Origin of the sequence: Sphingobacterium sp. UME9 (assembly GCF_014170215.1) — a bacterium.
In the GTDB taxonomy this organism is placed as follows: domain Bacteria; phylum Bacteroidota; class Bacteroidia; order Sphingobacteriales; family Sphingobacteriaceae; genus Sphingobacterium; species Sphingobacterium paramultivorum.
Genome location: NZ_LZZP01000003.1, coordinates 1 through 230,686, shown reverse-complemented (window position 1 = coordinate 230,686; position 230,686 = coordinate 1). Strand labels below are relative to the sequence as shown.

Annotated in this window: 189 protein-coding genes, 1 tRNA gene and 2 pseudogenes (1 of these 192 cut by a window edge); 79 read left to right on the top strand and 113 right to left on the bottom strand. The window is 41.5% G+C overall.

Features of this window, described 5'->3' with window-relative positions; all coding sequences use genetic code 11:
• The 6 genes from A9970_RS02435 to A9970_RS28860 form a co-directional block, all read right to left on the bottom strand.
• Positions 1 to 23, bottom strand: the 5' portion of a protein-coding gene (locus A9970_RS02435; protein WP_182981155.1) for a hypothetical protein. Its footprint begins 913 nt before the window's first position; 23 of the gene's 936 nt are visible here — the first part of the coding sequence; its start codon is at positions 21 to 23; the stop codon falls past the left edge of the window.
• Between the two features lie 49 nt (positions 24 to 72).
• Positions 73 to 1,701, bottom strand: a complete 1,629-nt coding sequence (locus A9970_RS02430) for a RagB/SusD family nutrient uptake outer membrane protein (protein WP_182981154.1) — start codon at positions 1,699 to 1,701, stop codon at positions 73 to 75.
• Positions 1,702 to 1,713: 12 nt separating this feature from the next.
• Positions 1,714 to 4,851, bottom strand: a complete 3,138-nt coding sequence (locus tag A9970_RS02425) for a TonB-dependent receptor (protein ID WP_220801498.1) — start codon at positions 4,849 to 4,851, stop codon at positions 1,714 to 1,716.
• 28 nt (positions 4,852 to 4,879) lie between these two features.
• Positions 4,880 to 7,744, bottom strand: a complete 2,865-nt coding sequence (locus A9970_RS02420; RefSeq protein WP_259655316.1) for a TIM-barrel domain-containing protein — start codon at positions 7,742 to 7,744, stop codon at positions 4,880 to 4,882.
• 182 nt (positions 7,745 to 7,926) lie between these two features.
• The gene (locus A9970_RS02415; protein WP_182981153.1) at positions 7,927 to 11,937 is read right to left on the bottom strand and encodes a two-component regulator propeller domain-containing protein; all 4,011 of its coding nucleotides are present in this window, start codon (positions 11,935 to 11,937) and stop codon (positions 7,927 to 7,929) included.
• Between the two features lie 542 nt (positions 11,938 to 12,479).
• On the bottom strand, positions 12,480 to 12,932 hold the full coding sequence (locus A9970_RS28860; RefSeq protein ID WP_220801497.1) for a YdeI family protein: 453 nt from the start codon (positions 12,930 to 12,932) through the stop codon (positions 12,480 to 12,482).
• Between the two features lie 711 nt (positions 12,933 to 13,643).
• On the opposite strand from A9970_RS28860, the gene A9970_RS02405 reads away from it, so the two are divergent.
• On the top strand, positions 13,644 to 14,573 hold the full coding sequence (locus tag A9970_RS02405) for a metallophosphoesterase (RefSeq protein ID WP_182981152.1): 930 nt from the start codon (positions 13,644 to 13,646) through the stop codon (positions 14,571 to 14,573).
• Between the two features lie 110 nt (positions 14,574 to 14,683).
• Here the strand turns inward: A9970_RS02405 and A9970_RS02400 are convergent, their stop codons facing one another.
• From A9970_RS02400 to A9970_RS02380, 5 genes are all read right to left on the bottom strand, one after another.
• Positions 14,684 to 16,453, bottom strand: coding sequence for a RagB/SusD family nutrient uptake outer membrane protein (locus A9970_RS02400; protein WP_182981151.1), 1,770 nt, complete (start codon positions 16,451 to 16,453; stop codon positions 14,684 to 14,686).
• An 11-nt stretch (positions 16,454 to 16,464) separates the two neighbouring features.
• Positions 16,465 to 19,710: a TonB-dependent receptor gene (locus tag A9970_RS02395; RefSeq protein ID WP_220801496.1), complete on the bottom strand. Its 3,246-nt coding sequence runs from the start codon at positions 19,708 to 19,710 to the stop codon at positions 16,465 to 16,467.
• A gap of 379 nt (positions 19,711 to 20,089) precedes the next feature.
• Entirely contained in the window at positions 20,090 to 20,866 is a 777-nt protein-coding gene (locus A9970_RS02390) for a phosphatase PAP2 family protein (RefSeq protein ID WP_182981150.1), read from the bottom strand.
• A gap of 196 nt (positions 20,867 to 21,062) precedes the next feature.
• Positions 21,063 to 22,334, bottom strand: a complete 1,272-nt coding sequence (locus A9970_RS02385) for a glucose-1-phosphate adenylyltransferase (RefSeq protein ID WP_153846927.1) — start codon at positions 22,332 to 22,334, stop codon at positions 21,063 to 21,065.
• Between the two features lie 252 nt (positions 22,335 to 22,586).
• Positions 22,587 to 23,045 carry a hypothetical protein gene (locus A9970_RS02380; protein WP_182981149.1) on the bottom strand — a complete coding sequence of 153 codons (459 nt, stop codon included), beginning with the start codon at positions 23,043 to 23,045 and terminating at the stop codon, positions 22,587 to 22,589.
• Positions 23,046 to 23,446: 401 nt separating this feature from the next.
• Here A9970_RS02380 and A9970_RS02375 point away from each other — a divergent pair, with 401 nt between their 5' ends.
• The 4 genes from A9970_RS02375 to A9970_RS02360 all read left to right on the top strand — a co-directional run bounded on the left by A9970_RS02375 (position 23,447) and on the right by A9970_RS02360 (position 29,376).
• On the top strand, positions 23,447 to 24,709 hold the full coding sequence (locus A9970_RS02375; RefSeq protein WP_182981148.1) for a TolC family protein: 1,263 nt from the start codon (positions 23,447 to 23,449) through the stop codon (positions 24,707 to 24,709).
• Between the two features lie 2 nt (positions 24,710 to 24,711).
• Entirely contained in the window at positions 24,712 to 25,644 is a 933-nt protein-coding gene (locus A9970_RS02370) for an efflux RND transporter periplasmic adaptor subunit (protein WP_182981147.1), read from the top strand.
• Between the two features lie 36 nt (positions 25,645 to 25,680).
• The gene (locus A9970_RS02365) at positions 25,681 to 28,707 is read left to right on the top strand and encodes an efflux RND transporter permease subunit (protein WP_182981146.1); all 3,027 of its coding nucleotides are present in this window, start codon (positions 25,681 to 25,683) and stop codon (positions 28,705 to 28,707) included.
• A gap of 78 nt (positions 28,708 to 28,785) precedes the next feature.
• Positions 28,786 to 29,376 (top strand): methyltransferase domain-containing protein, encoded by a 591-nt coding sequence (locus tag A9970_RS02360; RefSeq protein ID WP_182981145.1) that lies wholly within the window; start codon positions 28,786 to 28,788, stop codon positions 29,374 to 29,376.
• A gap of 1 nt (position 29,377) precedes the next feature.
• Here the strand turns inward: A9970_RS02360 and A9970_RS02355 are convergent, their stop codons facing one another.
• Complete coding sequence (locus tag A9970_RS02355; protein WP_182981144.1) at positions 29,378 to 30,910, bottom strand: SulP family inorganic anion transporter; 1,533 nt, start codon at positions 30,908 to 30,910, stop codon at positions 29,378 to 29,380.
• A 101-nt stretch (positions 30,911 to 31,011) separates the two neighbouring features.
• Here A9970_RS02355 and A9970_RS02350 point away from each other — a divergent pair, with 101 nt between their 5' ends.
• Positions 31,012 to 32,544: a DUF3943 domain-containing protein gene (locus A9970_RS02350; RefSeq protein WP_182981143.1), complete on the top strand. Its 1,533-nt coding sequence runs from the start codon at positions 31,012 to 31,014 to the stop codon at positions 32,542 to 32,544.
• A gap of 41 nt (positions 32,545 to 32,585) precedes the next feature.
• On the opposite strand, the gene A9970_RS02345 is transcribed toward A9970_RS02350, so the two are convergent.
• Complete coding sequence (locus tag A9970_RS02345) at positions 32,586 to 34,034, bottom strand: L,D-transpeptidase family protein (protein ID WP_182981142.1); 1,449 nt, start codon at positions 34,032 to 34,034, stop codon at positions 32,586 to 32,588.
• 114 nt (positions 34,035 to 34,148) lie between these two features.
• Positions 34,149 to 35,159, bottom strand: a complete 1,011-nt coding sequence (gene fbp, locus A9970_RS02340; protein WP_046675871.1) for a class 1 fructose-bisphosphatase — start codon at positions 35,157 to 35,159, stop codon at positions 34,149 to 34,151.
• 269 nt (positions 35,160 to 35,428) lie between these two features.
• On the opposite strand from fbp, the gene A9970_RS02335 reads away from it, so the two are divergent.
• The 5 genes from A9970_RS02335 to A9970_RS02315 all read left to right on the top strand — a co-directional run bounded on the left by A9970_RS02335 (position 35,429) and on the right by A9970_RS02315 (position 40,781).
• Positions 35,429 to 35,662, top strand: coding sequence for a hypothetical protein (locus A9970_RS02335; RefSeq protein ID WP_153846920.1), 234 nt, complete (start codon positions 35,429 to 35,431; stop codon positions 35,660 to 35,662).
• Between the two features lie 259 nt (positions 35,663 to 35,921).
• Complete coding sequence (locus tag A9970_RS02330; RefSeq protein ID WP_182981141.1) at positions 35,922 to 38,672, top strand: heavy metal translocating P-type ATPase; 2,751 nt, start codon at positions 35,922 to 35,924, stop codon at positions 38,670 to 38,672.
• Positions 38,673 to 38,727: 55 nt separating this feature from the next.
• Positions 38,728 to 39,006 carry a lipopolysaccharide assembly protein LapA domain-containing protein gene (locus A9970_RS02325; RefSeq protein ID WP_182981140.1) on the top strand — a complete coding sequence of 93 codons (279 nt, stop codon included), beginning with the start codon at positions 38,728 to 38,730 and terminating at the stop codon, positions 39,004 to 39,006.
• 141 nt (positions 39,007 to 39,147) lie between these two features.
• Positions 39,148 to 39,220: transfer RNA gene (locus A9970_RS02320), tRNA-Lys, on the top strand.
• 247 nt (positions 39,221 to 39,467) lie between these two features.
• Entirely contained in the window at positions 39,468 to 40,781 is a 1,314-nt protein-coding gene (locus tag A9970_RS02315; protein ID WP_182981139.1) for a site-specific integrase, read from the top strand.
• Here the strand turns inward: A9970_RS02315 and A9970_RS02310 are convergent.
• From A9970_RS02310 to A9970_RS02175, 28 genes are all read right to left on the bottom strand, one after another.
• Entirely contained in the window at positions 40,749 to 41,138 is a 390-nt protein-coding gene (locus tag A9970_RS02310; protein WP_220801495.1) for a cysteine peptidase family C39 domain-containing protein, read from the bottom strand. The two genes, A9970_RS02315 and A9970_RS02310, sit on opposite strands and share 33 nt — an antisense overlap.
• A gap of 155 nt (positions 41,139 to 41,293) precedes the next feature.
• Positions 41,294 to 42,286 (bottom strand): hypothetical protein, encoded by a 993-nt coding sequence (locus tag A9970_RS02305; protein ID WP_182981138.1) that lies wholly within the window; start codon positions 42,284 to 42,286, stop codon positions 41,294 to 41,296.
• 122 nt (positions 42,287 to 42,408) lie between these two features.
• Positions 42,409 to 42,549: a hypothetical protein gene (locus A9970_RS02300; protein WP_182981137.1), complete on the bottom strand. Its 141-nt coding sequence runs from the start codon at positions 42,547 to 42,549 to the stop codon at positions 42,409 to 42,411.
• A gap of 760 nt (positions 42,550 to 43,309) precedes the next feature.
• The gene (locus tag A9970_RS02295) at positions 43,310 to 43,864 is read right to left on the bottom strand and encodes a hypothetical protein (RefSeq protein WP_182981136.1); all 555 of its coding nucleotides are present in this window, start codon (positions 43,862 to 43,864) and stop codon (positions 43,310 to 43,312) included.
• Positions 43,865 to 44,189: 325 nt separating this feature from the next.
• Positions 44,190 to 44,480 (bottom strand): helix-turn-helix domain-containing protein, encoded by a 291-nt coding sequence (locus A9970_RS02290; RefSeq protein ID WP_070561901.1) that lies wholly within the window; start codon positions 44,478 to 44,480, stop codon positions 44,190 to 44,192.
• Positions 44,481 to 44,490: 10 nt separating this feature from the next.
• Entirely contained in the window at positions 44,491 to 44,796 is a 306-nt protein-coding gene (locus A9970_RS02285; RefSeq protein WP_139144903.1) for a hypothetical protein, read from the bottom strand.
• A gap of 23 nt (positions 44,797 to 44,819) precedes the next feature.
• On the bottom strand, positions 44,820 to 45,986 hold the full coding sequence (locus tag A9970_RS02280; protein ID WP_182981135.1) for a hypothetical protein: 1,167 nt from the start codon (positions 45,984 to 45,986) through the stop codon (positions 44,820 to 44,822).
• Between the two features lie 36 nt (positions 45,987 to 46,022).
• On the bottom strand, positions 46,023 to 46,823 hold the full coding sequence (locus tag A9970_RS02275) for a DUF3560 domain-containing protein (RefSeq protein WP_182981134.1): 801 nt from the start codon (positions 46,821 to 46,823) through the stop codon (positions 46,023 to 46,025).
• Positions 46,824 to 46,855: 32 nt separating this feature from the next.
• Positions 46,856 to 47,671 carry a DNA adenine methylase gene (locus A9970_RS02270; RefSeq protein ID WP_182981133.1) on the bottom strand — a complete coding sequence of 272 codons (816 nt, stop codon included), beginning with the start codon at positions 47,669 to 47,671 and terminating at the stop codon, positions 46,856 to 46,858.
• A gap of 37 nt (positions 47,672 to 47,708) precedes the next feature.
• Entirely contained in the window at positions 47,709 to 48,626 is a 918-nt protein-coding gene (locus A9970_RS02265; RefSeq protein ID WP_182981132.1) for a hypothetical protein, read from the bottom strand.
• Complete coding sequence (locus A9970_RS02260; protein ID WP_182981131.1) at positions 48,623 to 48,904, bottom strand: hypothetical protein; 282 nt, start codon at positions 48,902 to 48,904, stop codon at positions 48,623 to 48,625. Before A9970_RS02260 ends, A9970_RS02265 begins: the two co-directional genes overlap by 4 nt.
• A 21-nt stretch (positions 48,905 to 48,925) precedes the next feature.
• Positions 48,926 to 49,759, bottom strand: coding sequence for a hypothetical protein (locus A9970_RS02255; RefSeq protein ID WP_182981130.1), 834 nt, complete (start codon positions 49,757 to 49,759; stop codon positions 48,926 to 48,928).
• 24 nt (positions 49,760 to 49,783) lie between these two features.
• Positions 49,784 to 50,320: a hypothetical protein gene (locus tag A9970_RS02250; RefSeq protein WP_182981129.1), complete on the bottom strand. Its 537-nt coding sequence runs from the start codon at positions 50,318 to 50,320 to the stop codon at positions 49,784 to 49,786.
• 17 nt (positions 50,321 to 50,337) lie between these two features.
• The gene (traN, locus tag A9970_RS02245) at positions 50,338 to 51,171 is read right to left on the bottom strand and encodes a conjugative transposon protein TraN (protein WP_182981128.1); all 834 of its coding nucleotides are present in this window, start codon (positions 51,169 to 51,171) and stop codon (positions 50,338 to 50,340) included.
• 32 nt (positions 51,172 to 51,203) lie between these two features.
• Complete coding sequence (gene traM / locus A9970_RS02240) at positions 51,204 to 52,454, bottom strand: conjugative transposon protein TraM (RefSeq protein WP_182981127.1); 1,251 nt, start codon at positions 52,452 to 52,454, stop codon at positions 51,204 to 51,206.
• Positions 52,455 to 52,744: 290 nt separating this feature from the next.
• A complete protein-coding gene (traK, locus tag A9970_RS02235; RefSeq protein WP_070561878.1) occupies positions 52,745 to 53,362 on the bottom strand; it encodes a conjugative transposon protein TraK in 618 nt (205 codons plus the stop codon).
• A 97-nt stretch (positions 53,363 to 53,459) separates the two neighbouring features.
• A complete protein-coding gene (gene traJ / locus A9970_RS02230) occupies positions 53,460 to 54,434 on the bottom strand; it encodes a conjugative transposon protein TraJ (RefSeq protein WP_182981126.1) in 975 nt (324 codons plus the stop codon).
• Between the two features lie 25 nt (positions 54,435 to 54,459).
• The gene (locus A9970_RS02225) at positions 54,460 to 55,098 is read right to left on the bottom strand and encodes a TerB family tellurite resistance protein (RefSeq protein WP_182981125.1); all 639 of its coding nucleotides are present in this window, start codon (positions 55,096 to 55,098) and stop codon (positions 54,460 to 54,462) included.
• Positions 55,099 to 55,120: 22 nt separating this feature from the next.
• Positions 55,121 to 55,765, bottom strand: a complete 645-nt coding sequence (locus A9970_RS02220; protein WP_182981124.1) for a hypothetical protein — start codon at positions 55,763 to 55,765, stop codon at positions 55,121 to 55,123.
• 34 nt (positions 55,766 to 55,799) lie between these two features.
• Positions 55,800 to 56,222, bottom strand: coding sequence for a hypothetical protein (locus A9970_RS02215; protein ID WP_182981123.1), 423 nt, complete (start codon positions 56,220 to 56,222; stop codon positions 55,800 to 55,802).
• A 4-nt stretch (positions 56,223 to 56,226) separates the two neighbouring features.
• Positions 56,227 to 56,925, bottom strand: a complete 699-nt coding sequence (locus A9970_RS02210) for a conjugal transfer protein TraI (protein WP_182982023.1) — start codon at positions 56,923 to 56,925, stop codon at positions 56,227 to 56,229.
• A complete protein-coding gene (locus A9970_RS02205; protein ID WP_310889259.1) occupies positions 56,922 to 59,468 on the bottom strand; it encodes a TraG family conjugative transposon ATPase in 2,547 nt (848 codons plus the stop codon). Before A9970_RS02205 ends, A9970_RS02210 begins: the two co-directional genes overlap by 4 nt.
• On the bottom strand, positions 59,465 to 59,767 hold the full coding sequence (locus A9970_RS29000) for a DUF4133 domain-containing protein (RefSeq protein ID WP_182981122.1): 303 nt from the start codon (positions 59,765 to 59,767) through the stop codon (positions 59,465 to 59,467). The genes A9970_RS02205 and A9970_RS29000 overlap by 4 nt, the downstream gene beginning before the upstream one ends.
• Before the next feature lie 81 nt (positions 59,768 to 59,848).
• Positions 59,849 to 61,666 carry a group II intron reverse transcriptase/maturase gene (gene ltrA / locus A9970_RS02195; RefSeq protein WP_182981121.1) on the bottom strand — a complete coding sequence of 606 codons (1,818 nt, stop codon included), beginning with the start codon at positions 61,664 to 61,666 and terminating at the stop codon, positions 59,849 to 59,851.
• A 627-nt stretch (positions 61,667 to 62,293) separates the two neighbouring features.
• Positions 62,294 to 63,160 (bottom strand): hypothetical protein, encoded by an 867-nt coding sequence (locus tag A9970_RS02190; RefSeq protein WP_070561868.1) that lies wholly within the window; start codon positions 63,158 to 63,160, stop codon positions 62,294 to 62,296.
• 7 nt (positions 63,161 to 63,167) lie between these two features.
• A complete protein-coding gene (locus A9970_RS02185; protein WP_182981120.1) occupies positions 63,168 to 63,551 on the bottom strand; it encodes a hypothetical protein in 384 nt (127 codons plus the stop codon).
• A 12-nt stretch (positions 63,552 to 63,563) separates the two neighbouring features.
• The gene (locus tag A9970_RS02180; RefSeq protein WP_302622676.1) at positions 63,564 to 63,839 is read right to left on the bottom strand and encodes a DUF4134 domain-containing protein; all 276 of its coding nucleotides are present in this window, start codon (positions 63,837 to 63,839) and stop codon (positions 63,564 to 63,566) included.
• A gap of 81 nt (positions 63,840 to 63,920) precedes the next feature.
• A complete protein-coding gene (locus tag A9970_RS02175) occupies positions 63,921 to 64,340 on the bottom strand; it encodes a hypothetical protein (protein WP_139144901.1) in 420 nt (139 codons plus the stop codon).
• A gap of 531 nt (positions 64,341 to 64,871) precedes the next feature.
• Between A9970_RS02175 and A9970_RS02170 the strand changes: the two genes are divergently transcribed.
• Both A9970_RS02170 and A9970_RS02165 read left to right on the top strand, forming a co-directional pair.
• Complete coding sequence (locus A9970_RS02170) at positions 64,872 to 65,924, top strand: ComEC/Rec2 family competence protein (RefSeq protein WP_070561862.1); 1,053 nt, start codon at positions 64,872 to 64,874, stop codon at positions 65,922 to 65,924.
• Between the two features lie 2 nt (positions 65,925 to 65,926).
• Positions 65,927 to 66,640 carry a hypothetical protein gene (locus tag A9970_RS02165; RefSeq protein ID WP_070561860.1) on the top strand — a complete coding sequence of 238 codons (714 nt, stop codon included), beginning with the start codon at positions 65,927 to 65,929 and terminating at the stop codon, positions 66,638 to 66,640.
• A gap of 39 nt (positions 66,641 to 66,679) precedes the next feature.
• Here the strand turns inward: A9970_RS02165 and A9970_RS02160 are convergent, their stop codons facing one another.
• Positions 66,680 to 67,525, bottom strand: coding sequence for an RteC domain-containing protein (locus tag A9970_RS02160; protein WP_182981119.1), 846 nt, complete (start codon positions 67,523 to 67,525; stop codon positions 66,680 to 66,682).
• A 272-nt stretch (positions 67,526 to 67,797) separates the two neighbouring features.
• Positions 67,798 to 68,679: a LytTR family DNA-binding domain-containing protein gene (locus tag A9970_RS02155; RefSeq protein ID WP_182981118.1), complete on the bottom strand. Its 882-nt coding sequence runs from the start codon at positions 68,677 to 68,679 to the stop codon at positions 67,798 to 67,800.
• A gap of 87 nt (positions 68,680 to 68,766) precedes the next feature.
• Here A9970_RS02155 and A9970_RS02150 point away from each other — a divergent pair, with 87 nt between their 5' ends.
• The 6 genes from A9970_RS02150 to A9970_RS02125 all read left to right on the top strand — a co-directional run bounded on the left by A9970_RS02150 (position 68,767) and on the right by A9970_RS02125 (position 77,730).
• Positions 68,767 to 69,111, top strand: a complete 345-nt coding sequence (locus A9970_RS02150) for a hypothetical protein (protein WP_070561853.1) — start codon at positions 68,767 to 68,769, stop codon at positions 69,109 to 69,111.
• Positions 69,112 to 69,283: 172 nt separating this feature from the next.
• The gene (locus A9970_RS02145) at positions 69,284 to 69,886 is read left to right on the top strand and encodes an RNA polymerase sigma factor (RefSeq protein ID WP_182981117.1); all 603 of its coding nucleotides are present in this window, start codon (positions 69,284 to 69,286) and stop codon (positions 69,884 to 69,886) included.
• An 81-nt stretch (positions 69,887 to 69,967) separates the two neighbouring features.
• Complete coding sequence (locus A9970_RS02140) at positions 69,968 to 71,131, top strand: FecR domain-containing protein (RefSeq protein WP_182981116.1); 1,164 nt, start codon at positions 69,968 to 69,970, stop codon at positions 71,129 to 71,131.
• 130 nt (positions 71,132 to 71,261) lie between these two features.
• Positions 71,262 to 74,849 (top strand): SusC/RagA family TonB-linked outer membrane protein, encoded by a 3,588-nt coding sequence (locus tag A9970_RS02135; RefSeq protein WP_182981115.1) that lies wholly within the window; start codon positions 71,262 to 71,264, stop codon positions 74,847 to 74,849.
• Between the two features lie 5 nt (positions 74,850 to 74,854).
• Positions 74,855 to 76,246, top strand: coding sequence for a RagB/SusD family nutrient uptake outer membrane protein (locus tag A9970_RS02130; protein ID WP_182981114.1), 1,392 nt, complete (start codon positions 74,855 to 74,857; stop codon positions 76,244 to 76,246).
• A gap of 11 nt (positions 76,247 to 76,257) precedes the next feature.
• Positions 76,258 to 77,730: a TlpA disulfide reductase family protein gene (locus A9970_RS02125; RefSeq protein WP_182981113.1), complete on the top strand. Its 1,473-nt coding sequence runs from the start codon at positions 76,258 to 76,260 to the stop codon at positions 77,728 to 77,730.
• 73 nt (positions 77,731 to 77,803) lie between these two features.
• Here A9970_RS02125 and A9970_RS02120 read toward each other — a convergent pair whose 3' ends face one another.
• Complete coding sequence (locus tag A9970_RS02120; protein WP_182981112.1) at positions 77,804 to 78,127, bottom strand: hypothetical protein; 324 nt, start codon at positions 78,125 to 78,127, stop codon at positions 77,804 to 77,806.
• 1,379 nt (positions 78,128 to 79,506) lie between these two features.
• On the opposite strand from A9970_RS02120, the gene A9970_RS02115 reads away from it, so the two are divergent.
• Together A9970_RS02115 and A9970_RS02110 are read left to right on the top strand one after the other, a co-directional pair.
• Positions 79,507 to 80,112 carry a hypothetical protein gene (locus A9970_RS02115; RefSeq protein ID WP_182981111.1) on the top strand — a complete coding sequence of 202 codons (606 nt, stop codon included), beginning with the start codon at positions 79,507 to 79,509 and terminating at the stop codon, positions 80,110 to 80,112.
• Positions 80,109 to 80,837, top strand: a complete 729-nt coding sequence (locus A9970_RS02110) for a LytTR family DNA-binding domain-containing protein (RefSeq protein ID WP_182981110.1) — start codon at positions 80,109 to 80,111, stop codon at positions 80,835 to 80,837. The genes A9970_RS02115 and A9970_RS02110 overlap by 4 nt, the downstream gene beginning before the upstream one ends.
• On the opposite strand, the gene A9970_RS02105 is transcribed toward A9970_RS02110, so the two are convergent.
• The 8 genes from A9970_RS02105 to A9970_RS02070 all read right to left on the bottom strand — a co-directional run bounded on the left by A9970_RS02105 (position 80,812) and on the right by A9970_RS02070 (position 98,671).
• Positions 80,812 to 83,625: a thiopeptide-type bacteriocin biosynthesis protein gene (locus tag A9970_RS02105; protein ID WP_182981109.1), complete on the bottom strand. Its 2,814-nt coding sequence runs from the start codon at positions 83,623 to 83,625 to the stop codon at positions 80,812 to 80,814. The two genes, A9970_RS02110 and A9970_RS02105, sit on opposite strands and share 26 nt — an antisense overlap.
• Before the next feature lie 341 nt (positions 83,626 to 83,966).
• Positions 83,967 to 84,578, bottom strand: a complete 612-nt coding sequence (locus A9970_RS02100) for a hypothetical protein (RefSeq protein WP_182981108.1) — start codon at positions 84,576 to 84,578, stop codon at positions 83,967 to 83,969.
• Between the two features lie 33 nt (positions 84,579 to 84,611).
• A complete protein-coding gene (locus tag A9970_RS02095; protein ID WP_182981107.1) occupies positions 84,612 to 87,584 on the bottom strand; it encodes a hypothetical protein in 2,973 nt (990 codons plus the stop codon).
• Between the two features lie 11 nt (positions 87,585 to 87,595).
• On the bottom strand, positions 87,596 to 88,369 hold the full coding sequence (locus A9970_RS02090) for a hypothetical protein (protein WP_182981106.1): 774 nt from the start codon (positions 88,367 to 88,369) through the stop codon (positions 87,596 to 87,598).
• 344 nt (positions 88,370 to 88,713) lie between these two features.
• Positions 88,714 to 89,178 (bottom strand): DUF4375 domain-containing protein, encoded by a 465-nt coding sequence (locus A9970_RS02085; RefSeq protein WP_182981105.1) that lies wholly within the window; start codon positions 89,176 to 89,178, stop codon positions 88,714 to 88,716.
• Positions 89,175 to 93,500: a DUF6443 domain-containing protein gene (locus tag A9970_RS02080; RefSeq protein ID WP_182981104.1), complete on the bottom strand. Its 4,326-nt coding sequence runs from the start codon at positions 93,498 to 93,500 to the stop codon at positions 89,175 to 89,177. Before A9970_RS02080 ends, A9970_RS02085 begins: the two co-directional genes overlap by 4 nt.
• A 10-nt stretch (positions 93,501 to 93,510) precedes the next feature.
• The gene (locus tag A9970_RS02075; RefSeq protein WP_182981103.1) at positions 93,511 to 96,123 is read right to left on the bottom strand and encodes a hypothetical protein; all 2,613 of its coding nucleotides are present in this window, start codon (positions 96,121 to 96,123) and stop codon (positions 93,511 to 93,513) included.
• A 1,030-nt stretch (positions 96,124 to 97,153) separates the two neighbouring features.
• Positions 97,154 to 98,671, bottom strand: a complete 1,518-nt coding sequence (locus A9970_RS02070) for a hypothetical protein (protein ID WP_182981102.1) — start codon at positions 98,669 to 98,671, stop codon at positions 97,154 to 97,156.
• 634 nt (positions 98,672 to 99,305) lie between these two features.
• Here A9970_RS02070 and A9970_RS02065 point away from each other — a divergent pair.
• The 3 genes from A9970_RS02065 to A9970_RS02055 all read left to right on the top strand — a co-directional run bounded on the left by A9970_RS02065 (position 99,306) and on the right by A9970_RS02055 (position 101,296).
• Positions 99,306 to 99,497 (top strand): hypothetical protein, encoded by a 192-nt coding sequence (locus A9970_RS02065; protein ID WP_182981101.1) that lies wholly within the window; start codon positions 99,306 to 99,308, stop codon positions 99,495 to 99,497.
• An 87-nt stretch (positions 99,498 to 99,584) separates the two neighbouring features.
• On the top strand, positions 99,585 to 100,586 hold the full coding sequence (locus A9970_RS02060; protein ID WP_182981100.1) for a histidine kinase: 1,002 nt from the start codon (positions 99,585 to 99,587) through the stop codon (positions 100,584 to 100,586).
• 2 nt (positions 100,587 to 100,588) lie between these two features.
• A complete protein-coding gene (locus A9970_RS02055) occupies positions 100,589 to 101,296 on the top strand; it encodes a LytTR family DNA-binding domain-containing protein (RefSeq protein WP_182981099.1) in 708 nt (235 codons plus the stop codon).
• A 69-nt stretch (positions 101,297 to 101,365) separates the two neighbouring features.
• Here the strand turns inward: A9970_RS02055 and A9970_RS02050 are convergent, their stop codons facing one another.
• Both A9970_RS02050 and A9970_RS02045 read right to left on the bottom strand, forming a co-directional pair.
• Positions 101,366 to 102,133 carry a hypothetical protein gene (locus A9970_RS02050; protein ID WP_182981098.1) on the bottom strand — a complete coding sequence of 256 codons (768 nt, stop codon included), beginning with the start codon at positions 102,131 to 102,133 and terminating at the stop codon, positions 101,366 to 101,368.
• 89 nt (positions 102,134 to 102,222) lie between these two features.
• Positions 102,223 to 103,101, bottom strand: coding sequence for a hypothetical protein (locus tag A9970_RS02045; RefSeq protein ID WP_182981097.1), 879 nt, complete (start codon positions 103,099 to 103,101; stop codon positions 102,223 to 102,225).
• Between the two features lie 203 nt (positions 103,102 to 103,304).
• Between A9970_RS02045 and A9970_RS02040 the strand changes: the two genes are divergently transcribed.
• Positions 103,305 to 103,880 (top strand): hypothetical protein, encoded by a 576-nt coding sequence (locus A9970_RS02040; RefSeq protein WP_182981096.1) that lies wholly within the window; start codon positions 103,305 to 103,307, stop codon positions 103,878 to 103,880.
• Positions 103,881 to 103,939: 59 nt separating this feature from the next.
• On the opposite strand, the gene A9970_RS02035 is transcribed toward A9970_RS02040, so the two are convergent.
• Entirely contained in the window at positions 103,940 to 105,490 is a 1,551-nt protein-coding gene (locus A9970_RS02035) for a hypothetical protein (RefSeq protein WP_182981095.1), read from the bottom strand.
• 171 nt (positions 105,491 to 105,661) lie between these two features.
• Between A9970_RS02035 and A9970_RS02030 the strand changes: the two genes are divergently transcribed.
• Together A9970_RS02030 and A9970_RS02025 are read left to right on the top strand one after the other, a co-directional pair.
• On the top strand, positions 105,662 to 108,469 hold the full coding sequence (locus A9970_RS02030; RefSeq protein ID WP_182981094.1) for a T9SS type A sorting domain-containing protein: 2,808 nt from the start codon (positions 105,662 to 105,664) through the stop codon (positions 108,467 to 108,469).
• 50 nt (positions 108,470 to 108,519) lie between these two features.
• Positions 108,520 to 110,793 carry a gliding motility-associated C-terminal domain-containing protein gene (locus A9970_RS02025; RefSeq protein ID WP_182981093.1) on the top strand — a complete coding sequence of 758 codons (2,274 nt, stop codon included), beginning with the start codon at positions 108,520 to 108,522 and terminating at the stop codon, positions 110,791 to 110,793.
• 70 nt (positions 110,794 to 110,863) lie between these two features.
• Here the strand turns inward: A9970_RS02025 and A9970_RS02020 are convergent, their stop codons facing one another.
• Both A9970_RS02020 and A9970_RS02015 read right to left on the bottom strand, forming a co-directional pair.
• Positions 110,864 to 112,324, bottom strand: coding sequence for a hypothetical protein (locus A9970_RS02020; RefSeq protein WP_182981092.1), 1,461 nt, complete (start codon positions 112,322 to 112,324; stop codon positions 110,864 to 110,866).
• Positions 112,325 to 112,807: 483 nt separating this feature from the next.
• Complete coding sequence (locus tag A9970_RS02015) at positions 112,808 to 113,194, bottom strand: hypothetical protein (protein WP_182981091.1); 387 nt, start codon at positions 113,192 to 113,194, stop codon at positions 112,808 to 112,810.
• A gap of 110 nt (positions 113,195 to 113,304) precedes the next feature.
• On the opposite strand from A9970_RS02015, the gene A9970_RS02010 reads away from it, so the two are divergent.
• The 13 genes from A9970_RS02010 to A9970_RS01955 all read left to right on the top strand — a co-directional run bounded on the left by A9970_RS02010 (position 113,305) and on the right by A9970_RS01955 (position 129,243).
• Positions 113,305 to 114,123, top strand: coding sequence for a LytTR family DNA-binding domain-containing protein (locus A9970_RS02010; protein WP_182981090.1), 819 nt, complete (start codon positions 113,305 to 113,307; stop codon positions 114,121 to 114,123).
• A 443-nt stretch (positions 114,124 to 114,566) separates the two neighbouring features.
• A complete protein-coding gene (locus tag A9970_RS28995; protein WP_409079947.1) occupies positions 114,567 to 114,890 on the top strand; it encodes a DUF6660 family protein in 324 nt (107 codons plus the stop codon).
• A 211-nt stretch (positions 114,891 to 115,101) separates the two neighbouring features.
• A complete protein-coding gene (locus tag A9970_RS02005; RefSeq protein WP_070569897.1) occupies positions 115,102 to 119,424 on the top strand; it encodes a CusA/CzcA family heavy metal efflux RND transporter in 4,323 nt (1,440 codons plus the stop codon).
• Positions 119,425 to 119,430: 6 nt separating this feature from the next.
• Positions 119,431 to 120,774, top strand: a complete 1,344-nt coding sequence (locus tag A9970_RS02000; protein ID WP_182981089.1) for an efflux RND transporter periplasmic adaptor subunit — start codon at positions 119,431 to 119,433, stop codon at positions 120,772 to 120,774.
• 19 nt (positions 120,775 to 120,793) lie between these two features.
• The gene (locus tag A9970_RS01995; protein ID WP_182981088.1) at positions 120,794 to 121,393 is read left to right on the top strand and encodes an HD domain-containing protein; all 600 of its coding nucleotides are present in this window, start codon (positions 120,794 to 120,796) and stop codon (positions 121,391 to 121,393) included.
• A 449-nt stretch (positions 121,394 to 121,842) separates the two neighbouring features.
• A complete protein-coding gene (locus A9970_RS01990; protein WP_182981087.1) occupies positions 121,843 to 122,724 on the top strand; it encodes a bestrophin family protein in 882 nt (293 codons plus the stop codon).
• Positions 122,725 to 122,757: 33 nt separating this feature from the next.
• On the top strand, positions 122,758 to 123,222 hold the full coding sequence (locus tag A9970_RS01985) for an MgtC/SapB family protein (protein WP_070569890.1): 465 nt from the start codon (positions 122,758 to 122,760) through the stop codon (positions 123,220 to 123,222).
• Entirely contained in the window at positions 123,209 to 124,183 is a 975-nt protein-coding gene (locus A9970_RS01980) for a hypothetical protein (protein WP_182981086.1), read from the top strand. The genes A9970_RS01985 and A9970_RS01980 overlap by 14 nt, the downstream gene beginning before the upstream one ends.
• 5 nt (positions 124,184 to 124,188) lie before the next feature.
• Positions 124,189 to 124,857: a hypothetical protein gene (locus tag A9970_RS01975; protein WP_182981085.1), complete on the top strand. Its 669-nt coding sequence runs from the start codon at positions 124,189 to 124,191 to the stop codon at positions 124,855 to 124,857.
• Positions 124,858 to 124,939: 82 nt separating this feature from the next.
• Positions 124,940 to 126,976: a heavy metal translocating P-type ATPase gene (locus A9970_RS01970; protein WP_070569882.1), complete on the top strand. Its 2,037-nt coding sequence runs from the start codon at positions 124,940 to 124,942 to the stop codon at positions 126,974 to 126,976.
• Positions 126,977 to 127,039: 63 nt separating this feature from the next.
• Entirely contained in the window at positions 127,040 to 127,882 is an 843-nt protein-coding gene (locus tag A9970_RS01965; RefSeq protein WP_182981084.1) for an ATP cone domain-containing protein, read from the top strand.
• Between the two features lie 17 nt (positions 127,883 to 127,899).
• Positions 127,900 to 128,448 (top strand): AAA family ATPase, encoded by a 549-nt coding sequence (locus tag A9970_RS01960; protein WP_182981083.1) that lies wholly within the window; start codon positions 127,900 to 127,902, stop codon positions 128,446 to 128,448.
• A 99-nt stretch (positions 128,449 to 128,547) separates the two neighbouring features.
• Entirely contained in the window at positions 128,548 to 129,243 is a 696-nt protein-coding gene (locus tag A9970_RS01955; RefSeq protein ID WP_259655315.1) for a phosphatase PAP2 family protein, read from the top strand.
• A gap of 643 nt (positions 129,244 to 129,886) precedes the next feature.
• On the opposite strand, the gene A9970_RS01950 is transcribed toward A9970_RS01955, so the two are convergent.
• From A9970_RS01950 to A9970_RS01895, 12 genes are all read right to left on the bottom strand, one after another.
• Positions 129,887 to 130,075 (bottom strand): hypothetical protein, encoded by a 189-nt coding sequence (locus A9970_RS01950; RefSeq protein WP_070569879.1) that lies wholly within the window; start codon positions 130,073 to 130,075, stop codon positions 129,887 to 129,889.
• Positions 130,076 to 130,175: 100 nt separating this feature from the next.
• Entirely contained in the window at positions 130,176 to 130,544 is a 369-nt protein-coding gene (locus tag A9970_RS01945) for a hypothetical protein (protein WP_182981081.1), read from the bottom strand.
• 30 nt (positions 130,545 to 130,574) lie between these two features.
• Positions 130,575 to 132,560, bottom strand: a complete 1,986-nt coding sequence (gene mobC / locus A9970_RS01940) for a conjugal transfer protein MobC (RefSeq protein WP_182981080.1) — start codon at positions 132,558 to 132,560, stop codon at positions 130,575 to 130,577.
• 23 nt (positions 132,561 to 132,583) lie between these two features.
• Positions 132,584 to 133,858: a relaxase/mobilization nuclease domain-containing protein gene (locus A9970_RS01935; RefSeq protein WP_409079946.1), complete on the bottom strand. Its 1,275-nt coding sequence runs from the start codon at positions 133,856 to 133,858 to the stop codon at positions 132,584 to 132,586.
• 11 nt (positions 133,859 to 133,869) lie between these two features.
• Positions 133,870 to 134,265, bottom strand: a complete 396-nt coding sequence (gene mobC, locus A9970_RS01930) for a plasmid mobilization relaxosome protein MobC (RefSeq protein ID WP_182981078.1) — start codon at positions 134,263 to 134,265, stop codon at positions 133,870 to 133,872.
• 200 nt (positions 134,266 to 134,465) lie between these two features.
• Positions 134,466 to 135,377 (bottom strand): hypothetical protein, encoded by a 912-nt coding sequence (locus A9970_RS01925; protein ID WP_139145092.1) that lies wholly within the window; start codon positions 135,375 to 135,377, stop codon positions 134,466 to 134,468.
• A 129-nt stretch (positions 135,378 to 135,506) separates the two neighbouring features.
• Positions 135,507 to 137,108 carry a hypothetical protein gene (locus tag A9970_RS01920; RefSeq protein ID WP_070569870.1) on the bottom strand — a complete coding sequence of 534 codons (1,602 nt, stop codon included), beginning with the start codon at positions 137,106 to 137,108 and terminating at the stop codon, positions 135,507 to 135,509.
• 20 nt (positions 137,109 to 137,128) lie between these two features.
• The gene (locus A9970_RS01915; protein ID WP_070569868.1) at positions 137,129 to 138,424 is read right to left on the bottom strand and encodes a hypothetical protein; all 1,296 of its coding nucleotides are present in this window, start codon (positions 138,422 to 138,424) and stop codon (positions 137,129 to 137,131) included.
• Between the two features lie 33 nt (positions 138,425 to 138,457).
• Entirely contained in the window at positions 138,458 to 139,069 is a 612-nt protein-coding gene (locus A9970_RS01910; RefSeq protein WP_070569866.1) for a hypothetical protein, read from the bottom strand.
• A gap of 54 nt (positions 139,070 to 139,123) precedes the next feature.
• Positions 139,124 to 139,753, bottom strand: coding sequence for a hypothetical protein (locus A9970_RS01905; RefSeq protein ID WP_070569864.1), 630 nt, complete (start codon positions 139,751 to 139,753; stop codon positions 139,124 to 139,126).
• Positions 139,750 to 140,502: a hypothetical protein gene (locus tag A9970_RS01900; protein ID WP_070569863.1), complete on the bottom strand. Its 753-nt coding sequence runs from the start codon at positions 140,500 to 140,502 to the stop codon at positions 139,750 to 139,752. Before A9970_RS01900 ends, A9970_RS01905 begins: the two co-directional genes overlap by 4 nt.
• 1 nt (position 140,503) lies before the next feature.
• Positions 140,504 to 141,511, bottom strand: coding sequence for a DNA cytosine methyltransferase (locus tag A9970_RS01895; RefSeq protein WP_070569861.1), 1,008 nt, complete (start codon positions 141,509 to 141,511; stop codon positions 140,504 to 140,506).
• 177 nt (positions 141,512 to 141,688) lie between these two features.
• Here A9970_RS01895 and A9970_RS01890 point away from each other — a divergent pair, with 177 nt between their 5' ends.
• The 5 genes from A9970_RS01890 to A9970_RS01870 all read left to right on the top strand — a co-directional run bounded on the left by A9970_RS01890 (position 141,689) and on the right by A9970_RS01870 (position 145,251).
• A complete protein-coding gene (locus tag A9970_RS01890; protein ID WP_070569859.1) occupies positions 141,689 to 141,973 on the top strand; it encodes a hypothetical protein in 285 nt (94 codons plus the stop codon).
• Between the two features lie 282 nt (positions 141,974 to 142,255).
• Positions 142,256 to 142,675, top strand: coding sequence for a DUF4262 domain-containing protein (locus tag A9970_RS01885; protein WP_070569858.1), 420 nt, complete (start codon positions 142,256 to 142,258; stop codon positions 142,673 to 142,675).
• Positions 142,676 to 142,689: 14 nt separating this feature from the next.
• Entirely contained in the window at positions 142,690 to 143,445 is a 756-nt protein-coding gene (locus A9970_RS01880) for a metallophosphoesterase (protein ID WP_070569857.1), read from the top strand.
• Positions 143,446 to 143,615: 170 nt separating this feature from the next.
• Positions 143,616 to 144,365 (top strand): hypothetical protein, encoded by a 750-nt coding sequence (locus tag A9970_RS01875; protein ID WP_182981077.1) that lies wholly within the window; start codon positions 143,616 to 143,618, stop codon positions 144,363 to 144,365.
• Positions 144,366 to 144,693: 328 nt separating this feature from the next.
• Positions 144,694 to 145,251, top strand: a complete 558-nt coding sequence (locus tag A9970_RS01870; RefSeq protein WP_070569852.1) for a hypothetical protein — start codon at positions 144,694 to 144,696, stop codon at positions 145,249 to 145,251.
• A gap of 35 nt (positions 145,252 to 145,286) precedes the next feature.
• Here A9970_RS01870 and A9970_RS01865 read toward each other — a convergent pair whose 3' ends face one another.
• The 10 genes from A9970_RS01865 to A9970_RS01830 form a co-directional block, all read right to left on the bottom strand.
• Complete coding sequence (locus A9970_RS01865; protein ID WP_070569850.1) at positions 145,287 to 145,901, bottom strand: carboxymuconolactone decarboxylase family protein; 615 nt, start codon at positions 145,899 to 145,901, stop codon at positions 145,287 to 145,289.
• A gap of 36 nt (positions 145,902 to 145,937) precedes the next feature.
• Positions 145,938 to 146,477, bottom strand: coding sequence for a nuclear transport factor 2 family protein (locus tag A9970_RS01860; RefSeq protein WP_070569848.1), 540 nt, complete (start codon positions 146,475 to 146,477; stop codon positions 145,938 to 145,940).
• Positions 146,478 to 146,587: 110 nt separating this feature from the next.
• The gene (locus tag A9970_RS28425) at positions 146,588 to 147,058 is read right to left on the bottom strand and encodes an AraC family transcriptional regulator (protein ID WP_217493572.1); all 471 of its coding nucleotides are present in this window, start codon (positions 147,056 to 147,058) and stop codon (positions 146,588 to 146,590) included.
• A complete protein-coding gene (locus A9970_RS28420) occupies positions 147,042 to 147,485 on the bottom strand; it encodes a hypothetical protein (protein ID WP_217493571.1) in 444 nt (147 codons plus the stop codon). The genes A9970_RS28425 and A9970_RS28420 overlap by 17 nt, the downstream gene beginning before the upstream one ends.
• 148 nt (positions 147,486 to 147,633) lie before the next feature.
• Positions 147,634 to 147,891 carry a helix-turn-helix transcriptional regulator gene (locus A9970_RS28855; RefSeq protein WP_310889257.1) on the bottom strand — a complete coding sequence of 86 codons (258 nt, stop codon included), beginning with the start codon at positions 147,889 to 147,891 and terminating at the stop codon, positions 147,634 to 147,636.
• A 105-nt stretch (positions 147,892 to 147,996) separates the two neighbouring features.
• Positions 147,997 to 148,551, bottom strand: coding sequence for a hypothetical protein (locus A9970_RS28850; protein WP_310889256.1), 555 nt, complete (start codon positions 148,549 to 148,551; stop codon positions 147,997 to 147,999).
• A 71-nt stretch (positions 148,552 to 148,622) separates the two neighbouring features.
• Complete coding sequence (locus A9970_RS01845) at positions 148,623 to 149,372, bottom strand: SDR family NAD(P)-dependent oxidoreductase (protein WP_070569846.1); 750 nt, start codon at positions 149,370 to 149,372, stop codon at positions 148,623 to 148,625.
• Positions 149,373 to 149,571: 199 nt separating this feature from the next.
• Positions 149,572 to 150,816 carry a hypothetical protein gene (locus A9970_RS01840; RefSeq protein ID WP_220801494.1) on the bottom strand — a complete coding sequence of 415 codons (1,245 nt, stop codon included), beginning with the start codon at positions 150,814 to 150,816 and terminating at the stop codon, positions 149,572 to 149,574.
• Positions 150,809 to 151,252, bottom strand: a complete 444-nt coding sequence (locus A9970_RS01835; RefSeq protein WP_070569842.1) for a Rieske (2Fe-2S) protein — start codon at positions 151,250 to 151,252, stop codon at positions 150,809 to 150,811. Before A9970_RS01835 ends, A9970_RS01840 begins: the two co-directional genes overlap by 8 nt.
• Position 151,253: 1 nt before the next feature.
• Positions 151,254 to 152,453 (bottom strand): di-heme oxidoredictase family protein, encoded by a 1,200-nt coding sequence (locus A9970_RS01830; protein WP_070569840.1) that lies wholly within the window; start codon positions 152,451 to 152,453, stop codon positions 151,254 to 151,256.
• 225 nt (positions 152,454 to 152,678) lie between these two features.
• On the opposite strand from A9970_RS01830, the gene A9970_RS01825 reads away from it, so the two are divergent.
• Positions 152,679 to 153,161 carry a tetratricopeptide repeat protein gene (locus A9970_RS01825; protein ID WP_139145090.1) on the top strand — a complete coding sequence of 161 codons (483 nt, stop codon included), beginning with the start codon at positions 152,679 to 152,681 and terminating at the stop codon, positions 153,159 to 153,161.
• A gap of 16 nt (positions 153,162 to 153,177) precedes the next feature.
• On the opposite strand, the gene A9970_RS01820 is transcribed toward A9970_RS01825, so the two are convergent.
• Positions 153,178 to 153,852, bottom strand: a complete 675-nt coding sequence (locus tag A9970_RS01820; protein ID WP_182981076.1) for a hypothetical protein — start codon at positions 153,850 to 153,852, stop codon at positions 153,178 to 153,180.
• Between the two features lie 536 nt (positions 153,853 to 154,388).
• On the opposite strand from A9970_RS01820, the gene A9970_RS28595 reads away from it, so the two are divergent.
• Complete coding sequence (locus A9970_RS28595; RefSeq protein WP_259655314.1) at positions 154,389 to 154,511, top strand: hypothetical protein; 123 nt, start codon at positions 154,389 to 154,391, stop codon at positions 154,509 to 154,511.
• A 1,408-nt stretch (positions 154,512 to 155,919) separates the two neighbouring features.
• Positions 155,920 to 156,132 (top strand): hypothetical protein, encoded by a 213-nt coding sequence (locus A9970_RS01815; protein ID WP_070569832.1) that lies wholly within the window; start codon positions 155,920 to 155,922, stop codon positions 156,130 to 156,132.
• A 1,942-nt stretch (positions 156,133 to 158,074) separates the two neighbouring features.
• Here A9970_RS01815 and A9970_RS01810 read toward each other — a convergent pair.
• The 13 genes from A9970_RS01810 to A9970_RS01755 form a co-directional block, all read right to left on the bottom strand.
• On the bottom strand, positions 158,075 to 158,263 hold the full coding sequence (locus A9970_RS01810; protein ID WP_139145089.1) for a hypothetical protein: 189 nt from the start codon (positions 158,261 to 158,263) through the stop codon (positions 158,075 to 158,077).
• Positions 158,264 to 158,302: 39 nt separating this feature from the next.
• The gene (locus A9970_RS01805) at positions 158,303 to 158,938 is read right to left on the bottom strand and encodes a phosphatase PAP2 family protein (RefSeq protein ID WP_070569828.1); all 636 of its coding nucleotides are present in this window, start codon (positions 158,936 to 158,938) and stop codon (positions 158,303 to 158,305) included.
• Positions 158,939 to 158,974: 36 nt separating this feature from the next.
• On the bottom strand, positions 158,975 to 159,586 hold the full coding sequence (locus tag A9970_RS01800; protein ID WP_070569984.1) for a hypothetical protein: 612 nt from the start codon (positions 159,584 to 159,586) through the stop codon (positions 158,975 to 158,977).
• A 32-nt stretch (positions 159,587 to 159,618) separates the two neighbouring features.
• Entirely contained in the window at positions 159,619 to 159,852 is a 234-nt protein-coding gene (locus A9970_RS01795) for a hypothetical protein (protein ID WP_070569826.1), read from the bottom strand.
• Positions 159,853 to 160,099: 247 nt separating this feature from the next.
• Positions 160,100 to 160,774, bottom strand: a complete 675-nt coding sequence (locus A9970_RS01790; protein WP_070569824.1) for a DUF1345 domain-containing protein — start codon at positions 160,772 to 160,774, stop codon at positions 160,100 to 160,102.
• Positions 160,775 to 160,945: 171 nt separating this feature from the next.
• The gene (locus A9970_RS01785; protein WP_139145095.1) at positions 160,946 to 162,979 is read right to left on the bottom strand and encodes a heavy metal translocating P-type ATPase; all 2,034 of its coding nucleotides are present in this window, start codon (positions 162,977 to 162,979) and stop codon (positions 160,946 to 160,948) included.
• Positions 162,980 to 163,223: 244 nt separating this feature from the next.
• Positions 163,224 to 164,426, bottom strand: coding sequence for an efflux RND transporter periplasmic adaptor subunit (locus tag A9970_RS01780; RefSeq protein WP_070569821.1), 1,203 nt, complete (start codon positions 164,424 to 164,426; stop codon positions 163,224 to 163,226).
• Between the two features lie 17 nt (positions 164,427 to 164,443).
• The gene (locus tag A9970_RS01775; protein WP_070569819.1) at positions 164,444 to 168,829 is read right to left on the bottom strand and encodes a CusA/CzcA family heavy metal efflux RND transporter; all 4,386 of its coding nucleotides are present in this window, start codon (positions 168,827 to 168,829) and stop codon (positions 164,444 to 164,446) included.
• 95 nt (positions 168,830 to 168,924) lie between these two features.
• On the bottom strand, positions 168,925 to 169,248 hold the full coding sequence (locus tag A9970_RS28845; protein ID WP_310889270.1) for a DUF6660 family protein: 324 nt from the start codon (positions 169,246 to 169,248) through the stop codon (positions 168,925 to 168,927).
• A gap of 342 nt (positions 169,249 to 169,590) precedes the next feature.
• Positions 169,591 to 170,328 carry a DDE-type integrase/transposase/recombinase gene (locus A9970_RS01770; protein ID WP_139145088.1) on the bottom strand — a complete coding sequence of 246 codons (738 nt, stop codon included), beginning with the start codon at positions 170,326 to 170,328 and terminating at the stop codon, positions 169,591 to 169,593.
• A 247-nt stretch (positions 170,329 to 170,575) separates the two neighbouring features.
• A complete protein-coding gene (locus tag A9970_RS01765; protein WP_070569813.1) occupies positions 170,576 to 170,857 on the bottom strand; it encodes a hypothetical protein in 282 nt (93 codons plus the stop codon).
• Positions 170,858 to 171,094: 237 nt separating this feature from the next.
• Positions 171,095 to 173,275 (bottom strand): TonB-dependent receptor, encoded by a 2,181-nt coding sequence (locus A9970_RS01760; RefSeq protein WP_070569811.1) that lies wholly within the window; start codon positions 173,273 to 173,275, stop codon positions 171,095 to 171,097.
• Positions 173,276 to 173,729: 454 nt separating this feature from the next.
• Positions 173,730 to 174,146: a MerR family transcriptional regulator gene (locus A9970_RS01755; RefSeq protein WP_070569809.1), complete on the bottom strand. Its 417-nt coding sequence runs from the start codon at positions 174,144 to 174,146 to the stop codon at positions 173,730 to 173,732.
• Positions 174,147 to 174,184: 38 nt separating this feature from the next.
• Between A9970_RS01755 and A9970_RS01750 the strand changes: the two are divergent.
• From A9970_RS01750 to A9970_RS28840, 14 genes and pseudogenes are all read left to right on the top strand, one after another.
• A pseudogene (locus A9970_RS01750) lies at positions 174,185 to 174,559 on the top strand (YnfA family protein).
• A gap of 3 nt (positions 174,560 to 174,562) precedes the next feature.
• Positions 174,563 to 174,961 carry a hypothetical protein gene (locus A9970_RS01745; protein WP_070569807.1) on the top strand — a complete coding sequence of 133 codons (399 nt, stop codon included), beginning with the start codon at positions 174,563 to 174,565 and terminating at the stop codon, positions 174,959 to 174,961.
• 134 nt (positions 174,962 to 175,095) lie between these two features.
• Complete coding sequence (locus A9970_RS01740; protein WP_070569805.1) at positions 175,096 to 175,425, top strand: helix-turn-helix transcriptional regulator; 330 nt, start codon at positions 175,096 to 175,098, stop codon at positions 175,423 to 175,425.
• A gap of 38 nt (positions 175,426 to 175,463) precedes the next feature.
• Entirely contained in the window at positions 175,464 to 176,033 is a 570-nt protein-coding gene (locus A9970_RS01735; RefSeq protein WP_070569803.1) for a DUF6428 family protein, read from the top strand.
• 9 nt (positions 176,034 to 176,042) lie between these two features.
• Positions 176,043 to 176,528: a GNAT family N-acetyltransferase gene (locus A9970_RS01730; RefSeq protein WP_070569801.1), complete on the top strand. Its 486-nt coding sequence runs from the start codon at positions 176,043 to 176,045 to the stop codon at positions 176,526 to 176,528.
• Positions 176,528 to 176,947 (top strand): arsenate reductase ArsC, encoded by a 420-nt coding sequence (locus A9970_RS01725; RefSeq protein WP_070569799.1) that lies wholly within the window; start codon positions 176,528 to 176,530, stop codon positions 176,945 to 176,947. Before A9970_RS01730 ends, A9970_RS01725 begins: the two co-directional genes overlap by 1 nt.
• A 25-nt stretch (positions 176,948 to 176,972) precedes the next feature.
• Entirely contained in the window at positions 176,973 to 178,052 is a 1,080-nt protein-coding gene (gene arsB, locus A9970_RS01720; RefSeq protein ID WP_070569797.1) for an ACR3 family arsenite efflux transporter, read from the top strand.
• Positions 178,053 to 178,076: 24 nt separating this feature from the next.
• Positions 178,077 to 178,541, top strand: a complete 465-nt coding sequence (locus A9970_RS28415; RefSeq protein WP_217493570.1) for an NAD(P)-binding domain-containing protein — start codon at positions 178,077 to 178,079, stop codon at positions 178,539 to 178,541.
• A 36-nt stretch (positions 178,542 to 178,577) separates the two neighbouring features.
• On the top strand, positions 178,578 to 179,126 hold the full coding sequence (locus tag A9970_RS28410) for a hypothetical protein (protein WP_217493569.1): 549 nt from the start codon (positions 178,578 to 178,580) through the stop codon (positions 179,124 to 179,126).
• A complete protein-coding gene (locus tag A9970_RS01710) occupies positions 179,123 to 179,893 on the top strand; it encodes a metallophosphoesterase (protein WP_070569795.1) in 771 nt (256 codons plus the stop codon). The genes A9970_RS28410 and A9970_RS01710 overlap by 4 nt, the downstream gene beginning before the upstream one ends.
• 1 nt (position 179,894) lies before the next feature.
• Positions 179,895 to 180,632: a metallophosphoesterase gene (locus A9970_RS01705; RefSeq protein WP_070569793.1), complete on the top strand. Its 738-nt coding sequence runs from the start codon at positions 179,895 to 179,897 to the stop codon at positions 180,630 to 180,632.
• 105 nt (positions 180,633 to 180,737) lie between these two features.
• Positions 180,738 to 181,100 (top strand): metalloregulator ArsR/SmtB family transcription factor, encoded by a 363-nt coding sequence (locus A9970_RS01700; protein ID WP_070569791.1) that lies wholly within the window; start codon positions 180,738 to 180,740, stop codon positions 181,098 to 181,100.
• Between the two features lie 10 nt (positions 181,101 to 181,110).
• Positions 181,111 to 181,701, top strand: a complete 591-nt coding sequence (merTP, locus tag A9970_RS01695; protein WP_070569789.1) for a mercuric transport protein MerTP — start codon at positions 181,111 to 181,113, stop codon at positions 181,699 to 181,701.
• Between the two features lie 6 nt (positions 181,702 to 181,707).
• Complete coding sequence (locus tag A9970_RS28840) at positions 181,708 to 181,935, top strand: GDCCVxC domain-containing (seleno)protein (RefSeq protein ID WP_083296100.1); 228 nt, start codon at positions 181,708 to 181,710, stop codon at positions 181,933 to 181,935.
• A 787-nt stretch (positions 181,936 to 182,722) separates the two neighbouring features.
• On the opposite strand, the gene A9970_RS01690 is transcribed toward A9970_RS28840, so the two are convergent.
• Positions 182,723 to 182,935 carry a hypothetical protein gene (locus tag A9970_RS01690; protein WP_182981075.1) on the bottom strand — a complete coding sequence of 71 codons (213 nt, stop codon included), beginning with the start codon at positions 182,933 to 182,935 and terminating at the stop codon, positions 182,723 to 182,725.
• 2 nt (positions 182,936 to 182,937) lie between these two features.
• Positions 182,938 to 183,765, bottom strand: coding sequence for a bifunctional 2-polyprenyl-6-hydroxyphenol methylase/3-demethylubiquinol 3-O-methyltransferase UbiG (locus tag A9970_RS01685; RefSeq protein ID WP_182981074.1), 828 nt, complete (start codon positions 183,763 to 183,765; stop codon positions 182,938 to 182,940).
• Positions 183,766 to 184,122: 357 nt separating this feature from the next.
• On the opposite strand from A9970_RS01685, the gene A9970_RS01680 reads away from it, so the two are divergent.
• Entirely contained in the window at positions 184,123 to 184,902 is a 780-nt protein-coding gene (locus tag A9970_RS01680; RefSeq protein WP_182981073.1) for a hypothetical protein, read from the top strand.
• Between the two features lie 282 nt (positions 184,903 to 185,184).
• On the opposite strand, the gene A9970_RS01675 is transcribed toward A9970_RS01680, so the two are convergent.
• The 3 genes from A9970_RS01675 to A9970_RS01665 form a co-directional block, all read right to left on the bottom strand.
• Positions 185,185 to 186,696, bottom strand: coding sequence for a PQQ-dependent sugar dehydrogenase (locus tag A9970_RS01675; RefSeq protein WP_182981072.1), 1,512 nt, complete (start codon positions 186,694 to 186,696; stop codon positions 185,185 to 185,187).
• Between the two features lie 99 nt (positions 186,697 to 186,795).
• Positions 186,796 to 187,857, bottom strand: a complete 1,062-nt coding sequence (locus tag A9970_RS01670; RefSeq protein ID WP_182981071.1) for a helix-turn-helix domain-containing protein — start codon at positions 187,855 to 187,857, stop codon at positions 186,796 to 186,798.
• Positions 187,858 to 188,188: 331 nt separating this feature from the next.
• Entirely contained in the window at positions 188,189 to 188,710 is a 522-nt protein-coding gene (locus A9970_RS01665) for a GNAT family N-acetyltransferase (RefSeq protein ID WP_182981070.1), read from the bottom strand.
• A 214-nt stretch (positions 188,711 to 188,924) separates the two neighbouring features.
• Here A9970_RS01665 and A9970_RS01660 point away from each other — a divergent pair, with 214 nt between their 5' ends.
• From A9970_RS01660 to A9970_RS01650, 3 genes are all read left to right on the top strand, one after another.
• The gene (locus tag A9970_RS01660) at positions 188,925 to 189,500 is read left to right on the top strand and encodes a Crp/Fnr family transcriptional regulator (protein WP_182981069.1); all 576 of its coding nucleotides are present in this window, start codon (positions 188,925 to 188,927) and stop codon (positions 189,498 to 189,500) included.
• Positions 189,501 to 189,574: 74 nt separating this feature from the next.
• Positions 189,575 to 190,393, top strand: coding sequence for an alpha/beta hydrolase family protein (locus A9970_RS01655; RefSeq protein ID WP_182981068.1), 819 nt, complete (start codon positions 189,575 to 189,577; stop codon positions 190,391 to 190,393).
• Entirely contained in the window at positions 190,380 to 191,252 is an 873-nt protein-coding gene (locus tag A9970_RS01650) for a DMT family transporter (RefSeq protein ID WP_182981067.1), read from the top strand. The genes A9970_RS01655 and A9970_RS01650 overlap by 14 nt, the downstream gene beginning before the upstream one ends.
• Here the strand turns inward: A9970_RS01650 and A9970_RS01645 are convergent.
• Entirely contained in the window at positions 191,233 to 191,658 is a 426-nt protein-coding gene (locus tag A9970_RS01645) for a hypothetical protein (protein WP_182981066.1), read from the bottom strand. The genes A9970_RS01650 and A9970_RS01645 overlap by 20 nt on opposite strands.
• 370 nt (positions 191,659 to 192,028) lie before the next feature.
• Here A9970_RS01645 and A9970_RS01640 point away from each other — a divergent pair, with 370 nt between their 5' ends.
• From A9970_RS01640 to A9970_RS01610, 7 genes are all read left to right on the top strand, one after another.
• The gene (locus tag A9970_RS01640; protein WP_182981065.1) at positions 192,029 to 193,204 is read left to right on the top strand and encodes a FecR family protein; all 1,176 of its coding nucleotides are present in this window, start codon (positions 192,029 to 192,031) and stop codon (positions 193,202 to 193,204) included.
• A 184-nt stretch (positions 193,205 to 193,388) separates the two neighbouring features.
• Positions 193,389 to 196,817, top strand: coding sequence for a TonB-dependent receptor (locus tag A9970_RS01635; protein WP_182981064.1), 3,429 nt, complete (start codon positions 193,389 to 193,391; stop codon positions 196,815 to 196,817).
• 17 nt (positions 196,818 to 196,834) lie between these two features.
• On the top strand, positions 196,835 to 198,490 hold the full coding sequence (locus A9970_RS01630; RefSeq protein ID WP_182981063.1) for a RagB/SusD family nutrient uptake outer membrane protein: 1,656 nt from the start codon (positions 196,835 to 196,837) through the stop codon (positions 198,488 to 198,490).
• A gap of 55 nt (positions 198,491 to 198,545) precedes the next feature.
• A complete protein-coding gene (locus tag A9970_RS01625; protein WP_182981062.1) occupies positions 198,546 to 200,069 on the top strand; it encodes a sulfatase-like hydrolase/transferase in 1,524 nt (507 codons plus the stop codon).
• Positions 200,066 to 201,556 carry an arylsulfatase gene (locus A9970_RS01620; protein WP_182981061.1) on the top strand — a complete coding sequence of 497 codons (1,491 nt, stop codon included), beginning with the start codon at positions 200,066 to 200,068 and terminating at the stop codon, positions 201,554 to 201,556. Before A9970_RS01625 ends, A9970_RS01620 begins: the two co-directional genes overlap by 4 nt.
• 198 nt (positions 201,557 to 201,754) lie before the next feature.
• Positions 201,755 to 202,348, top strand: coding sequence for an RNA polymerase sigma factor (locus A9970_RS01615; RefSeq protein WP_088161078.1), 594 nt, complete (start codon positions 201,755 to 201,757; stop codon positions 202,346 to 202,348).
• Between the two features lie 655 nt (positions 202,349 to 203,003).
• A complete protein-coding gene (locus A9970_RS01610) occupies positions 203,004 to 203,594 on the top strand; it encodes a riboflavin synthase (RefSeq protein ID WP_046675860.1) in 591 nt (196 codons plus the stop codon).
• A 91-nt stretch (positions 203,595 to 203,685) separates the two neighbouring features.
• On the opposite strand, the gene A9970_RS01605 is transcribed toward A9970_RS01610, so the two are convergent.
• Entirely contained in the window at positions 203,686 to 205,485 is a 1,800-nt protein-coding gene (locus A9970_RS01605) for a chloride channel protein (protein WP_075992018.1), read from the bottom strand.
• 6 nt (positions 205,486 to 205,491) lie between these two features.
• A complete protein-coding gene (locus A9970_RS01600; RefSeq protein WP_182981060.1) occupies positions 205,492 to 206,430 on the bottom strand; it encodes a hydrogen peroxide-inducible genes activator in 939 nt (312 codons plus the stop codon).
• A 226-nt stretch (positions 206,431 to 206,656) separates the two neighbouring features.
• On the opposite strand from A9970_RS01600, the gene A9970_RS01595 reads away from it, so the two are divergent.
• On the top strand, positions 206,657 to 208,819 hold the full coding sequence (locus A9970_RS01595) for a S46 family peptidase (RefSeq protein WP_182981059.1): 2,163 nt from the start codon (positions 206,657 to 206,659) through the stop codon (positions 208,817 to 208,819).
• 162 nt (positions 208,820 to 208,981) lie between these two features.
• On the opposite strand, the gene A9970_RS01590 is transcribed toward A9970_RS01595, so the two are convergent.
• Entirely contained in the window at positions 208,982 to 210,160 is a 1,179-nt protein-coding gene (locus A9970_RS01590) for a MalY/PatB family protein (RefSeq protein WP_182981058.1), read from the bottom strand.
• A gap of 181 nt (positions 210,161 to 210,341) precedes the next feature.
• Here A9970_RS01590 and A9970_RS01585 point away from each other — a divergent pair, with 181 nt between their 5' ends.
• Positions 210,342 to 210,725 carry a diacylglycerol kinase gene (locus A9970_RS01585; protein ID WP_182981057.1) on the top strand — a complete coding sequence of 128 codons (384 nt, stop codon included), beginning with the start codon at positions 210,342 to 210,344 and terminating at the stop codon, positions 210,723 to 210,725.
• Here the strand turns inward: A9970_RS01585 and A9970_RS01580 are convergent.
• The gene (locus A9970_RS01580) at positions 210,708 to 211,196 is read right to left on the bottom strand and encodes a hypothetical protein (protein WP_182981056.1); all 489 of its coding nucleotides are present in this window, start codon (positions 211,194 to 211,196) and stop codon (positions 210,708 to 210,710) included. The two genes, A9970_RS01585 and A9970_RS01580, sit on opposite strands and share 18 nt — an antisense overlap.
• Before the next feature lie 265 nt (positions 211,197 to 211,461).
• Here A9970_RS01580 and A9970_RS01575 point away from each other — a divergent pair, with 265 nt between their 5' ends.
• Positions 211,462 to 211,650 (top strand): hypothetical protein, encoded by a 189-nt coding sequence (locus tag A9970_RS01575; RefSeq protein WP_075992013.1) that lies wholly within the window; start codon positions 211,462 to 211,464, stop codon positions 211,648 to 211,650.
• A gap of 155 nt (positions 211,651 to 211,805) precedes the next feature.
• Here the strand turns inward: A9970_RS01575 and A9970_RS01570 are convergent, their stop codons facing one another.
• The 9 genes from A9970_RS01570 to A9970_RS01530 form a co-directional block, all read right to left on the bottom strand.
• Positions 211,806 to 213,539, bottom strand: a complete 1,734-nt coding sequence (locus A9970_RS01570; RefSeq protein ID WP_182981055.1) for a thiamine pyrophosphate-dependent enzyme — start codon at positions 213,537 to 213,539, stop codon at positions 211,806 to 211,808.
• A gap of 301 nt (positions 213,540 to 213,840) precedes the next feature.
• Positions 213,841 to 215,622 (bottom strand): DUF4091 domain-containing protein, encoded by a 1,782-nt coding sequence (locus A9970_RS01565; protein WP_220801493.1) that lies wholly within the window; start codon positions 215,620 to 215,622, stop codon positions 213,841 to 213,843.
• A 129-nt stretch (positions 215,623 to 215,751) separates the two neighbouring features.
• Positions 215,752 to 216,534 carry a zinc-dependent peptidase gene (locus A9970_RS01560; RefSeq protein WP_159728663.1) on the bottom strand — a complete coding sequence of 261 codons (783 nt, stop codon included), beginning with the start codon at positions 216,532 to 216,534 and terminating at the stop codon, positions 215,752 to 215,754.
• A 1-nt stretch (position 216,535) separates the two neighbouring features.
• Entirely contained in the window at positions 216,536 to 217,297 is a 762-nt protein-coding gene (locus tag A9970_RS01555; RefSeq protein WP_088161069.1) for a hypothetical protein, read from the bottom strand.
• A gap of 166 nt (positions 217,298 to 217,463) precedes the next feature.
• Positions 217,464 to 218,747, bottom strand: coding sequence for a glucose-1-phosphate adenylyltransferase (locus A9970_RS01550; RefSeq protein ID WP_153846891.1), 1,284 nt, complete (start codon positions 218,745 to 218,747; stop codon positions 217,464 to 217,466).
• A 6-nt stretch (positions 218,748 to 218,753) separates the two neighbouring features.
• Positions 218,754 to 220,166, bottom strand: coding sequence for a glycogen synthase (locus A9970_RS01545; protein WP_182981054.1), 1,413 nt, complete (start codon positions 220,164 to 220,166; stop codon positions 218,754 to 218,756).
• A gap of 35 nt (positions 220,167 to 220,201) precedes the next feature.
• On the bottom strand, positions 220,202 to 222,160 hold the full coding sequence (glgB, locus tag A9970_RS01540) for a 1,4-alpha-glucan branching protein GlgB (protein WP_182981053.1): 1,959 nt from the start codon (positions 222,158 to 222,160) through the stop codon (positions 220,202 to 220,204).
• Positions 222,161 to 222,162: 2 nt separating this feature from the next.
• Complete coding sequence (locus A9970_RS01535) at positions 222,163 to 224,622, bottom strand: glycoside hydrolase family 31 protein (protein ID WP_182981052.1); 2,460 nt, start codon at positions 224,620 to 224,622, stop codon at positions 222,163 to 222,165.
• A gap of 148 nt (positions 224,623 to 224,770) precedes the next feature.
• Positions 224,771 to 225,244: a Dps family protein gene (locus A9970_RS01530; protein ID WP_182332706.1), complete on the bottom strand. Its 474-nt coding sequence runs from the start codon at positions 225,242 to 225,244 to the stop codon at positions 224,771 to 224,773.
• A gap of 339 nt (positions 225,245 to 225,583) precedes the next feature.
• Here A9970_RS01530 and A9970_RS01525 point away from each other — a divergent pair, with 339 nt between their 5' ends.
• The 3 genes and pseudogenes from A9970_RS01525 to A9970_RS01515 form a co-directional block, all read left to right on the top strand.
• Positions 225,584 to 227,263 (top strand): RluA family pseudouridine synthase, encoded by a 1,680-nt coding sequence (locus A9970_RS01525; protein WP_182981051.1) that lies wholly within the window; start codon positions 225,584 to 225,586, stop codon positions 227,261 to 227,263.
• Positions 227,264 to 227,564: 301 nt separating this feature from the next.
• On the top strand, positions 227,565 to 230,162 hold the full coding sequence (locus A9970_RS01520) for a DUF5686 and carboxypeptidase-like regulatory domain-containing protein (protein WP_227550239.1): 2,598 nt from the start codon (positions 227,565 to 227,567) through the stop codon (positions 230,160 to 230,162).
• 271 nt (positions 230,163 to 230,433) lie between these two features.
• Positions 230,434 to 230,686 (top strand): annotated as a pseudogene (locus A9970_RS01515) (hypothetical protein); the annotation flags it as partial.

Below are 230,686 nucleotides of genomic sequence, written 5' to 3'. Positions count from 1 at the left end.
GCATATGTGAATATCTTTTTCATGTTTGTCAAGTTATAATTCAACCAATAGTAAGTCCTAGTATACCTGTGTTTAGTTCCATCCAGCATTTTGTTTCAGTACACCATTGGATAAGGTAATCTGCTTGTTAGGTATTTGCATAAATCCTTTCGTTGTCAAAAAACGCTCTTTAGTCACAGTGACCTTCTCCGGTACAGATCCACTGAGCACATCTTCGGTTGTTTCCAGTGTAGCGGCGGCGTTATTCAGCCCCTGCCGCAATACATCCCAATAGCGGATACCTTCAAATGCAAATTCAAATTTTCTTTCCTTCAGAATATTGTTTTTTGAAACTGCTAGCGGCACAAAATTGGTCTTGTACGCTCTTTTCCTTACCTCGTCAAAGTATTTCTGTGCGTTTGCGGAACCGAGTTCTGCTGCCATAAGCAAGACATCAGCATAGCGGATGACAAAGTAATCCTGGTCTTGGGACAGTTGCATATCCTTATCCCCTCCAGTATTGGTGGTGCCGTCCGGCAATGCCGTGGGGGCGTATTTTTTGATGGCGTAACCTGTATATTCACGCTGGTCTTTCAGGTCAAATCCCGTAATATTCTCGCCATCGATATCAATAATTGAGGCAGTTTTGCGCGTATCCATGTTGTCAAACTCATTGAAGAACTTTTTGCTTACCGTACATGCCCCCCATCCTTGGCCATAAGGCGACCAATTTTTACCACGCAAGCCCAGAAAGACGACCCAGCGGTTGCCATCAACATAACCGTTGTAGTTCGATGTATTGTTGAATTTCTGTGCAAATACAACCTCAGCATTTCCCTTACCGGCATATTTGGATATATCTAGCGTATTATTGCTTGCATTGGGGATATAACTCGCTGCCGGCCACAGATTTTTAAAATCAGCCACCAGCGCAAACTGGCCACTGTTGATAACTTCTTCGAGTCCCGCCAGGGCTTCGGCTTTGGAGACACCGATATCTTCGCCGCCATAGTAGCCTGCATAAAATAGATAAACACGGGCCAGTAGCGCTTTAGCAGCAAATGGAGTTGCCCGACCATCATTGGTTGCCGCAGCTGACTTGGGGTAAGCTGTTGCTGGGATATTGGCAGCCGCAAATTTAAGGTCTGAAACAATCAGTTGATAAATCGCTTTGGGGTCCGACTGTGGAATATTCTCATTGGTCGGGCTCGTTAGCAAAGGGATGTTTTCGAATAGACGGACGAGATCAAAGTACATGGTGGCCCGCAGGAATTTCGTTTCCCCTTCGATACGTGCCCGCGCTGTTGTGTTGCCTGAAAAATCAGTACCGTCCAATTTTCCCAATAGTGTGTTGCAGCGAAAAATTCCCGCGTAGTAATCAGACCAGGTACCATCAAAGATATTATTGTCCGATTGGGACTGCGCAATATCAAAACGGTCTATTGCCTGAAATGAACGACCGTCTGTTGTACCTGTTCCGCCAAAACAATTGTCGGCGGCCACCTCTGCTGTCAGATAGAAAGACTGGCTCCCATTGGAGGTCGTCCGTTGATAACCATCATAACAACCGACCAGAGCCATGTCAGCATCGGCTACGGTTTTATAAAAATTGCTTTCCAAAACGCTTGTCATCGGTTCGACATCCAAAAAACTGGATGAACATGATCCTAAGATTAAGGACCCAAATAACATGGAATGATAGATATAGCTCGTTTTTTTCATGATTTCTTGTGTTTAGAATTTAACATTTAGGCCAAATAATACAGTCCTTGGTCTTGGATAGTAACCGAGGTCGATGCCCGATACCCAACCATCTGTTCCATAACCGATCTCGGGATCCATCCCATCATATTTGGTGAACGTAAACAGGTTTTGCCCCTGTACGTAGAACCGGATCTGATTAGCATACTTCCATTTGATCAGCTTCGACAGATCATAACCTAAGGTCACATTGCTGATCCGAAGAAAGTCTCCATCCTGAATATAGAGGTCTGAAAACTGCCAATTGACATTAGTTTCCGTAACACGGGGGATCGTATTGGAAGTACCTTCCCCGGTCCATCGGTCTAATATTCGTGTGGTATAGTTTGCTTGTTTATTGGCATGATTGCGGTAAGACTGTACAATTTTGTTTCCAAGGGAACCATAGGCATTCACCGAGAAATCAAATCCTTTATAATCCAGTCCAATATTAAATCCATAGGTAAAATTAGGCATGCCAACACCTAGATTTGTCTTATCCGAGGCATTGATAATACCATCGTTATTCTGATCTACATATTTTACATCGCCCGGTTTTACATCCGCTTGAAGGATACCTTTCCCGGCTGTTTTCCAGGCGTCGATCTCGGCTTGGTTCTGGAATAGCCCGTCTGTTTTATAGCCCCAGAAGTAGCCAATGGGCAGGCCGTTTGCGGCACGGTAAAATTCTTCCGAGTTATCGTATAACATGGCTGTCTGTCCGTGGATAATACCATCTTCAGTTGGTATCTGTCCCACCTTATTTTTGTTATAGGCACCATTTACCCCAAGGCGATACTTGACTTCATTGATCTTATCCGCCCAATTTAGTCCCAGTTCCACCCCTGTATTCTTCACGTCGCCGCCATTGATAAAAGGGGGCAACGTTCCTGTTGTCGCCAAAACAGGCGCTGTAACCAGCCAGTTTTTCGTCTTTTTGACATAAAAGTCGGCAACAACATCCAGACGGCTGTTCGCAAATTTGGCATCAAATCCGATATTGGTCTGTTCGGAAGTTTCCCAGGTCAGATTCGGATTGGATAAGCGGCTCGGATAAGCCCCGGCGATATTATTGTTGCTCGTTCCAAAGACATAATGTGCGCCGGGGTTGGACGATGTAATGCCTGTTGAGGTACTGATTGGTGCCGCATATTGAAAATCAGCGATATCCTGATTACCCACTTGCCCCCATGAAGCGCGGAGTTTAAAGAAGTTTACAGCCGCTAAATGTTCTTTAAAAAACTCTTCCGAAGAAATTACCCAGCCTGCCGATACCGAAGGGAAATATCCCCAGCGGTTGCTGCGCGAAAATTTAGAGGATCCATCTGCACGCAATGTAGCATTCAACAAGTACTTTTCTTTATAATTGTAGCCTAGCCGTCCAAAGTATGAGACCCTACGGGTGATGTTCTCAGGTTTTCCAGACACCGTACGCGTTTCAACGACGTTTCCTTTTTCATCCAGGTGTGCCTGGCCTGTAGTATTGTCTAGGTAAGCATGTGCAAAATCATTGAACTGCGAAAGCAGATTCCAGTTGGACCCCGAAAGGTAAGTTCCTTGGTAACGTAGCGATTCCATACCGACCATCGCCGAAAAGCGATGATCCGTATTGATATCAAAGTCATAAGAAGCGGTATTTGTCCAGGTCAGCGTATGACCTTTGCTCATGTTCTGCGAGGTTGTTGTATGATCTTGGTTGTAGGTGTAGATGGAGAAGCGGTATAAGGGCGTAAAACTTCTGTATTCTGAAGCATAATAGTTAAATCCCAGCAATGACCGGACCTTTAGGCCTTTGATTGGTTCGATTTCCGCAAAGATATCGGCCAATAATTTTTGGCCATCATTCGCGTTGTTCGAATTGGTCATCATCACCCCATATGGATTGCTGTCCCCATTGTACCAAGGTGAATTGGAGGTATCATTGAAAGGACTTCCGTACAAGCCATTGTCCGAATACACCGGCGACAAGGGCGAAGTGGCAAAAGCACCGCGCAGCGTATTGCTGTACTGATTGCCCACACTGATGCCTCGATTTTTGATGTAGTTAAAGTTGAGGTGCTGACCTATTTTCACAAAGTTATCAAAGAGTTTATGTTCCGAATTCGTACGGAAACCATAACGCTGATAGTTGGAAACGTCTTTGCCGCCTACAATCCCCTCCTGACCAATATAGTTCATCGATAAGGCGTAGGTGGATTTTTCATTGCCGCCGGTCAGGGCAACATTGTAATTGTCCATTTTTGCATTATCCTTGAACATGTAATCCATCCAATTGGTATTGGCCAGACCGTCCATGCCGTTAAAATCAATCAGCGCGGCCCCCGAATTCAGCGATTGCTCATTCATGATCAGCTTGTACTGATCTGCATCCAGCAATTTTGCTTTACGCGAAACGTTCTGAATACCCGTATAGCCATCAAACGACAGCACATTTTTTCCCGCAGCGCCCATTTTAGTGGTGACCAGGATAACCCCATTGGCAGCCTGTGAACCATAGATGGCGGCCGAAGCTGCGTCTTTCAGTACGTCGATAGATTGGATATCGGCCGCATTCAAGACCGAAATATCCCCTCCCGGAACGCCGTCGATGACATACAAGGGCCCCGAATTACCGATTGTTCCCAACCCGCGGACGACGACCTTCATATCTGCTCCCGGCTGACCCGAAGTTGATGTAATGGATACACCAGGTGCTTGCCCCTGAAGCGACTGCAGCGGGTTCAATTGATTGCGTTTCTGCAGTTCTTCACCCTCCACCTTCAAATTGGCTCCTGTATTCAGTTTTTTCTTTTGTACACCGTAGCCAATGACCACCACCTCTTCGAGATCGGAAGCTTGCGGCTGTAGGCGGATCACCATATTGGGACCGGTAATTTTAACTTCCTCCGTTTTGTACCCTACGTAAGTAATGGTCAATACAGTCCCTGTGCTGGCTGCAATAGAAAACTTGCCCGATTCATCGCTGCTCGTTGAAATCTTCTGATTCTTTACGCTGATACTCGCCCCCCCGATCGGCAATCCTGAATCAGCCGAAACAACCGATCCAGTGAAGGATTGTGCCCAGGCCAAAGAGGTCACGCTAGTCATAACAACGACCGCCATGCCCCTGCTCAACAATTGTTTGCTTATCATATGTCTTGATTTATAAATTGGTTTTTTATTATTTTAATTTGACCTGCAAGGCTTTACCTGCATAGGTTACCACTGTAGATTTCGCTGAAGAAACATCCAGTCCGACGGCATTGCTGTCGCTGACAAAAATGATATTGAACTTTCTTTTGGTCAGCATGCCGTCGAAATCTCCCTGACGGCTGGCCAAAGACAGCGTCTGTGCAGAATTATCGTAACTGAAATCAATGCGGCTATATTTCCCTTTTTCATAATTATAATTGCTCCCTTCGTCTTCATAGAGTGAAAACTGACCGTCTGCTCCGGCATAGATATAAAGATCCAGCACATCCGGCTTTTTCTCGGCCGTATACTGCATGACAGGTCCAATGGGCAATATTGCTCCGGCTCTGACATAAACAGGGATACGTTCGTATGGTGCTGCAATAAGCAGATCCTGCCCGCCTGTTACCATCTTACCACTGTATAGATCATACCAGCTGGCTCCTTTTGGAAAGTGTATCTTGCGTGAGATCGCTCCTTTTTCAGTGACTGGACTGATGAGCAAGGATGATCCCCAAAGGTATTGGTCGTTGCTGTCGAATCCATCTTTGTCCTGCGGGAAATCCATGGCAAGTCCACGTATCATCGAATAGTCTTCAAAAAAAGTCTTCGCGGCAAGACTATAATTATAGGCCAGTAATTTATACCGTAGATTGATCGCATAGGTCATGCTTTTATAGGCCGGATGATCCACAGGAGCGATATTATACGGCTCACGGTAGGGATATTGTCCGTGCGCCCTGAACAAAGGCAAGAATGCCCCGTATTGGTACCAGCGGCTATTTAGCTCGCGCCACTCCTCCAAGTCCGCCGCATTAGGTTTGTGAAACCTATTTTCAACCAAAAAGCCACCCGCATCCATTGTCCAATAAGGTGTCCCGGACATCGAGAAATTGATGCCCCCCGCAATCTGATCTTTCATGTCATGCCATCTCGAAGCAATATCGCCGCTCCAGGCCGCCGCCGCATAGCGCTGCTGCCCTGCAAAAAAAGATCGCGTCAGAATAAATACCCGTTTGTTAGGATCTGTTTCACGCTGGCCCTCATAGATACCCTTGGCATTTTGCAAAGGGAACGCATTATAATAGCGAACAGATGACCCTATACTCGGCTGAAAAACCGATTTACGCTCATCCAGATCAATATTGGAGTGAATATCTGGTTCGCTGGCATCCATCCACCAGGCATCAATCCCAATTTTGAACAGGTTGTTGTCCAATAATTTCCAGAACCCATCGCGTGCCGCTTTGTTGAAAGGATCATAAAATGTCGAGGTATAGCCCTTTCCGATCCAGTCTTTTCTGCCATCATAAATATTTCGTGGATAGATCCATTTGTTAGCCTTAAATTCTTGGTATACGGAAGACTCTTCATTGATTTTGGGCCAGGCCGAAATCATGATCTTAAAGTGCTGATCGTGCAGCTTCTTCACCATGGCCTGAGGATCTGGAAAACGCTTTACATCAAATTTCTGGCTCCCCCAGTCATTTTCAGCCCAGTAAGACCAATCCTGCACAATATTGTCAATCGGAATCTTGCGCTTGCGAAATTCAGCTGCGACCGCTTCAATTTCCGCTTGCGTTTTATAGCGTTCTCTGCTCTGCCAAAATCCGAAGCTCCAAAGCGGCATAATCGGTGCCTTGCCGGACAAGTGGCGATAACCTGCAATGACCTCATCCATTGATGCCCCCTGAACAAAGTAATAATCAATGGCATCGCCAGCTTCCGAATTAAAGGAAAATACGTTTTTACGCGCTTCTGGGATAGGACTCTGCCAGTTTAAGGTAAAATAAGACTCCCCTCCATCTGGTATCCATTCCATTCGGATCTGGTGGATCTTATCTTTCTGAAGGTCTCTTTCAATTTCAAAGGTACCTGCATTCCAGGATTGCCGCCAGCGGTCAGCGACCTGCTCCCCATCAATCCAGACTTTCATATAACCCGAATATTTAAAATGCAGCACATGTTTGCCTGTGTAGGGCGAAGAGAAACTTCCGGCATAGATGACTTTGCTTTCGGCCAGATTTACGCCCTTTGGAAACTTGTGCTGATCTGTTAGGTAGCCATAGTCAATGATCGATTCCGGCCTAGATAGATAAACCTCTTCGCCCTTGTTCCGATTTACATAGGTTGCTGTGAGCCAACCCGGTTCACCTTCTTTTGACTGCAGCTTAAAAGCATTTAGGGGCAATAACGGCCTCACGTCGCCCGCTTTTGTAATGGAGTAATTGTGCCATAAAATACCATAGTTATTGGTGGACAGTAAAAAAGGGATTCCGATTTCTGTATTATATTGCAGCAGCGAAACCTGTTTTCCGCGGTTATAGTTCATCACCGCATTCTGATGTTGGCCGAGTCCATAGATCCCTTCTTCCGCATTGACAATAAAGTCTTGGTTAATGTGATAAAATGCATCACCTTGATAACTATTGGCTAAGAAAGAACTTGAATTCCGCTTTGCTTCTTTAAAGATGGATTGCCCCTTAAGATCAAAAAATTCCACTTTACCATTCATCAAAGAAACCACTGCCTGCATATTGGCCGTTTGTACATGTAACGTCGAGTCGGTCGAGCTTACCGCGAGTGATTTTACTTGCCGGCGCAGTGAATCGACGATCACTAAGCTTGTTTGTCCCGGTAAGGCTGCACCAGCCGGAACAGCTGTGACACGCACAATCTTGTCGGTTACGACATCCAAATAAATATCCTGATCAATGGAGGTCTCCGAATTTTTGAAGCTGACCTTAATACCGGAAGGCATTTTTTCATAATGAGCTTTATTGGCTTGGCTAAATCCCTGCTGCACGATTGCGAAGAGCATCAAACCACTTAAAGCGTACGTTAAGTTGCGCATTTAAATAAGATTTATTGGTTATTATATTCCCTTGGTTATTACGCGTCCTTTCCTATTGAAAGAACAGATCAAATATAGAATGCAACCGGTTGTATAAGGGGTATGTTTTGTTAACTTTTAGGGGTTATTTTGTTAACATGTGCGGGAAGACACGCAGACGACATTGCCACTAAACCATTTATTTATAAGGTTTTTCGATAAAAAGACGGCAGGTTGCCAAATGCAGATTTAAAATATTTGCTGAATTGTTTCGGATTTCCGAATCCAACTTCATAAGCGATTTCAGCCATCGATAATTTCGAGTTCTGAACCAGATGCATGGCACGCTTGAGCCGAATATGTCGGATGTATTCCATCGGTGAATAGCCTGTGATGGCAAGCACCTTTTTATAAAGCCCTACGCGGGTGAGGTTCATTCTTTTGGCTAGCAGTTCGACAGAAAGCGAAGAGTCACTGAGATCCTGTTCAATTTCCTTTACAAGCACACGGATAAATTGTTCATCAGCAGATACGATATCGGGCTGCGCTAGATTAACGTTGATCTGTTTTTTATACCGTTTTACTAACGTCTGCTGCTGATGGAGTATCTGCGCCAGTTTTGAACGCAGTAGACTGATATTAAAAGGTTTGTTGATATAATCTGTTGCACCGGCCTGTAAGGCCTCCAGTTCAATCTTCTGATTGACTACCGCAGTTACAATCAGCACAGGGATATGAACCAACTTAGCCTGGGCTTTTATAAAGCGGCAAAAATCCAGTCCGCTCTCTCCAGGCAGGCTGAGATCGGTGATGACAAGGTCGACCTGCTGCTTGCTTAGGATCAATTTTGCATCATTAATACTTTTTGCAGCGTGAATTAGGTAGACCGAACTCAGGGTTCGCTCCAAGTAATGAAGGAAGTCAATATCATCTTCCACCAATAAAATAGCGGGTTTATCCTGCTTACTGCTTTCGACGGGATCGGCACTCGCTACGGCCTTATTTATGGGCAACTGAACATTAAATGTCGTCCAGTGCGCATTGCTACTCAGCCTGATATTTCCACTCAAGAATTCGACATAGTCTTTAACAATAGAAAGCCCGATGCCTGTACCCTGATTCAGTTTTCCATTTGGCACATCCAGTTGTATGTAACGTTCAAAAACGCGGGCTTGTAAATTTTCGGGAATCGCTATACCCTGATTTTGAACGTCAATACACAGTATCTTTTCTGTTTCTTGTTCAGTGATTTCGGCATTGAATGTCACAATACCGGATACTGGGCTAAATTTGACCGCATTTGACATCAGATTGAAAATAATGCTTTCCAATTTGTTTTTGTCAAACCAGGACAGATATGTGTCTGGAGCGATATTGACCTGCAGCGAGATCTGATTGCTTTGAGCTATCCCGGCAAAGGCATCAAGCTGTTCGCGGATAAATCCCATGAGGTCCCCATATTCTTCGTTCAGTTCAAGTTCACTTTTCTCCAATTTTCTAAAGTCCAGCAGCTGGTTGACCAATTTAAGCAGACGGTCTGCATTCTTCTTGATCAAGTTTAGGTCGGCTTTTTTTTCTGGATGCTGCTCTTCATCCAGCAGCTGCTGTGCTGGAGTTAGAATCAAGCTGATCGGAGTCCTGAATTCATGGCTTATATTGGTAAAGAAACGTGTTTTCAACGCATCCAGCTCCTTTGCCTGTGCAGCCTGTTCCTGAGCGAGGTAAAGTTGATTACGCGTCCTGACACGCAGTTTTGTCAAATAAAAATAAGCCCATAGGACGACTAGTATCAAACAGGCGTAAAAAAGAAAAGCCATTGTTGAACGCCAAAACGGTGGCTGTATATCGATTGTCAAAAGTAGTACACCATCTGACCAGCTACTTGAATCGATAGCATGCCGAATATACAAGCTGTAGCTGCGGGTGTCCAGATTGGTAAAACTGGCCCGCATGGTTCCCGGTTCAAAATCAAACCATTCATCACTTAGACCAGCAAGCTGATATTGGTAGAGTCCATTATGTTGCTGTAGGTAGTCAAAGGTTGAGAACTCCAGCGAAATGGCATTGAGGTTGTACGGAAGCCTCAGTTCCTTAAGATTATTCAGGGCTTGATCGTAAATGACCCGGCCCGAAAATTCTTCACCTACGGCCACCCGCTTGTTGAATAAATAGAGATTGGACAAAAGCGGCAAGATCAGTTCACTTTCGCGGCTAATTTTCGCAGGATCAATAAAATTGAACCCCTTTGGCCCCCCAAAGACAAGTCTTCCGTCCCGCATTTTTAAAGCAGCGTTTTCATTGAATACATTTCCCTGAAGGCCCAATTCCTGCGTAAAATTGCGGATGATAAACTTCTCTGCCTGCCCTGTACCGACTATCGCCGACAGGCCTTTGTTTGTGGAAGCCCAAATATCACCTTGATCATCTACCAAGAGCGCCAAGATTGCGTCGTCGCTAAGCCCATCTTGCTGTGTAAGATAGCTTATTTTTGCACCATCAATTACATGCAGTCCCTCTTGTGTCGCTACCCAAATACGACCAGTTTTGTCCTCTTTGATATCATAAATTAAATCATTCATGAGTTTCATAGGCGAACTGGATGTATTGATATAAGTAACCTTGTCGTCGGGGGCCAACAATGCCAATCCTGTAGCTGTGCCGATCCAGAGACGTTTTTTGGAATCCTCAAATAAGACAGAGATATAATTGCTGTTGATGGTTTGGCCCTGCCGTGTATATGTTTTCGAAAACTGTTCTGTTTTTTTATCAAACAGGTACAGGCCGGTACTTAGTGTTCCTATCCAAAACCGATGTTGACTATCTTCATAGATCTCCCATACACTATCGTCATTCAATTTCCCGGGAGCCGAGTCACGGTGGAAAACCTTAAAACTTTTGCCGTCAAATCGACACATACCACCTCGATAAGTTCCTATCCACAGCCTGTCTTCCGCATCCAGCAATAAGGAAACAATCACGTTGCTGCTCAAACTATTGGGATCCTGAGGATCATGCAGGTATTGCGTAAAGGTTTTCTGACGGACATCATAATAGAGCAATCCTCCACCATTTGTCCCAATCCAGAGATTACCCTTTCGATCCTGTACAAACTTATTGACGTCGTCAAAGGGAAGTGATTTGGGAAGTCCAGGATAGTTCTTGACTAAGGAGAATAATAACAAGTTGGGATGATAATAACTGATGCCGCCTTTGTATGTTCCCGTCCAGATAATACCTGACTTATCCCGATATAAAGCCGTTATGCTATTGTAAGGTAGGCTCCGTAAATCATATTTATCGTTACCGATGATTTGTACACTTTTTGTTTTTTTATCATAAACATTGATCCCACCATGGTCAGTTCCTAGCCAGAGGTGCCCTTTATCATCTTGCACGATATTGCCTACAAAAGGATTGGATAGTTCTTTTTGGAGATGTTGAATTGATCCATCTTTCGGATCAAGCCAGTATACACCGATTGGAATATCCTTTGAGAAGATCCATATCGCCCCATCCTGATCGGCAAATAGATTATAATTTACCAGCTTATTGCTGATCGGCAATAAGCTAGTTTTGGTACTTCGCAGTGATTTTGTATCAATGTGGCCCAGCAGGCCATTTTCGTAGATTACCCAGATCGTCTGGCCTTGCCCAGCTATCACATCGGCGATTCGGTTGTTCTTGGTCAACTGCGGTACAGTACGATAGGCTTTCTTTAGGCTATCGTACAAGATCAGCGAACGATCGCTATACAATAGTGCAAAGGTCTGCCCTTCCAGCTGTCTTATCGTATGTACGTCTTTGACGGGCAACTTTAAGCGGGTCAGTATGGAATCAAGCTGCTGGACGATAATGCCTGAATGCTGATCATACACATTCATCCGGTTGCTGGTACGGATCCATACATTGCCTTCTGGTCCCTCAAAGATTGCGGAAATCGAATTTCCACTCAGCCCGGTACGTTTATTGGCGGAATAGCGAAAATTTGTGAATTGCGCCCCATCAAATCGGCTCAGGCCAGATTCGGTACCAAACCAGAGGTAGTTGTACTTATCCCTGAGTGCGCAATTGACATGATTATGGACCAGGCCCTGGTCAGAAGTTAAGGTTTTAAACGCATACGTATTGACCTGGCTCCAAACTGAAGATTGCCCTAAGAAAAGGAAAAGAAAGAGTTGGAGATACGCGTATAAAAAAAACTTAAGCTGCTGCATTGGTTATCATCTCCCCAATGATACAAAAATTGAGCAAATACAGCAAATCAAGTTGCTATTAATATAAGCTTTAACATGGTCTTTTGATCGTTTCATCATTATACAACACGCACTATCACCTCTTATCATATTTCCAATATAAAAAATGGCATTATTGAGACAACTATTCTTTATCCCCCTAACCATGTTACCACATTGCGATCAGGTTCGTAAGTTAAATCGGAATAATACCATTTTTACAGGGATATAGCTAGGGGTTAACAAGGGTTTACCCCTGTTATACCCCTGTTAACCCCCTGTTATCACCCTGTTAAACCCCTACTAATAGTAGAACTGGTATAAATCAATTAATACGTTTTGTAGGAAAAATTGAAGATCAGTTTTACAATGAAGCGCTTCCAAAAGATTGCTATTAAATAGCCATGAAAATAGCACTATTTAAACAGCCCTATCAGGCAATAGAATTGCTAAAACCAGATGTTTAGATCTGACTGAAAATCTTTTATTTACCACTCGAAACAGCAGTTCAAAATACTGGAAACTTACTGAAATTGCTTAGGTCTGTCTTTTTCTGCTGCTCTTGCGGCAATCTCATCAATGCGTTTTTTGCGGGTATCTGGTCTTTTGGCGAGAACAATCCATTGCAACATCATTTTTTTGACGGATTTACTCAATCCAAGAAAATACTCTTTTGAACCAGCATAATGTTGAAATGCTTCATCCAAATCCTCGGGAATAATTAACTCTTCCACATTATCCAAAATTGACCAAGAGCCATTTTCTTGTGCTATTTTTATAACCTCATGCCCCGCTGGAGTCATTAGATTCGCATCTATTAGTTTTTTAACTTTTTCTTTGTTAATTTTAGACCAGGTACTATTGGGTTTTCTTCGGCTAAATAACTGCATGAATGAATAGGCATCAATCGGCCTCCTCGTGCTATCAATCCAACCAAAACACAATGCTTCATCCACAAGTTCAGTCCAGTTGACCACCGGTAAATTTGATTTTTTAGTATTACAGATCACCCAAATTGATTGTGCTATGTGATGCCAATAATGGTAATTAAAGTCAAGCTAATCAGGATTTTCTTTATCATACGTATTTATTTTTGCATTTCGTTTCAAATAATAAGTCCTTAAAAAGATTATGATCAACACAGAAGTTAATCCCGAGACCAGAAAAGACGAAAACTGGAAAATAGCTTCACCAAACGCTTTACTGTCGCCAAAACACTGTACTGAGTTTCCCCATATATCAGTGCCCATAGCCCCCTCATAAATACATTTCCGACAAGCCCAATATTCGGGAAGTATAATTCCGAGATAAATTGGTAACAAAATACCATAACAAGTAAGCAGAATAATTGTTATTGCACGAATCAATTTCATATGATCTATATACCTAAACCTTTTATTCGTTAAACACCACAATCGCCAATTTACAGTATTACAATAGCTAAAAAATTGATAGTTTATATGTGTTGGCAATCATTTATAATTCGTTAGTGATCCATCAATTTACACAAACGTTTGTCTATTCAATTTACTTGAATCTCTAATTTATTCTCAGTATACTCGTGATAACATTATAATCAATTACCCAGAACAGTGGTTCAAAAAATAGACTAAACAGACAGCAAAGCAACATTACCGGAATACGGACTAATATATTCTTATAGCAACATATTTTAAAATGCTAAAAAAATGAAACAGATTGGCTTAAAAATTAAACGGGAATGGAAGTTTCTTTCCATATTCGTCATCTGCTCTTTACCCGGCTTATTCAGCATGGCACAATCCAACACACCGGTCCTCCGTATCGGTATCATGGCCGATATGCAATACGCAGACAAAACAGACCACGGTAGCCGTTTCTACCACAATTCATTAATGAAGGTCGATACGGCTGTAGACTTCTTCAATCGCAATAAGGTCGATTTTTCATTGATTCTTGGCGATCTTGTCGACGAAGGTCCAAAAGATCTTCCAGTACTGTTAGAACATCTCTCCCCTTTAAAAAAAACGACTTATTGTCTACTTGGAAACCACGACTACGTCAACGTATCCAAACCAGACCTTTTGCACACTACTTTTGGGATGCCAGCTAAATACTACGCATTTACAAAAGGAAAATGGCGATTTGTTTTCTTAAATACGAATGCGCTCAGTGAATATGCCACAACGCCCAATTCAGCAGACCAACGTGAATGGAAAACCTTGGTGGATAGTCTACAGGCAGGCGGAAGGAAAAATACGCAACCCTGGAATGGCGGGGTTGACCGTAAACAACTCGAATGGTTACAAAACGAACTTGCCCAAGCGCGGAAAAACAAAGAGCATGTGATCGTATTGACACATCATCCTTTATTGCCAGAAAACGGCTATGAAACACTCAATAACCGGGCGGTTCTTGATATACTATACAAATTCCCCGAAGTTAAGCTGGTACTTTCCGGTCATAATCATAAAGGCAATTATGTAATGGCAAATAATATTCCTTTTGTAACCATGGAAGGCATGATCGAAACAGCTACCAGCAACGCCTATGGACTTTTGGAACTCTATCCGAAAGAAATCAAAATCAAAGGTCAGGGTAGACTCAGTTCAAGAGTTTTTAAATTATCATCCAAATAAGGCTCAATCGGGTGATTAATAAACTCACCATAAATGAGATTTAAATAAAACACCCGCAACGGCTTTAGCTGTTGCGGGTGTTTTTTATTGAATGGGTTTAGACAAAAATACTATTCCATGGTTGGATTAAATGTTCCGCCCCAATCTTTATTCTGCTTGATATTTGGGTTCTTGTCAATGACCGACTGCGCGACGGGAAAGAAATAATAGGTATCGGGTACCAAATTCACTTTGTTTCCTGTGCTTGGCACCTGCAAGACGCTATATTTAAACTGATTTTCTTTCAACGTATATGTTTTGGCCAATGCATTAGCATCATCAAAACTCATTTCCGTTCCATTTGAATTTATTGCTATCGCTTCAACTCCATGTTTGGTTGTATTGTTCAGGATATTGAGCTTACGTAACCTTCTTAAATCCCAAAAACGATGTCCCTCAAAGCAGAACTCAATATTGCGCTCTGCCAAAATAGCTTCACGCATTTGTTCCTTCGCGGTCGCCGTTATGCCATATTTATTATCTGCGCCCGGCTCGATTCCCGCTCTTTTCCTAATCTGTGTAACCAGGTCTAAGGCTGTCGCAAAATCTCCTGTTTCATTTGCCGTTTCAGCATAATTCAATAGAACCTCAGCATAGCGCATCAACACAAAGTCGACATCATACTGAGTTTCCACTTCGGTTTGCTTTAATGACAGTTTGGAATTTTTTAAGATAAAAAAACCGCTATATCGATCCAAATTAGACGACGGAGTTTTTGCCTTCGGGTTAATGCCAAAGTCATCTAAAGCCGGAGCAATACCGACAGAAGTATATTGTCTTTTGCCGGTCTTGCCGGAAACTTCATAGATTTTGGCATTCCACACAATCGACTTGTCAAAACGCGGATCGCGGTTTTCCCAATAGGATTGTAAAAATTGATCTTCTGTCTTATGGTATTTACCCGCTTGATCGGAATATAACTTTCCATCTTTCATTGGAAAAGCTTTTACAAATTCCCAGGATGGAACGGAACCTGCCGGCCCCCTACTTTCGGACCCCGGACGTACGCCATTATCCCAATTGGCAACTTTATTTGGATAGGCATTAATCACAGCAAAAACGACCTCAGGTCCTTTTTCAACCAGCGCAATGTTGGAATAATCTGGAGTCAAACTATAGCCATCTGCCTTAAGCTGATCATAAGCTAACTTATTTGCGGTATTGGCCTCCTGCCAATAGGCATTTCCATAAGGATTGGAAGGATTAAACTGTGGTGAAGCTTTATATAGCAATACCTTTGCTTTAAAAGCGGCTGCAAAATCACCATCAATTTTCCCGTAATCTGCCGTTCCTTTTGCAATTGTTTTTGGCAACTGTGAAATAGCCTGATCCAGATCTTTAACGATCAGCTCAAAACATTCTTTTGTCGAATTACGGGGCACATTAAGATCATCATTTTTTAGGTCTTGTGGTACCGTAATATAAGGAACACCGCCGTGGATCCTGACCATATTAAAATACATAAAGGCACGCATAAACAACGCCTGGCCAATCACCGTTTTTTTAAAATCGTCTTTTAGTGAGGTACTTTCATTGACCTTCTGTATGGCTGTATTGATTTTCCGGATGGTTGTATAATCCCACGATTTGTAAGAAGTATTGTTGACGGTAACCGCATCCAATGGAAAAGCGATGCCGATCAGTTGTTCCGAGTTTCCATCCGCACCAGAATTCCAGTTACCAAATAGTGGATATAAATTGGCAAGATAGCCGTTCACTAGATTTGGATCAGCCCATACCTTAGCTTCATCCAGCGAATTGAGGTCCTCAATGTCCAATACGTTTTTACAGGAGGACATGCACAAGGCCAATGCAATTAAAGGATAATATATTTTTTTCATCTTTTTTTCATTTAAAATTTAACATCAAGTCCAAACGTAAAGGTTTTCATGACTGGATAAGAATCATACAGCTTTTGTTCGGGATCATGAAACTCTTTCATTGGCGAAAAAACAAACAAATTGGTTCCATTAAAAAACAGATTGACATCTTTCACACGCAATTTCTCTGTCATGCTTTTCGGCAATCGATAAGAAACATTAATGTCACGTAAGCGCAAATAGGCTCCATTTCTTATCCAGAATGACGAAGGGGCTGCACCGGATTCGGCCCAGCCTGAGTACCCCGTTGGCCGCGGATACTTGGCGTCGGTATTATCCGGTGTCCAGACGTCAGAAGCCCAAATTGGATAATATGGGCGGAAGGTATCACCGTGCTGGCGCATTCCACCGCCTTCTTGATTGCTGATCATCCGATCGTAAGCAAGAACCCCCTGAAATAAAGCCGAGACATAAAAGCCCTTCCAGCTTGCATTGAATCCAAATCCATAATTGATGCGCGGAGAATTATTGTCCGACAGTAGCTGCATATCGTTATCATCAATTTTTCCATCCGGACCACCTGAATAGTTTGTTCCTTGGACATCTTTGTACAAGATCATCCCTGGAAAAGGATCCCTTCCATAAGTCGTAAATCCTTTTGCCTTCAGTGCATCAGCTTCGGCCTGCGTCCTTACCAGACCCAGTGCTTCAAAACCAATAATTCGATTTTCAGGTCGTCCAATTCTGGACCGAAAATACTGAGGCTGCCCATTGGCATATGCAGGTTCTTCATCAAAGATGTCCCAACGGTCTTTGGCATACCCCAGATTGGCATTGAGACCATAAGCTACCTCACCAACCTTATCATTCCAGTTAAAAGAAATCTCGCCGCCTTTATAACTTCTCGCCGCATAATTTTCGGGAGCAAGCAAACGTCCATAATTATCTGGAACTTTCAGTGATCTTCTGCCAAGAATATTGGTTTCCTTACGTGAAAACAGATCAAGACTACCGGTCAGTTTATTATTAACAAATCCAAAATCTAGGCCCAAGTTGACACTCTTAGAAGTTGTCCAAGTGAGGTTCTGCGTTGGTGTTGCGCCATACGCTATACCATTATAATAGCGATCACCAAACATATAGCCACCCGAAGTAGTATACTTTTCTAAATAGCCAAACTGACCGATCCGATCGGCATTGACATCCAAATCATTACCCGTTGTACCATAAGAGGCTCTGAACTTCAAATCCGATATCGTATTTTTTATATCCGTAAAGAAGTTTTCGTCCGACACACGCCAGGCTGCTGATACTGAAGGAAAAAATCCCCACCGCTTATCCGTCGGAAATAATGGTGAACCATCGTAACGAAAAGAAAACTCCGCAATATATTTATCCGCATAATTGTAGTTGGCACGCCCGATGATACCACGTCTCGAATCGATCGTTTCATTGGCAGTTGTCGACCTAAAGTTGCGATCTGTAGGATAAATAAACATTTGATCCAGGGCTGTAATTGGATTTTCTGCCCTTGAAGTGACATAAGTCCCTCCTTTTTTGGACTGTTCATAAACCAATGTTCCGTCTACAGAATGTTTACCAAACTTGCGGTTATAGTTTAAAAACCAGTTTACCTGATATTCCCACAAGCGTTGTGGGCTGTAATCCATGAAAGGCTGGCTCTGACTAAAAGTAAAAATATTAATATTAGCTTCTGATGGCGGAGCTGGTATAAAGCGGTTGTCATTCGGGTTTAAAGAGGTAAAGGTATAGTTCTTTTGAAAACTCATATAACGCTTGCGCATATAGTCTTGAGCAATGTAACTTCCTACAACTTTTGTCGAAAGGCCCTGTACCAATTTATCCAGCTTCAAGTTTAGGGTCATAATCGGATTGACCTGCCGCACTTTACGGTCTATATAGCGATCTCCGATGACCTGATCGATCACATTCCACGCCTGCCAGCTTCCCATAGGCGTCTGTACAGGATAAGCCGTTGGTGTATTGCTCGGTGTCCCGTCTGCATTCAGGTAAAAAGGATACATCTTTGGCCAGTTGAATGTAACGCGGTAAAAATCGGATACATCAAAATCATCATCATTGGAAGATGTGCTAAAGGGCCAAAAAAAGCGTTTCGAATTCGTCTGGTTGGCTGAAATATTAAAATCCATGCTAAAATCTTCTGTAATCTGCGCGGAAATATTGCTGCGCAAATTAAACTTCTCATGATCCAGCGATTTGTAAGACCCATTTTCTTTACGGTAGCTCAGCAAGCTATAATAGGTAATTTTGTAGCTACCCCCATTGACCGATATCGATTGTCGATGTGTAAACGGATTGCGCCAGATAACGTCATTAGCATTGTAATTTTTGTCCTTGAAATAATCAAACTCCTTTTGGCCATTAGGAATTGCATTACCACGAAATTCAGCGACCCGGTTTTGATAAGTGAGTTCATCTTGCGCAGTCGTTAAATTAGCAAGGAGCTCCTGTGTTGGCGTATTGAAAGTATAATTACTTTGTACATTAAAAACTGGTGCTTGCGCTGTTCCTTTTTTTGTCGTTACCACCACTACACCATTACCGGCCCGGGTGCCATACACTGCGGCAGTTGCAGCATCTTTTAAGAAGGTCATTTGGTCAACCTCGTTCGCTTCAAGCACATCGAATGCAGCTTTATCGCGAACCACGCCATCAATTACATAAAGTGGCTCCGCAAAACTCCCCCGTATACGTAAGCTCGACGATGCTCCGGCCATCCCCGAAGTATTAGTGACATTGACACCCGCGGCTCTACCGGCGAGTGAATTGGAAAGATTTGAACTGGGGATGTTTTTTAACTGTTCTGCATTGACGGTAGCCACCGAACCGGTAATATTTCCTTTCCGCTGCTTACCATAGCCAATGATTACGACCTCTTCAAGTGCTTGATCACTCGAAACCATGACGACATTGACGTTGCCTGTGGAAACGGCCACCTCCTGTTTTGTAAACCCTTGGTAGTTCACGACCAAAACATCACCACGCTTAGCGCGAATAGAAAAAATACCTTGTTGATTGGAGGACGTTTGAACGGATGTTCCTTTGACGGTGATGGTAGCACCGGCTAATGCCTGACCTTTCTCATCTTTGATGATCCCTGTAACCTGATCTTGATCGACAATAGCATTGATCGGATCCAGATTCAGCGCGTAAGAATCGGGCTGACTAAACAGCAGGCAGAGCCCCAAAAGGCTAATGGGTCTCGCCTTTCCATGAAGAAAAAAATTTCTCATCATAATTACAAATTGGTTTAAAATAATAAAGAACCGTGGGGTTCAACTTTGGTTTATTGACTTTGCATGCCTTTCTTTTTATAAAAAACAGCAAAAGTGGATTAGATTGTCTATTAAATTTAAAAAACAAAATCCTATTAACGAAATTAACATGATTTTTTAATCTAAAATTCACAGAAACGTTACACGCTTAAAATAGGGAATGGAAATGCCCGACACGGCAGTCCCGATCTTCAGGTAGAACACCTAAAAACGGTAGTGAACACAGGGATTTAAAGTGGATTTTTATCCCTGTATGAATAATATCTAGGAAATTTTGTTTTCAGGCGAGCCGCGTACGATCAATGTAGAGGCTCCGAATGGGGCTTAAAAAAATAAGAGCCTAAAACTGTAAGCTGGCATTTAGACAAAATTGCCGCCCATTATAGGTTGGTAATACCACATAACTCTTTTTTGAATTCTGCAATCGATTGTCTACCAGCGGTAGCAACCAATAGGCGATTTTAGTACTTAAGATACCGACCCCAGCTCCCATAGCGATATCTGAGAACCAGTGCTTGTCATTGTGCATCCGCAGATAACCGGTACCCGCGGCAACAGCATACCCCGCTATTCCGTACCAAATTGACTCCTGTCTGTATTCCTGCCAAAGCAGTTCCGCTCCAACAAATGCAGTGGCAGCATGCCCTGAAGGAAAGGAATTGTTCGCTGAACTGTCCGGCCGCCATACAGGAATGGTCGATTTCATAATTTTTACGGTCGAAGTCATGATAATATTGGAAACCGCTGTGGTAAACAGCCGTTGCTTAAGGTTATGTTTCGCAGATACCCCGACCGCATCCAGAACAAAAACTCCGGCAGTTCCAGCAAAGCGGGTGAAATCGTCCAGTTTAATTTTTCCGCTCTTCCCTCTCGATACACCGTCTCTAATGTCTTCATCTATCCCTTTTAAAAAGGGATTCCCTTTGGCAACAATACCATAGGTGATCAATCCAACAGGAACAGCAAGTTCTTTGTAAGGAATTTTCTTAAAAAAATGAGATCCGCTGCTCGAATCCGAAGGTTGTTCCAACTGGATCTGCGCAAATGAGGTAACTGGTATCACAAAAAGTAAAACCAGTAGCCAATAAAAAACAATCTGTTTCCTGTAATCGATCATTTTAGCCTTAAAAAATTTTATAATGCGCAAAGATAATATTTATAAACTACCTCTTTGACAGTATTACTCCATACAGCACGACAATATTGGGCATCAATCTCCATTTTATCATTAAAACAAAGGAAAAAGCAACGAAAGTCTGCTATTTACACAATTTATATAAACAGCAGACTTTAACTTCAAAATATATAAATTCTCAAAATCCTATCGTAACCCCGTTGGCAATGATAGCATCTTTTTTCACAACAACGATGCCATCACAGATCATATGCGTATCAAAATCGCCATCATTCAAGCCCGGTCCACCAATGATACGAACGTCATCTCCAATACGGCAGTTCTTATCCAAAATTGCATTTTCAATATAACAACGTTTACCTACGCCTACTGGTGGTGGTTTTTGTGTATTTCCCAATTCCAATACTTCTTCCAATTGCTCATAGTAATCTGTTCCCATCATGTAAGTCGATTTAATAACCGTCCCTTCACCAATACGGGAGCGTATTCCAATAACAGACCTTTCCAGTTTATCTCCATTTAAAATACATCCATCGGCAATTACCGTATTATTTAAAGTCGTTCCTGAAATTTTCGAAGGCGGAAGCATCCGCGCACGTGTATATACGGTCTCATTAAACAAGTTGAAATCCGGGATATCATCCGTTAATCCGATATTGGCATCAAAAAAAGATTTGATGGTTCCGATATCGGTCCAATATCCCTCAAATTGGTAGCTCAATACCCGAAGTGCTTCGATGGCATCGGGTATAATTTCTTTGCCAAAATCCATCCCCGGGTTGGCAATTAAAAGGTTACGCAATATATTTTTTGAGAAAACATAAATCCCCATGGATGCCAAATAATGCCTTCCCTTCTTATGTAAATCCTCCGAGACCTCTGAGGTCCAATTTAATACTTCGTCCTTATCGGGCTTTTCGACAAAAGCGGTAATTTCATTTGCTTCATTCGCTTTTAAAATACCAAATCCTGTAGCATCCTTACCATTGACCGGTATAGTCGCAATGGTAACATCACCCCCATTTTCAACATGGAAGTCAATCAGCTTCGAATAATCCATTTGGTATAACTGATCACCAGACAAGACAAGAATGTAGTCATAATCTACATTCAGGAGATGTTTCTGCGTTCGCCTAACAGCATCAGCCGTACCCTCAAACCAACGATCGCCCTCATTGGTCTGCTCAGCAGCCAAGATGTCAACAAAGCCCTTACTGAAAATGCTGAAATTGTAAGAATTTTTGATGTGTGTGTTCAAAGAGGCTGAATTGAACTGCGTCAGTACGAAGATCTTATTATAGCCAGAATTCAAACAGTTCGAAATCGGAATATCGACCAAACGATATTTTCCAGCTATTGGAACCGCTGGTTTCGACCGTTGCTGTGTCAATGGGAAAAGGCGCGACCCTCGACCTCCTCCCAATACAAGGGAAACTACTTTGTGTATCATACCTCAATCCATTAATTGGTTATAAAATTGTTATCTTCAAGAACAAGGACCTGATCAGGTTTAGTCTCGAGATTCTTTAAATTCAGGTTTAAGAATCCTTATTAAATTAGCAATTTTCCGGATAAGAAGCAAACAACAATTTTAATCAATGATTCTTTTTACAAAAAAAATAATTTTCGAAAAACGAGCAGAAACATGCTTAATTTTAACCGATTAAAAGACGATGATGACAAGTCCGTGTCTCCCACAGGTTTAATATCCAAATAGACCAGTGAATAAAAAAAGGCAGTAGATATAGCCAACAAGTAATAGGTTAACACCTATTTGCGGATATTTCTTTTGGGTAAATAACCATAGGATCTCAATAAAGGCATAAATGGACAACGGTGCTGCAAGACTGACGGTCATAAAATAGAGTAAATATCCAGCCCCCAAACCATCATTTTGTTGTTTAAGAATCAAATATGGGACAAGAAGTAGCAGAAAGGCGATGCAGACTACAGAAAATCGAATAAAAAAATGTCGTTTTAGTTTTCTATCCCCTTTAAGAAGCTTATACATAAACAGTGTTGAGCCCGATATATATAGTGATAACAACAAATAACCGATATAGTGATGCACACTCTCCAAACCATTCCAATCTTGATTAGCGTAGGCAAGACCAACAATTAGAAATAAAACAATAAATAAAACTACTTTAATATAATTCATCTAAAAACATCAGGGATTATCCCTACTAGAGTAATTGAACGCTATAAATTTTAATATCGTATGGAACACACGTGAATTTCAAGATTTCTCTCCAATACGACATCTTGCCAATCGAACTTTGACCACGATAGCGCAAATCAATAGCACATCATTGATCCATCGATTTAGAAAATCTACTTAAATTTGAATACCAGCGACAAAAATAACTATTTAAATAGATAATTATAATTACATGTAATAATAATGGCATATATTAAATTGTTTGAATGGCTCAAAATTCAAAATTTCTACCAAATCCATCTGTAATTTGTCTTGTAATTCAACAACCCAACATGAATGGCGTTAATTTTAGCCACTATTGTTGTGGAGACATTTGTTTAATATAAGCTAAACATAAAGGTATGCGCTATTTTAAAGTAACTCTAGTTTATTCAATAGCCATGGTACTATTGCTATTTTCTAGTCTGGCGAATGCACAGACAAGCAGTAATTTGACATATTTTATCAAAAGTGCCCAGCTCAATAGTCCCCTATTGACAGACTACAACAATCAGATGCTTTCTACCCGCATTGATAGCCTAAAATTAAGAGCGACCTATGGATTTATTGTCACCGCTGAAGGCAATGCCAGCTATGCGCCCAATAGCAAAGGTTGGGGCTATGACAATGCACTAACGAACGGCCAATCAATCTTTGCAGGCGTCCGTGTCTCGCGAGAATTTATCAGCCGGAACAATCTCTCGACAAGACTCAAGGCTTACAAAAATAGTATCGCTCAAGTTCTCACACAAAAAGACCTTGCGATTCAAACACTTAATAGACAGATTACAGATCAATACATTGCGACATACACCAGCCAAAAACAGATGGACTTGAGCGCTGAAATTATTGCCTTATTGTCCAAAGAAGATCTGGTACTACAAAAACTAACACAAAAAGCAACGTTTAAACAAACAGACTACCTTTCTTTTAAGGTTACATTACAGCAAAATCAACTTGCATTACAGCAGCAGACTGCAGACTGGCAAAATAACTATGCCCTGCTCAATTATTTGTCGGGAATTATCGATACCAACTTTCATGCGCTTAGCCTTCCTGATCTAGGAGAAATATCCTTTTTCCCTTCTTTTCAAGAAAGTATTTATACAAAATCATTTCAAGCTGACAGTACAAAGCTGGCGAATGAGGCAATGGTTATTGCATATGATTACAAACCAAAGGTAAATGCTTTTTCCGATGGTGGCTACCAATCATCGCTCACACATACCCCTTTTAAGAATTTTGGTATGAGTATCGGTCTTTCAGTCTCTTTACCAATTTATAACGGACATCAGAAACAACTCCTATTACAGCAAAACAACCTTGCTTTACAAACCCGAAAGAAATACCTCGAACAAACGCAGAGCCAGTATCAACAGGAAGTTTTCAATCTGCAGAATCAGATACGACATTATGATAACATGTTGGGAATGGCAACTCAGCAAATTGAATATGCGAAGGCTTTAGTTGAGGCTAATGCAAAACAATTGCCCACTGGAGACGTAAAAATGGTCGATTTTATCCTGTCCATCAATAATCTCCTCAATCTAAAAGCAAATATTATCCAATATAACAATGCATTATATACACTTAAAAATCAGATGAAATACCTCATCATCCAATAATTATGAAACATATCCTGGCCCTTTTCATATGTTCTTATTTGCTGTTTTCTTGTCATTCAGGGAAAAGTGAAAATGCGAACATAGCTGATCCGATCATAAAACCGGCAACCGAAGTCAGCATTGCATTTCCTTCGGATACAGCCAAGCTAGCCAATGTGGTCACGCTCAATGCAACAGCATCTTATCTATTAAAGTCCGATGTCAAGGCTAACATCAATGGTTATATAACAAAAATTACCATAAAAATGGCCGATCATGTCAATAAAGGAATGTTATTATTCGGTCTGGAGACAAAAGAGGCCCGGGCTCTTGGCAATACAATCAATAAACTGGATCCATCGTTTCATTTTAATGGTAATACCACTGTGGTAAGCCCAGCAACAGGATACGTCGCTATGCTTAACCATCAAATCGGCGATTACGTCCAGGATGGTGAAATCCTGGCTACGATAACCGACGCGAACAGTTTTGGTTTTGTAGTGGACGTTCCCTACGAATATCTTCAGGTCGTAAAAAGCAAAAAAATATTACCGATTACGTTGCCAGACGGCATTGTTTTGCAAGGCTCAATAGCGAAGGTCATGCCAACGGTGGATGCCGTCTCCCAAACAGTAAAAATTTTATTAAAAGTCGCTCCTAATGACATTCCCGAGAATCTTATTGGTACAATTAGTTTCTCAAAAAATATCGATTATGGTCTTTCGGTTCCCAAGATGGCCGTATTGAGCGACGAAGGACAGACCTCTTTCTGGGTAATGAAACTCATGAATGATTCGACCGCAATAAAGACAACAATCGAAAAAGGTATCGAAACGGATAAATTTATTCAAGTGAAATCGGGTGATTTAACAACAAAAGACCGCGTGTTAATATCCGGAAATTTCGGCCTGGCAGACACCGCTGCAGTTCATATCAGAACAAATGGAAAACGATAAATAATAGGACCCTAGCATCCCTAAAAGCATTTTCTCATGAAAAAATCATTCTTTGTTACTTATAAAATCCCCCTGTTTGTTTCGATACTCCTGATCATTATGGGCGGTATATATGCGTATTCCAAGATTCACGCGGCATTATTCCCGCAGATTACTTTCCCAAAAATAAAGATTATAGCAGATGCTGGGCAACAACCTATTGACCAGATGACTGTAGGCGTAACTAAAATACTGGAAGATGCAATCAAAAAAGTACCTGATTTGCAATTACTCAAAAGTACGACCAGTAGAGGGAGCTGCGAAATATCGGCATTCATGTCCTGGGATATGAATATAGATTTGGCCAAGCAACAAATAGAGAGTAGTATCAACCAGATACGTAATCAATTGCCTAGCGATATTAATATCACTGTAGAGAAAATGAATCCTGCCATTTTACCCGTCATCGGCTATTCATTAAACTCAAATACACTTGATCCAATTGAACTAAAACAACTTGCCCTATACACCATTAAGCCATTTCTTTCCCAGGTGCCCGGGGTCAGTGAAGTGCGGATTATCGGCGGTCAGGACAAAGAATACCGGGTTCTCATGAATCAGCAGATGATGGCGCGATTGGGTATCACGTCCACTAAAATAGAACAAGCCATCAATAGTACAAACTTTATTAAATCCAATGGCTACTCTGCTGATTTCCATTTTTTATACTTGACCTTGACCGATGCACAAATCCGCAATGAAGCGCAATTGCAAAATTTGGTCATCAGCAACGATGGCAACCGTATTGTTAAGCTCGGAGATATTGCTCAAATTATGGTACACCAAGCCAAACAATACATAAAGGTAAATGCCAATGGGCAAGAGAGCATTCTGCTCGCCGTGATCCAACAACCCAACGCCAACGTTGTCGACGTGACAACAGCCATGGATGCGAAAATCAGTGAACTCCAAAAAACATTACCCAAAGATCTTACCTTAAAACCGTACTATGTTCAGGCAGATTTTGTAAAAGATTCAATAAAAAGCGTAACAGATGCTTTATGGATTGGACTATTATTGGCAATTATTGTAGCTGTTATTTTTCTGCGTTCCTGGAAAGCTAGCCTTGTTATCCTAATTACCATTCCGATAACACTGGCACTGACGATTTTATCGCTTTACGCCATGGGGCAAACGTTTAATATCATGACATTAGGAGCTATTGCAGCAGCTATCGGACTTATTATCGATGATGCTATTGTCGTTGTAGAACAAATACACCGTACACACGAAGAACATCCCGAAGAAACGGCCACAACACTTGTGCAAAAAGCTATAAATTACTTGCTAAAAGCCATGATCGGGTCATCGCTTAGTACCATCGTGATATTTCTACCATTTATGTTGATGAGCGGCGTAGCTGGAGCCTACTTCAAGGTCATGACCGACACCATGATCTTGACGCTTATATGTTCATTTTTTGTAAGTTCAATTTTACTTCCTGTCATTTACCTCTTTTTTTCATCCGAGAAAAAAAGGCAGCACCCGTCCCAGCATCATGATGTCAAAGAACGGAAATGGGTAGGATTTTTTCTGGCCCGCCCCTGGCTAAGTTATTCGTTCATCGTTATTTTAATACTGTGTGCAATGGTTATTTTGCCAAAGATCGACACCGGTTTTCTACCAGAAATGGATGAGGGCAGTATCGTTCTTGATTATAACTCACCTCCAGGAACCTCGCTGGAAGAAACAGACAGGGAGCTGAAACAGGTTGAAAAAATAATAACCTCTACACCGGAAGTAGAAGCTTATAGCCGGAGAACGGGCACACAAATGGGCTTTTTTATTACGGAACCGAATCGAGGCGATTATCTTATTCAGCTAAAAAAACAGCGTAATAAAACAACAAATGAAGTCACCGACGAGATACGAAATCGCATTGAAGCATCAGGGCTGCCTTTGACAGTTGACTTTGGACAGGTGATCGGTGATATGCTTGGCGATTTAATGAGCAGCGTCCAGCCAATAGAAATCAAAATCTTCGGAACTGACCAAAGAACAATACAGGCGTACTCAAAAAAAATAGCCAGCATTGTACAAAAGGTTAACGGTACAGCAGATGTATTTGACGGTATTATCATCGCCGGACCTTCAATAATCGTTAATCCCAAATTCCCTGTACTGGCACAATACAATATTTCTCTCGCCGATTTCCAAAGTCAATTACAGACCAACTTAGATGGTAATATTGTGGGCAACATCTTTGATAAGGTGCAATACACGCCAATACGTTTACTTTACAACTCGCGTACAAATCAATCACTCAGTGACATCAACAACAGCATGATCGCCCTCCCCAACGGTATACTGAAGCCACTGAGCGAATTTGCAAATGTTACTATTACTGCAGGATCGGCAGAGATCAATAGGGAAGATCTTCAATCATTAGGTATTGTGACTGCTCGATTAGACAATGGGGATCTAGGCGGAACTATCCAATCAATCCGGCAGCAAATCGACCAACAGATCAAATTGCCTACAGGTTATTCCATTATCTATGGTGGAGCCTATGCCGAACAGCAACAATCTTTTGGCGAGTTATTGACAATTTTGCTCATCTCCTGTTTATTGGTTTTTGCGATCATGCTATTTCTATTTCGGAATTTCTTGCTTGCGCTTACGATCTTATTTATCTCAACATTGGGTATTTCCGGAGGTATTATACTCCTCTACCTTACCAGCACACCCCTCAATGTTGGCAGCTATACGGGTCTTATTATGATGGTCGGGATAATTGGCGAAAATGCCATTTTCACCTATCTACAATTTCAGGAAACTTTAGCAACCAAGACAAAGGCACAGGCAATCATCTATGCCATTAGCACCCGATTACGCCCCAAACTAATGACTGCAATTGGCGCTATCATCGCCTTGATGCCGCTCGCCTTAGGTATCGGCACAGGGGCTCAGATGCATCAGCCTCTAGCAATCGCAGTTATTGGGGGATTTATCGTTGCTTTACCCCTGTTGCTCATTGTTTTTCCGACTTTACTCAATAAAATCAACTTCCGAGCGGGTAGTTAAAAGCAATTTTCAGCAAAGAGAAGCACCCTATTGACCTAATATTTATGTAAATTGCTAAGCATATAGAACAAAACAGCTATGAATTCTTCACTATTGGATGGAAACTATTGGGATGAACGTTATAAGAACAAAGCAACAGGCTGGGATATTGGCTATGCCTCTCCTGCTATTATCAACTATGCAGCGGAGTCTATTGCCAAAGATGCATCTATTCTTATTCCCGGTTGTGGAAATGCCTATGAAGCAAAGGCTCTACTTGACATGGGGTTCCATCAAATTACCTTACTTGATATCGCTCCGACCCTCGTTGCGAAGGTAAGAAAGGAGTTTGCCAATAGCCCTCAGATCCAAATTGTATGTCAAGATTTCTTCCAGCACCAGGGCCAGTACGATTATATAATTGAGCAAACATTTTTTTGTGCACTGGATCCTTCATTACGCCCCAGCTACGTACAACAAATGCATACTTTGCTCAAGCCTCAGGGTATACTGATGGGTTTATTGTTTAAACGGGAATTTGTACAACAGGGACCACCTTTCGGTGGAGATCAAACGGAATATCAACAATTATTCGCATCGCAATTTGACATTTTACAACTGACAGATTCAACCAATAGTATTCCCCAAAGACAGGGAAATGAACTGTTTTTTGAGCTGCGCAAAAAATAGTCTACTTGCCCGGCATGACCCGATAGGTTGGATCTTCCATGATATTGACCTTCACAATGCCCGCAGCATTTTTTAACAAAGAGCGACAATCTTCACTGAGGTGCCACAATTCGATTTTTTTCCCTTGTGCAGCGTAACGTTCGGTAATTTTGTTGAGCGCATCCACTGCGGACATATCCACCACACGACTTTCCTTAAAATCTAAAATCACACGCTCGGGATCTTCCAAAACATCAAATTTATCCAAAAAATTAGCTGTCGAACCAAAGAAAAGAGGGCCATAGACTTCATAATGCTTGATGCCCTCGGCATCCAAATATTTTCTTGCCCGAATGCGCTTCGCATTATCCCAGGCAAATACAAGTGCGGATACCACTACACCAATAAGCACCGCAAGTGCCAAATTATGTAAAACCACGGTAATTCCGGCGACAATAATCCCAACGAAAATATCTGATTTGGGAAATTTATTGACAATCCGTAAGCTCACCCATTGGAAGGTTCCAATGGCTACCATCATCATCACACCGACCAGCGCGGCCATGGGTATCTGTTCAATAAAAGGAGCACCTACCAAAATAATCACTAAGATGGTCATCGCTCCAATAAAAGAAGAAAGCCGCGTGCGTGCACCAGCATTTAAATTGACCAGTGTTTGAGCAACCATGGCACAGCCACCCATTCCCCCAAAAAATCCATTGATTGTATTGGCTATCCCCTGCGCCATGGATTCGCGGTTTGCATTTCCTTTACTCGCCGTTATTTCGTCCACCATGTTCAGTGTCAAAAGCGACTCCACCAACCCTACTCCAGCCATCACCAAAGAATACGGAAAAATCAGTTGCAATGTTTCCCAGCTCAGGGGTACATTAGGTAAATGTAGATGTGGTAATGTCCCACTAACAGAGGCAATATCTACTACTTTTTTGGTATCAATACCTAAAAGAGAAACCAGACCAAATACAACCAGAATAGCGATTAAAGAGGCTGGAACAGCCTTCGTTATCCGAGGAAATCCAATCACAATCAACATCGTCAGCAGAGTCAATCCCCCCATGATGTATAAGGTACTTCCCGACATCCACTCCGCCCCCTGTCCGGTATTTACCTTAAATTGAACCACTTGAGCCATAAAAATGATAATGGCCAGTCCGTTCAAAAAACCATACATAACAGGCTGTGGAATCAAGCGTACAAATTTCCCCCATTTAAAAAGCCCGACTAAAAATTGCAGGAGCCCCGCCAAGACGACAGCAGCAAACAGGTAATCAATACCGTGACTTGCCGCCAGGGCCATCAATACAACCACTGTTGCGCCAGCACCTCCAGATACCATCCCTGGCCTACCTCCCAAAACGGAAGTGATCAAACCCATTAAAAATGCTGCGTAAAGTCCCGTCAACGGTGGTAGCCCGGCTAAAATTGCAAATGAGAGTGATTCCGGAATCATTGTCATTGCGACCGTTAATCCTGCAAACAACTCATTCTTAAGATTAATCGATTTTATATTGAATATTTCAAAGGTATTGTTCATTTTTAAATTACTTGAACAGGATAATTGCCGCAAAGGTACTAATCACACAAACACTTTTCCCCTATATTTGTTATTCTTTACAAATTTTATCGCAAAACAGTATGTTCATTTCGATCAAACAACGCATTAACCAACGTCATTATAGTCTCTTTATATTTATCTTTTTGTTGCTTGTCCAGCTCGGGAGTATAGGGCCTAGTAAGGCTGCATTCCTACCAGCTAGAGATTCCTTAATGACTTCAGATAGCCTATTTCGAGCGAAACCTGTCGAAAAATATCCCATGTACCACGATGAACAACCACGACTTTGGAACAATCATCTTATCAACGTAAAACAAACAGACAGTCTATTCGATTACCAAAAAAAGAACTTCTTAAGGGCGGGAATTGAGTGGTTTTCCATCCAAGCTATTCCTGCTTCGGTTAACTACTTCATTCGAAAAGATCCTGTTTCCCATATTTCCTTTAAAAACTTCTTTAGCCATTTAAAACTGTCTGCCTGGACCTGGGACGACAATCTTTTTGCAACAAATCAAATAGCGCATCCTTATCACGGTCAGTTTTATTTCAATTCGTTCCGATCCAACAACTATAGTTTTCTACAATCAACCGCAGCAACCGTAGCTGGTAGCTATATCTGGGAAACTGCAGGTGAAACGGAACCACCATCCATCAATGATATCATCAACACAAGTTTTGGCGGTACTATTTTAGGTGAAATGACCCATAGACTATCGCATCATATTCTTTCGCGCCCGAGTCTGACCAAAGGACAACGTAATAAAAAAGAACTATTGGCCATGCTGATCAATCCGATAAACGGCCTCAACCGTCTGCTCGATGGGCGCTGGGGAGATAAGGTAAAAGGTGCGGTGGTCGACAGTTCTTTAGTACACACCGAAGTTGAATTGGGGCTAAGACGGTTTGATGCCAAGGAACATGACATCTTGAATAAAGGAAAGAACGACATCTATGCCCGTATCAAACTGATTTACACCAACGATGATCTAGACAAAAAGAAACCATTTGATGACTTCTTCCTCAATTTGGAACTTGGATCAGATGATAGTTCCATCGTCAATGCGGTCAATGTGTATGCCTCGTTATACGGTAACCGTATTTTATCCAATTTAACAGGACGTCATCGTGGTATCGTGTCTGCGCATTTCGACTTTCTACGCAATGAAGCTTTTTATTACGGATCGCAGAGCATCAATTACAATGTCTTTTCAAACTTCAATATTGGTAGCCGTACCAAGCTGACAACCATCCTTGGTGGTGGTCCAGTGGTACTGGCCGCTGTACCCGATCCTTATCTCCATTTTGGTGAAAGCCGCACATACGATTATGGCCCCGGGGCCGATGTTAGGGCTTCAGCCACCTTGAGCACATTAAACCGCTTTAAATTTGGTGTAGATTATCGTGGCGGATATTTTGTCACAATCAGTGGTAACAAATCTCACCATTTTCTACACGCGGTATCCACGAGTGCTTCAATGCGTATCTGGAAGAACTTCGGTGTCAACCTTTACTCAGGTTACTTTAGATTGGAAGGTCATTATCAAGACCATAACAATGTCAACAAAGACTATCCTTTTGTCCGGATAGCACTAGCCTACAACTCTGAATACTAGCTATAAAAAAAGGCTTAACTAAATGAGTTAAGCCTTTTTGATTAATTTGTCCAATATTTCTTTAACGCTTCCTTCAAACGCGGATCATAACCATATATATCCGGATACGTAACAATTTTCCCTTCGTCATCCAACCAGGTTGTATAGTAGGTGATATAAACTGGCATCTGCCGTTTAAGTGTTACCCAACGTGATTTTGAGATCGAATCTGTGGTAATTTCTTTTGCAATTTTTTCGGCCTGTTTTTCATTATTGACAAGGTATGACGCCAAATCAACGGGTTTTTCAACACGCACACAACCGTGGCTCACGGCGCGATTGCTCTGCCCAAACATTTGTTTTGCAGGCGTATCGTGCAGGTAAATGGAATAGGGGTTCTCAAACAAAAACTTCACATTCCCCAATGAATTATCCGAACCAGGATTTTGTTTAAAACGAAAATTCTCCACAGAATCCGAATTCCAGTTGACCGTTGCAGGGTCCACTTGTTTACCTTTGTAGTAGGCTACCATATTACGCGAGGCCAGATAGTTTGGATTATTTCGAACGCTTGACAATAACTCTTTCTTGACAATACTACTTGGAATATTCCATACAGGATTTACTTGCATGGCATCCAAGACCCCCTGCATGACGGGCGTCTCGTGGTTCTCTCCCTTCCGCGTATACGCGGGATTATCTGTTTCACCGACACACACATTCATCAGTTGACTTGTCTTCCCTTCTTCCATAATATGTAACCGTTGTTCAGGTATGTTCACAAATACATATTTCTCCGGAAAAGCATCTCCCATCCAGCGCAATTTTTCCAATACCATTAACACCTGGCTTCGTTGTGCACTGTTTAGGTTCCCATTTTCCAATAAATCCTGAAACCTGGTGTAATACTGATTTTTAGGTTGGATATCGGTCAACACAGTTCCAATTTTCACACTATCCAGCATTTGTACAACTTTGCCATAGCTCATACGCTTTTGAGGAACGAAATATCGTCCATAAAGGCGTTTGGGATTGACCACACCATATTTTATGCTGCTGATATAAGCCACGAGCCCATCAGTACTCAATAAGTCAAGTTTGGCCAATAATGGATAAACTTCAGCAACATCTTTGCTTTTCAGTTTTCGAAGCGAAGATAATGTTTCCTTAATCGCAGCTGTATGGAAATAACTAGCTCGAATACCATGCGCATCACTTCGCTCAAAGTAAGTTAACATGGTGTCGATACTACCATCAAAAAGGTGTTCGGCAATTAAAGTCATCCCTTCAGTAGAATCCGATAATTCCTTCATCCAGCTCGGATTAACCAATTGAGATTTTTCCTTGCCATACACTTCATGGAAGACTTTTACATAAGCTGCTGTGTCAAAATCCTTATAAGACTTATTCTCAAACCCCTTCGCTAAAACATCACCATAAGTCGGGGGATTCTCCTTACAAGAAAAAAATACTACTGAAACAAATGAAATAAAAACTAAAAATCGTAACATATTACAAATCGTGAAAAAGAAATGGCTTCGCAATAATGAAGCCATTTTCTGAGGACAAAGATAAATAATTCTTATTGTCTAAAGAATCTTACCTGTCATTGAATCACTACAGAATCAATCACTGTATTTTTTCAGGAAATCTTCCAGCAATTCTACCATATCGGTATTGCCCAAAAAAGCTGCTGATCGCTGGTGCAAAGTTTTTGGCTCAATATCTAGTATACGCTGAGATCCATTCGAAGCTTTACCCCCTGCCTGCTCAATGATGAAGGCAATTGGATTGCACTCATACATCAATCTTAGCTTACCATTAGGGTGCGCAGATGTCGTTGGATAAAGAAAGATACCCCCTTTGAGGAGATTGCGGTGAATATCGGCCACCATTGAGCCGATATACCGTGACGCATAGGGGCGTTGCGTTGCACTGTCCTCCATTTGGCAATATTTGATATATTGCTTAACGCCGTTTGGAAATTTGGAATAATTTCCTTCGTTAATCGAATAAATTTGACCCGAAGCCGGAATTTTCATATCAGGATGGGATAAACAAAACTCGCCGATCGAAGGATCCAATGTGAATCCGTTTACGCCCTTTCCTGTTGTGTACACCAACATGGTTGAACTACCATAGATTACATAACCTGCAGCGACCTGTTTCGTTCCATGCTGTAAAATATCATTGCTATTACAAGAAACACCCGTATCAGAAATTCGTCGATAAATGGAAAAAATCGTCCCCACAGATACGTTAACATCGATATTGCTTGAGCCATCCAGCGGGTCAATACACACAATATATTTCGCATTTTTGGAAACCCCTGATTGGATATATACTGGATTTTCATGTTCCTCTGAGGCAACTACACAGCATTCTCCCCCACTTTGAAGCGCTTTGATAAACTGCTCATCGGCATAAACATCCAGTTTCTTTTGTCCCTCGCCCTGCACATTGACCTGTCCTGCATCGCCTAAAATATCAACCAATCCCGCTTTATTAACCTCTCTATTTACAATTTTTGCGGCGATTCCAATATCGCGCAGTAGCCTAGAAAGCTCCCCTTTAGCATACGGAAAATCGGCCTGTTTTTCAATGATAAATTGACCTAGTGTAGTTATACCACTCATAATGTTGTTTTATTGGATATTTGTTGCACAAAGCTAAAAAAGTTAAACAAACTTTAGCAAATACATCCTTCTCATATTTAGCATTTTAGCAAACTAAATACGCAATCGATTGCGCTATGTTTTGAAATCTCTTCTTTGCTAAAACGATTATTAGCTATTAAAAAAATAATAAAAGGTTGAAAGCACTGGATAAATTTCAAATAGCAACGATTAGAAAAAAAACAATAAATGCTAAGTATTTGGTAATTTTGGCTAAATATTTTGATACAATGCAACAACTTATACAACTCATCGAAAAAGAAAAATTAGGCAATCGGCCGGCAACACAGCACACGTTGATCATCGACGATAAGCAAGTGATTCACGGTGCTCTTTTCCTGGTAAAAACCGCCCGAAAAACATTTAAATTGATGATCCCGGCTCCTTTTCACGAAGCAGTTCTGAAAGAACAAGTAACCATCAATGCATTGATCAAACATCCCCAAGTAATGCTACTGGCTTAATCAAAGGGAAATTCCCCTATCCCATACCTATCCCCAGAGCAAACAAAACATAGCTCGCTTGTGTTTATAATAGCGTAATTTCGCTGTTTTTTTTTTACACCATATTCCGTTTCCGGAAAACTATAACGCTGGTTCGACCTAGAAAATGAGAGCAAACCGGAAGCACATATTATCAACGGAAAATTTTACAAGAAAACCTGGTAAAAGTGTAAAAATCACCTCGATATAAAGTTTAACTTTAGGCAACAAAGACAACGCTATGCAACACCACTATACACTTTCGGGAATGTCCTGTGATGGATGTAGAACCACAATCGAACATGCATTGAATGAGCTTCCTGGGGTTCATGCCGAGGTAACTTTAAACCCGCCAAGCATGACAGTAACATCCCAGAAACATATTCCGTTACAGCAATTACAGGAAATAATATCAAAATTAGGTCCTTACCAGGTCGACGAAATACATAAGCATCAGGGTGACGTACAATCCGATCAACACATTGTAGTACAAGCTTCAGACAGATATGGTTGCCCTATGCATTGCGAAGGTGAAAAAACGTACAGCCAACCAGGAAATTGTCCGATCTGTGGTATGCATTTGGTTAAGCTGGATGCAGACACAGCAATTAAAAATAAGCTACATACTGAGCATGCAGCGACCTCGCATGTCCATCACGAACAGCAACACAACCATTCCGCTCAGTCAAATGCTACGGTACATCAATCACAGACAATATCTTCAGCTGACAAAGCACATGGTCATACATCCGCTGATCAATACGATTGTCCGATGCATTGTGAGGGTGACAAACGCTATAACGAACCCGGAAACTGTCCGGTATGCGGCATGAATCTGGAAAAGGTCCCCATGTTAAAGACAGACCTTCAATATACCTGTCCTATGCATCCTGAGATTGTACAAGATCATCCCGGAAATTGCCCTATATGTGGTATGGACCTTGTGCCTATAGCCAATGGTAATGATGAGGCCGACGATCATACCTATCGTGATCTACGCATGAAATTATGGGTCTCTATCCTATTTACGGTTCCGATCTTTATACTTTCCATGGGTGAAATGCTTCCTGGGAATCCAATAGGTAAAATCATTTCGCCCAGCTGGTCTGGATGGATACAACTGGTTTTATCCCTGCCGGTCGTTTTTTATACCTGTTGGTCTTTTTTTCAACGAGGCTGGGTATCTTTCAAAACTTGGCGCCTTAATATGTTTAGCCTGATTGCACTTGGTGCTGGAGCTGCATTTGTCTATAGTTTGGTTGGTCTATTTTTTCCGCGGGTCTTCCCTGCTGAATTAAAAAATCATCATGGCTACATTGCACTTTACTTCGAGTCTGTTACCGTCATATTGACTTTGGTATTATTAGGCCAGGTGATGGAGGCCAAAGCACATTCCAAAACCAATTCGGCGATCAAAGAGCTGATCAAGCTAAGCCCTTCCGAAGCTACGCGTGTAGAAAATGGAATAGATAAAAAAATCGGCATAGATCAAATTCAACTCGGAGATATACTGAAAGTAAAACCCGGGGACAAAATCCCCGTTGACGGACAGATTACGGATGGTAACAGCAACATTGATGAATCCATGCTGACGGGTGAACCTATTCCGGTAGAAAAGCAAACAGGAGATCATGTCAGTTCAGGAACAATCAATGGCGACCGCAGTTTCCTCATGAAAGCAGAGCGCATTGGTTCGGACACACTTTTGGCTCAGATCATTCAACTCGTCAACGATGCGAGCAGAAGCAAGGCTCCCATTCAACGATTAACGGATAAAGTATCCGAGATATTTGTTCCGATTGTCATCATTATTGCAATTTTGACATTTCTTACCTGGTGGCTTTGGGTTCCCTCTGCTTCCCTAGCATTCGGCTTTGCCAATGCACTTGCCGTACTTATTGTCGCCTGCCCCTGTGCCTTGGGACTCGCTACACCGATGTCCGTCATGGTGGGTGTCGGCAAAGGGGCCAAACATGGGATCCTGATCAAAGATGCAAGTGCGCTGGAAAAAATGAACCAAGTGGATGTGGTACTAACAGACAAAACAGGTACCATCACCGAAGGAAAACCGACCGTTGATGATATTCAGCCAAACTCGTCCAGCAGCAAAGACGAGATATTGTCTTTGGCTGCCGCTTTAAACGCCAATAGCACACATCCTTTGGGCCATGCTATTATTGAAAGGGCAAAAAAGGAAAATAGTAAAACGGACCTTGCAGTTTCCGATTTTGAAAATGTTGCCGGGCAAGGAATCAAGGGAAATATAGCTGGACATAGCATAGCACTGGGCAATCAATTGTTGATGGAGTCTATCGGCATAGCAATCCCTCATGATATGAAGCAGATGGCCGAAACCGCCCAATCCCATGGAAAGACGGTATCCTTCCTGGCAAAAGACAGTAGCTTATTGGGGTATTTTAGTATTTCAGATCAAATAAAGGCCTCTTCGAAACGTGCAATTCAATATCTTATACAGCATAAAGTCGATGTCGTTATGCTGACGGGAGATAATATCCATACAGCAAGGGCCGTGGCGGATCAAGTTGGCATCAAGCATTTCAAAGCCAATGCCTTGCCCAAAGATAAATTGCAGGAAATTCATGCGTTACAGCAAAAAGGACATGTGGTGGCTATGGCTGGTGATGGCATCAATGATGCCCCTGCCCTTGCTCAAGCCGATATCGGCATTGCCATGGGCACAGGTACCGATGTTGCCATACAAAGCGCTTCACTCACTTTGTTGAAAGGAGACCTTATCGGAATAGCCAAAGCAAAGGTACTGAGCCAAAAACTGCTACGAAATATTAAGGAGAACCTGGGTTTTGCTTTCGTCTATAATATACTTGGGATTCCATTGGCTGCCGGACTTCTATATCCTTCTTTCGGAATTCTCCTGTCTCCGATGATTGCTGCCGCTGCGATGAGTTTCAGCTCCGTTTCGGTTATCTTGAATTCTTTACGCTTAAATCGGGCAAAGATCGATATCGATTAAAAACAGATATTCCCTATATTCGCTGTTAGAATAACGACATATAGTTTACAATAACATGCGTAATATCTTTTTAATCTTGATAACTGTTATCATCACAGTTGTGTGTGTCAAAAATCCGCAATCGGTGCAGCTCAATTTTCTCGGGGAATCACAGGTGGCACTATGGAAGCTACTATTGGCCTTTTTTATTGCCGGAATTGTATTTGTATCCCTATTGAAAATAGGAAAAAAGAAACAGCGGGCGTATGAAGAGGAAGAAATAGACGAATCGGAAGAAGAAAACAGCGACAGAAAGTCCCAATTATCCGATGAAGACCGGGAATTTCTATCCTAGATAAAAAAATAAATCACTAAAAATGAAGCCCTAAACAGCCGTAGCGCATTTTTATCGTACAAATACTTGCGTGGAATAGGGATTAACCCTATCTTTGCATCACTTCAAACAAGGAACGGTAGTTCAAAAACAAAGAAGTAAGATTCCGTAGCTCAGCTGGTAGAGCAATACACTTTTAATGTATGGGTCCTGGGTTCGAATCCCAGCGGGATCACAGAAGGCGCTATTTATAGCGCCTTTTTTGCGTTTATCCTATGATAATTAAGCCTTTCTACAAATTATCATACTATCTCATATCATATCCTAGCATATTAAATGGTGCCCCTTTCGGTGCCCCATTTTAGTGTGTAAATTGGGGCACCATTCTTTTGAAATCTGGTTTTGTGCAGTTGGATTTAAGGATCGGAAATTAATTCCCGCAGACAAGGCGGGGTCATTTTTCAACCTTTAAAATGTGTAGGATGAATAATCAGAAAGTCCACATTCTTTTTTGGCTTAAGAGGTCAAAAAAAACGAGCGATGGCACTTGCCCTTTGTACGCAAGAATTACCATCGAAGGCGAAGAAGAGCCATTATCTCTAGGTATTAAAATTAAGCCCCAATTTTGGGATACTAATATCAAAAGAGACACTGAATCAAGTGCAACGGCGAGGGAAAACAATTTAAAGATTTCCAAGGCAGATGTTGACCTTGATACCCACCTTAAAATTTTGAGGAGCAAGCATGAAAAAATAACCCCTCTCATGCTTAAAAATGCTTACCTGGGCCTACCGTTAGATTATATTGGGCCAGTCCAGAAGTCAATGGAAATCGAAAAAAAACCTACTTTGTTGAAAGTCTTTGATGACTTTATAAAGCGGTTTGAAAAGCTGGTTAAGAAAAAGGACAGATCGAATGATACATTAAAACACTGGAGGTCGGCTAAAAAAAAGGTAATATCATTTATCAAGTTCCAATACGAAGCGAAGGATTTTGAACTGGAAAACATTACCTATTCTTTTGCTGAAAAGTTCTTCGACTACATGACGCTGGAAGTAGATAAACCAATTAGCGCTGTCACTGCAAAAGGGTATATCAAAAAGCTAAAACAGATCCTTGAAGGTTGTGCTAAGAATAAATTAATCCCCTTAAACCCTATCAAGGCATTTGTTTGCTATGGTGGTGATAAAGAAATCGAGCCACTAGAGTTTTACCAAGTAAATTCAATTTATCGAAAGGATCTTCCGATTAATAGGTTATCAGAAGTAAGAGATGCATTTATATTTCAATGTTTTACCGGCTTTGCATACCAGGATATTTATGCCCTTACCCCTGAAAATATAATAGAGGTCGGTGTCAATAGGGAAAGGTGGCTAATTAAGGAACGTGGTAAAACAAAGGTAACTGAAATGGTACCCATATTACCAATAATAGAAGAGCTGATAAATAAATATAACGGTCACCAATATTGCGTTAAAAACAACTTGCTAATTCCGGTTAACAGCAATACAAGATATAATGGATATCTAAAGGAAATTGCTACGCTTTGTGGCATAAATAGGGAGCTCCACACCCACTTGGCGAGACACACCTTTGCTGATATGATGCTGAATCTAGGTGTTCCTCTTGAGGATGTGAGTAAAATGCTAGGCCATAAAAGCATAAGAACAACAGAACGCTACTGCAGGGTCCGGAAAAGCCGTATCAGTGAATCCATGAACAGGGTACGTAGTAAACTGTTCAATGATCAAGGACATTTAATCTCAAGCTATCCTAGCCATGTTCTTGCAGTTTAAATAATTGGCTTCTTTAAACATGCACGCATTGGCGAAGCTGGTGATCCGGGAAAATAGTTTCGAAGATACGCCCAAATGAGTTAATGCACGGCGCTCGAATTGGCGCATGCTGACTCCATCCCTGGTCAAATAACTTTTATTACACAGGTTCTCGAGCGAATAGTTTTTGCCGTAAAACTTTGTGATCATCCGGACACAAGTTGGACTGCAATCCATCGCATCCATCTGCTTATAAAAGGGGAATTGTTTCAAAATTGAAGTTTGGGAGGTTATATTTTTAAATAATTTTTCTGCCTGCTGTTGAAGAAATTGACTTGGATAGTGTCTTTTGATAGGACTCCAGCTTACTTGTAGCATGGCACGCCCTGGCTGAAAAAATCAGGAATTAAATAATGCGCCGTTATGTTTGAGTCAATAAAAATCCTGGTTCAATGCGGTGGGCCATTGAACGAGGGCAGATCATGTCGATCTGCTCCCTGAGCTTTCGGTAAAATGTTGATTATTGGAACGCGCTATTCTATGGCACCCCATTTTCGGAAATCCATTGGAGCGTAGTTTAAAATATCTCCCCAAACGGAAGACATGTAAAAACGCTTGTCCACATATTTTTGGTAGTTGAGTTTCCTTTTATACTCTTCTAACGATTCCAGGTAAAGGGTTGCACGCCTTTCGTTCACGGCTTGCATGTCTGGAACCTCTTCAAAAATGACTTTCCCATTTTTGTCGGCCTTACGAGGCAATACACCAAAATAAAGACTTGTGTCTGCCTGCATGTCTATAATTAACGCAAACTCATCAGGAGGATAATCGCCCGCCAGGACTGCTTTTCTTACCGGGCCATTGAGGGTGTGATTGGAATGTCGGGCGTGCCAAAGTAACATCCACATGCAGTTGTCTGCGGCTGCATATCCTTCAGCACCCTTTTCAAAAAGGCCGATGCGCTCATAACTGGGGAATCCATACTCCTTGATTAGGCGAATAGCATTTTTGATGTTGGCAGAATCTTCAGAAATGAGCTTTTTTATCTCGCCTTGAGTTTTATGTTCTGTTTTTCTTATACGCTGATCTTCATCATAGATTGAATCGTAACGAGCAGCCAACAGTTTCTTTTCACTTTTGTCTGCTATACTTTTTAGGGAATCGTAATTTTTTGTCAGCCACTTATATAAGGACTCATCATGTATAGTCGTTACAAATCTGCCCTTCGCAAATTTTTCTATTGTTTGCCCATTAAGTACCATTTCGTCAAAAAAGTGCTTAGCGGCATTTGAATCAGCGACAAGATAGGCGACTGCAAAGGCATTGTAAAGATCCCTAATATTGGGATATTTATAGGTAAATGCCACGTTGTAACTTTCCAGCGCATGTTTATATGAGCTGTCTAATATGTGGACCTCTGCCTGGTTTTTATAATGATAATACTGGGAAACTTGTTGATCTAATTTGTCGCCGCCGTAAACGATGGTCGATAAAAGACAAAAAAATAGTGCACTATACTCGCTCATACAATCATCTTTACGATTAAAAAAAGGAAGCTGGATAAAACTGCATGATGCAGCTTCCGATTAAACCACCTGCTAGTTCATATTAAGGTGTTATCCCCAATAGTCAAGAACAAGCTTTCCTGTTAGTAGCCCAGGAAGTGATACCGTCCGTCTCCCCATTCTACACGGTCGGTGTCACATTTATAATCTCTTCCCTGGTAGGTTACGGTTTTCCCTCTGTTCCACCGCCACCTTTGACAGTCATCTTCTGATCGGTTGTGCATCGGGAAATTTCCGCTATTCAAGCTTGAAAAAATACAGCCCGGATGGACTGTAAGTAAAAGTTGCGTTTACATAATCAAATGCACCGAAGGTGTTCTATCCGAATAGAGTAACCTTACTGTTTTGTTTAAAGTTAAGTAAAAATGGTTCAGCTGCACTTTGGCAGGCGTAGTTAATGATAATACCGACGTTTACCGGCAATGGCATAGTTGGACCATACTTTTTGGGCGGCGGAGGTGTTTCTACGAGCTGGCTACGTCCTTTTTCAAGTAATGGTAATAGCATCTGGAGCTCTTTAACTGATCCACTATCAACTTTTTCAGCTTTTAGTTCCTATATAAGTGCTTCTTGATAAACGTTGATCAGATCATCAGAAGCAAGTATCATCCCATTAAGTTCTTTGATCGGACTAGTATAGATAAAGGGAAATAGCGGCTGATAAGCGGCGACCGAACCTCCGGCATTGTTTTCTTAAATCGAGGATCAGGGTCTTCGCAGCGTATATCTTAGCACTGTCTTTTTTATAATGCTGTCTATGGACCCGATCTCGTAAGAAAAATCGTGGATTGTCATCAAATACTTTGAAGTCCCCAATTTGGAATTAAAGCTTAGGTTCAGCTCCCTTTTCAGTAGGAAAGGGGCTAAAAGCAAAACAGGTAAATTATAATAATTTACCTGTTCTTTAGCTGAATAAAATAAACGAATGCAGCAGTAATGGTCCACGCTTTCGATTTTCAATTAATACCTTTAAGAGTAAAATTTTCAAATGTTAAATTTCAATGGTTTCACATAAGCATCTTTATCAGGATCATAACTATACCCTTCCCGTCTAAGATGGGCAGAGATCTTATTGAGATTTTTTTTGCGCATTTCAGTATCCATATCAGGAAGCTCTAAAATTGACTTTGACCGGATGAAGGAAGTATCGGGCAGACGGTAAATATTTTCCGCGTGCAGTTGTTCATTCAGAAATGAGGACTCGAATTTGAGCTCAACAGAATCCAGTTGTTGTCTATTCTTTTCCAGATAAATATCCAAAACCGGATCCTCCCAATACTCTGGAATACGCTGCTCTGTATCGACAGCAAGCTTTAAGCACTCCGAATCCATGGCTGAGTTGGAAAGTATATATAATGCATTATAAATCCCATTTCTTATTTGCCTGTTTATTTCAGGCATTGCTTGATCATCCATAACATCATTTCTAACGTGCAGATCTTCCAGTTGGTCACGCACCCATTTAGCAACAAATTTTGATAAGTGCTTCAATGCTTTTTGATCATTATAGACTAACGCTTCTTTAAGGATACGGTTCATTTTTCAATTATTTGGATATTCAAATTTACCTATTTTTAGATTTAGCTTCTTGTTGTAACTTAAATTTTGGCGATTTCTTATCATCAAAAAATCATGACAAACAGGATGGGTCAATACTTTTGTTGTAAACCCAATGCCATGCAAGCTCTTTCCAATTTCTGATCAATCTTCCCCTATATTGCCATTTTCGCTGTTCATAAAACTTGTAAAACGCTTCAGCTTCCGACTGCTTTTTGCCCAGTTCAAGGAAATATATCACCACATGTTTTAATAGTGGAGGAACCTGCTTGCCAAGACCGTTTATGTCATCCTTTAAATACAAAATTTAACCCACTTTATATTTTTGCATCATCGCTTCGATATCTTCTATGTCGTAATACATATCCCCACCTAATTTTACGTAAGGCAACTTTTTAGACTTTCTTAGCGTCTGAAGCTTCCCGGAGCAGGTATTGAGCAGCTTAATTACATCTCTTGTTTTTAACCATCTTTTGGGATAAGTAATTTTGGCGTATAGCAAGCTCCTGATCTCAGTCAGTAACTCCTCCTTTAAGGCCTCCAAGTCCCTGCTTGTAATTTGCATAGATTTTTGCTCTTCTAAATTTGTATTTCCCATAACTCACCTCCTAAATCATTGCTTCTTTTTTAAAAATTTTTGTATTGCTTATGCCATAATTTCTAACAGCATCTTTAAAGTCCATCCACATACGGATATTGTAATCTGCAAGTTCCATCATTTCTTCGGCCGTAAGTTTATGCGGATTGAATACCTCCCCAGTTTTGCCATCACCACCTGTTATTATAAAACCGAAAATATTGGGTGTAAAGGCTTCGGCGATTTCCATACTTTTTCCTATGGCAACACTATTGCCATATAATTTTATCGTTTTACCATTACTGAACGATAGAATACGTTTTTTAATTTCTGCCATATACTGCATTTAATTTTTATTGATCAAAACCCTAGTTTCTTAGATCGGATCAGCGACTTTTTTAATTTAATTTGATTTTTTAAATGATCGCTACAACGGACCATGCATTGACTCGCCAGACCAGCTTTTCTGATAATCTGCATTGCTTCCAAAGGTTTGTCTGTTTTAATCATAGCAAGGGCCCTAAATCCCTCTATCCTGGTTTTCTCCTTACTTTTTATTTCCCTGGAATTTAGTACTTGCAAGATTTCATAGGCAGGTTGCAGAATAGAGAGCTTTTCAAGTTCTTTTGCGATGTAGGTCCCGTCATTTAGTTTAAGCACAAGTTTACTATCCTCCGGAATATGGCCTACAACCAAGCCGATGCCGTCCGGTGCCGACCGTTTGGACATAAAAACAGGTTTACCATAAAAAAGCGTCATGTCTTCTGCAATATGTTCTACGATATTGCGGAGTTTATTCTTATAAAACAGAGTCTGTTCCTGTGCCGTTTTTAACCTTCCGATGAACAAGCGTCTATCAGCATTAAGCTTATCGGCGGCTGGAGCGACGTCGATTCGATTAGAAATTCCAACGTTTTTTTGCTTCTCCAGGATCGGTTGGATATTGTTTTTATTAAGCTGACTTTTAAGATATTTAGGGTTAGTCAGATTAAGCACCAAGACAGCGGATCTTTCCAGGAAAATTTTAGACTGTTCGCTGTAGAAATTTGCCATTTCCAGTGCAGAAACAGCTTTGCTTTCAGCAGTCTGGATTTGTCTTTTTAAATCCTGCTTGACGAAACGATCCGGTTCGATTGCCAACAATTGTTGACGACGTTCAATATATCGCTCAATATTGACAGCTTTCCGTTGCAGCATTTGAGATTTGACATCATACTTTATTGCGATACTTGAGTTTTTATTAAGTCGCTGTAAGATTTTTTTCTCAAAAGGGATCCTACTTCCTTTCCATCCCTGATCTTGGTACCCCAGCTTGAGGAAGCGATCTACTACCGCATGGCATAAATTAAAATCTGCTTTTGATAGCCAGCAATTTCCTGGCCTGCTCCAGCGAAATTTATTCTTAATTAGCTTAAGGTTAGTTGATGAAAGTTTTAAATAGGCTTCCTTGCTTTTGATATGAATTTCAAGGGCGCCGGTTTCCAGATCCCTTATCAAATAGTTTTCTTCATTTTTTTCTGTACTCATCTTTACTCCTCCAAATCTGCATTACGGTGACAGCAGCTATAGACCCTTTCCTTTTCTTTTTGCTTTCACGTTGTTTTCTATAGTTTTCTGATCGGGAATTTTGCTTAAACACCCCTTATAGAAATCAAGCTTTTCCTGGATCTGTATCAGACGCTCTTCATAAAAGAGTTTTTCCTTTTCACTTATTGGTTCTGGTTTCGAATGAGCATAAAACTTACCTTCCAATCTTCTATTACAAACTTTAAGATCGCGTTCGCATTCCTTAATTCTTATTACTAGATAAAACGGATCTTCAAACTTTTTACCCAAAGCTTCTTTTTTTGCACGTTCGGCCTGCTTTCTATAGAATTCAGCCTTATCCATTTCTTCGAATGCTTTACCAAATTTGTTGTGGATTTTGTCCCTAAAATTCCTATCGGCCTTTTCACTGTGATGCCCAATAAGAATCGGCTGGCCGAAGGGAATCTGTCCAGCCATTGATTTTGCCTGACCATAGAGTTGCTCTGAACGCTCATCTGATTTAGCAGCCCTCGCCAAGGCCCGTTCGGCCCTTGATTCAGACTTTTCTTTTTCGCGTTGTATTTGCTGTACAAAACTCAGTTTTTCTCCGATAGTCTCCTTATAAATAAAACCCATGCTTTCGAGCTGACGTCTTAAATATCCGGCATTTTCACTCTTTGCTTTAGATATCCAACAGGTCTTCGAGCCACTCCATAAACAATACCTCTTTACGGTATCTTTCTGTTCAGCAGGAAGTGCCTCAAAAAACTCCTTTTCTGAGTAGATATTGAGCTTGCCGGTTTCCTGATTTATTATGTAGTGCGGTGACTTTTCCATATTCTTTCTGTATTATGTTTAAATCCTAACTACTATTCAGACTGCCAGAGCGGGTAATTGCCAACGAGCATCTCAACTTTTTTCTTTGGATTGCCCCCTTTTATATTTACGGTAACGAGCATCTCTTTTTTTAGCACCTGCCATTTATACTTTTTAATAAAACGGTCCAAAATTTCGGAAGGATAAGAAGAAAGCAAGAACTTACCTTTAATGTCGGCAAGCATATTCAGGAGTGCTTCATAATCCTGTTCCGTATAACCTTTGTAGTGGCCCATATTGGATCCGATATAAGGTGGGTCGCAGTAAAAGAATGCATCCTTATGATCCCGGCTCTGAATGATATACAGGGCGTCGGCACATTCGATCTGTGCATTTCGGAGACGCTTCAAATAACGATCGTCGAAGTTTTGCCGTTTTACGGTGATTCTTTTCGAAGTTGAATTCTGTGTTTTATCATAACCGAAAGGTCCATCCAATTTACCTGAGAATCCCAGCGCAGATAAAGTCCAAACTGCCCAGGCACGCTTGACTTCATCAAAGAGATCCGGGTTGTTATAAATTACGACTGCCGAATGATGGGCATCTCTGCTGTGCAGGGTCTGCTCTATCAGGGCAGCCAGCTCATCAAATCTCTTGCTGGCCACCCTATAAAAATTCATCAGTTCTTTATTGGTATCGTTAATAACCTCTATTTCTGAAGGTGGCTTCATAAAATAAACCGCGCCACCGCCCAAAAAAGGTTCACAATAAAGGATGTGCTCAGGTATAAGCGAAATAATCCAGGGGGCGAGTGTCTGTTTACCACCATAATAAGTTAAAGGTGGTCTTAGTCGTGTGTGTTTTTCCATGCTCACTAATGCGTTCTCACTGATTTAAAAATTGGTATTATAATCCCGGTCCTTTTTTGCCTTTGCCCGGTTTTTTATTCTGATTCAACTTGCCCCACAACTGCCAGTTCACTGTTTTACCTTTATCATTCCGAAATTCAAGGGTTTTATTTTCTGGCTGGACATAAATACTGCCAGTTACTATTCTGCTGTTAATCATGAGCGCAGTTTCAAATGGCTTTCCTTTTCCGAGGCCTGCAAGCATTTCCGATAACTCGATAATATCCGGCTGCTTTACCAAGGGCATTTGCTTTATTGTGTTTGATACATCGAAATCAGGATACACTTTCAAATAACCTTTTTCTTCTTTAATCCAGTAAAGTTCACCGGACTCATCATTAGCTGAGTACTTTAACAGCGATCCACCCTTTAGTAACGACGCTGCCTGTCCAATGTCGATATCGTTACCATCATTATTGATGGGAACAACAATCATTTTTTCATAGAGAGACTTGTCTGGAAATGGCAGCATATCCTCTAAAATGGTATTGGCAAAATATTTCAATGCCAGCTTATTGGCTAACTCCTCAGCGGTACGATCACCGCTGGTACGGAGCTGGTCCAGTTGCTCAAAAAAAGGTCGCAGAGCATCATTTTTGTATAATGGAAACAGCGCCCATTTAATTTCTTTCATCTGCTTTTCCAGTTCAAGGGTATCGATTCCGGCGTAATGACCATGCTCAATGGGTACCACAAGCATTTTAGCCTTGTAATCATGGGAAACATAGTCGCCATTGTCTTGCCTTTGAATAGAAAAATGGTAAAGAACAGATTGATCATTGCTGGCGTCCATGACATCCAAGGTTATTTCCTCTGCATGGGCATTAATATTTTTCTGGGAGATGATCTCTTTAAAGGGCAGGCCAAGGTTGCTCAGGTAATCGGCCATGGTATTAAAATCTTTTGCTCTTATCATTTCAAACCATTTTGAAATTTTCTTCCTTTGCTTTTGCCAACCGTTTTCTTTTGAGCCGCTTTCTTTTCTATACCCTCGGCAGGAAAATCCTTACCTAATTCATGGCTTCTGCGGTTAAGTTCCATGCCTGCTAAAACCCTTGCATCCAGCTCACCGCTTACAATACGGATGAGCAGGTGCGTATGGGTAATGCTGAAAAGATAGAGCGGGTTCATCTCGTCTGATATAGCGCCGGTCTGGGATGCTTTTCTGTAAATATCAACTTGTTCGGGTGTCATAACTTCGCTGTTTATCTATCTTTATCTTGACAAGCCTTTATTCTGTTTCGGTTTCCAGGCTACTTTCTGTGGCCCCTGGTTTACCCAGGGCTTTTTTTTTACTTCGGCGTTTTCCTTCGCCTCTAATTTTTCTGCTTTTGCAGGAGTGATATCGATGCTGATCCCATTGGCATCCATAAAATTTATCTTGCCGCGCCTGGCGTTTAAGCCTAAAAAACCATCTTCCATGACACCGTTGCGATCCAGAACGATTGCAATCCTATTTGCATGTTGCAGATCTTTTGCCAGCACTTCAACCGATTCATATGCTTTTTTGGTTTCAAATTGGACTTCAGGATTTTCCAGCTGGTCTATAATATCGAAAGGACGTTTGGCATAATAATTATCATGATAGGTATTGAGCAGCAGGTTTCCTTTGTCGTCTGTTTTTCCTTCAGGATCCAGTGATATATAGGCATTGAATCTGAATTGCTCTGCAGGATGATCCTCTTCAACCTGACGGTACCCGATTATGTTTTGCTTATAAACGGCTACGTTCTGACCATACTCCATCATCCGGGCTGCTTCCTGAACCTTAATCTTCCATGATGTCCTAACCGAGATCTGCGCCATCACCTCACCGGCGTTCACCAGTGTGGCCTGATAACGGTTAAAGAAATAATGGTCCTGCTCCTGGTGCTTATCAAAGGAGAGCTGACATAGTACGGTACGGTTTTCATCCAGAGGATGCTCGTACTGAAGGACAAAATCAGTTTTGCCTTCTTTCATATTCTTTTCCAGTTGCGGAAAAATAGAGGCATCGAAGCCCCGGATTTCAAGGCTTGTTTTTAAGCCTTCAAAATTTTCTTCTTGCATGATATTGTTTATTTAGATTATGAACTAAATTGATGGTCCTTTTGGCCGCTGCTGCTGCAATTGCTCTCTACCGCCAAGATCGGGACCATACCGTTTTTGGTGCAATTCGCCAGATGGGTCTTCAGCAGTATTTTGAGTCGATGGCAGTTTTAGTTTGCCAGTATCCTGTTGCTGCGGAATGCTTATTTTCGTATTGATAATGCGTTGATCGCTGGCCATCTTTACTCTTTCCATTTCTTTGTTATAGAAAAGCAGGTTGTCCACCCCTTTTGAAACCAGGTAGAATATCCGGCTCAGCAGTCCCGGATAGAGGGAACGAACCAATGATCCGCGTTGGAATTTCATCACCGTCATAAGCGCTTTTTCGTCCTGAGTAAGAAGCCCCCCGCTGTATGTTCTCAGCATCCTGTTATACTCCCGCAGTTTCATGCTCCGGTACCTTCTGCTCTGAAGATCTTTCTGGCTAAGCTGTTTGGTAAAATACTCTTCCAGCCGGCTCCAGTTCCCGAAATCATTGAACAGGGTATTGTTTGCAGCTTGTTTTTCAAGTGTATACTCCATATTACAGGTAGTTTGGATCAGTAAGAAAATGCCTTCGCTTTTAATAGCTGTTTCTGAGATAACTTACATTCCAGGTTCCTGTCGCCATTTGATTCCGAAAGTGCCATCACCAGGTTCTTATTTTCGGCAATGGTAAACTTTGCGAAAGCGACAATTATGGATTGGCCGGTCGGATCTTCGGGTTTGCCTTTGTACTGGATATAGATGGGCTCAATTTCAGTATCCTGGATAGCGGTTCTTTTAGCCCTGGACCGGTCCCTTATAGAAAAGCGTGGTTCATAGGCATTGTAACCGATATGAGTATCATTGGCCAGGTTATAGCGAAAGAAAAGCACGTCATCCTTGATATAAATGGATTCCAATTTTATTTTCAGGCCATTTGATTTTGCCTTTACACCACCTATAAAGGGAGCAGCGCCCAGCATTGTCGCGGCGTAATTTTCAATTTCTTTTTCATTAAGAGAAACCCCTTTAAAACTGGCCTTGGTCTTGTATGGCAATTTTGAAACATCAATGGTCAGCTGAGATGGCGCCGGACTATAGGTGACGTTAAAGGAATAGATTTTCCCGTCGGAGGTGACTACATGCAGTGTACTTTCCTGCATGGTGCTATCTACCGCTTTTACCTTAAGCAGGTTACTTACCTTGGCAACACGTTCGGCAGAGATAGATCCATCCCCCCTGTCTCCGTCTTCTATCGGTGCCGGGAAAATGAGCAGGGTAGTTTTATGGGCGGTAATCTGAAGCGGGTAAGATCCCGCGATATCGACCGCTCTAACGTTTTGCTGACAGAATGCTGTCAGGCTACAAATGGATAATAGTAGAGCGAAAACAAATTTTAAGTTCTTCATTGTTGTTTTTGTTTTTTTATTAAATGTGTTTATTAGTTCGCGTCACCACCTACTAGCAATACCTGAAGACCAGCATTAACAGTGGCTTTGATAAGTTTCACCTTCTTAGAAAAAAGGCTTTTAGCTGCCTCGATGCCAGCGCCAGCTGCCTGGGCGCCTATGGAAGGATCCAGGCTCATAAGCTGCATTCTTTGGACCGCCCGGTCCGCGCCATCTTTGGCAGCATCCCTGGTAATAGCTCCGGGGATCCGGATACCGGGCATGGCGTCCAGTCCGTATACTTTAAGCTCGACTGGAAAATGGCGGTTGCCCAACCTGATGCCGGTGATAGCAACCATTAACCTTTCCCCTTCAAGTATACAGGAACCGTAAAGGGGAGTTCCTTTCGGAATCTCGAAACCGGCTATATAAATTTCCTCACCCAGTTGCATTTTAAGACTCGAACCGGAAACGACAGTCTGGGTTTCCGCTACAATGGCGGTAATCGACCTGATATCTATACTATCACGCGCCGTACTTGCATCCAAGCCGAAAAAGGCGCCTGTCTGCCTGACTTTTGTTAAGCTAAGAGCAGAGGCAGCCGAAGAGGAATTGCCAGAGACTGGAACTGCCAGGATCTCTGCTTCCTTACCTACGGGCAAAATTCTCCCTCTTTTTTCCAGGGTATAGTCCTTAAGCCGCTGGCGGTAGCGTTCCGGGTGCTGGATGTCGAGCACGCGTTCCAGCATGCCGTTAAGCTGGTCCAGTTCCGCATCCGGCTGCTGGCTATCGTCGGTCGCATTGTTAACCATTTGCTCGATACGTTGCAGCCCAGCAGATGACTGGAAATCCCTATCCGGTTCGTTTCTGTAAAATCCAGGACTAGAATAATCTGATGCGGGCGGTTGCCGCATGAGTCGCTCGAGATCATCGAGGCGCTGTTGAAGCCCTTGCTGCTGCATATCCTGGCTCATTAGGTTGCTCCCAGAAGCCCCGGCATTGTTCCAATCACCGTTCCATGAAAATACGCTGCCGGAAGCGGCAAGGGTATCGGGCTTTATGGGCTCATTAATTGCCGTATCACCACCGTTTCTTTGATAAAGACTCAGCTTGTCCTCGCTGTTATTTTTAAGCTGAGCATCGGGTAGCGCAGTATTGATACCGGTGAGTTTCTGCTCGGGCTTAGGCTGGTTTCTTCCGCCTCCTAAAGCCCAAAATCCCAGCGTGATAAAAGGCAGGCTGATAAGTGGCAGCACCAGAAGCAATTTGCGAAAGCGCAATTGTTTTTGTGTCATGTTTTTCATTTTTGATTGTTTAAATTTTTTATTCCTTGTAGGGCCCATGAACCCCTCCATATTGACTCTTTATCCGACGATAGCAAAAACAAGTATGTAGATACAGTACAGTAACCAGAGGATCCCGATTATCAACATCACGCAATTGCGGTTCCTCAATGAAACTACAGACTGCCATTGGGCGAGCTTTTTTGCTGCTGATACCTGTAGGGCCACAATCCTGTGAGCAATTGATTTTGCTACTTTTTCCTTTAATGGATTGAGCTTAGGCCTTCTGGATTTTCTAAAAAAACTCATAATTATCGGTTTTGAAGTTCAATATCCCTGTTGTCTACAATGCGCCAGCGCTCTACCAGGAAGCCATGGGAGTTGTTATCAGACCGGCTGACGTTGCGCAGCGTTCCTTCAGTGATGAGTATCCTGGAAAGTATCGCTGTGGGCCTGATGATTTTTTGCTTGCCGAAATACCTGAACCGGAAAGGATATTGCTCGAAATCAATCTGGATACTGTCCGCTTCTACATTCTGGCTTACATTTCCGCTGATGATGGAATTATAATAACCGTTCTCTTTCAGACCCCTGTATTGGCTTGCAGCAGAACCATCGGCCAGATATAGCGCTTTGGACATATTGCTTTCAATAACTTTATCATCCGGATCAAGGGTAAAGAAGTAATGGTGAAACATCTTGATGTGATCTTTGGCTTCCACGGCAACGTTATCTTTCCTTTCCCCTGCAATAGCCTCCAGGGCTTTACCATTGGACAGGACATATACTCTTTCTTCTGCTTTGCGGACCATGCGGTAGCTTTCATAGACCGTGAAAGCACAGAGTATCGTACTGGCAACGACCACGACGTAAGTAAAGAGTTTTACGTGCCGGAATGCTGATTCTATATTGCTGAACTGTTTGAACATTTTTTACTGAATTTTAAACTCGAGGTCACATTTTTTAGGCAATAAGAGTCCCTAACAGGTTTTTGCCTGTTTGAAAATTTTCTGAGTTGCCTAGTTTTTAAATAAGTGCTTTGGCGGCTACGGTCGCGGCTGTTTTTGCATAGTTATTTACTTTGTGCAGCAAGGTATCTCTACTTCCTGCCTGGACAATATAGCCCGCAACATTCGGCACTGTGGTATATCCGACAATAGCGATGACCATAAAGATGAGATACGCCGTTGTACTCATAAAAGACTGGTCCATGTTGATCATATTCTCCAGAATTTTAGAGCAGATGGCACCGAATATATTGGCTACCGGCAACCACATAAAAACATGGATAAACCGTGCAAACCAGCTGGACAAACTGTTTTGAAATCCGTCGAAGACCGATAGCCCAAAGACGATGGGGCCTATAATCGCCAGCACAATAAGGTAAAAAGTTCTGATAGTATTTATACACAGGCTTGCGGCTGCGTACAGTATATTTAGGATCTCACTGATCATGGTGCCGATCATATGCTTGATAGAAAATTTGCTAAAGACGGATTTCAAGCCTGAGAAAAAACCGTCTTCGGATGCCCCATCCGGTTGCTCATACTTTTCTAAATCCTCTGGACCTGAATCCGTAATTACACCTTCGTCAGCCTTCGTCGCTTCTTGCTGCTGATAGAGAATATGTTTCGCTATGGCTTTGTGAGAATCCTTTGCCATTTGCCGGGTGCCAACTTCAAGAGGCCGAAGTACTCCCATCATCAGCGAAATAATAAACGGATACAACATAATGGCCATGCCTATGGCAAATGGTCGGAGTAGCGGAAAAAAATCAATAGCTTCTGCAGCAGCTATATGCTTCCATACCCTTAATCCAATATACCAGAGTGCGGCAAGACCAGCAATTGCACGAGCCACGTCGATGAGGTCTTTACATAAGGGCATCATCTCATCGAATAGCTTTTCAAGTATAGTGTTGAAGCTGTAAATTCCATCTCCCAGCACCTGGGCTTGCACCCAATTCGGCAAAAGCAGTGTGCATACAAAAGTTATAATCAAAATTTTATTTTTCATGGTAGTAAGGTTATGGCCTAAGCCCCGTCATTTTTTCAAGTTTCTTTAGTTCTTCAATTTTGTTCCTGCGGGCTGATCCCAGTTGGTCGGTTTTAGAGGTAAAGCGTCTTAACTGGACGACTTTTGCTTGCATATCATCAAATATGCGATCGATAGCGCGTAACCGTTCATCATCGGACATGCGCATGTTGTTAGCTGTAATGACCATAACCAGTTCATCGAGGTTACCAAGGCTTTGGTCAAGCAGACCACCAAGAACCCTGCTTAGGTAATCAAGTTCCTTCGCATTAAAATAACTGCCGGATTGATAGCGTTTCAGCGCGGCTTTGCTTTGGGAAAGTATTTCAGCCTGATACCGGATAATGTCGGCAACCTTTCGGTACCTGGCGATTTCAGGATTTACCAGCCACAGACCACTCAGGAATGTTCTGTGCAGGCTGAAGTTGCCCTCAGAAATATCGCGGATCGTTCCATAACCTTTGCTCACCAGGTCGTACCCCTTTTTCATGTCTTTGAGGATCTGTTTAAACTGCGCCAACTTTTCAACATTGAGGATCAATTGGGTCACCTCCGCCGATTGGGCGGAAACAAGGTGTAGCTGCAGGCTGCAGCAGATTGTTATGAATAAGAATTTGATGTGCTTTCTCATAGTATATTTATTATAGCGCGGATTATAGTCCATACATCTTTTTTAAAATTTTCGACTCCTCAATTTTTTGTTCCCGTTGGAGGATCGTTTGTTTGAGGCTATTGCTGAATTTCCGCTGCTGACTGTATTTATGTTGAATACTGTTGTAAACAGCCTCTATCCTTTTGATCCGCTCAGCTCCTTCGAGTTCCAGGCTTCCATCGGTAAGGAGCGTTTTAAGGTCCTGGAGGTCGCCATCCGCATCTGCCGCAATATTGGCGTACCAGTTTTCATATTTTTTCTTTTCCCCGATGGTAATAAAATCTTTTCCTGAAATTAACTTTTCCATTTGCCGCCGATCCTGCTCCATCTGGTTTCGAATCTTTATGATTTCTTCCGCTTTGCTTTTTTGTTTCAGCTCAGGGCTTACGATCTTAAGACCGTTAAAAAAATCTGCATGCAGGTTCAATTCCCCCCTGGTTATGGTTCCGATCAGGTTTGTTCCGTCCTTTACAATACCGTATCCTGTTGACAGGAAAGACTTATAAGCTTCCAGTGCAGCGATCTGTTCGATAAGGTATCTCTTTTGGGTTTTCTTCTGATTGAACCACTCCCCAAGAGTTTGGGCATTTAGAGACTGGCTGCAATAAAGCAGCGGTATGATTATAATGCACAATAATTTTTTCATGTCGTAACTGTTTTATAATTTATCATTGCTATCCTTACGGCCTCCGTTTCCCTTTTTTCAAAAAATCCCAAGGTTTCGGTTTGGGAAACATGCCTTCCAGCGTCTGCGCCCCCGGCATCTCCCTATTGCTACGCAAACGGAACTCATGCTCAACATCCGTTTTAAGATTTTTGATCCACACAGTTTTTATATTAAAACCCTCATGCATGCCAAATTCTATTTTAAAGCGGCATTGGATTGCTGTATTGTAGGGTGCTTTTGTGCGTAGCTCAAACATAGGATAGCTTTCTACCTTTGTGTTAGCTGCCAGATACCGGTTCAGACAATCATTAAGGTTTCCTAAATAGTCGTTTTTACCGGGTAGCGATATCTTGAAGCTATTCCTATACCCATACTGTCTTAGTTGTGTCGCAAAGTCTGTTACAGCTTTTTCAAGGTCTATCGGTTTCTGTTCCATTCTGTCAAGGATTAAGTCCATATATCTTTCTGATCTGTTCGGCTTCCTGGCTACTCTTTGCCCTTGCCAGGCTCAGCCGGAAGTTATGGTCACTAAAGCTGCGCAGTACAGCAACGTTCTTATCGAGTTTTGCTGCGATAGCGGAAATAAATTCCAGCCGCTGCCCATCGGTCATCTGGGTACGAAAGGCATTGACCACCATTGCAAGCTGCTCAATATTCTTTAAGCTCTCATCCAAAAGACCATTGTAAACCCGGTACATGTATTCTATTTCCTGAGCAGTAAAACGGCGGTCCGATTTCAGTAAGTTCCACGCCCGTTTATATTCTTCGACGAGATCTAACTGCCGCTTAATGATCTGTTTTACTCGGTTCCAGGTAGCGATAGAGTTTTTGATTTTCCAGAGTTCCTGGAAATAGCTGTCATACTGGGTGCGCTGCCTTTCGGTCCATTCAGAAATCTCTTTCAGTTTGAGCTTGGACATGACATTTTCGAGTTCCTTTTGAGCGTTCTGGAGCCAGATTACCTTATTCTGCTGGCGCTGGATCTGGAGGTCAACGGCCTTGATCACTTTTTTTATCCCTGCTTTAATGACTTCGATAATGGCAAGCGGCAGTACCGCCTCTGCTTTCTTAACCGGCCCTATAGTAATGCTTACCATGAGCACTACAGTGAGTGCAATTTTTAAAGATTTTGTTCTCATGCCCTTAATTGTTTATGCTGTGCGTAATACTCGGCAGCAAGAACCCGGAGCGCTTTTTCAATGCTGCCATATTGCTCGATATAACTTTGCAGTTTCAACTTTTCTGTCTGTTCGGTGGTATAAGCAAAATACTCCTGCGGGCTGGGCTCGTAGCGATATACCTTCATCAACTGATTGCCCAGTTCGATATAAACTTCCCGGTAATTGCGATTTTTCTCATTTGCCCTGTTAATGGACAGTACCAGGTCCCTGCCTTTATCTGTCATGCCCAGTACTTGCTGTATCGCCTCGAATTTGTTCTGGAATTTTTTCATATCCAGGATGATCTTGCAATCGGCATTGTTTATGATCGCTTCCTTGATGATCGGCGAGCTGATAATATCGTCGATTTCCTGGGTCACGGTAATCGCTTCCCCGAAATATTTACGGACGGTCTTATAGAGATATTTCATAAATTCAGCCATACCAGACTTCGCTATCGCTTTCCAGGCCTCCTCAATTACAATTACCTTTCTGATTCCCTTTAGTTTACGCATTTTAGAAATGAATAACTCACATATGATCAACGTGATGATTTGAAACAATATGGGATGATCCTTCACGGAATCCAGCTCGAAGACTATAAAGGGTTGTTGGAGCACGTCCAGATTCTCCCTGGCGTTCAATAAATAGTCAAATTCGCCGCCGCTATAAAATGGCCTTAGTACGTACAGGAAGTTGGCCATGTCAAAATCCCTGTCCTTTACCTTATCGGCCTCCAGCTCTTTTACAAAATGCTCCTGTAGGAATTCATAAAAGGTATTAAAGCATGGAAAGATATCCGTCCTCTTGTCCAGCAACAGGTAATAGGATTGCAGGGCATTGGAGATGGCGACATATTCGCTTCTGCGGAAACGCTCATCACTTTGTTTCCACAGGGCTACTAGCAGGGTTTTAATACTCTCTTTCTTTTCCGTATCCAGCACATCTCCAGCAGGTATGTAAAAGGGATTGAAGCGGATCGGATCTTCCTCGCTATAGGTATAATAATATCCGCCGAGCAAAAGACAAAGACCAGAATAGCTATGGCCGACATCGACCACCACGCAATGAGCGAACTGTTGCACATAACTGTGCAGCAGGTGGCACATGAACATGCTTTTTCCAGCTCCAGAACTGCCCACGACGACCTTATTTCTGTTACTAATGACTTTGCCCATTAATTCATCGCTGATATCGACGTGTATAGGCGTGCCGCTTAACCTGTCGCCGAGCCGAATGCCAAAAGGGCTTTTTGAAGAGCGGTAGGCAGTTTCCATGTTCAGAAAGCAACTGCAGGGCTCAGCAAATGATTCAAAAGTGTCGTTTTCCGGAAGGTCGGCAGCATTTCCGGGGATGCCCGCCCACCAGAGCTGAGGGGCGCCATCGGTTTCCTGATGGGGAACAATATTCATCTTTGCCAGTGCCGAGGCAGTCAGGTTCTGCATTTCTTTTATCTGTGAAGGCTCATCTGTCCAGCATAACAAGTTGAAATGGGCACGAATGGGCGTCCTCGCTTCCGAAATAGCCTCGTTCAAAAAGTCCTGGGTTGCGTCTCTGCCAATAGCATTTTCTCTGCTATAGGCTGAAAGGGACTGCAGTCTTCTGCGTTTACCTTCCAGCCTTTTATAGGTAGCTGCAGGGTCGCCGATTACCATATACTGGTTGTAGATATGATTGGTAGGAAGCAATAAGCCAACAGGAGTAGCGAATCCGACGCTAAATCGGGTTCTGTCGGTTGAATAGGGATCATAATGAATCCGTGGCCCTACAGCTCCGGGCAGATCTTCCACATCAGCCATAGAATAGAGGCGGCAGGTTTTTGTCCCGACTTTCCATTCCGGCTTGAAGGAAACTTCGCTTAGCGCGGGTCCATTTTGTCCACCTCCCAGATACAGATATTGCTCCAAAATGCCGGGGTTTGCCTTTGTGCCAACAATTTCCTGTTCTGTTAATTGGTCCAGCTGAACAAGACCTCCATCGCAAAGAATACGTTTAAATTGGCCGATCACTTCCAGAAGTTTTTCCATGCGTTTGGTATCTTTTAGCTCTGTGGGTACTATATTCTTGCGCAACAAGGATGACAATGCAGAGCTGGAAGGCTTACGGTCCGGCCCTTTAAGGGTGATCATCAAATAACAGTCGTGGCTCAGAAAAGGCCGTTCGTTGAAGAACTGATTGCTGGCCTGCATGATCTGATTATCGTCCGCGTATTGGGGCTTGTATTTACTTTTAATAAACCAGTCCTGTTTATGGAGAACACTGCCAAAAGGGAGCACCTTTATTGCTTTTAGCCAATTGTAATGCAGGCTGTCGTATTCATCACTCGATAAAGAAAATATCTCGGGTAAGGTTACCTTGAATGCCACTGTTACATCACCTTTTTTAGATAGTATACAGTCGTTTTCCACTTTCCAGATGGGCAGGATCTGTTCCATGTCGACGCTGCTATCCGAAGCTGGCTTTATCTGTAATAGGACCGCTGCCACAAATACCGCAGCTATAATAAACAACGCCGTTATCATCTTACACTCTTTTTTAATTGTTCAAAAATCCTTTTCCTGTTCCTTGAAAAAATAACGGCAGGTACCTTTCGCAGTGCTCTGGCTTTCATAAGTCCATACTGCCCGTATCTGGCGTTGAACCGGTACACCATCCCAAACAAACCCGATCCACATATTAAAACACCCGGAACGCTGTAATACAGAGGTACCCCCGCTATATATATTATTGAAAATCCTACCAGCAAGGCAGCTAGCCCTATTGCCAGTATGATTATGTATTGGCCTTTCAATCGTAGGCTAAGCACCCGGCGCCTTGCCATATTACTATGGCAGGTTTCCAAGAACTCGCCCCCGAACCGTACGTACACCTCTCAGCGTATACGGCTCTCCACTAATATCATTCAGTCCATTTTCCCTCCATGAATGCGCTTGTGACAACTGTGGCATACGGCCATCGTCTTTCTCCTTCTTGCATGCATCAGTATCTCCCAGGGTTGCTTGCGGGCAACATCTTTGAGTTTTCTGACGTGGTGCATTTCAAGATCGTCTGTACTGCCGCACAATTCACAAACTCTTGCTTGCAACCGGTCTTTGAGACTTGTTGTGGAGTTGTTCATGATGGTGCTTGGCAAATTGTCACCTGTTTGTTCATTCACTTCGGTCTTACGCTTAAACCCGGCGTTATAAAAAAGTTTGACCTTTCGTTCCCCCTTCCTGTTATTGTACACGGCACCAAAGCTCTTTCCTATGCGGAGTTTTGCAATGGCTTGACGCGTCGTAATGCGGTACTTCTTTGCAAATGTTTTAAACATGCTGTACTGCATAATGTGGAAGAGATCATTTACGGATGCGCTATTGTTCGCCAATGCATAGTAATTATAAAAGCCTCTTATTTCTGCGTTGTAAGTGTCGATTATTTCAAGGTCGTCATTGTTGATTAACTTCGTTCTGCTGAGAGGTCTCCAGATTTGGGAGCCATTATGAGTTACCATTTTCAGTACTTCATATTCGGCTAATTTCCGCCTCATGGTTTCGGTCGGTAGATGCAGAACGACCTTGCTATCGAAAACCCGGCTTAATATGCCGGTCTTTTTACTACGCTTTGCTGCTGTACTGGTCTTACGGATGTAGATTTCATATCCAAGAAACTGGGCTGATTTATTGGCATGGGTGATGAGCGTTTTGTCTTCTGACAATTCGAGCTGCAATTTTTCAGAAAGGAATTGCTTTATATCCTTCTTAATTGCTTCGGAGTCTTCTTTACTGCCAATCACACCAACTAAAAAATCATCTGCGTATCTCACATATTTTATCCTCTTGTAACCGCTATCCATTTCGTCAACACTTTTTAAGGCTAATCTTTCCTTTTTAACACTGTTGATTTTTGCAATCCGCGAAAGTTTCTCACTTTCGTCTTTCACCAAGTCCAGTTTGTAATTGAGCTTAGCAATCTTTCGGCTTAATTTGAAATACTCTGCGTTGTCTTTTCTTCTTGAACCTTTGTCGAATTTATCTGTGTACTCCTTCATATACTTATCCAGCTTATCCAGATAGATATTTGCCAGTATAGGGCTGACAATACCTCCCTGTGGCGTTCCGCTGAAGGTTTTATGAAACATCCAGTCTTCAACATACCCTGCATTAAGAAACTTCCGGATCAGCCGTAAAAAACGGTCATCATCGATTCTCTCATGGAGTATCCCGATCAAAACATCATGTTTGATGTTATCGAAAAACCCCTTGATGTCACCTTCAATGAACCACTTCGTGGCCGTGAAGTTCTTTTGCACCTGTTTCAGTGCCGTGTGGCAACTTCTGTGAGGTCGGAACCCGTGAGAGCTGTTTTCAAACTGCCTCTCGAATATGGATTCTAATATCATTCGAAGTACCTCCTGCACTAACTTATCGTTGAATGACGGAATACCAAGTGGCCGCTTCTTTCCATCCTTTTTTGGGATATAAGTGCGCCTTGAAGGGGTCGGCTGATAACTTTCATCTTTAAGTGATGTTATCAGTTTTGTGATACGGGATAAACTCATTTTATCAATGGTTTCCCCATCTGCCCCTTTCGTCATGTTTCCTGCCTTTGCGTAGATACGCTGGTAGGCGACAAAGAACAGTTCTTCATTAAAGAACAAACGGTAGAGCCTCTCAAACTTGTAGCTTGAGTTTTTGCTATGCTCTCCCAGACTGTTTAATACTCTTTCAGGATTTCTCATAATGTCTCTCACATTTTCCATTAATTGTACTAAACGATATTAGCTGCTTCCCTTCGCCATGTACAGGGCTTTCCCCTGTTCGGACTACTACGGAAGCTCCGTTACCATGTCGGATATTCAGAAGTCTACACTTCATAGCCGCGTCAGCGGCATTCCGATTTAGGTAATCCCCATTTAGCTGTAGAGCAACTATGGCTTAACAGATTGTCGGATAAGACTTCCGTCCTTTACTACTTATTGTAGTTGCGCTGTAACCTGTTCTGCTTTTTCTCCTCCGAGGGCGGAAAGAAAGTATTACAGTATGACGAGTTTAGTTATCTTACGTCATTGGCTCGAGACGACCCGCTCGGACTATCTTTCAATCAGTATGGATTTTATCCTCATATCTGTATTTCATCTCCTCACTCAGTCGCAATCCTGATAACTGACTGACTTGCGAGTTTACCGGCATGCTACACTCCCCGATATTTGGTTTCCCTCACGGATAAGCCGGCTGATGACAGGCTATTGAACACTTGCCTGGTACCTTGCCATCGGTACATTTACTTTACAACCTTATGGGCGCACCCTGAAATTCTATAGGCCTGTTTATTCCTTTATTGATGGAATAATTAATCTCCTTTGGCATCATAGTCCCCTCCTCTTATTTTTTACTTTAGGAGTCTCAGCCTGTTTTTTCTTGGCTTGATTACGTGAAATAATTTCTGGTAGCGAGGTTTGATCCCAATCAATTACCTGGGCCCTGAGGTTATCGCGTAAGGGATATTGGTCAAAGAAATCTTTCATGCCGGTAGCCTGCCAATCGATTGCTTTTATCTCTTCCATTTTCCCTATTGGATACCTGGATGTAAGGCCATTCAGATCACTATATTTCATGGCATATCCAAATGGATCCAGTACAGCTTGGCATGGTATCTCTATTGGGACGACATGAGGGGGAATTGATTTTATATCCTCCCGCCAATGGTAGATTTCATGTTTTTTTGTATGATAAAGACATTGAAAAACAGTGCAGGAAGAATCCATAGCAAGTTCATCCAATACTATGCCTATAGTTCTAAAATCATCTTTCGGTCTAAGTAGTCCAAGTCTGAGGTCAACAAAAAAATCATGATCATGGATTTTGAGTACAGGTAGTTTACCTGCTACACGTTCTTCGAGCATCTGCAGCCGACATTTAAGTTCGCTATCCCTCGATGGAAGCATGCTAACATGAATTCCATATTTTGAAGCCATAGCCTCCGGATCAATTGTTTTAAGGAACGGAATTTGGACTTTAACTATTTCTCTTATTGTATTTCTAGAACCTATCAGCTCATTGGCGATGAATTTTCCCTTTACATCATAATTGAATTCGTAGCCATTTTCATTTTCTGTCATTTCCTGAATTCTTAAAACATTGTCCCTGTTTTCAACGCTTATAAGTCGAGTATTATCTATATCTACATAATAGTAGGTGTCCACTATACCTAGTGCTTTCAGCTCTTGCTTCATCTCTTCGTTATTTTGATTTTTTTCGGTTAGCTTCAGTAATGCGTATGGGTTTGATTATAGCTAATAGAAAGCGTGGAGCTACTTTCTTATCACCGCATAATATTTCCAAAGGGATATCGTATCGCATTGCAATTCCTTCGGGATCCAGTTCCATAAGAGCCTCAATGATCACCCAACAGTACCGGTCCGGATCTTCCAGGACCTCAGATTTTTTTTGTGGTACGTTTTTATTTTGCAGGTCATAAAGGAAGCGGTAACCATTTCCCTCCTGATCGAAGACCTGAAAAGGAATCCTATTTTTGGGATTACCCTTTTCAATTAAGGCTTCCCTATAGGCGTCAACTTCGAATAAAGTGCCCCTAATATCTACCGTTGATAGTCTTCTGCCCATGCCTCTGCTATTTTATACGTTGAAAAATCCTTTTAATACAGTCGCCACTACTACAAGAAATATACAGGCGCCAAACCATGAGGAAGCAACTTTTGCCGTATCCTGTTCTCCGTTGCTCCATTTATTATAAACCTTCACTGCGCCTACCAGCCCGACGATTGCCCCTATTGCATATACCAGGTCCACTCCTATGCTGAAGTATCCTTTTACCTGATTGGTGGCATTGGTAATTCCGGTGGCACCCGTCCCTCCTTGTGCAAAGGCCCCGCTGATTGTGATGGCGGTCATAAACAGGACCGCGAAACATTTGTCAAACACTTTTCCCATTCGCTTTTTCATTCTCTTCACGTGTGTTTTTATGTTGAATATTTAATTATTGAATTCAGGGAAACAGTTTTCGATTTCCAGTTCATTAAGCTCAAAGTCGCATAAATGCGATGCTTGTGTAGAGATTAGCAGTATCAGGGCATCTCTGTGATCTGGCAGAAATGCAGGATCATAACCAGCCAGGAAGGATTTGAGCACAGATAGTAGTTCAGCACGGTCACCGCCTTTTCCGAAAACAGCAAGGAGTTCCTTGACCTCTTCCAGTTTCTGTTGCAGTACCTGGGTATGCGATGCAGAAATTATTGATGCTTCGCCATACCGCATTTTGCTTTGGTGTAGCAATTTTTTTGTAAATCCGGAAACTTCCGTACGGAAAAAGAGCAGGATAACAGTCAGGTAGTAAATGCAGGTTACTATGGAAACTGCATACAAGTACATCTGCCAGGATATTGATTTGAACATAGTGCTTTTAGTTTTCGGCAGGATCCATTTCCTGTCCGTTTACGAAAGCAAAATTGTCCAGAGGGCGAGACGAAAAATGATACTTAAGGGGTAGCTACCTAAAATTTATTTGCCGAGTTAGTACAGATTGTTGCCATTTTGGCAACCTGGGCATGAGCTAATCTGACAATTATATTATTTCAAAATAGAGTAAATAATTAATTAAACGTCAACATGTCATGATTGTCATGACATGTAAATATTTAGCTACAGAAACAACCCGTTTTCCTGATATTATAAATGGCTAATTGGGGTTGGCAACCATTTTGATCGAATTCTACACGATAATAATCTGTTTAAAAACTAATTATTATCCCGTTACTAACAGGAACCTTTCGAAAGAAAACAATTGTTTTTTTTCTTAAAACTTTCCGCTTAAGAAACCTAAAGATCCAAGCATCTTCTGGTCATTTATTAAAAATTAAACAGGGGCACACCGGCTAATGCTCGCGGTCGGTTTTGTCTTGATTTATTGCGGGCTAAATAATATTTATGAGTAAACAAATACAAATTGATTTTTTACCGGTAGACAGCGGAGAAAAGAGTGGTGATGCTATTGCATTTCGCTATGGCGATTTTTCTGACCGCAGCTTATACCAGGTAGTAGTTATTGATGGAGGTACGAAAGATTCGGGAAACCGTCTTGTCGAGCACATCAATGAGTTTTTTGACACTAATCATGTAGATCTTGTTGTGTGTACACATCCTGATGGTGACCATGCTTCAGGTCTGAGGCAGGTGCTCAATCAATGTTCTGTGGGAGAGTTATGGATCCATAAACCTTGGGAGCATTCAGAACATGTTCGGGATCTTTTCCATGATGGCCGGATTACTGATAATAGTCTCAGTGAAAGACTGCAAAAAGGTTATACTTATGCATTTGAGCTTTGTGAGCTTGCCAATGCGAAGGGAATTGATGTCAGAGAACCCTTTGCGGGCAGAACAAGTGAGGATGGAGCTATTACAGTTCTTGGGCCAACGGTTGATTTTTATCGAGAACTTATACCTGACTTCGCAAGAAGCCCACAGGCAAAGCAAATCTTGCTTGAAAAAGCCCTTAGTGGTTTTGAACGTGCTATTTCCTGGATTGGGGAATCTCTAAATTATGAGACCTTAAGTGAAGACGGCGAAACATCTGCTGAAAACAGTTCCAGTGCAGTATTGTTGTTTCAATTCGCCGGAAGAAAGTACTTATTTACAGGAGATGCTGGTATTACTTCATTAAAAAAAGTGATCGAGTTTTCTAAATCCGAAGGTATAGATATTTCAAGAGTTTTTATGATGCAAGTACCGCATCATGGTAGTAAACGAAACATCTCTCCAAGCGTTCTTGATGCTATCACATGTGATCAAGCCTATGTTTCGGTTTCTAAAGACGCAAGGCCGGAAAAGCATCCCTCTAAAAAAGTAACAAACGCCTACAACCGGAGGGGAGCAAAAGTATATAAAACAGCAGGTTCTAAACTTTGTAGTTCATTGAATGCTAACAGAGAGGGATGGGGACCAGCAGATGTTGTTCCATTTTTTAACCAAGTTGAAGAGTAAATATGGACAGATATAGCAGAACTGCACGGTTATATCCGATGATTATTTTTTACTTGCCTTTGATAGTTGTTGGAGCACTTGTTACTTTCTGGGACTTGGATAAGAATATCCATTTTACAGTTCCCTTTGGGGCCATGGGTGTGTTGGCTTACTTCGCTGCCCAAATTGGTAGGGATGGCGGAAAGCGCAAAGAAAAGAAACTTTGGGAAGATTGGGGCGGCGCCCCAACTACCCAATTGTTCCGTTGGAGCGATGGACATTTCGATAGACATACGAAAGGTCGCAATCATCAAAAAATGCACAGTCTATGTCCTGTAGGCCACTTAACGGACGAGCCATATGAGCGCTCGAATACTATTTTAGTAGATGAGGCATACCGTGCCTGGACAAGTCATATAATAAGCAATACTAGGGATACAAATAAATATCCCCTTATCTTCAAAGAGAATATGGCATACGGTTTCCGCCGTAACCTTTGGGGGCTGAAACCAGTATCTATAATTTTGATCGGCATTTTAGCATTAGCTACGTATGGCTTTTTTGGTTTTAAAGCTGGAGTATGGACAGTGGAGACCTATCCCCAGGTCTTTTTTATATCTGAAGGGTTCCTATTGCTTTGCCTGGTTTGCTGGTTGTTTATTATCAGAAAGAACTGGATTAAAATTCCTGCATTCGCTTATGCGGAAAGGCTACATGAAGCCATAGGACAATTATAAAAAAAGCCTTCTGGTACATTTACCAGAAGGCTTTTCTTATTAAGAAAATCGCGGAAATTCATCACTTTCATCCATTCTTTTGATCAAACAATCAGTAAGGTAAGTCATAAACTGAGCCCGGTCTTTTTTCTTTATCCGCATCCTTTGAAAGTATGGATAGTAATGTGTGATTTCAATATGAAAAAACTCTGAAATGATAAGAAATAACTGCTTTACATTCGGTTTTCCGTTATTGATAACACCGCTACTGGCAAGGGCGTAAATGAGCTCAATTAATTGAGCCTTACTTCCGGTCCATTTTAGCCTTTCCGAATGTTCAGGGTTACTTTTATGTTTTGGTGATTTTAGATTAGCGATGGTATTTTGTATTTTACCTGCGAGGCGATCGAAGGCCATAAATTTACCAAAAAGTGAACTGTATGCAGTTGAAATCCTACTGTCGAGTTCCGGATTCTCTTCGATGTTTATGAGCTTCTCTTCAGGATAACGGACGAAAAGCTGCTGATCATGTAGCGTCAGTTGTTGCTTATAGTATTTGTACAATTCCTTATAACGTTCAAAATAATCGTTGATGCGCTGTATGGCTTTCTTTAAAAAATCGATCTGCCATTTTGTGCCTACCGGCAGGTTGGATTCTAGAAATAGAACTTCATTCCAAAATATAAATTCAGCATAGAAGGACGGCCTTTGTTCTTTGAAGAACCTGATCTCATCTTCGGTTGTTCGAAACTCATACTGACGAACGAAGTCGTTCAGAAGTTCCATTGTTTTATTTAAGCAATCTTTACTACGGTTAGCCAGTTCAAGATCATGTTCAGATTCGGTGGAAATGACATGCATAGACACCTCCATATTTTTCTGCAATTCTATGAGAAATTGATTCATAATTCGATTTATTTAGTTTAGAAAGCAGTGTGCACCCTGCCGGCTTTGATCCAAAATTAAGAGCTCGGCAAGGGTATCTAAAATCCCAATCAATCAGAATAGTCCGAATTCGGAATATTGGTATCCGAATTCGGAATATGAGCAATTACTTCATCTAAATAAGAAGGTTGGAGCGATATGCTCCGTTGATTTTTGCCTCAATCAAAGGGAAGTGCCCTTTGATTGAGGCAAATATGGTGTTGAGTTCAGGGATATATGCGCTGAATTCAGCATCATCGTATAATCCAGTTTTTAAATGTGCTGACTTTTGTTTCGCTGACCAAAACAGGATCTGATGGAGCGGGTATCAATCCCAGTTCGAGCCTTGGGCCATTTGTAGGACTAAATTCCTTGCAGCAACTAAAGCTAATAATCATCTGGCGGTTTATTCGAAAAAAAGCAGTTGGCGCAAGGCTGGCCTCCAACTCATCGAGGGAATAGCTGATTTCAAATATTTCCCCATCATTTTTTCGCAGGTAATTCTGCTTTTGCTCCCGGAAAAAATAAGCAATTGCGGAGGTTGGTACTGGAATACTCTTAAGGGGCGTCTGAACAAGAATTACAGTTTTATACTGTCGCCGTTGGGGCAGACTTCCCTCCTGTTCATTTTGCGGTGTTGGTTTAGAAAAATCCTCCTTAATTTCCGTACTGTCACGTGGCCAGAAGGATACGACCAGGTAATATAAAAAGTAATAGATATTGGCCAGGAAGATAAACAGTAAAATCACAGGGAAGTCACTGTCAAAGTATGGGGTATCCCGGATATCATGGCCGTACATACTGAAATAAACCCATGCAAGCAGTACTGCAATTGCGGCTGGAGGCGCTAGACCAAGCGCAAGCTGTGCTGTTATCCGTTTATTGGTGTCCTGGAACCAATCGAGCCTGGCATCGAGGTACCGGGTTATCATCCAGATGTAGTACAGTACCAGGAAAGCAATCACAAAACTTGCAACCATAGCATTGTAATAATCAAAATGCCTGATTATTTTTCCTATATCCTCATGGTCACCGTAGACTACGATAAAATGGGCTCCTACCAAAGCAAGAATTACCCTTTTAAAAACATCATTATACGCGGGGCGATTTTCATTCGTATAAACCCTGTTTTCCATAATCGTTTATAATCGTTCTTACCTAACAAATATTAAAGTTAGTAAATATTTATTATATTAGTTACTTTAAATTCAAGATGTTAAGATATGGAACAGGTCTATTTTACCCCCGTTGGAATAGCGTTAAAACAACATGAGCTGTACGGCCTTGACGACAACCTGCTCCAGGAGCAGGCCATGTTTCTAAGATCAGATATCATAGGTTGGGCACAACAACATTTTATTCTAAATGATCAGCAACTGAACTGGTTATTCCAGCAGGACTCCAGTTTCACTGTCGATTTTGCTGTAACGATTTCGAATGGGCTTCTTGGACGGTATGATTTTGATATTCGTTTCGGCGGCTCCGAGATATGGAAGAGTAAGCGTATCGATGCCAAAGCGGATCTGCCTTTCAAAAAGATTAAAATTTTTGTGGAGCGGAAAAACTGAGCCGGTCTACATGCAGTTGCGAGGACTCGTCTGCAATTTTTGTTATAAAGCCGGTTGCATAGAAAATTAAATGTTTGTTTTTGGCCCCATCAACCGTTTTGCAGCATTTTTTTCTTGCATCCGGCCACAAAAATGACCACATTAGACCCACCAAGAGACTTAAAAGATGAAGATGCAGGCATTAGAAATGGAAGCGGAGCGCACCATTCTCGAACAACTCAGGGCGGGGAACTATGAAGCCTTTGAACAAATTTATGACCGCTATAGCCCTAAATTAACCGGCAACCTGGTAAGGCTGCTCAAAGATCGTGATCTGGCGGCAGAATGCCTGCAGGAAATATTCGTCCGCCTATGGGAACATCGGGGAAGCATTGATCCTGAAAAATCCATCAAAGCCTACTTGTTCCGTATTTCTGAAAATATGGTATATGATATATTCCGGAAGGTAGCAAGGGATGAAAAGATGCGAGCCCATTTCATCTCCTTTACCACGGAGGCTTATGACCATATTGAAAAAGCCCTATTCGACCAGGAAGGAAGACAACTTCTTCATGAAGCCATAGACAAATTGCCGCCGCAGCGAAAAAGAGTGTACAGCATGTGTAAATTGGAAGAGAAAAGTTATAAGGAGGTTGCCGATCTACTGGGGATTTCCCAGGCAGCGGTGAATGATCATGTGACCAAGGCCAATGCATTCCTTAAAGATTATTTCTCTAGCCACCCTTTGCTACCGGTACTGATCCTGGCCTCTCTGTTATACAACAGCCTTTCTTGAAAATAAAAAAATAAAAAATTATACCACTCAGCTATTGATTTCTCCCCATAGTCCGTAAAGGCTATAAAAAAGGAGAAAGCTGTGGAAAATAACCAAATCCAATACCTATTCGAAAAGTACCTAAAAGGTACTATAACCGGGCAAGAGCTTGGCACTCTCCTTGACCTATTTCATGCCGAAAACGTTGACGAAGATCTGATGGCAAAGATCAGGTCTACGCTATCCGAAGAGAATGTACCCAATAACGACCAGGTCGAAGAAATAACCGGAAATGTAAAGGAAATCCTTTCCATCCAATTACGTCCCAGACCAAACGCTAACGTTCTTTGGATTTACCGCGCCTCCGCAGCGGCAATATTATTGGCCTTTGCCATAGCGGTCTTTTACGTTTTTGACCAGCAGCAGAAGAGTGCAGCTCCAACTACTATTGCAAAACAGTTAGAAATTCATCCTGGAACTGATAAAGCAGAGCTTATTCTTTCTGACGGAAGCAAGGTCTCGCTTTTTGATAAAGGTACTCTCCAAAATAGTAAAGATGGTATTGCGAGCCTAAAAGATGGAACATTAACCTATGGACAGCAGACAAGTGAAGCTGCCCTGCAAAACGAAGGATTTAATACCGTAAGGGTTCCAATGGGCGGCCAGTTCAAGGTTGTACTTGCCGATGGCTCCAAAGTGTGGCTGAATGCAGGCTCCTCCATTAAATACCCTGTCTCCTTTGGTATCACTTCACGAAAGATTGAGCTTACCGGTGAGGCTTACTTCCAAGTTGCAAAAAACAAAAAATTACCGTTCACAGTAAAGTCTACAGATATGGAGGTGACTGCACTGGGGACAGAATTTAATTTCAATACCTATTCCAATGAGCCTTTCGGTGCCGCCACATTATTGGAAGGCTCCTTAAGGATTCTTAACAGTCGATCACAAAAGACCGTCATAATAATACCTGGCGAGCAAGCTATTGTCGCCGGAGATGAGCTTCGGGTGCTGCAAGTTAACGGCGACGATTACTCGGCCTGGAAAGACGGTCTTTTTGTGGTCAACAAAGCTACCCTAAACGCATTTCTCAGACAGGTAGCTCGATGGTATAATGTAGATATAGCCGTAGTATCAAATGGTGACTCGGGTACGATTTCAGGGGAATTTCCCAAAAATATTCCGATTGCGGATCTTATCCATTCTTTGAAAAAAGTGACCGGTGTTAAATTGAAAATCGAAGGAAGGAGGATTGTGGAAGAAAAGTAAAGCAAGTTTCATATGTGTTTATAAAACCTGGCAAAAAAGAGCCGGAAGTTAGCGCTTCCGGCTGGTGCCAGGCAAAAACAAGAATACCGTTCAAAGCAAACTAATTTTTATTACCTAACGAATCAAATTTATGAATTCTAAAATTCAAATGAGAATTGTGCACGATAAAAAGTGTAACAATGACTGGAACCCAGCCATACCTGATAAATACGGCCTGTCGAGATGGCTTCGATTTGTCTTTTTGGTTGCCCTGCTCCTATTTTTATATTTCGCAGCCTCAGCACAGAAAGTAAGTATAACAGCCGATAGGCAGCAATTAAAGGAGGTATTGCAACAACTGCGTAAACAAAGTGGTTACGCTTTTATGTTCAATGATCAGCTTATTAAAAAAGCTAAACCGGTAAGCCTTACTGTAAAAGAAAGAGAGCTCATGGATGTCCTCCCAATGGTGTTCAAAGGCCAGCCTCTAGGCTATCAGGTCAATGGCAAAGTTATTACTGTGATTGAGGACAAAGGTTTTAGTATGCCAACTAAGAAACAACAAAGACCAATAAAAGGACACGTTGTCGATAGCCTTGGTCAACCACTATCTAATGTTACGGTAAGGATAAAAAATACAGACCAGGTTAGCCGATCCGACGAAGGAGGAACTTTTTATTTTACTGACTTGCCGGAAGGATCTGTCGTTTCCTTTAGCCTACTGGGCTACGGTGGTCGTGAAATAAGTGAATTTCATGACGGAATTATTGTCACCCTAAATGCTGTCCAAGGCATGTTAAATGAAGCTGTCGTAAATGTCAATACCGGCTATCAAAAAATTCCGAAGGAAAGAAGTACAGGTTCATTTGTTGTCATAGACAATGTATTACTCAGTCGACAAGTTTCAACGAACATCTTGGATCGGCTCAATGGCATTACGCCGGGGCTATTGTTCAATGGTCAGAATACTTCAGGTGTTCTTTCTACCGGAGCTGATCAAAAGGATTTGGGCATAAATATTCGTGGTCAAAGTACCATTTATGCCAATGCAAATCCTTTGGTTGTCGTTGACAATTTCCCATATGAAGGTGATATAAACAACATCAATCCTAATGATATAGAATCCATAACCATTTTAAAGGATGCTGCTGCTGCTAGTATATGGGGCGCCAATGCCGCCAATGGCGTTATCGTGCTTACTACTAAAAAGGGGAAATTAAATGAGCGCATTAATTTTTCTGTGAACAGCAATATTACATTCGTAAATAAGCCAAACCTTCTGAAGGATCAAAACTTTATCAGTTCTAAAGATTACCTTGATGCTGAAAAAATCCTTTTTGACAATGGCTATTATGACTATGACCTCGCTGATGTTTCCTCAAGGACGCCAGTTTCGCCCGGAGTTGAGATTTACTCCCAATTGCGAGATGGAAAAATAAATGCTGCTGAAGCCGATAGAAGATTAGCCTCATTATCGGCATCAAATTTAAGGAAGGATGTAGCAAAAGAAGTGTACAGGAAAGCTATATTACAACAATACTCATTATCCTTACGTGGTGGTACAAGTAATTTTACTTATTTTCTGTCTTCCGGATTTGACTTTAATAAGGAAAATCTAAAAAGAAATAATCTCAGCAGGTTTACGATAAATAGCATCAATACTTATCATCCCCTTAAAAATCTTGAAATTTCCACAACCATAAATTATAACAGGACAACTCAGGACCTGAATAATAATTTAACGCTTTCCAATCTTAAGACTACCGGACTAGGGAATTACAAAAACAATTATTTGTATCCTTACGCTGCACTGATCGGAGATCAGGGGCAGCATCTAGCCATTACCAAAGACTATAATTTTGCGTATGCTGAGTCTGCAATAGAGAATGGTTTCATGGATTGGACCTACCGACCTTTAGATGAGCTCATGCTAAAAGACTTTACTGTTAACAGGAATGATCTTGTGATGAAGGTCATGGCTAGTTATAACATATTGCCATCTTTAAAATTAGAGGTTCAATACCAGCACGAACAACAACAATTTGATTATAGGGATTACAATGCCCCAAATTCCTATTATGTAAGGAATTTGGTTAATAGGTTTACCCAGTTCGATAATTCAACTGGAGCTACATCATATCCCCTTCCACAGGGAGCTATTTTAAATTTAAGCAAGAACAACCTCTATGCTAATAATGGCCGCGCCCAACTTTACTTTGACCGGGACCTTGGCAAAGGAATTATTAATGCCATATTAGGCTATGAATTAAGAGAGCGAAGGACCGATGGCATAAACAGGCTTTCCTATGGCTACGACGAGCAATTCGGTACATCAGTGGATAATTTAAATTATAACTTTGCATATCCCAATAATCCCGGTGGCAGTTCCTATATTCCAGCTCCCGATGGTCGCGTCAGCGGTTCCATGACCCGTTATCTATCACAATATTTCAACGCTGCCTACACTTATGATAATCGTTATGTAGTATCATTGAGTGGACGCAGGGATGGCGCCAACATATTTGGTGTAAAAACTAATGATCGGATCACCCCTTTATGGTCTGCCGGTCTTAGCTGGAATATTAGTAACGAAGGATTCTACAAAGTTGAATGGCTACCGTTGCTAAAATTAAGAGCTACTTATGGATTCAACGGCAACGTGTATTATGGCTCAGCCTATCTATCCGGTGATTATTCCGTTTCTGCCATAACAGGTAATCCAAAAATAAGGATTACAACGCCCCCCAATCCCCGTTTGAGGTGGGAGCAAGTTGGCAATTCCAACGTGGGTATAGATTTCGCGACTAAAGAAAACAGAATTTCCGGCACACTGGAATTATACAATAAAAATGGCAGAGATTTGATTCAGCCCACATCACTGGCGCCACAGACTGGTTTCACTACCTATATGGCCAATACTGCAAAAACTAATGCAAAGGGAATTGATCTTAATGTGACATCAATTAACCTCAAAGGGCCAATAGTTTGGAGTACGACATTGCTGTTAAGTTTCTATAAGGATAAGCTTCAAAAGTATGATGCTCCTCAAACAATAGGTACCATCCGTAATTATGGTTCAGTGACTGGTTTGGCAGGAAGGTCTATGTACGGTGTTTATTCATATAGATGGGCGGGATTAGATCATGATACGGGGGACCCAATGGGTTTATTGAATGGCTTACCGAGCAAGGATTACACCGCGATACTAAATAATTTCAGTCCTGATTCACTTACTTATCATGGTTCTTCCAGGCCCACCAAATTTGGCTCCTTGCGAAATGATTTTCACTACAAAGGATTTTCGCTTAGCTGCAATATCGTTTTCAAACTGGGTTATGTTTTCAGGAGACCGTCAACTGCTACCTACTATTCAAAGGTGGTCGAGAATCAACCCCACTTAGATTATTCATTAAGATGGCAACAACCAGGCGATGAAATTAAAACCAATGTGCCGTCTATATTATATGATCAAAATGAAAATCGAAGCGTTTTCTATAATTTTTCGGAAGTTCTTGTAGAGAGCGGTAGTCATATTCGTTTGCAGGATATTCGGCTCAGCTATGCATTCCCATCCGATAAATTAAAGCGAAGTACTTTCAAAAGTTTACAGTTCTATAGCTACCTAAGTAATTTGGGTATTCTTTGGAAAGAGAATAAAAAGGGAATTGATCCGGATACATTCGGTTTCAATTTACCGAATCCATTTTCAATTGCCTTTGGTATAAACGCAAATTTTTAATGACCATGAAGAAAAAATATTTTTACAGCATGCTTTTTACTCTGATTGTTTTGTTCATAATTCAGGGTTGTAAACAAAGCGAATGGTTGGATGAAAAACGGGATAAGGAGCAGGTACGTCCCGAAACTGCGAAAGATTTTCAGGCCATTCTCGATAATACAGAATGGATCAATGGCCGCTTTATAAATACCGGAATAGCTACATCGAACAATGTTTATATACAGGATAAAGATTTTGCCTCGGTTAGCCCACTGGAAAGGCAAATTTATTTATGGAGCATGAATCCTTGGGATAACGCAAATGGTAGTTCCGGTGAATGGGATTGGATGTATGCAACAATTGAGTACGCCAATATTGTTCTCGATGGAATTGAAGAAGCCAAAATATCGGGTGAAGAAATCGAAAATATAAAAGGTCAAGCCTATTTCTATCGTGCAATAGCACTTTACAATTTGGCCAGTTTATTCTGTAAACAATATACTGAGCTAACGGCCGGTAATGAAAAAGGACTTCCAATTCGCCTGACCTCTGATGTAAATGCAATTGCTCAACGTTCTTCCCTGAAGACAACAATGGACCAGATAATATCAGATTGTAAGACAGCTATTACCAAGCTAAAGGTACAGCAAACTGTTATAACGCGCCCCGGTCAGGCCGCTGCTTATGCATTGCTATCAAAAATCCTGCTCAACAATGGAGATTATGCGGCAGCATTGGAAAATGCGGAACATTCGTTATCAAAAAAATCAAACATTTTGGATTTTAATAGCGGCACTGTTTCCTTAAATCAGACTTACCGGTTTCCCGCAAAAGGTGTTGGTAATGAGGAAATTATATTTTTTGCCTATTCTGGAATGAATGGAATTATCAGACCAACGACGAACACTAGGGGTACCGTAGACACAGCTCTCATGAAAATGTATGACGACAATGATTTAAGAAAGACTTTCTTTTATATCAAATCAGGATCTACTTACAAATTCAGAGGAAACTACACCGGCAACTTTCAAAACTTTTGTGGTCTTGCAACAAATGAAGTTTATCTTATCAAAGCAGAATGCCAGGCGCGTGCGTCAAAAACGATAGATGCTATGTCGACCTTAAATATGCTGCTGAAAAAGCGTTACAAAACCGGAACCTTTGTTGACTTAACAGCAAATTCCTCCGACGAAGCTTTAAGCCTGATCCTGCAAGAACGAAGAAAGGAGTTGCCTTTTACGGGCAATATACCCTGGGAAGATATTCGCAGATTGAATCTTGATCCGAAACGGCAGGTTAGGCTTACCAGGGTAATAAATGGACAAACCTATACTCTTACGCCTAACAGTGCAAGGTATGCATTACCGATTCCGGACTTCGAAATCAGGCTAAGTGGTATAGAACAGAATGATTATTAAAAATGAAAATAATGAAAACTTCCATATTGATTTTCCTTATGATTTTCTGTTTTGCAAAATCCGTTATATGTCAGGAAGCTAAGAGCAAGGGAAAGTTAAGTGTGACGGTGTTTTGGAAACAAGCGACGCCAAAAGACACACTATATTTAATAATTAACAATCCGGTGAACAGAAAAAAAAACCTGAATGAAATAAAGGCGTGTCTTAAAGGTGGTAAGTATAGTTTTACCGCTGATGTTTCGGATACCAGTGGCATCTTTTATATACAAAAACGGAGAACACATACCAATATAGGGGGGGTGTCACAATTTGATTTCCTTACAAAAGCGCAAAACTGGGTTGCCGGAGATAGCTTGGTTTTTACGTTCTCACATTACGCCGAGGGAGGAAATGGATCAACAGGCGCCCAATATACAGTTTCAGGCAGAGGGGCAACTAAATATAATCTGGCAAAAACTATTGATTCTATTCTTATCCATTCTTTCGATGTTGAGCCTGTGGATTGTAATCAACATCAAACAATATTTAATAATCCTTTTACAAGACAACAGGCCGCAGCAATGCAGTATTTAACAGATTACAAAGGAAAATTAACAAGCCAGGAATATGCTGCTCTTAAAGCTAACATTGATTACTTTAATGGCAATTTGTTATTTAGAAGGATTGCCGATTGTTATACCGGCACCCCGGATCAAGAGAAGAGAAGATTTATTGCGTTGTATAAGGAAAGAATCAATGATCTGGTGCCAAGGCCGATTAAAGGATCTGATTTACTCAATACTAACTACATTGACTTTCTAATGTACAAATATGCTAATGAATCAAAAATTATTAATCATGGTTCCCTTGATATTTCATGGTTGTACGATGAAATTGTGCGAAATGAATTCGGGCCCGTTCGGGATCGCCTGGTCGCTAAACTATTTTATCGGTATAGAAAACCGAACAATTTCAAAACGATTCTGACAGATGCAATGGCAATTGTCAAGGAGCATTATAGCAGAGAGCTTGTCATGGACTATTACAGCCAATTGACTGGTGCTGAATTAAAGGATTTTGCACTTTTAGACACCAACGACCAATTGGTTAACATTTCAAAATTTAGAGGAAAAGTTGTGGTTTTAGATTTTTGGACGGTTGGTTGTGGGGCATGTAGTGCTCTTTATCAAAATGTTATCCGCAAGATTAAATTAAAATTGGGCGATCAGAATAATATCGTTTTCATTTCGATAAATGCTGATAGCCGCAAGCAACGTTGGATAAAAGGGATCGACAGCGGAATGTTTACAGATAAAGATGCTATTAATCTTAATACCGGCCCTCAGAATATGAATCATCCTGCATTTACCTCAAATTCCATTACAGCTGTACCAACAGCGATACTTTTAGATCGTGACGGGAAGATCGTAAGGTTTAATACAGCAGAACTCTATACATTGGATGGCATGTTACTGGCCATTAATGAAGCTATAGAGAAAAAATGAAACTGACATATGCAATTTATTTTATCGAAGTAAATACTTCCGGGAAGCTTTGTCTCCCCGGAAGTATAGAGCATTAAAGCTGCGGTTGGCGAGTTTCGATTTTGAAACCATTAGTTTGTGCATCAACCTGGGATACAGGAGCAAGGTTATTGGTGATAGCATTTTGCGACGTGATCTCACAGGGCGATTCAAGAGGGAACATATCGCATTCAGAGCCGGGTGAGCTGCTCAATGTATAGTTGCTACCGCTAATGCCGGTTACATAATATACATGGAGTTTTGCAGAGCCTTCAGTTTTAGAAGGTGTTTCGGTTTTCGTTTCAGGAGTTCCTGCAAGTGCAGTCAAAGAAAGGCCAGTGGCGGCGGTAAATACGAGTACTAATTTTTTGAAGTTCATGTTTGTTTGATTTTTGATTAGGAAAAAGAGATTAGAACCAGTGAAAACAATCAGTTTGTACAATACACTGTACCAGAGTTAAATGCAAAGTTTTTCAATTACTACTTTCCCTGAGTAAATCATTTTTTATTTTTAAAATGATTTACGAGATGATGCCTAATTGAAGTATAGGGCTTCGGCATGACCCTAAAATTTATTATGATTACTTATCTGACTAGAGCTAGTATTTGTTCGGTAAGCTGTTTTCTTGCCAAGAATTCACATCTAGTTTTGATCGATATAAATTTCCAGCTGGTAATATGGTAAGAATTACAGTGTTTACAGTAGTAATAACGGCATTGCCTTTTGCAACCCATTCGATGTTTGGCCCTCTCGAATTTTTTACGGTAAGAAAAAAGTCGTTTTATATTTCGAAGCCCTGCTATTGCTTCGCCTGGTGTAGCATAGATTACTTTGCCGGTCGCTGTACATTTCGCTGACATGATCTCAAATGAAATTTAGCTTGCAATGGAATCGTAAGTATTATCGCACTACGAAGAGTAGGCTCCGTTAGCTATTATGAAATTTTTGAAATTAAAAAATTTCGTAACTTGAAGTTTAAAATCCTGTTTTTACACCAAGTGTGAACTGAATCACACCTGGCGCAAATGCATTAGCAGCTAAACACAATCGAGGTGTTAGTACCGTTAGTAGTCGTAGCATGCAGAGTACTTTTGTCTTTTCCTTTGCCGAATGCATTAAAGTTAAATACAGGCCTTTGATTCAATTGGGCTGTTTTTTTACTGTTTTTCATTTTATTAAACTTAAGGTCTAAAGGATAACCGCTTTGGTTATTTCTTACATGAAGGTACAATATGCTAGAGATGCTTTTGTAATACTCTGTACGAACATATTCTATAAAGTTCCCAATACCCCATATTATTTTCCCAATGATGAAAATGAAACTTAAAGCATTATCCCGGAAGCATCTCTTTATTTATCTATTTGCCACCTGTCTCTTTATAATTTGTGAGTCCAGGGGGCTGATTTTTACAAATAAAATTGGTAATCTATGGATTTACTTAGGCTTTATCAGCTGTGATATAGCTTATTTCTATTTTCTTGCCTTTTATTTCTTAAGGTGGTTAAACGAGAATTTAAAATATTGGGGACTAAAGGTTTTTGGGGCCGTGCTCCTAATTATATTGTATAGCATTTTCCTGGTCCGGCTCAATATTTTATTTAACCAGCTCCTAAATCAAAGTAAAACTTATGTACCAACCAGAGATGATTATTCATTTAGCTTCTGGCGGAGTATTTATATTTTCACTTATGGGTTAATTCATTGGTATATAAGCTTTAGCAGAGCAAAAGAAAAGGAACTTGAACAAGAACGCAAAATGAAGGTGGCTGCTGAACGTCGTGCCCTACAGCAGGAAAATTTGCACTTATGGGCCCAACTGGATGCCCATAATTGGAATACTGCATTAACCGAATTATACATGCGCTCGGCCAAACAGGATCCAGATCTGATGTTAGGATATGATTGTCTTATAAAGCTAACAGCTTACTCCCTGCAGACAGGTAATGCCAATGGAATGGCAGAGGTTTCCGAAGATATAACAGCTCTTGAGAATTACATTGCACTACTCAGTTGGAGTAACCGTGAAAAAGAAAAACATTACCGGCTAATTGTGAAGGGTAATAGTCCAAAAGGCAGGTTTATCCCTGCAAAATTAATGACACCCTTTATTGAGAATTTTTTCAAGTACGGCGACCTTTCTGATCCGCAAAACCCCGGAGAAATTCATGTCGAATATACGGATCATCAGCTGTACTTCCATTGCAGGAACCCTAAACACAAAAACAATGAAATTAAGGGTGGAAACGGGATTGGGATAGTGAACACCAGAAAGCGGCTCAACATTTTTTTTGCACAAAAACACTCCCTTGAGATTAGAAATGTTGATCGGGAATTTTCAGTCAAATTAATTATTACATTATGATTATACGAGTACTACTTGTTGATGACCATACAGCCGCTTTGGATATGCTTGAAATGCTTCTTTCTGATTTTTCGTATATTTCGGTAGTAGGTAAAGAAACCAACCCAATCAGGGCTTTAAATATGGTACTGGATGAAGATGCCAGAATTGATGTAGTTTTTGTTGATATCGAGATGCCTGAATTGTCAGGTGCCCGGTTTGCGGCAAAGGTCAAAGGCAAAGTTTTTACCGTTTTTACGACAGGTCACCCTGATTATGGACCAGATGCTATAGAAAATGATGTTATCGGTTATCTGATGAAACCCATTGACCGAGATAAGTTAATTGACGTGCTTGGGCGTATAAAAGCAAAAATATTAAGCCGTCAAACCCCTGCTTTGCCTTCGAGCCCACAGGAAATCTTTATTAATGGTAGCGGAAAGGGTACCAGGGTAAAGATCAGAGCCTTTGAAGTTGTTTTTGTTGAAGCTGCACGGAGTTATAGTATCTTGCATATGAACAATAATCAGCAGGTAATTACAACACATAACCTATCTGAAATGGAGGAACGGTTGCCCTTCCCCCATTTCGTGAGGATCCATAAATCTTACCTGATCAATTTCAATTTTATTCATTCCATAGACACTTTGGACGTAACGATGGAGAATGGTAAGCAGTTACCATTTGGCAGCACCTATAAGGAGAAATTTAAACTGGCTTTTAAGCTTCGCGGGCACAAGAACTAGATCTTACTGACATTTCTTTTTTGAGGACTTTAATTAAACAGTTGTAAAACACCATTTCATGAAGCCTTCGGTTGTCACTAAACAGTCGGTTAACATGCATATGTATAAAGTCGGTGAACAATGCCATTTTCCGTCTCTCAGGACAAGCTGCAAGCGCCCTGATAATGCAGTCAACAGCTGAAACTAAAGCCTTCTCGATTGAAGAACCAAATATTGTATTGCCGTCAATTTTTTGCGAAATGTAATAAGCGTTTATTTTTTTGAACTTTGCAGGTTCCATATTAAATTCATCATTGAACGCATTTACAATCTTGGTGATCCATTTATCCAAATGTGACTGCTCAAACCCAGCTTTTTCTCCAATGGTCCTGAAATAGTAAATGCAATGGTTGTATTTCTGTGCATCAGTAAGATTTAACCGGATCAATTGAAGAACAAGGCGACTATCTGTAGAAAAGGCCGATTCCACTTTTTCTATTCCGGCCATTGCATATCGCTCCCACTCTCTTTTATAACCCCTAAGTAATAACTCTGAAATTAAACCCTGGTTCAGGTAAGGGGCAAGCAAATTCTCAAACTCCGTCATTACCGGACCAAGGAATTCTCTGGACCTTAATAACAGGCGCAATCGCAGATGTTCTCCATGCTCATTGAATCTTATAAAAAACCATTTTCGGATCATCCTTTTTATCTTAATCAAATATCCATATACCTTATTTATTAATACTTCATTTGAACGCAAAGGATGACAATAGATCTCATAAGAAAGCCACTCACTTCCGGGTGCAAATATATTTTGAGGGTTTGTTACCATCCCGCTCATATCGGCAGTTTTATAATAGACTTCATTATGATGAATAAATGGGACAATCATTTGGCTTATTAAAGATTTTCCTTCTGTATTTTTCACAGCTGACTCTTTTGGCACAAAAGCTTCTTCGACTACCATTGTTTTTCTTCGTCTCAGTTGCCGTTCGATTTCCTTCCTATCATTTACAGAATGTAGGTCCAGGCACAAAGTCTGGTCTCCGTCCCCAATACTAACGTACCTTTTCTTTATCATTTTTAAAAGAAACGATGTATCAAATTTACCATCCGGCACAATTTCATTATACTCAATTATCCATCTGGCTTTTGATACAACGATATTTTTATATTGCACCCTTGGATAAAAGGTTCTATGGGGTAAATACTGGGATAGATTGAATGAGAAGTCGGTTCGCAATCCGTAATTCATCATATCACATAGGAAACGGAACAAAGGCAGATCGGACCTCCTGTAGTTATAGGCTGAAGCCATACGGGGTACAATCCTTCTTCCCAAACTTTTTGAACGAAGAATAATTTCCTGCCCTGCTATATTGATATAGATATCATTGAGTGATATAGGCTTGTTTCCAGTGCAATAATTTAGAATATTTACCTCATATTCATAAATCTGTTGCCTGCGGTTTACATTATCTACATTCGCTTCTGCCAAATAAGCAACATCAAAAAAAAGTACATCGGTGTTCGCATCCGATTCTACTGTCGCAATATCACGGCAAAACTGCTGCCAATTGTCACCCGACATAGAAAACCTTCCCGAAAGCTGGTTAACGCTGTATCCCCCGATTTTATCGAGAACAATTAAGTCGTCACAAATTGAAAAGACCGTTGTTACTGAATTGGGAACCATTATTCCTGGACGCTCAACTGACTTAAACGGGATTTTTTCAAGGTCAATGACCAGGGATAGATCTGTCCCAATACCACAATTAATGGACTTGGCTATTTTATCGATCATAAATTCTTCATTTTCTGATTCGACCAGTAGTTCTTCCACAAGTGCACTTGTTATGCTGGATTGTCCAAAATTTCCGTAGCCGATTCCCAGTTCGGGATCAAGGGCTTCCATAAGTGGCGTGTCCCGACAATCGAATTTTTTTAAAAATTCTTGTTTAAAAGTTTTGAGTTCATTCGGCTCTCCAATACTGCCCAGTCCCCTGCTATCTATAAATTGAATATAGGACTGCAGTTCCTTGATGATAGGATCCGGTAATGATCCATCAATATACTTCCTTTCAGAAATGATATAACTTTGCGTTTTATCGATATCCTTTGAATTTACACGATTGAAATAGTCTTCACCTATTATATTTATGTCCTCTTCCGTAAGCAGAAGTTGGCAGGCAACGAGCTGATCTATTATGCTAAAAAGGTCGTTTTCATTCTGAAATACTTCTTTTAGAGACCATTTGAGGCTGCTTATGAGGGTAGGATGTTTAAGACTTTCCAAAACAGAAAGGATACCTGGCAGATTATCAACTTCGCTCAACTGAAATTTATCACCTATTTTGATAAGGAACCTTATAGCATCAGAAACAACATAGTAACTGCTATTAGCAAATAATTTTTTATCCTTCAATATTATTTCATCCAGTTTAGGCCTGGAAAGATTCGCAATTTGCTTCCAGTCCACAAATTCATGAATAACCTGATCTGTGTTAAGAGTCATGCCCTTTGCCAAATTAATGTTAGTTGAGAGAGGGACAATGCTTGTACTTGCAAACGTTCCGAAAGGCACTGGCCTAAATTTAGCTCTGTTAAAGTATCGCTCAATGGTATTTCTGATCGGTTCCGGAGCTGCACTATAGGAGCAAAAGTCAAGGTCTACAATGAGCTTATAAAATTCCGGCGAAGAAAGGGCTATAGATTTCTTCAAAGCCTCCCAGCAACTTTCCAAAGTATCTTGAAATGAAAACTGGCAGGTGCGGATAATAGCCCGGTCAAATGGTATTAATTTCATTTTTTAGTTCGTTGGTCGATTTGAATATAACAATTGCAAACACTTGTAATTTTATTGTGCGTATCAATTAGCCATATACAGCTCCCAACAGCCTTTATCAAACTCCCAACAATTTAATTCAGCTACTTGCTTGGATTTTGATAGTTATAGCGTTTTTCAAACAGATTATAGTGAAAGGAACAACTCCCAAGGAAAGCCGGAAAGTATGAATGGAGATTAGAAATAATCAACAGCAGCCAAATGAACATTCTCCTATCCATCCCCGACGACGTTTACGCTTCACTATGGTAATAAAATCAAATTAAGAATTAATAACCGTTTATCTCAGCACTTATGAAGTACTAGTTATAAAAGATTTTGAGGTCATAGAAAACAATTGTACAATTTTTACCGACGGCCAAGGATAGATTATCTCCTATAAATTTTTGAAAAGGAAATTCCAGTCGGAAAATATCATTTAAATACACACGATATACGTTATTGGATTTACGGATTGATAGTTTATTGGATGTACCGTCTTTTAAAATTCTTTGATTTTCTTTAATAAAAAGCTGGTCCTTCTGGTGATTTTCTCCCCGGCAGTTTTTTGCCTTAATCCTTTTTCTACTGAAAAGTATCCATGAGTTTGCTGTGCTATCATTCCCGCCCCAATAAATGGAACCATAACTTTGTCTTTTCCCTGGCCCTTGTTTTATTTCAAATTTTAACTGAATTTCAAAGTCTTTACGCTCATCAAGCTTTTGATGTATTGTATAGGGCCAGTTACTGTCTTTATTATTGTTAGAAATCTGAAGGACTCCACCTGCAATGCTGCCATTAATACTTGTGTCCCGATATGGCTTATCTAGCCAGCCATTTCGGTTATCGTCGAATGTTTCTTCTAAGACAGGAGTTTGTGCGAAGGTGGAAATTGCAAGCAGATTCATAGAAAGGCAGATAATAGTTTTGCGCATTTTTAGTGGTTTTTTGAAGCGTGAAGGTTTAGTTTAAAATTTGAAAGAAAGGTACCAGACAGGCTGTGCGGAAAAGCCCTGCTGCGGCCAGGCCAGGTCGAAACGGATGGGGTAACCCGCCAGCATGGTGCGGGCGCTGCAACCAAAAGACTGCAAATGGGTGGGCGCTGCGGGCAAGTGGTCCAGTTTTCTTGCGGTGGCCGCAAAATCAGTGAAGAAACCTAGCTGCAGGTTGTTTAACGCAGAGAACCCGGTACGCAAGGGTATCAGCCGGCTGAATAAAGGGATATACAGGTCGGCATTGAACAGTACATAACTACCACCATAGAGGCTGTTCTGCCGATATCCGCGAAAAGGCGTTACCAGGGTCTGGAATGCGTAAGGCGCCTCCTGTTTAAAACGCACCGTAGTATCCGTTCTCGGCACAATGTTATTATCTACCCCGCCAAAGTTATAGAGCACCTGGCTTTGTCCGCCGCTATGACCCAGGTTGCCCCGCAGTACAAAATTAATATCGCGGTACAGGGGCTGATGATAGCTGAAACGCAGTGCTGTAGCATACAACAACGTGGCTTGTTTACCCGTTGATACCATCACATCGGTCAGCAGCCGGGCATCCCAGCCTTTATACAGGAAGGGGCTCAGGGCATGCAGCTTGTTTGCAGATACGGTAAAGGTATTGATGCTCCACCATTGCTGCAGTGCCTCGAAGTTAAGACTATAACGGTCGGAGGCCAGGAATACCGTACGGTCGCGGCGCGCAGCCGCGGTAAAACCTATAGACCAGTCGTAATGCAGGGGGTACTGTACACCCAGTTCATAATAGTGGGTCTTTACTTTGGCCATCTGCGGATAAGGCCTTCCCTGTTCGTCCTTCCAGTCGCGTTGTGCATCGGGTTGCAGGCTTTCTACTTTCCTAAAAAACAGGACATGCCAGTCGAGGCGTTTCGCGGTATTTTCATAACGGAAGAAAAAGTCGCTGCCTTCGGTGCCCGCAGGCATACGATAACCGATATTGAAATGGTGATTCTCGAACAGGTCGCTAAAACCGCCGCCCGCCATAGCGCCTACCTCCGGGAATTTAAAAGAGCCCAGGTAGCCCTGGTAAGGCTGCATCCGGTTGATGTAATAATCGTTGTTGATGCGTGCCGAGAAATAAGCGCTGTACAATTGCAGGACATAAGGCCTTACTTTGGCCGGTGTATAGGCCAGGGCCCGCAACAGGCTGTCCCGTTGGCGGCTGGCAGCGCCTTTGCTGTCCTTACCTTTCAGCACCCCACCCAGGAAAGAAGGTTCCTCGTCTTTTTTCCATTGCCGCTCCAGGGCCGCCAGGCTATCCTGTCGCTGCTTATCTGCGAGGTAGTCGCGCAACCAGGGACGGATGCGATTACCAGGCACTGCGGCGGGAGCCTGGCCCGGGCTTAAAGTATCGTATTGCAAACTACCGGTCGTGCTTTGTTGTAAACGGATCGTGTTACCGGCCAACCCTTGGGGATCGTGAAACGAAACATAAGCTGTATCGCGCCACAGGAGCCGGTCGGCCTGTTTTGCACTACCTTTTATACCCGTTATGGTTTTACTGTAAATACCATAGGGCTTGGTTATGCTGTCTGCATGATACAGGCTATCGGAAGGATAACCCGAACGGTAAAGCAATTGGGTGTGACCTGCATCCCATGCGGGTTCCGTATTATCTTCCGGGTCGTCGGTAAGCGGGCTGAACCGAAGACTGGCGGCGTTATACACGACAATATCGCTTTTAGCTTTGCGGTACGCGGCCATCAGCCACTGATCGCGGTTCCAGCCCATTATCGCACTTACGCCATCTACCCCATACAGCTTATGCCGGTCGATCAAAGCGCCACCGGCGCCATAACGTTTTACCTGTACCCAGCCCTGCTCCGGCTGTACCGCATACCATTGTTTATCCGCTTCGGACCAATGCAGTAAAGGATAAGGATCGGCCCCGTGATCCTCCATCCAGGGCGGCAACAGGTAACGCTGCACCACTTTGCTTTGCTGTTGCTGCTGTAATTGTATGATGCTCGTAATATAAAGCCGGCGTTTATGCTCCTTTTCGGTTACATAAGCCACCTGCTTGCCATCGGCGCTGTATAGGAGTCTTTGCAGCTTGCTGCCTTTATGCGCCTGCAACAGCTGGTCGCGGAGCGTATCTATTGCGGATACCGTTGTATCCATACGTTCCCGGTAAAAACGAAGACATTGTTGGGTTAGGGTATCGAGCGGACGCTTGGCCACCAGGCGTACGGCGCGGCTCAGCGATTTACCTTTACGCAACTGGAACACCAGTTGGCGGGCGGCATCGGGTCGGTACCTGCGCGACAGGAAATAACAAAAAGCCTGCCCGGCGAGTTGCGGATCGGCAGTTCTCAGCGAAGACCATTCGGGATCTGCGGTATTGCCCTGCAACCCGAGCCAGGCATCTTCGTCGGTAAGGCGCCAGCCCCGGGCGAAATAGGCGATAGCCCCTTCGCGAAACCAGGCGGGCATCAATTGCCGCCTTGATAAAGCCTGCTCTTCCAGGTCATTCTGAAATTGTTCTTCCCAGCATAACCGCTCCCATGCGCCGGCCAGCTGGGTACGGAAGTGCTCATACGAGCCGTCGAAGGCCAGCGTAACACGACTGCCTTTCAGGAATATGGTCGGGAAGGGTAAATGGCCTTCACCCTTCAAACCGATATTGGAAGTATATAATTGGTCGATGGCCGGGTACAGGATAATATTGGGTGTAGCTTTTACCGGGACACCCATTTCCTTTTTTACCTTTTCGGCAATCAGCGGCAATTGTACCGAGGTAAAGCTGGCCAGGCTATCATAACCCTGCGGGTAGTAAACCCGGAAGGCGCCTACCGGCAATACCTTCCATTTATAGCGTTTATACTGGAATCGGTTGTACGCTACACCCGGAGCCTGGGCATAGGCTTTGCAAAGACAAAACATAGCCGCCAACAGCAGTATAAAAAGTATTTTCAAACTATTTTTCAAAAGAGGATAGTTTAGTGCCACCTTTTTCCAAAAGAAAGGCCAACAAAGAAACAGGCTTGATAAGCATAAGCTTTTCGTTCCGCCATCATTTCAATTTTACTGGTGTAGATCGCAGCATTGCCGCCGATGGTAATGGTCTTAACGAAAGATTCCGGCCTGCCGGGTTCCAAGGCTATAGCTAGTTCGGCAAAAAAGCCGGGAATAAGCCGGGTTTCGCCCAGGCCTTTACTCCATTTGTCGCTACCAAGAATGTGCGCGGGATTCAGAAAGTTATCAGCATTCTCCTTGGTAAAGCGTTCACTTTGAGAATAGGCATGCTCTTCTGGTGCATAGGTAACATACAACAGGTTCAGGTAATAAGGCTTAAGCAGCGCAATCGCCGGACCTGCCGCATATCGGAGGCTTAGCGATAGGTTGCCGTCGATCAGTGCGGGGAACAGCATCTGCTCCCGACCATAAGCCAGTTGCAGAGTATAGGCATTGTAGATCTTACCCAGGCTGTAGGCCGTATTCTTTACCAGGTAATTATAGGTCGTTGCCCTGCGCTGTTGCTTTACTTCCTTTTCATGTTGTAGCCCTGAAAAGTAAAGTTGCCAGATTACTTTTTTACCGGGGCTTTCGTTGCGGAGATAGCTTAGGCCTCCCCTCCAGCCATTGGTGTTCAGACTCAGGCCCAATGCAAGGGCATGCCGATAATTGCTGTCCAAACCCCATTCCCGAATATGCTTTTGCCATTGCTTGACTTTGCTTACCTGTTTAGCTCCTTTCTCTTTAACCGAAATCATTTTTTTCCTGCCGGCTTCCCAAACGGATTGTTGTCCACAAGCTATATTCGCAAAGTAAAAGCAAAGTATTACTAATAAGCCGCCGCAACGCCTTAGCAAATAGGAATTCATCGTCTTTGTTTACTTAAAAATGAAAGTGTAGGGATCTTTCAAATAATGATAATGCAGACCTGCATCGGGTCAGAATTATAAGTCAAATATACAGTAGCCTAAATCGGCTACTGTATATTTTAATAAGAGGATTACTTAATTTAAATCATTCATATTCATGATCCAATGTTTCTATAAATTTGCCGGGAATCTATTCAAAAACTCATTAAACGAAACAGCCGGTAAAATCGGAGTTAGGATGCTAAGTATTTTCCAAGCAATTTGAATATCTCATCTTCGTCAAGATCAATGTACTCGCTAACCAAGTCTTCCAATTTGTCTTCAACTTCATCAGAATTGAATGAACTATCAAAATTTTTGGCTGCCACCTTCTCTCGAAAAATTTTGGGAGGATCATTTTTTTTATTTATTGTTTGTAGCACTTGTTCAAGTAGAGCAGCATGTTGAATTGCGCCGATTTGTTTCAATGCGGAAATTGTCTCGAAAACGAACCTACCATAAGTATTCGAGAAATACTGATGAAAACCTCCATTGAACACCTGTTCCTGCATCACCATGATCATGTAAGTAAACCTTTCTTTTTCAGGTAATGCCATTATATAGTCGTACCATTGGCTAGTTTCGGCCGTCAACCACTCGTCTTTTAGACCTTCTAGGGCTTTTACGTAGAATTGATTAATTATTTGTTCTGCTGTCATAATCCCATTGTTTTTTGAAATGCTTTAGGATACATTGATTTATTTAAATCTATTAATTCTTTTAATGCTTTATTGGGAATCTCAGGATAAACTCTTCTCAATTCCCTTACGTCCCTCGCCAATATTTTTCTCGGAGTTGGACTTTCCATCTTCATGCTTCTAGATAACCAACCAAGAGTTCCTTCACCCAAATCCGCGATCTTCTCTCTATGCCCTTTAACGGGGACATTAATGGCTGGTCCTGTTTTATACACGTAACCATCTATTAATTTTTTATACCAAGCGCCTTGCCCCGCATGGTGAGCATCAAGATTTTTTGCTCCTTGAATTTCGTTATAGGGGCCTACTTGCCATAATCTTGAAACATCATAGGCGACATCAGCTTCGGCTACTAAGTTACTAGCATTTTTCGCAATTGCAGCACCTGCTGTTACTTCTTCTGCTATATTATCTGCAGCTCTTAACTCAACACTTGCAGGTAGGGCTTCGCCCTGTATCATCTCGATGGGCATAGAGAGCATGAACAAAGCACCGATCCCTGCCTCAAAGTCCAGCATCCGCTGATATTGCGCACTCGAACTATTGGCATCACGGGTTTTAGTACTTTTCTTTTGGGATGATGGAGGCGACATATGCCTACCGATCGCACCGATTAAATTATACCAGGTGGCAATTATGTCGCCTGCATTGCTCGACTCTTTCTCATTTTGATCGCCTGCTTGATCTCCCATTGGATCAATTTTTGAAACGGGATTATTATCCATGGAAGCATATGGGGACATTGCCAAGCTGGCTTCTGCTTTAGGGTCAACCTGTGTAAATCTTCCCAATTGGGGGTCAAGTCCTCGATAGAATGTTTCATACATTTCTAATCCATAGTGCCTTTCGAGTTGTATTCCCTGATATTTATATGGCTGCCCTGGCAAATTATTTTGCGCAGTTTTATCAATGCCGACAGTTAAACCAAAAGGATAATAATGATCTTCTTCTAAAACTTTAGAAGTATAATGTTCCAGATGTACATTATCGAACCATACCTTTTTACCGATACTCTGGTTGTCAATATAGACGATTAGGTAGGCCGGCTGTAAGGTACTGTTACTAAATACACCAGGTCCAATGGTTACTGTACCGCTATTATGCCAGCCGTTGGTATTGGGCTGCACCTGGATTGAACCGCTCAGATCGGAGACCAATTGCATCTGGCCATCAAAGAACAAATAATTGAGATGTGCTTTTGGTGCTATCGGATTATCATTACTTTGCAAACCTTGCATCAGCGAAGGAAGTGTCGGATTGGACAAAATATTGCTGATGGTTTTCATGTTTTCTGGTAGTTCACTGACCGGTACACCGGCGTAAGTCCCGCCACCCATCAATGCATTCATCAAGGAGTTGATAACCGGCGCAGCTCCTGTTTCTTCCGCGCCCTGGTTCTCGCCTTCATAATAGCTATCGGTACTGATCTCGAACTTATCACCGGGCATCACCTTGAGCATGATCGCAGTTCCCACACGTTTACTTGCAACGGCACCGTCCAGCTCTGCAGCCATATTATCATCGGGGTTCGTACTTCCTGGTTTTGAAGCACGAACATTGGGAATATTGTCAAAGAGCATCTGTTCCCTACCAGCTGTGGCCAGCTCATGTTCGGCCATATAACCAACCGTTATCGGGTTAGAGGTCACCGTACTGCGGACGTTACCCAAGTGGTCTTTGACAAAATAATCGTAGACGAAGCGGGTTTCATTTCCTAAAGTGTCTCCTGATACCGGGCGACAACGACCTTCTTCATTTAAGATATATTGAAGTACATCATCCTTGTAAACAAAATTACCCATATTATCATATATATGGCTCACCCCGGAACTGTCCAGTTTTTTGCGCAGGAGGTTACCCACAGCATCGTAGGTGTAGTAAATAGTACCTTTTCCATCGACCACCATCACTTCCGGTTTGTTTATATCATTGTACTCGATAGCCAACCTCTTGTTGGCATCACTGACCATATTGCCGTCAAGGTCATAATCGTATTCCTGGGCGGTATTGGCGCCATTTCTAAAATCGGGTAAGCCACTGAGATTTACTCCTGCATCCTCCACTTTGATCAATTTATTGGTCCGGGCTTCGTATTGATAGGACAGTTCGTCAATGGTCTGGGCAGCGCCGGGGTATTTACCTCCGCGTTGTTTCATGGTTCTGAGATTACCGTTGAGGTCATATGTGATTTTGGATACGGTATAATCCCACTCCATATTAGCCCAACTGCTGCCGGTCCAGTGCCGGTGTTCGGCATGCGTCAGCCGGTCGAGCTTATCATAAGTATACCCATAGGCATGCGTGATGCCATCGTCACCTTTCCAGGTAATGCCGGCAATATTGCCATTATAAAGTTTGTCGCGGAAACCACTGTCATAACTGAGCCGCTCTTCAAAAAGCGTACGGAAGGTTGGTGTACCCCGGTCTTCTACCGCAATGTGATTTAAAAAGCCACGTACATTGTATTCATTGAGCATCATGCACGCACGGGTATCCTTTACGACTACCCGGTTCAGATGGTCGTAGTTATAGCCCGATATATTAAAAGGTGCACCACCGTTGATCTGCTGCTCCAGCTTTTTTACCAGGTCATTACCGCCTCCCGCTGCGATGTTGCGTGTAAAGGTTTTTACAAGGCGGTGCTGTTTGATGGCGCTGTCCGATCCGGGGACTGCCAGTGCCCTGGGGTTTTGGTGCTGCAGTATCGTGCGCCAGGGCATGCCCTGGAAGTAATAGAGGTTAGAGCTGATATCGAGGCCCCCGTTCAGGTTCTGGGATTGCACCTGGAGCAGCCGGTTTTTATTGTCGTAGTAATTGACAGTACTGAGCCACTGACTGCCCGCGCCGGGGTTTTCGCCATCCAGTACCCGGACTTTGCTGCCCGTTACCAGCCCGCGTGTTACGCTGCTTAAAACCGGTTGTTCTATTTCCGGCTGGGCAGTAGAGGCAAGGGCACCGCTGAACTGCGCAGCGTCATAACTGAAGCCCGGTAGCTGGCCATAATTATCATAATAGGTATAGCTAAGGATGTTTGCTGCATTGATCTGCGCCGGATAGCTATTGTTGAGGCTATAATTTTTAATATAGCCCCACAAATCTGGCGCCGGGTATTGAACCGAAGGGTCATCTACCAGACCTTGTAGCACATCGCGGGGTGAGGTAAAACCGATCAGCCCCGTTACGATAGGCCGGTCGCTGCCATCATAAATTGTAAATGCCCATTTATTCTTATCCTTTTGATTACCGTCCCGGCTAAAGATCAGCCGGTCCCGCTCATCATAAACATATTCTTCCATCGCTTTACCGGGTATCTTTTTCTGTGCGAGCCGCCCCTTTTCATCGTAATCGTAGCGGTAACATAGCTCAGGTACCATGCTAACATCCCAGCTCCCGGCATTGTCTATGGTCCATACAGCAAGCGGGGGGATCACATAGCGCAGCCGGTTCTGCTTGTCATAAACGTAATAGGTACAGGCATAATTGACGTGCATTCGCGGTTCAATTTTGCCATCCACAAGTTGCCTTTTTACCAAAATCACCAGACCGTTCCGGTCTTTATATTCCCTTGTTTTTTTCCCGTCTTCATCCGTTGTTTCGGTCACGAACAGGGTACTGGGATCATAAAACCTCTTCGTTTCCGGTAATGCGTCAATTTCCTGGTCAATATCCCACATCCGGACCTCATTATTGAGATTATGGGCATAGAGCAGGGACACGCCCCGGCCTGAATCTACCCAGGAGCGTCCGGGACTGAGCGTTTTCTCCGGCCTCCCCAGTGCAGAAGCTTCAAAATCGGTCCTGCTGTAAGGCGGTTCATCGCTGCCTGCCTGTTCATAAAAGCTACGCATATTAGAGGCCACATTCAACTGGAGGAGCCCATAAGTAGAAAACGGGTCTTTTTTGTTGGCGAAGGGCAGGTACTGGTAGCGTTCCCTTCCGAGGCTGTCGTAAACATATGCCTGGATAATATCAAAGCCGTCGGCATGGGCGCGCCGCTGGTTGGTTTGCAGGGGGCGGCCAAGACCGTCGACATAATCGCGCTGCTGCCGGTATTTGTAGCCGGATGCAGGCAGATTCTGTAAGGGCTGATCCGGTATTATAGATTGAATATAGTTATGCTTTCCCGGATTGGTTAAATTCCTCAACGCTGGGTAGGTTGCAGTTGGCAAGAAGGAAGGCGGACCAAGTTCCGGGATATTCAAATTAGGCTGGGAAAAGCCCGGCGTACTGACCAAAAGGATAAGAATACCCAGTAAAAAATGTTTATGATTATAGATCTTCATGGGGTTGGTTTTATTGGTTTACCTGGTATTGATAGCTGTTATTTTTGATAATATTGCCTTGCTCATCTCTGATGAGGATCAGTCTGCCGTAATCATCGTATTCGAAAAAGTTGGTTTGCATACTGCTATTTACTTTGGCAGAGATTCTATCCTGGCTATCGAAGATATTGGCGTCAAGACTGCTACCCGCAGGCACAATAGCCAGTTGGTCCATCGTACACAGGCCGCCAATGGTAACGGTAGCGTAATTCGGAATTTCCGCACGGTACAGGGTCCAGCCGCCTTTAGTACGGCCTGTCGAAACAGCAGTAACACCATTGGCGGTAAAGCTACCCTGGCTCAACCAGGCGAATACTTCGATCGTACCGGCGGAGTTGAAGCCCTGGAAAATTAAAGACCCGTTCAGGTTATAGCCATAACTGCCGGAGAATGCTGAAGCCGCCGTACGGCTGGCTTCCTGGATAGTGCTATATTCACCCGGATATTCAAAAGAGGTAAATACAAAAGCGCTGTTTTGGGGCATGGAGCAGGTAGCCAGGGCTAGGTTACGCTCCTTACGCCAGATATACCTGCGAAAACGGTTACCAGGTGTTACAACGGACAATGGATTTGCCTGTGGATCATAGCTCGGAATAGCTACAACTTTTCTGAGTGGATTACCATATTCGGCAATGCGCATACTATCGATCAGCAACTGGGCGCCTGAGAAATGGCTATGTGTATACTGTGTGTTTACTAGTTTATCATCCACATAAGTCTTCGACGCTAAAACATCGCTTACGCGGTTGGCTGCAATAAGCTGTCCGGCAAGGGTCGCATCGGGCGCTAAGGCCGGCTCAGCTACATCGGCAGCATAGGCATTCTTTTGTACCACAAGCTCCCCTTTGCTGTTTTGGGATGTAATACTCAATGGCAGTTTATTGTAACTGCCGTATTCATAACTGTTCCAGCTCAGGTTGGGAATACCGTTATCGGGGTTGTAATCGTAGGTGGAGTCCGAGGTCAGATAAACATAGGAAAGGTTATTGGAATAAGGGGTGATGGTAAACATCGGGAACCCGGCGCCGGATTCGGAATAATCGTCAACGACTGTTTTAATGCCATCAATTTTCATGGCCGGGTCAGTGAAGATTGAGGGCTGCGAGTAGTCGAATACGCTCGCCGTTCTTCTTTTTGTCTCCAGGGTGCTGCCATTAGGAGCGGTCCATTCGGTCAATATCTCTTTACCGCGGGCATATTCGTTATCGGTGCCGGGTACGAAGGGGTAAAAGTTAACATAATTGGGCTCGACCTTCAGGAAGTTGTGTAAGGTCCGGAACTCTTTATTGCCATCTTTTAAAACCTCAGCTACTTTGGTGTAGTAAACACTGTTGCCCTGGCCCCCCTGGCCCGGCATGGCGTTGTTGCCCATCCGTACAAAGAATCGGTAGCCATTGGATATGCGGGTCTCTACATAGCTATGGAAGTCCGGCCCAATCTGCCGACCCCAGGAACCGTTTTCGTCATCATAGATAAAGCTCCTTACTTTCGGGGTGCCACCATAATTATCGGTAGCGGAAATGGTTTTGATCCGCAGCCCCCCTGCAGTATATTGACTCGGGGGCGCAGTGGTGTCTTTTATTTTAAAACTGATACCAAAATACAGGTTCCGGACATTGCCAAGAATGGCTGCATCGTTCATTATACCGACGTTTGTAGCAACCAGGTAGTATTTGCCATTGGGCAGGTGGACATTACCGATATACTCCGGCCCTTGTGCAGAAAAGCCATTAAAAGGGTGTGCAGGATCTGGCGCGGGAATGGGCGCACGATCTATCCGGTACCCTACATAACCGTAATCCATCGGAGCGCCCCAATATGCGCCGGGTTTTACCCTGCCCAGCGTTATATTGGCCATAACGCCGCCCAGGTCGCCATTAATGGCCGGATCTGGCGCTTCGTCCACGATAAAACTGTCTATATATTCAGAAGAAAACGTTTGGTTAGCCCCTTTGAATACAGAAATAAAAGCACCACTGGTAATGGTATTGCCCACGGTCAACAGGCTGGAATTGCTGACGGTGTTGGGTTCGTAATCAAACTGGATATTACCGCCTGTTGGCAGGTCGATCCGTTCCAATATCCCGGCCTTCATCCTACTGGGGTCAGGTGTACGATTCGCTCCGGGAAGATAGGTCGGGGAACCTCCCTGCTGTATATACATGCCCGGAGCCATGTGCTGATCAAATAAATTGCTGTTGGCATATCCCCACATATCCTGGGCAAAGGACATACGGGCCGGCATTTGGGTACTGTTATAGATAAAGCGGTGGCGCAGCGGATTACTGTTGTTTTCCGTACTGCCATATTCGGATAGGGAGTCCAGGCGCAGCGACTCGAGCGACATCGTGCCTGCTGCGTTTTGTCCCACGGAAGCGCTGCGCTGAAAGTAACTGGTATGTAACCGCAGGATCTTTTTAACCCCGCCGCCCCGGGTACTGACAATAACCCGCGATATTGCCCGCTGCAATTCATAATCCCGGCGTACTACGCTATCATATACGATGCTGAGCGAATCGGTACGGCTTACGATGGCCTTGAGCCGGGTAAGGCCCGATAGGAAGTTATTCGTGTAAACGTTCATTACGGGGCTACGGCCACTACTCCCCGTAAGCGGCTGGTAGGTGGTACTGGAACCCAGGCTGGCATATTTGCCGGAGTTATATTCGTACAACAATTCAATAGTATCTGTAGCGTCCGGGTTGATGATCCGGGTGAGCTTCCAGGAGGTGGTCTGTTCCGGTGATGAGGAAGAAGACCCCTGCATACCCACAGGCAGCGTCTGGCTGCTGGATTTTTCGGCATTATTGAATATGTATTTAGTACCATTGTCGGTAATAATGGTAAAGCCCCCGGAGCTGGAACCGGGCACCTGGAATTTGATATCCAGCTTCCGATCGGAAATATTCAGGTTGACGAACTCCTTTTTGATCTCGTCGTACATGAACTTGCCGCTATAGCCAGCGAAGTTGAAATAGAAGAGATCGGGTTCCAGGTCCATCTGGCCTTTTGCTGCCGCCGACCACTGCTCAAAGTGTGCTGCAGCATTAGGATCATCATCATAAAGCGGCCTGATACTCATGTAATAGGAAAGAGGTTTGGCTTTATTGATAAAACCGATGCTGGCGGTCTCATCGGCGATACCCCGGATCTCGCGGGACACTTCGCCGCCAGTCTGCAACAGCCAGCCCAGGCCAGCATTCGAGGCCATATCGCTGACCTTAACTCCACCACCTGCATGGTAAGACAGGCTTACGGGAAGCGAAATACCTTTGCCGGCAAGGGTATATACAGGCAAGTCTATCTGCGGTGTACCGGAGACCAGGCTGACAGGAAAGTCGACATACTTCATCATCTGCGAAGTCTCCGGTGATCCGTTGACCAGGCTGTTGAGTCCCTTTATATAGTTCGCCGAGGGTAGCTCTGTCGTTTGGGCATACAAGGAAGTACCCCAACCCATAAGGCAGGTAAACAATATTGGAATCTTCTTCATTATTTAAATGGTGTTGTTGATTTATTAGAATTAGTTTTCAATAGCAATGGTATCAATCTGATTGCAAGGTATATTTCAAGACCGCCAATTGTTGGCGGAGCCTAATGATCAAATTATAACTTTATTTCCCCCAGCCCAGCCTCAGCATAAACGGGGTTCTTAAATTACTTTGCTGCCACAGGAAATTATAACCGGCCATAAAGGTGCCGCTCCACTTACTGCTGATCCGGTAACGCTTCATGATGCCGAGATAAGCAGCCTCCTGCCCTCCGCCGAATGCCTGTTTCAGCGCATTGCCAGATGCTACAGCAGACTGCGGATCATTACTGTTTTCTTCCAGGTAAGCCCGGCCAACAGGGCGCAAAGCACGCTCGTATCCCGCCTGCAGGCTAAAGCCATACAATAGTTTCCAATCGGCATAAACACGGGCGCTGATGCCTTCATAACTCAGACGGATATGTTGCCAGTCCTGGCCCAGGCCGATGCTGGTCCCTATACCGATACCATAACTCAGGCTGGGCGTATGTTTGAAGGCTATACCGGCGCCCAGCTCTACCATTGCCGGCCGTAAGCCGTCGGGCGTGGCGCGCGTAGTCTGGAAGTTGTATTGTGTCTCGAGCCGCTGCCAGAAAGGTTTTCCGCGTTCCGGGTTTTTGCGGAAGCCGGGCTTCTCGATATGCTTTATTTTATCTTTTGTTGCGTTGGCTTTCTGTAGCCCTTTCCGGGCATCTCGAGCCAGGCTACCGGCTTCTTTTACTTTGTCGGTTACCTTGCCCAGTTGATTGCTGAAATCTTTTATCTGTCCTTGCATTGCCTGTTGCACGACTTGCAGGTTACCAAACTTTTCACTGAGCATTTGCTGTACCTGTCCCTTAGTTTGGTAACCCATTTTTTGCAAGTCGGCAGCTGATAAACCACTCCCCAAACCATTTTTATTATTGCCTATATAGCTTTCAAAACCCTCGATACCCTGCAGGTATTCCATCGCTTTTTCTTCGGCAGCATCGGGATCATCGGCCAGGCCACGCCAGGCTTTCATTTTTTCCTGGGCATAGTATACCTCTTTTTGTATCCCCTGTAAACCGGGTATACCAGCACCTGCAGCCATTTGCTCAAGGCTTTGCGTGCGCTGCCGGATCAGGTCTTTAACCTGTTGCTGGGCATTTAGCTTGCCTTGCAGTTCGGCTATCTTGCCGGCATATTCGCCAGCGGGCAGCTTTTGTACGCCGGGTATACCGGCACCCTGTAAACGGCTGCGCTGTTGTTGTATAAATTGCCCCATGCCTATCAGGCTATCAATGGTGGCATTACGCCGCTTAGCCATACGGGCCAGGGCGGTAGTGTCTTTGGATAAAACGGCAATCGAATCAAAGCTTATCGAGCGGTTCAGGTATTGCTTGTAGGCAACCGAATCTTTAGCAGCGAGCTTGGCCAGCATACGTGCTTCTTTTTGCTGCAGGCGGCCCAACAGGCGTTGCTGGATGCGATCTGCGCGTCTGATATATTTATTCAACTCAGTTGTTCTTTTTTCAAGATATAAGGATGCTTCGTTAATTCCATTTTCAGATTGAGCAGATGCTTCAACGACGAAAAAGGGAATAAAGAAAAGCAATACAAATATGAAAATTGAGCGTGGCAACAGTAGCTTTATTGATTTGGTAAATGTATCAGAGAGTATCTGTAAGGATACAGGTAAAAACCCCCGTTTGTATTAATTAACATCCGTTCATTTTTATTTAACCCGGAATTGTCTGGATGTGAGGAACGAAATACACCTACAGCAGTGCATAAGATTAAAGCAAAGTAAAAAACACAGAGTCCCAAAATAACCCAGCTTTTAATTTTCAAATCTCGATTCAAGTCTATAGTCTGACCAATCATGATAATTTCAATAATTTATTTTTTAATAACATTTAAGGAATTATTCTATATCAAATCATTATTTCATAAGGTTAGAAATAATAATATTTTTCATTAATAAACTACCTTTACAAAACCATTGAAACTAATCGGTCAGGCAAGGTCGTAACGGAGAAAAGCCACTATTCTGAAAATGCCGACATATTATCGAATCATAGTTTTTGGGATTTTGGTATAAAAAATTAGTGGGATTCTTTGCTAAAGGAATCCAACAAAATCAGGATACGTCGGTGAAGGTATTAGTGGAAATTATTACTGTCAAAAAAAAAGGATGAAATGAGAATTTTCACCACATAAATTTTACCAAATTCAAAAATTTCAGGTTTTTACCTTGTTTTCTAAAAAAATGACCTATGAAAAAACTAAACAACAAGCTTCCAAAGCTAGAATTGAAAAGTAAAAAAATCCTTGTTTTGACGCAAAACCAAATGGACATTATTAATGCCGGGGATGGAAATTCCGTTTTTACTAGACCTGTAAGTTGGGATTGTATTCCTCCTTACAATGCCCCACCTTTTCTTACACAGAAATATTGTAACGATTAAATCAAATTTCAAAAAATAAAATATTGGTCTTACCTTCGGCGGTTACATGCAATATCTCTTAATGTGAGATAATACATGTAACCGCCTATGAAAACATATAAAACACTTCTCACGCACCTCATATTTTGGATTGGATATGTAACAGTAGCCATTTTGGTTTATGGCTATGGTAAAGATGACTGGCTCAATACCTGTATTGACACAGTTGGCTCACATCTCATTTCAGCAGGTGTCTTTTATACTACTGCGCTTTTCATTTTTCCACATTTATTCTCAACACGGCGTTTCGTCCTTTTTACGCTGTCATTAATGGCTGTTCTTGTCGCAAGTATTGCTATTAGGCTTCTGATTCCATTGTATATCTACCCTGCAATCTTTGGGCGTAATGTACCTATGATCAGTACCAGTAATGATATGTTACTGCGTAGATTCTTCTTTCAATGGTTCACCTTTTCGTTATATGCTTTTTTCTATTGGCGGTCAACAGTAGATAAGAATAAAGCTAAACGAGAAAAGCTTGAACTGGAAAACGCGGCCTTAAGAGCTCAAATAAATCCCCACTATATCATGAACAGCCTGGACTTTTTCCGAATCAAAACATCGGAAACAGATCCCGAAGTTTCAGAAGGTCTTTTTTGGTTTATGAAGACTTTAAAGGCCGGCATTACCAGACCCGAAAAGGATGGAAAGATTAAGTTCAAAATTGAAATGGATGCAATTAAAGGCACTATCAATACCATGAAATTGAGATTTCCGGAACTACAATTAGGTCAAATAATTCACATAGTAAACCTAGAAGATATTCGCATACTACCTCATATTATCCAACCATTTATCGAGAATGCTTTTAAACACGGATCGTATACTGATGAAAATCATAACATCCATATTGGACTATATGCGAGTCCAGAAAAAATTGAATTGACAGTAAAAAATAAAAAAGAAGTAAGGATAAAAGATCATTCTACGGGAATAGGGATGTTGTACGTAAGAAGACATTTAGAAGCTGGTTACAATGGAAAGTATAATCTGATTATTAACGAAACGGAGGACTTTTATTCGGCGGATCTTACCGTTCAATTGAATTAAATATGGATCAAATGCTCTGTGTAATTGTCGATGACGAGGTAACTGCACTCAATTATCTTAAAAAAAACATTCTTCAAATTCCACAATTAAAGTTGATAGAAACTTTTAAAAACTCAGTTTCAGCTAAAGAATATTTATTAGAACATCCGGAAATTTACCTCGTTTTTTCCGACATTAACATGAGCGGTCTATCGGGTCTGGAACTAGCTAAGCTGATACCGAAAAAGAAGGTAGTATTCACAACAGGATATGAAGAATACGCCAGAGAATCCTGGCGACATATCAATGTGTTGGGTTATCTTTCAAAACCAATTTCGATGAAAGATATATCAGATATTGTAGAAAAAATATATCCAGTTTACATTGCAGAAAAGATCGCGCAAAGTCAAAAAAGTAGTACCCATTTCATTTATAGACTAGATGATAAAACCATAGAAATTCCTTTTGACAAAATACTTTTCATCGAATCTGTTAGAAATTTTTCTAAGTTTTACACGGACAACGAAACTTTTCTAGCACCTGTACCTTTAATTGAAATACAAAGAATTTTGCCATCAAATAACTTTGCGAGAGTAAGCAAATCAGCTATTGCCAATACCGCTAAAATAATTGGATTGAGCAGCGATAATAAATACTTGAAGTTAATAGGAGGATCAAAGTGCAAATGCAGCAAGATGTATATTCAAAGTTTGGATTTGTTATTATTCTAGGGATTCCATAAAAAGGAAAGACTAGTCTTTCCTTTTTATGGTCGGAAACTAAGGTATTATATTATTAATTTACTGATCAAATGCCCAGAGCATCATGGCGCTGTCCAGAGCAGCATCTTCAAGGACATAACGGAAACTCACGTAGGTAATTAAACTTGCGACGGCACCATAAGCATCAGCTCCGGCGCCAAGGATTGCGCGGATAAATTTCCTTAAAAATTCAGCTTCATTTTTTCCTGGATTTTTATTGATTGCTTCCATCCAAAAAAACATGGAGTGTCGGTATACTGATGTAAAATGTAAAAGCTGATCGGCCTCTGTCCTACTTATTTTAGTTTTCCCCGATAGAATATTGTCTTCTACAATCAGAATCTTCTTTTTGAAGGCACTATAATCTGCAGGGGATTTCATTTCTTTTGCCGCTAAGAAAATTTCATTGATAATTTTGGCTAACGTCCTTGAGCATCCGAGCTTTTCTGTCAGATCTTTAATCTCCAGGTTCTTGATTTGCTGATTTTGCTTATGACGTTGTAGAAGCGCTTTAAGAGGTTCTCCTCCATACCTGTTTTTAAAGAATTCTCCAACAAACTTTTGCTTCATTTCGGAAGAAAAACCGCCATTTTGAGAAAGCTTTCGATAAATAAATGTCAGTGCCTGATTATGGATGATCCCAATTGAATCAGCCGGATTTTTGGAATTAAATGGCTTTTCAATTTGGGTTTTAACCGTGGCCATTTTTAAAGATGAAGCTGGCTGTTCCTGGTGGGGTGGGGTGCCTTCTTTACTGCAGCCTACAGTAAACAAAAGCAATGCTAAACTTAAAATTTGAATTTTCATTTTTTGATGGTTTTAATTTTTTCAGTCAAAATTGAAAATTGAAATAAAGTTCTTGTGATACTGGTTTAGTAGCTATCCAATTTTTCAGTCTATTTAACGCGATTACGAAAATCACTGGTCTCCTGTCTGAAATTTATCATGATAGCCTCCGGCTGCTGTTTTCTCGCTGGAAAATGAAGAAATATATCGAGGTAGGTTGTCTGACCATCCGGGCTCAAAATCTTAATTCCTCCCTGATTGTTTTTTCCTTTTAGATGAACAAGTTTGCCATAGGCAACTACTTCTATCTCATCCTCACTCCCATTGCCTATTTCGAATTTTCCTGTATTAAAAAAGACAGCCCAATTCTTATGCCTCTGCTTAGCTTCGTCGTCGCCTATATAATTCGTCAAAAAGGACTGCTGCTCTGCAAAAGCAATTCTATTCATGAACTCGCTGCCTTTATGTTGCTGGGCCAGTGATATCATTTCTGAAAACCATTTTTTAGCGGCTTTTATATTTTCGGGGTTTAAAGAAAAATCAGAGCTTTTAGACCATCCTGCGAGATTATAAGGAACCGTGGCTGTGAAACTTTTTTCCTTATTTTTACTGCTATCCCATATAATGGAATCCGGGCTATATTTACCATTTTTCCATCGTGATTCTTTTACGGAAGCATTTCCGATCTTTCCTCCAGGGCCTACTTCCCAGGAAATCTCTTGCTCACCGCTGCCTAATATGGTATGATTGGCCAAAAATGTAATGCTTCCCTCCTGCTTCTCCACCGTCAAAAATGGAATATCATTAATCTTAACCCGGTATGGTCCTTTCCCATCGATGGTAACATAATAGTTTGCGCCTTCTTTGGGGGACGTAAGGTTATCAAATACTTTTTGTCCAAAACTGTTAGTGCTAAAAAGCATCAAAATGAACAAAGCTTTATACTGAAATTTTACTCCTTTAAGGAGTCTTTTCTCTATTTTATTCATAATTAGTTTAAAAATCATATTCCACCAAAACTATGCCACCCTAATTGAAGAGCAGATATTTATCCAGCCATCAAAAAAATGTTGCTTTCGGCAACAAAGCTGCGAATTACATACTTGGTTCTATGATAATTTACAGATAGCTAGTCTTTTTTTGTTGATTTATAAATTGTATTTTTATTTAACTAATATATAGCGATAAGAAAATGGAAAAAATCAAATTAATCACAGATGCCATTGCTTTTATAAAGAGAGTATTTTTCCGGGAAAGAGCTTTTCAGCGTGCTCTCGATATTCAAGCGGATCAAAACCTTGCCAACCATAATTCCAGATACTTTGAAGAAGGCCACGAAGTGGACTTTTTTATTAGGCGTAGTAGAAGTGAATTCGGATATGCTCTTCGCCCCGGCCAATACAAGGCTATTGTGAATTTTAAGAAAAAGCATCAACTGACCCGGTGGGAAATCTCTGCAGCCCTGAAAACAAGTCTTTTGAAGTTTAATGGGAAGCGACCAACCATAGCGCTGCAATCACATGGCCTTGGTATGGGAATGTTGATCGCTGGAATATTGGCTACAATTGCTGCTGTACTCTGGTATAGTTACTGCAAATACACCTTGTTATCCTCTATTGAGGAAACCTTTTATCCTTCCACAGTTTATAGCCTCATGCAGATGGTTTTTGTAGCACTTTTGTTTTATTTATTCTGGACTGTATTACGTTATTATGTTGAAGGTTTTGTTATTAGATCTGAGTTTCGGAAAAGAAAAATCTTAAAATGAAAAGGTAAATAGCAAAATGTTATGACTGGTTTTCTTGATACATAATCACGGCCATCAAATCAAAATGCCCTGGGCAAACGCGTAAAAAATCCGGAATACCAACGCTCCGCTGCCTTATAAAAAGGCTCTGAATGAATTATGGCATCGCACCAGATAACATACCTGCTGTAGTGTTCCTGGAATCTTATCGAACCGGTATTAGCAATAATAAAATCATGGATCATTCTTTTAATCTCCTGGATAATGGTAATGGTAAACACCTTTGGACCAATGGCAACCTTTCTTCGCAATAAAACCATAATGGCACGCTCCAAAACATACTGTGTGCCGCCGTGGTCTTCTTTTTCGTAAAAGCGGATCGCTTTAAAAGAGGCAGAGATCAGGTCTTCATAACTGCCGCTTTGCATAAGATCAAAAACACGGAACATGTAAAGGTCTGAAAGGATATCCTTTCTTACTATTTTAGGAGATAGCTGCATCAGGCTATTCCAGAGCCGATCTGCCTGCTTGCTACTTCCCAAAGCCATATGGGCGTTCATCAAATTTCCTTTCACGATCTGGAGATGATCGGCAGGAAGAATATTCTCATGTAGTACAAGCTCTTTTTCTACCCAATAGATGGCTTTTCGAAGTTTGCGCTCCTGCCCTTTAAAAAGGTAGGCTTTGATTTCATAAGTCGATCTGTAAACAAAAAGCAGGGATTTCAGTTTTGCAGATTGCCGCAGATCGTGATCGTTGAAGTAAGTTTCAGCTGCTCTTATACCATAAACAGTCTCATCAAAAAGGCCAAGGCATATTGCGGAAGTTATATGTTGTAGCAATCCCAACAGGTAATCATCGGGCAGGATGCTATGATCTTTACCGAGCATCAGCTTTTTACTATGCTCAAATGCTTTTAAGGGTTCAATGGCCATCCAGTAGAATACGGATAGCACAGAGTTTCGATAGTATAGAGCCTTTGCGCTAAGGCACGAGTTTTCTGCCGGAAGCTGGTCGGAGAATAATATTTGAGCAGTCAATTGTTCTTTAAGGTCTCCTTTTATATAACCGTGTTTTCTTTTTAGCAACATAACCTCACAGTAGAGTCCTTCGAGTCCTTTTAACTGGGCATATTGCCCCAGTACTTTCCGCTCCTCTTCAATGATCTCAGAGGTAGGTCTCGATACTTCGTCCAATGTGATATTGAGTCGTTTTTCCCATTCCAGAATCTGTAGCAAATGACCAAATTTTTCAAAATCGGCGGCTAAGTTATATGCCTTATTCAGGATCAGCGATGCCTGATCCGGCAGGTTGTGGCCAGAGAGGAGCTCTATATCAACAAGCATGTTCTGGAGGGTAATATCTACGGAAGAATTGTCGTGCAATGACCGCAGACTTTTGAGGATATTGGCGTAAAGAAGCCTTTTGGCCGATACCAATGCCCTTTCGGAAGAATCTGCAAAACTTTTTGGGATTTGACTTTTGCCCGTTTCCTGTATGCTGTATAACTGTAGAAATAGAGCTTCGCCGTTCAGCGCCTGGTCTCTTTTAAAAAAGTTATGAAAATGGCGTTTTTCGCCTATTGTGAGGGAATTTATGAGCAACGGGAGGTCATCTTTTTTACGGTACATAGCCTGGTCACTTTAATGGAAGGTAAGCCAATTTCTCTTAACAATGGCATATTTCAGGGTTGACAATCGAAAAAACTTCTTTTGAACCATGAAAATATTAGTGTTTGTTTTGTGCATGACAATGCCGGGCGCCCTGCCCGGACTTTTTAACCAATTTAATCTTCATTTGTCATGACCAGCAAAATTCCACTCTTTCTATTATTTTTAATACTTACCGCAACTTCCGGTATTTCACAAACTACAAACCAAACGCCTGCTTTTATCCGTAATATAGGCCAGGTAACCGACCAATATGGAAAGGCTCGAAACGATATCGATTATAAGCTGCAGGCAGCGCCAGGCCTAAATGTGTTTCTTGGCACTGGAGCTATACATTATCAATGGTACAGCCCTGATAAAGCAGACACCTATGAACCTTCAGAATCCAGGTCGCTTACGATGTGCCGTATGGATATTATTTTGATTGGTGCAAATATGGATGCGTTTGTTACCAGAAAGGAAATTCTCCACACCAAAGGTTGGGCACGCTATTACCTGCCCTCGGTAGCGACCAGTGGAAATATGGCCGGCACAGTTACAGAGGTTACGTACCATAATATCTATCCTTTTATTGATTGGACGGTATACATCAATAAAGATGGGAAAATGGAACATGACTTTACCATACATCCTGGTGGTAAAGTCAGTGATATCCGGCTCCGCTATGACGGTGCAATTTCCCTTGCACTAAGAGCTGACGGCAGTATAGAGGCAGAAACGCCTTATGGAACAATAAAGGAAGCAGCGCCCATAGCCTATAAAAAGGCTACGGGAGAAAATATTGCATGCTGGTATAACTTAAGAGGCGAAGAACTTACCTATGGTACCGGAGACTGTAAGGGAGCTTTGGTAATTGATCCAATAGTGAGCTGGAGTACTTATTTCGGGGGAACAGATTATGATGATATAGCAGCTTTGGCTCATGGCAGCGATGGCAGTTTTTTTATTGCCGGCAGTACCGGTAGCGCTTCCAATATTGCGACAACGGGAGCATTTCAGGTTACCATTGGAGGCGGCAATGGGCTTACAGGAGCCGATGCCTTTCTTTCAAAATTTTCGGAAGATGGCACCTGTCTGTGGAGTACCTATTTTGGTGGTGCTGGAACTGACCTGGGCAGAGGTATTGCAATAGATACTTCGGGTAATGTTTACTTATCGGGTAGAACCAATAGCCCTACGGGTATTGCTACTACCGGCTCCTATCAGGCGGTCAAAGCTGGTACACCGAGCGGTTATGATTGTTTCCTGGTAAAATTTGATAGTGCCGGCCAGCGTGTATGGGGCACCTATTTTGGGGGTAATGGCCAGGATGGCTCCCTACAGGTCTCCGTTTCCTGCGACAAGGCTAATGGTGTATATTTTTTAGGCAATACAGCCAGTATGGAGCAAATTGCAACACCAGGGAGTTACCAGCCTACATTCAGCGGAAGCCAGGATGCCTTTTTAGCAAAATTTTCTACCGACGGCAGTCTTGCTTGGTCCACTTACTTTGGTGGTACCGGGCTTGACGTCTTTCAATCCGCAGAGTGTGATGAGGTGGGCAACGTTGTGTTGGCAGGATATAGCTCCAGCCCAGGTTTGGCGAGTCCAGGCTCTTATCAGCCCATACACGGAGGCGCAGAGGATGCCTTACTGGTTAAATTTAATGGAGAAGGCCAGCTCCAATGGGCGACTTACCTGGGTGGGGCAGATCAAGATCGAGCTCTTTCGCTAAAAACAAAAGATCATGCCATCTATATTGGTGGAGCAACCAGCAGTACAACTGGCATCGCAAGTGCCGGAGCCTATCAAGCCAGCCTTGCAGACCCAAGTGGAGACGGATTTTTAGCAAGGTTCAATACTGCGGGTGAGCGTATATGGAGTACCTATTACGGCGGTTTACAAAGTGATGTTATCTCCGGTATTAGTGCAGCAGAAGATGGAAAAATATATGTCGGTGGAACGACAGCCAGCAGTACCGGTATTGCAACTCCCAATAGCATGGATACCAGCCTTACCGGTATTTATAATTGCATAGTGAGCTGCTTTGATACAGCAGGCGGAATACATTGGGGTTCCTATTTTGGAACCCTGTCAGATGAAGGAACGGCTTTGTCAGCTCATGGAAACAAGATTGTGCTTGCCGGAAAGACGCTAAGCAGTACGGGTATCGGTACGCCGGGGGGGCATCAAACTATGATCGGCGGTGATCAGGATGGATTTTTGGTCCAAATAAATACCTGCATAACTCCTGCCGCCATTGATACAGTTAGGGGTAGCCGTAATATCTGCGCCGGTGATACACTTATACTTAGGGCACTACCGGTTGGCGGTTCAGGAAACTATTTGTGGATACTTCCAGCAGGATGGACACAAATTAGCAGCGGCGATACCCTTATTGCCATTGTCGGAACCAGCTCTGCAGCGGTTACGGTTTTGCCAGTTAGTGAATGCAGCGCTGGAGATACAGTAACCATTCCAATTACTGTTACTCCAGCTCCGTTCCCAGTCATCAGCCGTAACGGAAACATTCTGGCCACTACTCAAGCCTTCCCCTCCTACCAATGGAACCTGAACGGGATGGCGATACCCGGAGCAGTAAATCCTACGCATATAGCTGCTGTAAATGGCAGCTATACCGTAACGGTAACAAATGCCAGTGGTTGTGCTGGAATTTCACCAGCGGTAATAGTATCCGACCTTACAGCCTTGCATGATCCTAAAGAAGGCATTACGTTGCCAATTTACCCCAATCCTGCAGATAAAATAGTCTACCTGAAACTGCCTTACAAAGCAGAATTGCAGATCTATGATAAACTTGGACGGCTTATCCATAAACGACACGTGGCCGCCGGAACACAATCCCTGAATTTGGAAACACTTGCAGCTGGCATGTATCTGATCAATGCACTTGATGAAAAAGGTAATTTGATTGGAAGCTGCAAGCTGGTTAAAGAATAAATAACTCTCGTGGCCTCGCTTTGCGGGGCCACATTTTAAAATGATAGACTATGAAACGTTTTCTTACCTTCTTGATATCGTGCCTAACAACGCTGGCGTATGGCCAGGGCGAAAATAACATCTGGACCTTTGGCCAGAATTATTCACTTGATTTTAATACCAGCCCACCAACTGTGCTGGACTCGAGTTTCTATCGAGGTCATCCTGTAAACGGCAATGGTATTACATACAGTCCTTCTTTTAATGAGTGGCTGTATCATAAATCCATAGCGGTTTGCAGTCCCACAGGTGCCTTGCTTTTTATGGTAAAATTCATAACCGGCGCCACCCCTCTCCCGGTCAACAATATATGGGACCGTTATGAACATCCTATTGCAGGTACCGACCTGTTAAATAACATGCCCCTTTTTGGAAGCCCTATAGTCATACCTCATCCAGGTAACACCAGCCAGTATTATATTTTTTATATCCGCAGCAATGGGCTGGTCTACTCTTTATTTGATATGAGCCTAAACGGTGGCTTGGGAAATATTGTTGCAGGCAAAAAAAATATTCCGCTTACAGGATGGAATACCATAGCTGATGACCGAATGACTGCAGTGAAAGGATGTAATGGCGTTTGGCTTGTTGTCCGCTCTTATATTGCCAATGAATATCTGAGTTTTCCTGTCGGCTACGATGGATTGACGACCGAACCTGTGGTATCACAATGTGGCAACTTACCCTTATTGAACTATGGATTAAGCAATGGTAATTTTGTCTCTTCTCCGGCTGGGACAATGCTTGCAGGTGGATTTTGGGAAGGCGGGGCGTTCAACTTTCCCGGTGGCGTTGAGCTTTATGATTTTGAAAAATGCAGCGGTAAAGTAAAAAACGCCCGTTTACTGGAAACCAATCAGTGGATATCAGGGGCATGTTTTTCGCCAGATAATTCTAAACTATATACTACAGAAAATGATGGTCCTTATTTTGGTGGTGCTGGTCCATATTATTATGGTAAGGTTTACCAATATAATCTTGATTTACCAACAACAGCTGATATAATATCTTCCAAGACATTGGTCCTTACTAACCCTCACCATTGGAATGATTACTTATGCGTGCCTGATGTATCATGGTTTGGAGATCTGCGTCTGGGACCTGACGGCAAGATCTATATCCTCGATCAACATCCTTATGAGTGTCCGGATCCTGCTATTCCAAAAATGACTTTCCATGTTATCCATCAGCCCAATAACTTGGGCCTGGCTTGTGTGCCGCAAACGGAAGCATTATACAGTCCCAGCAATAACATGATCAATATGTCGCCGACCAACGGGCTTACGGATTTGCCCAAAATCATTATTACTGCCGGACCGCCACCAGATACGCTATACGGAAATACTTATACAATTGATGCCTGTTTTAAAGACAGTATAACCCTTTATGCTGCTTCCGCAAAGGCATGCTACCTTTGGGATAATGGCTTACGTGATAGTTTCCGAATTGTTTACGATGATGGTGCCTATGTTGTTGCATACTTCCAGGATTGCACCGTTATCCTCGATACCTTTAAAGTTCAGTTTAGCAGGCTTCCCGACATGGACCGGCTTATATACGGTTGTCCCGGTGATATCGAATTGCAGATTAAGAAAATTGCTGGCGATACTGCATTGCTCAGCTATGAGCTAAGAAATGAAAGTGGTGAGCTGGTCCGATCCGCACAAAGCTCTTCTGGCTTTCAATTTAAAAGCCTGGATGCGGGTAGTTATGCTTTACAGATCAAACGGGAACCGTGGTGTGACACCACAATACATATACAATTAGATGCTTATCCAGCGCCGGAACTTATCGTCACTCCCTCTGATACAACGATCCGATATGGCGATTCCATCCGGCTCAGGGCCAGCGGAGCCATGTTATATAGCTGGTGGCCGGCTTCATCGCTGGATACACCGGTAGGGCCGCACCCTATTGCCATGCCATTGGTGCCGACCACTTATTCGGTGGTTGGGTTCAATGCTTATGGATGCAGGGATACCGGTCAAATTTGGGTAAATATTGATTTTAAAATGCCGGATATTGTACCCAATGCGTTTAGCCCGAATGGTGATGGGATGAACGATATATTTACAGTGTCCGGGCTTACTTATCAGAAAATACGTCTTTTTGAGATTTACAACCGTTTTGGGCAACGAGTATTTAGTAGCACCAGCTCCGCCGGCTGGAACGGTACGCAAAACGGACTGCCGTGCGAAATGGGGACCTACCATTACCTAATCGTGCTGGACTACCCGGATGGTAAGTCAAAGACCTTTAAGGGTGATGTCTTGCTTTTAAGATAAGAATTGGGCTTGTACCTATACGTTCCAAAGGCCATTATCTTTTATGGATAATGGCCTTATTTTATCATTTTTAAACGCAATAGTTTGTATTTAGCGGACACATATCTACCCATCCATTTACCCATGAAGCTGCGCCATATGCGCCCCGATAGGCTGGATGCTCAAATTGTCCTGCGCTGTCCCAGGTAAAATCTGAATTCTCCAAGTCTGTCAGCCCGAGGGTAAAATTAGGTGTAAATCCACTGCCGCAGAAGTCCCCACAAAAACTGGAGTTGTAACCCAACGTGGAGATATCAGCAGAAAACTGATTACCAATTTGCTGACATCCGAGGCCAGAGCCTGCTATCCACGATACCATACTTGCTCCGCATCCCGAATTACTTGTCCATGCGAGATTAGTTATAGCTCTAAAATCTGTTGCAGTTGCAAAACTCTGCATTGAATTGAACGAAAAACGTAATTGGAACGTACCGGTAGCAGTATTGGCAATAACATCATTAGCAAGATTAAGCCCGTGCTGGTTAAAGGATGTTATGACGCTATTGTAAATTTTAGCAGAACCATTAGCTGCGACAAATATTCCGTCCTCGATATTATTGTTTCCTTGTCCGCAATAATTACCACCCATAAGTGTAGTATTGGAAATGGTTGGATAAGTGCGCGGACTAGCTGTAAAGGATTCATTAAGCAACACATTTTTAATTTCCATTCCTTTAGCTGATGCCGCCGGAGAAAGTGTATTCTGTTTTAACCCACTTAAATACTGACTTCTGCCAGTATAACCATAGGACATGACAAAATCGCTTCTTTTTGTTTTCATACTCACGATGTTTTTCAGATTTACGGCCCCGCCAAAGACTCCTACGCCATCAAAGCCAGAATTACTGATTTGGATATGATCCAGAGTACTGGCGCTACCAAGGGATGCCAGTACGAGGCTGCTTTCTGACCTGCGGTCACTGCCGGAGCCCCCTCCTTTTCCAGCGAAATGGATCTGCACGTATTTAAAAGTTCCTACGCTACTTGCAGCAGAACTGCCACCTGCAGTAAAGCTGGCGCCGTTGATCTGGATGGCCAGCGCGTTACCCTGGTTGTTTGGTGCATTGCCCAAAAGATATACACCTGCCCAGTCACCGGCAGCACGGGAGCCTGGATTCTGGTTACTGGTAAATATGATCGGATTGGAGCTCGTGCCTGTTGCATTTATGCTGGCGTTAGGTAGTACGATGAGTGCCCCATTGGTCGCCTTTTCACCCTGGATTACAACGCCGGGCTGTATAGTCAGTGTCGTGTTGTTTACGACCACATTGCCCCGCAGCAGGTAGGCATTACCGGCAAGCAAAGTGGTTGGCGTACTGATCGTCCCTGAAAATACAATTGGCGGACAACTTACAGCGACAGCTTTTGCCTTTTTGCCGGCTGTTCCATTCATGTCCCCAAAATCATTTTGTTTCTGCTTGTTGCAGGAAAGCACTGCGACTACTGCAATAAAGACCATTACAGCAGCAGCCATTAAATTTTTTCTTTTCATTTTCGTATTGTTTAGCCTGATGGCGATTATAAATAATAACGGAGGTTTCTTACCTGTTGCTTATTACACAGGTTAGGGTGGTTGGTATAACGATTGTGTTTTCATAATGCCCTGGTTGTGGTTATGCTTTGCGCTTGCCGTGAACATCCCATACACACAAGCTGTTTCCTATAAGGTAAATTTCGGGGCTAAAGGCAGTAAGATGCAAGTGTTGCAGATAAGTGTTCAATGGAATGGAAACAGGGTTAAAAACGGCCTTCTAATAGCCATTACAGCCGTTTTTGTGAGAATGGATAAATGAGCCTTCATAATAAAAATATGCTCAACTGCGGGGTTTGGAAAACGAACTGCTGTGAATCGGAAATGAATTGCACGTATTCGTTATTGAGCTGAAGAACCGGCTCTCTTTTGGAAATCACCACCATAATAAAAATCCCCGGAAACTTGGATATTCCGGGGGATCCGATTGTTACTCACAGGTCCTTAGATGCCTGTTTCAACGGTAAGGCTACCGCTGAATGTATCGGCTACGGACTGGGTACCGGCAGTATTCTCTTCCTTGGACTTGATCCATTTTTCGCCGGCATCCGCCGATGAAATTTCCTCTGTGCCAGCGCCCGGAATATAAGTCACTGGCCACCGGTTAGCCACAGCGCGCGATGCCTGGTCCTTAAATACGGCCAGGAATCCTGGGGCCAGACCGATCAGGTAATTATACTGAGGGGCAGTAAGTTCAAAATTATCCACTATCCAGGTAACGATATCAACGGATATTAATGCGGCCTGGGCAAGCAGGGAATTGTCATCAAGAGCGTAAAGCTCTGTTGTTTTCTGATTTACACCATAGGGCGTTAAAGCTGGTTTGAACATATTTATTATATTAGTTTTTAATTTGTTTAATTGTTGTTATTGGAACGATCATGAAACAATCCCAGGACATAGAAACCAAAGACCAAATGTCTAAACCTCGTTACAGTGACATGCTGTTCCGGATAATTATTTGTTTGCCGGTTGCTTTTTTCATTGTCCTGTTCAATATTCACGTCGATGAATTCCGACTTGCAGCCATCGATATTAATTTTTGGATTGCTGTTGCCTGTAGCTACTTCATCGCCCTGCTCCTGCTATGGTCCGTAAACCGGATATCTGTCTACCTGGACCGGAAAGGGTATCATTGGCAGCAAAATACCGGGCGCCGTTTGATCATGCAGCTGGCCCTGGGATTTTTTCCGATGGCCTTTGCAGCCTTTGTGCTTGCGACGATTTACTTCTGGACGGTTTATTCTGTTCATATCTTCGACACTCGATATCTGACCATCGATTATCCTATCGTCCTGTTATTTTTGATGTTTGCCAATGCCTATTATGCCTTCTACTTCTTGTGGAATTATGCTGCTGATCTGGCAGAAAAGCAAAATCCGGCAACCAGGACATATCAAGCCGATGAAATACCTACCGAAAAGGATTTTTTCCTGGCTCAGACTCTAAACGGGATCGAAAAAGTACCGGTCTCAGAAATTGCCTGTTTCAGAAGGTTGGACGTAGGCTATCAGCTTTGCACCTTTGACCGAAAGTATCTGCTAATAGAGCAGTCTTTAAGCGAAATAGAACCAGAGCTGAATGCAGCACAGTTTTTCCGTGCGAACCGTCAATATATCGTCAGCCACAAATTGTGCAAGACATACCGTCCTCATGGCAAAAGCGGCCAGTTGGAACTGTACCTCGATCATCCTTTAAATACTAGGATCATCGTCGGCAGGCCTACTGCTGCGAAATTCGAGCGATGGCTGAAGAGATAAGGGGCGGACTTTTATTGAGGGCAAGGAAGGTAGTCATTGCGAGCATACTGAAATTGTAAAAGGTTCCGGAACCATTTCCTGAACTGTAACAAAATTGATAAGGTCCCGCTATCATTTGAGATACCTAGAAGGTAGCTACTGCTTTTTAAAGTGATGTTATATGGTATAAATACTCTATGCAGCCTTAATAACAATCTCAAGAATCACTAAAGTAACTTATTCATAGGCAACGTTTTGAAAATGGTTCTTATTGCTTTTATTTTGCTTATAGGACCGCGTTACTCAGACCTCACCAAGATAAAAAATTGGGGGGATTGGAGTTACAATACCGAAATAAAACGATAACATCTTATCGACGCAATTTTCTATTATGGGATTTTGAAGCAAAAAAAAGATTTCAAGATACTTGGAATCATATTTTTTTTCTACTTTTGTTATTAGTTATGAGGTGCAAAGCAGCAATTATATTATTTTACTTCTTGGGGCTATTTTTAGTTCCATGTAGTGATGCACAAAATATTTGCGAAACGCCAAAAGAACTAAGTATAGAAATAGCGCATAGTCATAACCAAGATACAGATGACAATTGCACTCCATTTTGTCAATGTGAATGCTGTAGTGTGACAGTGGTTTCTTTCAATTTTGAATTACCGGGATTTGTTATCCCTATTCAAACATTTTCTTCTAAAAAAGTTATTATCAGAGATTCTAACTTCTTATCCCGCTACGCTGGTAGCATTTGGCAGCCGCCGAAATTTAACATTTAACTTTTCTGGGAATGCTATGTCTTCTGGTATAATGTGTATTTATATACATTACTAGTCGTATTGTATTTGGTGTCTAACACTTTATATAAAGTGTTGCAACTACCAATTGTCGATATTTCACATTGACTCATAGATTCTCCTTCTCCGCCTTTTCATCCATTGGTGGAATTCCCTTCTTTTTCTATTAAATGTTAAAATAACAAAATACATTGTGTTAGACAATATCATAAAATTCAGTATCAAGAACAAGATAATCATTGGCTTAATGACCTTGTTACTTATTATCTGGGGAGTATGGAGTGCAACCAAACTGCCTATAGATGCCGTACCTGATATTACCAACAATCAGGTTCAAATATTTACTTCCTGCCCCACATTGGCTGGACAGGAGGTGGAACAGCTCGTTACCTTTCCGATTGAACAGAGTATTGCGAATGTTCCCAAGATCGAAGAAATTCGAAGCATTTCCCGATTCGGGTTGTCCGTAATTACAGTCGTTTTCGAAGAAGATGTAGATATCTACTTTGCACGTCAACTCATCAACGAAAGGCTAAAAGAAGCAGTAGACCAAATTCCACAGGGAATAGGTACTCCTGAAATGGCGCCGGTAAGTACCGGCCTGGGAGAGGTTTACCAATATATTATCCATCCCAAAAAAGGCAGTGAAAGTAAATACAATGCAAAAGATCTACGTACAATGCAAGATTGGATCGTTGCAAGACAATTATATGGAACACCCGGTATTGCTGAGGTTAACAGCTTTGGCGGACAATTAAAACAGTATGAGGTTGCTGTGAACCCTGATAAGTTAAGAGCGATGGGTGTGAGCATACCAGATATATTCACCGCACTTGAGAAAAATAATCAGAATACAGGTGGAGCGTATATTGATAAAAAGCCGAATGCCTATTTTATCAGAGGTATTGGTCTGGTAACTTCAATTGAAGATGTAAAAAGAATCGTGGTAAAAACTTCAGGTGCTGTGCCCATTTATATCAATGATGTTGCTGAAGTGAGATTTGGAAGTGCTGTTAGGTATGGGGCGCTGACGTTTAATGGAGAAGTTGATGCTGTGGGTGGAGTTGTTATGATGTTGAAGGGCGAAAACAGTAATGAAGTCGTAAAGCGTATCAAGGAAAAGCTACCAACTATCCAAAAGTCCCTACCTGAAGACGTAATCGTAGAACCTTATTTGGACCGTACGGAACTGGTAGGCAGAGCTATGAGTACGGTAGAAAAGAACCTTATTGAAGGTGCATTGATCGTAATATTCGTACTTGTACTGTTTTTAGGCAACTTCCGTGCAGGACTTATTGTGGCATCAGCAATTCCATTGGCATTGCTTTTTGCTCTTGGAATGATGAACGTCTTTGGCGTTAGTGCCAATCTGATGAGTCTTGGTGCGATAGATTTTGGACTGATCGTAGATGGCGCGGTAATCGTTGTAGAAGCAACCATGCACCATTTGGGTCTTCGAAAATCCACTAACAGATTGACACAAAGTGAAATGGACGATGAGGTATTTGTGTCAGCTTCTAAAATACGAACCAGTGCTGCTTTTGGTGAGATCATTATCCTGATCGTATATATTCCTATTTTAACTTTAGTTGGTGTAGAAGGGAAAATGTTCCGCCCAATGGCGCAAACCGTAGGTTTTGCCATATTTGGGGCGCTTATTTTGTCATTGACGTACATCCCGATGATGTGTGCATTATTCTTGTCCAAAAAACCAAGTCATAAAAAAACATTCAGTGACAAAATGATGGACAAGCTGGCTAGTTGGTACCAACCAGTGCTGCAGAAAGCAATTAAGATGAAATACATTGTTGTAAGTGCTACCGTTGGGCTATTCGTAATTTCTCTATTTTTCTTTAGCAGGATGGGTGGCGAGTTTATTCCTCAACTGCAGGAAGGAGATTACGCATTCCATTGTATACTTCCACAAGGTAGTTCACTGAATCAAAGTATAGAGACATCGATGCAGGCTTCGCGTATACTCAAGGAATTTCAGGAGGTTAAGATGGTTGTTGGAAAAACAGGTGCAGCCGAAGTTCCTACGGATCCCATGCCTCCGGAGGCTTCAGATTTGATGGTCGTTTTGAAACCGGAAAAAGAATGGACCTCCGGAAGGAATTACAAGGAGCTTGCCGATGCCATGATGGAGAAACTTGAAGTAATACCGGGTGTCTTCTTTGAAAAGAATCAACCTATACAGATGCGCTTTAATGAGCTGATGACTGGTATCAGACAGGATGTCGCTGTTAAGATTTTCGGGGAAAACATTGATACGCTCGCATCCTACGCTAAAGAAGTAAGTGAAGTAATCCAAACCGTCGATGGGGCAACCTCTCCTCAGGTAGAGCGGGTTAGTGGACTTCCTCAAATCAATGTGGAATATGACCGTACACGTATTGCAAATTATGGTCTGACCATTCAAGACTTAAATGATGTGGTAAGTACCGCTTTTGCGGGAAAAAGTTCGGGACAGGTTTACGAAAATGAGAGGCGTTTTGATCTTGTTGTTCGGCTTGACAGTCTCCATAGAAGCAGTATAGATGATGTAAGCAATCTAATGATCCCAACAAATAGCGGGGTACAGATTCCGCTTTCACAGGTTGCAAATATTGAGTATAAACTAGGACCTGCCCAAATTAGTCGTGAGGCTGGTAAGCGTCGGATTGTAATAGGTTTCAATGTGGCCGGACGTGATGTTCAAAGTGTTGTACAGGACATTCAAAAACAGCTTTCCGAAAAAGTAAATTTGCCTTCGGGTTATTATTTCACCTACGGAGGTCAATTTGAAAACCTGCAAAAGGCAAGCGCACGTTTGATGATTGCAGTACCGGTTTCCTTGCTACTGATTTTTATGTTGCTGTATTTTACTTTCCATTCGTTCAAACAGGCAACGCTGATCTTTACCGCAATACCTATGAGTGCAATTGGAGGGGTGTTTGCCTTGATGCTTCGGGGCATGCCTTTCAGTATTAGCGCAGGGATCGGATTTATTGCTCTCTTTGGTGTTGCCGTACTGAACGGTATTGTTTTGATAGGCACATTTAATCAACTGAAGAAGGAAGGAATAGATGACGTTCTCAAAAGAGTAAAAGAAGGAACCATGACCCGACTACGACCGGTCTTGATGACGGCAACCGTGGCATCACTCGGCTTCCTGCCAATGGCCATAAGCACGAGTGCGGGAGCGGAAGTTCAAAAGCCTTTGGCGACAGTTGTTATAGGCGGTCTGATCACTGCAACTTTTCTGACGCTATTCGTATTGCCGCTCCTTTACATCATATTCAATTCCAAACTTAACATAAAAGGTAAAGGAAGCATGAAAACAATACCAGTTGTGGTTTTACTGTGTTTGGGTGGCTTTTCAACTAGCAATGCACAGCAACAAAATAGAGTTTCAATAGATAAAGTAATAGAAACAGCTTTGCAAAACAACCAACAATTTGGAGTAAACAGTGCGAAAATTAAAAGTGCCTCTCTAAATGTAAAGACGGCCACTGATATTCCCAAAACAGGCGTTTTCGCAGAAAACGAAGATTTCCGTCCCTCGGACAATGTGGGTATTTTAAAAGTTGGTATTTCACAAAGTATAGCCTGGCCAGGATTGTATGCGGCTCGGAAAGATTATTTCAAACAGCAGCTTAAATATGCTGAGATGAATACGGATGTACTAAATGCAGTCATTAAAAGAGATGTACGTACCGCCTATTATCAGCTTTGGTATTTACAGGATAAGCAAGCATTATTCCAAAGGCTGGATAGCATATATACTATGCTTTTTAAAACCACTGAAGTAAGGGTAAAGACAGGTGATGTCGCTAAACTGGATCAGGTGTCTGCAGAGGCTAAGCTTAGAGAACTTCAGGCGTTTATGGATCAGAATAAGAAGGAAATGACGGTACAGCAACAACAATTAATGATGCTTTTGAACCAAAATGAATGGTTACTACCTGTCTCGGCCCCTCTTGAAAAGATAGAAGTACAATTGTTGGAGAACATTACGTCCCATCCTATTCTTGCCTTACAGGAACAAAATGTAAATATTGCATCATCCAATATCAAAGTCCAAAAAAACACGAATAGGCCTGAATTTTCAGGAAGATTTTTCAGCCAACGTTTATGGGGAGCGAAAGATCCTTTCACTGGCTTTTCAGTAATGGCATCCTTTCCATTGTTTGGAACCGGTGCTTATCGTAATAAGGTAAGAGTAGCAGTTACAGAGAAAGAGGTGCAGGAAAAAACACTATCCTATCAGACGCAATTGTTCCAGACCCAGAGAGGAACCGCAATTGCTGAAATAGAAAAGAATTATTCCTTGTTGAATTTCTATGAAACCTCCGGCTTAAGGCAATCTGAAGAAATTATCAATGCGGCCAGCCTGAGTTACAGAACGGGTGAGATAAGTTTTGCAGAATTGGGGCAGTTTCTTAACCAGGCTATTGGCATCCGTCAAAATTACCTGGACGTATTGAACCAGTTCAATCAATCAGCAATTCAATTCAATTACTTCAATAACAAATAAGATAAAATGAAAATCATAGAAAAAATATTAGTTGCAGCTATTCTCATAACAACTTTATATAGCTGTGGGGGAAAGGCAAAAAATAAAGAGGGTGCTAAAGCTCCAACAGAAAAAAAAGCAGCTGAAGCCAGTGGTGAGGAAGGACATTCAGAAGAAGAGTCTTCCACTATTGCCTCACTCACACAGGAACAGATCAAAGCTGTTGGCATCAAACTTGGAAACATTGAGGATAAAAATCTGACAGCCACTGTCAAAGCTAACGGGGCACTAAGGGTACCAAACAACAAGAAGGCGAATGCAACATCCCTTTATGGTGGTGTTATTAAAAGCCTAAATGTACAGTTGGGTGATTATGTCCGCAAAGGTCAGGTAATTGCCACTATTGAAAATCCTCAGTTTATTCAGCTGCAGGAAGAATACATCACAATTGACAGCAGAATTACGTTGGCACAACAGGAACAAAATCGTCAACAGGAACTTAATCAGGGAAGTGCGGGAGCGTTAAAGAATCTCCAGACAGCTAATGCCGATTTGAACGCTTTGATGGCCCGTAAGGCTTCCTTAAAGAAACAAATACAATTAATGGGAATAAATCCCGCTACTATCAGCAGGGAAAATCTAAGATCAGCACTAACGGTAACAAGTCCTGTCAGCGGAACCATAAGCAATGAGTTCGCAAAAATTGGAAGTTATGTCGATGTATCATCTCCTGTGGTTGAAATTGTAGATAACAGTCTGTTACATCTAGACCTTCAGGTTTTCGAGAGGGATCTCCCTTACATGAAAGTGGGACAAGTAGTGAATTTTACCATTACTAACAATCCACAGGTGACTTATAGCGCAAAAGTATTCAATATAGGTTCATCCTTCGAGAATGAAAGTAAAACAGTTGCTGTGCACTGTACTGTAGTAGGTAATAAAACCGGATTGATTGATGGAATGAATATCACAGGCATGGTAAGTGTCGAAAATGTTATGGCATCTACCGTACCCAATACTGCAATTGTTGAAGCGGATGGCAAGTTCTATATTTTTGTCCATACAGACAAAGAGCCTGAAGCTGGCCATGAGGAAGGCGGCCATGAACATGCCGAGGGTGAAAGTCATGATCAGAAAGCAGAGGAAGACCATGATCACAAACCAGGAGAACAGCATGATCATGCTGCAGAAAATAAGCAGAAAGAACCAAAAATGAATTTCGAGAAGATTGAAATAGCAAGGGGCATTTCCGAATTGGGATACACAGTGATTACTCCTGTAAATGAAATTCCTAAAGGGGTAAAAATTGTTACAAAGGGCGCATTCTTTATCAACGCCAAATTGAGTAACACCGGGGGGCATGATCACTAATCTTTAATACGAATAGGCTATGAAAGAACTGGTAATATTAGTTGAAGACTATGTTTCTGCTTTACTGAAAGATGAGCTTTCAGTTGACCTTTGTTTTCATAGCCTTACCCATACCCTGGAAGTTGTCGAAGCAGCCAAAGAAATTGGAGGAGTTTGCAATTTGGATGATTCCGAAATGGAAATATTGACTGTGGCGGCATGGTTTCACGACTGTGGCTACGCTTACACATACACTGGCCATGAAGAAGAAAGTAAAAAAGTAGCCGAGAATTTTTTGAAAAAAGTTACTGCCAATACTGAATTTATTAATTCAGTATTGGCTTGTATCGAAGCTACAAAGTTTCCGCAATGTCCCAAGAACAGAATTGAAATGGCATTGTGTGATGCGGATCTCTTTCACTTGACCAGAACCTCCTATCCAAGGTATGCACATGCGATAAGGAAGGAGTTTGAAATCTTTCTCCATCAAGTTTATTCTGACGCCCAATGGCATACCGTTAATTGCAACATGCTGCTAACTCATAGCTATTGGACAGTGTATGGACAAAATATCCTAAATAGATTTAAGGAAGTAAATATTGGATTAATGGGCTGTAATTGCTCAGACATGGCTAAGTGATTATAAACCTACATTATGAAAAATCAAAAAAATTATGGCGTTGAAAGAAGAATTTGAAAGGCGGGGAAACTGGCTTTTCATTTATAGAAGTTATTTACCAATCGGGATTTTAATCGAAGCAATCTTGGTTGCAGTGTATAGGAATTTACAAAATAAAAACTTGTTTTTTAGTTCCACCACCTACGGAATTACTAGTCTTAGTATAGGAGTTATTAGACTACCAATAAGAGTATATACGGTAGGATATACTGTCCAAAATACCTCTGGTCATAATACCTATCATGGACAAGTTGCGTACATGCTGAACAGTACATCGCCATACATTTCACTTGGACAATTTCATGAACGAAAAGGATAGTTATTGAGCCTAATGAACTAAACAATAAAATTATAAAGTAATTGTAACAGAAAAAAAATGATTGATTTCAAACACCACACAATATTACGTCATGCTATTAAATCGGAAAATATCAATTTGGTACTTTGTAAATGAAATCAAGATACAGATCATGCTGATTTGTGTCTTTGCAATATCTATCGGATTGCTGGATATGCATCCGACATTTAAAAAAGTATCACTTCCTTTAAGTATTCCCGCACTCGTAGGAACGGCAGTTTCTTTACTGCTTGCTTTTAGAACAGCACAATCCTATGAACGTTGGTGGGAAGCAAGGAGTATATGGGGGGCTATCGTAAATGATTCCAGAACCCTTTTAAGACAGTACATTCAGTATGCTCCCGATACCCCTAAGTACGAAACAAAGGAATTTGCTGAAAGACAGATTATCTGGACTTATGCTTTGGGCGATTCCCTTAGAAGAAAACAATTCTCACCATCAGTTCAGGCTTACTTAAACATTCATCAAATTAATGCTGCAAATATTCCAAATGCGTTACTCGACAAGCATTCGGAAAGGATTAAAGAACTTGCATTCGCTGGGGACATATCACATATTCAACAAGTGCAATTGAACGAAACAATTGCGAGGTTATGTGATAGCATGGGTAAGTGCGAACGCATAAAAAACACCGTTTTCCCACGATCATATAGTCTGCTTGTCCATACGCTCATCTATGTATTTGCGGCGATTTTACCGTTTGGATTGGAGGATGGCCAACTTATTGTTGAAATTATGATGACTATTCTTATACCCTCGTTATTTATTGCTATAGAAAAAACGGCAATCATTATGCAAGATCCTTTTGAGGATACTCCTGTAGACACGCCGATGACCTCACTTGCACAGACAATCGAGATTAACCTGTTGGAAATGATCGGAGAAAAAGATATTCCGGTAAAGTCTAAAAACGATTCTTACTATGAAATGTAAAGTATTGATAAATAATAGAAACAATTAAATGTCATGGATATCAATTTTGAACTTTTACTCTCGGCTAAATTGCTGCTCGCGCTCATTTTAGGTGGTGCTGTGGGTATTGAAAGGGAAAAGGAGCAGCAAAATATGGGCATAAGAACTTTTGCCTGCATCTGTGTTGCCTCTTGTCTTTTTGTATCCGTAGCTGCTCATCTGACCGAAGACAGATCTGCAACCGCAAGGATGCTCGCCGCAATTGCTACCGGATTAGGCTTTATTGGCGCAGGCATAGGTTTTCATAATGAAAAAAGTATGCCAACAGGTCTTACTACCGCTGCTGGTCTTTGGGCAATCGCAGCTGTTGGAATAGCAATAGCACTAAATATGTTTGTTCTGGCAGTTTCAGCGACGCTCATTACCCTACTTATTTTCTCCTTCAATCAGTTTGCATGGTACAGGAGATTTTTAAAAAAGTTATCAAACAATAAGAACAGTGATCATGAAAAAGAATAATATTCAATTCGATCTGCATCTTCAAAATGTAACCATTTTATTAAATGATGCTCAAAAAGAAGAAAACCCAGGGCGTTACCTTTTTGAAAATAACCTTAGAACACCATTATTTCAATTGGAAGCTTTAGCCAGAATATATAGCATAACTGGGCCCAAAAGGAAACGTTTTATTAAGATGCGCGAAAAGTTCAAGCAGTTGGAAGATATACTTGGAAGCGCGGATTATTTTGTTGCCTTGGGTATAGAGTTTTCGAACAATAAAAACATTCCAGAAGATGTCAGGTCCTATTTCTCGGCGCAAGAAGAAAAAGCTTTTAAGAACCTCAATAATTTACTTAAAAGTAAAAACTGGTTAAATGGGAAGCTAGTAAAAAAGATCAGCAGAAATCTTAAAAAAACGAATTGGCGAAAAAAAGACGAACAACATAAGCGTCTTGTTAAATTTTATCGGTCTGAGATCGAAAAGATCATGGAATATAACAAGAAAGGCAAAGCTATTTTTAAAGACGTTGAGTTGGGTGTCCATGAATTCCGAAGGAAGTTGCGCTGGTTAAGTATTTATGCGCAGGCGCTTCAGGGATGTATTGAACTCATAGACATTGAAGAGGAAAGGCTGATTTTCGAGAACTATCTTACAGATTCCGTATTGGATTCCCGCTATAACAAACTTCCCGCTGTGGAAGATAAACAGATGAAACCGTTGGCAATCTCCAAATTTGGCTTTTTTGCGATTAGCTGGATGATCGAGCAATTGGGAATCTTAAAGGATAAAGGACTCGGATTGCTCGCCTTGGCGCAAGCGGTAAAGGAAACCCAAGGCATAAAAAGTGACCAGGCTATAATAAGGGCGAGGGAATATATCGGTAAGAAAGCACCATCTATTGAAGGTATATTAATTGAAGCGAATAAAATTACTAATCAGTTTTTAAATGATAGAGTATTAGAAAATCTTTCAAAATAGAGCATATGGAATTCAAACGTAGCGTACATATTGAAAATCTATGCTATCCACACACCGGGGACGAACTTCTCGAACTAGGTGGTGGGAAAGCTTTGGCGTACAAGATCGTGGCATTGACAATACTTCTTATAGACTTTTTGAATCCGGTAAGGGCTGAATCTCAAACAAGAGCTTCGGAGTATTGTATGGATTATGTAAAACTCTATAAAAGCTATGGGGAGTTCAGCGAAGGAAAATTTATTGACAGCATCTGTCTTACAGGCAAAAAGAACAAGTTCAGTGTTTATTACAACAAGCTTACTTTAAAGCATGGACAGCAAAAAAGTAAATTTCCGAATGGGAGTTTATGGGGATATCAAAGAGGTAATGATCTGTTTCGTTATTTTAATAAGGGGACGACTTTCGGGACCTATGGTTATCATAAAATTATTGGGAGTAACGGATTGATTATCTATTCTAAATACGAACGGGGAGGCTATAGATACGCAAGTCGCACCTACTATTTTTATAGCAAAAATCTAAACGCTCCGCTTGAAAAACTTACTATTAAAAATATTGAAAGTGATTTTTCCAATACGTCATTTATTAGTGAAGTAAAAGCTCTGAAAAACCTGACCGAATCAGATAGCAAGGGCAATTTGATGATCAATGTTATTTACAATAAATACTATTAGGTATGTTAGATAAAAGATGAAAACAGCACCGATCTTATCGATGTCTAACATCATAAAACAAAAACCATCTTAAAAAAATATTATGGAACACAAACACAAATACGACGCCCTGGGCAAACAGATTTGCTGTACACAGACCGAAAAGGTCTATACAGAAGCGGGCGCAAAAGAATTGGTGAAAGACGAACATCACAAAAATGACGGACACGACCATGGTCATAGTGATGATGATGGTCATGACCACAGTAATGCCACCGTAAGTCCGATTAAAATGTTCCTTCCTTCCATCCTCTCCCTCTTACTTTTACTTCTAGCAATTGCATTCGACAACTGGGTGCCTCAGGAATGGTTTAAAGGTACTGTCAGGTTTATTTGGTATCTGGTATCCTATGCAATCGTGGGATTTCCAGTTATAAAGGATGCTATTAAAAGTATTTCGAAAGGTGAAGTATTCTCAGAGTTTTTTTTGATGAGTATTGCGACGATTGGCGCATTTTTTATCGGAGAATACCCCGAAGGAGTAGCAGTGATGTTGTTCTATGCAGTAGGTGAAGTATTTCAAACACTTGCCGTATCCAGGGCACAAAGCAACATTAAAGCATTGCTCGACCAGCGACCAGACGAAGTAACTATTATTGTAGACGAAAGAGCAAAAACGATCAAGGCGGAGGAAGCTCAGATTGAGGATATTATTCAGCTTAAACCAGGTGAAAAATTGGGACTTGACGGAGAACTTCTTACTGATAGTGCTTCTTTTAATACAGCAGCACTCACGGGCGAAAGCAAGCCAGATACCAAGAATAAAGGAGAAACGGTGCTTGCCGGAATGATCAATCTGAATACAGTAGCCCGTGTTAGAGTAACTACCGCTTATTCGGATAGTAAACTCAGTAAAATACTGGAGCTGGTACAAAACGCTACTTCCCAGAAAGCCCCGACAGAATTATTTATCAGGAAGTTTGCAAAAGTGTACACTCCCATCGTGGTTTTTTTGGCCGTAGCAATTTGCCTTGTTCCTTATTTCTTCGTTGACAATTATGTATTCAATGATTGGTTATATAGGGCCTTAGTTTTCCTTGTAATTTCATGCCCTTGTGCACTGGTTATTTCTATACCATTGGGATATTTTGGGGGTATTGGCGCTGCCAGTCGTAATGGTATTCTCTTCAAAGGAAGCAACTTTCTCGATGCTATGGCTGCAATACAGAATGTTGTGATGGACAAGACCGGTACAATGACCGAAGGCGTTTTTAAGGTGCAGGAGGTTATGTTCAATCCCGAGTTTAATAAAGACGAAATCTTAAAACTTGTCAACGCGGTAGAAAGTCTGAGTACGCACCCTGTTGCAACGGCTATACACGAATACGTGGGTGATATTGATAGCTCCATTAAGCTTGAAAACACAGAAGAGATAGCAGGACATGGTTTGAAAGCGACAATAAGTGGCAAGGAACTTTTGGTCGGCAATTTCAAATTGATGGATAAGTTTGGTATAAGTTACAATGTTGACCCCTCATCGATCGTCTATACGACTATTGCAGTTGCCAGCGAAGGAAAATTTGTAGGCTACATTACCATTGCTGACAGTATCAAGGAAGACTCTCAACGTACTATCGAGCTGCTTCACAAACTCAATGTGAAAGTAACCATGTTAAGCGGTGATAAAACTACGGTTGTCAAATTTGTGGCCGATAAATTGGGAATTGACAATGCATTCGGAGATCTGTTACCGGAAGATAAGGTAAACAGGGTAAAAGAAATCAAAGCTAAAAGTGAAACTGTAGCCTTTGTGGGCGACGGGGTAAACGACGCCCCTGTAGTTGCACTAAGTGATGTAGGTATCGCCATGGGGGGGCTCGGAAGCGATGCGACCATTGAAACAGCGGATGTAGTCATTCAGGATGACAAACCCTCCAAGATCCCTATAGCCATCAATATCGGTAAGAAAACCAAGAAAATTGTATGGCAGAATATAACACTGGCATTTGTAGTAAAAGGTATTGTTCTGATCTTAGGTGCGGGCGGTCTGGCTACAATGTGGGAGGCTGTCTTTGCTGATGTGGGCGTATCATTGATTGCCATATTAAATGCCATTAGGATACAGCGAATGAAGTTTTAGCTTTCAATTCAACAATTGTCCTTAAGCATGAAAACATGTGTAAAGGTTTAAAGATAAGAGCTTATGCAAAAAGACAAAGATATTTACATCTTAAAAGCTTCAGGCCAGCGCGTGGCTTTCGACAGTAATAAATTAAGACAGTCACTGTCCCGGTCCGGAGCGGCTCCGCAGCAGGTTGAGATTGTTCTGCAAAAAGTGCAGGACAATCTTATCGATGGAATGGCTACCCGGGATATTTACAAGACGGCTTTCAAATGGCTAAGAAAAATAGCAAAACCTGCTTCGGCCAGGTATAACCTGAAAAAGGCGATTATGGCGCTGGGCCCTACTGGTTTCCCTTTTGAAAAACTTACCTCGGCGATATTAGAATCTATGGGATATAGCACACGAACAGGAGTAATTGTTCCTGGGCATTGTGTAAAACACGAAATAGATGTGATAGCGACTAAAGATGATCATCATATTATGATAGAATGCAAGTTCCATAATCGGCAAGGATTTGTTAGTGATGTAAAAATTCCGTTGTACATCCAATCAAGATTTCTCGATGTCGAAAAACAGTGGCAAGATAGCGGTTGTCACGGTCCCCAGTTCCATCAAAGCTGGATAGTAACCAATGGCCGCTTTTCTGACGATGCAATTCAGTACGGTACATGTATGAAAATGTCTTTGGTTGGATGGGATTATCCAAGAGATAAAGGTCTGAAGGACCTTATAGATCGTTCCGGTCTGTATCCCATAACCTGCCTGATCTCCTTAACGGAAAGGGACAAAAAAGTGCTGTTGGCTAATGATATAATTGTGTGCAGCACATTATTACAACAACAGGAAATATTAACCCGGATAGGCTTGACACCGGGGAAGATCCTGGAAGTGGTTAATGAGTGCCGTATGCTTTGCGAATAAAAAAAATAGAATTAGTAATGGATACCATCAACCATAAAGAGATCAAGACAAATTGGTATGTAGTTACCGGGGGACCGTGTACCGGCAAAACTACCGTCGTAGAACTTCTGGCAAAACGTGGATATGCAATTATTGCGGAACAGGCAAGACATTATATTGATACACAGAAAATTCAAGGCAGAACTGTCGAAGAGATAAAGTACAACAGAGAACAATTCCAAATGGAAGTACTGAATCTTCAGATCAGGGAGGAATCAACGCTGGATGTTAATAAAATCGCTTTTTTAGACAGAGCGCTTCCCGATGCTATGGCCTATTACGAATTTCTTGGACTGAAATATGACCGAAGGCTTATTGCAATGTGCAAGAGGTTTTGTTATCAGAAAGTTTTTGTTCTTGACCGTCTTCCTCTTATTAATGATTATGCAAGACTAGAGGACGAGCAGGATCAGATTAGAATTCACAATTTGATTATTGAGGTCTACACCCGCTTCCCATGTCCGGTCATCCAGGTACCTGTCCTTCCTCCCGATCAAAGGGTAAAATTTATCCTTAATAACCTATAATTTTTTTAATGTCTAAATTAAATGATTTCAAGAATAATTCTAATATATATATTAATAGTCTTGCCTATACTGTTGTGTGCTCAAGATAGCACAATTGTTTTGAAAAAAACTGATACAGTATTTGGCGATAAAAGTATTTACAATCTTGGTTATAAAAAATTGATTCTACCCACTTCTTTGATTGCAGTCGGCGCCATTAGTTTTGCCATCCCACCGATGAAGGCACTGGATGTTTCAACCAAGATAGAGATTTCTCATGATAAGCCGGCAAAAACGACACTGGATAACTATACGCAGTATTTTCCCGCTGTAATGGTGTATGGATTAAATTGGACCGGGGTAAAAGGGGAACACGGTTTTAAGGATCGTACTATCATATATGCAATGTCTCAGCTTATAGCTGCTGCAATCGTCACTCCTGCGAAAAATATAATTGCAGAAGAACGTCCGGATGGATCGAACAGAAAATCATTTCCTTCGGGACACGCTGCTACAGCTTTCTCTACCGCTCAATTTATGTACAGAGAATACAGGGGTAATAATCTACTGTTGAGCCTTTCAGGTTATCCGTTTGCGATTTTCACAGGAGTTTACAGAGTGATAAACAATAAACATTGGATGACAGATGTCGTTGCGGGCGCAGGTGTAGGCATTCTTTCAACAGAGCTAGCATATTGGTTGTATCCTAAGACCGATTTCCTATTTAAAAGAAAAAAGAATAAGAACACTAAAAGTTTTTTGGTTCCCTTTTATCAGTCAAAGAAATTAGGATTGTCTTACTCATTGATTTTTTAAAGTATGCAAAATGAAAAAAAAACAAAAAACTCAAAGACGACGGCCAGAAAAAAAACAGAGAGTTGTATCAGTTCATAGCAAAAGAAATCAACCTTATAAAATGAAAAGATCACTGTTCATGACATTCGTACTCGTCATATTGTTTATTGTAATAACTATTGCAATTATAACACAATTAAAACATATATATATCCACCTTTCAGGAAAGGGGCATTAAATAGTTTCGCGAATGATATTTATATGACTTTATTTTTGACAATGATGTCGTTTTTTCTGGTCTCTTTTGTAGGCTACATAAAAATACACAACAATAATATTTGCTAGATTTAAAGGAAAGATACTAGCTCTGATATTAAAGAAGAGGTTATATGCTGTGTATCTTAGCCATCAAACACACTAGTAAACTATTATTAAGCTTTTTTTAGTTCTAGACTTTTGTGACTCTTGAAATCTGACTTCTATAGCGATAAATTTCATTTTAAATTCATGAAACTCATTCGGGGATTTAATGCCCTCTATATTTTGGTTCAACCGGTTCGTCTTTGACTTCTGTATCAAATTATTATTTAAAGATTTTTTTCAAAACTTCCCTTTTGCCTTTTGGGGTAGTATTGCCTGTGGCAACCATATAATCAAAGAGTTCCTACAGCCCCCTGTTATGAATTTCTCCTGCAAAATCAAAGGGATTTGCAACTGCCTTATTAACCTCCAAAGTAGAACCCAATTTAGTCTTACGAAGAGTACAAAGGCTCTGCTGCTGCGCTTCAGGATATTGCTTACAGATGATAATACTCACTGCTATTATTGCAGCAAAGAAGATGATTTTTTTCATGTTTAATCATTAACTGACGGAAATATTTCAGGATCAAATATGAAAAATACGGAGGTACGACATTGAAATTACATAGGTAGCTATCCAACTTTCGATCTGTCTATAGCCTTCTGTGCCCCTTACCTTGGCTTTTTACTTTCTTATTTATCCTTTGTTTCATTTTCTCATTAGCTTTCTGGTCCTTTTTTTGAAACTGCCCTTTTTTTAAGATGTCATAAATATGTCGACTTTCAAACTCAATAGTTTCATTATATTTTATTACGTTGGTAAGTAAAATATTATCGACCCGGGCTGTAATTTTATATCCTTCAATAGCGGTTATTTCTGCCCAAAACCGTTCCCTAAAAGCGCAGACCTTAACGCTATCACCGATCTTTAACTCGCGTAGGTCGTTTTGATCCGGGACGTCAAATGTATCGGGATGGATTTGTTTCATCTGCTGCGCATCTATAAAATCTATCTTTTTCATAAACCTATTATTTTTGTGTTTGCTATTATATTATTCTCTTACTATCAGCAAATGGGCAAGCTCTGGCGTCTCATAGATCCGCTCCATTTCAGACTCGATAAGCATTACTATGTCCTCTTTGATTTGAAGGTAATTCTGTTCTATCTCCGTAGGTGTAACCGTCCTGGGCTTGGGAATAGGAACATAGCCATCCATCTCTGTTTTGATAGCAGCGTGGTCATTGATAATTTCGCAGTGGAAATTCTTAAGCTGGATTTTTTGCTCCGGGTTATCAGCTACCGATCCCACAAATTCCCCGGAGGAAAGTGACGAAATTGTTGATGCCGGTATAGCGGATTCCAACTGGGTGGATTTACTGATAGAGGTATCACTGGCATTAATGGAAAGGCTTTCCCGCTCCTGCATGATTTTTCCAAACCGCTCGGATAATGTCTTGGCGGTATCTCCAAGGACCTGACCCGAAATCAGGTTACCCACGATATTGAAAATCACATCGGCGCTTTCCTTTCCATAATCTTTGCGTAATTGGGAGATATCTTGTACCGCCAGTGTGGTCGCCACTTTATTGCCACGGGCTGTTGCTATGGTACCTTCGATACCGGAAACACCACCAATATATATGGTTGGGAACTCGTCAAATAACAAAGAGCTTTTCAGTTTATCCTTCTGGTTGACCAGCTTAAGCATCCTGGCTACATACAGGGAAAGCACGGCACCATACACCTGGGTCTTCTGTGGATTGTTACCAACACAGACGATTTTGGGATCCTCTGGATTATTAATGTCCAGGGTAAAGTCATTACCCGTTAGTACATAATAAAGCTGTGGAGATGCAAGCCTTGCCATAGTAATCTTAGCAGAGGCAATCTGTCCCTCGAGCTGCTCCATAGCACCATTGATGTAGGCGGTAACGAAAGGATTGATCAGCACCTCGATCTCTGGCTCGGTCCTTAGTACGGGGAAAAGCTGGTCGTAGGGCATCTGCATGAGCTCAATGCAATGGGGCAGGGTACAGTATTTTCCGTTCTTAAATTTGCGAAGATACCAGATAATGCCAGTAAGGAAATTTATTGGTGACTCCACAAAGAAATCCCCCGCCTTTTTGATCCACTCCCTGTTCAGGCCCAACATTATCGTTCGGCTGCTCTCCGTGGCATCTGTTATATCGGTCATGCTCTCCGGATAAAGCGGGTTGCATCGATGGTAGATGCTGTCGAAGTCGATAACATAAAACTTTGGCTCGACTTTATACCGGTGCTTATTTTTCAGGTAAGCATTGTATGCAATGATGGAGAGGTCGTCAAACTTGAAATCGTAGACGAACATCGAAAAGCCCTTTGCAATATGCTGGGTAATGACGTGCCGGATAACAAAGTAACTCTTACCCGCTCCCGGTGTGCCAACCACAAGAAGAGCCCTAAAAGGATTGATGAAATTGATCCAGGATTTACGGATCTTGCCTTTGAGGTTATACTGCGCTGGCAGATTTATGGAAAATTCATTTTCCAGAAGCCGCTCTTCCTGTGGGAAAGTTTCCTGTAGTTTATTGAAAACATCGGTATTCAGCCGGTTACGGATAATGCGTGAAAGCAGGCTTCCGCCATGCAGGATCATCAGAAACCCAATGCCGGTAACAGCCATATACATGGAGGCCAATACCTGGACTGAAGCCTGCAATCCGAGTAACAGATGACTCAATCCGTAGATGAGGAGCCCAACAATAAAATAGCGCAGCGCTGTAGCAATCTTTAGTTTCTCATCCTTTTTTCCCTTGGATCCTATAAGGGAAACCAATACCAAAAAAAGCGCACCTATCTTAGAAACATGGTAGCTGGCAAAAAGGCCGGTATTGCCGATCCGCTCCAAAACCTGCCGGACTACTTTATGGGTCAGTCCCCACTGCTCGAATGCCCGGTAACAATAGACATAAAAGTGAAGGAATAGAATCAGTAAACTAACCTTCCTTATGAAATCAATGATCTTTCTTAATGCTTCCGCATTCTCCCCCGTATTCATACTTCACAACTTTAAATTCAACCTCATGACTGCGACTGTTGCCGCGCTTTCTTTTTCTTCTTTCTTTTTTGCGGATCAAATTGGACCTGCTCATGCTCATCATAAAAAGCGATATCCAGTAGCTGTTCAATTACAGGAAGCTCTCTGCCTGGATGGGGTGGCGATGCCTCCCCGACGGTTGACGATGCCGGCTTTACTGCTGTATTTGGGCTCAGTGAAGGCTTGTTCAGCGACCCTTTTTGGCCCGCTCGTCCTACCATAACATTTGTAGTTTCCCTGAGCCCTGATAGCTTTTCCATAAAAGCTTTCGCCCCATAGTCTTTGCCTACGGCGCTGCCATTGACAACGATCCGGGTCGCGTTGTCGATAAAAGTGACACCGTAAACCCCGGCGGCTTCGCTCTGCCGGAGCAGGATACGGATGCCATGACGGTGGAGCCTTAGCTCAAAATCCGCTCTACTGGTAGCGGTACGCAGCTCCCGGTCCAGCAAATGTTTTAGCCGCAACACATAGGGTTTCTTCTGCTCCTTACTAGCCAAATACACCTTCTCGAGGTTTTTAATGGTAGGTGATGAGTAGATTGAGCTGGCCTTGATGGGGATACCAACACGCTCGCCATGCTCGTCCAACAAACTGTAGACAAGACCGCCCTTGCTGTGCATAAAGGATCCCTCCTCTCCAGGATCTGCCAGCACGCCAAACTGTCCCAATACAGCATTGAGTTCCGGAAGGGAATTGAATTTATAGGTGCCGACAACTTCGCGTACAATAGCGGAGATCGCTGCCTTTGTCTCCCGCTTTCCATAGACTATCCGCTGAAGGTGAGCAGGCTTTAGAACAAATGCCTGTTCCTTTTGCTGGTCTTCTGCTTTGACCAGGTTATAGGAAATCTCCAGACTTTTACGGGCAGGTTCCGAAAGTAGCTTGCCGATATTGTGCGTTTCAATCCTATTTCCATCAGCATCTATATTGACAGTAGCCAAATGAATATGTGGGTGAGCGGCATCGTAATGCCGGTACACCAGGAACGGTTGTCCGCCAAAACCGATAGCCTGCATGTAATCGGAGGCCAGGCGGCAGAGCGTCTCATCGTCGAGTTTATCCTGCCGGGAAAAGTTGAGGGTTATGTGCAATGCATTGGTTCGTGTCCGTTCATTGAGCTGGGTCAATTTTTCAAAACGTTCCAGCTTATTGTGGAAAGATAGCTCTGAAATTTCCCGGCCAAACCCGGAGGCCATGAGCACTTTGGCCTCTGCATGTCGAACCTTCTGTTCATTATAACTCAGGATGCCGCGCATGTTTTTACCGCTCACGATCCGGGCAACCATACCTTCGAAAGATTGGAAATAATACCAAGTAGCTCGGTCACTTTAAGGTCGGTCTGCTGGTAAAGCCGGGTAATTTCCATCGCAGAAAAGAGCTTGGCTTCGGCTCCGCTGGCATTATGGAACCGCTTGGTGACCTGGTTGATGTTGACCCCAATTGCCTGGATCTGCTGCCGTATTTTGGACAGCTCTTCCATGAGCATGTCCAGGGAAGCATCCCTGGAAAGAACAACGATCTTTTTATTATCCAGGATATTTCTGAGCAGTTCGCTCAGCGATTTTATGCCCTGAGACCTGAGCTGCAGGCTCTGGAGTTCCTCGAATTTTTTAGCGGTAATACGCGTATGTATCCTGTGTGTAAATCTCTGCCTCTGTTCCATTTTCTTCAATTTTATCTTTTACAATACGCTGATCCTGTTTCGTAAGAAAACCCGACTCCGGAGGGTTTTCGGTCCCCTTTATGCCGGTAGGCAAATGGGGCAAGATGGGTTTGTCGACAAACCTACATCTTGCTGGATACCCAGTTCAAAAGGGGCATCCTCCAAATTCCTGATTCGGGCAATTACTTAACTATTGATATTTACATTCGTGACGATCTTCCTTTGGCTTTTTGTAGCAATTTTTTTGGACTTGCTTTGTGGGAGACTGCCTTTTGACTTTTACTATTGGAAATTGTTTCCCGCTCAAGAAATTCCAGAAGTTCCGGGACTTTCTGCACTTTTATTCCCTGAGAATCGTAACTACCCACCCTGAAAATTTGCTCCTGCATTCCCATTGGGGTTAGACTATCATAGGGAAACTTGAACATACCTTTTTCATTATTTAAGAATAAAAATTCGAGATAAATTCCGGGTTCTTTAATGATATTGTGGTAGAAGTTCCTGCGGTAAGATTGTAGTTTCGCACGTTTGTGACCGTTAAATTCCATGGTCGCTCTGGTAATCGCAGTGGTAAAATCCTGCTCATAGGCTAAAGCTTTATCCAATTCATTAAAATCATGCTGCAAGAGAGATTTCAGTACTATATTAGGATCCCTGTCCAGCAGTATTTCAGAAAATGGTAAAGGATACAAATTCATATGTTCAGGAAAAGGTGAAGCAAACTGTTGCCGGGATATGGTAGCGGAATAGTATGGTAGTGCGGCTCGATCCTTTTGAAGCTTTAGCATCATAGCCTCCTGCGCCAGCAAATCTTTATACTTTCCGCTTTCAAGGTCCAGATAAGAAGCCTGTAAAAATGAACCCCTGGTGTCATAGCCCCTATATCCAGAAAAATCCAGGCCAGATTTCTGTTCGAAATCGGAAATTCCCTTGGGAAAATGGTAATAGAGACCTTCTGTATTGCTGCCGATCCTTTCAGTTTCCATCTTTCTTTCGAGTTCAATACTGCCATCGCTAACAATGAACAACTTCATTTCCTTAATTTCTCTTCCTTTAATCAGTTCAGCGCTGGAGCCGTCAAATAACCAGTTAAGGTTTCCAAATGTTATCATTCTCTCCACTGCAATTTTAAAATCATTGCAATATATTTTTGCACCTGAGGGATATGTCGTGGGCTCATTGAATTGAATATCTATGCAGTAATTACAGTTTTCTTTTTCCATTTTCGTGACTATAAAGATTTAAAGACTTTTTCCTCTACGTTTAATTGAGGAAGTTTTATTACTTACGGTGCTGTCATTTTTTAGAGATGCTTTCGGATCCAAATGCGGAATTTGGTTTTGCCTCCAATTAGGATCCAGCTGGAAATTGAAAGGAATTTCCTGGTGGATTTTATCAAAGATTTTTAGCCCGTCCAACTTTTCCGTGAGCTCTATGATGATAATATCTCCTGATTTTGCTTCTACTTTAGCAGGCATACCATCCAATAGACGCTGCAACATTTCATCTTTCCGATATTCCCAAACAGGTAACATGTTCCAGATTTTTTCCAGTTCTTTTTTAGAAATTGCCTGGAAGTATTCGATGTTTGCAGTGGTGCCGTCGACGGATTCAGAAAGCCGTTGCCAGGTGCCGATCGTCAAATTGTTCTTAAAATCTTCTAAATAAACTGGTCTTCCGGAAAGCAGTCTAACTGCTTTATCGATGTTAATTTCAGCAGGAAAAACAGCTTTTTTTACAGGAAGGCCTGCAAGCCGATCCATAGCAGAAGGTGTAATCATGTCATTGAAATAGGGTGCGGTTAGCCAGTGCTTAAGCATCAAAGACTCGGCTACCTGTTTTCCTTCCGTATCAGATGCTATACGGAACAGTTCCTCCTGTAACAGCTCAATATCCTTTGGAAAGTTAACCTCAGAATCGTTTTCGGTAAAGGCAATGTCTTTGTCTTCCCTCCAATTTATAGTACTGAATTTATTGTCTAACCTTTCAGAATCTACGCCATTAAAGTTTCCATGCGTAATCTCTGGTAGTTGAACTACCTCAAGTGTATATCCTTCCAGATTGTACCATCCTTTATCTAAAAAAATCGGCACAGCCAGGTTAGCAAAGTATTCCTGGTTAGAAAAAGAAAAATTTAACTCAGTTATTCCCGGAATTTTTTTTAGCCTTTTAATTGCTTCGTCCTTGATTGCTGATTCCGTAATAGCGATGGCTCCCAGATCAGTTAAATGCATAGTAATAGCTTCGATCCTTTCGGATATAATGAGGAAAGCAAGATCTGCAGTTAAATGGGGATGGTCTTCCAGGTGGAAATTGTAATCATGCTCGTATAGGCGCCTCATCCTCTCCGATTCTTCCGAAAAGATGGCAAACATATCGGCAGGCCAATGTTTGTACATGAGCAAATCGGCTGTAAATTTTACTTGAGAAGATTCCGACAAAAGTAGTTGAGCAAGGCCATCTATGCATTCCTTTACCATTTCAAACTCGCTATCCGTAGTGTCTCCCTTTTGCTTAATCTCCCAATATTTTGTCCAGTTTATTATCGACATCTTTTGGTCGAGTTGGATGGAATTTATGCCATTTACTATTTTTTGATCTATATCTAAGGGCATTCGATGGTTTGCATGGATAGCAGTTAATTCATAAGCAAGGCTCCTTTCCAGCCATTGGAAATTGAGTCTGTACTCCATAAGTTCATCGCCAAACTCTTTTTTCCTGGAAATAGAAAAACGCGGCAGGCCATAGGCCTCATTCCTATCAATATCTGATCTGAGCTGATCATCATTAAATCCTCTACTGGCAAGATTTTCCAAAATTTCCTGCATCTCCTGTTCGTTCATAGTCTCTGTTTTAAGATTGGTTAAATCCCACGTCCTTTGCGTTTTTTATTCTTTTTTATGTGAGCCAGCTTAGGTTTTGTTCGGGAAAACGTTTGTTGCGCAGCGGGTGGAGATTGTTGCTCGAGCCTGAAGTTGTAAGGGATGATATCGCCATTTGCGGCAGTCAGTTTGAGGCTCCTGGTATCCATGTCGATACTGATTTCGACCTCGGTTTTTTGGATTCCATGCAATGTGGTCAGGCATCTGTCGCCTGACAATAGTTTTGACAGCAAATGGTCCTTATGCATATCGTCCAAGGGAAGCATGGCAAGAAATGTCCGCAATTCATATTTAGAGGGACCTTCTTTGGGCTGGAGTTCTGTTTTATTTTCATGTGTCACAAACTGGTGCCAAGTAGTATATCCCCGGCTCTGTTTGAGCCCATCTAGCATGGCTGGCCTGCCGCATAGGAGATTATATATTCTCCTTGCTCCGGTATCCAGCGGAAATGTATGAGCAACTTTGGGAAGTTTATGGAAGAGCTCCCAGGCGTCAGCATGAATATGGGCGTCAAAGAATGGAGTATCTATCCAATGGTGAAGCTGGAGATTAAGTGCAAGGTCTCTACCGTTTTCATCCCTTAGTAGCAGCTCCATAGCATCTAGGATATCCATCGCTTCGGGAGTTGGTTGGGCCATATCCTGCTCATCGAACGTGTATAAATCATCCCGTTCCCAATCGATGGCATCCATTTTGTCGGCCAACTCCGCAGTCTTAATTCCATTGTAAATCCCATGTTTGAAGTCAGGATATCGGGTAAAAGTGGCGTCTATTTGTGTGGCCTTAAATTCCTTACCATCTGAAGTGACCCTGATCTCATAATCGATAACTCCCTCACTCCCGTTTTTGGATGCCCGGCATACAAAATGATCCGGATTGCGGCTTAAGATACTTTCTAAAAATCCATACACATCGGTATTGGTAAACTCGGTGATACCGCTACTGAGTATCAAAACCTGAAGCTGTTCCATTTTCCCTGAAAGGATATGAAAGGCAAGATTGGCATCGGCAATTCCCCAATCGGAAGCGGCAAATTCGCGGCTTCTTTCGTTTTCCTGCCCAGGATTATAAGTCGCGCTATATCCCTTCCATCTGTAATTGTCAAATTGGTGATCCCAGCCAAAATCCAAAAGATAATCCATCCTTTCTTCACCAAAATCTTTTCTGAACCCTACACTGAACTGAGTGCCCGCATTACGGTATTCCTTTAAAAAATCTTTAGGCTCAAACCCTTTTAATTTCAGGTATGCCAGTATTTGCTCTGCTTTCTCTTCCATCTCTACAGCATTTCTGGTTTACAAATGATCTTTTTAAATGCCCTTACTTTTTGCTTTTTGAGGAACGGGCTTCATAAGGTATTCCACACTCTGCTTTATAAATTGATCCTCCTTTAATCCTGCAGCTTTTAAAATAATTACCGGTATATTGCTGTTAAGCAGCTTTTCGTTGTCAGACAATGTTGGAAGCACTTCCTGAATAATTGTAGATTTCAGCAGTTCCGTTCCACTTTCGCTTTTGGTAAGGATATCTATCGGCGCCTTTGTTCTTACGGTCCGGATATATTTTGTCGGCTCTCCAATGACAATGCTCTGTTTCATGGCCACATCAACTTTTTTAAAGTATTTGGCATGTTCGAGTCTTTCCAGGTGTGCCGAAAAAAGGTCGCCTATTAGGCTTTTTAGACTTTGCGCGCTTTGCTGTGGCTTGCCATCGACCACAATAGATTTAGCAGGTAATTTGGCACAGTATTTTTCGGCCTTTTCTATGAGCGCATGACCTTTGTCGTTTAATGGGTAATAATGTGTCCCCATATGATTGCTTACAATGTTGCCGGCTTTGATACCATCGATCACCAGGTTCGCAGCAAATGAATGTGTGTCGATCCTGGGATTAAAACTTACCTTCTTTATTTCAATTTCCATGTTCTAAAAATTATGTTGTTTTCTAAAGGGAATACTTAAAAAAACTTCGTTGGGTCATAAGGATTTTCCTCCTTTTTGTTTTGGATTTTTTACGTTCTGCATTTTCAGCGCCTTGAGATCGAGGTATTGACCTTTTACCAACCCCGCTGCTTTCAAGATATGTTCCGGTATATTTTTATTAAGGACGATGTTACCATCTTTAAGCAGGGACATGATCTTTGTTTTTAACTCCTCTATAATTGTTTCTTCACCCTTCGGTTTGCAAAGGATCTGCAGGATGGTAATCTTATACCTATAAGCTGCAATAACGTTCTTGTCCGGTTTTCCGACAACGATGCCGTCAATGCAAAGTTTGTCAACCCGGTTTCTGAATTTCTGTAGTTCCTTCTCATTGACGAAATCATCTATAATACGGCCAATGTAGCTTTCAAGGTTCATCTCATAAGTATGGGTATTACCACCAATGGTATATTCTTCCTTTGGTAAACTCAGGCAATATTGTTCAGCTTCTTTAATGGCTTTTCGTCCCTCCTCTGTAGAGGATCCGTAAGAAACAGGATCACCATGCCCGTAATTGGATGCTTCTCCAACCTTTTTCCCGTCTATATACAAGTCAGCATTAAATGCATTCGTTTCCTCGCTTTGACGGGAATAATATTGGATCCGTTTTAATTCAATTTTCATAAGCTCTTGGTTTTGTAATTGATTTTTTGAAATGGTGTTAGTGTCCATCTGATAGGGAAACCCATCATCTCAGCAACAAAGAGGGGATTGAGTTTGCAGCACCTGCCAGATATACCGTTGATGGCATCATTGAGTGAATTGGTTGCTGATCTGCCTGCCAATGCAAGTGTGTCCGGATGTCTGCCACCTTTACAGTCCCTTGTCGTAGGCGTCGGTAGAAGCCTAAACATATAAGGTACCTGGCTCCAGCTTTTAAATTCCTTGGGCAGCATCCCCATGCTAAGTTCTACTGCTTGTGCCAAGCCAATGGAAACACCATGATTGCTGTGGGATGTCCCGATTTTTTGAATCACATTTCTACTATTCCTATTGGATCCGGTTGTTGGCGTGGGCAGCAGATTTGATTTGGCCAGATCGCAAAGATTAGCGCTGTATCTGGAACAGTTTGCTCTATATTTCATCCGCCCCTGAACTTGCTCGCCATTCCTTGAACTATCGATGGCTACTACAGTCGGTAGCATTCGGGTGGCGTTACTGGAGGCAAGCAGTTTCGGGTAGATCCTGCCGCTACCGGTCTTTTTCACCGTCCATCTCAGAGCGCAGCGGCCGGACTGCCAAAATGAACGTAAAAGCAGCAATTTTGAAAATACAGGTTGCCAAGACGATGAAATACCCGCCAATAAAGTCAGACACTGTTCAGCGTCTCTTGCTTTACCGTTTATAGTTTGATTATGTTCCGGCTTCTTCATCTCAACAGAATTTTAAATCGTACATCATTTGAATTGTTCGAAAGATCTGTTGCGCCACTTGTGGTACAATAGCATTTCCCAATGCCTTGATACTCTCCTGACGCCATTTTGAAAATGTTATGGGTTTTTGCGGGTATGGGATTCCCTCAAAAAGGGTTTGACCATCCACTGGGTAGGAAAACCCATCATTTGGGTAACAAACAGGGGGTTCAGTAGGGAACATGGCCCAAGGATCGCAAGTACGCTCCTGCCCGTTATTATCCCTTCCCGCTCTGGCATCAGCATTGCATCGGAAGTTATCAGTTTGACCAGGCGTGCCAGGCCCACGCTGCCCGACTTGCCATTTCGGTTCATTTTTCTGGGTATTCCGGTTTTGGTTATCCAAAAGCGGTCCTCCTTTCCCAATATCGCCCCCATAAGTGCGTCCGAGGCCAAAGGAGTCGGCAATAAAGGCGGCAATATCCTTTGCGCCACAGATGTTGTCGGGTAGAGATATGGGGCACTTGAATTTCCGGCAGGCGACGATCCATACACGTTCTCTTCTATGGGGAGCGCCGACGCCTGCAGCCGGAAGTACATACGGTTGGACTTGGTAACCCTGGTTTTCCAGATCAGTCCATACCTCCTCGAGTACCATTCCCCCCGCCCAAGAAGTAATGCCGAGAACATTTTCTGCCACGACCCAGTCCGGTTGGATTTGGAGGATCGCCCGGAGCATTTCCGGCCACATATATCGTTCATCATCTTTGCCGCGCCGCTTTCCTGCGAGACTGAATGGCTGACAGGGGAATCCACCTGAGAGTACATTAATTTTTCCCCTGAAGGCGCTGAAATCTGTTGCTTTAATATCCGCATAACTTTTACTTCTTGGGAAATGGTAGGCCAGTGTTCTTTGGCAGAACGGATCGATCTCACAATTAAAAACATTTATCCAACCGGACCATTTGGCTGCTATATCAAAGCCACCGATTCCGCTGAATAAACTCCCATGTTTGATTTTCTTTTTCATCTTCCCTCCTTTTCTTGCTGGCTTGCCGGGTGGTACAACTATGAGGGCAAAAGTGGAAATCTGGCAAGTGGGAAAATGATACTTTGGTAGTAGCTACCTTTTAATTTTAACAACTGATTATGGGTATTTTATTTATAAAGTGTTATTTTTATAATGTAACTAACTGATAAATAAGCAATGGAAATTATTATATTGATTATAGGCATCATTTTGTTGCTGGGTGGCATAGCGCTCAATATTTCTATTAACCGCCAACGGTTTTATAGAAGAGGGCCGGGAGGGCTACAGCATTTTGAAAGTTATGGAAAAGCAGTAGGCACCACTTTCTTGGAAAGGATTGGGAAAATTATTGCATTTCTGCTTATAGCGATCGGACTCTTTTTCACGATAAGCTACTTTTTACTCCCAGAATTAAAACGCGAAATTCATCGCCAGCAGACAGTAAAGCCGGAAAGAAACTAACGATTTTTAAAGAGTGGATAAAATAAAGTTCTAAAATCTTGTCCCTTGTCGCATTTAGGCTCAGGCCATAAGGAAAAATTTTTCATCCGATTTAGATATTGCAAATTCTCCATGAATTGCCACTTTTTCTAATGTGTATCAAAAGGGATTATAGCCTGCTAGAAAGGCCATGGAAGAGTAATAATTATATCAACCTGCCCTGAAAATGGGCCGTTCAGGAGGTAATCGCCAACACGTTTCTTAACTTTGGCCACATGCAATTAAGAAATTAAACCACTGATAATGAACTTCTTTTATTTCGATGATCCCGAAAGAAAACTTGACGCCTGGAGCAGGGATATGATGGACAAGCATGGCTGGTATGTTCATTTTGTCCCGAATGACGATAATTTTCCGAACCACATCAATTATCATACCCATGGTCTGCCAGAATCCTTCGGCCACCCGGATCTGCAGATCTGTTTTCCACTTTCCACGGAAGTTGCCCACCAAATATTGAGTTGTATTATAGATCAGATTAAAAACGGCGAACATTTCGAGCCTAATCGACGATATGAAAAAAAAGTTGGAAACAACCTGAGCGTCGAATTTATCGAAGCTATAGAATATAACCGCAAGCTTTTGCGGGTCGTGTTTCCCAATAAGGATGGTAATTACGAGGGTGAAGTATTTAGTGCCCAATTCGAATATACTGGTATATAAGGAGACGATTGATTATGACAGGAGAACGGGTGTTTGTAATGGGTGATATACACGGCGCATATAGGGCGTTGATGCAATGTTTGGAGCGTTCCGGATTCGATTACGAAATGGATACATTAATCCAGCTCGGTGATGTTGTTGATGGATACGGACAGAGTTATGAGTGTGTTGAAGAATTATTGAAAATTAAGAACCTCATAGCTATACGTGGTAATCACGATGCCTGGTTTTACGATTTTTTACAAACGGATTTCCATCCCGCTTATTGGAATTATGGAGGTAAAGCTACGATAGAATCCTACCTAGAGCACGCCGGTAAAAAGGTAATATGCATCCCATCCGGCAGCGGTTATAAAACATCATTAAACAGCTCAGACATCCCTGCTGCCCACCGGCAGTTTTTCCAGAATCAAAGGCTATATTATATTGATGAGCAGCAGCGCTGTTTTGTACATGGGGGCTTTAATCGCGAAATTGCTTTTGACCAGCAGGCGTTCAGTAAATATTATTGGGACCGGGATTTATGGACGGATGCATTAATCCATAAGGATGCGGGTGGAACAGTAAAAGATTTTCAAATGCCAACCTCGTTTAAGGAGATTTTTATTGGTCATACTTCAACCACAAATTGGGAGACAGATCTTCCGATGACTGCGATAAACATTACTAATTTGGACACCGGCGCTGGCCACACCGGCAAACTAACTATCATGGATGTAAACAGTAAGCAGTATTGGCAATCTGAATCAGTCGTTCGATTATATCATTAGGTTCTCTGAAGCTAGCTGGCGTCAAAATTGCACGGGCAATTAACTTGCCCTTTATTTCAGATATATCTTTATAAAAAAATAGTAGCTATATATAAAGCATCACTTTAACTCACTACCGGTTTTCATCTTTGTAATACCAGGCACTACAGCCCGGTATAAACAAGGAAAATATGAAAACATGGTATTTTGTGACGGCTCTACTCCTATGTACAGCTGCTTGTCAGAAAGGACAACAGACCGCCCCTCTTCCATCTGTAAAAAAATCGGCAGTAAAACCGCAAAAGGATTTTGCACAGGCAGCGAATCCTGAAAATCCTTTCGATGAAGTGGGCAAAATCCACAATCTTGGACTTGATGCATTAATAAACTATATGGAGACAACCCGAGATACTACGAGATACGGTAGAAGCGTCTTCCTGGCCAAATTTTTCAAGGAACTCTATAACATACATGCCAAGCCGGAACAATCATTGAAATTGGAAATGGCAATTAAGAAAGACTTTAAGGATGTATTGTTTTCCCAGAGAATTTCGAACCGTTCCAAAGTATTTCTTAAAGAACTGTCAGCAATTTTAGAGCGCATTAAAACATTAGAAGATTACAGTTCTTACAAAGAAGCATTCGTAACGCTTGAAAAAAAGATATATCTTGAAAAATTGCCAGAAAAGGAGAAAGAAATTCTTTTGTCAACCGCATCTATATTTCGCTATTCAGGTTTATTCTGGATGGAATTTTATAAGAATAATCCCCAGGAGGAAACGTGGGGATTGCTTAGGAAACTAGCGGGTGTTATCGTCGGTATTGCGGCAGATGCTACTTCTTTCTTTTACTACGCATTTGTTGATAGTTCTTATTATGAACGGCTTGAATCCACTATCGATATGAGTTACGTTTGCGGATATGGAACGGGATGGTATTAATAACCTTAACGCTATCACAAAAAGAACATTATAGCATCAAAACGTTGTAAGAATTCATTGGTCCTGACTTAATTTCAGGGCCACTGACTATCAACTTCCCAAAATTAAAAGTTGACATGCTTAAAGAGAATGATTTGATGGTTCAAGGATCATTAAATCCGAAAGCACCAATATAGCCTCCAGTATCTTTCACTGAGTATCCTTTTTTCAAGTAAGCTTTTTCTTGGAGCGGGATAACATTATCCTGCCTTTATTATAGCGCATGGCGATGATTTCTCCTACTGTAAAATAATTGGTAACTTAATAGCAATTAACTGTCTTAAAACGTATGCGCAACGTTACCCCAGAACATCTCTCAACGTTTTCGAAAGAAATTTCTTCGAATGATTTTCCCATTGAAATTAATAGAGATTGGTTGGAAGACCTTGGGATAAAATTACTAATTATTGATCCTGCAAGCGGCAATGATCAATTTAAGATACGGTTTAGTGGGATGAGGTATGAGGATGGTCTTGTTGGATCATCAGGAAATGTTCCTTTAGTAATATATGCGGAAAGAAAAGGTGCCAAAGACATTGTAATCTTTGATGAGCGTAAACACGGATACGAATGTCAAATGGTCGAGCTGAAGGAGTACTCAGAACCTATCTTTTCAAAATATAACGATAACCACGGTGCTGACCATTTCCGAATATACTTTTGCAGCAATTCCAGCGTCGATTTTGAAGATGAATTTGTTTTTAATGACAAAGGCAAGATTGAAACCAATCACGGTGAATTTCGTGATTTAAGCTGGCTCCAATCGAATGCCTTTGATTATGTTGTTGTTTTCCTCGAAAACGAACACGTTTTTGTTACCAAATTATTGGAATTGGAATTGGCATAAAAGACAATATTATTGCTTTAAAAAGTGAATTCAAATCAATGGCAATCTACACCCGGTACGGGAACTTTAAAAACATTCAACATAACGGATACGGTTAGAAAAATACCAATCAACTGGACGAGTTCAACTACTCCTTTTTCAGTGAAAGCTTCAATTGCTTGCTTATAGATATCATCGTCTACATTTTTTTTGTCCATGAGGCATTTGGCAAACCGATAGGCAACCATCTCTGTATGTGTTAAGCCTACAGGTTGTTCACCATTTAATATCGACGTGATAGCCGCTTCACTCCATCCTAAGTATCGGGCAGATTCGCTATGGGCATAAATCTCAAACTCCGAATTCCAAGCAGTTCCGATTATCAGAATTACCATCGTACGGATTTTTGGCGGAATTGAAGTATGTTCATGTTCTACATCCACCCATTGATGATAGGCCTTGCTGATCACCGGACTGTATAAGAAACCGTTAAGGGGACCGAGCAATCTCCCATCTGATAATGCTAGTTTGAAACCTACTTTCTTAGACCAGCTTATCAGATGATCTTGAAAATGCTGATGTAATTCCTTCTGCAGCGATGACAATTCATTAGGATACAGAAGAGGTAACCGGCCGCCATTAGGAGCAAGATCCAAAGTTTTACTTTCCATCTTTTATCTTTACTTTTTAAAATCTACATTTAATATCTAGGACTTTTTTTCGGAAAATGCTTCGAGTCCCTGTGCCAAGATATCTGTTGCATCTGAAGAACCTTCAAGTGGTATTAACTTTCGTGATTTGATTTTCCAACCATCCTGCGTACGAATGAGTGACCAACGGTTAGCCAGGACACGATGGATTCTATACCCTTTTGAAAATCCATGATTCGGTAATTCTCTTTCTTCTCCGTGAACATCTCGGGTTAGTATCTGAAGATAAGAAGTGACAAAGGCTTCATCACCGCGAACATCAACATAAGGAAGACCAGTAAAATGAGCGAGCCCCATTTCGATTGCCTGGTGGTGTTCGGGTTTTTGGATGAACATTGCGATAGCTTCTCGACCGTGTGCACCAGGAAGCGGTCCGCGATCAAAAACGCTATCTTCCACATATACCTGCCGAGTATAATAATCGGCTCCCGTATCAGCACTCAGGGGATGGCACGCCAGTAAGCTGTATATTTCAAGACGGTCTTCAATATTCCTTAAGCGCTGTTCAATTGTTTGATTTTCAATGTCTTTTTTCATGTTACAATTTAAATTTTGAAGTAATCAATCGTTCAGATGAATTTACAGATTCAAAATTATATAATTGTAAAACAGACAGCTTGCAATATTCAGACTATTAAATATAATTTTCAGAGTGCTGATTTACGAACAGAACTAGGCGTGACATTGGTATTTTTACGAAAGAAATTGCTTAAATAAGAAGGCTCTTCAAAACCTAGTGCAAAGGCTATTTCATTAATACTCCAGTCTTGATTTTGAAGTAAGCGATATGCTTCTTTAATGATCCTTAAAGTAATATGCTGTGTAGTCGTCTTTCCGGTATTGGTTTTTAATATTTGATTTAGGTAATCTTGATTTACCGACAATGCATCAGCATAATCCCTGGCTGTCTTCAATTTTAAAATAATATGATGATTACTTACTGGAAATTGCCTTTCCAGCAATTCAAAAAACAGAGCTGTCGTTCTTTGGGGAGCGCCGAGCGGTTTCGTGTAATTTTGCGGAGGGCTCAACTTCAAGGCTTCATGAATCAATATATATAGATAGTTTCGAAGAACCTCATACTTTAACGGATAATCAGACTTAATTTCTGTCATCATATTTTTGAAGATACCGGTAATAATGCTTTGACGATCCACATCCACAAAAAAGAGATGTTCCCCCTGTCCTGAATAAAGGGGAGTCCAGTATGAAATTCTTGAAATCAATTGGGGGAATAAACTTTTCGAAAAAAATACAGAACCATCCTTCTTGCTGTACCGTATCAGGTTCCCAGGAATAAGGAATTAAAGGACTGGACAGCATGAGCGCCGGTCTGTCGATTAAGATTGACCGATTGGCATAATAGAGCTGCCCGGTGCTTAAGATCAGCGATACTTTATAAAAGTCACGCCTATTGAACGGTACATTAGTGCTGGATTCCGCTCGTAAGAAGACATTAAAATGCCCTGGGCCACCGTTATTTTCAGACAGTTGTTCTGGATTGGCAAATGGTAAACGTTCATAGTATTGAGATAAATTCTCCATAATATTCACATCTGAAGTTTCTAGATTTTCCAACATGACTCTAGTATGGGTAAAAATACTGCAATACCGATAAAGCCATATTAAATATTACATCAAATGTAAATACTTTTATCTCAAAAAAAAAATTAACTGACTCAATAAAAAGGTATCAATTAAACAGGCTCCGAAATTTCAATGGAGACATGTCTGTTTTACTTTTGAAAAGTTTTGTAAATGATTGTGGGTGTTCAAAGCCCAATTCGTAAGCAATTTCTGAAACGGATAGATTTGTCGTTGACAATTTTTCTTTGGCTTTTTCAATTAGTTTTCCGTGGATATATTGCTGTGCATTCTGGCCAATTAATGACCGTAACATATCACTTAGATAACCCGCAGAAATATTGAGCTGTTCGGAAATATATTGCACGGAAGGAACGCCAAAATCGAGTGTCTTGGTAGAATTAAAGTAATCTTCCAGGATATTTTCGGTTTTTTGGAGAATATCTTTATTAGGTATTATTCGGGTGATAAACTACCTCTTATAGAAGAGGTTAGTATAATTTAACAGCAAATCGATTTGTGAAAGTATGACCTCCTGGCTAAATTCATCTATCCTTTCGTTCAATTCTTGCTCTATGATATAAAAAACCGAAAGAATAATATTTTTTTCTTTCTCCGATAAATGCAATGCTTCTTTTGCTGAATAGGAGAAAAAGCCATATTGTTTTATTTTTTTTGCCAATGCGGAGCCTAAAAAATAGTCAGGGTGGATAAGAAATACAAATAATTCCGCCTTGCCATCATACTCCGTCGGACCTACAACCTGATTTGGAGCTAAAAACATCATACTGCCTTCATCAAAATCATAATAATCTTGGCCGTACTTTACTCTTCCCTTGTTATTCAATACAAAGGTTATTTTGTAGAAATCAAGCACAGCATAAGCAGGCAACCCTTTATCATCAATCACTGCGGATTTCTCTAAATGAGTGAGACTGATCAATGGATGCTTTGGCTTAGATAAACCACAGACATTATGAATTTCGTTAATAGATACAAACCGACCTACATTGGATTGTTTTTTCATATTTAAATTTACTAAAAAAATAATCGAAGAAAGTCGGAGTCCTCCTTAGATTATTTGTTCCGAATCGATAATTACCAGGGAAAAATTTCTTGATTAGGCCCCGTAAACTGTCCAGTAACACCACTTTCATCCAGCGCAATACGAATAGGTTCCTTAGATCCTTCTTCAAGTGTATCGGTTCCCTGAAAATTATTTAAAGCCGTTGCCGTATAGCCTGGACTTACCGCATTAACTTTAATATTTGCTTTCTCAAGTTCGATAGCAAAAGCAAGTGTAATGGCATTTAGCGCCGTTTTAGAGGTAGAATATACAGCATCAAAACCTGATCGGAAAATAAAGTCCGGGTTGGAGTTTAATGTCAAAGATCCCATTCCGCTTGAAACGTTAACGATACGTGCAGCTTTGGCATTTTTTAATAGGGGAATAAAAGCTTGTGTTACGGCAACTACACCAAACACGTTGGTTTCCCAAACCGTCCGTATTTCGCTAAGCGCAGTTGCCTGATTACTCGCCAGAATTTCTTCAACGGTTCTACCGGGTTTGCCAGCATGAGAAATCGCTGCATTATTTACCAATAAATCAAGCCGTCCAAATTTTTGCTGTATCTCTCTAGCAGCTGCATCAATGGTGTCTTGTTTAGTTACATCCAATTCAATGGCAACGGCGTTTTCTCCAATTTGTAAGGCTGCATGTTTGCCCTTTTCAATACTCCTGGCACCTATAAAAACGATATAGTTGTTTTCTGTTAAAGCTTTAGCAATCTGAAAGCCAACTCCGGTGTTAGCTCCTGTCACAAGCGCAATCTTCTGTTCTGTTTGCATATTTATTATTATTTTTAATGATACAAATGTCATATATTGACCTGTACACTTTTAAGTCAAAATGAGGTATTTTTTAGTCGAAACGAGGAAACGATTCGCGAAATTCCTTAAGCTAATTTTAACCAGATATTATAGTGAATTTTTAGTGATTGCTACTTCTTAGCTTCACTTAACAATTGAAACCTACCATTGCGGATGATTAAAAATATGTGGAAATACCAAAGCTTAATCCCCCCATCAATGTAGGAGCATTATTTAATAAATCTCTTGTTTGCTGGTGCCTGTAATTAAGTCTTAATACCGTTTGGGCATTAGGTCGGAAACTGATTGCTCCCATCATGCTCCAGGTTTGGTCACCTATTTTTTCACCGGTTTCATTGAATCTTCCGACATTCCAGTCTACAAATTCCAGGCGGCAAGCGAGATTGATAGTCGCATTTTCCCACCCTAACATTTTTCTTTTTAAAACTGGCTGAACAATATCAACAAAGCCGCCATACTGTCTATTGCCATATTGCTGGGTATAATTACGAGGAACATCAACATGTACCCATGCCCATTCTCCGGTAACAAAAGTTTCTAAATGGGGAACGGTAGTATTAAAGTCTAAAGCAAATATGTTTAATGTTCTCCTGTCATCAATGGTGTTTCCATCATCTCTATATTTATTATAAGCGCCCTCCATGTAAGAAAGTCCCAATTCTCCTATTTTATTGTTTCGCACAGCTATTTTACCGGTATACAAAGGTTCTCCACTAACAGATTCCTCGAAGCGTTCCGGGTTATCTTTAGCTGCGGGCAAATAAGTCCTATTTTGTTTATTGTTTATAATGCTCCCATCAAATCCGCTGGATAAATAGGCCTCGTAACCAAACATCCAATCACCGTTATATTTTTTACCATACAAGCCGAAACCTGCGTTACTCCAGGTTGCCAGAAGCATTTGGGTCGCTGAAATCGGACGGTCTATAAACTCCCATTTAGGACCGTCGTGATTCTGATTGAAGGCCCCAATGGGATTTACAATCATCCCACCACGCAAATTCAGTAACGGATGAAACTCAATATCAAGTGCAGCAAATTCCACTGAAATTTCACGATCAGCGGGCTCAAATTCCAGTTCGGATATAAATTTGATTTTTTTACTAATTGTTGAAGCAAGAAAAACGGTAAATCTCCTGAACTGAAATTGATGTCCTTCATTAACTCCATCTTTACCCATATGCTGCCGGTTGGCTTCCATATAACCACCTACAGTAACTGGCAATCTGCCCAAGGATAGTAATGGACGGTTATAAATAGCATCCATATTCATGCTTTTTTTTGTAGAATCTAAGGGCACGACCCGCTTAAAGAGCGAGGTATCTATTTGGGCATACAACAATTGGGAAGTTCCTGTCATGACGAATAATGTCACGATGAACAAAATTTTTATTTTATACATTTCTAAGGGAGATTTTAATTTGATTGTTGAATATTGTTATAGGAAAAGTCCGCAAATGCGTATCTGCAGGGCCATTCTTAACTTTGCCCTTGTTATCAAATTCGCTTCCATGAGCAGGACATTGAAGGCGATCTCCAAACACCTGGAGCTCTGCCCCCTGGTGCGTGCATTGCATAAGCAAAGCTGAATAATCATTTTCCCCATACCTGAATACACAGATAGGATATTTTAATAGCGTATGGTCGACAACGATATACTTTCTATAGTATTCTTCTCCTTTACCGCTTAAAAAAGCAGCGATAGGTACAACAATATCTGAGTCCACAATAACACCACTAACGATCTTTGAAGAAGCACAGCCTTCCAGGAGCAATATGGCAAGGCTGGAACTAATGCAGGCATAACCGCATTGTTTAATGAATTCTTTCCTGTCCATTTTAAAGCGATTTGAGGAATTTAATGAGAGCTGCCTGGTCGTTCTGGGAAAGATTTCTATAACGCTGTCGAGCCTGTGAAGCTTCTCCTCCATGCATTTCTATCGCCTCTTCAATACTTTTTGCGCGCCCGTCATGCAGCAGGTAAAACTTGCCTCCTTGAGATTGAGCAGAAAGACCAAGTCCCCAAAGTGGTGGAGTCCGCCATTCATACGTTCTTGCTGTTCCTTCCGTATAGCCATCATCTAAACCTGGTCCCATATCGTGTAACAAGAGGTCTGTATAAGGCGAAAATTCCTTGAATGCTAAAGCCGATATTGGTGAATCCCCGGTAGTCAGTTGAGGTTTATGACAACTGGTACATTTTAAAGAAGTAAAAATTGATTTTCCGTAAACAACATCGGGATCATTTTGATTTCTTTGAATCGGTGCTTTTAAAGTTTTCAGGTAGAATGCAAGATCATTTACTCTTTGAGTTTCAATTTCCGGATCAATTTCGTCGCCTGAATAAACATCAACAGGATTATATACTGTTGCAATACCCATGTCTTGCGCAAAAGCATCAACAGTCTGTTGTAAAAGATTATAAACACTTCCTTTTTTCCCGAATCTTCCGATATACTTTCCATCAAGGGAAACAGCATTGCTGCGTGGAGTTACAAACGAGGGAAGGTTGATCCAATTTACCCGTCCTGATATACCATCACCATCTGCATCTTCCGGATCAGCCATTGCTAATAGTAAGTCATCAGGAACAGATTCCAATAACCCTAAGCCGGTAACTGCCGGTGGTGTAAATTTTGAAAATGTTGCCCCGGCCGGTATCGTTTCCGGCAGATACCCAGGAATAGCACGGTTCTGCAACTGCGGGCCGCCATGATGAAGAAATTTATTTCCTGTCTCATCTGTTTGACCAAAGCGTGTCAGAGTTGAAAAAGGATGCCCTTTCCCATCCCCTGAATGGCAGCTAACACAACTATTAGATACAAATAACGGCCCTAATCCTTTCTCAACAGTAAAAACCTCATCATTAAAAGTAGCATCGCCATTTAAAAACCGCTGCCTCTCTTCATAATTCAGCCCTTCTATCGGACCGTCTAATAATTCATCTTCAGGTGGTGCCCCAGGCTCCAATTTTTCACAAGATTGGATACCAATTAGCAGTGTAATGATTCCCAATAATACAATGTAGGTCTTTTTCATTAGTCTAATAAATAAAATTCATTGACAAAAATATAAAGTTAGATCAATCTAACAAAATTATTTTCACTTTCTATTTTTGTAGCCTTGATATACTCAGAGGTTTATTTAACTTTAGAAAATAAATTTCATCGGGTAATACGATCCAAATACAGATAGAGCGATTGTTTCCTGTTGTAGGAGTTATCAACAACAAAAAACGTTGGAGTTGGCGATAATCGGGCGAACATGCATCAAACTGGAGCACGCCTATTGATTAATTATTTAAGAGAAATGGCAGCAAGATTATCTTTAAAAGAATTGATAGAAAAAGGTCTTTCCTTAGAGCAGGAAGGTAATTATAAAGAGGCTGTAAAATCATATACCGCAGCGATTAAAAGAGCACCAACTTACCCTGTAGCATATAACCGCTTAATGATTTTGTTCCGCAAACAAAAGAAATATGAAAAGGAAGTTGAACTTATCAGTAAAGCAATCGAATCCTATCAACAAGAAATGGCAGAAGATCGGCGTCAATGGCAAAAGGACAATACCACTTCAGCTGATATTAGTTTAAAGCTTGCCAAAAGCATGGGGCTAATTAATGAACAGGGGTTACCTGTATATGAAGACCCACCGGTTGCAACATGGAGAAAAAGATTAGAAGTCGCGCGCAAAAAGCTCGCTTTGCAAAGTAACAAACCTCAAAAAAGTTCTGTAAAAAAGAAGTAGGCAGGAACAGCTATCTTTAAATAATTGAAACATGTTTGACCATATGCCCGGCTAATTCCTTTGTGATGTCGATGTTTTTACAGCTTTCAAGATTTAACTGCTCCAATTCATGTAATTCCGAAATCGTTGTTTTAATACCTCTCAGCTGCGTACACTTTTGCAGCAAGAGCGTCTTTAGCTTTTGACACTTTTCAATTCCTGATATTGTAACAATAGAGCCACCGATTATACGGAGGTATTCCAGGTCATGGGCCTGTTGTAACAAGGATAGATCTTCTGTTTTTAAAGCTGCAATTTGTAGCCGCTTTAATTTAACCAATTGTTCCCATCCCTTTATTTTCGGACCGTAACCTATGTTTAGTTCCTCCAAAATTGGGAAGATAGAAAGGTCAAGTTTAAAATCGCCCGCAGCAGTCCAGCGCAGGTTTTTAAGCTCGGATAGATATTTCAGCCCGTCGATGTTTGACTTTTTGGACATTGGAACAAGCCAGTGAAAAGTTTCAATAAAACCCCGACCTTTCAGAAAATCTAAATTGACCACTTGTTTGCTCCAATCGCCATCCGTCCATACGCAAACTTCTTTAATGCCATTTTTCTCGGCATGATCAAGGCCCTCCTCTAGATGTTCGAATAAAATTCGGATTCCTTTGAAATAAGCTATCTCACTATAATCGACTACGTACTTTTCCATTTAATTAATCATTGGATCTGTTACCTTTCGGATAATGAGCTAAAGCATCAAAATTCCAGCCAATATTGACCGCCAAGTTAATAACAATGAATTATTAGCAAGCATGTAAGCGCTTAATAGTAAGATCGGTTAAAATTTGAAACCAAGCCATGTTATTTCCTGTTCAAGCTCTAAGACGAAAGTGCTCTTGGTATTTCGTCTCTCAACAATATAAATCGCTCCTTTTCCCATGTTCTGATAAATTGAATATCTGTATAAGTCTTTCCAACCATTTTGTCTTTATCCCGCATGATCACAACGACACAGCTTAGAAACGCAATAGGCAAGGATTGTTCGGGCTCTTCATATGGTCTGTTAGCTAGAACATTTATTTTTTAAGAGCTGGTACTGGTAGGAATATTGTATTATAAGCCATTTTTGCTCAATCCTGCTGCACAAAAAGTGGAACTGCTGTATGGAGGAATAGGCAAAAGCATTACCATTTCACTATGGCAACAATCCTTTGATACGGGAATCGAATAATAATGAATATAAGGATGGCTAAAAATTCTTTGCTGAATATGCTTACAGGTGTTTTCGGAAAAAGCATTTCGCCCACGGCTCCGCATACCTTGTATATCGGCACTGATATTGAGAGAAATTTGCGGGAGGCTGAATAGGATTAAACTGGCTTTGAATAATGATTTCGTAAGGTGACAGCTAGTCCGAGAACTTTTAGCGCCTTTTAATTTTTACTGAAATGGCGGTCGATTTCTTCATTTCGTTTTTTTGGGTCGGTTCTTCTTCGGTGAATAATGAATGCTAAATAAAACAATACCACTGCCGGAGTTATAATATCAATTACCTTTAATGGTATTGTAGTATGCTTCAGGATAAGTAGACAATAGGCATTTGAAAGAATGCAAATCAGCAATACCGACATCGTGATGTAATAGACCGTCTTCATTTCATAATGGAATTTTTTAGGCAATTCCTTTATAAGGCCAGTTAACTCCTTTCATGTGCTTTGCCCTATATTTGAAAAATATAAGTATTAAAATATTGGGGATAATCGCATAACAAAGAATGATTCTCCAGTAACCATTTCGTGAAGTGTGTCTAGATTCGACAGCCATAAAAAATCCGTAGTAGAAGCAGGTACAGGGAGCCATACGTTGACATGAAACGAAGGCTGCCCCAATATCAGAAACCACTTGCCGCACCTGCTCGTCAGGGGCGGCTTTCGTGTACTCCACCGGACAATACAGACAAGTCCTCTGCAACAATACAAAGTCCGCCGCTTCACGCGCTGCGCCAACCGCCTTATGGGTAGATATGCCGTTAAATGCTGTATAGATAGTAGACACATCATTCACTCCATCCCCAATATAAGTGACAGTAAACTTTTCCTTTTGGAATGCCTTAATTAAACGCTCCTTCTAGTAGGCTCTAAATTCCGTAAAAGATATCGATAAATGTCAACCTGTACAACCACTGGCACCCGCAATAAATTGTTCAGTTCTTCCCGCCGTTAATATTTTAGGGTATATTATAGTATGGACTAACCAGTTTAACTACGTTAACGGCAACAAACTAATTGTCATCTATCATTTATCAAATTAACGCTCAAATTCCATAATAAGTTCGAGGAATCCAACACATTTCTTTCAGTACGATACTTTATGACATATACCAAGCAGCCGAAAGCCTTTATTGCCATAATCCGCATCAAAGATCCTATCGCAGGTAAGCAAATCTGTACTCTTTCTTTACATCTATACTTTTTGAAGATCACATACCGGAGACACCTTCAATTTCTTATGTGTCGTCTGTTAATCTTTAAAAAATTTACCCGAACTCCGCTCCAACGAAGCAACTGTAATGCAATGCTATGTTAAAAGATTTTATTTTTTCAGCCAGTTCAGATATCATATTTTTCTATTTCCAGTAACGTCTTGCTGATCACAGTTGAGCAAATTCCCTACACATAACGCAATGTACATGAATAATGTTAATCACAAACCCATAACACAAAACAACGAACTTTTGTGACGCGATTGTGTACTATCTACTCTAAAACTTTTTATTATGTCTGAAACAAAGCACAACCACCACCATGATGCGGCAAAGCATCATGATGAAGCATCAAAACACCATCAAAATGCACACAAAGCGCATCAGGAAGGCAATGATGAGAAAGCTGCAGAGCATGCAAAATCGGCAGCTGAGAGCAGTAAGAAGGCCAATGATCATGCTGAAGAGGCAACCAAGAAACACAGTCACAAGCATGGCATGAAGTAGCGATTTATTTTAAGTAACAGTCCTGTAATAACAGGACTGTTACTTTTACATATCATCCCCTATCGGGGAGTGTAGGGCAGCTTTGCTTTACTGCTTTGTTATCAGACATCTAAGGCATTTAACTATAACGATGAAGATCATGTTATAATGCGATACCGAAATTAAAGTAAGTTGGCCAACATCACATCTAATCTCTTCATTGGACACCCAAAGTTCGGTGCATTAATTAAAATGACACTTTCCTTTTAATCCGCAATTGATGTATGCAACGATTGCATATTGACGAATTCGATAAATCTGCGACAGCTCTAAAATAATATTGATGGACAGATGGCGGCTAGCCTTTGGTGAGGCCAATAGGATATAAATAAGCAGAAGAAAAGCGGTTCAAAATAATCTCTCCGTAGTTTTTATTGGCTACTCCCAATACGATTTTTGCGTGGTAATCATTTTTTTAAAGAGTATTAGACTTGAATCTGGAAAGAAATATTGTCGATCTCACAGATAAGAGGCTGATCCTTAAAAACTGCTTGCGCTTTTGATATAGATCGTAACCGCCCTGAACTTCGCCGCCTGTCGGCTACTGAAAATAAAACCGTAGCCGCTTTACTCCCGGATTTCACGGAGTATCTTTTCCAATGGCGTATTGGTGGCCGCAATGCCGATCGATGCAAGCAGGCTGAAAAAAAGGAGTAATAATGTTAGCAAGTGCCTTAATGAGTATTGCTGCCCGGATATTTACCAATGAGCAGAAACCGCAGACATCTGCCGTTGATAAATAATTAAAATCTCATAAATTTGTGTGATTTGGTTTTTTTAATAGAAAATTGTGCGTTGAGTATTATTAATGGGACCATTTCACCCGGAAGTGCTAAAACGCTTCCGGGTTTTTAACTTCATTTTTCCCTTCTTAACCAATCATTATCTTCCTTCAAATTTGAACCGTACTTTACTTGTCTCTTCCTGCATACTTAGCGCTTCCGAAAGTATTATTTCCCTTGGCATCTTCGCGTAGAATATTTGGAGGCAATTTCTATCTGCACATCATACCACCAGTCGTTATCTTTCATGTTATCTTTTAAACTGCTGTTGTGAAAAATTGTAATTCCATCTTGACAATACATAAAAGCGGTCTTGCTAGTAATTTTTTGAAATCAACTCTAAATGATCAAATAAATTGCCCGAGGTGCTCAAACCATGTTCCGAGCACGGTACCACTCAAGATTTTTCATAAAAAAGACAAGAGCCCTTCGATATCGAGGGGCTCTTGTCTTTTTTATTGAATAAGTTATGGCTTGACGCTGGAAATATGTATTCTAGTTCACCTTTTTTTATACTGATTTAGCCAAGTTGTGCAAGGGCATCCCGTTCTACTTCTTCAAACTGTTACCGTCTGCTATTGTTACGGCCCTGTAATAAGCAGTTATTATGAGCTTCCAGCTCTCTATGGATAGCTTCATTAAGCTCCTTCAAAGAGTGGTAGACCATCTTCCTCAAAGGCGCTAAAATCCCCGTATACATGATCTTGACAGCTCCTTCCACCAAAGCTTTATCGCTCGGGTGAAAAGCCTTGGCCGGAAGAACGGTAGTGTCTCATTCAGGGTAGGTTCGTAGCCGCTGGTCTTGGTTACGGCTGCCTTCAGGTTGTCAGGAACAATGGCTTCCGGAACGCCTCCTATGTAGTGCATTGTGTTTTCGCAGGCAGAAATAAAGTCTTCTTTCTGTTGGCTCATTACCGCTTCTACATATGTAAGCTAGCTAGCGTCAAGGATCGCTATGAAGACCCTTCAGCCAGGATCTCACCAGTATCCCTATCGGTGATGAATAACTTCCCCGGCAAAATCCACATAAAAAGCTTCTGGCCAGCTTTGTGATCCATATGCATTAGAGGGTTTACCCTGGCCTTCCATTGGTTGAAGTAAAAACAGAACTGACTGTATTGCTAACCATCAGGAAATTCTTTGAGATATTCTAGCCATAACATATGCCGGCTCACACCGGTACGCTTACGTTCTCTATCTACATTGGGAAAACAACGTAGCATGGATTGCATACGATCAGAGTAGGCCTGCTCCTTGCATTTACCAAAAAGCCCCCAACTCTTTGTCATTGAAGGTATTGACCTCATCATAGGTAAAGCCAGAATCCTTGGAAGAGGACAGGTACTTCTTTACTGTGTTTCTGGATGCATCGGCCTGGAATGCTTGTTGTTATACATTCGGAGATATCCAACGGCAAACGCAGAAATATAACCTGCAACTGGAAAAGCTATCGACTGTCTTCGGTATTCTATACTCAAAAACTCTGCCGATGCGAATGCTTCTGCCGTGTGTCCGGATGGAAATGCGTTGCTTGTTCCATTTGGCCTTGTGACTTTGGCAATTCGTTTTATAGACTGACAGGTGGCATTTAAAAACAAGTTGGAAAGGATATAAAGACCAGCCTGGTCCTGCAAACTGTTCTGTCCCTTTACCCCTGTGGCGCCCAATAGCAGAACTGTCCCTGCAGGGGCAAACTGGAGATAATCATCAGCCCTAAACTTAGGATGAGGATGTTCCAATGCAAACTCCTGCCTGACAGCAAGATCTATATCTCTCAGTTGGTGATTTCCCTGCTTTAGAGATCCGTAACTGATTGATGTCAAAGAAGCGACAATGCCCAAGGTTGACATTCTGATGTTAAAGGAGCCAGTGCCAGGACTGGTTTCTTTCGGGATACTATCCTTGTCAACAGTTTGCCCCAGTATGCTGCCGTGAAAAGCAGCAATAATAAAAAAGCTTAAAAAAAATGTTTTTTTAGTTTTCATATCTTTTGTGTGGCCCAAACCGGTCCTTAATCTCTGTCAATTGCCTGCGCGGATACGCTCCCTGATCATACGTATATTAGTGGTCTTACCATAATTAAGTAGCTCCTTACAGTACGGGGTAAAAAAGCGGTGATTAAGCAGCAGCGCAAGGGTATTCATGTCCCAATTACCCACCGGCATAGATCCACGGGCCATAAGTTCTCGTTTGATCAGCGCGTCGGTCAGCTGAAATTCTTCGGTACCCAAGTTGTAGGTGTCTGCATCGCAAAGTATCATCTCGAGCTGTCCGGTCGGTTGCTGTGGCATTGTGGTTGCCAAGATGCATTCCTCAATTTTGTCGGTTATCTCAGTGGGAAGCCCTTTGCCCCTGAAAAAGACTTCCATAAAATCGGCGCTCCGCTCTTCATGTCCTTGCGGATCAGCGATCAGTTGGCCAGTATCATGGAACCATGCCGCGGTCTCCAGTATAAACAGTTCTTCTCCGGTCAGGTTAAAATCACCCGAGATCTCAAGGGCGCGAACAACTACCCTTTGAGTATGTCCAAGGTTATGATAGACTAGCTTTGGTGTCCAGAACATGGAAAAAAGCATTTCAACATATTCGCGGACTTGCCCCCTCAAAATTTCATAGTTATGTCCGTATTTCATTTTATGTACCATATTTTTTACCGCTACCGCGGTTATTTAAGTTGCTCTTTTTCTATATCGATTTCCGGGCTATTCCAGTGAAAATCCAGGAAATGCTTAACTTTCAGAAACATAGCCAACACAAGTAAAATGGATAGGAACCAGAAGATAATTATAATGCCAAGTGGCAGTTTGCGTTCCTTACTCTTCTTCTTTTTTTTCACTACCCTCACTCGACGCCCCTTAATAGGTGGAGCTTTCCTTTGTGGATCTTTCTTCTTTTCCATGTCTATCTTATGTTTTTGCCAGCCGTTAGTAGCATCCTAACTTATGCGTCTCGACCAACTCTCCAATGTTTTAGCCATTAAGCCTAGGAAATTATTCTTCAACTTAGATGATCGCACACGGAGCTAGCTCCTCATTTTCTGTTCCGGGACGTCATGGAAAGCACAATTTTCACTGCCTTCTGGAAAACCTTCTATTGAGCTGATCCATCTCCAGAATGGTTTTTCAATTTCTTTATTTTTCATAATCCTAGCTTTTCACCATGCCCGAAAGTATATTAATGGTAAGGGCAACGATAATTGTATTAAAAGCAAAAGAGAGTACACCGTGCATCCAGGCCAGTTGACGTATTCGAGGAGAGGTAATTGCAACATCCGATACTTGGAAGGTCATACCTACAACAAAGGAGAAATACACAAAATCCATATACCCAGGCTGCGCTTTTCCCGGGAAGGAAAGTCCGCCAGGCGCAGTAATCTTAGTATTTGTTTCATGATCTACATTACAATAATAAAAATGAGCATATCGCAATGTAAAAACGGTGTGGACAAGCCACCATGCGGCGGCAACGCAGAAAAGTGGAATCGTTATATCTAGAAGACCGTCAGTATCAGGCTTACCGGCATTTTTCCGCAATAAGATCACTATGGCGAAGAGGCTCGCAAAACATGCCGCCATCATAAAGAGGAACACCAGCGTTCTGTTGGAGTCCTGGACATGCGCTTCTACCCTAACTTGTTTGGGATGGGAGGAAAGTATTGTTGTCCAGGCAAGAAAAAGACTGGTGCCAGAATATGCAAGCCATGAGGCCATCAAGCGTAATGAAATATCTTTGGCTATAAGTGAGGATATTCCGAAGGTTACAGCTGCCATCCCCATCGATATATACAGTTTTATATGGGAGTCCATTTGGGCTATTTTCATTTACCAATAGGATTAAAATATTAATAATCAATTAGTTAAAAAATATCAATAGATAATTATGGCAAAAAGAATCTCTACCACGCTCTAGCGCGGCTTTTTAATGAGATACTCGAAGCACCTCTTACAGCAATGTGCGATGGAAACACAAGTCAGTTAAGCCATAATTACCTTTTACTTTTTTTCCTTTCCTATATCGGGCTGGTTATTGTTGTAGGCCAGGAGCCTGAGTGCATTAAACACCACAAGCAGTGTTGACCCTTCATGGGCCATGACCGCTGGGCCTATTGAGGCGATACCTGCTATGGTAAGCGGTATTAGCACAGCGACAACTCCCAGTGATATCCACAGGTTTTGCTTGATAATACCCCTGGATTTCCTGCTTAGACCGATGGCAAATGGAAGGCTCTCTAGTTTGTCACCCATCAGCGCAATATCCGCCGTTTCAAGAGCCACATCCGAGCCAGCAGCACCCATTGCTATTCCAACGGTACTCTTAGCCATTGCCGGTGCATCGTTCACACCATCACCGACCATAGCAACCATTTTCTCTGACTTTGCAAGTTTCTGTACAGACTGTACTTTGTCCTCAGGCATTAGATTACCCCACACATCGGTCACGCCTATCTGTTTGGCTACTGCTTCGGCGACTTGTTGGTTGTCTCCAGTAAGCATGATCATTTTCTGGATACCAAGCGCAAATAGTTCTTCAAGCACATGCGCAGCCTCCGCTCTAGGAACATCCATAAGTGACAATAGACCGATAAATTCATCACCACGTCTTACAAGCATTGAGGTGTGCCCTTCTTTTTCGAGCTTTTCGACTTGCTGAAGAAGCTTTTGGTTAATTGCCTTATCACCGAATAGCGCCTTGTTACCGATCTGAATTTTCTGGCCGGCAACCTCAGCTTCAACTCCCCGGCCAGTAATGCTCTTTACACTTTTAGCCTCCGGAAAATCCTTGTCTTTAACTTTTTCCAGAATTCCTTTCACAATGGCCTGTGCAAGTGGATGGTCGCTCCGCTTTTCTACTGCACCTACAATACCCATCAATTCAAATTCATCGATGCCGTTAAGCGGAATTATATTGGTCAGCTTGGGTTTCCCTTCAGTTAGTGTACCGGTCTTGTCAAAAGCTATAGCATTGAGCGTACCCAGGTCCTCCAACGGTTTCCCACCCTTAACCAGCACTCCGCCTCGAGCTGCCCTAGCTACGCCGCTCAGCACTGCACTGGGAGTTGAGATCGCAAGAGCGCATGGACTAGCCGCAACAAGTACGGACATCGCCCGATAGAAGCTTTTTGAAAAAGGTTCATCTATGACCAAAAAGGCAAAACACAGCAGGGCCACCAAGATCAGGACAGAGGGTACGAAATATTTTTCAAACCTGTCTGTAAACAATTGAGTCGGAGACTTCTGCTTTTCTGCTTCATTAACCAGTTTAACCAGACGGGAAATAGTTGAATCGCTGGCCTCCCGTATAACTTTCACTTCCAGAACTGAGGCACCATTGATCGTACCGGCAAACACACGGTGTTCTGATTTGATAGTCTTTTCTTGGGAATAATCCTTTTGTGGGTCATCGATTGGCGATTTGTCCACTGGAACACTTTCACCGGTTATGGGTGCCTGATTTACGGCGCCCTCACCTTTTATTACAACACCATCAGCCGGGATTTTCGAATTTGGTTTGATGATGATGATATCACCTAAAACCAGGTCCTCGATTGGGATGATTGATTCTTTTCCTTCTCTAACAACAAGTGCAACCGGTGGGGCAAGGTCAGTCAAGGCTTCTATGGACTTTCTGGCCCTCCCCATTGCATAATGTTCAAGGGCGTGCCCAAGACTGAACAGTGCAAGAAGTAGCGCCCCCTCTGCCCAGGAACCAAGGATCGCAGCACCGATGGCAGCCACTAACATCAAAAAATCTATTTCAAAGCCACCTTTTGAAATAGTTTCAACAGCTTCCTTGGCCGTAAAGAACCCTCCAAAGAAATAGGCTATTATATACAAGCTTAAACTCACCCATTCAGGCACTCCTCCCACGTAGGTCAGCCCGTAGCCTAAGGCCAAAGCAGCGCCGCATATCAAAGAAAATATCATTTCTGTATTCTTGCCAAAAACACCACCATGTTCGTAGTCAGATTCGTCATGTTTTTTCTCTTTTATCGAGACTTGGTTGCCCCCGACCGCTGTTTCTTCCATCGAAGCATTGCTGCTCCTATCATTGGCTTCACCAGTTTTAACTGGGACCTGTTTCTTACCGGTATCCCCGGCTACTTTTTTTTGCTGGCTTTTCTTGTTGTTCTCCATATATGGTTAAGATTTAATGATCTGTAATCAATAGGTAACGTAACCCAGATCGTTCCCCGTTGGGGAAATAAGGTGCCCCAAGACTGGGGCACCCATCGCTCCACCTGGTGTTATGCCTAAATTGGCATAACCTTTTTTATTCCTCTTCGCTATTTTTCATCTTCGATAACAAGTCGTAAGCTCCTTTCAAAACAACCTTTCCGTTATAATCCAATCCTCCAGGCAGCGAAACCTCTACAAGTTCTCCATCGGTAATTCCCACTGTAATTTCTACCATTTGAAAATGGTAAACACTGTTTGTTGTATCACCTTCAGCTTTCACCATTGTTTTACCATTTTCAAGGAAGATGTATTTTTTGCCTTCAAAGTCAACAACTGCAACCTGTGGCAAAGAAAGCACACGACTGCTACCAGTCTCTATTTCTGCCTTGAGGTAGGTACCGGGGATAAAGCTATTTCCTGCACCAGCAACCGCATGCACGGTAACCGTTTTGTCTGCTTTGATCTCCCCACCAACCAATTGAATAATAGCCGAGCGACTTACCGAATCATTGGCCATGGTAAAGTTTACCCTTTGACCCGGCCGGACCTTCTGCGCGTCCTTTTCAAAAACATTGAGTTCCACGTGCAGGTTTGAGCTATTTACAATCTCAAACATCACGTCATTGGGGGCCACAAACTTGCCTGTATTTACATTGACTTTGGTAACGTAGCCGCTGATGGGTGAATAAATATTGATCGAACTGCGGATGTTACCTGGTGTCAGGCTCGAGGCACCAATATTGATCAGTTCAAGCCGCTGCCGTAGCGCATTTTCCCTTGCAAGATTTACCTGGTAGGTGGTCTTTGCCTGCTGAAGGGTCTTCTGGGCATTAACATTTTGTTCCGAAAGCGTTTGCTGACGCTTATATTCAGCTTGCGAAAGTTCGAGTTGGCTCTTACTTTCCAGGTAGTCCTGCTGTAACTGAACGTAGTCCTGATTCTGTAGTACGGCAATAACCTGTCCCTTGGAAACTTTGCTCCCCTGTAACAATGGTGTGGATTTTACAATACCTCCCATCTGTGTTGTAATACTCACCAAGTTCTGAGGAGGCACATCGATAAATCCGTTTACCTTCAGCATGCCACTGAGCGCCCGCATCTCCGGACTGCCGATCGTCACACCTGCAGCATTGTACTGCGATTGGGTAAGTTCTACCCCATTGGTTTCTTCTTTGGCCTCCTTCGGAGGTGTTGCGGCCCCTGCGTCTGTTTTTTCTTTGCCGCCACATGCTGACAGGAGAACAGCAATGACTGATATATAGGATAAGCGGCTGATAACCTTGATTGCTTTTTTCATTTCTTTACTGATAGTTATTATTGACCTGTGAGGTACTGAAGTGTGTAAACTGATTGGTTGAAGTCATTGATGGCACCAAGATATCCCAGACGGATCTCTGAGTAAGTCCTGATCCCTTGCAGATATTCCACATAACCGATCTCCCCGGCCTGGAAGGCTACTTGAGCCTGTTTAAGGATAAGATCTGCATTAGGCAAGGCGCTAGCCTTATAGTAGGAGATACTCTTGGCATTCTTGCTAAGCTCCTGGTAGGCCTGTTCGAAACTTCCAAGCAGGTTGGCCCTTGAAAGGGCCTCCTCGCTCTGCGCAACCTGTTTATCAATCTTTGCGGCCTTGATACGGGAAGCATATGGTTTAAAAAATACAGGTATCGAAATTCCTGCGGTTATCCCCTGGAAACGCGTTCCGCCACTGTAAAAACGGTCCTGGCCATCCACATTCTGCAATCCAATTATAGACTGGTTGAAATAGCCCACATTAAAGTCAGGCCCAGACCGGGCTCGCTCAACCTTGACCTGCCTTTCGGCAACTTCAATCTGTTGTCGTTGGAAGGCCAGCACTGGATTGGTACCTACCGAATTGGTATCACGCTGGGTAATGTTCCATTGTTCTGGTTCTAGTTCCACGAATAGGAAACGGACGCTGTCCCTAGTGTTCATCAATCGCTTAAGTTCTGCTGCATTTGCCAGTATGTCGGCTTGATTCTGTGCAATGCGGTTGCGCACTTCATTGTACTGTGTCTCCGCTGTAGTTTTCTCTAACAAATTGGTCTCTCCCGCATTATACCTTGCAGCGGCCGCCTTGTAAAAATTACTGTAGACACTGTCCTGACTCAGATACAAATCCCTGAGAGCATTGAGGTATACTATACGCCCGTATGTAGATTTTACACGGTAACTGATTTCTTTCTGCACCACTGACAGGCCAAGTTCCGCGCTCTGTATTTGCGCATCATAAAGACTCCTTTGTTTGGCAAAAAGGCCAGGGAAAGGAATACTCTGAGTTACGGAGAAATTGTTGTCGCGCTTAATGCTATTGAACTGTCCATACTGCAAATTGAAATTAGTCTTTCCGATATCCAATGCGCTACCACGTAAGGCCTGTTGTCGGCCTATATTGAGATTCGAGGACCTGATCTGTTGGTTGTTGGACACTGCGACCTGGATCGCCTGCTGCAGACCGATACCCTCATCTGGCTTTGCCTGAGCGAAAACACTGCTACCTGCAATGCTCAGTCCAGTGATGGCAAGTAATGTTACAACAGCTTTGTTCACACCTTTTTTACCTCCTAATTTGATATTTTCAAAATAGGTATACAATACAGGTAAAACGATTAGGGTAAGTATGGTCGAAGTAACAAGCCCGCCAATTACAACCGTAGCTAGCGGTTTCTGAACTTCCGCTCCAGCTGCTGTAGAGAGTGCCATAGGAAGGAAGCCGAGCGACGCCACGGTTGCTGTCATCAGTACAGGACGTAACCTGATCTCTGTACCCATCAGTACGATCTGATCAATCGTGTAACTGCCCTCCTTTTTAAGCCTGTTGAACTCGGTAATCAATACAATGCCATTGAGCACTGCTACACCGAACAGGGCGATGAAGCCTACGCCAGCAGAAATACTAAAGGGCATACCCCTTAATAGTAATGCAAAAATCCCTCCAATAGCAGCCATTGGGATTGCCGAGAAGATTAGCAGGGAATGTTTAAATGAACCAAAAGAAAAATAAAGCAGCAGCAATATCAGAAGCAATGCCACCGGCACGGCAATCGAAAGTCTATCACTGGCCTGTTTCAGGTTTTCAAACTGGCCTCCGTAAGTGATGTAATAGCCTGCAGGCATTTTTATCTGCTGATTGATCTTGCTCTCGATCTCCTCGACCACGCTTTGAATATCTCTTCCACGAACATTAAGGCCAACGATGATACGCCGCTTGGCATCCTCGCGCTGGATCTGGTTTGGACCAATCTTAAAGCTTATATCTGCCAGTTGTTCAAGGGGCACTTGGTTGCCATTGGGCGCCGTGACATACACATTTTTGACATCCTCGATACCCTGTCGATTTTGCTGGGAGAACCTCACAGTTATATCGTAGCGCTGCTCGCCCTCATAAACTTGTCCTGCGGCCTGTCCCGCGAAAGCTGCATTAATAGCTTGATTTACAGTTTTTACACTTAGCCCATACTGGGCAATACGGTCACGATTTAGGTTGACCACGATCTGTGGAAGACCTGTTGCCTGTTCAAGATAAAGATCCTTTGCACCTTGGACAGAAGAGACTATTTTCCCAATTTTCTGCGAAAGCTCGGTTAGAGTCTGTAAGTCATCCCCGAAAATCTTTATCCCTATATCCTGCCTAACACCAGAAATCAGTTCATTGGAACGCAATTGGATAGGTTGAGAGAAACCGAAGGTAACACCTGGTATATCTTCAAGGGCCTTGCTCATTTTTTCTGCAAGCTCCTCGCGGCTATGGGTAGTTGTCCATTCCTTCTTATCTTTTAATATGATAGTAAGATCACAGGCTTCCATAGGCATTGGATCTGTAGGAATTTCGGCTGCACCAACCTTTCCGATCACCTCCTTTACTTCAGGGAATTTGTTTACCAGTATTCTGGAAGCCTGGTCGACCTTGTCCAAAGTCTGTGAAAGTGAACTTCCGGTTAGCAACCTGGTCTCAACAGCGAAATCCCCTTCTTCAAGAGTGGGAATAAACTCGCCGCCCATCCTGGTGAAGATAAAAATGCTTACCACCAAAAGCGCAACCGCGGTGATTGTTACTGTCTTTTTCCACTTCAAGGCACCTTTAATCAAAGGAAGATAGCGCCTGTGGAGAAAGTCCACCATACGGTCTGAAAAATTCTTTTTATGGGTGATCTTCTTGCTTAAAAATACGGCCGACACCATCGGTACATAGGTCATCGAGAGTATGAATGCACCCAGGATGGCAAAAGATACAGTTTGCGCCATTGGGCCAAACATTTTGCCTTCGATCCCTACCAGTGCTAGAATAGGAAGGTACACAATCAGGATAATGATTTCACCAAATGCCGCAGCAGAACGGATCTTTACAGCAGATTCAAAAACCTCTTCATCCATCTCCTGCTGTGTAAGTTTTCCTGCGGACCTCATCCCTAGGTGGTGCATCGTCGCCTCGACGATAATCACTGCTCCGTCTACGATCAAACCAAAATCAATTGCCCCAAGACTCATTAGATTACCAGAGACTCCGAACAGATTCATCATTGCAATGGCAAAAAGCATGGCAAGCGGGATAACTGATGCTACAATAAAACCCGCGCGGAAGTTGCCCAGGAACAACACCAGTACAAAGATCACAATCAACGCACCCTCAATTAAGTTTTTCGCTACTGTGCCAATAGCCCTGTCCACCAGGGCACTTCTATCCAGAAAAGGCTCGATGATCACACCTTCTGGCAGGGTCTTATTGATCCTCGCTATCTTAGCCTTTACCTGCTGAACAACGTTATTTGCATTCGCTCCCTTGAGCATCATCACAATCCCACCAACAGCCTCACCATCGCTGGATTTTGTAGTCCGGGTCAAAGCCCCGTATCGGATCGAGTTACCAATCTGAACAGTCGCGATATCACGTATCAGTAGCGGCACGCCGTTTTCGCTATTCTTGACAACGATTTTATTGATGTCCTCGATATCGCCAACCAGCCCTTCGCTCCTGATAAAGTAGGCATTGGGCTTTTTGTCAATATAGGCACCACCAGTATTTTCATTGTTATCTTCAAGCGCCTTGAATACATCACTAATGCTTAAATTCAAGCTCCTTAGTTTATTAGGATCAAGTGCAATCTCATATTGCTTCAGCAATCCGCCAAAGCTGTTCACCTCTGCGATACCAGGAGTACCAAGAAGCTGTCTTCTTACTATCCAGTCCTGTATACTGCGAAGCTCTCTGGCATCGAATTTCTTTTCAAATCCTGGTTTCGCGTGCACGACATACTGGTAAATCTCTCCCAGGCCTGTTGATATCGGGGATATCTCCGGATTACCAAGTCCCTGGGGGATGTTGTTTTTGGCCTCAGCCAGTTTTTCATTGACCTGTTGCCGGGCCCAGTAAATATCTACATCGTCGTGGAAGACAATTGTTACCACGGAAAGACCAAACCTCGAAATGGAACGCACCTGTTCAATTTCAGGAATAGTGGACATGGTCTGTTCTACTGGGTAGGAAATAAGTCTTTCAACCTCTTGTGTTGCGAGGGAAGGGCTGAGCGTGATGACTTGCACCTGATTATTGGTAATATCGGGAACAGCATCAATCGGAAGTTTCTTAAGGGAATAGACTCCCCATGCAATCAGTCCCAAAGTGAACAGCGCAATAATGAGCTTGTTCTTGATGGAGAACTGAATAATTTTTTGAAGCATTATTCTTATAAATTAAGTTAAAAACAAAAAAAACAATGCAGAAACCGCCATACCAATCTGATTGGTAAGGGAGGATACACATTGAACAATTTGAATTAACCTAATTTAGGAGGTTGCCAGACAGAAAGCGACAAAGAGATGACCTCGCCTGCAACAGCGATATTATATTCGACAGAAACTACAGGTTTGATAAGTTCAAGCTGTAGTAAAAGGGACACTTCGCTCATAACTTTACAGCATGAGCAAGTACAAAAAGGAGAACACAAATCTCCGATCTCCCCCTTGTTAGGATGATGGGCTAGCTGGCCTTGGGAAATGGCGGTAACAGGAATGTTATTACCCATAGCTGATACGTCTCTGCATGGAATGCAGCTCAGTACCAAAACCAGGAAAGCTATAAACAAACTTGTTATCCTCACTCTTTTTTTTTTCAAAAGTAATAAATAATTTTAAAAAACAAATAAAAAACGTCAGCCGATTGTACATTTTACAAAATATACACATAGACGAATCTGATAGCCTGTCGCTAGTATATTGTTTAGAATATCTGATTAACCCTGTACTGGGATACCTGACTGAGGTTGGGACTCCGTATATTAACAAGCACCGTTCATGAGCATTTTATAGGTTACTGTACGCGTTTGCGTACGCTTTATTACAGAAGCTTCTCGTATAAAAATAATTTCATAAATTAAGTTACAACATTGTTCTTCCTATAGCTTTCCTTGGGAAACAATATTGGAAGAAAATTCATTCTGTCTTCAGCTACATAAGTGACAAGATAATTTGCAATTAAACTTTCGATTCTCTTCCATTCGATTAGTTGTAGCCTCGAAGATTTGTTGTTTAAACCGGATTCGATCAGGAATAGCACGATTCAGAACTTCATTGGGAGAATAACCAAATAATTGACCATTGGGCATAGAATTCATGTTGGTTACCTCCTGCTCCAATTCCCTTTTGAGTTTCGTAGTGTTATCGACTGTTTTTGAAAGTAAATATCTTTGTTTGATTAACCTGTTTGCTGCGTCTATCATGCCATTACTTTGAATGATATTAAGCTGCGCTGTTAACTTCTGCCAAAGCATGCCAGGTCTGTTCAAGTAAAGGTCGAGTTCCACCTTATTTTCCACCCCTCCATCCGTTATTAAAAAGCTTTGATTACGAAGAAGACCAAACCTTTTCAGAACTCCTTCGAAAGATTCTCTTGCAACAATACTGCTATACTCTGTTGTTACTTTGCATGCTAAAACGGCCTTCCTAAAATTGTCTTTAATAATATAAACATAGTGCTTAACGCCATTCAAAGTTTTAATGATGGTGATATCCTGATGAAGAATTTTAAAGGGGGCTGTAGCAGCAATAGGATAATATTTTTTCCGTCTTGTATGTTTTCTTTTTGTAATTTTCAAGAGTCGGCAATATTTGTAAAAGCGCCCAGGCTGAAATAGACCTTTTTCAGCCGCAGCAAATAATAGTAGACATTTACCAACGTCCAAATCCTAACTCTTTTTTCAGCACAGCCAAGCTCCTTATCCTGTTGTTCCTTAAGGGACAACTGTGCTACATTTTGTTTACGACAATAACCTTGCAACGAAAATTGACATGACTTTAGCCCGTCCCATGAATGCCATTGCTTGAAAGAGAAGGGTAACAGCTTCCAAACAAATTTCTCCAGTTTATGCTCCAGGCAAAAATGTAAAAGCAGTCCTACATTCTTTTTTACTTTCAAGACATGATAAGACCTTAACGCCATAAATTTAAAAAGCTCCCGGTAAAGAACAACAAGATAAAAAGTGCTCTGACCTTAGTTTTTAGTATTTTATTTTCGGTTTGCAGACGTCGTATGGTCAACTCATCTGAAATATTATCCTCAACCGGAACCGGCATCCAAAAATCTTTTTCAGCTTGCTCCCGCCACCTTTTTCTGATAGAACGAGGAATAGTTTTAACTATATCAAAGGGTAGGTTATCCTTCATATATTCTTCCTTTATTTCTGAATGATATCTCCGGTTATTAGTTTCCATCTCAAAACTTATTGAATAATTTGCAAAAAAATTTCTGAAAAACTAGTCGAAGAAAGCGGATTTTTTACAATCAAGATAAACCCTGTGTGATGGAAAAATTCAAGTACTGTATCGAAAAGTTGTGGTCAGCGTGGTGAGAATAAGTTAATTCGGACAAGTAAAGACAGGGCCTTTACGCGTGGAGATTGGGACCGTGAAAATAAAAGGCTGGTAGTACCAGCCTTTTATTAAGTAAATTTAGAATTTCAATTTTATGCCTCCGTTAATAATAAATCCATCAACTGGTGCATAGATATCACGAAAAGTAGGGTTCGTAATACTTCCTGTATAAATAGAATCAAACTTAGTTTGTCTTGTATCAGTCAGATTTTCCAAATTGACAAAAATGGAAAACTTCTCCCAGATCTTCTCAGTCATCAGACCTGCAGTCCAATAGCTCTTCCCTCTACCCCCATCGTTTAATTGCTGAGGACTGAAATAATAAGCTTCCAAACCAATCTTTAATTTATCCTCAATTTCATACATCAATACATTATTTAACCGATGTTTGGATACCAATGGGTATGTAGTTGTATTTCCTTCCGTATGCTGGTTGACGTCGGCATAAGTATATCCTACAAACAATTTAAAGTCTCCATAGGTAAGTTTCACATTAGTCTCCATGCCTTTTGTGTCTAAATTTCCTCGAGGTTGAACGTACTGCAAATTTCCTCCCGGTAAATCAGTCAGCATAATAGGGTTATTGATGCGTGTGTAAAAGAACATCTGGTTAATACTAAAGCTAACCTCGTCGGAAAACAATGCTGTTTTATAGTTGATATCATAATTGGCTCCATACGATCGTTCCGCTTTCGTATCGTTGACATTGATAGGCATGACATTACGAAATTGGATTCTTTCCGCATCTTCTGTAAAGACCGAAGGTGCTTTATAGCCAAGCCCACCACCAAGCCTGGTTGAAAAATGGCTATTGATTTTCCATAAAGCAGAAATTCTGGGCAAAAAGAAGAAACCATAATCGTTGTGATAGTCGCCCCTTATTCCGGATTCAAGCGTTATCTTTTCAGAGGCATTAAATGTATTTTGAACAAATGCACCTAAAGTATTATAGTTGTAATTCCTTAACGGGAAGGTACTGTTCTTATCTTCGGAAAAATTATCAGTCAAAAAATTTACGCCGGCTACCCATTCGGCCCTCTCTCCGGTTCGGGAATAATTAGCTTCCGAGTAAGTAGAAATCTGTAAACCTGAAAACCGGTAACCGGGCAGGTTTATACTCCGATCGTAATAACTTACACTATTTCTGAAAACAAATTTTTCATTATCATTTAATCTATAATCTAGTTCCGTCTGTGAGCTGTAACGCCCTGTTTGATTCTCTTCAAAATAACTGTGCACAGCATCTCCTTTACCTTTGATATACTCCAGGTTCCCACCTATTCGCTTTTCAGTCATTGTATTCAGTCCCACAGAAAGGGTAGTTTTCTCATTGAAATAAACAAAGAGTTTAGGATTTAGGGTAAACCGGTTAAATTTTGGAATTGCGGTCAAGCCAATATCTGAAGGGTCATAAGCTGTTCCGTGATTGTATGCTGCATATACAGTAAATCCTGTTTTTTTTAATTTTTGAGCGTAAAAACCACTGGCATCAAGCCCCAGAGCAGAAGTACCATTCAATAAAAAATTAAGTTGGCGTTCTTCTGTTGGCTTTTTGGACACCAGATTTACCAAACCGGCAATAGCTCCTCCTCCATATAGGGTCGATGAAGAGCCTTTAATTACTTCTACTTGTTGCAGATCGAGCGGTGCAATTTGCAATAATCCCAAACCGCCGGAAAATCCGGAATAGAGTGGAAAACCATCACGAATAATTTGCGTGTATTTGCCATCCAGACCTTGAATACGGATACTGGAATTTCCACTGGTAGCCGAAGTCTGCTGGGTCTGGATACCGGTACTTTCGGCCAGTAGCATCCTGATATCGCCAGGCTTCATATTTCCCTTTTCATCCAGCTCCTCTCCTGCAATAACTTCTATTCGGGTCGGAATATTCGCAATGGTCCTAGTACTCCTAGTTGCCGATACTTGCACCTCTTCCAACTCGCTTTCTTCCTCAGCAGCCTGCAGCAATATAACAGCCGGTGTATCCAAAGTAAGCGGAAAAACCATGGTATCTGTTCTTGTTTCAAACCCAACATAACTAAACTGGATAATTTGTGTTCCTTGTGGAATACCGCTAATAACTGCCGCCCCGGATTTGTCTGTACTTGTTCCCAGTGCAGTTCCTAAAACTTTAATGGTAGCTCCAGCTAATGTCTCATTTGTGTTTGCGTCTTTCACGACGGCTTTATAAATATATTGGGCATTGGCCAACACTGCAGAAAACAGCATTGCCAACAGCACAGCAATTCTTTTCATTTTTAAAAAGTGATTAAGTTAAAACAATAGATCATTTGCCGATAGTGGCGTTCGTTTTAACTTAGTTTGGGGGGCTGCCAGATTTGTGTCGTAAATACTTGTTGACTGGCCTGAAGATAGGCCGGGAAATGAACTTGGTAATTATTTGGAAAAATGGTTGTGTTCAAAACAAAAATGCTAGACCTTACAAACCCTACGCATGTCCCACAGGAATAAAAAGGGGAGCAATTTTTACAGCAATCGTCTTCATCCCGAGTAGAATGATGGGAAGTATTCTGCTGCTTCAATGTAGAAAGTTCCATTGCTTCATGTTCTCCTCCACAACACGGTACAGCCGAAAGCGTAATCACTATAATAGACAGAAGCAGAGCAATGTATTCCACAAATGCAATATTAGTAATTCTTTCTTTATATCACCTACTAAATTGGCTGAAATCGTTGATAATTTTCACAGCTAACTTTCAAGGAAATTGTCAGTAACCAGAATGGGACAATTCTCTTCCGGTTGCTCCGGATTACAGCAGTCCTTACATTTGTTGACACCACTTACTAATTGATTACGCAGGTTTATCAGATCAAGGATCTTTGCCTCTACCAATGTAACTTTCTGTTCAATGAACTCACTTACGTTATTGCAGGTTGCTTCCTTCTGCTCAATCATTTCCAGTAAATCAGCAATTTCATTTAACGTAAATCCGAAGTTCTTCAATCGTTTTATTGCCAAAAGCCTTGCAAGCACCTCCTCGGAATACTCTTTGTAATTATTACCCCTTCTTTCTTTCCTTGTTACAGCAATAAGCTGCTGCTTCTCATAGAAACGGATAGTATCACGCGAAAGTCCAGATTTAGAAGACAGTTCACCTATTAACATAAAATATTCAGTTTTTACTTGACCATAGACTATACTCCATGGTTTATATTTGTAAATATACTTTTAATCTTAAACATATGGCAGTAGTTAAATCTCTTCTTGTATTCTTTTTAGCCGGCATCTGTGAAATCGGAGGTGGTTACCTGGTTTGGCACTGGCTTAAGGAAGACAAGTCCTTTTGGTATGGCATAATAGGGGCAATTATCCTGGCATTCTATGCGGTAGTGGCAACCTGACAATCCGCGAATTTTGGAAGAGTCTATGCTACCTATGGTGGTATTTTTATTGTCTTATCCTTATTCTGGGCCTGGAAAGTGGACGGATTTAAACCAGATCGTTATGATATTATCGGCGCCCTGATTGCATTGGTTGGGGTATGCATTATATTTTACGCACCACGTCAAATCCAATAAAAAATGAAATACATTTTAATGTTCCCTCTTATTGCAATTTCCATAATCGGATATAGCCAGGTAAAAACTAACTCAAAAAAACAATTTAGCTGTGATGCAAGTTGCACTGATAATTATGGTAAGAAGATTTTAGCCTGTAAGTTAACAAGCCCTGATCTGCAGGAAAGGAAAGCTACGGTCATTTCAAGCCTGAAGAAACAAGTTGTTGAAAAAAAACAGGTAATCAACGGCTATTCCAACAAATTCAAGGGAAGTGACTCCATTTTGGACGAATTGAATGAATTTGTAAAAACAGAAAGACAGTGTTGTGATTTCTTTGATTTTACGATTAAAACGAGTAACACTGATTCTTTTTGCTGGCTGACTATTACAGGGTCCAAAAGGCGCAAAAGAATTTATTGATGCAGAACTCGATTTATGAGAAGATATTGTTCCGCTGGTCCCTTACCGAAATTAATTTCGGTAAGGGACCAGCGTTATTTTTTTAAATTCAATTTTGCAATTCAAAATATTAATCGTAATATTGCAATATCATTATGGGACTTACTAAGACAGAAATATTCACAGAGGAGCAGAACCAGCTCGCCACAATGCTCAAAGCATTGGGCCATCCTGCCCGTATTGCGATCCTTCAATCTATCATCCGTACAAATTCTTGCATCTGCGGTGATCTGGTCGAGGAATTAGGATTGGCACAGCCAACTATTTCCCAGCACCTTAAAGAATTGAAGAATGCGGGTATTATCCAGGGCACTATTGAGGGTGTACGGGTATGCTATTGCATTGAACCGAAAGCCTGGAAATTATTAAAAACAAATCTGGCAGCTTTCTTTGCTTCTTATAACGAGAACGCAAGCTGTTGCTAAAAAATTTATATCAATTAATCGTTAAATTGCAATATGACATGAACAACTCAGAATTTATCAACTGGGAAACGTTTAAAACGCAACTCCAGCAAAATCCGAATCAAATTTTACAATTTGAATATGCAGAAGGCAAATGGGTAGATCCCTCCTACCATATCACAGAAATCAAACAAGCCCCGATCGTATCTGTCGATTGTGGTGGCGTAATGAACTCCTGGACAGAGATCATTGTCCAATTATGGGAACCAAGGGAAACGGAAGAAGGCCGTGCGATGCAGGCAAGTAAAGCTATGTCTATTGTGGACATCGTGGAAAAGAAGTTACCGTTAAATCCCAATGCGATTGTAAAAATTGAATTTGGCAATTCACAGTTCGACACCCGCCAAATGTACCCGGGTAATTTTACCGTATCCGGAGAAGATTTGATCGTTAACCTTACTCCCGACTTTACCCAGTGCAAAGCCATTAACCGAGGCGGAAGCTGTGGCACTACTTCAGAAGGCGAAGAATGCTGTACACCAGCTGCAAAAGCAGAACTAGTAAAGTTAGAAATGGTAAATCTCGCTGCAGAAGGTCCGGCTTGTACACCAGGAAGCGGCTGCTGCTAATCATTCCATATGAAAGTAAGAACCTTGGTCGCCAGTGATTGGCCTGCCGTAAAGGAAATATATGAAAAAGGCATTGCTACCGGCAATGCCACTTTTCAAACCGCTGCTCCTTCATGGGAAGACTGGGACATATCGCATTTAAGCACTTGTCGTTTCGTGCTGGACGAAGTAGAAAATATCCTGGGCTGGGCGGCGCTATCACCGGTATCCTCCCGTTGCGTTTATGCAGGTGTTGCTGAAGTGAGTGTTTATATCAATCCGGTTTTATCCGGGAAAGGTTATGGCTCAATTCTACTTCAGGCACTGATTGCAGAAAGTGAAAAGTATGGATTATGGACGCTACAATCCGGTGTCTTTAGAGAAAACACTGGTAGTTTCAAAATGCATGAGAAAGCCGGATTCCGGCAAGTGGGCTACCGGGAAAAAATCGGTAAGATAAACGGTATCTGGCGGGATACTATTTTATTGGAAAGAAGAAATCAAAACATCAAATAATGGAAAAAATATTGGTACTCTGTACCGGCAACAGTTGCCGCAGCCAGATTGCAGAAGGATTTTTAAGGCATTTCGCAGGTAGCCGTGCCGAGGTTTATAGCGCCGGCATAGAAACTCATGGGGTTAACCCTAAAGCCATCCAGGTTATGGCTGAAGCCGGCATTGATATCTCTGCCCATACCTCCAATAATGTGAATGAGTATGCGGATATAGACTTTGATCATGTAATTACGGTTTGTGATAATGCCAAAGAGAGCTGTCCGTATTTTCCGTCGAAAGCTAAAAAGCTACACTACAATTTTCCCGACCCGGCAAAAGCGACCGGAACGGATGAAGAAGTTATAAATGAATTCAGAAGGGTACGTGATCTCATCAAAACGTACAGCGCAGAATTTGTAAATGAAAATCTCGATAAATAAACATATCCACTAACACACAAAAAATATGTCAGCCAACAACTGCGCCCCAGCACATGAGAGGAAAAAATTGAGTTTCCTTGACCGATACCTTACCCTATGGATTTTCCTGGCTATGGCTATCGGAGTATCTATTGGGTTCCTCTTCCCCTCTTCATCTGATTTTATCAATTCTTTTTCAAGTGGAACTACCAATATTCCACTTGCCATAGGCCTGATCCTGATGATGTACCCACCACTTGCTAAAGTGAAATATGAAAATATGGGCAAAGTCTTTAAGGATACGAAGATCCTGGGTGCTTCCTTGCTCCTGAACTGGAGTATCGGGCCAATTTTGATGTTTATCCTCGCTATAGTATTTCTTCACGGTTATCCTGAGTATATGATCGGCCTTATTCTTATCGGGCTGGCCCGTTGTATTGCAATGGTCGTTGTATGGAATGAGCTGGCAGAGGGAAACAGGGAGTATGCTGCAGGCCTTATCGCTCTCAATAGCATTTTCCAGGTTTTATTGTACAGCGTGTACGCTTATATATTTATCACCGTTCTGCCTCCTGTGTTTGGGATGAAAGGGCTTGATGTTAATATTTCGATCGGTCAGATTGCTGAAAGCGTAGGCATTTATTTAGGGATACCCTTTGCAATGGGAATAATCAGCCGTTATAGCCTGATCAAATTAAAAGGAGAAGAATGGTTCCAGAACAAATTTGTGCCTATGATCTCTCCAATTACCTTAATCGCATTGCTATTTACAATCGTAGTTATGTTCAGCCTGAAAGGTGAGCTGATCGTACAGATTCCTATGGACGTTGTAAGAATTGCGATTCCTTTGGTTATCTATTTTGCCATTATGTTCCTGGTAAGCTTTTTTGTAGGCAAACGTATGGGAGCGGATTATTCTAAAAATGCAGCGATCTCCTTTACAGCTTCCGGTAATAATTTTGAGTTGGCTATTGCCGTGGCTATCGGTGTCTTTGGCATCAATAGTGGACAGGCATTTGCCGGCGTTATCGGTCCATTGGTGGAAGTACCCGCATTAATTGCGCTGGTAAATGTAGCTTTCTGGCTGAGAAAGAAATATTATAAAAGCCAGGTGACCGTTGAATAATTTAAATAGCAAGAATCAAAAACGATGAATGAATATGACGTACTGATCATCGGGGGAGGGCAAAGTGCCCTGGCCTGTGCCTATTTCTTACGACGCACCGCATTAAGTTATCTGATTTTAGATGACCAGCCCAGTAGTGACGGCGCATGGCAGCATGGTTGGGATTCTCTTACACTCTTCTCTCCTGCTGAATATAGCTCCCTGCCAGGCTGGATGATGCCGAAATCCAGTGGTAAATTCCCTTCGCGGCAGGAAGTGATCGAATACCTTCATGCATACGAAGAACGCTATAAAATACAGGTGCAAAGGCCGGTAAAAGTTTGGGCGGTTCACAAGACAGAAACTGGTTTTGAAGTAGAGACTTCGGCAGGGCAGTTCAAAAGCACGGTCGTAATATCTGCTACCGGCTCCTGGCAAAATCCATTTATTCCCCCCTGTACCAGGAATAGAATCATATCAGGGTATTCAAATCCATTCCGCACATTATAGAAATGCAGCGGAATTAGCTAAAAAAAAGTACTTATTGTGGGTAATGGCAACTCTGGAGCCCAGATCCTTGCAGAGGTATCAAAAGTTGCAGACACCACCTGGGCTGTGCAGCAAGAGCCGGAATATTTACCAGATGAAGTGGATGGAAGGGTACTTTTTGAACTCGCATCCGCCAAATACCATGCTTTACAATCCGGCAAGGAATTTGACCCGAAGCAGTACAATCTGGGTAATATTGTGATGGTGCCTTCTGTTCTGGAAGCGCGAGACCTCGGTGTACTGCAATACCGGTCAACATTTACTGCGCTTACACCAACTGGTGTAATATGGCCTGATGGAACAAAGGAAGATTTTGAAGTCATTATCTGGTGCACGGGCTTTCGTTATGCAACCCAGTACCTGGAACCTTTGGGTATTTTGGATGATAAGTTTAGAGCAGAAACAAAATCAATAGCTATAGATGGTTTATACTTTGTAGGCTATGGAAATTGGACCGGATTTGCATCTGCAACACTTATAGGCGTGGGCCGTTCTGCAAGAAGTACAATAAATGAAATAACAGAAAACTTAAAACCAAAAACATGAAAATTGCCCTTTTCTCAGACATCCATGCAAACCTGCCAGCATTGGAAGCCTTTTTTAAAGATGTTGAACCCCGCAATACCGATGCTATCTATTGCCTGGGTGATTTGGTAGGATACAATATCTGGCCTAACGAGGTAATTGACGAGATCCGGAAAAGAGGAATACCTACCATAGCGGGTAATTACGATTTTGGCATAGGTCGCTCTAGTGATGATTGTGGCTGCGCCTACAAGACTGACGAAGAAAAAGCAATGGGTAAGATCTCCATCGCTTACACAAATGAAATTGTAAAGGACCAGCAGCGTGCTTACCTGAGAACCTTGCCGGCCCACATCCGATTGGAGTTCCAGTTGAATAATGACAAGCTAAATGTTTTGCTCGTGCACGGCAGTCCGAGAAAGGTAAATGAATATTTATTTGAAGACCGGGACGAAAAAAGTATGCTGCGTATTATGGAACAAGCAGATGCTGACGTAATGTGTTTCGGCCATACACATAAACCTTACCATAGAGTTCTTCCTACTGAAATTACAGAGGATGTTCATTACAGGCATGCAATCAATATCGGTTCGGTTGGTAAACCCAAAGACGCAGATCCGCGCGGTGGATACGTTTTACTTACGATAAATGAAAACAGCTCTGTAAAAGATAAGGATAGCATCCAGGTTGAATTCATCCGCTTTGATTATGAAATAGAAAAGGCTGCTAAAGCTGTTGAAGACAGCCCGTTGCCCAATGAATACGCTGATATGCTTCGTAACGCTTAATATGAAAATCGCATTCTTTTCCGATATACATGCCAACCTTCCGGCGTTTGAAGCTATGCTTCAGGATATGGACCAGCAAAAGCCTGATTCCGTATATTGCCTGGGTGACCTCATAGGTTATCACATCTGGCCGAATGAAGTAATCGCTGAAATTCGCAGGCGTAATATTGCGACCATTGCCGGTAACCACGACCTAAAAGTTCATGGCCTGGAGACAACAGAGCAGGACCTCAAAGAAGGCGGCAAGAAATATGCTTACCATATTATCAATGACGGTAACAGATCTTATTTAAAAAGCCTGCCGGCACACATTAAATTAGAATACCAGCAAAACAGTGATAAGTTAAACCTGGTATTGGCGCATGGTAGTACACGAAAGGTTGATGAGTATGTATTGGCTGATACAGATGAAGCTTATGTTTTAGACATGATGCTGGAAGCTGACGCCGACTTGTTATTTGTAGGACATTCCCATAAGCCTTATCATAGGGTTATCCAGGCCGCCGATAATAAGTTCAAACATGTCATCAATACCGGTTCTGTAGGCAAACCCAAAGATGGCGACCCAAGAGGTTGTTATGTTCTGGTCACGCTTAGTGAAGAAAGCTCAGCCTTGAACAGCGAAAGCATCCAGATAGAATTCAGGCGCTTTGACTATGATATTGAAAAAGCTGCTATTACCTTGGAACAAAGCTTGTTGCCTTCTTCCCTAGCCGATATGCTTAGGCTGGCTTATTAATGGTGCTAAATATTCATTTCAGGGTTAGCGAAATCTGGAGATCTTAAGTATTTAAGTATTTGCTTAAATGCTTAAGATATTTTAATTTTGTGCAATCGTTAAAATATGAGTACAGCAAACCAATGTATCCGGGAAAAGGCAGACCCGGTTCAAATCAAAGCGTGTAAGGAAAAATTGAAGGATAAGGAAGTTCCATTTTCCCAATTATCCGCAATTCTGTCCTTGGCGGGAAGTGATGTTCGTTTAAAATTGCTTTACTTGCTCGATCGGGAAAAGCAGTTATGTCCCTGTGATCTCAGTGATATACTTGAAATCAGTATTCCGGCGGTTTCTCAGCATTTGCGCAAGCTTAAAGATGGCACCATAGTTGATTTTCGAAAGGAAGGCCAAACTATTTACTACTCGTTAAATAAAGTACATTTAAAGTTGCTCCAACCGTTTTTTAGTATAATAAACAAGGAGTTTTAAACCGGATAACATGAGCAAACCAATAAATAATACAAAACTTTTAGGATCAGGTATAATACTTGCTTTGGCTTCATCACTCTGTTGTATCGGCCCATTGTTGGCACTATTTGGTGCCGCAGGTGGCGCACTCTCCATGTTTAGTTGGATCGAACCCTTAAGGCCGTATTTAATGCTTGTTACAGCATTAGTGTTAGGCTTAGCTTTTTATCGTGTCTATAAACCGGTAAAAAAAGACGATTGTGGTTGCGATACAAAAAAAAGGCCAATGCAATCGAAGGCTTTTCTATGGATAGTGACAGTCATTTCTATTGGACTATTTTCCTTCCCTTATTATGAACCGTATTTTCGGAATCATACGACGGCGGCTTCTTCAGTTAAAAACACGAATCTGGAGCAAGTTATCTTAGTGATTGATGGTATGTCTTGTGCTGCCTGTGAAGGCCACGTTAACGAAGCAGTAAAAAATGAAGAAGGTGTCCAGGAAATTTCAACCTCTTATGATGAAGGACGATCAACTATAAAATTTGACCGCACAAAAACTTCAAGACAACAACTAGCAATGATCATTGAAAATAAAACCGGGTATAAAGTAAAAAAATAACTTCAGATGTCAACTAACAAAATAATACTAGAATCGACCCTTACCTGCCCAGTATGTAATCATCAAAAGGAGGAAATAATGCCGACTGATGCTTGCCAGTATTTTTATGAGTGTGAAGAATGCCACACTCGGCTAAAACCTCTAAACGGAGATTGTTGCGTATTTTGCAGTTATGGTACCGTAAAATGTCCGCCGATTCAGCTTGGCGATAATTGCTGCTCTTCTGAAAAATAAAAGTGAGTTTTAATGTAATTCCATGATTTAATTTTCAGCGTGATGTGGGATTAAGCTATAAAAATAGCGGCCTTTTAATGGTTGTCTTTTTTATACCTTGCCAACTGAATTTGTTTGAATTTTAAATCCTTAAATCGAATAGCCATTATACCACTTTGGAATCTTGAAAAGTTTGAAGTTTACGTGTTCCATATATGTGGTCTCATCAATTATTATTAACTATTAATACTAGGATTTACCGGGATAACGGTAGGAATTAGAATATTTTTCTGTATCTTTACAACTAATAAGTTCTTTAAATCGACACAAATCAGGTCAAATTAAATGGGACCCATTTCAGGGACCTATTTAAATAAAACATCTGTATACTATTGATATATAGCGAGATACAAAGGGATGTCATAATCCCAGCGGGATCACAAAAGAAAAGCTAATCGCAAGATTAGCTTTTCTTATTTAAACTGCATTAGGATTCGAAAGAAGGGTCGGCTGGGTTCGATCCAATGGAGGCTCAGGGCTGTGTTTGGGAAATGAGGGGTTGAGCCAATCCCAGCGGGATCACAAAGAAGAAAGCTAATCGAGAGATTAGCTTTTCTTGTTTTAAGACTATTAGGATTCGAAAGAAGGGGCGGCCGGGTTCGATCCAATGGAGGCTCAGCGCTGTGCTTCAAGGATAAAATGTATAACAGCCTCCATCCGTTGTACAGAGCAATCGGTTTCAATTTCCAATTTTCGTTGATTGCCGTTTCCAGTTTAGACAATGTCTGATTGTAAAATTTAGCTCTCATTACCTGCTGCTATTTTTCTTTCTTACCCTTTTCATTAGACTATAATTACACGCTCTGTTTTCTGCATATTCAATTTTATGTTCAGCTAGAAGCTGTACAATTATTTCGTTTGTTTCATCTTCATTAAGTCCTATTTTTTCCCCGAGGTCAATTTCATTGAGTTGACCGTCATTTTCTATTAATGCCCTGTAATATTTGTCTTTATTTTCCATAATTATATCTTTTTTTGCACAGCTATCATCATGTGTGGACTAAAGGGTAAAAGATAGCTGTCGTTTTCAGTAACTTGAATAAGTTCCATTAATGTTCTTCGTTTTTTGTTATTCAGCATATTGGTAAAGTATTCTTTATCCAACCATGCCATACCCTCAACCGCATAAGTATTTAGATAGGCTAAACCTTGATTTATAAATTCATCTTTTAGCTGTTGTGGCTTATGATAAAATGCTTCTGCTAAAAGCCAAGGGAAATCATCGGGCGGATTGTGCATACCCCTTATTAATTCTTCTTTGCACATGTCAAAAAATGGTTTCTTGTGAATTAAGCCGTTTAAAAGACCAACCAATGTTGATGCTGTATAATTGATGGCAAAACCCAAAATAATCCCATCATTCTTTAAAATTCGTTTAGCTTCGCAAATGGCTAAATCTCTATCCTCCTTTTTTTGAAGATGATAAAGAGGGCCGTGTAGTATTATTAGGTCTGCATAATTATCTGGAAATTCCAATTTTCGAGCTTCTCCTAAATGTACAAAAAACTTGTTCTTTAATCTATTCGCTCTGCTTTGGGCTATTTGTATATGTTTTGCAACTGGCTCTACCAAATGAACTTGATGTCCTTTTTTAGCAAGCCATTCCGAATACTTTCCCGTACCACCACCAATGTCTATTATTTTTGAAGATGAAGTTGGTATATACTTTTCTATGAGTGATTTAATTCTTTCAAATTCAAATACGCCCATTCCTTTGTCAAGTCGAGTTTCTTCGGATGCTCTGTTGTAAAATAGCTCTATATCTCTACTTATTAACTGTTTACTATTCATTTTTATTCATCGTTTCAGCACATTTTGAAATGTTGAATACACCGCAAAAGTGATAATGCAATCGATTTGATAATCGTTTGTTTTGTTTAAGATTAAGAAATAAGTCGATAGGATTATCTGTGCATTAAAAACCAAAAAATTTCAATGCATTAATTACTCTGTTTTTAGAGTTGTCTTTCGAGTAAGACCAGATAATATGTTAGCTATAGTATAACAGACCACAAAGATAGAAAATTTGGATTAATTTTTAACGGGGAATTGGCACTAATATTCCCCTGATTAAAAATCACTATTTTCATTGATTTTTTAACAGATCTAATTTGATAGTTTTGTTATGCACATTAAATAGCACAACGGATGAAAAATTTTGTTTTACTACTTTTAACCTTCTTAAGTATACCTACTCATGCCCAAGATAAATTAGCTTTAACGGATTTGGTGTATCCTGATTTAATTCCGACACTTATGCAGAACGGCTTATTTGGCTACTGTGACAAATCACTAAACGTTAAAATAAAGGCACTTTTTGAAAAAGCAGAACTATTCGAAGCTGATTACAATTTCCAACTTTTCCATGTAAATAATCCCGAGATCATTAAATATGGAACAGAAGACTATGCTTGGGTACTATTCAATGGTGAACGCTACCGTATCGATAAAAAGGGAACACGAGTATATAAATACAATGCCACCGATTTTAAAACAGGTGAAACAACAATTTATCTGTACAAAAATTCAACTGTTTATTATAGCGACAGCATAGATCAAAATACACTCTTTCAACATATCAAAGACAACCAGAGCGGAAAACAAATATTTCCGGAAGAGCAATCCATTCAGGAATTTCGCATAAAAAATAAGGCGTTGATTGAAGAAGGAGTTAAATTGATTTTCCGCCCCAAAAGAAAAGAAATACCTTACGTAGATTTTACCAGTGAGAACACTTTACTAAAGGGAATAAAAAATAGTGAGACCAATCAAATCATTGTAAAAGCAAAATATGCGAATATTGAGGAGCTTTATAATAATCCATTACGTGAACAGCAGTATCCGCTGTTTATTGGCTATCGCGGCGACCTCGACAAGGAAATATATGTCGGTCTGAATGGAACCGAGTACTACATCCAAAAAGAATAGCAAGCATTTTTTTCGGAGCCTTCAATCTCTTCAAAAGCAGTTGTAGCAACGATAACATCCGTAGGAGAAATGACACCCCACAGTAAAAACCTCAATGTCGGTATAAAGCCGGTTATAAATACGGCAGACACATTAGCGACACCTGTCACTATGAATCGCCCGGACGATTTTTTTATATGTATCTGCCGTAAGCCCCTTTTCCTCCTTGATGTTATATAAGAAATCTCCGTGTTTTATTAGCAATTTCTTTCGATGGAAATATTCGCAATAACTCGCTTCCGCTTAGAAAGCTGCATTTCTTACTCTGATTAACTTACCATCAATTTCATCCGTAAGAATATATAATTTACCCATGGGGCTTTGTGTCACTTTTCGTATCCTTACTCTATCATCAGTAAATAATTCCTCAACACGTTGTACATGCTCCCCTTCGATAACCATTCGCCATAAACTACCTTTCGACAATCCGCCCACAAGCAAGTTTCCCGTCCAAGCTGCAAACTCGCTTCCCGAATAAAAATGTACCCCAGTAGGTGCAACAGTGTGTAACCAGTACCATACAGGATCCGTATAGACATTATTGGGGATAGCTTTGGGTGCAAATTCCGCAAAACGATACTTCCCAGTCGTTTTCATTGGCCAACCGTAATTCGCTTCTGCATGGAGCACATTAATTTCGTCTCCTTGATGCGTACCGTGTTCGGTAAACCATATTTTGTTATGAGTTCTATCAAGCGTTATTCCTTGCGCCGCCCTAATTCCTATCGCATATAATCCAGGAGTCGCCTTACTTCCAAAATCCGGGTTATCCTTTGGGATAGTTCCATCAGAATTAATTCGATAAATTTTCCCTCTTTTATCTTCGACATTTTGTGCAATAGGAACAATTGGTTCATCCTGCTCAGAAAACAATCTTTCGCCAATGGTAAAATAGAGTTTACCATCGTTCCCAAACACCATTCCACCACCGTAGTGATACCGCTCTTTCGTATAAGGCTCAGCGACAAAAAGGACTTTAATTTGCTGTAAGGAGTCGTCTTTCAGCACTGCTCTTATAATTTTTGTCGTTCTGCTCGCTGACTTTTTGCCGACATACGATAAGTAAACATACTTATTTGTATTAAAATCGGGATCTAACAATATTTCAAATTTCCCGGTATTGTCCCCAAAACCAGCGATGCTATCCTCCAAATCGGTTGGATAACCTTGTATCTTAGTCTTTTCTTTGGTCAAAAGATTAATCTTCACAAGATGGCCTTCTTTCTCTGATATCAGCACGTCATTCTCTGACATAAAAGCAATACTCCACGGCCGTTTTAAACCTTCTATGATGATTTCCTTTTTCGGTAAAATAGCGTTTACATCAACTATTTTATGGGTTGTTCGTGTCGAAACTTTATCGGCAATAAACCAGCCCTCGTTGGTTTTCATCAGATTAAAATAGTCTATATATAGATCTCTCTCCGTGCTGATTTCAACTTTTGCGCTCCCCATATTGTTAGTAATATCCATCGCCACTATGCGCGTTTTTAAATTTTTGTTGCGCTCATGAGGTTTGAATAAACGGAGGTATTGATCTCTGGTAAACTCCACAAATTTACCATTGTTATAGTTCTTTAAATGACAGGAAGAATGCATAGCCTGTCCTAATTTAGTACTATCTCCGGTTGCCCAACCATCGAAATAAAGCTCTATTGTCTTTTCTATTAGCTGTCTTTCTGTCGGCTGATTTTGAGAAAATGCGGAAAAAAAAATAACGACAATTAACAAGAGAGTCAGAATTACATTTTTCATAAAAGTGTTTTGATAAGTAATAAAATTTTTATTTGACGCTCAAATTTGCACCTTACTTTTATGATTAGGGTCTTATAACCTAAATGCGGTACTACGATTTTATAATTCTGGAGTATTTAATTTCTGATAAACACTGGGAGTTATACCCTGTATCTTTTTAAACGCGGCAAAGAAAGTTGATTTTGCATTGAACCCGACTTCATCCGCCACAGCTTCAACCGTGAGGTTTGGATTACTTAACAATAGTTTACAGGCCTCATTTATTCTATACTCGTTCACAAAAAGGGTAAAATTCTTATCAATACTTTCATTTAGAATCTGTGAAAGTTGATGAGTGGAAATATTGATTGCTTTTGCCAACTCTGATATCTTCAAGTTTGGATTTTTAAAAAGCTCCTTTTCAGTCATTACCAGTGTTAACTTCCCTATTATTTGCTTTGCCTCCTCAGTATCTATTTTTTTGTCTGCATATTTCTGCAAAGAGAAAGAAGAGAGGTCATTCGTTTTTTTTCGATAAAGCAATGTAAATATGACGAGATAAATAATCAAAGAGAAGAAAATAGCGGCATGGATATAGCTGCCCTTGGTAATATTAAAAAATGCCCAAACGTAGGATACAAAAAGTAGCAATACCCCACCACATATGGTCAATATCCATTTTTCAAAAACTTTTATTTCTTCTTTACCAAACGCTTTTTTTATTATTGGTATCAGTAAAAAGACTGAAAAAACAATATAAATCCCCCATTGAAAATAAATGAGAGGGATGATGTAATGCCACCATAAAGGCGCAAAATATTGGTAAGGGTAAATAACACCGATTACAACAATCAATACAAACCAGGCGACAAGTTGCCATAACCACAGGCGAGGTAATCTTTTAATCTTTCTGATTTCAGATTTTATGAAGAAATACAAAAAAGGTCCGATAAAAAGACATGCGGTTAACCCGATTTGAAGAAATGTCCGTGGTAAATTGGCGTCAAAAAAATAAATAACCGATTTGCCAATCCGAATACTCAATACCATCAGCAATCCACCTAAAAGGTAATTAGGCAAATATTTCTTAGCTGTAAAGAAGATAAAATAAACACCTAAAATGAACGCGTTAAATGCTCCCAACAAACTAATAAAGAATAGAATTTTTTCAGCAAAGCTCATACTGCCCTCCCCTCTTTGAGATTCCTGCTATTGTGATAGCGATATAAGTTGCCGGATAAACAGATAATCTGGAGACTTCGCCATCTTTTTGTTGAATAGTTATTTTAACAAGAAGATGCTGCTTAAGTAAATTCGTTACTTTTTGCCCTGTTTTTAGCACAATTGCACCCCTATCCATTTTGGCTAAGGCTTGCATTCTAGATGAGTGAACTAAAGCAGAGATACTCGCAATAGTGTTCAGTATGGTTAGTGGAGAGAACATCGTTAATGGCATCACTATTTATATCACTCAAATATAAATATTTGAGCGATATAAATAGTGATTTAGGAATCAATTCCTAATTTGCAGATCTAATTCAAAGCGACAGCAATTTCTCTCGTTTTGATAATGAGCCGGCAAATTGTTTGTTTCAGTCAATTTAACCATTCCTAAGAAACTAAAACCTGCCGAAGTATAATGTTGAATCAATTTTGTGTTATTTCCCAAAGTGTCAAGGCGGACAAAACGTTTTCCAAGGTTCTTTGCATATTCTTTTGCCCAGTCTACGATTTCATCGATATATCTATTTCCCCTCAATTTTGGATTCGTACAGATACGGTGAATATAAATAGCATCGTTTTTATCTTTTTCGCCCCAAATCTCCTTATCTTCAAAGGTGATGGTCCAATTGCATGCTATTATATGGTCTATAACGATTTTCCATTGACGGCTCTCGTCTATTTCCTTTTTTAGATATGAATATTCAAAGGAAGGCCAAACGACCATCTTCCGCTGCATTTGCAAATCTCTGGCGGCATCATAAAGTGCCATTATATCTTCAATATCGCTTGTTAGACAATTTTTAACTTCCATAGCATAAAATATTTATAATGCAAATATCTATATACTTAAAAACTTAAAAAATCCGAATCCTGCGCAATTCGACACTGCGAGGTTTAGAAGATGTAGTCATTAAAAATCCTTTACTCAAATAAAGTAACATGCTTCCAAAGAATCTTCGGTATTTACCTAACTTTGCTAAATAGTTCCACAATACAGCTTAAGATACTAAAAACAGTCACTTGGTATGATAGAAAAACTCCTCTTCGAAATGAATACTTATGCTGCGCTTAGCCCAGCTACGACAGAAATTTTGAAAACTATCTTTCAGGTGAAGCAGTTCAAAAAAAATGAACATATTCTACGTGCTGGAGAATATGCTAAGTACTATTATTTTATATGCAATGGATTATTAGGTTATTATAAATCAAACGCTGATGGCAATATTATCTACAAAATGTTTTTTGAAGAAAATAGCTTTTGCGCTTCCACCGCCGCCATCATTGAAGAAAAACCGAGCACCTTCAACATCATTGCACTCGAAGATGTGGAGTTAATTCAATATTCAGCCAAGGCTTTCCGTGAGCTTGTCCGCACAAAGCATGATTTGGCGCTCTTTCAGATAGCCTACCTGGAAAAGAATTGGGTTGTCAAAAAAGAACCACTTGAAATCGAGCTCAAGTGGGAATCTGCAAAGGAACGTTATCTTGAACTTCATAAGAATCAGGTGCTTTTCAAACGCCTCAAGCAGCATCATATCGCCTCCTATCTTGGTGTAACTCCCACGCAATTAAGCCGTATCCGTAAGGAATTAAAAGAATAATTCCATCAACATGTGTACACGTTTTTAAAGATTAAACTGTTGAATTTTGCCTTATAGAGACAAAATTTTAAAATATGAAAACAGTATACACGCTCCTATTTTCTGCCCTTAGCCTACCACTGGCGGCACAAAAAGTCGTTAAGACAAAAATCCATAGTACCAAAATGGACAAAAATATTGAAACCATTATAATTACACCCGACATGCAAGACGGGATCAATTATAAAACAGTTTATATTCTCCATGGTTATAGCGGCAACCCCACCCGTACCGTGCAAGAAGACATTCCGGACTTAATCCAAAAAGCAAAAACATTTCAGACGATCTATGTACTACCAGATGGAAATTTCAATTCTTGGTACGTAGATAGTCCCATCGATCCACATGTACAGTACACCACTTTTATCGGAAATGAGCTAGTAAGTTACATCGATCATCACTACCCGACGAAACAAAACCGAGATGCGCGCGGAATACTGGGCTGGAGCATGGGTGGCTACGGAGCATTGCACATCGGCATAGCCTATCCACAGACATTTTCGATCGTCGGAAGTTCATGCGGTGCTATTGATTTCGACCGCTTCGGACAAGCCTACCAGCAATATCAGGTAGACAAGGTATTGGGCGATTATAAAAATCTGAACGATGTAGACCGCATCTACAGCAACGAAGATAAAATGAAACTAAATAAACAACGCTATATCCTCGATTGTGGGACCGAGGACCTACAAATGCTGGAAATGAACCGTATATTCCACAAGCATCTGACCGACAAAAACATCGAGCACCTTTACATCGAATCAAAAGGAGGACACGATACTGCTTATTGGAGCAAATCACTATCACAACAATTGGCTTTATTTCAAAACTACTTTCAACATGAAGGATTATAGATCGACACTCTATGTTGCTGCCGGCGCTTGCAGCTATGGACTGCTCGCAACAATTGTGAAATATGCAAACCATTTAGGGATACACACAAGTCTGTTGACCTTTCTGCAGTTTATGTTTGGTTTTCTTTTTTTGTTAGCCTTTAATCTGTTGTCAAAGCGTAATGCAGAAGAACATAAAGTCATCAAATTTTCATCAAAAATTAAACTGATGGTCTGGGGCATTTCCCTTGGTCTAACAACAACACTTTACTATCTCTCCATCCAATATATCCCCGTATCCGTTGGAATTATTTTACTGATGCAATCCATTTGGATAAGTTTGGTTGCAGAAGCTATGCTGTTGAAAAAGTTTCCGTCAAAGGGCAAGATAACAGGAGTTATTATTGTTTTGTTAGGCACGACTTTAGCAACCAATCTCTTCCAAAACAATAATAACCTTGATTACAGAGGAATAATACTGGGTTTCGGAGCGGGAATAAGTTATGCGCTGGCAATTTATGCATCAAGCAAAGTGGAGAAAGAGTTACCGAGTCCGATACGTAGCCAATTCTTGGTCTTAGTCGGACTGCTGCTCATCGTAGCATTTTGGAACATTGATATTATTCGGTATATGCAACCTAATGCATTACCTTGGGGATTATTGATTGCCATTTTTGGAACTATTCTTCCACCCTTACTATTTACAAAAGGAATCCCAAAAACCGGCATAGCGATGGGAAATATTATTTCCAGTTTAGAAATTCCCGTTTCTACCTTATCTGCCATGTTGGTTCTACAGGAAGTTGTTTCAGGATTCCAATGGTTTGGCATACTCCTGATTTTAATGGCCGTCATTATAATTAATGTTGGTAAGTCGTAGTAGCCAGCCAATGATTAAATCTATTATATTGCCATAAGATCAGCACCCATACCGGAACTATGGTTGCAGCCATGTGGAGCATTTCAAATAAGTTGGATGCTCCACCAGTTTGGATCAGAAAGGACGAAAACAATAGGCTAACTGCGGCGGGCAATAAAACAAAGGATAGTGCCCGTGCGAGCCTACTGCTTCTGAATTGCTTATTTAGATTTAGAAAAATAGACATCGTACCAATCGCAATACAGAGTGCCACGAATGAAAGCAGCAATTCAGTAAATAAGGGCATGTAACACCGTGCTCTTTTTGCCGCCTCATTATTTGCCTGAAGTATAGCTGTAAGGACAAAGGTCGTCAATACACTAAACCCTATAACTCGCAAGAAAATAAAACTTAGCTTTCTTTTCATCAGCACACTATTTTAAAATAAATAAACAAAGCGGCGAATAGGCCTGAACTCCTCGTTCCCTCTTATTCCCTTTAATACATTTCGACCAGTTCCTGCGGGGAGCTGCAATTCCAAAACTGAATTCAACGCTGGTTTTTCACAAGTTACAGCTGAAAAATCCCACTAACATCAAGCTTTAATAAAGAAAATAATCTTTTTAAAGGTGCAAATTAATCCTTGAAAGATAAATGTCAAAGTAATATTGGACGTGGTATTGACGATATTGAACGCTTGGACCTTAATATTTGTCGGCACGCTACCCCTGATTATTTTTTCATTTTTTTACTAAGGTTTATCCTTCCTGTTACGTATCTATCTAAAATTATACACCATGAGATTGACTGATGATATCAAACAACTAATCATAAAGTACATTGGCGACAATTTAACGTCCGATGAAAAGGCTGATTTAAAGTTATGGTTGGATGAATCAGCAGAACATCGTATTTTTTTTGAAGACCTCCTGGATAGCCATGACTTGATAAATGACTTGAATCAATGGAGCGCGCTTCAGGATTCAGATACAATGGATTGGAACGAAAGTTTAAAAGCAAAGACCCTAGAAACAATTCGGACCACTGCGGTAAAATCATCCCCCATCAGAAATATGAAACGCTTGCTTCCCTACGCTGCAGCTTTAATAAGCATAATCTTAGGAGGTTTGATGTATTTCATGGTTAGGAAACAAGTTGCACCAGTCAGTAATCGAATCGTCTTAAATGACGTAGAAGCACAGAGCAACCAGGCAGAAATACGGCTTTCGAACGGCAAAGTGCTCCAGGTATCGAGTCAGAAAGGAGCTTTGGTTTCAGGAGACAATTTAACCTACGAAGACGGTACTATCCTTCAAAACGCATCTTTAAAAGGAGATCTGATGGCCACAGTCAATACCCCCGCAGGCACAATGCTGCAACTCCAATTGGAAGATGGATCGGAGATTACGCTCAATGCAAAAACAACACTTAAATACCCACTTCATTTTGCAAAAAACAAACGTGTTGTTGAAGTGGACGGCGAAGCCTATTTTAAAATTGCAAAAAATAAAAAGGTACCGTTCCATGTCCTTTCCAACGGGCAACAAATTGAAGTCACGGGTACTGAATTCAACGTAAACACTTATTCGAAATCCCAAAGTACTACAACGCTTGTGGAGGGAAGTATCAATCTATCGGCGCAAGGGCAAACATTACAGCTCAAGCCCAATCAGCAAGCGCTCTTAGCTTCGGGTCAACTATCGAAAAAAGTGGTCGATCCCGCTAATTACATCGCATGGCTCGACAACAAATTTTATTTTAATGAAACGGACCTTCATACTGCTCTACAACTGATCGGTCAATGGTATGACCTGCAAATCATCTACACGCAACCGATAAAAGAAACACTTTTATATGGCGAAATTAAACGCACGAAAAGTCTCGCGGCAGTCCTAAAGATCCTGGAGCGTAGCCATATTAAATTTGAATTGATCCAAGAAAATGGAGTTCGTAAACTCTTTGTTTCAAACTAACCAATTATCCATAAAATAACCCAAAAACAACAATTATGAGAAAACCAACCTAACGAGACCAAACGAGATACTAAAAAAGCCGACCAATGCTACGAACATTAATCGGCCATAATAGCGATCTCCATTTTTGACCGATTTACCCAATCAGTTTAATAATAGATTATATCCCTAATTCAACAAATTTATGAATTTTAATTTTCTTGTTCATAGAAATCGAATTGCTGTGAACATACCCAAGCAATGGAAGACCAAAATGAAGCTTAGTGCCTTTTTTACCCTTGCATGTGTTGTTAAGCTGTCGGCAGCTAGCTACGCACAATCAATTACTATTAACGCCCAAAAAATGTCTTTGGTGCAGGTATTACGTACCATCCAAAAACAGAGTGGCGTCCCCTTTCTGTTGAATGGTAAAGAACTTGCCGACATTAAAATTGAGGCGCAGGTTCGTAATATGCCTTTAGAAAAAGCCATACAGGTTCTCTTAAAAGACCAACCTGTCGATTGGAGTTTTCAGGACAATATGCTTGTCGTAACGAAGTTAAAAACAAATTATCCGACTTATGAGCTTCCAAATAACTACACGTTAGTACAACAAACCCGCACATTCAAAGGAAATGTTCACGATAGTAAAGGAACAATACTCCAGGGCGTGACGATCATGATAAAAGGTTCGACTAGAGCAACCACGACAGATGAAAGTGGTAACTTTCAGATCGAAGCAAATAATAATGCCGTACTCGTAATTAAAATGATCGGCTACCAAACCAAAGAAATCCCATTATCCAACCAGCTTTACCTGAATATTGAACTTAGCCAACAGGTCGATGCTTTGGAAGAAGTCGTCGTCGTAGGATACGGTACGACAAAAAAGAAAGAATTAATCGGTTCGGTTTCGCAGGTGGACGGAAAGCAGTTGGCAAAACGTACTGTCCCACAACTTGCTCAGGCCCTCACAGGTCAAATGCCCGGTGTGACCGTCATACAACGATCTGGTCAGCCTGGAGCAGCAAACAATACCATACAGATCCGTGGTGTGGGTTCGTTCGGTGCAAGTACCGACGCACTTATTTTAGTCGACGGTATACCCACCAATTCCTTCAATGATATCGATCCAAATGATGTTGCATCGATCTCGGTACTGAAAGACGCCTCTTCGGCAGCCATATACGGAGCTAGAGCCGCCAACGGCGTTATTCTGGTTACAACAAAAACCGGGGCAACAGGTGGAAAATTAACGGTCAATTACAATGCCTATTACGGTATCCAGAAACCAACAGCTTTCCCCGAATTTGTCAACTCTTGGGAGTACGCTTCCTTGCTTAATGAAACGACAAGTGGCGGCGGCGGCTACACCGCAGAGGAGATCCAAAAATTTAAAGATGGCTCGGATCCCGATAACTATCCAAATAGTAACTACTTGACCAGTTCATTCAAGTCCCAAGCGGCGCAAACAGGCCACAACTTAAATATATCCAATACAACTGATAAAATACAATACACCTTATCTGCTGGCTTTCTCAATCAAAAAGGTATTGTCATCAAAAACAATTTTGACAAATACAATGTCCGCCTCAATCTCATATCAAACCTCAATGACAAGCTCAAATTAACTACGCGGGTAGCGGCAATTCAGACCGAAACAGACGAACCGGCAGCACCAGCAACGCTTGACTTCTCCAGCATGACGGATATTATTTCTCAGGTGATTCGCTATCCAGCCATATACCCGATACGCCTGAGCAATGGCGACTGGGGCGCAGGGAATAACTTGAAGGGGACACCTGTATCTTTCCTGGAGAGCGAATCCTTCTACAAAGAAAAAGTGTCCAATATCTCAGGAAACGCAAGACTCGACTGGAAACCGATTTCAGATCTGACCTTGTCTGCTATTGGGGGCTATACACAGACGAATGGCCGCACAAAACTTTTCAGAGCTTCGCAACGGATCAACAATTCCATTACGCTCGGACCTTCCAACCTCAATCAAACTGCTCCTTATGAAACGTATAAAACTTTTCAGGCCTTAGCAGACTATAATAAAACGATCGGGGAACATTCCTTGAAAATATTGGGCGGTTATTCTTTCGAGAAAGGCTACAGCGAAGGTTTAAGCGCTTACCGCCAGAATTTCCCCAGCAATGATCTTACCGAATTAAATGTAGGTTCACCAGATGGACAACAAAACACTGGTACTGCTACTGAGTGGGCATTGGAATCGTTATTTGCACGCGTACAATATAATTATGCCAAGAAATACCTTGTCGAAGGTGTTGTTCGATACGATGGATCTTCCCGTTTTCCAACGAATAAAAAATATGCCACCTTCCCTTCGATTGCAGTAGGTTGGCTACTAAGCGAAGAATCGTTTATAAAAGACCATTATAGTTGGATAGACGAATTGAAAATCAAAGGATCTTATGGGATTCTCGGTAACCAAAATATTGTCAATAATGTCCAACAGCGCGTTGTCTCTAACTACCCATACCAGGATGTTTTAAATCCGGGTTACAATTACCCCTTTGGAAACACTATTTCTCCAGGGGTCGCCCGAACCACAATTGTTGACCCTATGCTACGCTGGGAATCGACCCGAACGGCAGATGCGGGCGTTGAAGTGGCTTTATTTAAAAATTTACTGACATTCAGCAGTACCTATTACAACCGATATACTTACGATATTTTGGTGAGCCCAGGTTCTAGTGTTTCCAAAATTTTGGGTTTTGAAGTAGGTGTACAAAATTCTGGAAAACTTCGAAATACAGGATGGGAATTTACACTAGGGCATCAAAAAAAATTAAATGATTTTTCTTACAACGTAAATCTGAACTTCTCTACGGTCAAAAATAGGGTCGTCGATTTGGGAGTCGGCAATATCAATCAACCGAATGGCTTAGTGGGAAATGGTTCCACCCTGTTTATCGGTTACCCGATTCAAGCCTACTACGGCTATCAGGCCGATGGCTTGTTTATTGACGCAGCCGATATTGCAAGCTATGCCAATCAAACCAGCATCAACCCCAAACCGCAACCGGGTGATATCCGATACAAGGACATCAGTGGCCCCGACGGTGTACCTGATGGAAAAGTAGATGCTACATACGACCGAACTGTAATTGGATCACGCATCCCCAAATACACCTACGGGATGAATATCGGAATGAATTACAAAGGGTTTGACTTAGGAATACTTCTTCAAGGTGTAAGCGGTGTCAAAGGCTTATTGGACAATTATGCTGGATTTGCGTTGACACAAAACGGCAATATCCAACGCTGGCAAGCTGACGGCAGATGGACTGCAGCCAATCCCGATCGAAATGCCATATATCCAAGAATTGAACAATTGCCGAATACCGGCACACCAAATACCCTGCTATCAGACTACTGGTTACTGGATGCGAGCTACCTACGGCTCAAGAACATCCAATTGGGCTATACCATTCCTAAGCATATCCTTAACAAATGGAAATTGTCGGGTCTAAGGGTTTACGCAAATGCCGAAAACCTATTCACGAAAAGCAACTATAGAAAAGGATGGGATCCCGAAATCAATTCAAGCGGAGCCTACTACCCTATTATGCGCAATTTTACATTTGGGGTTAACCTTAGTTTTTAACCAATCGATAAAAAACCATGATACACATCTCATACAAACCTATAAAATTGGCCTTATGCATTCTTTTTGCATCAAGCCTAAGTACCAGTTGCAAAAAACAACTGGAAACCAATCCACTGGATAAATTTGCCAACGAAACCTTTTGGACAAACGAAACGAATGCTCGAGCAGCGCTGACAGGATTATACAAAGCGGAAATACAAATGAACTCCCTCGCCGAATTCAGCCCTACAGATTGGTGGTCCTATAACGGTCTGCTTTACCTGGAGTTTGCTTCGGACAATGCCTACGATAGACGTGGTGATAATTCGGTTTTCAATAAACTATCCGATGGTACATTAACAAGCAATAATAGCAACTTAGACAATTATTGGATGTATACCTACAAGAAAATCGCCCGTGTAAATTATTTTCTTGAAAACATAGATAAAACTCCTATTTCAGCAGATCTACTCGCACGATTTAAAGCAGAAGCCCGGTTTATTCGTGCTTGCCAATATTTCTACCTGTCCCAATACTGGGGTGATGCCCCTTTAATTACCAAAACTTTAACGCCCAGTGAAGCAAATCAGGTTTCCAAAGCGAAAAAACAGGAATTGGTTACATTTGTCGCGCGTGAATTGCAGGAAGCAGCAAACGACTTACCTAACTATGGCAAATTGACTACCGCAGAACGGGGCCGCGCAAGTAAACAGGCAGCCCTCGCTTTCCTTGGACGCATCCAACTGGCAGAAAAATCTTACGCCGACGCTATCAAAAGCTATGAGCAGATCATCAATGCCAATGAAAATAGCATAGATCCTAACTATTCAGGCTTATTTAATGGAACCAACGAAACGAGTAAAGAGATTATTTTTGCCACGCAGTACTTGGTTGATCTTGCCGGAAACGGTATGTTTCAGCACAATTTTCCGGCAATCGCAGGCGGCTGGCACCTTCACTGCCCGCTCGGTAGTCTTGTAGAAAGCTATGGTTTCACCGATGGAACGGCATTTTCGTACGATGATGCGCGGTATAATGCGCAAGACATCAGCAAAAACCGGGATCCGCGTTTATCCTTCACGGTGATAACGAATGGTGACCGTTTCAAAAACCTTAAATATACGTCTCACCCCGACTCCACCCTATCTATCGACCAATTGACAACCACAAAACAGGCCACACGTACGGGCTACGGATTACGCAAGTTCAACGACGAAGGGTTTAGTGGAAACTTACAAAACTCTGGAGCCGACGTTCCTATTGTACGCTACGCCGAAGTTCTCCTGAGTTACCTTGAAGCCAAACTCGAAAATGGAGATCCTATTACCAGCGACCTACTGGACAAAACCATCAACGCTGTCAGAAAAAGAAGCAGCGTTAATATGCCAGCCATTAACGTCCAAAGTAGTACCACCTTGCGCACGACGTTACGCAACGAAAGACGTATTGAACTCGCATTGGAAGGACTTCGTTATTGGGATTTACTACGTTGGGGTATCGCAAAGGATGTACTGAAAGGTGACTTTTATGGCGCCCCATTTCCAAATGCGAAAAATCTTCGTATAAAATCCGGTGGAAGTAAAGACCCTTATAGCCGATGGTATGTGACCAGCAAGTCCTTCCGGGCTGGCCAAGATGAACATTGGCCAATTCCGCAAAATGAAGTTAATATCAATCCAAATTTAAAATAGTATCTTGGGTATCGTCAATTGTCAAACGATACCCTCTAAACAAAATTTAACGTATATGAAGAAGCCACTATCCCTAACGTTATTACTCTCCTCGAGCCTTTTCGCAGCGCTCCCCACGATTAGTTTTGCCCAAAAGGCTAGTAAACCGAATGTGATCTATATTTATGCTGACGACCTTGGTTTTGGTGATTTAAGCAGCTATGGTGCTAAACAAATCGAAACCCCCAACCTGGATAAGCTCGCCCAAAGCGGCGTACGATTTACCAATGCTCATAGTACTTCGGCAACTTGTACCCCTTCTCGTTTTGCATTGATGACCGGAACGTATCCCTGGCGTCAGGAAGGAACAGGCATTCTGCCAGGAGATGCCAAGCTAATCGTTCCTACTGATAAAATCACCTTACCCAAAGTATTTAAACATGCGGGCTACGCTACTGCCATTGTTGGCAAATGGCATATGGGACTCGGAAATCAGGTCCAAAAAGACTGGAATGCCCCCATCAAACCCGGACCTAATGATGTAGGTTTTGACTATTCATTCATTTTTCCTGCAACAGCAGATCGCGTCCCAACAGTGTTCCTTGAAAATGATCAGGTCGTCGCTGCAGAGGCCAATGATCCAATCCTGGTCGACTATGAAAAGAAAATAGGTAACGACCCCACAGGAAAAGAGCATCCCGAACTGCTCAAAATGCATTCTTCACCTGGCCAGGGACATAATCAAACTATTGTCAACGGTATCGGAAGAATCGGTTACATGAGCGGTGGAACACGTGCCAGATGGGTAGATGAAGAAGTTTCCACAACATTTCTTCACAAAGCCCAGGACTTTATTTCGCAACATCAAAACAAACCGTTCTTTCTCTACTTCTGCTTGACAGAACCACACGTCCCTCGCATGCCAGCAACACAATTTAAAGGTAAAAGCAAACTTGGCTACCGCGGCGATGCAATTCTTCAATTGGATTGGACCGTCGGACAAATTCAACAGCAATTGCAACTTTTGGGACTTGACAAAAACACGATTATAATTTTCAGCAGCGACAACGGCCCCGTTCTCGACGACGGCTATATGGATGGCGCTGTGGCCCAGCAAAATGGCCATTTACCCGCAGGTCCACTACGCGGTGGCAAATATAGCATCTTCGAAGGTGGAACTCGCGTGCCCTTTATCGTAAGTGGCAAGGGCGTTGCACAGGGAAAAGTTTCCAATGCATTGATCAGCCAAATAGATCTCTTGGCAACAAGTGCCCAATTATTGGATGTTCCACTAAAGGCAGATGAAGCAAAAGACAGCGCGCCACTCTTGAAAACCTTAACCGGTCAGGATAATAAGGGACGTAGCAGTATGGTTCAGCATGCACAGACACTTGCCATCGTAAAGGACGAATGGAAATATATTGCGCCAAGCAAAGGTTCCCCCTACATGAAATTAACCGATACTGAAACAGGAAGTCTTCCGGAAGATCAGTTATACGATCTTAAAAATGATATCGGCGAAAAGAATAATGTGGCTTCAAAATATCCAGAAAAGGTCGCTGAACTCAAGCAATTATTGGAAGGAGAACGTAAAAAATGAAACTAAAAGTTGGACTCTCCCTCATCCTCCTCGGATGGGGGACTCTTTTTGCACAACAAAAGAAAAAGCAGCATAAATTGCCCAATATCATATTTTTTTATGCGGACGATTTAGGTTATGCCGAAACTGAGCCCTATGGACAACGATTGATCAAAACACCAAATATCCAACAGCTGGCACATGAAGGTTTACGCTTTATAAACCACTATACAAGTACACCAGTATGCGCCCCAGCCCGTTGCATGTTATTAACAGGCAAGCATGGTGGCCAATCTTATATTCGTGGAAATTATGAATTGGGCGGTTTCGCAGATAGCCTCGAGGGTGGCCAGATGCCACTACCTGAAGGAACGTATACCATGGCTCACCTATTTAAAAAAGCCGGTTATCAGACCGCTGCCATCGGAAAGTGGGGACTTGGAATGAATAATTCCACCGGAAGCCCCAATAAACAGGGATTTGACTATTTCTTCGGTTACCTGGACCAAAAACAGGCACACAATTACTACCCAACACATCTTTGGGAAAATGAAACAAAATATCCCCTTCAAAACAAGGAAAAATTTGTCCATTCTCCTTTGGATTCCAGTAAGGCCACGGCGGAGGAATTCAAACAGTTTGACGGTAAGGAATATGCACCTGAACTAATGACAGAGAAAGCACTGGCTTTTATCGACAAAAACCAACACAAACCTTTTTTCTTATACCTTCCTTATACATTGCCGCACTTATCACTACAAGTTCCTCAGGAATATGTAGATAAATATAAGGACCTCTTCCATGACAAACCTTATTACGGACAGGACGGCTATACGGCTACCCCCTATCCAAGAGCAACCTATGCAGGTATGATCACCTATCTGGATGACCAGGTCGGTACTATTATGAAGCATATCAAATCATTAGGAATAGATGACAATACCATTATTTTGTTCTCCAGTGACAACGGAACTGGCTTTAATGGAGGCATAGATTATCGTTTTTTTCGCAGTGTCGATTCACTTCGAGGATTGAAAATGGATGTTTTTGAAGGCGGTATCAAAGTTCCGTTAATTGTCAGGTGGCCCAACCATATCAAAGCGAATTCCGAAACAGACTTGATTTCGGCCCAGTACGATCTCATGGCTACCTTCGCTCAGCTGGTTCAACAAAGCCCCGGCCACAGCAATGGGCTCTCCCTCCTTCCAACCTGGCTGGGTGAAAAGAACCAACAAAAACATCAATATCTTTATTTCGAATATCCAGAAAAGGGCGGCCAGATCGCCATACGCGAAGGACGCTGGAAGGCCGTCAAACTCGATCTGAAGAAAAACCCTAAAGCAAAATGGCAATTATATGATTTAACAACAGACCCTTGGGAAGAAAAAAATATCGCGGCACAGCACCCACAAATGCTGCAGCATTTCGATGAAATTGTCAATAATGAACACCAGCCTGCTCATATACAGGAATGGGAGATTGTAGCGAATAAGATGATTAAAAAATAAATCGATTTCTTTCTTAATTTTTTAATCTTAAAAAACTTGGGTTGTCCGGATTGAATCATGACAACCCAAGTTTTTTATGTAATTTAGCCAAGCAATCCATAGCGGGGCTCGAATGTGAATTTACCTATTGAATGATGTATTGACCATAAGGAGCACAACATATCCCGAAGGCCAACGTAAAACGATCAATAACCAAGTATGCGGCAAATAGAATCATACATCAATACACTGAAAGAAGGTGATGAAATGGCTTTATGCTTTTTTATGGATCATTTTGGTCATTCTTTACGCTATTTTGCCTTTTCTTATCTCCGCAATAAAACCGATGCCGAGGAAATTGTCTCAGATGTTTTTGTTAAACTCTGGAATAATAGACAAAAGGTAGAGCATTATGAAAGCCTCAAAGCCTTTCTTTTTATCGCTACTAAAAATGCCTGTATCGATATGCAAAGAACTACTCAATTCAAAATACGGAAAGAGGAACTCGATATTCTGCAGCATATGTCAGTTCCGGATGAAGATGTACTCAAGAAGATATTCCGAACAGAACTCACCGAGTTGTTACTTGCTGAAATCAATTTGCTTCCCAAACAACAAGCTCAGATCTGCAAGCTCAGTTTTTTGGAAGGCTTGAATACAGATGAAATTTGTGAAACATTGAACACAACCGCATCAACCATCTATTATGCGAGATCCAAAGCATTGCATGCGTTAAAAGAACGTTTCAAATCGAAAAAATTTGAATATCTCACCATCCTAATGCTGACAGCATGGTATACCTTCAAAAGTTAACGGCTACCACACAGCCCTCATCCTCCTCCCAGAAATTTATAAAAGAAAGTAAACAGCTTGTTATTAAGTGTTTAGTGGAGTAATAATCAAAAAAAACGATCACAAAAAAAAGCTTAGCATTCGGTCGGGCGACCTGCTAAGCTTTTATAAATACCTCTTTGTAAGAGGCAATCAACCTAAACCTAGGACAAAGATAGTGGTTCAAATGATATAAACAAAAATTTTGTTATATTTTTTTTCAACTCCCATAAATTTGTTTTAGCACAGCAATCACAAAAGGAATAGTAAGTGTACAATGTACACTACAATCTTTTTGCATTTTTCAACAGGCTATTTTTTTGGTAGCTTCGCTCAGCTAGTCTCAACCACAGTATTTAACCATTGCATTATTTAAATTTACTATAGAATGATCTGTCACCTCATTGCATCATTTTATCAATTAATCTTTTCTTTATAGACTCAATTGGCTCAATAGACAGGCTCGAAATTAGGGGTTGCCCTTTTTAAAGCTCCTTTTAGCGATCCAATTGGCTTGAATATCAAGTTTAGTTTCAATTTGCATAGGCATGACTTATCGCGACAGTATTTGTGCTATCTAAACAGCGATATTTCATTTAATTATTTAGTAACTTTGGAATAAATCAAAAAAAATATCATGTTTACTGGAATCATAGAAACCCTAGGAAAAATAGAAAATATCGAACAGGAAAAAAGCAATATACATTTTTACGTCAGTTCTGCTATTTCCAATGAACTTAAAATAGACCAGAGTGTAAGTCATAATGGCGTTTGTCTTACCGTTGTGGGATTGAACAATGATCTACATAAAGTTACGGCAATTGATGAAACCCTACAGAAGACAAATCTCGCTCAATTAAAGGTGGGCGACCTGATCAATCTGGAACGTTGTACTTTGGCAGGCGGAAGATTTGATGGACATATCGTCCAGGGACATGTGGATCAGACTGCGCGTTGTATCCAAAAGAAAGATGAAAATGGTAGTTTTATTTTTACCTTTCAATATGATGTTTCCAAACAAAATATCACCGTAGAAAAAGGATCCATTACCGTAAATGGTATCAGCTTGACCGTAGTAGACTCAAAAGACGATCAGTTTTCCGTTGCTATCATTCCGTATACACTAGAGCATACCAATTTGCAACAAGTTGAAGTGGGTAGCACAGTCAACTTGGAATTTGATATTATCGGAAAATATGTCACAAAGATTATGGCTTTGCGTGCTTAAAAAATTTGCTGTGCTTCCTTGGGTTTAAAGCCAACCCAAGGAAGCCTATCCGAACACGCTTCATTTCGAGTTCTAACAATGTGTACTCGATTTATTCCAAATAATGCCCCTGACGTATCAGTAACGCGCGATATTTGTTGAATACACTCGATTTGGAAACAAAGCCCATATACTTATTTTCATCCCCTAAAACTGGAAGTATCCACGTGTCGTCCTTATTCATTTTAGCCATCACAATTTCCATGTTTTCATTGATTCCTACCGTATCATTTGGCTTCTGGGCTAATTTTTCAAAGGTCGTATCTCCCCCATCCACTTCGCCCAATAATACCGAAAATAGAAACTCGCTATAAAGAAGCCCCATAAATTTCCCTTCGTAATCCACCACCGGAAAGATATTGCGTTTACTATGGATGATGTCGGTTTGTCGACCTTTTGGTGTTTCGTCAGGGCGTAAGATCACAAAATTAGTTTCCAATACATATTTTATCCGCATCATACTTAACACGGATCGATCCTTGTCTTCATAAGAAATCAGATCACCAGACTCCGCCAATACCTTGGTGTAAATGGAATGCTTTAAAACCGACCGATTAATCAAATAGGAAATGGAACAAACCAGCATCAATGGAACCATCAAGGTATAACCTCCCGTCACTTCTGCAATCAAAAATATGCCCGTCAACGGCGCATGCATAATGCCGCTCAACGCACCGGCCATCCCTGCTACCACAAAATTTGGTACATTTAACTCGGCAATTCCCGTCAAGTTTACACCATAAGAAAATGCAAAGCCCAACAGACCTCCCATCACTAAGCTTGGCCCAAATACCCCACCATTTCCACCGCCATTTAAGGTAAATAATGCAGCAAGGGATTTTCCAAATAAAGTCAATATCGTATAGCCCAGGACGACTAATCCCATATCCTTGTAGTCTGAGAACAAGCTGTTCTTAACAATCGAGTTAAACTGACCATTGAGAATCTGCTGAATGGTAATATAGCCCTCACCATACAGCGCTGGGAATACAAAAATCATCAGACCTAAGGCAATACCACTGACCCACACTTTATTATAGGGATTCTTAATCTTAGAAAACCATTTCCCCACACTCCTGGAAACACGTGCAAAGTAAATCGTATAAAGCCCAATCAGCACAGCTAATAGCAAATAAAACAACAATGCCGAAACTTGCCAATCGGAATTGAACGTACTGAATAAGGGTTCATTATAAAGCACCCGAGAGACAACAGAAGCCAATGCCGATGAGATCAGCAAAGGAATGAACACTGGAATTGAAAATTCGGGAAGCAAGATCTCGATAGCAAAAATCATTCCTGCCAAAGGGCTGTTGAAGGCGCCTGAAATTCCTGCAGCTGCACCACAAGCCAATAACATGGTAACTTCCTTATACTGCAATCCAAAGAAACGGGCGATATTAGAACCGATAGAAGAACCACCCAAAGCAACAGGAGCTTCCAAACCACAGGACCCGCCAAAGCCAACAGTAATAGCCGAGGTCACCACCTGAGAATAAATATTGCTGGGATCCAATCGGCTGCCTTTCCGACTGATGGCATAAATAATCGGGGTAATCCCGTGCTCCATCTTCTTCCCTTTCAAAAATTTGCGAACAAAAAACACGCTGAGCAGAATCCCGATTAATGGAAAAATCAAGTAAACCGAGTATTTTACTTTCCAATCGATATCATCCTGTATAGTTGTTGCAATAAAATGGGTTAATCTTTTTAGCACAGATGCCATAATACCACCAACAATTCCAACCAAAAACGCGAGTATAATGATAAAGTTCCGGTTAGAAACTTTCTTCATCCGCCATTGATTGATCTGGTCTATTTTTTTAAAAAAACGTCTTTTGAGGTTTCTCATATCGTCCTATTGAAAGCTCAACACTTCCTTTTTCTTTTTTGTTTTGAATTTATTGGGTACTACGGCCAATATTTCTTTTTCTAAGGCCTGAATTGCATGTCTCTTTACATAATTTTGCGTCGTCACCAATGATATCTCCCGTACTGGTTCCGGTGATTTGAAATAACGGATCCTATCCAATTGTTCATCGGAATAATCCCAAATCGACAACTCAGGCAATATCGTAATTCCGTCGTTGATATCTACCATACGTTTTAGGGTCTCTACGCTACCCGTATTATACTCAAATCGCCCTGTAAGATCTTGATTATGTTTGTGATGACAAACATTAAGCACCTGCCCGCGCATACAATGTCCTTCATTGAGCAACCAAAGTTTATCATCGGCAATATCATCACCACTCAGTATCTTTTTTGGAAACAGTGGACTATTGGCTGAAATATAGGCAACAAAATTCTCGTAAAATAAGGGTGATTCCAAAATCCCGGGATCATTTAAGGGAGTAGATAGCACACCACAGTCCAAAAGTCCAACCTTCAATTCATGCACAATCCGTTCTGTCGTATATTCCCATATCTGCAATTGTAGTTTCGGATATTTCTCCATAAATGTGGTCAGCACATTCGGAAGTAAATAAGGTGCGATTGTCGGGATAACACCGACCCTTAGTGTACCCTCAATTTCCCCTTTTTTATCTTGTACAATCTCATTGATCTTTCGGCTTTCCGTCAATACCAATCGAGCTTGAAGAATAATTTTCTCGCCGATTTCTGTAGGAACAACAGGCTGACGGCTCCGGTCGAAGATTTTTGCCCCTAAAGACTCTTCAAGTTTTTGTATTTGCATGCTCAACGTCGGTTGCGTGACAAAACATTTTTCTGCAGCTGCAACAAAACTTCGGTAGGTATCAACAGCTACAATATATTCCAGTTGGATTAAGGTCATCTTACTATCTTTAAAGCACAAAATTACGAATCCTGTCGTAAACCAATGTCAAATCCTTTATAATTAAAGTCAACAGGAGTATTTGGCCTGCCGATTATACAATAAATACCTTGCCAAAAAGATCCAGTATATCCACTATTGTTACATTAGTTCACATAAAAAATCGATTTCATCAAAATGCTTTTCTTAAATTTGGAGATTTACAACAGTTGATAGTTAAAATCCTATGAAGTTTATAAATCGTACGACAATTGCACTAGCTTTATTCTTAACCATGGCAAACAGTCCTTACAGCAAGGCAAATCCCGATGAGGGAATGTTTCCATTGAGCGAATTAAATAGAGCTGGATTGAAGAAAGCTGGGTTAAAGATCAGTGAGAAAGATATCTACAATCCCGGTCAGGTCGGACTGGTAGATGCCCTGGTTCAAGTCAGTGGATGTACAGGATCGTTTGTCTCAAACCGTGGTTTGATCATTACCAATCACCACTGTGCTTTTTCTGCCGTTCAACTTGCCAGTACTGCAATCAACAATTACTTAAAAAACGGTTTTGTCGCCCAAAATCAAGAACAGGAAATTGAGGCAAAAGGATTAAAAATAAGAATTACCGATTCTTATGAGGATGTTTCCGCTAAAATATTAAATGCTGTCGCCAACATCAGCGACCCGGTAGAGCGTATCAATACGATCAAACGTAAACAACAAGAACTGGTTAAACAAGCGGAAAAAGAAGATCCCACGATTAAAGCTGAAGTATCGGAAATGTTTATCGGTAAAAGTTATGTCCTATTCCGTTATAAAACAATCGAAGACGTTCGTTTGGTTTATATTCCACGTCAAAACATCGGCGAATTTGGTGGCGAGACAGATAACTGGGTATGGCCACGCCACACCGGAGATTATTCTTTTCTGAGAGCTTATGTCGGCAAAAACGGAAAATCTGCACCTTATTCTAAAGACAACGTTCCTTACCAGCCCAAAAAACACCTTAAAGTCAATCCAAATGGTGTACGGGAAAATGATTTCACCTTTATCCTTGGTTATCCCGGAAAAACATTCCGACACAGACCAGCACAATATATTCAATATCAACAGGAATACCTTTTGCCTTACGTATCCAATCTGTATGATTTCCAAAATAAACAGATGGAGGAAGCAGGAAAAGACAATACCGATATCGCCTTGTCCTTGGCAACACGCATAAAACGTAATGCGAATGTATTGAAAAACTATCGTGGTAAACTCAAGGGTTTACGAGGAATCGACTTGCTATCGACAAAAAAACAAGAAGACGAAGCACTGGCGGCTTTTATCTTAAGTAAACCCGAACTGAAAAACAAATATGGAAGTCTACTCACGGATATTGACGCCTATTATCAGCTGAGCGATCAAGATGCCCTGAAAGAACTTTGGATCAATAATATTTACAATAGTACGAGCTTATTGAAAGTAGCTCGCGACCTGAACGTTCTGAAAACCAACTTGGCAAAGGAAAAATCTTCCCAAGCTGCCAAGCAGCTTTTCGATCTGAATATCGAAAAATTAAAAATCGCTGTTAAAGAAACCTACGAAAGCTACAATAAGCAGGCTGATCAGCGTATTTTCTCCAGAATGTTGGAAGATGCCATCGCATTCCAAGGTAAAAATCAATTGGCTTCCATTCAGAAATTGCAATTTAATACGGGTACCGCACAAGAATTTGCAACAGAGATTATTCAGAACAGTAAACTTGGCGATCAAAGTTACATACTAAATACAGTCTTGGCCAATGCCGATGCACTTCAGAAATTTGACGACAAATTATTGGATTTCCAGGGCAAATTGAACAATGATATTGTCCAGTTCGCTGCTGAACAAAAAAGACGTGAAGGGGTACTGAACAAATTAATGGGCGATTATGTCGCCGTCAAGGAAATTTTTCAGGCCAAAAACTTTATTCCTGATGCAAACTCAACCTTACGTCTGACCTATGGGCACATCAAAGGCTACTCTCCTGCTGATGCAACTTATATGAAGCCATTCACGACAATCGAAGGAATCATTCAAAAAGGAAATCTTGGTTTAGCAGAATTTGACTACCCGCAAGAAATCAAGACAGCTTACCTCAATAAGAATTTTGGTCCTTATCTTCAAAAAGATCTGGGATCTGTGCCGGTCAATATCTTATATGATATGGATACTACAGGCGGAAATTCAGGATCTCCAATAATGAATGCCAATGGTGAATTAATTGGTGTAAATTTTGACCGTGCTTATGACGCAACAATTAATGATTTCGCTTGGAACGAGAGTTACAGCAGATCCATCGGAGTCGACATTCGTTATGTCCTCTGGGTTGCCGATAAAATTGACAACGCGCATTTCATTCTGAAAGAAATGGGTATTTAATAGGGTCTAAACAAACTTCAAAAAACCGCTACATCGAGAGATACAGCGGTTTTTTTTGTTCATTACGCTATTTCCTTTTCGCTCGGCGGCATGATACTATGAACGAAGAAGTCTCCGTAAATCAGAACCTATTCATCTACCAACGCAGCATCTATTCGTATACTATTTTGCTCCTTGCAGTAAAGAGGAGAAAACAGTCTTCAAACGCAACAAGCCTGTTGTCAAGACTTCCCTTGAACAAGCAATGTTGAGGCGAATAAAAGCGTCGCTTCCCTTGCCATACATCGCACCGACATTGACCTGTACATGTGCCTCGTCCAATAAGAGCTGCCCCAATTTTCGACTTGAAATCCCCAAAGCGGCGCAATCTACCCATACCAGATAAGTACCCTCCAAAGGAAGCACATGCAAAGCAGGCAGGTATTCAGCCATAAAGCCTTTCAGATAAACATAATTCGCATGAATGTAGCTTAAAGCTTGATCCAACCATTCCCCACCCGACTCATACGCTGCGATCAGGCCTGTAATAGCAAAGGGACTTATGCTACTTATCTCGTTGGCTAAGAAAGCCTGCTGCACTTTCCTTTTGAGTTCAGGATCGGCCACGAAGACCGTAGCGACCTGGAGTCCTGCCAAATTAAAGGTTTTACTCGGTGCTACACAGGTAATCGAATTCGCCAAAAAGGCCGCACTGATGCTTCCAAAAGGAATATGTGTATGGCCCTCAAATACCAGATCGCAATGAATTTCATCCGAAATGACTAAAACCTGGTGCCGCAAACAGATTTCACCGAGACGTTCAAGCTCGGCTCTAGTCCAAACACGGCCAGCGGGGTTATGTGGGCTACATAAAATAAATAACTTGACTTTCGGATCACTTGCTTTATATTCAAAATCTTCAAAATCAATGGCATACTCACCATTGCGGTAAATCAAGTCATTGGAAACCACCTCAGCTTGATTGCGTTCTATTGAGGAAAAAAAACAATGATATACAGGCTCTTGAACCAAAACCTTGTCACCGGGTGAGGTAAATGCGCTAACCAAAGCCGAAAGCGCCGGTACGACACCGATCACAGGAAGTATCCATTCCGGCTGAAGTACAAATTTATGCCGCTGCGAAGACCAGCTCATAACCGCGCTGTAAAAAGCAGCTGGAATAGTAGCATACCCATATACAGCATGTTGAACCCGCTGCGCAAGCGCATCCACAACAGGTTGTGCTGCTGGAAAGTCCATATCCGCAACCCAGAGTGGAATCAAATCGTCATAATCATGTTGATTCCATTTGACCGAATCGGTACCACGACGAACAATCGTTTTATCAAAATTATAGATCATACAGCAATTTACTCAAAATTAGGCTGCATTTGTAATAAAAGCCCCATAAAGTAAAAAGGATGAACAAGAAAGCGGATCAGATGGATATGGCAAAGGAATAACTCGGACTAAATACAATAAAAAATCCAGTATGCCAAGATAAGCAGAAAGCGCTATCTTTACAGAAAATAGTAGGACAACTATGGCCAAAAACAACTTTTCATTTCGTGCTAGATTAAAGAGTTTTCACTATGCGTTCAGTGGGCTAAAAACAGCCTGGCAGGAAGAACATAATTTCAGGGTGCATTGTATAGCGGCCATTATTGCCATTACCCTGTCATTTGTGCTTCACATAAGTACCCACGAATGGATTGCTGTACTCTTTTCCATTGGTTTTGTATTTGTCTGTGAATTGTTAAATACCGCATTAGAAAATATAGCCGACTTTATCTGTCCTGAAGATAATCCAAACATAAAAAAAATTAAAGATGTTGCCGCAGCGGCAGTGATGATCAGCAGCATCACTGCACTATTGATCGGCCTCTTAATTTTTATTCCCAAGCTGATCTCATTGGCCCTTCGCTAAATTTTCTAACGCGAATTTCTCATCAAAAGCTATCTTTTTAGGATCGGCAAAAGTCATTTTTCCAGCCTTCTCCTCCATCGCACCATAACCTTCCAGTGCACGCTCCTTGGATAGTTTAAATATTACCTGGCGGACGGATTCCTGTCCCTCAGAAGAAAAAGTATAATCGGCAGTTAAAATATCCCCCTTCAATACACCATCAATATGTCCCTTATTACGATCTTTTTCCTTCCAGGCATAGCTTAGATCACCCTGCACCTTTTCTCCATCAACAGTGATTGATAATGAAATGGTATCGCCATTTTTAAGGTATTGATACGTACTCTTTCCTGTAAGAAACCTCCCGGTATCCAATGGTTGAGTACTTTGAACAGTGTCACCGAGTTTCGCCGAAGTATCCTGTTTTTTTTGTTCCTGATGGCAGGCAGCGCAACACAGCAACACTATAAATCCAAAATTTACTATTCTCATCGTGTTTTTTTGTTTGATAGTATAGATAGCAATTCAAAAGAAATTTTGTTTTAAATAACTAACATTTAAAAATTTAAAATTCAGAAAACAAAAAGCAAGCAAATATTGTTTATAAGTTAGATAGCACTCGGCTATTTTAGCACGATATAAGCTATTAAAAATAAACAATTTAGTAACAATAAAATTATTGCTAGCTTATTGTAAAGCTAATTTTTATTAGTAAATTGTACTCTATAAAATTCAGGAATTCTTAACCAATATTAGTATGAAAGATGTAAGCTTTAAGAAATTTGATAGTGGATGTACATCACTCACAAAATTGTCCATTGAAACAGACTTGGCTATTATTGTTAAAGAGCAAGTTACCATTTCTTCCGAATCCAAAGTTGAAAAACTCAGACGCTGTAAAGAAGAATTACTTAAAAGTCTTTGGTTTGTTCAACGTCAATGTTGAGATAACATTTTCCTCCAAATTTCGACTATCCGCTGATCAGCATATTATGGTCTGACAGCCACACATTCAAGTCACTTTTAACACAAAACAAGCCCCTCAGCTGTTATGCTTCGAGGGGCTTTTAATATGTTTAACAATTCGAATATCACAAGTGATTAAAGCGATTTCAAATGTTTATAGTTCGATTTAATGGTATCCCATACTTCTTCGAAATTACCCGACAACATTAATTTTGCCATACTTTCTGTCATCCCTTTCATTTGACTGAAGGATATCTTGGGCGGCATAGCCAATGCATTGGGATTGGTAAATATATCGATCAGGACAGGCTCGTCCGTCATACCAAGAGCTTCAGTGATAACAGCATCCACTTCTTGGGGCTGAGTGACCGTAAATGCGCGTATTCCCATCGCTTGAGCGATCATCGCAAAATCTGGATTGACCATATTGGTTTCCTGATCTTTCAGACCTGATACTTGCATTTCCAATTTAACCATACCAAGTGCACGGTTGTTAAAGACGATGATTTTAATCGGTAAGTTATATTGTTTTATTGTTGCGAGATCCCCCAACAACATGGACAGTCCCCCATCACCACAAAAAGCAATAACCTGACGTTCAGGATGTGTCAATGCCGCTCCAATAGCCATTGGCATGGCATTAGCCATAGACCCATGGTTAAAAGACCCCAGCATGATACGATCCTTTCGCTGATTAATATAACGTGCTCCCCAAACACAGCACATCCCGGTATCAAGCAGAAAAATCGCATCATCACTGGCTTTTTGATCAAAGGTATGCGCAACAAATTCAGGCTGTATCGCGCATTCGCTGCCCGAATCCTCCACATAAGTCATGAGATCTTCCTTGACCTTTGCATAGGATGCAAGCTGCTTCTCCAGAAATTTTGTATCCGAACGCGCTTCCACAAAAGGCAATACCGCTTTTAAGGTATGTTCAATATCGCCTACAAGCCCATAGTCTACGATGGATCTGCGCCCAAGTTTTTCACCTTCAATATCAATCTGGACAATGGTTTTGTTGGTCGGTATAAAATCCTTATAAGGAAAATCAGTCCCCAAAAGTAAAATAAGATCCGAATGGTGCATGCTTTGAAATGCCGACGCCATGCCCAAAAGTCCGGTCATGCCGATTTCATTGGGATTGTCGCGTTGAATATCCAACTTTGCTTTAAATGAATAACCCACCGGCGCATGGATCTTTTGTGATAACGCTACAATTTGCTGCTGTGCTTTCTTGGCTCCCACACCACAGAACAAGGTTATCTTTTCTGCTTGATTGATATATTGTGCTAATCGCCCAATTTCCATCTCCGAAGGTCTAATTTGCGGCTCGGTAAAAAACACCTTGGTTGAGGTATTCATTTGAACCGCTTCCATTTCTGATACATCACCAGGCAAACCGATAACCGCCACATCCCGTTTAGAGATAGCCTGTTGTAATGCATTTTGCACCATACGTTGCACCTGTTCTGGCCGAGTGATCATTTGATTGTAGCAAGAACAATCATCAAACAATTTGATTGGATTGGTTTCTTGAAAATAATCGGTTCCAAATTCGTATGTAGCACATGTTGATGCGATCACAAGCATGGGTACCCGTGTCTTGTGTGCTTCATAAACACCATTGATCAGATGCACATGTCCTGGTCCACTGCTTCCCGCACAACAGGCAATACCGTGCAAATCAGCCTCTGCCGTTGCGGCAAATGCCCCCACTTCCTCATGTCTTACATGTATCCATTGCATCGTTCCATCTGCATGAACAGCTTCGTTGAAAAAATTTAAACTATCGCCCGTTACGGCATAAATACGCTGAATTCCCGCATCCTTTAAAAGACCCACAATCTGGTGTGCTACATTTTTCATACCTATACTATAATTTAAGATTTTGTGACAGCGACCTTATGCAAATTATGTTATCGCCACTTAATAACAACAATAATTTAGCGTAATGGTTTGGGATATTACCTGAACAATACAGTATTACCAAAGCGTATAAACTGATCGAATGTACAACGATAGCCTCAATGGGAAACAAGGATACACTGCGCCGAAAATTTCAGCCAACAGTGCGCTGCACTTGAAATAGAAAGAGATTGTAATCAACAAAAAAGCTGTTTCAAATTGATTGAAACAGCTTTTTTAAAATTATAGACTTGATAAATCCTTAGTTGATTTGTCGCGACAATTCATCGACAAAACGCTTCGCATCATTGAGATCTTTATTCCAGTCCGCATAGCGTTTAGCGGTATTCAATTTTGCAATTTTTGCATTTAGCTTCGCAAGGTTAGCTTGATCTTTTGACTTCTCCAACTTTGCTTTAAGAATGCCGACTTTGGTATAATCTTGAATACCTTCCAACATACGCTCATAACGGATAGAGCTTCTTCCTTGTGGATAAACAATATAAGTGTCTCCCGCTGGCCAGGTACGGAACCTTGAATCATGCAGCGGATCTTTGACCCAGGAGTTAAATGCCCAACGCAATGCTCCATCGAAGCCTGCCGCTAGCGCATACCAAGCCATATAGGTGGATTCTGCTGGATCCGAGAACGTGAATTGATTTGGGAATTCGTCCGAACAACAAACATAAAATGTCGTGATGTACCCTTTTTTACGTCGCTCAATGAGATCTTTCTGATCAAAAGGATCTCCAGCGGCAACACTGATATCGGTACTTTTATGATAGCGTTGGTAGCTTTTGTGATTATCTGCAAATGCAACACCAAATTCGGGCGCTACTTTTTCCAACAATGCTATTGCTGGATCCATTTCCTCCCGGCCTCTTTCATCCATCGCAATATTGGTAATCTTTAACCAGCCCTTTGCGGTAATGTGTTTACTAAAATCCTTTAAGAAAGGCGTCCATAGTTCCTCGAATATAGCTGTACCGGGCTTCGCAATAACATTGACCAGTTCATTTTTGCTCTCATCGAAATAATGTACCTCGTTATTCCATGGTAAAAGCGAATAGCAGTTGATCTGTTTGTTGACCCCCAAATCCATCATAAAGTTTACCCACCGATCAAAAACAGTATAATCATAGGTCCATGAACCGTCTTTTGCCTTCTTCCAGGTGATCATATCTGCATAAGGATCATAGGTCTGTACGTTCCAGGCATCCTTATTTAAAGTCGCAGTAATCACTTTTTGCCCTGCAGCTGCAAGTTGTTTCATAGTAGGCTTCAACGCTTCAAAATGCTCATCGCTCCACATCTTCACATTATTGACGCGAGCCACAGCAGAAGGATGCTGCCATTGATCCAAATGATAGGTCCACTGTGACGATGGAGGTAGCACATGTTGTTGCACATTGACCGTAAGTTGTAACTGTTCCTTTACCTGACCATTTTGCTTAACCGAAATTGTCGTTTTATATTGTCCAGCAGCAGCTTCTTTGGGAACCGTTACTGTAATCCATACAGGACGGACTTTCTTAGCTTCAAGGTCATAGCTTTTCAGATCATCCAACATATCTGCCGACAGAGAAGCTTTAAAATCTTCTGGTTTACGATGGCCACAGCCACTTGCAAATTCATCAGTCATGACATAACGAACAAAACGTGCTTGTACCGCATCGCTACCGATCACCTTGCCTGTTGTAGACTTTAATTCACTTGCCGATACAGCAACGTCTGCTGCGGCAGCACTGGTCCATAACAATACTTGCGCCGATACTTGCTCACCTTTCCAGGCATCCACAGTCGCCGTACGTTGTGTTGTCAGATTTGGATTAACAGATTTGGGATAACGTTTGTCTATCGATACAAACGAAGCATGTAGACCGGTTTTAACATTCGACCAGTTGGATAAAGTATCCTTTGTGGGATCGGCCATTTCAGTAAATGTTGTCCCTGTAGCAAAACGCTGCTGGGAAAATCCCGGATTACTGCCACAAAATAGCATACAAGCCAGGGCAATAGAAGAATAAATTGTAGTTTTAGGCATAACAGTTATAATTAACAAAACTTTAGCGAAGCGATGATCTTCTTTCTAGCCCAGGAGCAGGGTGCTCGCAGAAAAAAGGCAAACAACTTCTGTTTGCCTTAAAAATACTAAAATTTTATTTATCTATAACTAACTTTGTTCAAAAATTTCAGAAAGTGCTTTATAGAGCTCGGCATGATGGGTCTTGAATTTCGCGGGGTTCTCAAAGAAATATTCAGACGCAACCGCAAAAAACTCAGCTGGATTGGTCATGCCATATACATCAATATCAGATTTATTTTCTTTTATCTTGGTAATTTCTTCCCGTATCAGATTCATAAAAGGAATGACTGAAGCTTTATCCATCAAATGTGTGGGAATGCCATCCACTGTGCCATCGGTTTTATCGATCAAGTGCACAAATTCGTGTATCGCTGTATTCTGTCCATCCTTTGGATTCTTAAAGCCATACTCCAGTGCCGATTTAGACAATATCATTTGTCCGTTCATGGCTCCCTCACCCACCATACCCATAATATTACGGTCAGCATGGCCTTCAAATTCATATGCAGTATTGAATTGGGAAGGATAAACCATAATATTGGTCAAATTGGGATAAGTCCATTTCTTAAAGGCAAATATTGGAATAATTGCACTGGCGGCAATCATCATATAATCTTTGAGCTCAACCGTTACACCCACACCTTCAATCTTGACCGTATCCAAAAATTTTAAACAGCGGGTTTCAAATTCCGCTTTGTCCGCAGTGGACAGATTGCGGTAATAGGCAACTTCTTTTTCTAGAATTTCCTTGCCTTCGTCGCTTAATACACGTTTAATGGCTTTGCTATTTTTGGCCGTACGATTTAACAGGTAATAAACAACATAAATGGTTACTGGTATAAGCAGTATAATGAATAGTTTTCCTAGCATATTATTTGATCTGTATCCATTTGGGATCCCGAGCCTGCAAATTACGCAAAAAGCCTTTAAAATGTGAGGTTCCAAATAAGATTAAAATCTTTTGCTGTGGAGCGTCAGCAACTAACGAAGCCAGGTTCTCTTCCCTTTTTTTCATGACAAATTCTTTATCAAATTTGTTTTTTAATGCCGCTTTTATAGGTTTGCAGGAATAAGGTTCCTGGAGCGGTGTTTTGTAATCACAATCATCCAGGTTGATCGCACCATACAGGTATTCAAACTCGTCAAGCAATTTATTTTTGGGAATATCCGCATTTACCGCCGTTTCATAATTCACCAGAAAAAAAGAATAATCGGGCTGACTAATGATTCGCTGCCCCAGTTTACGGTACATGGGCGCCCGAAGAACCCGGGAGGTATCGCCCGGTATTTCAATACATTGCTGCAACCCTAGCCGATTCCCTGTAAGCTTTCTAAATTTGCGGTCATATAGATCACGTTGTGCCGCACTATCCACCTGATAAGCGATGCTTTCATAAAAAACAACATAGCCCGAATGTTGAAGAGAATCTACAGCACGCTGGATTTGATCATAGTACACACGCGTACCCAGATGCCGCATTGGAATGTAAACGACTGTTCGATTGCCGTTACGAAGTTCAAATCTACGCGAGGCATCACGCAAGACACCACTACCTTGAACCATCAATGAGGTATCACAACCTACAAAGACAAACAGTATAAAAAAAAGGGAGATAACCTGTCTCAATTGCATACGATTTCATTATATTAAAATGCTCTTTGCTAGCAAAGACAGTACCATGAAACAATTATTGCTATCTGCCCATAAATTGAGCCTGTAGATTAGCCGTATTTCGCGATACTTCCATTAGAATAACTTGCAATGATAACAATATATTATCTCCCTTGTTCTATAAATTTTATAGGCTTGTCAATCCTATTGTTGTTCCGTTTGGAATAACTGCATTTTTTTTGATAACAACAATGCCATCACAAATGGTATAAGTGGGATGATTGGCATTCAGCAAATGAGGTCCGCCATTGATCCGTACATCGTTACCGATACGACAATTTTTATCCAAAATAGCATTCTCAATATAACAGCGTTCTCCAACGCCAACCACAGGTATATTTTTCCGCTTTGCATCCTCCATATCGACGAGATCCTCATAATAATCAGACCCCATCATATATGTACCGCGCACCACAGATCCTGTACCAATCCGCGAACGAACGCCCACGACGGAACGGTCTACTTTATCCGCTTGGATAATACAGCCATCCGAAATGACAGAATTGATTAATGTTGTACCCGAAATTTTAGAAGGCGGCAACATCCTTGGACGGGTGAAAACCGTATTTTTATCAAACAGATTAAAGGCCGGAATATTATCAGTCAAACCAATGTTGGCCTCATAGAAAGAACCTATGGTACCGATGTCTGTCCAATAGCCTTCAAATTGATAGCTAAGCACCCTATTCGTATCAATTGCATCGGGAATAATTTCTTTTCCAAAATCCATTCCGCGATTCTCTTCAAGCATACGTTTCAGGACGCCTTTTGAAAAAACATAAATACCCATAGAAGCCAGGTATTCCCTACCCTCACCCTTTAAATGGTCACTCACTTCTGAACTCCAGTCCACCAGCTGCTCGCTATTCGGCTTCTCAATAAAGGAGGTAATGTGATTCTTTTCATCTGATTTCAGTATTCCAAAACCAGTGGCATCTTTGGCGTTTACTGGAATAGTCGCAATGGTCAGGTCGCCTTCGTTTTCGACATGAAAGTCAACCAGGGCATCAAAATCCATTTGATACAGCTGATCCCCCGATAAAATCAATACATAGTCATAATCAATACTAGCCAGCTTCCGAAACGATCGCCGCACGGCATCTGCCGTACCCTCGAACCATTTATCGCCATCATTGGTCTGTTCAGCAGCCAGGATATCAACAAAGCCCTTACTAAAAATACTAAAGTTGTAGGTATTCTTAATGTGGGAGTTGAGTGACGAAGAATTGAATTGTGTCAACACAAAAATCTTGTTAAAACCCGAATTAAGACAATTCGAGATGGGAATGTCCACCAAGCGATATTTCCCGGCAATGGGAACCGCTGGCTTAGACCGTTGATCGGTCAATGGATACAGACGTGAGCCCCTTCCTCCGCCTAAGACGATAGCTACTACATTATGACGTGACATATCAAATTACATTATTTGGTTATATAGACTTATATACTTCGCTGCAGATTTATCCCAAGAAAAATCCAACTGCATCATTTTACGTTGATTCTCCTCAAACTGCTTTTTACTGTCGTAAAAATTTATAGCCCGAACAATCGCTGCACTAATTTCAGTGATTGTTAAACTATCAAAACCTATACCGTAGCCATCATTTTTCAGATCGATTACCGTATCTTTTAATCCCCCCACCTGATGCACGATCGGCAATGTACCGTACTTCATCGCATAGAGCTGATTAAGCCCACAGGGCTCAACACGGGAAGGCATTAAAAGAAAATCCGCACTGGCATAAAGCCAATGGGCAAGATTTTCATCATAACCAAAGAACACATCAAAATTATCAATTCCATCATCGACGAGCGATTTCACACGCGACTGGATCGCTGGGTCTCCGGCACCCAGTATAAATATACTTAATCTATCGCGATATTTCTCCGTCAAATCCAAAATTATCTCCGGTAGTAAATCCGCTCCTTTTTCTGTTGCAAATCGGCCGATAAAAACAAGCAGTGGTCGATCTGGATTGATTTTATACTGCTTCGCCAAAGCCTCCTTATTTTTCAATTTGCCAGAAAAAGCTTGTACAACATCATAGTTTTCTAGCAAGGTATAATCAATTTTGGGATCCCAGATTTCCCAGTCAATTCCATTGACAATACCGATGGATTTATTTCGCTCATCATAAAATAGATGCTGTAAGCCATTTGCTTCCACATAAAGCTCTTCCAGGTAACCTTCAGATACCGTTGTGTAAGCATCGCAACATTTAATTAGGGCCGCAAGTGGGTTAATTAAACCATCCCAGTCCAATAATCCCCATTTCCAGCTATCGAAAGCAGGCAACAGAATGGCTTTGCTCCAATGTGTCCAGCCCTGATATTGCCCATTGTGCACGGTGGCTACCGTTTTAACGTCGGCAAGAAAATTATAGTCATTGCTATACTTCATCAAAAAAGGCATCAAACCGACATGATGGTCGTGGCAATGCACAATATCAGGTACTATAGCTTTATCCTTAAACCAAGCCAATACAGCATGTTGAAAGGCGATAAACTGTTCGCCTTCATCGGGATAACAATACACCTCCTGCCGATCGAGTTTCCCTGGAATCTTAATCAAGTAGAGCTCAAAACCGAGTACCTGATGATCTTCCTTATAAACGTCGTAGCTCAGCAATTCAGATCCTTGATAAAAAGTACCTTCATGAACTAGGCTAAAAGCATGATCCCTAACAAAAGGACGATCATACCAGGGCATGACAACCGCCGCCTCCCACCCCAGCTTGGTTTGGTATTTGGGCAGCGCTCCCACGACATCCGCGAGACCACCTACTTTGGCCACGGGATAACATTCTACACTCAAGTGAAATACTTTCATTCTTCTTTTACAGCATGAGATTTAATAACAAGATTTTATACAGGGATACGCTCGCCTTGTTTAATTGGATCAACTTCCTTTACCGCTCTCTTTCTTTTCAGAATATATCCGCCAAGCGGAGGCAAATGAAGTTGTGCAGACTGTACTTGGTTCATCCAATGCAGGTGCTCACTATGGATATGCAGATTATGTATTCCGGAACCGAAATAGGTCAAATCATCCGAATTCAGCAGCACTTCCCATTCACCGGCGTAAGGTAAACCAATACGGAAATGTTCGCGAACAACAGGCGTTAAGTTTAGTACAACAACCGTATCATCCCAGGAGTCAAAACCCTTTCGCCAATAGACCACAATCGAATTTTCACGATCACCTGCATCTATCCATTCGAAACCTGCAGCATCGAAAGCCTTTTGGTAAAGACTTGGTTGGTTCCTATAAACAGTATTCAGATCGGCTACAAATTGTTTCATACCCTGATGGGGCGCAAACTCCAAAAGATGCCAATCAAGCGATTGGTTTACATTCCACTCCGAAGTCTGCCCAAATTCACCGCCCATAAACAGCAATTTTGTTCCCGAAAAAGTATACATAAAGAGATACAAAGCTCTCAAGTTGGCAAACTTTTGCCATTCATCGCCTGGCATCTTATAAATTAAGGACTGCTTTCCGTAAACGACCTCATCATGTGACAAGGGCAGCATAAAATTTTCATGGAAAGCATATACTGTCGCAAAGGTGAGTCGATCATGATGATAACTGCGATTAATTGGGTCCTCTTTAAAGTAATCCAACGTATCATGCATCCAGCCCATCATCCATTTCATTCCGAATCCCAATCCACCAGCATACGTTGGGCGACTGACACTCGGCCAAGAAGTAGATTCTTCGGCGATTGTCTGCACATGTGGAAAATGTCCGTAAACGGCTTCATTCAGCTCTTTTAAAAATTGTACCGCTTCGAGATTCTCATTTCCTCCAAATTCATTGGGAATCCACTCGCCTGCATTTCGACTATAATCCAAATACAGCATAGAAGCTACCGCATCGACCCGAAGTCCATCGATATGAAAACGATCCAACCAATAAAATGCATTACTGATCAAAAAAGAACGCACTTCATTTCGCCCATAGTTAAAAATATAGGATTGCCAATCGGGATGAAACCCTTTCCTGGGATCTTCATGCTCGTATAAGCTCGTACCATCAAAACGATAAAGACCATGTGCATCACCCGGAAAATGCGAAGGAACCCAATCCAACAATACGCCTATTCCGGCGGCATGCAGCTCCTCAATCAGATACATAAGATCTTGTGCCGAACCATAACGCGAACTCGCTGCAAAATAACCTGTTATCTGATATCCCCAAGAAGGGTAATAAGGATGTTCCATTAAAGGCATAAACTCCACATGGGTAAAATTCATCTCCTTCACGTAAGAAACGAGCTGCACGGCTATTTCGCGGTAGTTGAGCAAAGTATCCGGACTTTCGGGATCCCGCGACCAGGATCCTAAATGTACCTCATAGACCGACCAGGGTTGATCCAGCCTATTTTTAACAGCACGCTCCTGCATCCATTGCTTATCCTGCCACTCGTACCAGGTCGAATGAACAACGGAAGCAGTCTTTGGGGCAACTTCCCACCGAAAGGCAAAAGGATCACCTTTCTCGAGTTGCTCACCTGTATAGGTCTGGATAACATACTTATATGTCTCTCCATTGCCAAGCCCCGGAATAAACCCTTCCCAGATTCCGCTACCATCCCAGCGCACAAAGAGCGCGTGATGCTCCTTATCCCAAAAATTGAAGTTGCCGGTTACGGAGACGGATTTTGCATTTGGAGCCCAAACCGCAAAATAAACGCCTTTTTCACCGTTGACTTCCAGTTCGTGCGAACCGAACTTTTCGTATAATTTGAAGTGCTTACCCGACTGGAATAAGGCGACATCAAATTCAGAAAAGAGACTATGCGGAATTACTTCATTGGCCATGTTTAACCTTCTATCAATATGTTATCAAATTCTCGTGCGACATTAATCCAATACCGCCCCTTTTCATCTACTTGTACTTTTGTATCAATACCATCGGTCTTCACCTTCTTCACTTGAAAAGGCAGGCCGATCAACTGTAGTTTATATTCCTCATATCGCTCCGTAAAAAGCCCATCTCTGGTTTGTTTGATCGACAAGGATTCTTTGAGCCCTGAAACCGTAAAACATTTTTCAAGATAGATATCTTGTTCATACGCAAAGGTGTCGCCATGATCTGAATACACATACGAACGGGTTACTCCTTCAGCGAAGTAAACATTGAGCTGTAGCTCCTCAATTTTCTTTTCACCAGTATATTGCATCACCGGATATTCAGGGATAACAGATCCCCCGCGAATGAAAATCGGCATTTCATCAATCGGCGTAGCGATGGTATGTTCCTTACCGCCCACGTAGATTTCATTATTGAAATAATAGAACCAAGTGCCCTCAGGTAGATAGACAATCTTGCTTTTTTGTCCTGGCTGCAATACCGGGGACACCAATATTTTATCCCCAAAACAGAATTCCTCCTCGCGTTGCCAATTGGTCGCTATATGCTGCTCGACCATGGAAATCGGACGTAATATTGGAAAACCATACTTGGTCTGCTCCCAAAAACAGGTATAGATATACGGCAACAACTTATACCGGAGTTCGATAAATTTCCGATTGATCTTTTCCCAATCCTCCCCAAAACTCCAGGGCTCGCGATCGCGGGTATCGCCGGCAGAATGCACACGCATAAAGGGCGAGAAAACGCCAAATTGCATCCATCGCGTAAATAACTCACCGTCGGGTTCGCCCGTAAATCCACCGATATCCGTTCCGCAAAAGGACATCCCCGAAGTCGATAGACGCTGTAATTGCAAGGTCCCCAACTTAAGGTGTTCCCAACTCGCCAGATTATCGCCGGTCCAAACTGAAGAATAGCGTTGTGTACCCGCATAAGCCGCTCGGGTAATGGTAAATGGGCGCTTATTTTTATACAATTTCTTTAAGCCATCATAGGTTGCCCGAACCATCTGCATGCCATAAACATTGTGTGCCTTGCGATGTGAACCCCGATGGCCGTCGTATTGGTGACGTACATCGTCGGGGAATGTTCCGCGGCCAAATACCGCCGGCTCATTCATATCGTTCCAGAAGCCGGCAACACCATCTTCCACAAGCCCCTGGTATAATGTGCCCCACCATTGGCGAACCTCCGGATTGGTAAAATCAGGAAATTGACAACGTCCGGGCCACACAAATCCTTCCATAAAATAATCGTCCCCTCGACGACAAAAATATTTATTTTCTTTCCCTTCCCTGAACACCCAGTAGTTCTCATCAACCTTAATACCCGGATCGATCATCACCACGGTTTTAAAACCATCATTGGCCAAATCGCTGATCATATTTTTAGGATTGGGGAAATACTGCTTATTCCAGGTAAAACAGCGGTACCCTTCCATGTAATCGATATCAAGGTAAATAGCATCACATGGAATCTGTCGCTTCCGAAACTCCTCAGCAACCTTCCGGACATTCGCTTCGGGATAATAGCTCCAGCGACACTGGTGGTAACCAATTGCCCACAACGGCGGCAGGTAATGCGTACCTGTCAACGTATGATAACGACGGATAACATCGATAATATGCGGACCGTGGATATAGTAGTACTGCAGTTCCCCACCTTCGGACCAAAAGCTTGTTTTTCCAGGATCTTCGGCAGCGAAATCAAAATACGTTTTAAAGGTATTGTCAAAGAAAATGCCGTAGGCCTCACCGTCTTTTAAACCGATATAAAATGGAATAGTTTTATAAAGTGGATCCTGATCATAAGCAAAAGCATAGGTATCTGAATTCCAGTTTTTAAGCCTTTTACCTCTCAGATTCAATTTAGTGGCCTTGTCCCCAAGTCCATAAAAAGCTTCGTTTTCAAAGGCCACTTTCGTGCTATAGACATAGTAACCTCCAAAATCGGGATTTTCCTCCCAGTGCATCGGTGCCAAATCAGCGTTAAACAGCTTACCTGAACGATCAGCAAAAGAAATCAAAAAGTCATTCTTATTGATCTTACAAGAAATTGTATTCGTATGAACCAGATAATGGTCAGCCTCTTCCTTGCATTGATGTATACTAACACGGTGATCTTTCTTGGCCAAGGCATAAGAAAAATCCTCTAAAAAAGTCCCTTGTGGAGCCAGCCGCACCCTGACGATCTCATCCGTTACAATCTTAATTTCTACCTTGGCTTTGCCGTCAGAAAAATAATAAGACTTATCGTTTTGGTTGTGGGCTACTATGGTTTCAAGGTATTTCTTTTCAATTTTAGGTAAATCCAATACCGGATTATTCACATGATGCATACTATCCAAAGTACCATCATTTTCCTCCTCATTTAGTGTGGTTTGATTTAGGTTGTCGTCTTCAAGCATAGTTGTAATATGTTAAAAAGTTTCTGAAGGCTTAATTCCTCTTTAAGATAGAAAATTAATCCTGCGCTGACAACAAAACACAAAAAAAAATCCCGCCTATTGGGATAGACGGGATTTTTTTCAATACCTGTGGATAAACTTCTACAGCTTACTTAACGAAATGCGCACGAAGCATCCAAGCCATCTTCTCATGCTTTTCTAATAGTCCGACCAAAAAGTCCTCCGTACCATTATCCGCCGTTCCTTCAACTACGGAAAGATCGGCACGAATTGACATCGCTATGGATTCATGATCAGCCAACAATTCCTTATAATAGGACTGACTGTCGGTTTTTTCTGAAGTAGACTCCGTTAAACGAGTCAATTTCAAATATTTATCAAAGGTACCCACCGCATAATGCCCTAAAGTACGTACACGTTCTGCTACTTCATCGATCACTTCAGCTAGTTCATCGTATTGTGATTCCAAAAATAAGTGAGCAGCATGAAAATCCGCACCTTCCACATTCCAATGCGCGTTGCGCGTTTTCATGTAGATAATGTGTTCATCTGCCAACAGCACATTTAGCAACTTTGCAACTTTTTTCAAGTCCGCATCTTTAATTCCAATTGAAGTTTTCATATGTATAATCTTTTGTTAACTATATGTTTTAAATGCTTAGTTAAATTTACCCAAAAATGCGGTAAAAACCAAATAAAAAGCCACTCAAATTCACAACAATTACCTCAACCCACTGTACCCAACCTGAATTGCATTTCGTATAGCTACAAAGAGTTTGCTATACTGAAAAAATGAAAATACCGAAGCTGCAGTGACCTTGATCTTTGTTGACCGCACTAAAACCTAGACCGTTCCTTATGCACGAAACATTTTAAACAAAAATCGATCAAGCTAGTATTTAAAGCACATAATGTTGTATTTTTGCGGACATCTTTATTTTGAGGGAGCGCTGCGGACAAAATGGACAACAATACATATTTTCATCAATTCAAACAGGATATTTCAGCTATTGAACTTCCGACACGATTTACTTTTCCGTTTTGCTATGAACCGCACCCCCTTGCCGTCACCGCCGCACAAGAACTCCAATACTACATCGAAACCCAAGACGATTGGACCCACAATTTTGGCCTAGACGCCGCCGTGGAGGGACTCGCTATTGGAAAAATGTTCGGTGTTCTGGTTGTCAAAAACCAACACAATGAGCTGGGCTACCTTGCCGCTGTTTCGGGAAAACTGGCCGGAAGCAACAAACACCGGCATTTTGTCCCCCCCATCTTCGATATGTTGGAAGAAAACAGTTTTTTCCTAAACGAAGAGGTGCATCTCAACGCGCTGAACCGAAAAATAGAAAATCTTGAAACAAGTGAAGAGCTAGCAAACGCCCAACGTAATCTTGATTTATTAAAAAACGGATGGGATAAATCACTCGATGAGCTAAAATCGAAATTGAGAATTCAAAAGAAGGAACGCAAAGAAACCCGCACAAAATTGAAGGTCAGTTTATCGGATGCGGAGTATGAATTATTGATGGAAGACATGCGGAGCCAGAGTTTAAAAGACAAACAACAGCTTCAACGCTTTCAATATGAAATGCATTTGGCCCTGGAGACAGAAAGTAACCATTTACACCAATTGCTATCGACGATTACTGCGCTAAAAGAGGAACGCAAAATGCGCTCGGGAAATCTTCAAAAACAGCTTTTCGAACAATATAATTTTCGCAATGCGAAAGGGCAACACAAAAATGTAGTCGGCATATTCGATGAATTTGACCGCACAACACCGCCTGCCGGATCGGGGGAATGCGCAGCGCCAAAATTGCTGCAATATGCTTATGAAAACCAGTTAACCCCCCTTGCTTTGGCCGAATTTTGGTGGGGCTGCTCACCTGCATCTGAAATACGCAGGCACAAAAACTACTACCCTGCCTGCCGCAAAAAATGTGAACCAATTTTAGGGTATATGCTCGAAGGCTTGGTCGTAGATCCCAATCCCATGCAACAGGAAACGACTTTGGATATAGCACTTCCTCAAATTTACGAAGATGAGGATATCATCATCATCAACAAACCGGCTGAATTTCTGTCTGTCCCGGGAATATATGTAAAGGATTCGGTCTACAACCGTATTCTTCAACGCTACCCAAAGGCAGGACCGATTATTATCCACCGCCTGGACATGTCTACATCCGGCTTGTTGGTTGTTGCCAAAAACAAAGAGGCCCATAAATTTATTCAAGATCAATTTATACAACATACCATCAAAAAAACATACATTGCTTTACTGGATGGTATTATCGAAGCCTCATCAGGCTTGATCGACCTCCCACTTCGCGTAGATCTGGACGATCGACCCCGGCAAATGGTCTGCTACACCTATGGCAAACCAGCGCAGACAAAATGGGAAAAAATTGCGATAGCGAATAATCAAACGAGGGTCAGGTTTTACCCCTTGACTGGCCGCACCCACCAGTTGCGCATGCATGCCGTACATCCAAATGGCCTAAATACACCTATCGTTGGTGATGATCTCTATGGCAGAAAAGCCAATAGATTACACCTTCACGCGGCTTCAATTACCTTTATTCATCCTCGTTCCAAGCAAGAAATGACCTTCGAAATCGAGCCAGATTTTTGATAGCGCTGACTATATCGTTACAAAAGTCAGTAAATAAAGCAACGGAAAATCATCGCCAAGTCAAAATGTAATGTAAAATTTATTGACCCAAATCAATAATTTAACATAAACAACTAATAGACAGTTATTTATATGTAAATGTAATTCAATTACTTTCCTTTATTACATTACAATAAAATTTTAATTATTCTTAATTTTTTGTTTCCTTTGTTCACTGAATTTTTGATTTTAATACCTATAAAGTCAAAAATAAAGTAAAAACAGGAAAACAATTTTGAATTTTCAAGATTATAGCAATATAATGAGAGCTAAAATAAACGCAACAACCTTCATAACTAAACTCTTTTTTTCGATAACGCTCGTGCTAACGGTGTCCATGGCTTTTGCCCAAAACAAAACCGTAACCGGTACAGTTAGAGATGCAAAGACCAAGAATCCTATACCCTATGCTACCGTAGCCGTTGTTGGCGCCCCGGCTTCTGCTGGAACCACAACATCGACCAATGCAAATGGTGAATACAAACTTGTCTTTCCAACATCTTATGTGAAAATCAGAGCAAGCTACATTGGGTATGACAGCAAAGATGCTTTTGTTACCAATGATGCCACGCAAACAAAAGAAATTCTGATGGATCAACAGGACAACATGCTGGAAGAAGTTGTCGTCAAGGCCAAAAAGAAAAAATACAGCAACAAAGATAATCCTGCTGTCGCATTGATCCGAAAAGTCATCGAGAATAAGGAAAAAAATAGACTTTCAGGGCAACAATATGCTGAATTTGACCAATACGAGAAGATGTCTTTAGGACTAAGCAATCTTTCGGAGAAATTTGTCAATAAAAAAATATTCAAAAACTATCAATTTCTTTTTGAAACGGACGACTCGGCTAAAACAGCCAACAAATATGTTTTGCCAGCGTTCATTGAAGAAAAAATGTCCAAGGTATATTACCGTAAAGATCCAAGCAAAACCAAACAGTATATCATTGGTGACCAACGGGCACAATTTGACCCTAGATTTATTGACAACGATGGTTTGACAGCCTACTTCAATAAACTGTACGAACAAGTTGATATTTATGACAACAATATTTCATTGGTTACCAATCAGTTTTTAAGTCCGATTGCAAACTCCGCACCTACTTTTTATAAGTTTTATATTACGGATACCATTAAGACTGTACAACCTTGGTTGGTCGAATTAAGCTTCTTTCCACGCAACAAGGCAGACATGTTATTCAAAGGTCAACTGTACGTTACTTTAGACGGCAACTACGCTGTTCAAGGCGCCAATATGACTGTTGCAGATGACATTAATCTAAACTTTGTACGTGACCTTCAGATACAGCTTAAATTTGAGAAAGACAGCAAAAGTCGTTTCTACCTAAAAACAAGCACCCTGGGTATTGATTTTTCTTTAACGGAAAAAGGCATGGGAATACGTGGAAGCCGAACAGTGGATTACAATAATTACAAAGTCGGCATTCAGCAACCTGATAGTACCTATGATGGTCCGTCTACGGTCATTGCCTATAACGTCGAAAATAAGAAAGCGACAAAATCCTTATTTGAAACACAACGTCCGCTTGCCCTTGCGCAAAACGAACTGAACATCTATCATAATATTGATACATTACAAAAGATCCCTTCATTCCGTTCGTTCATGGATATCGCTGCGTTATTGCTGTCAGGATACAAACAGGCTGGCCCAGTTGAAATCGGCCCAGTCAATACATTCTATAGCTTTAACCCCGTAGAAGGTTTCCGTTTACGTGTCGGCGGACGTACGACAGAATCGTTAAGCAAGCGTTTCTATGCTGAAACTTATGCTGCCTATGGTTTTAAAGATCAAAAGTGGAAATACTTTTTCAGCGGCACCTATGCGTTCAACAACAAATCAGTCTACTCCTTCCCGATGCACTACATCAGGGCCTCTTATAAAAAGGATACGAAGATTCCGGGACAAAAACTGGAATTTATTCAGGAAGACAACTTCTTGTTATCTTTCAAACGCGGAGATAATGACCGTTACATCTATGAGACAAATTATGGCTTAGAGTATAAAAAGGAATTTTTAAATCACCTAGCTATTGGTGCTGCTTTCAATATCAACAGACAAACACCTGCTGGAAGTCTGACTTACCAGATGGTCGATGCCAACAATGAAAGTAGACTGTTCAATGAACTGAACTCGACCGAAGTGTCTGTAAATTTCAGATATGCTCCACATGAAGAGTTTTATCAAGGCAAAATTTACCGGACACCTATATTCAATCAATATCCGATCTTCACGTTCAATTATACCGCTGGAATCAAAGGATTAGCGAAAGGTGAATACAATTACCACAACTTTAATGTTGGTGCATTCAAGCGCTTTTATTTGAGTCAATTTGGCTATGCCGACGTGACCGCAGAAGGGAATTATATTGCAGGGAAAGAGATCCCATTCCCTTTCTTGACGATCCATCGTGCCAATCAGACCTATGCTTATCAATTAAATTCATACAACTTAATGAACTTCCTTGAATTTGTCAGTGATCATAATGCGTCAATAAATGTACAATACTACATGAACGGTTTTCTGTTGAATAAGATTCCGTTGATCAAAAAGCTTAAATTACGCGAAGTATTTAGTTTCAAGGGGGTATACGGTGGACTGCGTAAAGAAAACAATCCTGACGACCCGAATTATGGATCTAAGGTATTCACTTGGCAGCATAATGCAGATGGCACACAAAGCTCCTATACGTTCGGTTCAGAACCTTATATGGAAGCCAGTATCGGTCTATCCAACATCTTTAAAATATTACGTGTAGACTACGTAAAACGTCTAAATTATCTTGATCACGTCGATGCACCAGCTTGGGGTATTCGCGCTCGGGTCAAATTTGACTTTTAATAGTTTCCATAAATTTATAGTATAATTTGAAGCCCTGTTCATACAAATGACAGGGCTTCTTTTTTTGCCTTATGCTTCCGCAACATCGGCACCACCACCACCACCGTCGCCATCGCCATCGCCATCGCCATCGCCACCTGGAGGATAAGTAGGAAGATAAAATGGTAGTGACGGATATGAAGGCCGTGACGGCGAAAAACCTGGATTACTTGGTGTCCATTCCTGAAAAAGGTTTACAAAAACCGAATATTAAAATCTTAAATTTAATATTATGAAAAAGCGTATGACAAAACGTAAATCAGGGGGACAGCAAGTTTACAGCGATAGCTTCAAAATCCTCGTTTCCAGAGAATACCTTGCGGGCAAGCTGAGTTATTCGCAACTTGCCCAGAAGTACAATCTTCCGGGGGAAGCCACTCCGCGGTATTTTATGAAATGGTACCAGCAGTGGGAAAGCAATCTGGAGCTGGAAGTTCCCCAGGCTGTGGAGTCAGAAGATACCGGGTTGAAAAATGAGCAGGATC

What these genes read in the sequence shown, in the direction of transcription:
- A9970_RS02155 (WP_182981118.1), bottom strand. Translation starts at nt 68,679, where the DNA reads ATGGAAAACAGGGTTTATACGAATGAAAATCGCCCCGCGTATAATGAT.
- A9970_RS02345 (WP_182981142.1), bottom strand. Translation starts at nt 34,034, where the DNA reads ATGTTACGATTTTTAGTTTTTATTTCATTTGTTTCAGTAGTATTTTTT.
- A9970_RS01895 (WP_070569861.1), bottom strand. Translation starts at nt 141,511, where the DNA reads ATGAAAAAGAAAATCAAACATGGGAGTTTATTCAGCGGAATCGGTGGC.
- A9970_RS01550 (WP_153846891.1), bottom strand. Translation starts at nt 218,747, where the DNA reads ATGTCACGTCATAATGTAGTAGCTATCGTCTTAGGCGGAGGAAGGGGC.
- A9970_RS01970 (WP_070569882.1), top strand. Translation starts at nt 124,940, where the DNA reads ATGGAACACAAACACAAATACGACGCCCTGGGCAAACAGATTTGCTGT.
- A9970_RS02000 (WP_182981089.1), top strand. Translation starts at nt 119,431, where the DNA reads ATGAAAATCATAGAAAAAATATTAGTTGCAGCTATTCTCATAACAACT.
- A9970_RS01575 (WP_075992013.1), top strand. Translation starts at nt 211,462, where the DNA reads ATGAAAGATGTAAGCTTTAAGAAATTTGATAGTGGATGTACATCACTC.
- A9970_RS28595 (WP_259655314.1), top strand. Translation starts at nt 154,389, where the DNA reads ATGGCTAAAAATTCTTTGCTGAATATGCTTACAGGTGTTTTCGGAAAA.
- A9970_RS01645 (WP_182981066.1), bottom strand. Translation starts at nt 191,658, where the DNA reads ATGAAAAGAAAGCTAAGTTTTATTTTCTTGCGAGTTATAGGGTTTAGT.
- A9970_RS02090 (WP_182981106.1), bottom strand. Translation starts at nt 88,369, where the DNA reads ATGATTTCGGTTAAAGAGAAAGGAGCTAAACAGGTAAGCAAAGTCAAG.
- A9970_RS01865 (WP_070569850.1), bottom strand. Translation starts at nt 145,901, where the DNA reads ATGGAAAGTAAAACTTTGGATCTTGCTCCTAATGGCGGCCGGTTACCT.
- A9970_RS01870 (WP_070569852.1), top strand. Translation starts at nt 144,694, where the DNA reads ATGCGCAACGTTACCCCAGAACATCTCTCAACGTTTTCGAAAGAAATT.
- A9970_RS02390 (WP_182981150.1), bottom strand. Translation starts at nt 20,866, where the DNA reads ATGATCGATTACAGGAAACAGATTGTTTTTTATTGGCTACTGGTTTTA.
- A9970_RS01620 (WP_182981061.1), top strand. Translation starts at nt 200,066, where the DNA reads ATGAAACTAAAAGTTGGACTCTCCCTCATCCTCCTCGGATGGGGGACT.
- A9970_RS02215 (WP_182981123.1), bottom strand. Translation starts at nt 56,222, where the DNA reads ATGGAACAGAAACCGATAGACCTTGAAAAAGCTGTAACAGACTTTGCG.
- A9970_RS02310 (WP_220801495.1), bottom strand. Translation starts at nt 41,138, where the DNA reads ATGCTACAAGTAAGCTGGAGTCCTATCAAAAGACACTATCCAAGTCAA.
- A9970_RS02010 (WP_182981090.1), top strand. Translation starts at nt 113,305, where the DNA reads ATGCTGTTCCGGATAATTATTTGTTTGCCGGTTGCTTTTTTCATTGTC.
- A9970_RS01730 (WP_070569801.1), top strand. Translation starts at nt 176,043, where the DNA reads ATGAAAGTAAGAACCTTGGTCGCCAGTGATTGGCCTGCCGTAAAGGAA.
- A9970_RS01765 (WP_070569813.1), bottom strand. Translation starts at nt 170,857, where the DNA reads ATGGAAACTAATAACCGGAGATATCATTCAGAAATAAAGGAAGAATAT.
- A9970_RS02190 (WP_070561868.1), bottom strand. Translation starts at nt 63,160, where the DNA reads ATGAAGCAAGAGCTGAAAGCACTAGGTATAGTGGACACCTACTATTAT.
- A9970_RS02085 (WP_182981105.1), bottom strand. Translation starts at nt 89,178, where the DNA reads ATGACAGCAGAACAAATAATTAATCAATTCTACGTAAAAGCCCTAGAA.
- A9970_RS01980 (WP_182981086.1), top strand. Translation starts at nt 123,209, where the DNA reads ATGAAAAAGAATAATATTCAATTCGATCTGCATCTTCAAAATGTAACC.
- A9970_RS02050 (WP_182981098.1), bottom strand. Translation starts at nt 102,133, where the DNA reads ATGAAAATTCAAATTTTAAGTTTAGCATTGCTTTTGTTTACTGTAGGC.
- A9970_RS02030 (WP_182981094.1), top strand. Translation starts at nt 105,662, where the DNA reads ATGACCAGCAAAATTCCACTCTTTCTATTATTTTTAATACTTACCGCA.
- A9970_RS02060 (WP_182981100.1), top strand. Translation starts at nt 99,585, where the DNA reads ATGAAAACATATAAAACACTTCTCACGCACCTCATATTTTGGATTGGA.
- A9970_RS01525 (WP_182981051.1), top strand. Translation starts at nt 225,584, where the DNA reads ATGGACAACAATACATATTTTCATCAATTCAAACAGGATATTTCAGCT.
- A9970_RS01650 (WP_182981067.1), top strand. Translation starts at nt 190,380, where the DNA reads ATGAAGGATTATAGATCGACACTCTATGTTGCTGCCGGCGCTTGCAGC.
- mobC (WP_182981080.1), bottom strand. Translation starts at nt 132,560, where the DNA reads ATGAATACGGGGGAGAATGCGGAAGCATTAAGAAAGATCATTGATTTC.
- A9970_RS01825 (WP_139145090.1), top strand. Translation starts at nt 152,679, where the DNA reads ATGCATCAAACTGGAGCACGCCTATTGATTAATTATTTAAGAGAAATG.
- A9970_RS01845 (WP_070569846.1), bottom strand. Translation starts at nt 149,372, where the DNA reads ATGCAAACAGAACAGAAGATTGCGCTTGTGACAGGAGCTAACACCGGA.
- A9970_RS02080 (WP_182981104.1), bottom strand. Translation starts at nt 93,500, where the DNA reads ATGAAGATCTATAATCATAAACATTTTTTACTGGGTATTCTTATCCTT.
- A9970_RS01920 (WP_070569870.1), bottom strand. Translation starts at nt 137,108, where the DNA reads ATGAACGAACAGGAGATGCAGGAAATTTTGGAAAATCTTGCCAGTAGA.
- A9970_RS01890 (WP_070569859.1), top strand. Translation starts at nt 141,689, where the DNA reads ATGGAAATTATTATATTGATTATAGGCATCATTTTGTTGCTGGGTGGC.
- A9970_RS02145 (WP_182981117.1), top strand. Translation starts at nt 69,284, where the DNA reads ATGCAGGCATTAGAAATGGAAGCGGAGCGCACCATTCTCGAACAACTC.
- mobC (WP_182981078.1), bottom strand. Translation starts at nt 134,265, where the DNA reads ATGGAACAGAGGCAGAGATTTACACACAGGATACATACGCGTATTACC.
- A9970_RS01965 (WP_182981084.1), top strand. Translation starts at nt 127,040, where the DNA reads ATGCAAAAAGACAAAGATATTTACATCTTAAAAGCTTCAGGCCAGCGC.
- A9970_RS02020 (WP_182981092.1), bottom strand. Translation starts at nt 112,324, where the DNA reads ATGAAAAGAAAAAATTTAATGGCTGCTGCTGTAATGGTCTTTATTGCA.
- A9970_RS01700 (WP_070569791.1), top strand. Translation starts at nt 180,738, where the DNA reads ATGAGTACAGCAAACCAATGTATCCGGGAAAAGGCAGACCCGGTTCAA.
- A9970_RS01520 (WP_227550239.1), top strand. Translation starts at nt 227,565, where the DNA reads ATGAGAGCTAAAATAAACGCAACAACCTTCATAACTAAACTCTTTTTT.
- A9970_RS28415 (WP_217493570.1), top strand. Translation starts at nt 178,077, where the DNA reads ATGAATGAATATGACGTACTGATCATCGGGGGAGGGCAAAGTGCCCTG.
- A9970_RS02305 (WP_182981138.1), bottom strand. Translation starts at nt 42,286, where the DNA reads ATGAGCGAGTATAGTGCACTATTTTTTTGTCTTTTATCGACCATCGTT.
- traN (WP_182981128.1), bottom strand. Translation starts at nt 51,171, where the DNA reads ATGAAGAACTTAAAATTTGTTTTCGCTCTACTATTATCCATTTGTAGC.
- A9970_RS01945 (WP_182981081.1), bottom strand. Translation starts at nt 130,544, where the DNA reads ATGAAAAAGATAGATTTTATAGATGCGCAGCAGATGAAACAAATCCAT.
- A9970_RS02430 (WP_182981154.1), bottom strand. Translation starts at nt 1,701, where the DNA reads ATGAAAAAAACGAGCTATATCTATCATTCCATGTTATTTGGGTCCTTA.
- A9970_RS01935 (WP_409079946.1), bottom strand. Translation starts at nt 133,858, where the DNA reads ATGCGCGGCATCCTGAGTTATAATGAACAGAAGGTTCGACATGCAGAG.
- A9970_RS01560 (WP_159728663.1), bottom strand. Translation starts at nt 216,534, where the DNA reads ATGCTAGGAAAACTATTCATTATACTGCTTATACCAGTAACCATTTAT.
- A9970_RS02260 (WP_182981131.1), bottom strand. Translation starts at nt 48,904, where the DNA reads ATGACACCCGAACAAGTTGATATTTACAGAAAAGCATCCCAGACCGGC.
- A9970_RS01630 (WP_182981063.1), top strand. Translation starts at nt 196,835, where the DNA reads ATGATACACATCTCATACAAACCTATAAAATTGGCCTTATGCATTCTT.
- A9970_RS28850 (WP_310889256.1), bottom strand. Translation starts at nt 148,551, where the DNA reads ATGAAAAAACAATCCAATGTAGGTCGGTTTGTATCTATTAACGAAATT.
- A9970_RS01710 (WP_070569795.1), top strand. Translation starts at nt 179,123, where the DNA reads ATGAAAATTGCCCTTTTCTCAGACATCCATGCAAACCTGCCAGCATTG.
- A9970_RS02355 (WP_182981144.1), bottom strand. Translation starts at nt 30,910, where the DNA reads ATGAACAATACCTTTGAAATATTCAATATAAAATCGATTAATCTTAAG.
- A9970_RS01950 (WP_070569879.1), bottom strand. Translation starts at nt 130,075, where the DNA reads ATGAAAAAAATCATCTTCTTTGCTGCAATAATAGCAGTGAGTATTATC.
- A9970_RS01690 (WP_182981075.1), bottom strand. Translation starts at nt 182,935, where the DNA reads ATGGAAAATAAAGACAAATATTACAGGGCATTAATAGAAAATGACGGT.
- A9970_RS01685 (WP_182981074.1), bottom strand. Translation starts at nt 183,765, where the DNA reads ATGAATAGTAAACAGTTAATAAGTAGAGATATAGAGCTATTTTACAAC.
- A9970_RS02075 (WP_182981103.1), bottom strand. Translation starts at nt 96,123, where the DNA reads ATGAACGTTTACACGAATAACTTCCTATCGGGCCTTACCCGGCTCAAG.
- traM (WP_182981127.1), bottom strand. Translation starts at nt 52,454, where the DNA reads ATGAAAAACATGACACAAAAACAATTGCGCTTTCGCAAATTGCTTCTG.
- A9970_RS29000 (WP_182981122.1), bottom strand. Translation starts at nt 59,767, where the DNA reads ATGGCAAGGCGCCGGGTGCTTAGCCTACGATTGAAAGGCCAATACATA.
- A9970_RS02205 (WP_310889259.1), bottom strand. Translation starts at nt 59,468, where the DNA reads ATGATAACGGCGTTGTTTATTATAGCTGCGGTATTTGTGGCAGCGGTC.
- A9970_RS02220 (WP_182981124.1), bottom strand. Translation starts at nt 55,765, where the DNA reads ATGAAAAAATTATTGTGCATTATAATCATACCGCTGCTTTATTGCAGC.
- A9970_RS01680 (WP_182981073.1), top strand. Translation starts at nt 184,123, where the DNA reads ATGAAAAATTTTGTTTTACTACTTTTAACCTTCTTAAGTATACCTACT.
- A9970_RS02100 (WP_182981108.1), bottom strand. Translation starts at nt 84,578, where the DNA reads ATGCGCAAAACTATTATCTGCCTTTCTATGAATCTGCTTGCAATTTCC.
- A9970_RS01545 (WP_182981054.1), bottom strand. Translation starts at nt 220,166, where the DNA reads ATGAAAGTATTTCACTTGAGTGTAGAATGTTATCCCGTGGCCAAAGTA.
- A9970_RS01885 (WP_070569858.1), top strand. Translation starts at nt 142,256, where the DNA reads ATGAACTTCTTTTATTTCGATGATCCCGAAAGAAAACTTGACGCCTGG.
- traK (WP_070561878.1), bottom strand. Translation starts at nt 53,362, where the DNA reads ATGTTCAAACAGTTCAGCAATATAGAATCAGCATTCCGGCACGTAAAA.
- A9970_RS02350 (WP_182981143.1), top strand. Translation starts at nt 31,012, where the DNA reads ATGTTCATTTCGATCAAACAACGCATTAACCAACGTCATTATAGTCTC.
- A9970_RS02405 (WP_182981152.1), top strand. Translation starts at nt 13,644, where the DNA reads ATGAAACAGATTGGCTTAAAAATTAAACGGGAATGGAAGTTTCTTTCC.
- A9970_RS02395 (WP_220801496.1), bottom strand. Translation starts at nt 19,710, where the DNA reads ATGATGAGAAATTTTTTTCTTCATGGAAAGGCGAGACCCATTAGCCTT.
- A9970_RS01625 (WP_182981062.1), top strand. Translation starts at nt 198,546, where the DNA reads ATGAAGAAGCCACTATCCCTAACGTTATTACTCTCCTCGAGCCTTTTC.
- A9970_RS01635 (WP_182981064.1), top strand. Translation starts at nt 193,389, where the DNA reads ATGAATTTTAATTTTCTTGTTCATAGAAATCGAATTGCTGTGAACATA.
- A9970_RS01990 (WP_182981087.1), top strand. Translation starts at nt 121,843, where the DNA reads ATGCTATTAAATCGGAAAATATCAATTTGGTACTTTGTAAATGAAATC.
- A9970_RS02280 (WP_182981135.1), bottom strand. Translation starts at nt 45,986, where the DNA reads ATGAGTACAGAAAAAAATGAAGAAAACTATTTGATAAGGGATCTGGAA.
- A9970_RS02040 (WP_182981096.1), top strand. Translation starts at nt 103,305, where the DNA reads ATGGAAAAAATCAAATTAATCACAGATGCCATTGCTTTTATAAAGAGA.
- A9970_RS02135 (WP_182981115.1), top strand. Translation starts at nt 71,262, where the DNA reads ATGAATTCTAAAATTCAAATGAGAATTGTGCACGATAAAAAGTGTAAC.
- A9970_RS01640 (WP_182981065.1), top strand. Translation starts at nt 192,029, where the DNA reads ATGAGATTGACTGATGATATCAAACAACTAATCATAAAGTACATTGGC.
- A9970_RS02185 (WP_182981120.1), bottom strand. Translation starts at nt 63,551, where the DNA reads ATGGGCAGAAGACTATCAACGGTAGATATTAGGGGCACTTTATTCGAA.
- A9970_RS01790 (WP_070569824.1), bottom strand. Translation starts at nt 160,774, where the DNA reads ATGAAAATAGCCCAAATGGACTCCCATATAAAACTGTATATATCGATG.
- A9970_RS01815 (WP_070569832.1), top strand. Translation starts at nt 155,920, where the DNA reads ATGTCTGAAACAAAGCACAACCACCACCATGATGCGGCAAAGCATCAT.
- A9970_RS02365 (WP_182981146.1), top strand. Translation starts at nt 25,681, where the DNA reads ATGAAAAAATCATTCTTTGTTACTTATAAAATCCCCCTGTTTGTTTCG.
- A9970_RS01810 (WP_139145089.1), bottom strand. Translation starts at nt 158,263, where the DNA reads ATGATGAGGTCAATACCTTCAATGACAAAGAGTTGGGGGCTTTTTGGT.
- A9970_RS02415 (WP_182981153.1), bottom strand. Translation starts at nt 11,937, where the DNA reads ATGCAGCAGCTTAAGTTTTTTTTATACGCGTATCTCCAACTCTTTCTT.
- A9970_RS02120 (WP_182981112.1), bottom strand. Translation starts at nt 78,127, where the DNA reads ATGAACTTCAAAAAATTAGTACTCGTATTTACCGCCGCCACTGGCCTT.
- A9970_RS02370 (WP_182981147.1), top strand. Translation starts at nt 24,712, where the DNA reads ATGAAACATATCCTGGCCCTTTTCATATGTTCTTATTTGCTGTTTTCT.
- A9970_RS02150 (WP_070561853.1), top strand. Translation starts at nt 68,767, where the DNA reads ATGGAACAGGTCTATTTTACCCCCGTTGGAATAGCGTTAAAACAACAT.
- A9970_RS28425 (WP_217493572.1), bottom strand. Translation starts at nt 147,058, where the DNA reads ATGATGACAGAAATTAAGTCTGATTATCCGTTAAAGTATGAGGTTCTT.
- A9970_RS02225 (WP_182981125.1), bottom strand. Translation starts at nt 55,098, where the DNA reads ATGAGAAAGCACATCAAATTCTTATTCATAACAATCTGCTGCAGCCTG.
- A9970_RS01580 (WP_182981056.1), bottom strand. Translation starts at nt 211,196, where the DNA reads ATGAGAATAGTAAATTTTGGATTTATAGTGTTGCTGTGTTGCGCTGCC.
- A9970_RS02265 (WP_182981132.1), bottom strand. Translation starts at nt 48,626, where the DNA reads ATGATAAGAGCAAAAGATTTTAATACCATGGCCGATTACCTGAGCAAC.
- A9970_RS01795 (WP_070569826.1), bottom strand. Translation starts at nt 159,852, where the DNA reads ATGGAAAAGAAGAAAGATCCACAAAGGAAAGCTCCACCTATTAAGGGG.
- A9970_RS02420 (WP_259655316.1), bottom strand. Translation starts at nt 7,744, where the DNA reads ATGCGCAACTTAACGTACGCTTTAAGTGGTTTGATGCTCTTCGCAATC.
- A9970_RS02125 (WP_182981113.1), top strand. Translation starts at nt 76,258, where the DNA reads ATGAAAACTTCCATATTGATTTTCCTTATGATTTTCTGTTTTGCAAAA.
- A9970_RS01775 (WP_070569819.1), bottom strand. Translation starts at nt 168,829, where the DNA reads ATGCTTCAAAAAATTATTCAGTTCTCCATCAAGAACAAGCTCATTATT.
- A9970_RS01610 (WP_046675860.1), top strand. Translation starts at nt 203,004, where the DNA reads ATGTTTACTGGAATCATAGAAACCCTAGGAAAAATAGAAAATATCGAA.
- A9970_RS02160 (WP_182981119.1), bottom strand. Translation starts at nt 67,525, where the DNA reads ATGAATCAATTTCTCATAGAATTGCAGAAAAATATGGAGGTGTCTATG.
- A9970_RS01975 (WP_182981085.1), top strand. Translation starts at nt 124,189, where the DNA reads ATGGAATTCAAACGTAGCGTACATATTGAAAATCTATGCTATCCACAC.
- A9970_RS02335 (WP_153846920.1), top strand. Translation starts at nt 35,429, where the DNA reads ATGCAACAACTTATACAACTCATCGAAAAAGAAAAATTAGGCAATCGG.
- A9970_RS01915 (WP_070569868.1), bottom strand. Translation starts at nt 138,424, where the DNA reads ATGGAAGAGAAAGCAGAGCAAATACTGGCATACCTGAAATTAAAAGGG.
- A9970_RS01760 (WP_070569811.1), bottom strand. Translation starts at nt 173,275, where the DNA reads ATGAAAAGAATTGCTGTGCTGTTGGCAATGCTGTTTTCTGCAGTGTTG.
- glgB (WP_182981053.1), bottom strand. Translation starts at nt 222,160, where the DNA reads ATGGCCAATGAAGTAATTCCGCATAGTCTCTTTTCTGAATTTGATGTC.
- A9970_RS02400 (WP_182981151.1), bottom strand. Translation starts at nt 16,453, where the DNA reads ATGAAAAAAATATATTATCCTTTAATTGCATTGGCCTTGTGCATGTCC.
- A9970_RS02325 (WP_182981140.1), top strand. Translation starts at nt 38,728, where the DNA reads ATGCGTAATATCTTTTTAATCTTGATAACTGTTATCATCACAGTTGTG.
- A9970_RS01665 (WP_182981070.1), bottom strand. Translation starts at nt 188,710, where the DNA reads ATGGAAGTTAAAAATTGTCTAACAAGCGATATTGAAGATATAATGGCA.
- A9970_RS02130 (WP_182981114.1), top strand. Translation starts at nt 74,855, where the DNA reads ATGAAGAAAAAATATTTTTACAGCATGCTTTTTACTCTGATTGTTTTG.
- A9970_RS02250 (WP_182981129.1), bottom strand. Translation starts at nt 50,320, where the DNA reads ATGGAGTATACACTTGAAAAACAAGCTGCAAACAATACCCTGTTCAAT.
- merTP (WP_070569789.1), top strand. Translation starts at nt 181,111, where the DNA reads ATGAGCAAACCAATAAATAATACAAAACTTTTAGGATCAGGTATAATA.
- A9970_RS01555 (WP_088161069.1), bottom strand. Translation starts at nt 217,297, where the DNA reads ATGCAATTGAGACAGGTTATCTCCCTTTTTTTTATACTGTTTGTCTTT.
- A9970_RS02045 (WP_182981097.1), bottom strand. Translation starts at nt 103,101, where the DNA reads ATGAATAAAATAGAGAAAAGACTCCTTAAAGGAGTAAAATTTCAGTAT.
- A9970_RS02165 (WP_070561860.1), top strand. Translation starts at nt 65,927, where the DNA reads ATGGACAGATATAGCAGAACTGCACGGTTATATCCGATGATTATTTTT.
- A9970_RS01745 (WP_070569807.1), top strand. Translation starts at nt 174,563, where the DNA reads ATGAAATACATTTTAATGTTCCCTCTTATTGCAATTTCCATAATCGGA.
- A9970_RS01615 (WP_088161078.1), top strand. Translation starts at nt 201,755, where the DNA reads ATGCGGCAAATAGAATCATACATCAATACACTGAAAGAAGGTGATGAA.
- A9970_RS02385 (WP_153846927.1), bottom strand. Translation starts at nt 22,334, where the DNA reads ATGATACACAAAGTAGTTTCCCTTGTATTGGGAGGAGGTCGAGGGTCG.
- A9970_RS02315 (WP_182981139.1), top strand. Translation starts at nt 39,468, where the DNA reads ATGAATAATCAGAAAGTCCACATTCTTTTTTGGCTTAAGAGGTCAAAA.
- A9970_RS01585 (WP_182981057.1), top strand. Translation starts at nt 210,342, where the DNA reads ATGGCCAAAAACAACTTTTCATTTCGTGCTAGATTAAAGAGTTTTCAC.
- A9970_RS01595 (WP_182981059.1), top strand. Translation starts at nt 206,657, where the DNA reads ATGAAGTTTATAAATCGTACGACAATTGCACTAGCTTTATTCTTAACC.
- A9970_RS01910 (WP_070569866.1), bottom strand. Translation starts at nt 139,069, where the DNA reads ATGGAAATTGAAATAAAGAAGGTAAGTTTTAATCCCAGGATCGACACA.
- A9970_RS02360 (WP_182981145.1), top strand. Translation starts at nt 28,786, where the DNA reads ATGAATTCTTCACTATTGGATGGAAACTATTGGGATGAACGTTATAAG.
- A9970_RS01740 (WP_070569805.1), top strand. Translation starts at nt 175,096, where the DNA reads ATGGGACTTACTAAGACAGAAATATTCACAGAGGAGCAGAACCAGCTC.
- A9970_RS01780 (WP_070569821.1), bottom strand. Translation starts at nt 164,426, where the DNA reads ATGAAAAAAGCAATCAAGGTTATCAGCCGCTTATCCTATATATCAGTC.
- A9970_RS02055 (WP_182981099.1), top strand. Translation starts at nt 100,589, where the DNA reads ATGGATCAAATGCTCTGTGTAATTGTCGATGACGAGGTAACTGCACTC.
- A9970_RS01725 (WP_070569799.1), top strand. Translation starts at nt 176,528, where the DNA reads ATGGAAAAAATATTGGTACTCTGTACCGGCAACAGTTGCCGCAGCCAG.
- A9970_RS01655 (WP_182981068.1), top strand. Translation starts at nt 189,575, where the DNA reads ATGAAAACAGTATACACGCTCCTATTTTCTGCCCTTAGCCTACCACTG.
- ltrA (WP_182981121.1), bottom strand. Translation starts at nt 61,666, where the DNA reads ATGAGAAATCCTGAAAGAGTATTAAACAGTCTGGGAGAGCATAGCAAA.
- A9970_RS01820 (WP_182981076.1), bottom strand. Translation starts at nt 153,852, where the DNA reads ATGGAAAAGTACGTAGTCGATTATAGTGAGATAGCTTATTTCAAAGGA.
- A9970_RS01830 (WP_070569840.1), bottom strand. Translation starts at nt 152,453, where the DNA reads ATGAAAAAGACCTACATTGTATTATTGGGAATCATTACACTGCTAATT.
- A9970_RS02015 (WP_182981091.1), bottom strand. Translation starts at nt 113,194, where the DNA reads ATGTTCAAACCAGCTTTAACGCCCTATGGTGTAAATCAGAAAACAACA.
- fbp (WP_046675871.1), bottom strand. Translation starts at nt 35,159, where the DNA reads ATGAGTGGTATAACTACACTAGGTCAATTTATCATTGAAAAACAGGCC.
- A9970_RS02330 (WP_182981141.1), top strand. Translation starts at nt 35,922, where the DNA reads ATGCAACACCACTATACACTTTCGGGAATGTCCTGTGATGGATGTAGA.
- A9970_RS02290 (WP_070561901.1), bottom strand. Translation starts at nt 44,480, where the DNA reads ATGGGAAATACAAATTTAGAAGAGCAAAAATCTATGCAAATTACAAGC.
- A9970_RS02270 (WP_182981133.1), bottom strand. Translation starts at nt 47,671, where the DNA reads ATGGAAAAACACACACGACTAAGACCACCTTTAACTTATTATGGTGGT.
- A9970_RS02115 (WP_182981111.1), top strand. Translation starts at nt 79,507, where the DNA reads ATGAAGGTGGCTGCTGAACGTCGTGCCCTACAGCAGGAAAATTTGCAC.
- A9970_RS02285 (WP_139144903.1), bottom strand. Translation starts at nt 44,796, where the DNA reads ATGGCAGAAATTAAAAAACGTATTCTATCGTTCAGTAATGGTAAAACG.
- A9970_RS01600 (WP_182981060.1), bottom strand. Translation starts at nt 206,430, where the DNA reads ATGACCTTAATCCAACTGGAATATATTGTAGCTGTTGATACCTACCGA.
- A9970_RS01995 (WP_182981088.1), top strand. Translation starts at nt 120,794, where the DNA reads ATGAAAGAACTGGTAATATTAGTTGAAGACTATGTTTCTGCTTTACTG.
- A9970_RS01660 (WP_182981069.1), top strand. Translation starts at nt 188,925, where the DNA reads ATGATAGAAAAACTCCTCTTCGAAATGAATACTTATGCTGCGCTTAGC.
- A9970_RS01705 (WP_070569793.1), top strand. Translation starts at nt 179,895, where the DNA reads ATGAAAATCGCATTCTTTTCCGATATACATGCCAACCTTCCGGCGTTT.
- A9970_RS01785 (WP_139145095.1), bottom strand. Translation starts at nt 162,979, where the DNA reads ATGGAAGAAACAGCGGTCGGGGGCAACCAAGTCTCGATAAAAGAGAAA.
- A9970_RS02175 (WP_139144901.1), bottom strand. Translation starts at nt 64,340, where the DNA reads ATGTTCAAATCAATATCCTGGCAGATGTACTTGTATGCAGTTTCCATA.
- A9970_RS01675 (WP_182981072.1), bottom strand. Translation starts at nt 186,696, where the DNA reads ATGAAAAATGTAATTCTGACTCTCTTGTTAATTGTCGTTATTTTTTTT.
- A9970_RS02065 (WP_182981101.1), top strand. Translation starts at nt 99,306, where the DNA reads ATGAAAAAACTAAACAACAAGCTTCCAAAGCTAGAATTGAAAAGTAAA.
- A9970_RS28420 (WP_217493571.1), bottom strand. Translation starts at nt 147,485, where the DNA reads ATGGAGAATTTATCTCAATACTATGAACGTTTACCATTTGCCAATCCA.
- A9970_RS01880 (WP_070569857.1), top strand. Translation starts at nt 142,690, where the DNA reads ATGACAGGAGAACGGGTGTTTGTAATGGGTGATATACACGGCGCATAT.
- A9970_RS02380 (WP_182981149.1), bottom strand. Translation starts at nt 23,045, where the DNA reads ATGAATTATATTAAAGTAGTTTTATTTATTGTTTTATTTCTAATTGTT.
- A9970_RS01905 (WP_070569864.1), bottom strand. Translation starts at nt 139,753, where the DNA reads ATGAAAATTGAATTAAAACGGATCCAATATTATTCCCGTCAAAGCGAG.
- A9970_RS02105 (WP_182981109.1), bottom strand. Translation starts at nt 83,625, where the DNA reads ATGAAATTAATACCATTTGACCGGGCTATTATCCGCACCTGCCAGTTT.
- A9970_RS01900 (WP_070569863.1), bottom strand. Translation starts at nt 140,502, where the DNA reads ATGAAGAAGCCGGAACATAATCAAACTATAAACGGTAAAGCAAGAGAC.
- A9970_RS02300 (WP_182981137.1), bottom strand. Translation starts at nt 42,549, where the DNA reads ATGCACAACCGATCAGAAGATGACTGTCAAAGGTGGCGGTGGAACAGA.
- A9970_RS02170 (WP_070561862.1), top strand. Translation starts at nt 64,872, where the DNA reads ATGAGTAAACAAATACAAATTGATTTTTTACCGGTAGACAGCGGAGAA.
- A9970_RS02425 (WP_220801498.1), bottom strand. Translation starts at nt 4,851, where the DNA reads ATGATAAGCAAACAATTGTTGAGCAGGGGCATGGCGGTCGTTGTTATG.
- A9970_RS01590 (WP_182981058.1), bottom strand. Translation starts at nt 210,160, where the DNA reads ATGATCTATAATTTTGATAAAACGATTGTTCGTCGTGGTACCGATTCG.
- arsB (WP_070569797.1), top strand. Translation starts at nt 176,973, where the DNA reads ATGTCAGCCAACAACTGCGCCCCAGCACATGAGAGGAAAAAATTGAGT.
- A9970_RS01925 (WP_139145092.1), bottom strand. Translation starts at nt 135,377, where the DNA reads ATGATAACATTTGGAAACCTTAACTGGTTATTTGACGGCTCCAGCGCT.
- A9970_RS01860 (WP_070569848.1), bottom strand. Translation starts at nt 146,477, where the DNA reads ATGAAAAAAGACATTGAAAATCAAACAATTGAACAGCGCTTAAGGAAT.
- A9970_RS02110 (WP_182981110.1), top strand. Translation starts at nt 80,109, where the DNA reads ATGATTATACGAGTACTACTTGTTGATGACCATACAGCCGCTTTGGAT.
- A9970_RS02180 (WP_302622676.1), bottom strand. Translation starts at nt 63,839, where the DNA reads ATGACCGCCATCACAATCAGCGGGGCCTTTGCACAAGGAGGGACGGGT.
- A9970_RS01960 (WP_182981083.1), top strand. Translation starts at nt 127,900, where the DNA reads ATGGATACCATCAACCATAAAGAGATCAAGACAAATTGGTATGTAGTT.
- A9970_RS01800 (WP_070569984.1), bottom strand. Translation starts at nt 159,586, where the DNA reads ATGAAATACGGACATAACTATGAAATTTTGAGGGGGCAAGTCCGCGAA.
- A9970_RS01565 (WP_220801493.1), bottom strand. Translation starts at nt 215,622, where the DNA reads ATGCCTAAAACTACAATTTATTCTTCTATTGCCCTGGCTTGTATGCTA.
- A9970_RS01985 (WP_070569890.1), top strand. Translation starts at nt 122,758, where the DNA reads ATGGATATCAATTTTGAACTTTTACTCTCGGCTAAATTGCTGCTCGCG.
- A9970_RS28840 (WP_083296100.1), top strand. Translation starts at nt 181,708, where the DNA reads ATGTCAACTAACAAAATAATACTAGAATCGACCCTTACCTGCCCAGTA.
- A9970_RS01755 (WP_070569809.1), bottom strand. Translation starts at nt 174,146, where the DNA reads ATGTTAATAGGTGAACTGTCTTCTAAATCTGGACTTTCGCGTGATACT.
- A9970_RS01805 (WP_070569828.1), bottom strand. Translation starts at nt 158,938, where the DNA reads ATGAAAACTAAAAAAACATTTTTTTTAAGCTTTTTTATTATTGCTGCT.
- A9970_RS02295 (WP_182981136.1), bottom strand. Translation starts at nt 43,864, where the DNA reads ATGAACCGTATCCTTAAAGAAGCGTTAGTCTATAATGATCAAAAAGCA.
- A9970_RS02255 (WP_182981130.1), bottom strand. Translation starts at nt 49,759, where the DNA reads ATGCAAGAAGAAAATTTTGAAGGCTTAAAAACAAGCCTTGAAATCCGG.
- A9970_RS02025 (WP_182981093.1), top strand. Translation starts at nt 108,520, where the DNA reads ATGAAACGTTTTCTTACCTTCTTGATATCGTGCCTAACAACGCTGGCG.
- A9970_RS01570 (WP_182981055.1), bottom strand. Translation starts at nt 213,539, where the DNA reads ATGAAAAATGTAGCACACCAGATTGTGGGTCTTTTAAAGGATGCGGGA.
- A9970_RS02035 (WP_182981095.1), bottom strand. Translation starts at nt 105,490, where the DNA reads ATGTACCGTAAAAAAGATGACCTCCCGTTGCTCATAAATTCCCTCACA.
- A9970_RS01530 (WP_182332706.1), bottom strand. Translation starts at nt 225,244, where the DNA reads ATGAAAACTTCAATTGGAATTAAAGATGCGGACTTGAAAAAAGTTGCA.
- A9970_RS01735 (WP_070569803.1), top strand. Translation starts at nt 175,464, where the DNA reads ATGAACAACTCAGAATTTATCAACTGGGAAACGTTTAAAACGCAACTC.
- A9970_RS02275 (WP_182981134.1), bottom strand. Translation starts at nt 46,823, where the DNA reads ATGGAAAAGTCACCGCACTACATAATAAATCAGGAAACCGGCAAGCTC.
- A9970_RS01840 (WP_220801494.1), bottom strand. Translation starts at nt 150,816, where the DNA reads ATGTATAAAATAAAAATTTTGTTCATCGTGACATTATTCGTCATGACA.
- A9970_RS28995 (WP_409079947.1), top strand. Translation starts at nt 114,567, where the DNA reads ATGAGGTGCAAAGCAGCAATTATATTATTTTACTTCTTGGGGCTATTT.
- A9970_RS01875 (WP_182981077.1), top strand. Translation starts at nt 143,616, where the DNA reads ATGAAAACATGGTATTTTGTGACGGCTCTACTCCTATGTACAGCTGCT.
- A9970_RS01535 (WP_182981052.1), bottom strand. Translation starts at nt 224,622, where the DNA reads ATGCTTGAAGACGACAACCTAAATCAAACCACACTAAATGAGGAGGAA.
- A9970_RS01605 (WP_075992018.1), bottom strand. Translation starts at nt 205,485, where the DNA reads ATGAGAAACCTCAAAAGACGTTTTTTTAAAAAAATAGACCAGATCAAT.
- A9970_RS02375 (WP_182981148.1), top strand. Translation starts at nt 23,447, where the DNA reads ATGCGCTATTTTAAAGTAACTCTAGTTTATTCAATAGCCATGGTACTA.
- A9970_RS01835 (WP_070569842.1), bottom strand. Translation starts at nt 151,252, where the DNA reads ATGGACAGGAAAGAATTCATTAAACAATGCGGTTATGCCTGCATTAGT.
- A9970_RS02210 (WP_182982023.1), bottom strand. Translation starts at nt 56,925, where the DNA reads ATGAGAACAAAATCTTTAAAAATTGCACTCACTGTAGTGCTCATGGTA.
- A9970_RS01670 (WP_182981071.1), bottom strand. Translation starts at nt 187,857, where the DNA reads ATGAGCTTTGCTGAAAAAATTCTATTCTTTATTAGTTTGTTGGGAGCA.